At 67.3% G+C, this 228,446-nt stretch carries 206 protein-coding genes, 2 tRNA genes and 1 riboswitch (2 of these 209 cut by a window edge); of the genes, 129 read left to right on the forward strand and 79 right to left on the reverse strand.

What is annotated here, in order from left to right; all coding sequences use genetic code 11:
• The 5 genes in view from TPR58_RS09640 to TPR58_RS09660 are tightly spaced (at most 54 nt apart) and all read right to left on the reverse strand, a layout consistent with a single transcriptional unit that may run on beyond the window.
• A protein-coding gene (locus tag TPR58_RS09640) for a class III extradiol dioxygenase subunit beta (protein WP_346246432.1) crosses the window boundary here: on the reverse strand, positions 1–703 show its 5' portion. Its footprint begins 194 nt before the window's first position; 703 of the gene's 897 nt are visible here — the first part of the coding sequence; the start codon lies at positions 701–703; its stop codon lies off the left edge, out of view.
• Complete coding sequence (gene ligA, locus TPR58_RS09645) at positions 703–1,140, reverse strand: protocatechuate 4,5-dioxygenase subunit alpha (RefSeq protein ID WP_346246433.1); 438 nt, start codon at positions 1,138–1,140, stop codon at positions 703–705. Before ligA ends, TPR58_RS09640 begins: the two co-directional genes overlap by 1 nt.
• Positions 1,137–2,162: an amidohydrolase family protein gene (locus TPR58_RS09650; RefSeq protein ID WP_346246434.1), complete on the reverse strand. Its 1,026-nt coding sequence runs from the start codon at positions 2,160–2,162 to the stop codon at positions 1,137–1,139. The genes ligA and TPR58_RS09650 overlap by 4 nt, the downstream gene beginning before the upstream one ends.
• On the reverse strand, positions 2,159–3,022 hold the full coding sequence (locus TPR58_RS09655) for a DUF1932 domain-containing protein (RefSeq protein ID WP_346246435.1): 864 nt from the start codon (positions 3,020–3,022) through the stop codon (positions 2,159–2,161). Before TPR58_RS09655 ends, TPR58_RS09650 begins: the two co-directional genes overlap by 4 nt.
• A gap of 54 nt (positions 3,023–3,076) precedes the next feature.
• Complete coding sequence (locus TPR58_RS09660) at positions 3,077–4,285, reverse strand: LysR family transcriptional regulator (RefSeq protein WP_346246436.1); 1,209 nt, start codon at positions 4,283–4,285, stop codon at positions 3,077–3,079.
• 98 nt (positions 4,286–4,383) lie between these two features.
• Between TPR58_RS09660 and TPR58_RS09665 the strand changes: the two genes are divergently transcribed.
• Genes TPR58_RS09665 through TPR58_RS09680 form a run of 4 tightly spaced genes read left to right on the forward strand, consistent with a single transcriptional unit; the run spans position 4,384 to position 8,173 of the window.
• Complete coding sequence (locus tag TPR58_RS09665; RefSeq protein WP_346246685.1) at positions 4,384–5,055, forward strand: 4-carboxy-4-hydroxy-2-oxoadipate aldolase/oxaloacetate decarboxylase; 672 nt, start codon at positions 4,384–4,386, stop codon at positions 5,053–5,055.
• Positions 5,048–6,115: a 4-oxalomesaconate tautomerase gene (locus TPR58_RS09670; protein ID WP_346246437.1), complete on the forward strand. Its 1,068-nt coding sequence runs from the start codon at positions 5,048–5,050 to the stop codon at positions 6,113–6,115. Before TPR58_RS09665 ends, TPR58_RS09670 begins: the two co-directional genes overlap by 8 nt.
• Entirely contained in the window at positions 6,112–7,002 is an 891-nt protein-coding gene (locus TPR58_RS09675; RefSeq protein WP_346246438.1) for an amidohydrolase family protein, read from the forward strand. The genes TPR58_RS09670 and TPR58_RS09675 overlap by 4 nt, the downstream gene beginning before the upstream one ends.
• Positions 6,926–8,173: an MFS transporter gene (locus tag TPR58_RS09680; protein WP_346246439.1), complete on the forward strand. Its 1,248-nt coding sequence runs from the start codon at positions 6,926–6,928 to the stop codon at positions 8,171–8,173. Before TPR58_RS09675 ends, TPR58_RS09680 begins: the two co-directional genes overlap by 77 nt.
• A 126-nt stretch (positions 8,174–8,299) precedes the next feature.
• On the opposite strand, the gene TPR58_RS09685 is transcribed toward TPR58_RS09680, so the two are convergent.
• Positions 8,300–9,415 (reverse strand): 5-methyltetrahydropteroyltriglutamate--homocysteine S-methyltransferase, encoded by a 1,116-nt coding sequence (locus tag TPR58_RS09685; protein WP_346246440.1) that lies wholly within the window; start codon positions 9,413–9,415, stop codon positions 8,300–8,302.
• A 79-nt stretch (positions 9,416–9,494) separates the two neighbouring features.
• Here TPR58_RS09685 and TPR58_RS09690 point away from each other — a divergent pair, with 79 nt between their 5' ends.
• From TPR58_RS09690 to TPR58_RS09710, 5 genes are all read left to right on the forward strand, one after another.
• Positions 9,495–10,523: an aromatic ring-hydroxylating dioxygenase subunit alpha gene (locus TPR58_RS09690; RefSeq protein ID WP_346246441.1), complete on the forward strand. Its 1,029-nt coding sequence runs from the start codon at positions 9,495–9,497 to the stop codon at positions 10,521–10,523.
• A complete protein-coding gene (locus TPR58_RS09695) occupies positions 10,516–10,944 on the forward strand; it encodes a MarR family winged helix-turn-helix transcriptional regulator (protein ID WP_346246442.1) in 429 nt (142 codons plus the stop codon). The genes TPR58_RS09690 and TPR58_RS09695 overlap by 8 nt, the downstream gene beginning before the upstream one ends.
• Before the next feature lie 45 nt (positions 10,945–10,989).
• Positions 10,990–12,312 (forward strand): MFS transporter, encoded by a 1,323-nt coding sequence (locus TPR58_RS09700; RefSeq protein ID WP_346246443.1) that lies wholly within the window; start codon positions 10,990–10,992, stop codon positions 12,310–12,312.
• 32 nt (positions 12,313–12,344) lie between these two features.
• Positions 12,345–13,019: a GntR family transcriptional regulator gene (locus TPR58_RS09705; protein WP_346246444.1), complete on the forward strand. Its 675-nt coding sequence runs from the start codon at positions 12,345–12,347 to the stop codon at positions 13,017–13,019.
• Between the two features lie 99 nt (positions 13,020–13,118).
• A complete protein-coding gene (locus tag TPR58_RS09710; protein ID WP_346246445.1) occupies positions 13,119–15,452 on the forward strand; it encodes a TonB-dependent receptor in 2,334 nt (777 codons plus the stop codon).
• A gap of 45 nt (positions 15,453–15,497) precedes the next feature.
• Here TPR58_RS09710 and TPR58_RS09715 read toward each other — a convergent pair whose 3' ends face one another.
• Positions 15,498–16,691: a cytochrome P450 gene (locus tag TPR58_RS09715; protein ID WP_346246446.1), complete on the reverse strand. Its 1,194-nt coding sequence runs from the start codon at positions 16,689–16,691 to the stop codon at positions 15,498–15,500.
• Between the two features lie 82 nt (positions 16,692–16,773).
• Between TPR58_RS09715 and TPR58_RS09720 the strand changes: the two genes are divergently transcribed.
• Genes TPR58_RS09720 through TPR58_RS09730 form a run of 3 tightly spaced genes read left to right on the forward strand, consistent with a single transcriptional unit; the run spans position 16,774 to position 20,311 of the window.
• Positions 16,774–18,045, forward strand: a complete 1,272-nt coding sequence (locus tag TPR58_RS09720; protein WP_346246447.1) for an MFS transporter — start codon at positions 16,774–16,776, stop codon at positions 18,043–18,045.
• Positions 18,042–19,538, forward strand: a complete 1,497-nt coding sequence (locus TPR58_RS09725) for a hypothetical protein (protein ID WP_346246448.1) — start codon at positions 18,042–18,044, stop codon at positions 19,536–19,538. Before TPR58_RS09720 ends, TPR58_RS09725 begins: the two co-directional genes overlap by 4 nt.
• Positions 19,535–20,311: an OmpA family protein gene (locus TPR58_RS09730; protein ID WP_346246449.1), complete on the forward strand. Its 777-nt coding sequence runs from the start codon at positions 19,535–19,537 to the stop codon at positions 20,309–20,311. The genes TPR58_RS09725 and TPR58_RS09730 overlap by 4 nt, the downstream gene beginning before the upstream one ends.
• Here TPR58_RS09730 and TPR58_RS09735 read toward each other — a convergent pair.
• The 5 genes from TPR58_RS09735 to TPR58_RS09755 are packed head-to-tail and all read right to left on the reverse strand — an operon-like array spanning position 20,283 to position 27,835.
• Positions 20,283–21,806 carry a tannase/feruloyl esterase family alpha/beta hydrolase gene (locus tag TPR58_RS09735; RefSeq protein ID WP_346246450.1) on the reverse strand — a complete coding sequence of 508 codons (1,524 nt, stop codon included), beginning with the start codon at positions 21,804–21,806 and terminating at the stop codon, positions 20,283–20,285. The genes TPR58_RS09730 and TPR58_RS09735 overlap by 29 nt on opposite strands.
• Positions 21,806–24,448 (reverse strand): TonB-dependent receptor, encoded by a 2,643-nt coding sequence (locus tag TPR58_RS09740; RefSeq protein WP_346246451.1) that lies wholly within the window; start codon positions 24,446–24,448, stop codon positions 21,806–21,808. The genes TPR58_RS09735 and TPR58_RS09740 overlap by 1 nt, the downstream gene beginning before the upstream one ends.
• Positions 24,449–24,504: 56 nt before the next feature.
• Positions 24,505–25,539: a hypothetical protein gene (locus TPR58_RS09745; protein WP_346246452.1), complete on the reverse strand. Its 1,035-nt coding sequence runs from the start codon at positions 25,537–25,539 to the stop codon at positions 24,505–24,507.
• Positions 25,536–26,657, reverse strand: a complete 1,122-nt coding sequence (locus tag TPR58_RS09750; RefSeq protein ID WP_346246453.1) for a CapA family protein — start codon at positions 26,655–26,657, stop codon at positions 25,536–25,538. The genes TPR58_RS09745 and TPR58_RS09750 overlap by 4 nt, the downstream gene beginning before the upstream one ends.
• Positions 26,654–27,835, reverse strand: coding sequence for a cytochrome P450 (locus TPR58_RS09755; protein ID WP_346246454.1), 1,182 nt, complete (start codon positions 27,833–27,835; stop codon positions 26,654–26,656). Before TPR58_RS09755 ends, TPR58_RS09750 begins: the two co-directional genes overlap by 4 nt.
• Positions 27,836–27,927: 92 nt before the next feature.
• On the opposite strand from TPR58_RS09755, the gene TPR58_RS09760 reads away from it, so the two are divergent.
• The gene (locus TPR58_RS09760) at positions 27,928–28,920 is read left to right on the forward strand and encodes a LacI family DNA-binding transcriptional regulator (RefSeq protein WP_346246455.1); all 993 of its coding nucleotides are present in this window, start codon (positions 27,928–27,930) and stop codon (positions 28,918–28,920) included.
• Between the two features lie 62 nt (positions 28,921–28,982).
• Positions 28,983–29,957 carry an alpha/beta hydrolase gene (locus tag TPR58_RS09765; protein WP_346246456.1) on the forward strand — a complete coding sequence of 325 codons (975 nt, stop codon included), beginning with the start codon at positions 28,983–28,985 and terminating at the stop codon, positions 29,955–29,957.
• Positions 29,958–29,967: 10 nt separating this feature from the next.
• Here TPR58_RS09765 and TPR58_RS09770 read toward each other — a convergent pair whose 3' ends face one another.
• On the reverse strand, positions 29,968–31,236 hold the full coding sequence (locus tag TPR58_RS09770; RefSeq protein ID WP_346246457.1) for an alpha/beta hydrolase family protein: 1,269 nt from the start codon (positions 31,234–31,236) through the stop codon (positions 29,968–29,970).
• A gap of 56 nt (positions 31,237–31,292) precedes the next feature.
• Between TPR58_RS09770 and TPR58_RS09775 the strand changes: the two genes are divergently transcribed.
• From TPR58_RS09775 to TPR58_RS09795, 5 genes are all read left to right on the forward strand, one after another.
• Entirely contained in the window at positions 31,293–32,660 is a 1,368-nt protein-coding gene (locus TPR58_RS09775; protein ID WP_346246458.1) for an MmgE/PrpD family protein, read from the forward strand.
• A 68-nt stretch (positions 32,661–32,728) separates the two neighbouring features.
• Positions 32,729–34,156 carry an aldehyde dehydrogenase gene (locus TPR58_RS09780; protein ID WP_346246459.1) on the forward strand — a complete coding sequence of 476 codons (1,428 nt, stop codon included), beginning with the start codon at positions 32,729–32,731 and terminating at the stop codon, positions 34,154–34,156.
• 79 nt (positions 34,157–34,235) lie between these two features.
• Positions 34,236–35,072 carry a p-hydroxycinnamoyl CoA hydratase/lyase gene (locus TPR58_RS09785; protein WP_346246460.1) on the forward strand — a complete coding sequence of 279 codons (837 nt, stop codon included), beginning with the start codon at positions 34,236–34,238 and terminating at the stop codon, positions 35,070–35,072.
• Between the two features lie 123 nt (positions 35,073–35,195).
• The gene (locus TPR58_RS09790; RefSeq protein WP_346246461.1) at positions 35,196–37,283 is read left to right on the forward strand and encodes an acetate--CoA ligase family protein; all 2,088 of its coding nucleotides are present in this window, start codon (positions 35,196–35,198) and stop codon (positions 37,281–37,283) included.
• A gap of 10 nt (positions 37,284–37,293) precedes the next feature.
• The gene (locus TPR58_RS09795; RefSeq protein ID WP_346246462.1) at positions 37,294–38,157 is read left to right on the forward strand and encodes an amidohydrolase family protein; all 864 of its coding nucleotides are present in this window, start codon (positions 37,294–37,296) and stop codon (positions 38,155–38,157) included.
• Here TPR58_RS09795 and TPR58_RS09800 read toward each other — a convergent pair.
• On the reverse strand, positions 38,154–38,606 hold the full coding sequence (locus TPR58_RS09800; RefSeq protein ID WP_346246463.1) for a MarR family winged helix-turn-helix transcriptional regulator: 453 nt from the start codon (positions 38,604–38,606) through the stop codon (positions 38,154–38,156). The two genes, TPR58_RS09795 and TPR58_RS09800, sit on opposite strands and share 4 nt — an antisense overlap.
• A gap of 139 nt (positions 38,607–38,745) precedes the next feature.
• Here TPR58_RS09800 and TPR58_RS09805 point away from each other — a divergent pair, with 139 nt between their 5' ends.
• From TPR58_RS09805 to TPR58_RS09825, 5 genes are read left to right on the forward strand one after another with little or no spacing between them, the layout of a single operon-like run.
• Positions 38,746–41,406, forward strand: coding sequence for a TonB-dependent receptor plug domain-containing protein (locus tag TPR58_RS09805; protein ID WP_346246464.1), 2,661 nt, complete (start codon positions 38,746–38,748; stop codon positions 41,404–41,406).
• 10 nt (positions 41,407–41,416) lie between these two features.
• A complete protein-coding gene (locus tag TPR58_RS09810; RefSeq protein ID WP_346246465.1) occupies positions 41,417–42,988 on the forward strand; it encodes a tannase/feruloyl esterase family alpha/beta hydrolase in 1,572 nt (523 codons plus the stop codon).
• On the forward strand, positions 42,985–44,523 hold the full coding sequence (locus TPR58_RS09815) for a tannase/feruloyl esterase family alpha/beta hydrolase (protein WP_346246466.1): 1,539 nt from the start codon (positions 42,985–42,987) through the stop codon (positions 44,521–44,523). Before TPR58_RS09810 ends, TPR58_RS09815 begins: the two co-directional genes overlap by 4 nt.
• Positions 44,520–46,016, forward strand: coding sequence for an alpha/beta hydrolase domain-containing protein (locus tag TPR58_RS09820; RefSeq protein WP_346246467.1), 1,497 nt, complete (start codon positions 44,520–44,522; stop codon positions 46,014–46,016). Before TPR58_RS09815 ends, TPR58_RS09820 begins: the two co-directional genes overlap by 4 nt.
• Positions 46,013–47,761, forward strand: a complete 1,749-nt coding sequence (locus TPR58_RS09825; protein ID WP_346246468.1) for a CocE/NonD family hydrolase — start codon at positions 46,013–46,015, stop codon at positions 47,759–47,761. Before TPR58_RS09820 ends, TPR58_RS09825 begins: the two co-directional genes overlap by 4 nt.
• Here the strand turns inward: TPR58_RS09825 and TPR58_RS09830 are convergent.
• Positions 47,752–48,231, reverse strand: a complete 480-nt coding sequence (locus TPR58_RS09830) for a MarR family winged helix-turn-helix transcriptional regulator (protein WP_346246469.1) — start codon at positions 48,229–48,231, stop codon at positions 47,752–47,754. The genes TPR58_RS09825 and TPR58_RS09830 overlap by 10 nt on opposite strands.
• Positions 48,232–48,353: 122 nt before the next feature.
• On the opposite strand from TPR58_RS09830, the gene TPR58_RS09835 reads away from it, so the two are divergent.
• The 16 genes from TPR58_RS09835 to rplL all read left to right on the forward strand — a co-directional run bounded on the left by TPR58_RS09835 (position 48,354) and on the right by rplL (position 63,493).
• Positions 48,354–48,875, forward strand: coding sequence for a TRAP transporter small permease (locus TPR58_RS09835; RefSeq protein ID WP_346246470.1), 522 nt, complete (start codon positions 48,354–48,356; stop codon positions 48,873–48,875).
• Positions 48,865–50,169 (forward strand): TRAP transporter large permease, encoded by a 1,305-nt coding sequence (locus TPR58_RS09840; protein WP_346246471.1) that lies wholly within the window; start codon positions 48,865–48,867, stop codon positions 50,167–50,169. The genes TPR58_RS09835 and TPR58_RS09840 overlap by 11 nt, the downstream gene beginning before the upstream one ends.
• A gap of 2 nt (positions 50,170–50,171) precedes the next feature.
• The gene (gene dctP / locus TPR58_RS09845; RefSeq protein ID WP_346246472.1) at positions 50,172–51,212 is read left to right on the forward strand and encodes a TRAP transporter substrate-binding protein DctP; all 1,041 of its coding nucleotides are present in this window, start codon (positions 50,172–50,174) and stop codon (positions 51,210–51,212) included.
• Positions 51,212–52,402, forward strand: a complete 1,191-nt coding sequence (locus TPR58_RS09850; RefSeq protein ID WP_346246473.1) for a CaiB/BaiF CoA transferase family protein — start codon at positions 51,212–51,214, stop codon at positions 52,400–52,402. Before dctP ends, TPR58_RS09850 begins: the two co-directional genes overlap by 1 nt.
• Complete coding sequence (locus TPR58_RS09855) at positions 52,399–53,370, forward strand: CoA transferase (protein ID WP_346246474.1); 972 nt, start codon at positions 52,399–52,401, stop codon at positions 53,368–53,370. Before TPR58_RS09850 ends, TPR58_RS09855 begins: the two co-directional genes overlap by 4 nt.
• Positions 53,367–54,536: a CaiB/BaiF CoA transferase family protein gene (locus tag TPR58_RS09860; RefSeq protein WP_346246476.1), complete on the forward strand. Its 1,170-nt coding sequence runs from the start codon at positions 53,367–53,369 to the stop codon at positions 54,534–54,536. Before TPR58_RS09855 ends, TPR58_RS09860 begins: the two co-directional genes overlap by 4 nt.
• On the forward strand, positions 54,533–55,780 hold the full coding sequence (locus tag TPR58_RS09865) for a CaiB/BaiF CoA transferase family protein (protein WP_346246477.1): 1,248 nt from the start codon (positions 54,533–54,535) through the stop codon (positions 55,778–55,780). Before TPR58_RS09860 ends, TPR58_RS09865 begins: the two co-directional genes overlap by 4 nt.
• Positions 55,780–58,092 carry a 2-hydroxyacyl-CoA dehydratase gene (locus tag TPR58_RS09870; RefSeq protein WP_346246478.1) on the forward strand — a complete coding sequence of 771 codons (2,313 nt, stop codon included), beginning with the start codon at positions 55,780–55,782 and terminating at the stop codon, positions 58,090–58,092. The genes TPR58_RS09865 and TPR58_RS09870 overlap by 1 nt, the downstream gene beginning before the upstream one ends.
• A gap of 68 nt (positions 58,093–58,160) precedes the next feature.
• Positions 58,161–59,159, forward strand: a complete 999-nt coding sequence (locus TPR58_RS09875) for an aldo/keto reductase (protein ID WP_346246479.1) — start codon at positions 58,161–58,163, stop codon at positions 59,157–59,159.
• 48 nt (positions 59,160–59,207) lie between these two features.
• A complete protein-coding gene (locus tag TPR58_RS09880; protein ID WP_346246480.1) occupies positions 59,208–59,786 on the forward strand; it encodes a YqaA family protein in 579 nt (192 codons plus the stop codon).
• A gap of 158 nt (positions 59,787–59,944) precedes the next feature.
• A complete protein-coding gene (gene secE, locus TPR58_RS09885; protein WP_346246481.1) occupies positions 59,945–60,142 on the forward strand; it encodes a preprotein translocase subunit SecE in 198 nt (65 codons plus the stop codon).
• Between the two features lie 9 nt (positions 60,143–60,151).
• The gene (nusG, locus tag TPR58_RS09890; protein WP_346246482.1) at positions 60,152–60,688 is read left to right on the forward strand and encodes a transcription termination/antitermination protein NusG; all 537 of its coding nucleotides are present in this window, start codon (positions 60,152–60,154) and stop codon (positions 60,686–60,688) included.
• A gap of 243 nt (positions 60,689–60,931) precedes the next feature.
• Positions 60,932–61,363 (forward strand): 50S ribosomal protein L11, encoded by a 432-nt coding sequence (gene rplK / locus TPR58_RS09895; protein ID WP_346246483.1) that lies wholly within the window; start codon positions 60,932–60,934, stop codon positions 61,361–61,363.
• A 4-nt stretch (positions 61,364–61,367) separates the two neighbouring features.
• Positions 61,368–62,060, forward strand: coding sequence for a 50S ribosomal protein L1 (rplA, locus tag TPR58_RS09900; RefSeq protein WP_346246484.1), 693 nt, complete (start codon positions 61,368–61,370; stop codon positions 62,058–62,060).
• A gap of 486 nt (positions 62,061–62,546) precedes the next feature.
• A complete protein-coding gene (rplJ, locus tag TPR58_RS09905; RefSeq protein WP_346246485.1) occupies positions 62,547–63,062 on the forward strand; it encodes a 50S ribosomal protein L10 in 516 nt (171 codons plus the stop codon).
• A gap of 59 nt (positions 63,063–63,121) precedes the next feature.
• On the forward strand, positions 63,122–63,493 hold the full coding sequence (rplL, locus tag TPR58_RS09910; RefSeq protein WP_346246486.1) for a 50S ribosomal protein L7/L12: 372 nt from the start codon (positions 63,122–63,124) through the stop codon (positions 63,491–63,493).
• 301 nt (positions 63,494–63,794) lie between these two features.
• On the opposite strand, the gene TPR58_RS09915 is transcribed toward rplL, so the two are convergent.
• A complete protein-coding gene (locus TPR58_RS09915; protein WP_346246487.1) occupies positions 63,795–65,141 on the reverse strand; it encodes a hypothetical protein in 1,347 nt (448 codons plus the stop codon).
• 88 nt (positions 65,142–65,229) lie between these two features.
• Positions 65,230–66,786, reverse strand: a complete 1,557-nt coding sequence (locus TPR58_RS09920; protein WP_346246488.1) for a hypothetical protein — start codon at positions 66,784–66,786, stop codon at positions 65,230–65,232.
• Positions 66,787–67,070: 284 nt separating this feature from the next.
• Between TPR58_RS09920 and TPR58_RS09925 the strand changes: the two genes are divergently transcribed.
• From TPR58_RS09925 to TPR58_RS09955, 7 genes are all read left to right on the forward strand, one after another.
• Positions 67,071–68,117 (forward strand): alpha/beta fold hydrolase, encoded by a 1,047-nt coding sequence (locus TPR58_RS09925; protein WP_346246489.1) that lies wholly within the window; start codon positions 67,071–67,073, stop codon positions 68,115–68,117.
• Positions 68,118–68,126: 9 nt separating this feature from the next.
• Positions 68,127–68,711: an anthranilate synthase component II gene (locus TPR58_RS09930; RefSeq protein WP_346246490.1), complete on the forward strand. Its 585-nt coding sequence runs from the start codon at positions 68,127–68,129 to the stop codon at positions 68,709–68,711.
• Positions 68,712–68,769: 58 nt separating this feature from the next.
• Positions 68,770–70,305 (forward strand): cation:proton antiporter, encoded by a 1,536-nt coding sequence (locus TPR58_RS09935; protein ID WP_346246491.1) that lies wholly within the window; start codon positions 68,770–68,772, stop codon positions 70,303–70,305.
• A 69-nt stretch (positions 70,306–70,374) separates the two neighbouring features.
• Positions 70,375–71,367, forward strand: coding sequence for an anthranilate phosphoribosyltransferase (trpD, locus tag TPR58_RS09940; protein WP_346246492.1), 993 nt, complete (start codon positions 70,375–70,377; stop codon positions 71,365–71,367).
• Positions 71,367–72,155, forward strand: coding sequence for an indole-3-glycerol phosphate synthase TrpC (trpC, locus tag TPR58_RS09945; RefSeq protein WP_346246493.1), 789 nt, complete (start codon positions 71,367–71,369; stop codon positions 72,153–72,155). The genes trpD and trpC overlap by 1 nt, the downstream gene beginning before the upstream one ends.
• Entirely contained in the window at positions 72,152–72,619 is a 468-nt protein-coding gene (gene moaC, locus TPR58_RS09950; protein WP_346246494.1) for a cyclic pyranopterin monophosphate synthase MoaC, read from the forward strand. The genes trpC and moaC overlap by 4 nt, the downstream gene beginning before the upstream one ends.
• A gap of 132 nt (positions 72,620–72,751) precedes the next feature.
• Positions 72,752–74,326: an ABC-F family ATP-binding cassette domain-containing protein gene (locus tag TPR58_RS09955; RefSeq protein ID WP_346246495.1), complete on the forward strand. Its 1,575-nt coding sequence runs from the start codon at positions 72,752–72,754 to the stop codon at positions 74,324–74,326.
• Here the strand turns inward: TPR58_RS09955 and TPR58_RS09960 are convergent.
• Positions 74,323–74,880: a DNA-3-methyladenine glycosylase I gene (locus tag TPR58_RS09960; RefSeq protein ID WP_346246496.1), complete on the reverse strand. Its 558-nt coding sequence runs from the start codon at positions 74,878–74,880 to the stop codon at positions 74,323–74,325. The genes TPR58_RS09955 and TPR58_RS09960 overlap by 4 nt on opposite strands.
• Before the next feature lie 139 nt (positions 74,881–75,019).
• Here TPR58_RS09960 and TPR58_RS09965 point away from each other — a divergent pair, with 139 nt between their 5' ends.
• The 5 genes from TPR58_RS09965 (at position 75,020) to lexA (ending at position 80,951) form a co-directional block, all read left to right on the forward strand.
• Positions 75,020–75,979 carry a PilZ domain-containing protein gene (locus tag TPR58_RS09965; protein ID WP_346246497.1) on the forward strand — a complete coding sequence of 320 codons (960 nt, stop codon included), beginning with the start codon at positions 75,020–75,022 and terminating at the stop codon, positions 75,977–75,979.
• Positions 75,980–76,201: 222 nt separating this feature from the next.
• A complete protein-coding gene (locus TPR58_RS09970) occupies positions 76,202–77,044 on the forward strand; it encodes a hypothetical protein (protein ID WP_346246498.1) in 843 nt (280 codons plus the stop codon).
• A 2-nt stretch (positions 77,045–77,046) separates the two neighbouring features.
• Complete coding sequence (locus tag TPR58_RS09975) at positions 77,047–78,996, forward strand: RiPP maturation radical SAM C-methyltransferase (protein ID WP_346246499.1); 1,950 nt, start codon at positions 77,047–77,049, stop codon at positions 78,994–78,996.
• A 27-nt stretch (positions 78,997–79,023) separates the two neighbouring features.
• Complete coding sequence (locus TPR58_RS09980) at positions 79,024–80,208, forward strand: molybdopterin molybdotransferase MoeA (protein ID WP_346246500.1); 1,185 nt, start codon at positions 79,024–79,026, stop codon at positions 80,206–80,208.
• Between the two features lie 59 nt (positions 80,209–80,267).
• Complete coding sequence (gene lexA, locus TPR58_RS09985) at positions 80,268–80,951, forward strand: transcriptional repressor LexA (protein WP_346246501.1); 684 nt, start codon at positions 80,268–80,270, stop codon at positions 80,949–80,951.
• Here the strand turns inward: lexA and TPR58_RS09990 are convergent.
• The 3 genes from TPR58_RS09990 to TPR58_RS10000 all read right to left on the reverse strand — a co-directional run bounded on the left by TPR58_RS09990 (position 80,945) and on the right by TPR58_RS10000 (position 84,364).
• Positions 80,945–81,619 (reverse strand): 2OG-Fe(II) oxygenase, encoded by a 675-nt coding sequence (locus tag TPR58_RS09990; protein WP_346246502.1) that lies wholly within the window; start codon positions 81,617–81,619, stop codon positions 80,945–80,947. The genes lexA and TPR58_RS09990 overlap by 7 nt on opposite strands.
• Positions 81,616–82,254: a 2OG-Fe(II) oxygenase gene (locus TPR58_RS09995; protein WP_346246503.1), complete on the reverse strand. Its 639-nt coding sequence runs from the start codon at positions 82,252–82,254 to the stop codon at positions 81,616–81,618. The genes TPR58_RS09990 and TPR58_RS09995 overlap by 4 nt, the downstream gene beginning before the upstream one ends.
• A 64-nt stretch (positions 82,255–82,318) precedes the next feature.
• Positions 82,319–84,364, reverse strand: coding sequence for a ComEC/Rec2 family competence protein (locus TPR58_RS10000; protein WP_346246504.1), 2,046 nt, complete (start codon positions 84,362–84,364; stop codon positions 82,319–82,321).
• A 154-nt stretch (positions 84,365–84,518) separates the two neighbouring features.
• Between TPR58_RS10000 and gltX the strand changes: the two genes are divergently transcribed.
• The 3 genes from gltX (at position 84,519) to TPR58_RS10015 (ending at position 87,586) form a co-directional block, all read left to right on the forward strand.
• Complete coding sequence (gene gltX, locus TPR58_RS10005) at positions 84,519–85,949, forward strand: glutamate--tRNA ligase (protein ID WP_346246505.1); 1,431 nt, start codon at positions 84,519–84,521, stop codon at positions 85,947–85,949.
• A gap of 20 nt (positions 85,950–85,969) precedes the next feature.
• The gene (locus TPR58_RS10010) at positions 85,970–87,244 is read left to right on the forward strand and encodes a citrate synthase (protein ID WP_346246506.1); all 1,275 of its coding nucleotides are present in this window, start codon (positions 85,970–85,972) and stop codon (positions 87,242–87,244) included.
• A gap of 129 nt (positions 87,245–87,373) precedes the next feature.
• Positions 87,374–87,586 (forward strand): hypothetical protein, encoded by a 213-nt coding sequence (locus TPR58_RS10015; protein ID WP_346246507.1) that lies wholly within the window; start codon positions 87,374–87,376, stop codon positions 87,584–87,586.
• A 6-nt stretch (positions 87,587–87,592) separates the two neighbouring features.
• Here the strand turns inward: TPR58_RS10015 and TPR58_RS10020 are convergent, their stop codons facing one another.
• Entirely contained in the window at positions 87,593–88,462 is an 870-nt protein-coding gene (locus TPR58_RS10020) for a LysR family transcriptional regulator (protein WP_346246508.1), read from the reverse strand.
• A gap of 104 nt (positions 88,463–88,566) precedes the next feature.
• On the opposite strand from TPR58_RS10020, the gene bla reads away from it, so the two are divergent.
• Both bla and blaOXA read left to right on the forward strand, forming a co-directional pair.
• Positions 88,567–89,460 carry a subclass B3 metallo-beta-lactamase gene (gene bla / locus TPR58_RS10025; RefSeq protein WP_346246509.1) on the forward strand — a complete coding sequence of 298 codons (894 nt, stop codon included), beginning with the start codon at positions 88,567–88,569 and terminating at the stop codon, positions 89,458–89,460.
• Positions 89,461–89,482: 22 nt separating this feature from the next.
• A complete protein-coding gene (gene blaOXA / locus TPR58_RS10030; protein ID WP_346246510.1) occupies positions 89,483–90,313 on the forward strand; it encodes a class D beta-lactamase in 831 nt (276 codons plus the stop codon).
• 12 nt (positions 90,314–90,325) lie between these two features.
• Here the strand turns inward: blaOXA and TPR58_RS10035 are convergent, their stop codons facing one another.
• From TPR58_RS10035 to TPR58_RS10055, 5 genes are all read right to left on the reverse strand, one after another.
• A complete protein-coding gene (locus TPR58_RS10035) occupies positions 90,326–91,744 on the reverse strand; it encodes a sensor histidine kinase (protein ID WP_346246511.1) in 1,419 nt (472 codons plus the stop codon).
• Positions 91,741–92,757 carry a DUF2336 domain-containing protein gene (locus TPR58_RS10040; protein WP_346246512.1) on the reverse strand — a complete coding sequence of 339 codons (1,017 nt, stop codon included), beginning with the start codon at positions 92,755–92,757 and terminating at the stop codon, positions 91,741–91,743. Before TPR58_RS10040 ends, TPR58_RS10035 begins: the two co-directional genes overlap by 4 nt.
• 137 nt (positions 92,758–92,894) lie before the next feature.
• On the reverse strand, positions 92,895–94,100 hold the full coding sequence (locus TPR58_RS10045) for a hypothetical protein (protein ID WP_346246513.1): 1,206 nt from the start codon (positions 94,098–94,100) through the stop codon (positions 92,895–92,897).
• A 51-nt stretch (positions 94,101–94,151) separates the two neighbouring features.
• A complete protein-coding gene (locus tag TPR58_RS10050; protein WP_346246514.1) occupies positions 94,152–95,348 on the reverse strand; it encodes an exo-beta-N-acetylmuramidase NamZ family protein in 1,197 nt (398 codons plus the stop codon).
• A gap of 3 nt (positions 95,349–95,351) precedes the next feature.
• Positions 95,352–95,870, reverse strand: a complete 519-nt coding sequence (locus TPR58_RS10055; protein ID WP_346246515.1) for a DOMON-like domain-containing protein — start codon at positions 95,868–95,870, stop codon at positions 95,352–95,354.
• Between the two features lie 31 nt (positions 95,871–95,901).
• Between TPR58_RS10055 and tyrS the strand changes: the two genes are divergently transcribed.
• Positions 95,902–97,131 (forward strand): tyrosine--tRNA ligase, encoded by a 1,230-nt coding sequence (gene tyrS / locus TPR58_RS10060; protein WP_346246516.1) that lies wholly within the window; start codon positions 95,902–95,904, stop codon positions 97,129–97,131.
• Positions 97,132–97,236: 105 nt separating this feature from the next.
• Positions 97,237–97,563, forward strand: a complete 327-nt coding sequence (locus TPR58_RS10065; RefSeq protein WP_346246517.1) for a PilZ domain-containing protein — start codon at positions 97,237–97,239, stop codon at positions 97,561–97,563.
• A gap of 205 nt (positions 97,564–97,768) precedes the next feature.
• Here TPR58_RS10065 and recG read toward each other — a convergent pair whose 3' ends face one another.
• Positions 97,769–99,832 carry an ATP-dependent DNA helicase RecG gene (gene recG / locus TPR58_RS10070; protein WP_346246518.1) on the reverse strand — a complete coding sequence of 688 codons (2,064 nt, stop codon included), beginning with the start codon at positions 99,830–99,832 and terminating at the stop codon, positions 97,769–97,771.
• Between the two features lie 136 nt (positions 99,833–99,968).
• Here recG and TPR58_RS10075 point away from each other — a divergent pair, with 136 nt between their 5' ends.
• The 3 genes from TPR58_RS10075 (at position 99,969) to TPR58_RS10085 (ending at position 104,461) form a co-directional block, all read left to right on the forward strand.
• Complete coding sequence (locus TPR58_RS10075) at positions 99,969–100,235, forward strand: FAD assembly factor SdhE (RefSeq protein WP_346246519.1); 267 nt, start codon at positions 99,969–99,971, stop codon at positions 100,233–100,235.
• Between the two features lie 195 nt (positions 100,236–100,430).
• Positions 100,431–103,886, forward strand: a complete 3,456-nt coding sequence (gene mfd, locus TPR58_RS10080; RefSeq protein WP_346246520.1) for a transcription-repair coupling factor — start codon at positions 100,431–100,433, stop codon at positions 103,884–103,886.
• Positions 103,887–103,954: 68 nt separating this feature from the next.
• Positions 103,955–104,461, forward strand: coding sequence for a GAF domain-containing protein (locus TPR58_RS10085; protein WP_346246521.1), 507 nt, complete (start codon positions 103,955–103,957; stop codon positions 104,459–104,461).
• Positions 104,462–104,469: 8 nt separating this feature from the next.
• Here the strand turns inward: TPR58_RS10085 and TPR58_RS10090 are convergent, their stop codons facing one another.
• From TPR58_RS10090 to TPR58_RS10100, 3 genes are read right to left on the reverse strand one after another with little or no spacing between them, the layout of a single operon-like run.
• A complete protein-coding gene (locus TPR58_RS10090) occupies positions 104,470–104,868 on the reverse strand; it encodes a hypothetical protein (protein WP_346246522.1) in 399 nt (132 codons plus the stop codon).
• Entirely contained in the window at positions 104,865–105,317 is a 453-nt protein-coding gene (locus TPR58_RS10095) for a YybH family protein (protein WP_346246523.1), read from the reverse strand. Before TPR58_RS10095 ends, TPR58_RS10090 begins: the two co-directional genes overlap by 4 nt.
• A gap of 18 nt (positions 105,318–105,335) precedes the next feature.
• Positions 105,336–107,321 carry a putative bifunctional diguanylate cyclase/phosphodiesterase gene (locus TPR58_RS10100; RefSeq protein WP_346246524.1) on the reverse strand — a complete coding sequence of 662 codons (1,986 nt, stop codon included), beginning with the start codon at positions 107,319–107,321 and terminating at the stop codon, positions 105,336–105,338.
• 60 nt (positions 107,322–107,381) lie between these two features.
• Between TPR58_RS10100 and moaA the strand changes: the two genes are divergently transcribed.
• The 10 genes from moaA (at position 107,382) to TPR58_RS10150 (ending at position 117,206) form a co-directional block, all read left to right on the forward strand.
• Positions 107,382–108,380 (forward strand): GTP 3',8-cyclase MoaA, encoded by a 999-nt coding sequence (moaA, locus tag TPR58_RS10105; RefSeq protein ID WP_346246525.1) that lies wholly within the window; start codon positions 107,382–107,384, stop codon positions 108,378–108,380.
• The gene (locus tag TPR58_RS10110; protein WP_346246526.1) at positions 108,377–109,144 is read left to right on the forward strand and encodes an NAD kinase; all 768 of its coding nucleotides are present in this window, start codon (positions 108,377–108,379) and stop codon (positions 109,142–109,144) included. Before moaA ends, TPR58_RS10110 begins: the two co-directional genes overlap by 4 nt.
• Positions 109,145–109,192: 48 nt before the next feature.
• Positions 109,193–109,267: transfer RNA gene (locus tag TPR58_RS10115), tRNA-Asn, on the forward strand.
• 38 nt (positions 109,268–109,305) lie between these two features.
• Positions 109,306–109,380, forward strand: a tRNA-Asn gene (locus TPR58_RS10120).
• A gap of 138 nt (positions 109,381–109,518) precedes the next feature.
• Positions 109,519–110,901, forward strand: a complete 1,383-nt coding sequence (locus tag TPR58_RS10125; RefSeq protein WP_346246527.1) for an SWIM zinc finger family protein — start codon at positions 109,519–109,521, stop codon at positions 110,899–110,901.
• On the forward strand, positions 110,894–112,297 hold the full coding sequence (locus TPR58_RS10130; protein ID WP_346246528.1) for a DUF5691 domain-containing protein: 1,404 nt from the start codon (positions 110,894–110,896) through the stop codon (positions 112,295–112,297). The genes TPR58_RS10125 and TPR58_RS10130 overlap by 8 nt, the downstream gene beginning before the upstream one ends.
• Positions 112,294–113,373, forward strand: a complete 1,080-nt coding sequence (locus tag TPR58_RS10135; RefSeq protein ID WP_346246529.1) for an ATP-binding protein — start codon at positions 112,294–112,296, stop codon at positions 113,371–113,373. The genes TPR58_RS10130 and TPR58_RS10135 overlap by 4 nt, the downstream gene beginning before the upstream one ends.
• A 4-nt stretch (positions 113,374–113,377) precedes the next feature.
• Positions 113,378–115,603: a DUF5682 family protein gene (locus TPR58_RS10140; protein WP_346246530.1), complete on the forward strand. Its 2,226-nt coding sequence runs from the start codon at positions 113,378–113,380 to the stop codon at positions 115,601–115,603.
• The gene (locus tag TPR58_RS10145) at positions 115,600–116,769 is read left to right on the forward strand and encodes a VWA domain-containing protein (protein ID WP_346246532.1); all 1,170 of its coding nucleotides are present in this window, start codon (positions 115,600–115,602) and stop codon (positions 116,767–116,769) included. The genes TPR58_RS10140 and TPR58_RS10145 overlap by 4 nt, the downstream gene beginning before the upstream one ends.
• A 20-nt stretch (positions 116,770–116,789) precedes the next feature.
• The gene (locus TPR58_RS10150) at positions 116,790–117,206 is read left to right on the forward strand and encodes a secondary thiamine-phosphate synthase enzyme YjbQ (protein ID WP_346246533.1); all 417 of its coding nucleotides are present in this window, start codon (positions 116,790–116,792) and stop codon (positions 117,204–117,206) included.
• Between the two features lie 28 nt (positions 117,207–117,234).
• Here the strand turns inward: TPR58_RS10150 and TPR58_RS10155 are convergent, their stop codons facing one another.
• The 3 genes from TPR58_RS10155 to TPR58_RS10165 all read right to left on the reverse strand — a co-directional run bounded on the left by TPR58_RS10155 (position 117,235) and on the right by TPR58_RS10165 (position 118,601).
• Positions 117,235–117,435 (reverse strand): hypothetical protein, encoded by a 201-nt coding sequence (locus TPR58_RS10155; protein WP_346246534.1) that lies wholly within the window; start codon positions 117,433–117,435, stop codon positions 117,235–117,237.
• A gap of 8 nt (positions 117,436–117,443) precedes the next feature.
• A complete protein-coding gene (locus TPR58_RS10160) occupies positions 117,444–117,617 on the reverse strand; it encodes a hypothetical protein (RefSeq protein WP_346246535.1) in 174 nt (57 codons plus the stop codon).
• 228 nt (positions 117,618–117,845) lie between these two features.
• Positions 117,846–118,601 carry a Crp/Fnr family transcriptional regulator gene (locus tag TPR58_RS10165; protein ID WP_346246536.1) on the reverse strand — a complete coding sequence of 252 codons (756 nt, stop codon included), beginning with the start codon at positions 118,599–118,601 and terminating at the stop codon, positions 117,846–117,848.
• Between the two features lie 185 nt (positions 118,602–118,786).
• On the opposite strand from TPR58_RS10165, the gene TPR58_RS10170 reads away from it, so the two are divergent.
• Positions 118,787–119,032 carry a DUF6894 family protein gene (locus TPR58_RS10170; protein ID WP_346246537.1) on the forward strand — a complete coding sequence of 82 codons (246 nt, stop codon included), beginning with the start codon at positions 118,787–118,789 and terminating at the stop codon, positions 119,030–119,032.
• Between the two features lie 64 nt (positions 119,033–119,096).
• Here the strand turns inward: TPR58_RS10170 and TPR58_RS10175 are convergent, their stop codons facing one another.
• Positions 119,097–119,291: a KTSC domain-containing protein gene (locus TPR58_RS10175; RefSeq protein ID WP_346246538.1), complete on the reverse strand. Its 195-nt coding sequence runs from the start codon at positions 119,289–119,291 to the stop codon at positions 119,097–119,099.
• A 49-nt stretch (positions 119,292–119,340) separates the two neighbouring features.
• On the opposite strand from TPR58_RS10175, the gene TPR58_RS10180 reads away from it, so the two are divergent.
• The 3 genes from TPR58_RS10180 to TPR58_RS10190 all read left to right on the forward strand — a co-directional run bounded on the left by TPR58_RS10180 (position 119,341) and on the right by TPR58_RS10190 (position 121,569).
• Positions 119,341–120,354: an adenosine deaminase gene (locus TPR58_RS10180; RefSeq protein ID WP_346246539.1), complete on the forward strand. Its 1,014-nt coding sequence runs from the start codon at positions 119,341–119,343 to the stop codon at positions 120,352–120,354.
• Complete coding sequence (locus tag TPR58_RS10185; RefSeq protein WP_346246540.1) at positions 120,354–120,872, forward strand: phosphoribosyltransferase; 519 nt, start codon at positions 120,354–120,356, stop codon at positions 120,870–120,872. Before TPR58_RS10180 ends, TPR58_RS10185 begins: the two co-directional genes overlap by 1 nt.
• 112 nt (positions 120,873–120,984) lie before the next feature.
• Positions 120,985–121,569 (forward strand): CC0125/CC1285 family lipoprotein, encoded by a 585-nt coding sequence (locus TPR58_RS10190; protein WP_346246541.1) that lies wholly within the window; start codon positions 120,985–120,987, stop codon positions 121,567–121,569.
• 119 nt (positions 121,570–121,688) lie between these two features.
• Here the strand turns inward: TPR58_RS10190 and secA are convergent, their stop codons facing one another.
• The 4 genes from secA to TPR58_RS10210 form a co-directional block, all read right to left on the reverse strand.
• Positions 121,689–124,454 (reverse strand): preprotein translocase subunit SecA, encoded by a 2,766-nt coding sequence (gene secA / locus TPR58_RS10195; protein ID WP_346246543.1) that lies wholly within the window; start codon positions 124,452–124,454, stop codon positions 121,689–121,691.
• 125 nt (positions 124,455–124,579) lie between these two features.
• Positions 124,580–124,846, reverse strand: a complete 267-nt coding sequence (locus TPR58_RS10200; RefSeq protein WP_346246544.1) for a hypothetical protein — start codon at positions 124,844–124,846, stop codon at positions 124,580–124,582.
• 127 nt (positions 124,847–124,973) lie between these two features.
• Entirely contained in the window at positions 124,974–125,852 is an 879-nt protein-coding gene (locus TPR58_RS10205) for an energy transducer TonB (protein ID WP_346246545.1), read from the reverse strand.
• A 149-nt stretch (positions 125,853–126,001) separates the two neighbouring features.
• Positions 126,002–128,899 carry a TonB-dependent receptor gene (locus TPR58_RS10210; RefSeq protein ID WP_346246546.1) on the reverse strand — a complete coding sequence of 966 codons (2,898 nt, stop codon included), beginning with the start codon at positions 128,897–128,899 and terminating at the stop codon, positions 126,002–126,004.
• 415 nt (positions 128,900–129,314) lie between these two features.
• Between TPR58_RS10210 and TPR58_RS10215 the strand changes: the two genes are divergently transcribed.
• Entirely contained in the window at positions 129,315–130,130 is an 816-nt protein-coding gene (locus TPR58_RS10215; protein WP_346246547.1) for a 2-keto-4-pentenoate hydratase, read from the forward strand.
• A gap of 58 nt (positions 130,131–130,188) precedes the next feature.
• Positions 130,189–131,418, forward strand: coding sequence for a bifunctional glutamate N-acetyltransferase/amino-acid acetyltransferase ArgJ (gene argJ / locus TPR58_RS10220; RefSeq protein WP_346246548.1), 1,230 nt, complete (start codon positions 130,189–130,191; stop codon positions 131,416–131,418).
• Between the two features lie 75 nt (positions 131,419–131,493).
• Here argJ and TPR58_RS10225 read toward each other — a convergent pair whose 3' ends face one another.
• The 14 genes from TPR58_RS10225 to TPR58_RS10290 all read right to left on the reverse strand — a co-directional run bounded on the left by TPR58_RS10225 (position 131,494) and on the right by TPR58_RS10290 (position 153,411).
• Positions 131,494–131,889 (reverse strand): PEGA domain-containing protein, encoded by a 396-nt coding sequence (locus tag TPR58_RS10225; RefSeq protein WP_346246549.1) that lies wholly within the window; start codon positions 131,887–131,889, stop codon positions 131,494–131,496.
• 149 nt (positions 131,890–132,038) lie between these two features.
• Positions 132,039–132,359, reverse strand: a complete 321-nt coding sequence (gene trxA / locus TPR58_RS10230; RefSeq protein WP_346246550.1) for a thioredoxin — start codon at positions 132,357–132,359, stop codon at positions 132,039–132,041.
• Between the two features lie 49 nt (positions 132,360–132,408).
• Complete coding sequence (gene addA / locus TPR58_RS10235) at positions 132,409–135,843, reverse strand: double-strand break repair helicase AddA (protein ID WP_346246551.1); 3,435 nt, start codon at positions 135,841–135,843, stop codon at positions 132,409–132,411.
• Between the two features lie 212 nt (positions 135,844–136,055).
• On the reverse strand, positions 136,056–138,992 hold the full coding sequence (gene addB, locus TPR58_RS10240; protein WP_346246552.1) for a double-strand break repair protein AddB: 2,937 nt from the start codon (positions 138,990–138,992) through the stop codon (positions 136,056–136,058).
• Between the two features lie 75 nt (positions 138,993–139,067).
• The gene (locus TPR58_RS10245; protein WP_346246686.1) at positions 139,068–139,766 is read right to left on the reverse strand and encodes a nucleotidyltransferase family protein; all 699 of its coding nucleotides are present in this window, start codon (positions 139,764–139,766) and stop codon (positions 139,068–139,070) included.
• A gap of 74 nt (positions 139,767–139,840) precedes the next feature.
• Positions 139,841–140,815 (reverse strand): aminoglycoside phosphotransferase family protein, encoded by a 975-nt coding sequence (locus TPR58_RS10250; RefSeq protein WP_346246687.1) that lies wholly within the window; start codon positions 140,813–140,815, stop codon positions 139,841–139,843.
• Positions 140,812–141,255 (reverse strand): tRNA (adenosine(37)-N6)-threonylcarbamoyltransferase complex ATPase subunit type 1 TsaE, encoded by a 444-nt coding sequence (tsaE, locus tag TPR58_RS10255; protein ID WP_346246688.1) that lies wholly within the window; start codon positions 141,253–141,255, stop codon positions 140,812–140,814. The genes TPR58_RS10250 and tsaE overlap by 4 nt, the downstream gene beginning before the upstream one ends.
• Complete coding sequence (locus TPR58_RS10260) at positions 141,255–141,614, reverse strand: hypothetical protein (protein ID WP_346246553.1); 360 nt, start codon at positions 141,612–141,614, stop codon at positions 141,255–141,257. Before TPR58_RS10260 ends, tsaE begins: the two co-directional genes overlap by 1 nt.
• A complete protein-coding gene (locus TPR58_RS10265) occupies positions 141,611–143,938 on the reverse strand; it encodes a PAS domain-containing sensor histidine kinase (protein WP_346246554.1) in 2,328 nt (775 codons plus the stop codon). Before TPR58_RS10265 ends, TPR58_RS10260 begins: the two co-directional genes overlap by 4 nt.
• A 148-nt stretch (positions 143,939–144,086) precedes the next feature.
• On the reverse strand, positions 144,087–145,964 hold the full coding sequence (locus TPR58_RS10270) for a tetratricopeptide repeat-containing sulfotransferase family protein (RefSeq protein WP_346246555.1): 1,878 nt from the start codon (positions 145,962–145,964) through the stop codon (positions 144,087–144,089).
• A gap of 37 nt (positions 145,965–146,001) precedes the next feature.
• Positions 146,002–149,139: a TonB-dependent receptor domain-containing protein gene (locus TPR58_RS10275; protein ID WP_346246556.1), complete on the reverse strand. Its 3,138-nt coding sequence runs from the start codon at positions 149,137–149,139 to the stop codon at positions 146,002–146,004.
• 202 nt (positions 149,140–149,341) lie between these two features.
• A complete protein-coding gene (ahcY, locus tag TPR58_RS10280; RefSeq protein WP_346246557.1) occupies positions 149,342–150,757 on the reverse strand; it encodes an adenosylhomocysteinase in 1,416 nt (471 codons plus the stop codon).
• A gap of 160 nt (positions 150,758–150,917) precedes the next feature.
• Positions 150,918–152,696, reverse strand: a complete 1,779-nt coding sequence (locus TPR58_RS10285) for a hypothetical protein (protein WP_346246558.1) — start codon at positions 152,694–152,696, stop codon at positions 150,918–150,920.
• Positions 152,697–152,727: 31 nt separating this feature from the next.
• Positions 152,728–153,411, reverse strand: coding sequence for a GNAT family N-acetyltransferase (locus TPR58_RS10290; protein ID WP_346246559.1), 684 nt, complete (start codon positions 153,409–153,411; stop codon positions 152,728–152,730).
• A gap of 66 nt (positions 153,412–153,477) precedes the next feature.
• Here TPR58_RS10290 and TPR58_RS10295 point away from each other — a divergent pair, with 66 nt between their 5' ends.
• The 4 genes from TPR58_RS10295 to TPR58_RS10310 all read left to right on the forward strand — a co-directional run bounded on the left by TPR58_RS10295 (position 153,478) and on the right by TPR58_RS10310 (position 156,392).
• Entirely contained in the window at positions 153,478–154,026 is a 549-nt protein-coding gene (locus TPR58_RS10295; protein WP_346246560.1) for a WG repeat-containing protein, read from the forward strand.
• A 43-nt stretch (positions 154,027–154,069) separates the two neighbouring features.
• On the forward strand, positions 154,070–154,396 hold the full coding sequence (locus tag TPR58_RS10300; protein WP_346246561.1) for a YnfA family protein: 327 nt from the start codon (positions 154,070–154,072) through the stop codon (positions 154,394–154,396).
• 132 nt (positions 154,397–154,528) lie between these two features.
• Positions 154,529–155,665, forward strand: coding sequence for a zinc-binding dehydrogenase (locus tag TPR58_RS10305; RefSeq protein WP_346246562.1), 1,137 nt, complete (start codon positions 154,529–154,531; stop codon positions 155,663–155,665).
• 61 nt (positions 155,666–155,726) lie between these two features.
• Positions 155,727–156,392 carry a glutathione S-transferase family protein gene (locus tag TPR58_RS10310; RefSeq protein ID WP_346246563.1) on the forward strand — a complete coding sequence of 222 codons (666 nt, stop codon included), beginning with the start codon at positions 155,727–155,729 and terminating at the stop codon, positions 156,390–156,392.
• A gap of 14 nt (positions 156,393–156,406) precedes the next feature.
• Here TPR58_RS10310 and TPR58_RS10315 read toward each other — a convergent pair whose 3' ends face one another.
• A complete protein-coding gene (locus TPR58_RS10315; RefSeq protein WP_346246564.1) occupies positions 156,407–156,853 on the reverse strand; it encodes a cupin domain-containing protein in 447 nt (148 codons plus the stop codon).
• 1 nt (position 156,854) lies between these two features.
• A complete protein-coding gene (locus TPR58_RS10320; protein WP_346246565.1) occupies positions 156,855–157,217 on the reverse strand; it encodes a hypothetical protein in 363 nt (120 codons plus the stop codon).
• Positions 157,218–157,303: 86 nt separating this feature from the next.
• Here TPR58_RS10320 and dapE point away from each other — a divergent pair, with 86 nt between their 5' ends.
• Positions 157,304–158,422 (forward strand): succinyl-diaminopimelate desuccinylase, encoded by a 1,119-nt coding sequence (gene dapE / locus TPR58_RS10325; protein WP_346246566.1) that lies wholly within the window; start codon positions 157,304–157,306, stop codon positions 158,420–158,422.
• Here dapE and TPR58_RS10330 read toward each other — a convergent pair.
• Genes TPR58_RS10330 through TPR58_RS10340 form a run of 3 tightly spaced genes read right to left on the reverse strand, consistent with a single transcriptional unit; the run spans position 158,419 to position 160,937 of the window.
• Positions 158,419–159,021 (reverse strand): Smr/MutS family protein, encoded by a 603-nt coding sequence (locus tag TPR58_RS10330; RefSeq protein ID WP_346246567.1) that lies wholly within the window; start codon positions 159,019–159,021, stop codon positions 158,419–158,421. The genes dapE and TPR58_RS10330 overlap by 4 nt on opposite strands.
• A 1-nt stretch (position 159,022) precedes the next feature.
• Positions 159,023–160,267: a murein transglycosylase A gene (mltA, locus tag TPR58_RS10335; RefSeq protein WP_346246568.1), complete on the reverse strand. Its 1,245-nt coding sequence runs from the start codon at positions 160,265–160,267 to the stop codon at positions 159,023–159,025.
• 22 nt (positions 160,268–160,289) lie between these two features.
• A complete protein-coding gene (locus tag TPR58_RS10340; protein WP_346246689.1) occupies positions 160,290–160,937 on the reverse strand; it encodes a Tim44/TimA family putative adaptor protein in 648 nt (215 codons plus the stop codon).
• A gap of 174 nt (positions 160,938–161,111) precedes the next feature.
• On the opposite strand from TPR58_RS10340, the gene secB reads away from it, so the two are divergent.
• The 4 genes from secB to TPR58_RS10360 all read left to right on the forward strand — a co-directional run bounded on the left by secB (position 161,112) and on the right by TPR58_RS10360 (position 165,075).
• Positions 161,112–161,612, forward strand: a complete 501-nt coding sequence (gene secB / locus TPR58_RS10345; RefSeq protein ID WP_346246569.1) for a protein-export chaperone SecB — start codon at positions 161,112–161,114, stop codon at positions 161,610–161,612.
• A 74-nt stretch (positions 161,613–161,686) separates the two neighbouring features.
• On the forward strand, positions 161,687–163,255 hold the full coding sequence (gene murJ, locus TPR58_RS10350) for a murein biosynthesis integral membrane protein MurJ (protein WP_346246570.1): 1,569 nt from the start codon (positions 161,687–161,689) through the stop codon (positions 163,253–163,255).
• Between the two features lie 18 nt (positions 163,256–163,273).
• Positions 163,274–164,278 (forward strand): tryptophan--tRNA ligase, encoded by a 1,005-nt coding sequence (trpS, locus tag TPR58_RS10355; RefSeq protein ID WP_346246571.1) that lies wholly within the window; start codon positions 163,274–163,276, stop codon positions 164,276–164,278.
• Positions 164,278–165,075: a ThuA domain-containing protein gene (locus TPR58_RS10360; RefSeq protein ID WP_346246572.1), complete on the forward strand. Its 798-nt coding sequence runs from the start codon at positions 164,278–164,280 to the stop codon at positions 165,073–165,075. The genes trpS and TPR58_RS10360 overlap by 1 nt, the downstream gene beginning before the upstream one ends.
• 157 nt (positions 165,076–165,232) lie before the next feature.
• On the opposite strand, the gene dnaA is transcribed toward TPR58_RS10360, so the two are convergent.
• From dnaA to mutM, 3 genes are all read right to left on the reverse strand, one after another.
• Positions 165,233–166,609, reverse strand: coding sequence for a chromosomal replication initiator protein DnaA (gene dnaA, locus TPR58_RS10365; protein ID WP_346246573.1), 1,377 nt, complete (start codon positions 166,607–166,609; stop codon positions 165,233–165,235).
• A gap of 443 nt (positions 166,610–167,052) precedes the next feature.
• Positions 167,053–167,316, reverse strand: a complete 264-nt coding sequence (gene rpsT, locus TPR58_RS10370) for a 30S ribosomal protein S20 (protein WP_346246574.1) — start codon at positions 167,314–167,316, stop codon at positions 167,053–167,055.
• Between the two features lie 103 nt (positions 167,317–167,419).
• Positions 167,420–168,229, reverse strand: a complete 810-nt coding sequence (mutM, locus tag TPR58_RS10375) for a bifunctional DNA-formamidopyrimidine glycosylase/DNA-(apurinic or apyrimidinic site) lyase (protein WP_346246690.1) — start codon at positions 168,227–168,229, stop codon at positions 167,420–167,422.
• 92 nt (positions 168,230–168,321) lie between these two features.
• Here mutM and TPR58_RS10380 point away from each other — a divergent pair, with 92 nt between their 5' ends.
• From TPR58_RS10380 to TPR58_RS10395, 4 genes are all read left to right on the forward strand, one after another.
• Positions 168,322–169,053 (forward strand): class I SAM-dependent methyltransferase, encoded by a 732-nt coding sequence (locus TPR58_RS10380; protein ID WP_346246575.1) that lies wholly within the window; start codon positions 168,322–168,324, stop codon positions 169,051–169,053.
• Positions 169,054–169,168: 115 nt separating this feature from the next.
• Positions 169,169–170,704, forward strand: coding sequence for a 2-polyprenylphenol 6-hydroxylase (gene ubiB, locus TPR58_RS10385; protein ID WP_346246576.1), 1,536 nt, complete (start codon positions 169,169–169,171; stop codon positions 170,702–170,704).
• Positions 170,705–170,778: 74 nt separating this feature from the next.
• Positions 170,779–172,863, forward strand: a complete 2,085-nt coding sequence (locus TPR58_RS10390) for a S9 family peptidase (protein WP_346246577.1) — start codon at positions 170,779–170,781, stop codon at positions 172,861–172,863.
• A 266-nt stretch (positions 172,864–173,129) separates the two neighbouring features.
• Positions 173,130–174,242 (forward strand): BaiN/RdsA family NAD(P)/FAD-dependent oxidoreductase, encoded by a 1,113-nt coding sequence (locus TPR58_RS10395; RefSeq protein ID WP_428835709.1) that lies wholly within the window; start codon positions 173,130–173,132, stop codon positions 174,240–174,242.
• A gap of 21 nt (positions 174,243–174,263) precedes the next feature.
• Here the strand turns inward: TPR58_RS10395 and TPR58_RS10400 are convergent, their stop codons facing one another.
• Positions 174,264–174,866 carry an NIF family HAD-type phosphatase gene (locus tag TPR58_RS10400; RefSeq protein WP_346246579.1) on the reverse strand — a complete coding sequence of 201 codons (603 nt, stop codon included), beginning with the start codon at positions 174,864–174,866 and terminating at the stop codon, positions 174,264–174,266.
• A gap of 197 nt (positions 174,867–175,063) precedes the next feature.
• Here TPR58_RS10400 and TPR58_RS10405 point away from each other — a divergent pair, with 197 nt between their 5' ends.
• Both TPR58_RS10405 and TPR58_RS10410 read left to right on the forward strand, forming a co-directional pair.
• Entirely contained in the window at positions 175,064–176,818 is a 1,755-nt protein-coding gene (locus tag TPR58_RS10405; RefSeq protein ID WP_346246580.1) for a DEAD/DEAH box helicase, read from the forward strand.
• A 5-nt stretch (positions 176,819–176,823) separates the two neighbouring features.
• Positions 176,824–177,270, forward strand: a complete 447-nt coding sequence (locus TPR58_RS10410; protein ID WP_346246691.1) for a YaiI/YqxD family protein — start codon at positions 176,824–176,826, stop codon at positions 177,268–177,270.
• Between the two features lie 115 nt (positions 177,271–177,385).
• On the opposite strand, the gene TPR58_RS10415 is transcribed toward TPR58_RS10410, so the two are convergent.
• The 3 genes from TPR58_RS10415 to TPR58_RS10425 all read right to left on the reverse strand — a co-directional run bounded on the left by TPR58_RS10415 (position 177,386) and on the right by TPR58_RS10425 (position 181,735).
• Entirely contained in the window at positions 177,386–178,150 is a 765-nt protein-coding gene (locus tag TPR58_RS10415) for an acyl-CoA thioesterase (RefSeq protein WP_346246581.1), read from the reverse strand.
• Positions 178,151–178,152: 2 nt separating this feature from the next.
• Entirely contained in the window at positions 178,153–180,477 is a 2,325-nt protein-coding gene (gene metE / locus TPR58_RS10420) for a 5-methyltetrahydropteroyltriglutamate--homocysteine S-methyltransferase (protein ID WP_346246582.1), read from the reverse strand.
• Positions 180,478–180,590: 113 nt separating this feature from the next.
• Positions 180,591–180,795: riboswitch (cobalamin riboswitch) on the reverse strand.
• A gap of 64 nt (positions 180,796–180,859) precedes the next feature.
• Entirely contained in the window at positions 180,860–181,735 is an 876-nt protein-coding gene (locus TPR58_RS10425; RefSeq protein WP_346246583.1) for an SDR family oxidoreductase, read from the reverse strand.
• Positions 181,736–181,836: 101 nt separating this feature from the next.
• Between TPR58_RS10425 and TPR58_RS10430 the strand changes: the two genes are divergently transcribed.
• Positions 181,837–182,235, forward strand: coding sequence for a winged helix-turn-helix transcriptional regulator (locus TPR58_RS10430; protein WP_346246584.1), 399 nt, complete (start codon positions 181,837–181,839; stop codon positions 182,233–182,235).
• 55 nt (positions 182,236–182,290) lie between these two features.
• Here TPR58_RS10430 and TPR58_RS10435 read toward each other — a convergent pair whose 3' ends face one another.
• Entirely contained in the window at positions 182,291–183,352 is a 1,062-nt protein-coding gene (locus TPR58_RS10435; protein WP_346246585.1) for a type I restriction endonuclease, read from the reverse strand.
• A 218-nt stretch (positions 183,353–183,570) separates the two neighbouring features.
• Here TPR58_RS10435 and TPR58_RS10440 point away from each other — a divergent pair, with 218 nt between their 5' ends.
• From TPR58_RS10440 to TPR58_RS10475, 8 genes are read left to right on the forward strand one after another with little or no spacing between them, the layout of a single operon-like run.
• A complete protein-coding gene (locus TPR58_RS10440; RefSeq protein ID WP_346246586.1) occupies positions 183,571–184,611 on the forward strand; it encodes a hypothetical protein in 1,041 nt (346 codons plus the stop codon).
• 5 nt (positions 184,612–184,616) lie between these two features.
• Entirely contained in the window at positions 184,617–185,063 is a 447-nt protein-coding gene (locus TPR58_RS10445; RefSeq protein ID WP_346246587.1) for a hypothetical protein, read from the forward strand.
• Positions 185,060–186,244: a bifunctional phosphopantothenoylcysteine decarboxylase/phosphopantothenate--cysteine ligase CoaBC gene (coaBC, locus tag TPR58_RS10450; protein WP_346246589.1), complete on the forward strand. Its 1,185-nt coding sequence runs from the start codon at positions 185,060–185,062 to the stop codon at positions 186,242–186,244. The genes TPR58_RS10445 and coaBC overlap by 4 nt, the downstream gene beginning before the upstream one ends.
• Entirely contained in the window at positions 186,234–187,043 is an 810-nt protein-coding gene (locus TPR58_RS10455) for an alpha/beta hydrolase (RefSeq protein WP_346246591.1), read from the forward strand. The genes coaBC and TPR58_RS10455 overlap by 11 nt, the downstream gene beginning before the upstream one ends.
• Entirely contained in the window at positions 187,044–187,487 is a 444-nt protein-coding gene (gene dut / locus TPR58_RS10460) for a dUTP diphosphatase (RefSeq protein ID WP_346246592.1), read from the forward strand.
• Positions 187,484–187,870: a hypothetical protein gene (locus tag TPR58_RS10465; protein WP_346246593.1), complete on the forward strand. Its 387-nt coding sequence runs from the start codon at positions 187,484–187,486 to the stop codon at positions 187,868–187,870. Before dut ends, TPR58_RS10465 begins: the two co-directional genes overlap by 4 nt.
• Entirely contained in the window at positions 187,867–188,625 is a 759-nt protein-coding gene (locus TPR58_RS10470; protein WP_346246594.1) for a HesA/MoeB/ThiF family protein, read from the forward strand. Before TPR58_RS10465 ends, TPR58_RS10470 begins: the two co-directional genes overlap by 4 nt.
• Positions 188,604–188,924 (forward strand): peroxiredoxin, encoded by a 321-nt coding sequence (locus TPR58_RS10475; RefSeq protein WP_346246595.1) that lies wholly within the window; start codon positions 188,604–188,606, stop codon positions 188,922–188,924. Before TPR58_RS10470 ends, TPR58_RS10475 begins: the two co-directional genes overlap by 22 nt.
• 13 nt (positions 188,925–188,937) lie before the next feature.
• On the opposite strand, the gene TPR58_RS10480 is transcribed toward TPR58_RS10475, so the two are convergent.
• From TPR58_RS10480 to TPR58_RS10490, 3 genes are all read right to left on the reverse strand, one after another.
• Positions 188,938–189,462, reverse strand: coding sequence for a DUF4269 domain-containing protein (locus TPR58_RS10480; protein WP_346246596.1), 525 nt, complete (start codon positions 189,460–189,462; stop codon positions 188,938–188,940).
• 21 nt (positions 189,463–189,483) lie between these two features.
• Entirely contained in the window at positions 189,484–190,353 is an 870-nt protein-coding gene (gene galU, locus TPR58_RS10485; RefSeq protein ID WP_346246597.1) for a UTP--glucose-1-phosphate uridylyltransferase GalU, read from the reverse strand.
• A 95-nt stretch (positions 190,354–190,448) separates the two neighbouring features.
• Entirely contained in the window at positions 190,449–190,637 is a 189-nt protein-coding gene (locus TPR58_RS10490) for a hypothetical protein (protein WP_346246598.1), read from the reverse strand.
• Between the two features lie 225 nt (positions 190,638–190,862).
• On the opposite strand from TPR58_RS10490, the gene TPR58_RS10495 reads away from it, so the two are divergent.
• The 9 genes from TPR58_RS10495 (at position 190,863) to TPR58_RS10535 (ending at position 199,893) form a co-directional block, all read left to right on the forward strand.
• Positions 190,863–191,894, forward strand: a complete 1,032-nt coding sequence (locus TPR58_RS10495) for a hypothetical protein (protein WP_346246599.1) — start codon at positions 190,863–190,865, stop codon at positions 191,892–191,894.
• 13 nt (positions 191,895–191,907) lie between these two features.
• Positions 191,908–192,087 (forward strand): hypothetical protein, encoded by a 180-nt coding sequence (locus TPR58_RS10500; RefSeq protein ID WP_346246600.1) that lies wholly within the window; start codon positions 191,908–191,910, stop codon positions 192,085–192,087.
• 80 nt (positions 192,088–192,167) lie between these two features.
• On the forward strand, positions 192,168–194,015 hold the full coding sequence (gene asnB / locus TPR58_RS10505; RefSeq protein WP_346246601.1) for an asparagine synthase (glutamine-hydrolyzing): 1,848 nt from the start codon (positions 192,168–192,170) through the stop codon (positions 194,013–194,015).
• 16 nt (positions 194,016–194,031) lie between these two features.
• Entirely contained in the window at positions 194,032–194,868 is an 837-nt protein-coding gene (locus TPR58_RS10510) for an ABC transporter permease (RefSeq protein WP_346246602.1), read from the forward strand.
• Complete coding sequence (locus tag TPR58_RS10515) at positions 194,868–196,121, forward strand: ABC transporter ATP-binding protein (protein ID WP_346246603.1); 1,254 nt, start codon at positions 194,868–194,870, stop codon at positions 196,119–196,121. The genes TPR58_RS10510 and TPR58_RS10515 overlap by 1 nt, the downstream gene beginning before the upstream one ends.
• A 34-nt stretch (positions 196,122–196,155) precedes the next feature.
• Positions 196,156–197,370 (forward strand): glycosyltransferase, encoded by a 1,215-nt coding sequence (locus TPR58_RS10520; RefSeq protein ID WP_346246604.1) that lies wholly within the window; start codon positions 196,156–196,158, stop codon positions 197,368–197,370.
• On the forward strand, positions 197,367–197,981 hold the full coding sequence (gene hisH, locus TPR58_RS10525; protein WP_346246605.1) for an imidazole glycerol phosphate synthase subunit HisH: 615 nt from the start codon (positions 197,367–197,369) through the stop codon (positions 197,979–197,981). The genes TPR58_RS10520 and hisH overlap by 4 nt, the downstream gene beginning before the upstream one ends.
• A complete protein-coding gene (locus tag TPR58_RS10530) occupies positions 197,978–198,757 on the forward strand; it encodes an AglZ/HisF2 family acetamidino modification protein (protein WP_346246606.1) in 780 nt (259 codons plus the stop codon). Before hisH ends, TPR58_RS10530 begins: the two co-directional genes overlap by 4 nt.
• Entirely contained in the window at positions 198,757–199,893 is a 1,137-nt protein-coding gene (locus TPR58_RS10535) for an N-acetyl sugar amidotransferase (protein ID WP_346246607.1), read from the forward strand. Before TPR58_RS10530 ends, TPR58_RS10535 begins: the two co-directional genes overlap by 1 nt.
• 4 nt (positions 199,894–199,897) lie before the next feature.
• Here TPR58_RS10535 and TPR58_RS10540 read toward each other — a convergent pair whose 3' ends face one another.
• Positions 199,898–201,055: a glycosyltransferase family 4 protein gene (locus TPR58_RS10540; protein WP_346246608.1), complete on the reverse strand. Its 1,158-nt coding sequence runs from the start codon at positions 201,053–201,055 to the stop codon at positions 199,898–199,900.
• 108 nt (positions 201,056–201,163) lie between these two features.
• On the opposite strand from TPR58_RS10540, the gene TPR58_RS10545 reads away from it, so the two are divergent.
• From TPR58_RS10545 to TPR58_RS10590, 10 genes are read left to right on the forward strand one after another with little or no spacing between them, the layout of a single operon-like run.
• Positions 201,164–202,318 carry a glycosyltransferase gene (locus tag TPR58_RS10545; RefSeq protein WP_346246609.1) on the forward strand — a complete coding sequence of 385 codons (1,155 nt, stop codon included), beginning with the start codon at positions 201,164–201,166 and terminating at the stop codon, positions 202,316–202,318.
• Positions 202,308–203,456 carry a glycosyltransferase family 4 protein gene (locus TPR58_RS10550; protein WP_346246610.1) on the forward strand — a complete coding sequence of 383 codons (1,149 nt, stop codon included), beginning with the start codon at positions 202,308–202,310 and terminating at the stop codon, positions 203,454–203,456. The genes TPR58_RS10545 and TPR58_RS10550 overlap by 11 nt, the downstream gene beginning before the upstream one ends.
• Positions 203,456–204,670 carry a glycosyltransferase family 4 protein gene (locus TPR58_RS10555; protein WP_346246611.1) on the forward strand — a complete coding sequence of 405 codons (1,215 nt, stop codon included), beginning with the start codon at positions 203,456–203,458 and terminating at the stop codon, positions 204,668–204,670. Before TPR58_RS10550 ends, TPR58_RS10555 begins: the two co-directional genes overlap by 1 nt.
• Positions 204,660–205,997, forward strand: a complete 1,338-nt coding sequence (locus TPR58_RS10560) for an O-antigen ligase family protein (protein WP_346246612.1) — start codon at positions 204,660–204,662, stop codon at positions 205,995–205,997. Before TPR58_RS10555 ends, TPR58_RS10560 begins: the two co-directional genes overlap by 11 nt.
• Positions 205,994–207,079, forward strand: coding sequence for a glycosyltransferase (locus tag TPR58_RS10565; protein ID WP_346246613.1), 1,086 nt, complete (start codon positions 205,994–205,996; stop codon positions 207,077–207,079). Before TPR58_RS10560 ends, TPR58_RS10565 begins: the two co-directional genes overlap by 4 nt.
• Entirely contained in the window at positions 207,080–207,661 is a 582-nt protein-coding gene (locus TPR58_RS10570; RefSeq protein WP_346246614.1) for a putative colanic acid biosynthesis acetyltransferase, read from the forward strand. It begins immediately after the preceding gene.
• A gap of 15 nt (positions 207,662–207,676) precedes the next feature.
• Positions 207,677–208,990, forward strand: coding sequence for a nucleotide sugar dehydrogenase (locus TPR58_RS10575; protein ID WP_346246615.1), 1,314 nt, complete (start codon positions 207,677–207,679; stop codon positions 208,988–208,990).
• On the forward strand, positions 208,987–209,583 hold the full coding sequence (locus TPR58_RS10580) for an acyltransferase (RefSeq protein WP_346246617.1): 597 nt from the start codon (positions 208,987–208,989) through the stop codon (positions 209,581–209,583). The genes TPR58_RS10575 and TPR58_RS10580 overlap by 4 nt, the downstream gene beginning before the upstream one ends.
• The gene (locus tag TPR58_RS10585) at positions 209,561–210,718 is read left to right on the forward strand and encodes a DegT/DnrJ/EryC1/StrS family aminotransferase (RefSeq protein WP_346246618.1); all 1,158 of its coding nucleotides are present in this window, start codon (positions 209,561–209,563) and stop codon (positions 210,716–210,718) included. The genes TPR58_RS10580 and TPR58_RS10585 overlap by 23 nt, the downstream gene beginning before the upstream one ends.
• A 1-nt stretch (position 210,719) precedes the next feature.
• On the forward strand, positions 210,720–211,700 hold the full coding sequence (locus TPR58_RS10590; protein ID WP_346246619.1) for a UDP-glucuronic acid decarboxylase family protein: 981 nt from the start codon (positions 210,720–210,722) through the stop codon (positions 211,698–211,700).
• Between the two features lie 65 nt (positions 211,701–211,765).
• Here TPR58_RS10590 and TPR58_RS10595 read toward each other — a convergent pair whose 3' ends face one another.
• The 4 genes from TPR58_RS10595 to TPR58_RS10610 are packed head-to-tail and all read right to left on the reverse strand — an operon-like array spanning position 211,766 to position 217,411.
• Positions 211,766–213,004 carry a tetratricopeptide repeat protein gene (locus TPR58_RS10595; protein ID WP_346246621.1) on the reverse strand — a complete coding sequence of 413 codons (1,239 nt, stop codon included), beginning with the start codon at positions 213,002–213,004 and terminating at the stop codon, positions 211,766–211,768.
• An 8-nt stretch (positions 213,005–213,012) separates the two neighbouring features.
• Positions 213,013–215,247 carry a GumC family protein gene (locus TPR58_RS10600; RefSeq protein ID WP_346246622.1) on the reverse strand — a complete coding sequence of 745 codons (2,235 nt, stop codon included), beginning with the start codon at positions 215,245–215,247 and terminating at the stop codon, positions 213,013–213,015.
• 14 nt (positions 215,248–215,261) lie between these two features.
• The gene (locus tag TPR58_RS10605) at positions 215,262–215,990 is read right to left on the reverse strand and encodes a polysaccharide biosynthesis/export family protein (protein WP_346246623.1); all 729 of its coding nucleotides are present in this window, start codon (positions 215,988–215,990) and stop codon (positions 215,262–215,264) included.
• A gap of 32 nt (positions 215,991–216,022) precedes the next feature.
• On the reverse strand, positions 216,023–217,411 hold the full coding sequence (locus tag TPR58_RS10610) for an O-antigen ligase family protein (RefSeq protein WP_346246624.1): 1,389 nt from the start codon (positions 217,409–217,411) through the stop codon (positions 216,023–216,025).
• 296 nt (positions 217,412–217,707) lie between these two features.
• Between TPR58_RS10610 and gmd the strand changes: the two genes are divergently transcribed.
• Both gmd and fcl read left to right on the forward strand, forming a co-directional pair.
• The gene (gene gmd, locus TPR58_RS10615) at positions 217,708–218,781 is read left to right on the forward strand and encodes a GDP-mannose 4,6-dehydratase (RefSeq protein WP_346246625.1); all 1,074 of its coding nucleotides are present in this window, start codon (positions 217,708–217,710) and stop codon (positions 218,779–218,781) included.
• Entirely contained in the window at positions 218,778–219,713 is a 936-nt protein-coding gene (fcl, locus tag TPR58_RS10620; RefSeq protein WP_346246626.1) for a GDP-L-fucose synthase, read from the forward strand. The genes gmd and fcl overlap by 4 nt, the downstream gene beginning before the upstream one ends.
• On the opposite strand, the gene TPR58_RS10625 is transcribed toward fcl, so the two are convergent.
• The gene (locus tag TPR58_RS10625; protein ID WP_346246627.1) at positions 219,714–220,472 is read right to left on the reverse strand and encodes a glycosyltransferase family 2 protein; all 759 of its coding nucleotides are present in this window, start codon (positions 220,470–220,472) and stop codon (positions 219,714–219,716) included.
• Between the two features lie 72 nt (positions 220,473–220,544).
• On the opposite strand from TPR58_RS10625, the gene wecB reads away from it, so the two are divergent.
• The 5 genes from wecB (at position 220,545) to TPR58_RS10650 (ending at position 225,435) form a co-directional block, all read left to right on the forward strand.
• The gene (wecB, locus tag TPR58_RS10630) at positions 220,545–221,675 is read left to right on the forward strand and encodes a non-hydrolyzing UDP-N-acetylglucosamine 2-epimerase (protein ID WP_346246628.1); all 1,131 of its coding nucleotides are present in this window, start codon (positions 220,545–220,547) and stop codon (positions 221,673–221,675) included.
• Positions 221,659–222,960 (forward strand): UDP-N-acetyl-D-mannosamine dehydrogenase, encoded by a 1,302-nt coding sequence (wecC, locus tag TPR58_RS10635; RefSeq protein ID WP_346246629.1) that lies wholly within the window; start codon positions 221,659–221,661, stop codon positions 222,958–222,960. Before wecB ends, wecC begins: the two co-directional genes overlap by 17 nt.
• Positions 222,961–223,009: 49 nt before the next feature.
• Positions 223,010–223,807 (forward strand): metallophosphoesterase family protein, encoded by a 798-nt coding sequence (locus TPR58_RS10640; RefSeq protein ID WP_346246630.1) that lies wholly within the window; start codon positions 223,010–223,012, stop codon positions 223,805–223,807.
• A 320-nt stretch (positions 223,808–224,127) separates the two neighbouring features.
• Positions 224,128–224,349 (forward strand): hypothetical protein, encoded by a 222-nt coding sequence (locus tag TPR58_RS10645; RefSeq protein WP_346246631.1) that lies wholly within the window; start codon positions 224,128–224,130, stop codon positions 224,347–224,349.
• 93 nt (positions 224,350–224,442) lie between these two features.
• Positions 224,443–225,435 carry a M48 family metalloprotease gene (locus TPR58_RS10650; RefSeq protein ID WP_346246632.1) on the forward strand — a complete coding sequence of 331 codons (993 nt, stop codon included), beginning with the start codon at positions 224,443–224,445 and terminating at the stop codon, positions 225,433–225,435.
• Between the two features lie 14 nt (positions 225,436–225,449).
• On the opposite strand, the gene TPR58_RS10655 is transcribed toward TPR58_RS10650, so the two are convergent.
• The 4 genes from TPR58_RS10655 to rpsU form a co-directional block, all read right to left on the reverse strand.
• A complete protein-coding gene (locus TPR58_RS10655; RefSeq protein ID WP_346246633.1) occupies positions 225,450–226,730 on the reverse strand; it encodes a sugar transferase in 1,281 nt (426 codons plus the stop codon).
• Positions 226,731–226,831: 101 nt separating this feature from the next.
• The gene (locus TPR58_RS10660; protein WP_346246634.1) at positions 226,832–226,978 is read right to left on the reverse strand and encodes a hypothetical protein; all 147 of its coding nucleotides are present in this window, start codon (positions 226,976–226,978) and stop codon (positions 226,832–226,834) included.
• Between the two features lie 45 nt (positions 226,979–227,023).
• Positions 227,024–227,638, reverse strand: coding sequence for an FKBP-type peptidyl-prolyl cis-trans isomerase (locus TPR58_RS10665; RefSeq protein ID WP_346246635.1), 615 nt, complete (start codon positions 227,636–227,638; stop codon positions 227,024–227,026).
• A 99-nt stretch (positions 227,639–227,737) separates the two neighbouring features.
• Complete coding sequence (gene rpsU / locus TPR58_RS10670) at positions 227,738–227,944, reverse strand: 30S ribosomal protein S21 (protein ID WP_010162663.1); 207 nt, start codon at positions 227,942–227,944, stop codon at positions 227,738–227,740.
• Positions 227,945–228,175: 231 nt separating this feature from the next.
• Between rpsU and TPR58_RS10675 the strand changes: the two genes are divergently transcribed.
• On the forward strand, positions 228,176–228,446 hold the start of the coding sequence (locus TPR58_RS10675; RefSeq protein WP_346246636.1) for a response regulator. 470 nt of this gene lie beyond the right edge of the window; 271 of the gene's 741 nt are visible here — the first part of the coding sequence; its start codon is at positions 228,176–228,178; the stop codon falls past the right edge of the window.

The raw sequence follows: 228,446 nt of genomic DNA on the forward strand, positions 1-228,446 counted from the left end.
CGGTTTCGCGGAGATATTCGATGTGCGGGATGCGCCGCAGATCGTCGCCATCGCCGATCAGCCCGTCGAGGAAGCGATTGTCCCACTCGCGGTTGATCAGGCCGGCCCGCGGCCCCTGGAGCTGGTGGCTCATGCCACCGGTGCCCCAGACCTGGACGTTCAGATCCTCGCCATAGCTTTCGACCGCGCGGCGGATCGCCTCGCCCAGCGCCCAGCAGCGATTGCCCGAGGGCGGCGGATAGGTGACGACGTTGACCGCCAGCGGGATCACCTTGCACGGCCAGGCATCGCTGTGGCCGAACATCATCGACAACGGCACGGTCAGGCCGTGGTCGACATCCATCTCGTTGATGATCGTCATGTCGAATTCGTCGAGGATCAGGCTCTGCGCGATGTGCCAGGCCAAGTCGGGATGGCCGATGACGTCCGGCACCTTGCGCGGGCCCCATCCCTCGTCCGCCGGGGCATAGCGCTCGCCACAGCCGATCGCGAAGGTCGGGATGATCTTCATGTCGAAGGCAGAAGCATGGTCGTTATAGACCAGGATCACGACGTCAGGCTTCTCCGCCTTTTCCCATTCGCGGGTCCAGTCGTAACCGGCGAAGATCGGACCGAAATAGGCGTCGCGATCCTTGCCCTGGTCGTGCGCCACGCCGAGCAGCGGCACATGGCTGGACGCCACGCCTGCAGTGATGCGTGCCATCAGCCTTGCTCCCCTTCTGTCATCGCGCGGGCATTGTCGCGCAGCGAGCGGTGCCCGTCGGCCGAGCGGCCGCCCGCATTCATCATCGCCTGATATTCTTCGACCGACATGCCGGTCATGGTGCTGACCGCCTGGACGAAGCTCTGTCCGTCGGTCGAGAACACCTTGGCCAGGAAGTAGATGTTGCCACCCAGATCGAGCAGCCGGTTATAGTCGCGGTCGAGCACCGCCTGCTTCTGGTCGTCGGTCAGCGGCCAGCCGTCGAGATAGGCGCGCTCGTCCGCCTTCCATGCGGCGCGGTTCTCCGGCTTCATAAGGCTCATCGCGAACTGGTTGAGATGATAGCCCTGGCGCGCGCGCGATGCGGTGAACACGCGGGTGCCGGGAATATCCTCGAACTCGGCGAGATAGCTGTGGATGTCGGGCGGGCTGCTCATCGTCCGCGCTCCTTCAGCTTGGCATCGAGGCGCGGAAAGACCCGGCGGGCATTGCCCTCGAAAATGGCGTGTCGATCGGCATCGGCGATGTCGAGCGCGTCGATATAGCGTTTGGTGTCGTCGAAATACTGGCCGGTCGTCGGATCGATCCCGCGCACCGCGCCGACCATTTCCGACCCGAACAGGATGTTCTTGTTGTCGATCACGTCCGCCAGCAGGTCGATGCCGGGCTGATGATAGACGCAGGTGTCGAAGAAGATGTTGTTCATCAGATGCGTGTCGAGCGAGGGCTTCTTCAGCATGTCGGCCAGCCCGCGATAGCGGCCCCAATGATAGGGCACCGCGCCGCCGCCATGCGGGATGATGAAGCGCAAAGTCGGGAAATCGGCGAACAGGTCCCCTTCGAGCAGTTGCATGAAGGCGATCGTATCGGCGGCGATGTAATAGCCGCCGGTCGCGTGCATCGCCGGATTGCAGCTGCCCGAGACGTGGACCATCGCGGGGACGTCCAGCTCGACCATCTTCTCGTAAAAGGGATACCAATAGCGGTCGGTCAGCGGTGGATGGTTGAAGTGGCCGCCGCCGGGATCGGGATTGAGGTTGCAGCCGATGAAACCAAGCTCGGTCACGCAGCGCTCCAGTTCGGCTATCGAGTTGGTCATGTCGGCCTTGGGCGACTGGGGCAGCATGCAGACGCCGGCGAAAGTCTCCGGGAACAGATCGACGACGCGTGCGATCAGGTTGTTGCAGCGATAGGCCCATTCCTTCGCCACCGCCTCGTCGCCGACATGCGGTGCCATTGCCGAGGCGCGCGGCGAGAAGATCGTGACGTCGGCGCCGCGCTCGCGGATCAGGCGAAGCTGGTTGGCCTCGATCGTCTCGCGGATCTCGTCGTCGCTGATCTCGGGATAGGGCGGCGCGGGCACGCCGGCCTTGAACGCGGCCTTTTGTTCCTCGCGCCAGGCGTCGTGCGCCTTGGGCAGGACCGTATAATGGCCGTGGCAATCGATGATCATCGTCACGCTGCGCGCTCCCCTTTTCCGTCTTCGATCGCGTCGAGTTTCGCGGCGAGGCCCTCGGGCGGAACCAGACCGAGGCTGCCGATCGCACGCTGCCGGACCACCGTGCCGCGCGTCATCGCCGGCTCGACGCCGAGTTCTTCCAAAGTCTTCACGACCTCTTCCATCTCGGCGGCGCGGCGCAGGCCGTGCGCGAGCATCCGGTCGAGATTATAGTCGACCCGTGTTTCCCAGCCCTGCGGCTTCCAGCTCGCGTCGAGCGAGGCGAGCACCGCATCGGCGACACCGGCGCGCCGAGCGGCCAGGATGCATTCGGCGCTCAGCGCCTCGATCCCCTTGACCATGACCGAGCGGATCATCTTGATGGCCGACGCATCGCCGACCTGCGGTCCGGCAAGGCTGACATTTGTGAAGCCGATCGCGGACAGGGCATCAGCCCCCGCCGCCGCATGCGGACCGGCAACAAGCAGCGGGACACCAAGACGCGCGGGCAGCACCGGCGACATGACGGCGACGTCGACATAGCGGCCGCCGGCCGCCTCGACCGCCTGTGCTGCGGCACGTTTCGTGCCAGGCGCGACGCTGTTCAGGTCGAGCCACAGCGCGCCGGGATCGAGCATCGCTGCACAGGACTGCGCCGCAGGCAGCGCCTGGTCGGCGGTTACCAGGGACAACGCGACCGCGGCGCCGGCGAGTGCCTCCGCCGCATCATCGCTGCCGCTGACGCCGCTGGCCTCATAGTCAGACAGCTTCGCCGCGCGAGACGCGGGATCCCCGGTCTTGCGGTCAAAGGCGCGGGCGCCAGGCCGGGCGAATGCCTGTCCCGCTTCGCCAAAGCCGATAAAGGCGACGCTCTCGATCATGACGGCGGGCTAGCCCCTGGTCAGGCTCCACCGCCAATCGATTTGCCCCCTACCCTATCCATTTTCCTGAAGTCTTGTCTCCGCGGTTGCCCGGTGGAGCAGGTCGACCAGACGTTGCTGGGGTCGGGTAGGCCGCCAGCCGCTGCGCGTGCTGATGCCGATCGTGCGGACCGCATCCGGCAGATCGGGACCGACCTGCGCGAGCATTCCGGCACTGACCTCGAGCGCGACCTGATCGGGCGAAAGCAAGGTGAGCAGGTCGCTCTGGGCGAGCAGGCCGCGGATGACCATCACCGATCCGCATTCGATCGGCACGGCGGGCATTGCCACATCGCGGAACAGTGTCTCCCAATGCGTGCGCAGCGGCGTGCCGGCGGGCCCGACGACCCATGGCTGTCGCGCCAGCGTCGCGAGATCGGCACGCCCGCCGTCCAGCGGGTGACCCGCACGACCGAAGATCGCGAGGCGATCGGTGAAGAGCGGCACCTGATCCACGCCCAGCGGCGCTTCGTCGCGCAGCGCGCCGACCATGATGTCTATCACCCCGTCGAGCAGCGGATCGACCAGTTCGCGCCACGACCCCTCGACGACGTCGACCACCGCGCGGGGCGCGTCGCGCAGGAACAACGACAGCGCCCGCGGCAACAGCAGCGCGCGACTGAGCGGCATCGCACCGATCGCGATGCGGCCGCCATCGCCCGCGTCGCCCCGCGCCTCGGCGATGCCGGCAGCGATCTCGCCCGCGGCAAGCCGAACCCCGCGCGCGATCGCCCGGCCGGCAGGCGTCAGCACCACGCCGCGCCCGCGTCGTTCGGCCAGGGGAGTGGCACAGACCTGTTCCAGTTCGCGCACCGCACGGTGGATCGCGGGCTGCGAAACCCCGCTGGCAGCCGCGGCGCCGGCAAAGCCCTGGGCGTCGGCGAAATGCAGGAACGCCTCGAGCTGGGTCGCGGTCATCAGGCGCTCCGGCCGGGCAAAGCCGCGCGCGCCGCCCCGGCCAGCCTTGCGGGCAGCCTCGCCCAGCAGCGCGAAGGCCCGCGCCGCGCGATCGGCCAGCGCGGTCCCCGCCTCGGTCGGGGTAACGCCATCGGAATGCCGATCGAACAGCGACACGCCCAGCTGCCGCTCGATCTTACCCAGCCCCTGGGTCAGCGCCGGCTGCGACAATCCGGCGACGTCCGCCGCGCGGTTCAGGCTGCGATGCGTGGCGACATCGCCAAGCGCGCGCAGATGGCGCAGGTTGAGGTCGAAGGGCTTGAGCACGACGCGTCTATAACAAAAACTTATCGGGGATGCGCAAGTTGGATTGGCGCGCGCCGCCCGCGCGCGTGACGTGGCAGGACGATCTGGAGGATGAAGACATGGGTGTCGTGGTACAGAATATCGATCGCGCGGACGCTGCGGTGATCGACGGGCTGGCGGGCGCCGGCGTGGCGACGGTGCACGAGGCGCAGGGCCGCATCGGGTTGCTGGCCCATCATATGCGCCCGATCTATGCGGGTGCCCGGATCGCCGGCAGTGCGGTGACGATCTCGGCGGCGCCGGGTGACAACTGGATGGTGCATGTCGCGATCGAGCAGTTGACGGACGGCGACATCCTCGTCCTGGCGCCGACATCGCCGTGTTTCGACGGCTATTTCGGGGACCTGCTGGCGACGAGCGCGATGGCGCGCGGATGCCGCGGACTCGTGATCGACGCCGGCGTGCGCGATGTCCGCGACCTGACCCAGATGGGCTTCCCCGTCTGGTCGCGCGCGGTGTTCGCGCAAGGAACCGTCAAGAACACGCTGGGATCGGTCAACGTGCCGATCGTCTGCGCCGGTGCGGCGATCGAGGCGGGCGACGTGATCGTCGCCGATGACGACGGCGTGTGCGTGGTGAAGCGCGGCGATGCTGCGGCGGTGCTGGAAAAGGCGCAGGCGCGCGAGGCGGCTGAGGAAGCCAAGCGCAAGCGGCTGGCCGCCGGCGAGCTTGGCCTCGACATCTACGACATGCGGCCGCGGCTGGCCGAGATGGGCCTGCGCTATGTCTGAGAGGACGGCGACCTCGGCGCGGTGCATGTGGATGCGCGGCGGATCGTCCAAGGGCGGCTATTTCCTGAAGGATGACCTGCCCGCCGATGTCGCCGAGCGCGATGCGTTCCTGCTGCGCGTGATGGGGTCGCCCGATCCGCGCCAGATCGACGGCATGGGCGGCGCCGACCCGCTGACCAGCAAGGTCGCGGTCGTCAGCGCCTCGACCCGCGACGGCGTCGATATCGACTATCTGTTCCTGCAGGTATTCGTCGACCAGGCGATCGTCACCGACGCGCAGAATTGCGGCAACATCCTTGCCGGCGTCGGTCCCTTCGCGATCGAGCGCGGGTTGGTGTCCCCACAGGACGGTGAGACACGCGTCGCGATCTTCATGGAGAATACCGGCCAGGTCGCAGTGGCGACCGTCCAGACCCCGGGCCGCACCGTCCGCTATGCCGGCGATGCGGCGATCAGCGGCGTGCCGGGCACCGCCGCGCCTATCCCCCTCGCCTTTCGCGACACCGCAGGGTCGAGCTGCGGCGCGCTGCTGCCGACCGGCAATGGTGTCGACCGGATCGAGGGTGTCGACTGCACGCTGATCGACAATGGCATGCCCTGCGTCGTGATCCGCGCCACCGACATGGGTATCACCGGCTATGAGGACCGCGAGACGCTGGACGCCGACGATACGATGAAGGCGAAGGTCGAGGCGATCCGGCTGAAAGCCGGGCCGCTGATGAACCTGGGGGACGTGACCGGGAAATCGGTACCCAAGATGATGCTGGTCGCTGCACCGAAGAATGGCGGTGCGATCGCCGTCCGGTCGCTGATCCCGCACCGCGTCCATGCGTCGATCGGCGTCCTGGGCGCCGTCAGCGTCGCGACGGCGTGCCTGATCCCCGGATCGCCGGCCGCGGCGGTGGCGCAGGTGCCGGAAGGATCGCAGCTGACGCTTGGCGTCGAGCATCCCAGCGGGGTCACCGAATGCGTGGTGACGCTGGACGCGAAGGGCCAGCCGGTCGAGGCGGGCATGCTGCGCACCGCACGCAAGCTGATGGACGGAGAGGTTTTCGCATGAGCACCGACGCAGACGGCCGGATCCGCAGCTGGACGCTGACGCCCTCGCGACCGCACTTCACCCCGCCCGCAGGCGCGGTCGACGCGCATTGCCATGTATTCGGGCCGATGGCCGAGTTCCCGTTCAGCCCCAAGGCCAAATATCTGCCGCAGGATGCCGGGCCCGAGGCGCTGTTCGGGCTGCGCGACCGGCTGGGTTTCGCGCGCAACGTGATCGTCCAGGCGAGCTGCCACGGCACCGACAACAGCGCGACGCTCAACGCCATCGCGCGGTCGGACGGCAAGGCGCGCGGGGTCGCGGTGGTCGACCCTGCGATCGGCGATGCCGAGCTGGATATGCTGCACGAAGGCGGCATCCGCGGCGTGCGGTTCAACTTCCTCAAGCGGCTGGTCGACGATGCGCCCAAGGACAAGTTCCTGGAAGTTGCGCACCGGATCCAGCGGCTCGGCTGGCATGTCGTGGTCTATTTCGAGGCGGACATACTCGACGAGATGAAGCCGTTCCTGGCGGCCATCCCGACCCCGATCGTCATCGACCATATGGGTCGCCCCGATGTGGCCCAGGGCCCGGACGGTCCGGACATGACGGCGTTCCGCGCGCTGCTCGACAGCCGCGAGGATATCTGGACCAAGGTCACCTGCCCCGATCGCCTCGATCCCGCCGGGCCGCCCTATGCCGATTTCGTCCGGTCGGTCCGCCCGCTGGTCGAGGCCTATCCGGACCGCGTGCTGTGGGGCACCGACTGGCCGCATCCGAACATGGAGAAGACGCTGCCCGACGATGGCGCGCTGGTCGACGTGATCCCGGGCATTGCGCCGACCGAGACGCTGCAGCGCAAGCTGCTGGTCGACAATCCGATGCGGCTCTACTGGCCCGAGGAAGCCTGAGCTGCGCGGCGAGGCGCGCCGGCTGATCCTGCTCGGCGCGATCGCCGCGCTCGGATCGCTGGCGATCCAAATCATCGTGCCGGCGCTGCCGATCCTGTCGCGCGGAATCGGAACGCCGCCCACGGGAGGCCAGCTGGTGATCTCGGTCTATCTGATCACGCTCGCGCTGGGCCAGCTGGTCTGGGCGCCGGTGGCGGATCATCATGGACGGCGGCCGGTGCTGCTTGGCGGGCTGGGTCTGTTCCTGATCGGCACCCTGTGCTGCGCGGTCGCGGGGAACCTGACCGCGATGCTGATCGGCCGCGCGATCCAGGCGATCGGTGCATCCTCTTCGCTGGTGACCGCACGGGCGATGGCGACCGACCGCGCTCCCGCCGGCCATGCCGCCGCACCGCTGGCGATCCTGACCAGCGTGACGTTGATCTCTCCGGCGATCGCGCCGGTGCTCGGCGGCGCGCTGACCGGCCTTGCCGGCTGGCGGGCGCTGTTCTGGGTGCTCGCGGGCCTGACCGTGATTGGAATGGTGCTGGCAAGCCGGATGCTGGCGGAAACGCGTGCAGGCGACCATGCCCCGCTCCATCCGGGCAGGCTGGCGGCGACCTATTGGCAGGTGCTGAGCCATCGCGGCTATCTGCCGCTGGTGCTGTCCAACGCGCTGATCAGCGCCGGCTTCTACCTGTTCCTGGCGGTGTCGCCTTTCGCGCTGAACGCCGCCGGTGCGACCCCGGCGCTGTCCGGATTATTCTATTCGCTCGTTGCCTGCGCGATCATCGCGGGCACGCTGACCGTGCCGGTCGTGCTGCGCCATCGCCCGACATGGCTGACGCCAATCGGCACCACGGCGCTGGCCGCCGGGGCGGCTGCGGTGATCACGGTCGCGCTGGCCGGCACCAACCTGCTGGGACTGCTGGCCGCGATGGCGCTGATCGCGTTCGGCAGCGGGCTGACCGGGCCGGCATTGCTGGCACAGGCGATCGAGCGGCAGCGCGCCCGGGCGAGCGCGGCGACCAGCCTGTTCGGCACGATCCAGATGGGCGGCGCCGCGCTGATCTCGACCGCGGCAGTGCGCTTCTCGCCCTCCGCCGATCTCGATCTGGCGCTGATCGGCGTGCTGGTCGGGCTGGCGCTGGTGACGCGCCGCCTGTCGGGCGGCGCGCCGGATCCAGCTTAGAGGTTGTTTGCAAATGCGCCTGCCGGCGCATTGCGGCACCGGCCCGCTCCCCCACCCGACCACCCATAGAATACTGAAGCTGGGTGGTCGGGCGGGGGAGCAGGCCGGTGCCGCCTTGAAGGTCTCTTAAGCCTGGCTGCCCCAGACCTGATTGGCGACGTCGATCACCAGGCGCATCTTCGCTGCCTGCTGCTCGACCTCGATGTCGTTGCCGTGAACGGTCGACGAGAAGCCGCACTGCGGCGACAGCGCCAGCTGGTCGAGCGGGGCGAACTGCGCCGCCTCGTCGATGCGGCGCTTGACGTCGTCCGCCGTCTCCAGCTCGCCCAGCTTGGTGGTGACCAGGCCAAGCACGACCGTCTTGCACTTGGGCAGATGGCGCAGCGGTGCGAAGTCGCCCGAGCGGGGATCGTCATATTCGAGGAAATAGCCGTCGATGTTCAGCTCGTTGAACAGCACCTCGGCGACCGGCTCGTACCCGCCCTCGGCGGCCCAGGACGAGCGGAAGTTGCCGCGGCACAGATGGACGCAGACGACCATGTCGTCGGGCTTGTCGCGGATCGACTCGTTGATGATACGCGCATAGAGGCGCGGCAGCTCGTCGGGGTCCATGCCGCGCTTGCGGGCATTCTCGCGCTGCGTGTCGTCGCACAGATAGGCGAGGTTCGTGTCGTCGAGCTGGAGATAGCGGCAGCCCGCATCCGCCAGGCTGGCGATCTCGGCGCGATAGGCGGCGGCCAGGTCGCTGTAGAAATCGTCGAGATCGGGATAGGCGGTCGCGTCGATCGCATCGCGGCCACCGCGGAAGTGGAGCATCGTCGGCGAGGGGATCGTCACCTTGGGCGTGCGCGAGGTGCAGCTGGCGAGGAATTCGTAGTCGGCGCGCTGGATGTCGCGGGCATGCGAGATCTTGCCGGCGATCTTCATCACCGGCGGGGCATAGGCGAGTTCCTTGCCGCCATGCTGGTGGAACTTCACCTGCGTGCCGCCGGCCTCTTCGACGCCGTCGAGCTGGAGCAGGAAGTCGGTGTGGAAATAAGTGCGGCGGAATTCGCCGTCGGTGATCGAGTCGAGCCCCAGCCCCTCCTGGAATTCGACGACGCCGCGAATCGCGTCATCCTCGACGCCGCGCAGCGCGGATGCGTCGATCGTGCCGGCGCGATAGGCCTCGCGCGCATCGATCAGCGCCTTGGGACGGAGGAAGCTGCCGACATGGTCGGCGCGGAATGGCGGCTTGTGCATCTGGACTCCCCGGATCATTATTGTACGTACCACGTACAATCTCAGCAAAGATCGATACGGAAATGAGAGGGGAAGGGCAATGACCTGGATCACCAACCGCTGGTATGTGGCGGCATGGGATTCCGAAGTGGACCGCGCGCCGATCGCGCGCACCATCTGCGGCGAGCGGGTGATGCTCTATCGCAAGCTCGACCGCAGCGTCGTCGCGATGCGCGATGCGTGTCCGCACCGCCTGCTGCCGCTGTCGATGGGGTTCAAGGAGGGCGACTCGATCCGCTGCCGCTATCACGGCCTGCTGATCGGAGCCGATGGCGCGGCGACCGAGATGCCGGTCAAGTCGGAGCGCGTGCCCAAGGGAATCTGCGCGACGCTGTATCCGGTGGTCGAGAAGCATCGCTTCGTCTGGGTCTGGATCGGCGATCCGGCACGCGCCGACCCGGCGTCGATCCCCGATTTCTGGCCGTGCAGCGCGCCAGGATGGACGTTCGACGGCGGCTACAACCATATCCAGTGCGACTATCGCCTGGTCATCGACAATCTGATGGACCTCAGTCACGAGACCTGGGTGCACCAGGGGTCGATCGGCCAGCACGAGATCACCGAGGCGCCGATCGAGACGATCGTCGAGGGGGAGCAGGTGTTCGTCCGGCGATGGATGCCGGGGATCGAGCCGCCGCCCTTCTGGCGCGATGCGCTGAAGTCCGCTGGCCCGGTCGATCGCTGGCAGGTCTGCCATTTCCTGCCGCCGTCGTCGGTCCTGATCGATGTGGGCGTGTCGCCGGTCGAGGCCGGAGACACGGTCGAAAGCCATGATTCCGGGGTGCGCGGCTTCGTCGTCGACGCGATGACGCCGGAGACCGAGACCACGACGCATTATTTCTGGGGCATGGCGCGCAACTTCGACATCGAGGATGCCGGCTTCACCGCCCGGTTCAAGGCGCAGCAGGGCCAGGTGTTCGACGAGGATGTCGAGGTGCTCGAGGCGCAGCAGCGGTCGATCTTCGCCAATCCCGACATGAAGCTGCGCGGCTATTCGATCGACCAGGGCAGCGTGCGCGCGCGACAGATCATCACCCGCCTCGCCGCGGCGGAAACGACACATGGCTAGGATCGCGCGCGGCCCGCTCGACACGATCCTGGGGCTGAGGCTGCGTCGGGCCAACGGCGCGGTCCAGCGGCATTTCGGCGAGCATTTCGCCGATCTGGGGCTGACGCAGAAGCAGGTGTCGGTCCTGTGGCTGACCGGGGACCATCCCGGCCTTGCGCAGACCGACCTCGCCGCCGCACTCGACATGGACCGCGCCACGACGATGGCGCTGGTCCACGCGCTCGAGAAGCGCGGCCTCATGACGCGGGCGCCGGCACTTAGCGACCGACGAAAAATCGCCTTCAGCCTGACGTCGCAAGGCAGCATTCTGCTGGACAAGGCCAAGGCGGCGGTCGACGAGCATGAAGACTGGCTGAAGCGACGCTTCGACGCCGCCGAGCTGGCGACGCTTGAGGAATTGCTCGCACGCATCTATCGCTGATTTGTTCTAGACCATAGCAATAATCGAATGGAGACCGGAGGGGATATGGCCATCGACCCGCGCGCGGTAATCGACCGCGAACCGATGTCGCGATTCCAGTGGGGGATCGTCGCGACGATGATCGGCCTGAACGCGCTCGACGGCTTCGACGTGCTGTCGATCAGCTTCGCCTCGCCCGGCATCGCCAAGGAATGGGGAATCGATCGCGCCGCGCTGGGCCTGGTCCTGTCGATGGAGTTGATCGGCATGGCGATCGGATCGCTGTTCCTGGGCGGCGTCGCCGACCGGGTCGGCCGCCGCGCCACGATCCTGGGCTGCCTGGTCCTGATGTCGGTCGGCATGCTGGGCGCCTCGACCGCGAACGGCGTCGAGATCCTGTCGGCGTGGCGCGTTCTGACCGGCCTGGGCATCGGCGGCATGCTGGCGGCCACGAACGCGGCGGTCGCCGAGGCAGCCAATGCCAAGCGCCGCGCGCTTGCAGTGGTCCTGATGGCGGCCGGCTATCCGGTCGGCACGATCGTCGGCGGGTCGATCTCCGCAGTCCTGCTGGCGCATTACGACTGGCGCGCAGTGTTCGTGTTCGGCGCGATCTGCTCGCTGCTGTTCGTGCCGCTGGTGCTGTGGCGCTCGCCCGAGTCGGTGTCGTTCCTGATGCACAAGCGTCCGCCGAACGCGCTCGCGCGGATCAACAGGACGCTCGCCCGCATGGGCCACCCGCCGGTCGACTCGCTTCCGGAAACCTCCGGTCCCGCTCGCAAGGTGCCGGTGGTCGAGCTCTTCTCGCCCGCGCTGGTCAGGGCGACGCTGCTGCTGACGCTGGCCTATCTGGCGCACATCATGACCTTTTACTTCATCCTCAAATGGATTCCGAAGATCGTCGTCGACATGGGCTTCCCCTCCCCCCAGGCCGCCGGCGTGCTGGTCTGGGCGAGCATCGGCGGTGCGACCGGATCGCTGATCCTGGGCCTGCTCACCGGCAGGATCCGCGTGCTGGCGCTCACCATCGGCGCAATGCTGCTGTCCACGGCACTGGTCATCGTGTTCGGCCGCGACCAGGGCGATCTCGCCACGCTGTCGCTTGTGGCGGCGCTTGCCGGGTTCGCGACCAATGCCGGCGTGGTGGGCCTTTATGCGCTCATCGCCCAGTCCTTCCCGACCCAGGTGCGTGCGACCGCGACCGGCTTCGTGATCGGGGTCGGCCGCGGCGGATCGGCGCTGGCGCCGGCGCTGGCCGGCTTCCTGTTCGCCGGCGGCTATGGCCTGCAGACCGTCGCGGTCATCATGGGCTTGGGCTCGATCGTCGGCGCGGCCGCACTGTTCGCGATGCGCGGCTGGACGGCGAAGCCGGAAGCGGAAGCCGCCCGTTGACACGAGGCGCCGGGTTTGGCGAACCTTCCGCCATGATCGAAACAGCTCCCGGCGACCCCGAGCGCATCCTCGCCGCATCGGAAGTGGCGGCATGGCTGCGCGACCGCATCCGCACCGGCCAGGTCGTGCAGGGCCAGCGTCTGATCGAGGCGGATATCATCCGCGAGACCGGCGCAACCCGCAGCCGGGTGAGAGAAGCGCTGCAGCGGCTGGAGAGCGAGGGGCTGGTCGTCATCGAGGAATTTCGCGGCGCGTCGGTCCGCCGCTTCACCCGGGACGAGATCCGCCAGATCTATCGCGCGCGCATGGCGCTGGAAGGCATGGCCGCGCACGACTTCGCCGTGGCCGACGATCCCGGGCGCAAGCAACAGCTTGCCGAATTGCAGGAACGTCTCAACCTCGTCGAGCATACCGGCGATCACCCCGCCTTCGTCCGCGCCAACGACGCGTGGCATTCGCTGATCCTCGACGGGGCCGACAACGACTATATCCGCGGGTTCGTCGAACGGCTGCGCCTGCCGCTCTATCGGCTGCTGTTCTCGGCCTTTTATCAGCCCCATCGCATCGACGACGCCAATGCCGATCATCGCAGGATCACCGATGCCATCCTTCGCGGCGACGGCGCCGAGGCCGAGGCCTTGATGCGCCAGCATGTCGAGGAAGCACTGGCAGCGGTAATGGGGCTGGGAGACGTGCTGCCCAGCTGACATTGCTTTGCCGACAAGATTGTTGACAAAATTTGTATTGATCCATAACCAATATGGCGACGGAGGCGAACCTCCGCGCCAGCCTGGGGAGGATATCGCATGCTGTATCGCCGCTATCTCGTTCGCGCCGCGCTCGCGGCAGGCGTCTCGCTGACCGGCCTGTCGTCGGCGACCGTTGCATTCGCGCAGGAAGCGCCCGTCGCCCAGGAGCCGGCCGCGCAGGACGATGAGGGGATCGGCGAGATCGTCGTGACCGCCCAGCGCCGCGCCGAACGCCTTCAGGACGCGCCGCTCTCGGTGACTGCGCTGTCGTCGGAATCGCTGACTGCACGCGGCATCGACAATCTGGCCGACATCAGCAATTTCGCGCCGAACCTCGAACTTCATCCGACCAATCGCCCGGCGGGCGGCGGGTCGGCATTCGCCGGCTATATCCGCGGCGTCGGCACCGGCGATTTCCAGTTCCCGACCGATCCGGGGATCGGCCTCTATGTTGACGACGTCTATATCGCCCGATCGCTCGGCGGCTTGCTGAGCCTCGAGGATATCGAGCGGGTCGAGGTGCTGAAGGGCCCGCAGGGCACGCTGTACGGTCGCAACACCATCGGCGGCGCGATCAACGTCATCACCAGCGAGCCGCGCCTGTCGGGCGGCGCCACCGGCCTGGTCAAGGCCCGGGCCGGCAGTTACGGCCGCGCCGACCTGTCCGCGCTGGTTAACCTGCCGCTGGCCGAGGACAAGCTGGGGGTGAAGCTGTCCGCCTCCTATCTGAGCAACGAGGGCTTTGGCCATCGCATCCTCGACGATGTGAATTATGCCAGCGAGAACCGCTTCATCCTGCGCGGCGCGATCAAGGCGCAGCTGGGGCCCAGCGTCACGCTGAAGATCGCCGGCGACTATACCCGCCAGCGCCAGAACCCGCCCTCGGGCTATCTGATCGATTTCGTGCCGAGCGGCGCGACGGTCGCCAAGATCGCGCGCTACAACCAGTTCGCCGCGCCCTATCTGAACCCCACGCTCGGCCTGCCCGCGGGATCGATCTATGACGCGCGGTGGGAATCCGAGAGCCCGTACAGCATCTATTCGCTTCAGCCGCAGCAGGACGATGCCGATATCGGCGGCGTGTCGGCGGTGCTGAGCGTCGACCTGAGCGACACCGTCACCTTCAAGTCGATCAGCGCCTGGCGATCGATCGATGCGCTGATCGAGGTGGATGGCGACCAGACCCCCTACCCGCTGCAGCAATCGCGCACCACGATGACGCAGAACCAGTTGAGCCAGGAATTCCAGCTGGGCGGAACCGCGCTGGGCGACCGGCTGAACTTCCTGCTGGGCGCCTATGCGTTTCAGGAGGAAGGCGATTCCACCGTCCTGACGCGGTCGTTCGAAGGCATCTATGAAGCGATCCGAGCCGCGGGCGGCACGCCGACCGCGGCGGATGTCGGCAATACCTTCACGACCTTCCACATGAAGGCGACCAGCTTCGCGCTGTTCACCCAGGAGACGCTGACGCTCGTCGACGGGCTCGGCGTGACGGTCGGCGCGCGCTACAATCGCGACCGCAAGGAATATTCGACCTCGGTCATCCGCCCCCAGAACGGCGCGGTGGTGGTGCCGCTGTCCAGCGCGGTTGCCGAATGGGACAGCTTCACGCCGCGCGTCGCGCTGGAGTACAAGCCCAATCGCGACCTGCTCTTCTATGCGAGCTGGTCGAAGGGGTTCAAATCCGGCGGCTTCGGCGCATCGACGGTCGCATCGACCCCGACGCCGCGCTACGATCCGGAGCGCCTCACCAGCTATGAGGTCGGTGCGAAGACCGCGTGGTTCAACAACCGCCTGACGTTCAACGTCGCCGGCTTCCTGTCCGAATATCGCAACATCCAGCTGACGGTGCAGTCGGTCGATCCGCTGACCAACGCCAATATCCGCACCACGCGCAATGCGGGCGGATCGGACATCAAGGGGTTCGAGTTGGAGGTCGCGGCGCGCCCGACGCGCGGGCTGAACCTCAACCTGGGCGTCGGCTATGTCGATGCGCGGTTCGACACGCTGACCGCAGCCGCGATCGGCAGCGGCTTCGTGCTGGGCAGCCGCGTGCCGCAGATTCCCGACTGGTCGATCAACGCCGGGGCCTCCTATGCCTTCGAGACGGGCGCCGGTCAGGTCACGCTGCGCGGCGACGTGTCGCACAAGGGGTCGCAATTCCTGACCCCGGCCGACGTCACCTCCTACCAGGATGCCTATACGCTCGTCGGCGCGCGCATCTCGTGGGATCCGAACTTCGCGCCGGGCGTGCAGCTGTCGGTCGAGGGCACCAACCTCACCAAGACCAACTATGCCTATTACAAGGGCACGCTGGCCCCGACGGGCGAATATGTTGCGATCCCCGGCGCACCGCGCGAGATCTACGCGACTGCGCGGTTCAGCTTCTGAGGCTGAGCCTGCCGGGGCGGCGTTACGACGCTACCCCGGCCGCGATCAGGCGGCTTCGACCCTGAGCGGGACATAGACCGGCCCGACTTCGGGCATGCCGCTCATCCGCACGTCGCCAGCCAGTTCGATATTGCTGGTGCGCGCGAGCAGTTCGCGCAGCGCGATGCGGAACTCCATCCGCGCCATCGCCATTCCGGCACAGCGATGCGGGCCGCGCCCGAACGCCAGGTGATCGCGGACATTGGCGCGGTCCAGCCGGAACTCGTCGGGCGCATCGAACACGGCTTCGTCGCGATTGGCGGAGGCATAGGCGAGCGCGATCGGCTCGCCCGGCTCGATCCGGCGTCCGCCAAGTTCGACGCCGTTGCGGCTGGTCCGCGCAAAGCCGCGATAGGGTGTGTAGAGGCGCAGGAATTCCTCGACCGCATCCTCGATCCGCTCCGGTTCGGCACGCAGTTGCGCCGCAAGATCGGGATGGCGCGACAGATGCACCGCGACGCTGCCCAGGAACACCGGCGGCGCGACCAGCCCGACGACGAGAATCTGACGCACGCAGCCGACCAGCATCTCGTGCGGCAGGGGATCGCCCCGGACATCGACCGCTGCGAGCAGGCTGCTGACCGGATCGACCTCGGGATCGAGCGGTGCGGCGCTGCGGTCTGCGATCAGGTCGCGGGCGAGATCGTACAAGGTCTCGCTGGTGCGCGAGACGGTCTCGATATCGAACGCCTCCCAGGCCTTCACGAACGCCTGCGCCGTCCGCCAGAGCAGGGTCGTCTGCGTATCGCTCAGCCGGAACCAGTCCGAGAACAGCAGTGCCGGGAGGGGACTGCCGAACCCCTCGACAAAATCCCCGCCGCCGGCGGCGATGAAATCGTCCAGCAACCGCGCGACATGCGTCTCGATCACCGGCTCGATCGCGGCCAGCCGCCTGGCGCCCAGCGCACGATCGATCGCGCGGCGATAGGGCGTGTGTTCGGGCGGATCGAGGTGCAGCGGCGGACGCCGCCCGGTGGCGGAGGCGCCGGGCACGACATTGCGGACAGTGGTGGTGAACTCGGCCGGGTCGTCGAGAATGCGTTTGATGTCGGCATGGCGCGTGGCGATCCAGAACCCGCCGAACGCGTCGCTGTGCGCAACCGGGCATTTCGCGCGCAATTCGGCAAACACCCGATGGGGCGTGTCGAAATCCTCGTGCGCGAGCGGATCATAGTGGTGCCCGGGCTCAAGGCGGTCCATTCGTCTCAACTCCTCGAAATTGTCGACAATCTCGTTGACATAAAAATGCTCTATCGCATAGCATTTTGAAGAGGAGAGAGGCTTGGAACCGGCTACCTACCGCAAGGTCATGGCGCGTGTCGTCGCGCCGCTGGCCTTCCTGATCGTCCTGAGTTCGCTCGACCGCGTGAACGTGAGTTTCGCGGCACTCCGAATGAACGCCGATATCGGGCTGGATCCCAAGGCCTATGGCTTCGGAGTCGGCATCTTCTTCATCGGATATCTGCTGTTCCAGCTGCCCAGCGCGGCGGTGCTGCGGCGGATCGGCCCGCGCTGGTGGATCGCCGGAAGCGTGATCGGCTGGGGCAGCGTGGCGACCGCGATGGCCGCGATCCAGACGCCGCTTCACTTCTATATCCTGCGCTTCCTGCTGGGCCTGTTCGAAAGCGGCTTCGCTCCGGGCGTCGTGTGGTATGTCAGCCAGTGGCTGCCGCAGCATTACCGCGCGCGCGCCATCGCCGGCACGCTGCTGGCCGTCCCAATCTCGGTGATCCTGGGCGGCCCGCTGTGCGGCGCACTCCTTGCCCTCGACACCGGCGACATCGCGTCGTGGCGCGTGATGTTCGCGGTCGAGGGCCTGGCGACCGTCGTCGCGGGGTTCGTCGCACTGTTCTGGTTCGTCGACCGGCCGTCGCAGGCGCGCTGGCTGTCGAGCGACGAACGCGACGGGATCGAGGCCACGCTTGGTGCGGAACTGGCCGCGTCGCGCCAGCCGGGCGCCGCGCTTGGCGACGCGCTGAAGGATCCGATCCTGTGGGTGTCGGCAGCGATCTGGTTCGTGCTGATCACTGGCGCCAATGCGATCATCTTCTGGCTGCCGATCGCGCTCAAGACGCTGGGGCGCACCGATCCGCTCGAGGTCGGCATCCTGAGCGCCCTGCCCTGGATCGCGATCGGCGCAGGGATGATTCTGAACGCGCGGCATTCGGACCGGACCGGCGAGCGCTATCACCATCTCGCCTGGCCGATGCTGATCGCGGCGGTCGCGCTGTTCTTGGCAGCGATCGTCACGCACCAAGGCGCGCTGGCGATGGCCGCGCTGATGATCGGCGGCTTCGGGCTGGGCAGCGCGCAGTCGGTGTTCTGGACGATCCCGACGCGCTTCGTCGGCGCGCGCAATCCCGGCGCGATCGCGACGATCAACCTGTGCGGCAATCTGAGCAGCAGCGTGGCGCCAGTCGCGATCGGCTGGGCGGTGGCGCAGACCGGGTCGGTCGCGGTGCCGGTCCATGTGCTGGCGGCGCTGCTGCTGATCGGCGCGCTGCTGGTGCTGCCCCTGCGGCGGCTCGCGGTCGCGAGGGGAGGATCGCAATGATCAGGGGCATAGCGCTGGCGACGGCAGGCATCCTGTTCGCGGCGGTCACCTTCGCCAAGGCGCCGGCGGAAAAGGATCCCTGGTGGAATCCCGACGAAGGGCGGGTCTTCCCGGCCTCGCTCGACTATCCGAACGCCAATGGCACGCTGCGCCTGCTGCTCGACAATGGCCCGATGGACACGAAGGATCATCCCTTCTTCACCGCGATCGGGCCGAACGGGCGGGCCTGCGTCACCTGTCACCAGCCTGCCGATGCGATGAGCCTGTCCGCCGCCTCGGCGCGGCGGCAGTGGGAACGCAACGGCGCGAAGGACCCGCTGTTCGCCGCCAGCGACGGATCGAACTGTCCCAGCCTGCCCCAGGCCGATGCCGCGTCGCATTCGCTGCTGATCGATCACGGGCTGATCCGCATCGCCCGCCCCTGGCCCGTGCGCGACCCGATGGGCAAGCCGATCGAGGCAGACTTCACCATCGAGGTGGTCCGCGATCCGTCGACCTGCAATCTCGATCCGAAATACGGGCTGAAGACTGCCGGCATGATCTCGGTCTTCCGCCGGCCGCGCCCGGTGGCGAACTTCAAATATATCGAGGCGATGGGCTTCGCCTATGATCCCAAGGCGGGGATGCCGCTGCCGGTCGATCCGGAAACGGGCAAGCCGGTCAGCGGCAATCTGATGGCGGACGGGCGGGTGCCCAGCCTGCGCGCCCAGATGCGCGACGCGGCAGGCACGCATCTGGCGTTTCTCAAGACGCTCGACGCGCAGGACATGGAGCGGATCCTCGACTTCGAGCGGCGCATCTATGTGGCTCAGCAGGCCGATGCGACCGGCGGCGCGCTCGACGCGGACGGCGCGAAGGGCGGCCCGAGGATGCTGCAGGTCTCGGAAGCCGGGCGCCTGGGCAGCGACGGCGGCATCCCGGTGTGGAGCGAGTTCGAGGCGTGGGAGAAGATGCCCGAGGCGCAGAAGGCGAAGCTGCCGCCGGAGGTTCGCGCCTTTCGCGAGTCCGTCGCCCGGGGCGCGCGCGTCTTTCGCGAAAAGACCTTCCTGATCAGCGACAGTGCCGGGATCAATTCGCCGATCGGCTTCGGCAATCCGGTGCGCAACAGCTGCGTCTTCTGCCACAACATGTCCTATATGGGCATGGACGTGGCGCCCGGGCAGGTCGATCTGGGCACCACCAACCAGCCCTTCGCCGATCCCGCGCCGCACCTGCCGCTGTTCCGCATCACCTGCACCGGCAAGCCGCACCCGCATTATGGCCGCACGATCCTGACCAGCGATCCGAGCTTTGCGCTGACGACGGGCAAATGCGCCGATGTCGGGCGGATCACGCTGCAGACGATGCGCGGCCTGTCTGCCCGCGCGCCCTATTTCTCCAACGGAAGTGCGAAGGATCTGCGCGGCGTGATCGACTATTATGAACGGCGCTACAATATCGGCTACACCGAGCAGGAGAAGCAGGACCTGGTGAACCTGATGAGGGCGCTGTGATCCGCGCCGCGCTGCTTGCCGGAATGGCCGCGCTGACCGGTGCCCAGGACACCGAGCGGGCGGTCCGGTTCGTCACGTGCCCGGTGTACCGCGACACCGATGCCGGCCGCAAATCGGGATGCTGGCTGGCAACCGATCCGGCCAGCGGCATCCGCTACGACGTGACCGCCGCGCCGACCAAGCCCGACTGGAACCACGCCATCCTGGTCGAAGGGTTCGTGGCCCGGGATGCCGGCGATCCGTGCGGTGGGGTGGTGATCGAGCCTGCCCGCGTATCGGTGCTGGAAGACGCGTGCACCCGCCACCTGATCAAGGCGGAGGGCTATAAGGGCCGCCGGTTCGCGCTTCCCGAGCGCAACGTCCGGCCGCTCTACGAGGCTCGCCAGAGACCCGACAAACCCCATGTTGAGGGCAGGTTCACCATTCCCTTCGACTATCGCGGCAGCTTCGTCACCTATCAGATCGCCGATTACTATCTCGACGCGACGATCAACTATGCGCTGGACGTCCAGCCGGCGCGGATCGAGATCGCTGGCGTGGCTCAGACCCGGCCCGAGACGGTATCGGGCAAGCGGCTGGTGGAGGATGCGTCGCTCGCCCGGACCCGCGCACAGGTCGTGCAGCGAGCGCTCATCCTGCGCGGCATTCCCGCGGAGCGGATCAGGATCGTCGGCACGCTGCCCGGCCCGCTGGTCCCGGCGGCGTTCGACGGTCTTGCAGGACCCGACGAACGCCGCGTGGATATCAGGATCCGACCAGAGACTTCCGACTGAGCGATCGCTGCAGCAGCGGATCGGCGACGCAGCGATAGGAGGCGGCGCTGTCCTGCGGCCCGCGTCCGTCATAGCGCGCAGCCTGCGGATAGGGGCAAAGCGTGCGGGTGAACGTCTCGCGACCCTCGACCAGCTTCGTCGCCGTCAGCCGTTCGGGTGCCCGGCCGCGCTCGACCCAGTCGATCAGCGCCCAGAGGACATCGCGCGACGGATCCTGCGCCCAGCTCGCCTGGCCGGACCCGCCGAACTGGTCGGCGCCCGGACCGCCGCGGCAATGGTACATGCCGGGTGCCATGAACAGCCGAACGGACTGACCCAGCCGGTCGAGCCCGCCATTTGCGCGGGCGAGCGCGCCATAATAGTCGATCGTCGGCCCGGCGTTGGTCGAGGGGTCGGCCCAGCCCTGATAGAGGATCGCCTTGCCCCCCGCCCTCACGAATGGCGAGATCGCGACCTTGTCGGCGCGCAGTTCGGGCATGGCGCGGTTGGCCGCGGCAAGGTCTGCGGTGCGGCGGAAGCTGTCCTCTTTCCAGTTCGCATCGTCATGGACGCCGTCCGCCCACATCGCGCGCAGCAACGGCGACGGCGGCCCCGGACGGGTGCGAACCCCGGGGAACAGGCCGCCATCCATCGCCCGGCCGCGCTCGTCGCGCATCGGCGCGATGATCGTGTTGAGTATCGCCAGCTTCGGCGCGGTCAGGCAGTCCCTCGTCTGGCCGGGCTTGCACAGCAGCTCCACCGTGCGGAACGAGCAGGCCATCGGGTTGCCGATGATCCCGTCGCGGACACCGTCCGCGGCATCGCACGAGGCGGTCGCCCGGGCTTCGTAGAGCGACCAGTCGGCGTCGCTGAGCGCGCCTGCCGGAGTCCATTTCTGTTGCAGCGAGAACCACATCATCCGCACCGACTGGAGCGGCATATAGGGTCCGGGCGCGCCGGCGATGACGCCGTCATAGTCGCCCGGATAATTCTGCATTTCCTTGAGCGCCTGGCGCCCGCCACCGGAACAGCCGGTGAAATAGCTGCGGTCGACGCCGCGGCCGTAGAAACGTCCCGCAAGCGCCTTTGCCGAGACCGCGGTCAGGTGGACCGCGCGATGCTCGTAATCGACGCGCGCCTTGGGCTCGGCCATCCACCGCGCCTGGCTGGCCTTGTGGCCGCTGTCGGTGGTGACCGTCGCGAAGCCCTCGCCCAGCCGGCGGCTCATGTCGCTATAGTTGAACACCCCGGCATCGCCGCCGACGCCGGCGCCGAGCAGCCGCCCGTTCCAGTCGGCCGGCAGCCATAGTTCGAAGCCGATAGTGCCCTCGATCGTCCCTTCGACCCGGCAGAAGGGAACGCCCACCGGGCTGCCCGGATAGGCCCGCCCCTGCCCCGGCGCCTGCCAGGCCGGCGGCGGGGCGATCGCGGTGGCGGCGCGCACCACCACCTCGCCCGGATGCGCGCCGGTCAGGGCGGCGCATCCGGCCAGGGCTGCGGCGATCAGGCCGGGCATCAGAACTTCAGATTGGCGGTGAGTGCGAACATCCGCGGGATCGGGTTCGACGCCTGCGGGTCATAGCCGTTGGTCGTGTCGACGAAGGGCGGATTCTCGTTGAATAGGTTACGCACGTCGAAGGCAATCGAAAGGTTCCGGGTCAGGTCATAGCCGACCAGCAGGTCGAACGTGTCGTAATTGCTGATCTGCTGGCGCGGCGTGACCGTGGTGTTCTCATAACCCGCGAGATGGTTCCAGGTGACCCGCGTCTTGAACCCGCCGACGCGAGCGCCGATGTCGGCCTGGCTGCGGAATTTCTGGGTGAAGCCGATCGTGTCGAGCACATCGGCCAGCGGCGCGCCGGGCACCGCCCGGAACAGATAGTCGAGGATATAGGTGCCCTGGATGCCGGCATCGAAATCGATGCCGCCCAGCGTCCAGCGATAACCGGCGGTGAAGTCGAGCCCGCGCAGCAGCGAGGTGCCGAGATTCTGGCGCCGCCCATCCGCGATGAAGGTGACCTGCGACTGGTCGATCGCGCTGTTGATCGGCAAGCCCGAATTGACCAGCGCGGCAACCTCCGCCGCAGTCGGGTTGAACTGGACGAAGTTGGTGTAGAGCGGGTTGGTCAGCAGGCCGGGCGTGCCGCGCAGCGCCTGGATCTGGTCGGTATAGTCGATCCGGAAATAGCTGAGCGAGGCGGTGAACCCCTCCAGCTGGACCGGAGCGGCCTCGACGGTGAACGACCAGGTCTTCGCCTTTTCGGGCAGCAGGTTGGGATTGCCGCCGGCGATGCCGATGCCGATCTGGTTGCCCGACGGGCCAGGCAGCGTGTCGAAATACAGACCGGCGCCGCCGCCGACGGTCGACACTTCGGTGAAGGTCGGCGCGCGGAAGGACGTGCCATAGGTCCCCTTCAGCGTCAGCCCCTGCCAGGGCTGATAGGTCAGGCCAATCTTCGGATTGGTCGTGCTGCCGAAGTCGCTGTAATTCTCGTGACGCAGCGCCAGGCTGACCGACAGGCGTTCCAGGCCAGCACGCCCGTTCGCCGCGCCGACCAGCGGCACGAACAGTTCGCCGAAGACCGCATCGACGTTACGGCTGCCGTCGCTCGACAGGCTGACCGGGGTCGCCGCCTGGCCGGTGATCAGGTCGGTATAGGTATATTCGACGCGGTGCTCGCCGCCGAGCGCGATGCGAACATTGCCGCCCGGCAGTTCGAACAGCGACCCGTCGACCTGAGCATTGACGACATCGAGGCGCGTACGGCCAGTGATGATGAACAGATTGTCGGTGATGCGCGCCAGGGTCGCCGGGTTGTTGACCCCGCCGAACAGGTTGAGCGCGGTCGCCGGATTGGGATCGTTGAGCGCGGCGGTCAGCGCCGCTGCGTTCACGCCCGATCGGCGCCGGTCCGCGACTTCCTCGGACTGGCCATGGGCGTAATAGACGGTACCCTTGAAATCGCCGAACAGACTGGCCTCGATTCCGCCCGAGACGTTCCACGAGGAGGCGTAATAGGGCGCTTCCAGCATGCCGAGTTCGGGCACCAGCGAATAGGCGACCGAGACCGACGTGCCGCCCGGTATCGGGCTGACGAAGAACGGATTGGCGTTGGTGACCGTCGCGTTCACGGTCGGGTTGATCGTGACGAAGCCGCTGCGCCGCGAATAGAAGCCGTCGGCGAAGATGCGGATGCCGTCGGTGATCTGGTGGCTGGCCGCGCCGACGAAGCTTACCCGCTCCTGCTCGGGAATGACCGGATCGAGCGCGCCGTAGAAGCACCGATTGCTGGTCCCGCGCACCAGGCTGCCGGCATTGGCGTTCGTGACGCCGCCGGTGGGGATGGCATAGGTGCCGCCGCCCGCGGTGATGGTCCCGGGATTGCAGTTGGTGACGCGCAGGTCGCGGCCGCCGCGATAGCGATTGTCCTGCTGGTAGAAATCGAGGTCGGCGCCGTACAGCGTGTTGTTCCGCGAATATTCCGCCGCGGCCATCACCCAGCCGCCGTCCCATTTGTGCCCGGCAAGCGCGGCGATCTGGCTTTCGTGGAAATCGCCTTCGGTCATGCCGTGGCGGGCGCGCACCTCGACGCCGGAGAAATCCTTGCGCAGGATCAGGTTGACCACGCCGGCGACCGCGTCCGATCCATAGATCGCCGAGGCGCCATCGGCGACCACCTCGACGCGGCCGAGCGCGATCGAGGGGATGACCGACGGGTCGGTGAACTGCCCCTGCGTGCCCTGCGGCGGCAGGCGCTTGCCGTCGTACAGCAGCAAGGTCGCATTGGTGGAGAGGCCGCGCAGGTTGACGCCCGCGCCGCGGGTCGCATTGGCGGCGCCGTTCTGGGCGCTGCCACCGGCGCGGTTGGCGCCCAGCGACACGACCTGCGGTACGCGGCGAAGCAGGTCGTTGGTCGACACGACCGGCTCTTCGAGGATCTGCTGCGCATCGATCGCGATGACGCTGGACCCGACCGGATCGATGCCGCGGATGCGGCTGCCGGTGACGACGATCGAATTGCCCGGCTCCTCCTCGACGGTCTGGGCTTCGGGCTCGTCGGTCTGCGCGAGGGCCGGCATGGCGATGCCGAGCGCCAGCGCGCCAATTGCGGTACGGCCGAGCAACGCGGCGGAACGACGGACGATATTGGTTTTCATAACCCTCTCCTCTTTGCGCCCCGCATGTCTCTGCGGTTTGGCGAATATGGTTGTGTTCAGGTGGTTTCCGCGCGGGCTGCACGGGCCGGGCGGTCGAGAAAGCGCGGTGCGAGCGACAGCAGGACGATCGCGCCGATCAGGATTCCCGCGCCGATCAACTCGGCCGGACGCGGATGCGGGAGCCCCCAGACCCAGGCGAGGATCAGCGCGCCGCCCACGCCCGCAATCAGGCTCGCCGCGCGCTCTAGCGGGACGCAATAGGCGTTCTCGCGCGGATCGAGCAGGATGATGATCGCGAACACCGACACGATCGTCAGCGTGATGCCGATCCCCAGCAGCGGGAGGATCACCGGGTCGGTCCAGACCTGGATGAAGCCCCAGCCGAGCGCGCCCGATTGCGAGCCGATGCCGGATGCGGAGATCGCCGCGAGGATTGCCACCGACAGCGGCAGCGCGAAGATCTTCTCCTCGACGAAATACTGGCGGACCGATGCGGGGTCACCGCTCTTCGAGACCTTGGTCATTACCGCGAGGCGGATGAAGTAACCGATGGTGTAGAGCACGACCGTCAGGATCGCGAGCGGCGGCAGGTAGAAGCCGCCGCGATCGCTGAGCGTGATCAGCATCGCAAGCGCCACCATTGCCAGCGCCGCCCAGCTCCACCAGCGCACCCTGCGCCCGAAGGCCAAGTCGACGATCGGCGCGATCAGCAGGATGTCGCCGCGCATCAGCAGCTGGATGAACGGGATGCTGACGCCCTCGAAGGTGAAGGACAGCGGCACGGTGAACAGCACCAGCGCCGTGCCGATCCCGGACAGCAAGGTATAGCGGGTCGGCACCGGGATCCGCCGGCCGAGCACCATCACGCCGTGCGCGTCGCGGTGCCAGCCGGACCACCAGATGAAGAGATAGGTCAGCACCAGGCTGATGATCAGCGAGGCCGGCAGCGTTTCGAGACCCGTAAGCGGACGCCCCAGCCCCGGATGCGGCATGCTGGTCACCAGCTTGGTGACGATGACGTTCGGCAGATAGGCCAGAAGGTACAGGAAGACATAGCCTTCCAGAGGAAAGCCGGATGCCCTGGCGTTCATGCCGCCGTCTCCAGTTCGACCATGTCCTCACCGACGCGATAGCGCGCATTGAGACCGGCCTCGCGGGTGATCGCGGTCATATAGTCGACCACCTCGGCATGCCGCTCGCTGCCCGGCTCGACGAAGCGCGGGATGGCGTCGCGGTCGATATAGAGCGGCAGGAAACCCGACCGGACGATCCGCCCCGCCTCAATCTCGATCCGCGCGACCATCGACAGGCGCGAGGTCTTGGGGAAATTGTAGAGGCTATCGAAATCGGGCTCCCACTCCTCCGCGAGGACGCGGATCTCGTTGAAGCTCTTCGACGCCGCATGCGCCGGATCCATCCGCAGATCGGTGGCGAAATTGCACAGCGAATAGAAGACCGGCTTGCCGTCGATCAGTTCGCATCCCTTCAGGATATGCGCATGGCCGCCCAGGATCGCGTCGGCGCCCGCGGCGATCGCCGCGCGCGCAACGTCGCGCTGATAATCGGCGATGGTCGCGCGCACGAAATGGATGCCCCAGTGGAGCGAGACGAACACGAGATCGGCGTCGGCCTTGGCGGCGCGGATATCGGCTTCCATCGCCGACAGGTCCTCGCGGTGCGGATAGGTGTGGATGCGCGCAGGCGTGCCGGGCTGGTCGTGCTCGATCTGCTCGTACAGCGTGTGCGCACGCATCGGCGCACATCCGGGACGGCGCTCGTCCGCCCAGTAGCTGTGCGGCAGGATGCTCGAATAGGCCAGGATCGCGACACGGGTGCCGTCGCCCAGGGTCACATGGACCGGACGGCGCGCCTCTACGATGTTGGCGCCTGCCCCGACGACCTTCAGGCCGGCACGCTCCAGGTTCGCCTTCGTCTCGAAAAAGGCGTCGTTGCCCCAGTCGAGGACATGATTGCCCGCCATCGAGATGACATCGAACCCGGCACGTGCGAGCGCATCGGCACCCTCGGGCCGCGCCAGCACCGCATGCCGTGCCTGGGGCAGCCGCACCCCGCGCTCGGCAAAGCTGGTTTCCAGCTGGGCGAAGGCAATGTCGGCCCCGCGCAGCACATCGCGCGTGGCGTCGTAGCTCTCGTCATAATTGTCGCGATCGGGCGCCAGATCGCCGGCAGCCAGGAAGATATGGCTCACGCCGAAACCCCCTCGAACGCCACCGGCACCGACAGCGCGCCGATCTCGGGGAAGCGGGTCGGCCTGGGTTCGCCGGCCAAGGCGAAGCCCGGCGCGATCGCCAGCAGTTCCTTGAGTGCGACCTGCAATTCCAGGCGAGCGAGCGCCGCGCCCACGCACATGTGCGGGCCGCGTCCGAAGGCGATCGAGTCCTTCATGTTCGGGCGATCGAGCCGAAACTCATCGGGCGATTCGAAGACATCGGCGTCGCGATTGGCCGAGGCATAGACGAGCGCGATCGGCTCGCCGGCGGGGATCGTCCGCCCGCGGATCGTCACGTCGCACACCGCGGTGCGGGCGAAGCCGCGATACGGCGTATACAGCCGCATGAACTCCTCGATCGCGGCCGGGATCAGCGCGGGGTCGGCACGCAGCCGATCCTGCAGCGCGCGGTCGCGGCCCAGATGGACGGCGATCGATCCGATCATCACGCTGGGCGCGATGATCCCGACCACCAGCACCTGGCGGATCGTGCCGACGATCAGTTCCTCCGGCAACGGCTCGCCATCGACGCGAACCGCGAGCAGCGCGCTGGTGGCATCCTCGTCCACCGGCATCGGGGTCGCCTTGCGGTCGGCGACGATGGCGCGCGCCATGTCGTACAGCACCAGGCTCGACTCCTTGGTCGAATCGATATCGTTGGACTGGACCGCGATATTGTAGCGCTGGCCCACCCGGGTGAGCTCCTCCACCGCCTCGGGCGGCAGGTTCATCCAGTTGGCGAAGACCGCGATCGGCATATGCGCCGAATAGTCCGCCACCACGTCCCCGCCGCCGGCGTCGCGCATCTTCGACAGCAGGCCGCGGCAGATGTCGCGGACGACAGGCTCGAGCCGGGCGACCTTGCGTTCGGTCAGCAGCGGCGCCAGCGCGCGGCGATAGGGCGTGTGCTCGGGCGGATCGAGGTGCAGCGGGGGCCGCCGTCCGGTAAACGCCACCTTGGGAACGACATTCTGCTGCGAGGTGATGTAGGTCTGCCAATCCGCGGCTGCGGCACTGACATCGTCATGCTTCATCAACGCCCAGAAGCCGCCCCAAGCATCGCTGTGCGCGACAGGGCAGCGCGCACGCAGCTCGGCATAGTCGGCGTTCGGACTGTCGAACGTCTCGGGCTGCAGCGGGTCGAAGTCATGTGTCATAACAATTATGCTAGAGGCTGATGAAAGCGCTTGCAAGCGCGTTTTGCGATTGGCGCAGCGTGGAGTAGGACCAGCAGCGAAGGCAGGGGTGCATGGCGGCAAGAAATCCACGACTCGACGATGTTGCCGCGATGGCCGGAGTCTCCGCCGCTACGGTATCGCGCTTCATCAACAGCCCGGAGGTGGTCGCCGCGGCGACCGGCGCCCGCATCCGCGCAGCGATCGAGGCGACCGGCTATATCCAGAACCTGGCCGCCGGTGCGCTTGCCAGCAGTCGGTCGAGGATGATCGCGGCGCTGGTTCCGGACATCGCGCAATCGATCTTCAACGACACCGTCGAGGCGATGATCGACGAACTGGCGAGCGATGGAAACAGCGTGATGCTGGCGCTGACGGGCCCCGACAACCACCGGCTTGCCCGCGAGATCAACATGGCGCTCGCCCGGCGCGTCGATGCGATCATCCTGACCGGGATCGTCTCGGACGAAGGCTTGCGGCAACGGCTGCGATCGGCCGGCGTGACGGTGATCGAGACCTGGGGCCTGCCCGAGGACCCGATCGATGTGGCGGTGGGCTTTTCGCACCGTGCCGCCGGTGAGGAAATGGCGCGCTTCCTGCGCCAGCGCGGCTATCGCCGCCCGCATCTCGTCGTGCCGCGATCGACGCGATCGGAACGCCGCGCCAGCGGCTTCATCACCCGGTGGATGCATGACGGCGGCCCCGAACCGACCCGGCTTGACGTCAACGTGCCGAGCCATTTCGGCCAGGGGCGCCTGTCGTACCGCGCGCTCGGCGACCTTGCCGAACGGCCCGACGTCGTGGTCTGCGGATCGGACTGGATCGCCCAGGGGCTGATCGTCGAGGCGCAGGCGGCCGGCATTCGCGTGCCCGACCAGCTGGCGGTCACCGGATTCGGAAACCTGCGGATGGCGGGCGACATGCGTCCGACGATCACGTCGGTCGACGTCGATGGCGCGCGGATCGCGCGCGAGGTGATGCGGGTACTCCGCTCGCGTGCCGCGGGACAGGAGGTCGAAACCCGGATCGATGTCGGCTTCAGGGTAATCGCCCGCGAGAGCGCATGAAAGGGCTTGCATCGCCGACCGTCCAGGTTAGCTTTACCGCATAACAAACCTGGGAGAGAGTCATGCGGACGGGAATCGCGGCACTGGCACTGGCATTGATCGGCGGCACGGCGCAGGCGCAGGAGGCCCCCGCCGCCCCCGGCGTCGACGCGAGCGCGCAACCCGCTGCGGAAGCACGGGCGGCGGCCGACAAGCTGCCGGACACGCCGGGCACCGGCCCCTATCCCGCAATCAAGCAGGTCGATCCGACGCTGGCGGACCATGTCGTCTATCGGCCCGCCGACCTGTCCAGGCTGGGCGGCAGGAAGCTGGGCGTCCTCATCTGGGGCAATGGCGGGTGCAGCGACGACGGCGCCAGCGCTCGCTTTCACCTCGCCGAGATCGCGTCGCACGGCTATCTGGTGATCGCACCGGGCAAGATCCTCAGCGGCCCCGGTGCCGCCACGCGGCCGCCCCGCCCGACCGACGGCAATGTCGCCACGCGCCTCGCGGTCGCCACGACGTGGCAGCAGGTGGTCCAGGGCCTCGACTGGGCGCTGGCCGAGAATGGCCGCGCCGGCAGCCCGTACAAGGGGCTGATCGATCCCGCACAGGTCGCGGTGGCCGGACATAGCTGCGGCGGGCTGCAGGCGATCCAGGCCGGCGCCGACAAGCGTATCCGCACGGTCATCGTCCACAACAGCGGCATCTTCACCGACGGCACGAATCCCATTCGCGGGATGACAGTCGACAAGTCGCTGTTGAAAACGCTCCACACGCCCACCCTCTATGTGATGGGCGGCAAGGGCGATGTCGCCTGGCCCAACGGCACCGACGATTTCGCGAAGATCGACCATGTCCCGGTCATGCTGGTCGATGGCGATGTCGGCCATGGCGGCACGTTCCGCGAGCCCAATGGCGGCGAGGTGGCGAAGTTCACCGTCGATTGGCTGGAATGGCAATTGCGCGGCGACGCCCGGGCGGCACGGACCTTTACCGGCGCCGATTGCGGTCTTTGCACCAGCCCGAAGTGGAAGCTCGAGCGAAAAGGCTTCTGACCGGACGGCGTTAGCGGCACTTGCCGCCGCGCCAGCACGCGCGAAGCATCGGGGCGGGCCTGTGCGGCACGAACGCATCGGGAGCCCGCCCCCATGTACCACTGGCGATCCGCCGGTCGAGATACCGGACCGTCGCCAGCACGGTCAGCGTGTCGAAGGTGCAATGCCCCGCAGCGCGGACGTACAGGCTCCTGACCCGGTCGCTTCGCGCCGCCTCGGCATAGCCGCGCTGCATCGCTGGCGCGGTCATCCCGTCGCCGATCGTCTGCACGGCGAGCAGCGGCACCAGCGGCCGCGCGTTCGGCGTGTAATGCGCCCGCATATAATCGACCGCCTGCGGCCTGGCGGCGATGCGCTGACCGCCATTGAGGCGCGCAAGGTCGGCGTCCAGCTTCAGCCCCGCCTCGCGATACAGCGCCTCGACCAGATCGCGGCGCCCGGACCGCGCCAGCTGCGCGCGGTAATCGATCCCGGTGTTCCAGGAAAAGGCACCTCCGGCGCGCTTCTCCTGATCGACCCGGGGCAGATAGACGCCCATCACGAAGGCGCGGGCGATCTCGTCGGCCTGGGCGCGATACGCGTCGGCGGCGGGTTCCGGCCTGTCGCGACTGGTCCAGCCGGGAATGCCGGCAAGCACCCCGGCCAGGGTTACCCTGGCGCGGCCCCGAGGCGTCTTCAGCGCTTCCGTCAGCGCATCGCCAACCCGCTTGCCGTTGGCGCGGTCGTCGTCGATGTCGACCAGGCGGATACCGGCATCGGGCGCGACGAGCGTGCGAAACGCATAGGCACCGTCGAGCGCCATGTTCATCATGCCCAGAGAACCGCCGATCGAGGCGCACATCGGCGCCGCGCCGTCGATGCCGCTCCCCCGCTGCTCGGCCAGGGCGGTGGACACCAGTCCCCCCATCGACGATCCCCAGGCGATCACCCGCTTCGGCTTGCCATATCTGGCCGCGAAGGCAGCGATCGTGGCGCGCTGAGCCGGGACGGCTTCCTCGATCGCCCAGCCGCCGCTGCCATAGTCCGAACCGGCCAGCGCATAGCCCGCATCGAGCAGTGCCTGGCGATGCTGGCGCGGCGCAGCCTCGGGCGAGCCGACATTGGGCGAATAGCCACGGCTGTAGAGCAGCAGCGTGCCGTTCCAGTCGGGCGGCACCTCGGCAGCCCAATGCGCGCCGCCGGGAAGCAGGTTCGCGTCCTGTCGCGTCTGGCCGATCGTCCCGCTCTGGGGCCATGCCACTGCCAGCATCGTGAGTGCCAGACCAAGCTTGCGACGCATCACCCTCTCCTTTTTGCTTGCAATCCGGATAGTGCCGATGAAAGCGGTTGCATAGAATGTTTTGTGATAAAGCAATCTCGCAGACGATCGGCGATCATTTCGCGTCGCTGACCCTGTCCGACCTGCCGCCGGCGACGGTTCGTTCGACGCGCCGCGCGCTGCTCGACGCTGTCGGCGTGATGCTGGGCGCGACCGGGCTGGGCGAAGACGCCGCCCCGTATCGCCAACGCGCGATGGCGGAAACGGGGCCGTCCCGGATGCTGGGCTTCGACCGGCGGACATCCCCCTCGCTCGCGGCGCTGGCCAACGGCGCCCTCGCCCATGCGCTGGACTTTGGCGACACGTTCGACGCCGGCCCCGCGCACCCCAATGCGGCGCTGGTGCCCGCCCTGATGGCGCTGGCCGACGCCGATCCGCGACTCGACTTCGGCACCGTGCTGACCGCGATGGCCGCGGGCAGCGACCTGGCCTGCAGATTGTCGATCGCCCCCGCACGCGCTTATGAGGACGGCGGCTGGTATCCGCCGCCGCTGGTCAATCTGATCGCGGGAGCCGCCGCCTGCGCGAAACTGATCGGGCTGGATGCCGACGGCGTTCGCAATGCCATGGGCCTGGCGCTGCTCCAGGGCAGCTTCCCCAGCGAGATCAAATATGACGCGACATCCCCCATGCGCGGCGTCCGCGAGGCACTGGTGGCGCGGGCGGCGGTCGAGGCGGCGTTGCTGGCACGGGCCGGCGCGCGTGCCTTTTCCGAGCCGCTGGAGGGCAAGGCGGGATTCTTCGCGGTCTATGGCGGCGGACCGCCTCGGGACATAGTGCTCGCCGATCTGGGCAAGCGCTTCCTGGGGGACGATGTCAGCATCAAGCCCTGGCCCGCCTGCCGTGGAACCCATCCCTATATCGAGGCGGCCCTGGCGTTGCGCGGCGAACTCGACCTGGCGGACATCGTCGCAATCGAAGCCGAGACCGGCCCGATTCAGGAGATGCTGATCCGGCCGCAGCCGACGAAAGCCGCCCCTGCCCGCCCGATCGAGGCCAAGTTCAGCATTCCCTACACGGTTGCCGCCGCCCTGCTCGACGGCGAGGTGACGCTTGCGACCTTCCTCCCCACGCGGATCGGGGACGACAGGACCCGCGCCCTGGCCCAGAAGGTGGTCGAGCGGCGCAATCCCGACTGGGGCCGCGCCCAGGCTGCGAGCGGATCGCTGACCGTGCTGCTGCGCGACGGAACGACGCGTCGGTGCGACGTCCCCCAGGCGGCCGGCCATCCGGATCGGGCCATCTCCGACTCGGACCTGATATCCAAGTTCGTCGATTGCGCAGCCTATGCGGCAACGCCGCTGGCCGCGGTCGATGCGGAGCGGCTGGCGAACCGGATCCTGAGCTTTTCGCCCGACGCGTCGACCGCGGGGCTGTTAGGCTGATGTGCGAACGACCGGCTTGCATCGCCCCGGTTTAGGTTATATCGCATAACAATAAAGGAGAGGCGCTCATGGCTACCATCGCACCGCCGGCAACCGGCAGAACCTTCACCCGGCTGAACCCCGTCACCGGCGAGATCGCAACCACCGCGAACGCGGCAGGCATCGACGATGCCGATGCGGCGGTCGCCGCCGCCGCCGCCGCCTTCCCGATCTGGTCGGCGATGGGCCCGAACGCCCGCCGCGCCCTGCTCAACAAGGCAGCCGACGCGCTCGCCGCCAAGGCCGACCAGTTCGTCGACGCGATGATGGGTGAGATCGGCGCGACCGAAGGCTGGGCGCGGTTCAACCTGATGCTGGCGGTCGGCATGGTCCGCGAGGCGGCTGCCCTCACCACCCAGATCGGCGGCGAGGTGATCCCGTCGGACAAGCCGGGCTGCATCGCGATGGCGCTGCGCGAGCCAGTCGGCGTGATGCTGGGCATCGCCCCGTGGAACGCGCCGATCATCCTGGGCGTGCGTGCGGTCGCGGTGCCTCTGGCGTGCGGAAACACCGTGGTGCTGAAGGCAAGCGAACAGTGCCCGCGGACCCATTCGCTGATCGCCGAAGCCTTTGCCGAGGCCGGCCTGCCCGAGGGCAGCGTCAGCATCGTCACCAACGCGCCCGAGGATGCCGGCGAGATCGTCGGCGCGCTGATCGACAATCCGCATGTCCGCCGGATCAACTTCACCGGATCGACCGCGGTCGGCCGGATCATCGCCAAGCGCGCGGCCGAGCATCTGAAGCCGGTGCTGCTCGAACTGGGCGGCAAGGCGCCGCTGATCGTGCTTGACGACGCCGATCTGGACGAGGCGGTCAAGGCCGCCGCATTCGGCGCCTTCATGAACCAGGGCCAGATCTGCATGTCGACCGAGCGGATCATCGTCGTCGACTCGGTCGCCGATGCGTTCGTCGAGAAGTTCAAGGCGAAGGTCGCCACCATGGCGGTCGGCGATCCGCGCGAAGGCAAGACCCCGCTGGGCGCGGTGGTCGACCAGAAGACGGTCGATCATGTGAAGTCGCTGATCGCCGATGCCACCGCCAGGGGCGCGGTTCAGGTCAATGGCGGCGACGCCAACGGCGTGCTGATGCCCGCCCATGTCGTCGACAAGGTGACGCCGGACATGAAACTGTTCCGCGACGAGAGCTTCGGCCCGGTCGTCGGCGTGATCCGCGCCCGCGACGAGGCGAATGCGATCGAACTCGCCAACGACACCGAATATGGCCTGTCGGCCTCGGTCTTCACTCGCGACACCGCGCGCGGTCTGAAGGTCGCGCGACGGATCAAGTCGGGCATCTGCCACGTCAACGGCCCCACCGTGCATGACGAGGCGCAGATGCCGTTCGGGGGCGTCAAGAGCTCGGGCTATGGCCGTTTCGGCGGTCGCGCGGGCATCGACAGCTTCACCGAGCTGCGCTGGGTCACGATCGAGACCGAACTTGGCCACTACCCGATCTGATCCGCCTCGAGGCAATCGACCCCATCACCGTCTAATCCCGCCGATCGAGCGCGGACACGCGCCTAGCAAGGACCGAAGAATGACCGAATTGAGCAGCAACGGCGTCGTTGCCTATGATGTCGAGGGCGGCATCGCCTGGGTGAAGTTCAATCGCCCGGACAAGCGGAACGCGATGAGCCCGACGCTCAACCGCGACATGATGGAGGTGCTCGACGCGCTCGAGTTCCGCGAAGATGTCGGCGTGCTCGTGCTGACCGGCGAAGGCAGCGCCTGGACCGCGGGCATGGACCTGAAGGAATATTTCCGCGAGACCGAGGCGGACGGCCTGCGCGGCACCCGCAAGGCGCAGCGCGAGAGCTATGGCTGGTGGCGCCGCCTGCGCTGGTACCAGAAGCCGACGATCGCGATGGTCAACGGCTGGTGCTTCGGCGGCGGCTATGGCCCGTTGTTCGCCTGCGACCTGGCCTTTGCGGCCGAGGACGCCAAGTTCGGCCTGTCGGAAATCAACTGGGGCATCCTGCCGGGCGGCGGCGCGACCAAGGTGGCGGTCGAGCTGATGCCGTTCCGCAAGGCGATGTACCATGCGATGATGGGCGAGAATATCGACGGCAAGACGGCCGTCGAATGGGGCCTGATCAACGAGGCGCTGCCGCTTGACCAGCTCAAGGACCGGGTGACCGAGGTCGCCAAGGTGCTGCTCGCGAAGAACCCGGTCGCGCTCAAGGCGACCAAGGACGCGGTTCGCCGCGTGTCGCTGCTGAGCTATGAGGATGCCGAGGATTATCTGGTCCGCGCGCAGGAAGCGGCCAATTCCTACGACAATGAAGGCCGCAAGGAAGGCATCCGCCAGTTCATCGACGAGAAGAGCTACAAGCCGGGTCTCGGCGCCTATGACAAGGAACGAGTGAAGGGCTGACGCCCCCTCGCCTGCCCGAGCCGTACCGGTGCTTCCCGCCGGCGGCGTGACGACGAACGATACGGGGTGTCCCGGCCGGTCCGCGCATGGCGCAGGCCGGCCGGTGCCCGGCTAGGAACGACGATGCTCAACCTGTCCCGCCTGCTCTCGCCGAAATCGGTCGCGATCGTCGGCGCATCGCCGACCCCAGGCGCACTCGGCAATTCGGTGCTCCAGAATCTGGAGCGCCATGGCTATTCGGGCGCGATCCACCTGATCAATCCGAAGCGCGACGAGATCGGCGGGCGCCCCTGCCTCAAGTCGATCGACGAACTGCCCGAGGGCGTGGACGCGGCGGTGCTCGCCATCCCCGGCCCGGCGGTGTTGCCGGCGGTCCAGGCGCTGGCCCGGCGCGGCGTCGGCGCGGCGATCATCTTCTCGGCGGGCTTTGCCGAAGGCGGTGCCGAGGGTCTTGCCGCCCAGGCCGAGGTCGCCCGCATTGCCGCCGAACATGGCATGGTGATCGAGGGGCCGAACTGCCTGGGCATGGTGAACTATGCCGCCGGCATCCCCCTGACCTTCGTCGAGACGCCGGTCCTTCCGCTGGAAGGCAAGCCGGCCGTCGGGATCGTCAGCCAGTCGGGCGCGATGGCGGTGGTGCTGGGCACCACGCTGATGGCGAAGGGCCTGGGCATCACCGTATCGGTCTCGACCGGCAACGAGGCGGCATCGGGCGTCGAGGATTATGTCGAGCATCTGCTGAACGATCCGGCGACCCCGGCGATCGCGATGATCGTCGAGCAGTTTCGCAAGCCTGCGCGCTTCCTCGCGCTTGCCGAGCAGGCGCGCCAGGCGGGCAAGACGATCGTCCTGCTTCACCCCGGCACGTCCAGCGCGGCGCGGGAGTCGGCGGCGACGCACACCGGCGCGATGGCCGGCGACTGGCAGTTGATGAAGGCCAAGGTCGAGCGGGCCGGCGTCGTGCTGGTCGACAGCCTCGAGGCGCTGGGCGACGTGACCGAGCTGGTCGTGCGGTCGAAGCCGGTGCGCCGCGGGGGCACCGCCGTGCTGACCGAATCCGGTGCGTTCAAGGCGCTGACGCTGGACCTGGCCGAGCGGATCGGGCTCGACCTGCCCGAAATGGACGGTGCCACGGCAGCACGGATGCGCGAGGCGATTCCCGACTTCATTCCCGTCTCCAACCCGATGGACCTGACCGCTCAGGCGCTGGTCGACCCCGACCTGTACCGCCGCACGATGGAGCCGCTGCTGGTCGATGATAATTTCGCCGCGCTCGTATTCGGGATCATCCAGACGGACGAGGCGACCAGTGCGCGCAAATTCCCCCCGATCATCGATGCGGTGAAGGCGCTGAAGCCCGAAAAGCCGGTGATCTTCGCGGGCCTCGACGACGGTGCGCCGGTACCGGCGGCCTATATCGACGCGCTGCGCGAAATCGGCGTCACCTATTTCTCGTCGCCCGATCGCGCCTTCCGGGCGCTCAGGCATCTCAACCGTCTCGCCGAACGCGACTTCGCCAGCGCTGACAGCGCGCCGGTGACGCTCGACCTGCCGCATGGCGTGGTTCCCGAATATCGGGCGAAGGCCTTGCTTGCCCCGCTCGGCATTCCCTTTCCCCAGGGCGGGTTCGCGGCGACGATCGACGAGGCACGGGCGGTCGCGGCGACGGTCGGCTATCCGGTGGCGATCAAGGCGCAGGCAGCCGCGCTCAGTCACAAGAGCGACGCCGGCGGCGTCATCCTGAACCTCGCCGACGAAGCGGCGCTGGAGACAGCCTGGGATCGGCTGTACGGGAATGTCGCCGCCTATGATGCCGATATCGCGCTCGACGGTGCGCTGATCGAGGGCATGGGCGCGCGCGGGACCGAGTTGATCGTGGGCGCGCGCAACGATCCCGACTGGGGTCCCGTCATCCTGGTCGGCTTTGGCGGGGTGACCGCGGAGCTGCTGCACGATGTCCGGTTGTTGCCGGTCGATCTGACGCACGACGCGATCCTGGCGGAACTGCGCAGCCTGAAACAGGGTGCGCTGCTCGACGGCTATCGCGGATCCGGGGCGCTGGACATCGACGCGGTCGCGACGCTGATCGCGGCGCTGGGCCGGGCGCTGCAGGGAACGCCGGCGATCCGCGAGATCGACCTGAACCCGGTGGTCGTCTATCCCAGGGGCAAGGGCGTGGTCGCACTCGATGCGCTGATCCTCGCCGAATAGGAGCGGTCGGATGGACGTGAGCAAGCTGACGGCGATCGATATCCACGTCCATGCCGAAGTCTCATGCCACGACCCGGAGGATCCGATCTTCGGTGAGTTCCTCGACGCCAGCACCACCTATTTCAAGGCTGATCGACGGCGGCCGACAATTCCCGAGACGATCGCCCATTATCGCGAGCGCAACATCGGCTTCGTCATGTTCACCGTCGACATGGAGGCGGGCACGGGCATCAAGCGGATCCGCAACGAGGAGATCGCCGAAGCGGCCGCCGCCAATAGCGACATCATGATCGCCTTCGCCTCGATCGATCCGCACAAGGGCAAGCGCGCCGCGATCGAGGCCCGTGACCTGATCGAGAATTACGGGGTGAAGGGGTTCAAGTTCCATCCCCCGCTTCAGGATTTCGATCCGGGCGACCGGATGGCCTGGCCGCTCTACGAGGTGATCGATCACTACGGCCTTCCCGCCATCTTCCACACCGGCCATTCGGGCATGGGAACCGGCATGCCCGCAGGCGGCGGCATCCGCCTGAAATATGGTCAACCGATCCTGGTCGACGACGTCGCGGTCGATTTTCCGAACATGAAGATCGTGCTCGCGCATCCCGGCTGGCCCTGGACCGATGAATCGCTGTCGATGGCGCTGCACAAGCCGAACATGTTCATCGACCTGTCCGGCTGGAGCCCCAGATATTTTCCGCCGCAGATCATCCGCTATGCGAACACGCAGCTGGGTCATAAATTCCTGTTCGGATCCGACTTTCCGCTGATCCCGCCCGAGCGGTGGATCGCCGCCTATGACGAGGCCGGATTCAAGCCCGAATTGCGCGAACGTATTCTCAAGGGCAACGCGGCGCGCGTGCTGGGCCTCTAGACGAAGTCGGGGGCGACCCGGCGCTCGATCCGGCCCAGCAGGTCGAGCAACGTCGCCTTTTCCGCAGGGGTGAACCCCGCCAGCATCCTGCGTTCATGCGCCTCGATCCGCGCCAGGCATTCGGCGAGCATCGCGCGGCCGGCCTCGGTGATCGTGAGCGAGAAGGCGCGACGGTCGGAGGCATCGACCTCGCGACCGATCAGCCCGGCATCGACCACCTCATTGATCAGCGACACCATGTTCGCACGCTTGATCCCCAGAACACGACCGACCGCGCCCTGGTTGATGCCCGGGGTCCCCTCGACCACCGCGAGAATGCCGATCAGGACCTGGCGCATGCCGGTACCATCGACCGCCGCGGCAAAGTCGCTGGCGAAAGCGCCCGAGGCGCGACGGAGGTGATAGCCGATCAGCGGGCCAAGGGCGCCGACCTCATTCTCTCGGGACATGGGACACAGCGAAGACACGTTTTGCCGTCTCTCGTCAATCTCCCCTTAGGTCTGAACCAATATCGTTGACGTTACATACTGTCTATGTTCATATCAATTCGAGTCGCGAAGCGGCCGTATATGGGAGAGGGACAAGGGCATGCGCACGTCATCAGGCCTGTGGGCCGGGGTCGCATTGATATCGCTCGTGCATGCGGGGACGGCTTACGCCCAGACCGCACCGACGCAGAGCGAGGAGCAGGCGGCACCGCAAGGCGACGACGAGATCGTCGTTACCGGCACCAGTATTCGCGGAGTCGCTCCGCCGGCATCACCTTCGGTACAGCTGGATCGCGAGGACATCCTGCGCAGCGGCGCGGCGACATCGACCGAGATCGCGCGCACGCTTCCGCAGGTGGTCAATATCGGCGCGGACGAAAGCCGGCGCGGGGGCGCTCAGGACGCCGCGGCCAATCGCACCCGCACCTCGGGCATCAACCTTCGCGGCCTGTCGAACGAAGCGACCTTGCTGCTGTTGAACGGTCGTCGACTGGCGCCGAACGGCACGATCCGAGCGCTGGCCGACCCGGCGATGATCCCGGCAATCGCACTCGAGCGGCTGGAGATCGTCCCCGACGGCGCGTCGGCAATCTATGGTGCCGACGCAGTCGCCGGCGTGGTCAACATGATCACCCGCCGCCCCTTCAATGGAGCCGAGGTCCAGCTGCGCTACGGCGGGGCCGACGGTCTCGACCAGATGCAGGGGTCCGCCCTGTTCAGCCGCAAATGGGGCAGCGGCGGCTTCCTGGCCGCCTATGACTATTATTTCCGCAGCAATTTGCGGGCTATCGATCGCGATTTCACCTCCGCCGACCTTCGCAGCATCGGCGGCACCGACCAGCGATCGACCCAGTCGGCACCCGGCAACATCCTGATCGGCAATACCCGCTATCCCCTCCCCAATGGCGACGGGCGCGGACTGACCGCCGGGCAACTGGTGGCGGGCACCCCCAATCATTTCGACCAGGGGCTGTGGGGGGACCTGCTTCCGGAACAGGAACGCCATTCGGTCTTCGCCAGCGCGTTTCAGGAGGTCACCGATCGACTGACGCTGACCTATGAAGGCTTCTACAGCCGACGCACCTTTACCGAGGATGTCCAGCCGCCAGGCTCGAACCTCACCGTTCCGCGCAGCAACCCCTTCTTCGTTCACGCGACCAATCCGGCTGCCGCCAATGTCACGGTCGAATATCGCTTCATCGATGCGCAGCGCGACGCGACCTGGTCGGGCCACGACATCGGCTGGCAGAATACGCTGGGCCTGCGCTACGACCTGGGCGGCGCGTGGCAGCTCAATGCCTATGCCGCGCTCAACCGCAATCGCGGCCGCGCGAAGACCGACGATCTGCTCAACACGCTGACGCTTCCGCGCGCACTTGCCGACAGCAATCCGGCGACTGCGTTCAACCCGTTCGGCAACGGCGCCGTCGCCAACAACAATCCGGCGGTCCTGGCCAGCATCGCCGGTTATCGCGACAGCTTCACGGTCAATGACGGGCGCGACTTCGTCGCCAAGATCGACGGTCCGCTGTTCGGCATCGGCGGCGGCGACGTGCGGGTCGCGATCGGCGCCGAATATCATGAGAACGAGCTGGAATACACGATCTACTCGACGCTCAAGAACCTCGCCAACGACCTGATCCTCGATCGCCAGCGCACCAAGTCGCGCAACAACAAGGCGGTGTTCGGCGAACTCAATATCCCCCTGTTCAGCTCGGCCAACGCGACCGGCGGGTTCCAGGAGCTGACCGTCCAGCTCGCCGGCCGGTACGAGGAATATTCGGACTTCGGAGACACCTTCAATCCCAAGATCGGCATCACCTGGACGCCGATCGACAGCCTGCGCCTGCGCGGCAGCTGGGGCACCTCGTTCCGCGCACCGTCGCTGATCGACTCCTCCGACGCGATCTTCAACGTCTTCATCCAGAACCTGGTCGACAACGGCGTCACGAAGCGCGGCATCTTCATGAATGGCGGTCGCAACGACCTCAGCCCGGAGACCGCCAAGACCTGGTCGGTCGGCGCCGACTTCAAGCCCGGCTTCCTGTCGGGGTTCAGCGCCTCGGTCACCTACTACAACATCAAATATTCAAACCTGATCGACGCGCTGGCCGCGGCCACGATCCTGAGCAGCGACGGACTGTACAGCGACTATGTCATTCGCAATCCGACCGTGGCGCAGGTGGAGGCGCTGCTGAACTCGCCCAATCTGGAAAATGTGCGTGAGCCTGCCGCGAACATGCTGCTGATCGTCGACGGCCGGCGCGACAATATCGGCGAACTGCATCAGGACGGCATCGACATCCAGCTCGACCAGCGGATCGACACCGGCATCGGCGCCTTCAATGTCGGCTTCTACCTGACCCAGATCCTGAATGCCGAGCGGTCGTCGGCACCGGGCGTGCCGTTCCGAAATGCGCTGAACCTGATCAACTTCCCCGTGGACACCCGCATCCGCGGCAATCTCGGCTGGAGCGACGGGCGCTGGTCGACCAACCTGTTCTGGAATCACGTCGGCGACTACACCAACAACCTGATCACCCCGAACCAGCAGGTCCGGGCCTACAACACCTTCGATGCGTCGATCGGCTATAAATTCCCGGACCAGGGCGCGCTCAACGGTCTCCGGATCACGCTGAGCGCGCAGAACCTGTTCGATCGCGATCCGCCCGACGTGATCAACGGCACCCAGGCATGGGACGGCCAGAACGCGTCGCCGATCGGTCGCTTCGTCGCGCTGGACTTGCGCAAGTCGTTCTGAGCCCGGGCGGATGATCCGGGCCATCCTCGTTCCGATCGGCCTCCTCCCGGCGGCGGGTGCCGCACTCCTCCTTCAGGGGAGTGCGGCGCCCGCCTCGGGATCCGGCGCGATCCTGTGCGGTACGCGGGTCGAACTGCCGGCGGACGTGCGCGTGACGAAGGCGTCGCCAGTCGCGCCGGGCGATGGGGTACCGGGCACCCGCAACTACCGACCTACCCGCGGCTTTTGTCGGGTCGAAGGGACGATCGAGCGCGAGATCGGCTTCGAACTATGGCTGCCGCTGCCCGAGGCGTGGAACCGACGCTTCCTCGGCGCAGGCGTCGGCGGCCAGGCGGGAAGCTTCGCGATGCCCGACCTCGCCCGCGGCGTGGAGCGCGGCTATGCTGCGGCAAGCACCGACACGGGGCACAAGGCATCGGACGAGACCTGGCTGCTCGGTCGCCCGGATCGCGCCGCCAACTATGCCGAACGCGCCAACCATCTGCTTGCCGTGAAGGCGAAGGCGATGACTGCCGCCTATTTCGGGCTGGCGCCGCGCAAGGCGATCTTCATCGGCTGTTCCGGCGGCGGGCGCCAGGCGATGACCGAGCTGCAGCGCTATCCGGAAGATTATGACGGCATCCTCGCGGGCGCTCCGGGCGTGAACACGCCTGCCATGAGCGCGCGGCGCCTGTGGGAGATGATCCAGCATGATCGCGACAAGGGTCTGCTCGACATCGCCGGGTGGAAACGGATCGCGGACGCAGCGATCGCCCGGTGCGATCCCCGCGACGGCATCGCGGACGGCCTGATCGAGGACCCGCGCCGCTGCGATTTCCGCCCTGCCCAGCTTGCCTGTACGCCCGGCACGTCGCAGGCCGGGTGCCTGACGCCCCGACAGGTCGACTTAGCCGAGCGCATTTATGCGCCGCTGAAGGACGAACATGGCCGGCAGATCGATTCCGGCATCCTGCCCGGCACGCCCATATCCCCGGTCGCCGTGCCCGAACCCTTCACCCCCGGCCCCAAATATCTGGCGACCGTGCTGTTCGGCCAAGGGATCTACCGCGACGCCAATTGGGACGTTCGCAGGTTCAGCATCGCCCGCGACCTGCCCGCGATCGACACGGTCATGAACCTCCATGCCGACGATCCCCGCATCGATCGCTTCGTCCGCCGCGGCGGCAAGCTGATCCTGTACCATGGCTGGGCCGACCCGCTGGTCGCGCCCGTGCCGACGATCGATTATTACCGCGCGCTGGGAAAGCGCTTCGGCGAGACGCGGACGCGAGGTTTCGCGCGCCTGTTCCTGATGCCCGGCATGGACCATTGCCGCGGCGGCGGGGTGCCGGACCGGTTCGGCGGCGCGGGTGGGCTCGACGGCGAAGGCCTGTCGCGCGACGCCGGCGACGATCTGCTGACCGCGCTGGAGCACTGGCTCGACGGCGGCGCTGCCCCCGCACAGGTGCAGACCGTGGAAATCAAGGACGGCACGCCCGGTCGTTCGCGCCCGGCATGCGCCTATCCCGCCCGAGTGCGCCATGTCGGCGGTCCGATCGGACATGCCACATCCTATGTCTGCCAAGCCGGAGAGCGAAGATGATCGCACGCATGCTTCTGTCCGGAGCCGCCCTGTTGCTCGGCTCGGCATCCTCACCCCCGGCGCAGGCGCCCGAGGGAATTTGCGAGGGGATATCCGCACTCGCGATTCCGGATGTCGCCATCGACTCCGCCACCCCGACCGCCGCCGGCGATGCGTGGGCGCAGGGGATGCCGGCAGGCCGCGGCCAGCCCGCCTCGACCACCCGCCCCTTTTGTCGCGTACGCGGCCGGATCGAGAAGACCATCGCGTTCGAGCTGTGGCTTCCGGCAAAGGGAGAGTGGAACGGCAAGTTCCTCGGTGCCGGCGTGGGCGGCGCGGCGGGAACGTTCAATTTCCAGGACCTGCCGCGCGGCGTGAGCCGCGGCTATGCGGCGGCCACGACCGATACCGGCCACAAGATGACCGACCCGGCCTGGATGCTCGATGCGCAGGCGCGCGAGAACTACACCCACCGCGCCAACCATCTTCTGGCGGAAAAGGCCAAGGCCATCGTCGCCGGCCATTATGGTTCGGCGCCGCGCTACAGCTATTTCATCGGCTGCTCGGGCGGCGGGCGGCAGGGGCTGAAGGAGCTTCAGCGTTTTCCCGCCGACTATGACGGCATCGTCACCGGCGCCAATGGTCCGAAGACGCCGGAAATGACCGTCCGGCGCATGTGGGAACTGCTGGAGCGCGACCGTCGTCCGGACCTGATGTCCCAGGCAGACTGGAAGCTGATCGCCGACAAGGGCACCGAGGCGTGCGACGCGCGCGACGGCGTTCGCGACGGACTGGTCGAGGATCCCCGCGCCTGCAATTTCAAGGTCGCCTCGCTCCAGTGCCGCCCCGGCCAGACCGGCGGCTGCCTCAGCGCGGACCAGGTCCGCTTCGCCGAACGCTTCTACGCGCCCCTGCGCGATTCGACCGGCCGGGCGCTGGACAAGGGGATATTGCCCGGCGTGCTGGTCGACAGCGGGCGGTCGCAGCTGGCGATCGGAACCTTCGGCCAGGCGATCCGCGGCCTGCGCGACTGGAACGGCGCCGATTTCGATGCCGCCCGCGATCTGGCCGCGATCGATCGCGTGATGCCGCAACTGCGCGCCGACGACCCCGACATTTCCGCATTCAGGAATCGCGGGGGCAAGCTCATCCAATATACCGGCTGGCTGGATGGTGCCGTCGCCGCGCGCATGGTCATCGACTATCACGAGGCGCTGACCAGGCGGATGGGCGGGCCGTCCGCGACCGACCGGTTTGCACGCCTGTACATGCTGCCGGGCGTCCATCACTGTGCCGGCGGACCGGGGGCCGACCAGATCGGGGGATCGGGACGCGATGCGCCGATCGCCGACGCCCGTCACGATTTGCTGACCGCGCTGGAACAATGGGTCGAACAGGGGCGCGCACCGGACTGGATGATCGCGTCCAGGGTCGAGAGCGGCACGATCACCCGCACCCGCCTGATCTGTCCCTATCCCCAGCAGGCGCGATATCGCGGCGGCAATCCAGCCAGCGCGACGTCCTTCCGATGCGCCGCCCCAGGCGCGCGTCGATGATCCGCCTGCTGATGGCCGCGTCGCTGCTGACGCTCGCTGCCGCCGCCCCGCCCGGTCCCGACACCGTTCGCCGAGCGCCGGAGCCCGACGCCGCATCGCAGATCTGGCTCGACCCCGCCCTGCCCGGCACGCCGGGTGCCGAAGCGCTCGCCAGCGCGGGCTATGTCCGCGAGGAGTGGTTCCAGAGCGGGACCGCCGACGTCCATGGCTATGACCCGGCCGGCAAGGTCGGCACCGAACGCAGCGGGGTTCCATACACCACCCGCCTGATCGTCATTCGCCCGCGCGATCCCGGGCGGTTCAGCGGGACGGTCCAGCTCAACCCGGCGCATCCGGTACTGGGCAATCTCAACTGGGGCGCCCTGTCCGACTATGCCCTGCGCCGCGGCGACGCCTTTGTCGGGGTGATGATCGGGGCCGACGATAACACGCGGCGGGCCCCGGCCGGCCGGGCGCCGATCATGGCGACCGAGATCCTCGCCTGGTTCAATCCCGGCCGCTATGCCGCGATCGACTGGCCGAAGGACGAGGACGGCATCCGCTGGGACGTGTTCGCCGACACCGCGCGCCTGATCCGGTCGACGGCCGGGCCGCTGGCGGGCCTGAAGGTCGCCCGGGTCCATGCTTCGGGCTGGTCCTTCACCGGAAGCTTTCTGCGGACCTATATCAACTCGGGTTTCCACGCGAAGTACCGGCTGCCCGACGGGCGACCGCTGATCGACGGCTATCTGATCGGCATCTCGTCGTTCAGCTTCCGCTCGGGCTATGTGCCGATCAATTCGCACACGCCCAATCTGCCGGAAAGCGATCCGCGCCGGCCCAATGTCGCGATCGACGTCCCGGTGATCGAACTGCAGAGCGAGAATGAGGCGATCACCAATCGCGAGCCGCAGACCGCCGACAAGGACGGCGCTCCCGGTGCGCACCGGCTCTACGAAGTGCCGGGACTGACGCACGGATCGGGCCGCCGGCGCGACCCGGTTTCGGAACGGCAGATCGCGATGCGGATGGGCATGCCGGCCGAAGCCCGCATCGACACCTGCCCCTACCCCCAGACCGATATCGACATGGCCGCCTTCGCCGCCGCGGCGCACGCCAATCTCGACGCCTGGTCGCGTCGCAAGGTCGCACCGCCCCGCGCGCCCCGGCTGCAGCATGTCGAAGGCAAGCCGCAACGCGACGCGAACGGCAACACGATCGGCGGCATCCGCCCTGCCCAGCTTGATGTCCCGCTCGCCCGCTACGGCGCCGCGCCCGAGGCAAGCGGATGCGACCAGCCGCGCGGGGGGATCGGCAGCCCGTCGATTCCGATGCAGCGCGTCCCGCTGTCCAGCGATCGGCTCGCGACGCTCTATCCCGGCGGCAAGGCCGACTATCTCCGTCGCTTCGATGCGGCGATCGACGCGCTGGTCGCCGGGCGCTGGCTGCTCGCCCCCCACGCAACCGCCCAGAAAGCCGAAGCCCGCAAATTTGCCGAGGAAGCCTTCAGATGATCCGTACGCTCGTCGCCAGCCTGTTGATCGCCGCGGCGCCGACCGCCCTGCATGCGCAGGAGGCGCCCGGCTTCGGCCGCTACGCGCCGGCGCTGAAATATGGCGATACGGTCGTCACCTCGGAATATCTGACGATGCGCGACGGGGTTCGCATCGCGGTCAGCGTCACCCGCCCGGCGATCGGCAACAAGCCGGCCGAGGGTCGCTTCCCCGTGATCTGGACCGGCTCGCTCGACATTGGCGGACCCAATGGCGACGGCGGACCGATCAGCGTTCGCGGCGGCCGCTTCGGCATGGGGACGATCGTGGGCCATGGCTATGTCGTCGTCACCGCCGCCCGGCGCGGATCGGGCGCGTCGTTCGGAACACGGCGCGGCTATCAGGACCGCAACGAGGCCTATGACGCCTATGAGATCACCGAATGGGCCGCGCGCCAGCCCTGGGCGACCGGCAAGGTCGGCATGTTCGGCTGCTCGAACACGGGCGAGGCGGTGCTGCATTCGATGACGGTCCTGCCCCCCAGCCTGACCGCGGTCTTCTCAGGCTGCTTCTCGTGGAACAAGTTCGACGGCTTCACCCGTGGCGGGATCATCGCCAACTGGGGCACCGGTCCGACCCGCACGGTGGCGGAGGACATGAAGTCCACGCCGGTGGACGGCGATACCGGCCGCACGCTGCTCCGCCAGGCGGCGGAGGAACATCAGGGATCGACCAACCTGTTCGACCTGATGGTCTCGATGCCCTATCGCGACACCACGTCCCCCCTGACCTACAGCCGCTTCTGGGGCGAGGGATCGGCGAGCAGCTATGCCGCGCAACTGCGCACCTCGCGCGTGGCCACCTATATCCTGGGCGGCTGGTACGACGATTTCCGCGGCCAGGGCCTGATCGCCCACGCGAACCTGCCCAACCGCCCCAGGATCATCATCGGTCCCTGGACGCATTGCGCCACCACCGGCTTCGAGGAGGGTGTGGCGGCCGAGGCACTGCGCTTCTTCGACCAGCATCTGAAGGGGATCGACACCGGCATCCTTGCCGACGCCCCGGTCCATTATTTCACCGTGAACGCACCGGCGGGCAGCGGCTGGCGTTCGGCCTCGACCTTCCCGCTGCCGGGCACCGACATGCGCAGCTTCCACCTGGGAAGCGGTGGTGTGCTGACGACCCGGCCGGGCAAGGCGGCGCAGACTGCGTTTCCCGTCACGCGCGAGGGCAAATGCCCCGGCGCGTCCGGCGCCAGCGCGCAACCCTGCCATATCCGGGGTCTGGGTGCGTCCTGGAGCATGCCGGTCGCGGCCGATACCGAGATCACCGGCCACCCGATGGCGGACCTGTGGATCGTGTCGGACGCCCCCGACGAGCATCTCTTCGCCTATCTGGAGGATGTCGCGCCCGACGGGAAGGTCACGGTCGTGACCGAGGGCCGGCTGAAGGCGAGCATCCGCAAGGCGTCTGCCGCGCCTTGGCAGATGTCGGGGCTCCCTTGGCATCGCGGCTTCCGCGAGGACTCCGAACCGCTGACGGCCGGCGAGCCCGCGCGGTTGCAGTTCGCGATGCTCCCCGCCTCCTATGTGTTCCGCAAGGGGCACCGGCTGCAGGTCACCGTCACCGGCTGGGACTGGCGGGAGCGCAAGGCACCGGCAACCGCATCGACGATCCGGATCGTCAATGACGCCCGCCACCGGTCGATCGTGCAGCTGCCTTTCGCCCCTGCCGTCTATACCGTCGCCTATGCTCAGCGATGAAAGACGTCGTACATCCGGTCGAGCGCCCCGTCGAAGATCGGCCGCTCGTCGGGGCTGAGCTGGGCGAGCACTTCGGCCTCGACCGTCTCCATGATGACGAACAGCTGGTCGAGGAACGTCCTTCCGTCCGGCAGGATCGTCAGCGCGTGGCGGCGGCGATCGACCTTCGATCGTTCGCGCTGCGCCCATCCGCGCCGTTCGAGTTCGTCGACGATCTGCACCGTGATCGACTTGTCGAGCCCGACCGCGCTCGACAGCTCCTGCTGCGAAAGTCCCGGATTCGCGTCGATCAGCGCCAGAGACGAAAACAGGCCGGCGCGGAGGCCGAAATGCGCGGTGGCGGCCATGAAATCGGCCGACAGCTGGTTCTGGACGCGACGCATGCGGAAGCCGACATAGTCGCCCAGCCGGCCAAGCTGCACGCGGCGGTCGCCCCCGATATCGCTGTCCTTTACGCGCCCCTGGCTCACCCTGCTGCCTCGCTTGCACCCTATTAGGGTGAAATATAGATGGTTGAATTAATCTACGATTTGGATATCTAACGTCATTAGACTGCCCGCTCCAAGGGCTGTCAATCGGGAGGGGTCAGGCCTTGGCTAACCCAGTGGAAGAGAACGACCTGCCGCATGGCGAAGAACCGCCCGCCGCGTCCCCATCGGGATTCGCCGGCAAGGTCATATTCTATGTCGGTTCCGCCGGACTGCTGCTCGCAACCGCCGCGGATTCGATCGCGGTGCTCGGGCGGCACACCGGTTTCGCATTGCTCGGCTCGATCGAGATCGTCCAGGCGGCGATCGTCTTCATCGCCGCATCCTCGATGGTCAGCGTGACCCTGGTGCGCGGCCACGCGGCGGTTCACATCCTCACCGACCGGCTCGGGGCCGAGCGTCGCGAACGCCTGTCGCGCGTGGCGATGATCCTCGGGACGGTCGCGCTGCTGCTGCTCGCGACCGGATCGATCATGCTCCTGCTGGACGTGTGGGACGGCCATGAGCGCTCCGAACTGCTGCACATTCCGCTTCGCTGGTTCCGGCTGCTGATGATCGTCGCGCTGGTCTCCGTCGCCGGACTGTTCGCCCGCGACGCAATCGCGCGGAGGCGTCATGACGCCTGAACTCATCGGCTTTGCCGGCATCCTCGGCCTGCTGATCCTGCTGACGATCGGCGTTCCGATCGGCGTCAGCCTGGCCCTGACCGGCGTGCTCGGCCTGATGGTCATGCTGTCGCCCGAGGCTGCCCTCGCCAAGGCCGGCGTCGTCGTGTTCGAGGTCGCGAACAAATATGAACTCGGCGTGCTGCCGCTGTTCCTGCTGATGGCGCATCTGTGCTTCGCGGCGGGGGCCAGCCGCGATTTCTTCGACGTGGCGGCGCGCTTCATCGGCCACCGGCGCGGCGGCCTTGCCCTCGCCTCGATCGCGGGATGCGCCGGCTTCGGCTCGATCAGCGGGTCGAGCCTCGCGACGGTCGCGACGGTGGGATCCGCGGCGCTGCCGGAGATGCGCCGCGCCGGCTATCATCCCGGATTTGCCGCGGGCGCGCTCGCCGCGGGCGGCACGCTGGGCGCGCTGATCCCGCCATCGGGCGCGCTGATCGTGTTCGGGATCATCGCCGAACAGTCGATCGGCAAGCTGTTCACGGCGGCGATCATTCCGGGCTTCAGCCAGGCATTGTTCTACATGGCGGCGATCGCGATCCTGTGCGCCTTCCGTCCGGAACTCGGCCCCAGGTCGCCCCGGGTGGGCTGGGCCGACCGGCTGCGCGGCATCGTCGGCATCATCGACATCATCATCCTGGTCGTGTTCGTCATCGGCGGACTGATGATCGGCTGGTTTACCCCGACCGAGGCCGCGTCGGTCGGCGTGCTCTCCGCATTCGTGCTGTGCGCCATTCGGGGCGCGTTCAACCGCGAGGCGATCGGGTCGGCCTTCGCCAAGACGCTGTCGACGACCGGCATGATCTACCTGATCATCATCGGCGCGATCCTGTTCGCCACCTTCATCAGCGTCACCGGCATCGCCGACCTGATGTCGAACACGGTGCGCGAGATGGACACCAGCCCGATCGTGGCGATCATCGTCATGGCGCTGCTGCTGCTGGTGCTGGGGTCGTTTCTCGACGGGCTGGCGCTGATGCTGCTCACGACGCCGATCTTCCTGCCGATCGCGATCGAGCTTGGCTACAGCCCGATCTGGTTCGGCATCTTCCTGGTGCGGACGATGGAGATCGGGTTCGTCCACCCGCCGCTGGGCCTGAACGTCTATGTCATCCAGGCGATCGGCAAGGACATTCCGCTGGGATCGATCTTCCGCGGCATCGTGCCGTTCCTGATCGCCGACTTCTTCCATCTGGCCCTGCTGATCGCCGTTCCGGCGCTCACCCTGTGGCTTCCCAGCGTGACGGGGGGCTGACGATGCGCCTGTTCATCATGATGATCGCCGCGCTCGCGCTGGCCGGGTGCAAGGCGACGCCCCAGCCGACCAACGAGCATGTGCTGACCTATGCCAGCCCCTACCCCCCGACGCATCCGTTCGGTCTTGCCGACCAGGAATGGATGAAGTGGGTCGAGGCGCGCAGCGGCGGCCGGATCGGCTTCAAGACCTATTGGTCGGGCGCATTGCTCTCGTCCGACATGAGCATCGAGGAAATCCGCCACGGCGTTGCCGATATCGGGCTGATCACGCCGATCTACTCCAAGGGCGGCGCCCATCTGCTGCGCGGCCAGTCGGGTTTCTATGGCGGCGTGCGAACGATCGAGGATCAGGTCTCGGTCTATGACTGCCTCGCCGCGCGCTTTCCCGGCTTTGGCGAGGAAATGGAGGGTCTCCACGTGCTTGCCGTGCAGGGCGGCAATTTCCCCGGCGTCCTGACGCGCGATCGCCCGATCCGCAGCCTTGCCGACTTCAAGGGCCTCAGGCTGCGCGCCCAGAGCGATGCCGTCGACATCCTGCGCCAGCTGGGCGCCGATCCGGTGAACATGCCGATGGGCGAGGTCTATTCGGCGCTTGCCAAGGGCGTGATCGACGGCGTGGTCGCGCCGGCGGACACGATCCGCAGCCTCCACTTCGCCGAGGTCGCGAAGCATTTCACGACCATCCGCTTCAGTCGCGGGGCCTATCCGGCACGGGCCATGTCCGATCGCGCCTGGCGGCGGCTGCCGCCCGAGTTGCAGCGCGTGCTCGAGGAAGGCCGCAAGGTGTGGGAAGCCGCACTGGCCCGCCAGCTGCTGAAGGCGGAAGCGGCCGGGATCGACTATGGCAAGGCGAACGGCATCAGCTTCAGCGCGATCCCGGCGCATGAACAGCGCGGGTTCGACGCGCTCTATAATCGCGATGCACTCGGCCAGGCGCAGCGGCTGGGCCAAGTCGGCATCGATGCGGTCCCGATCTTTCACGAAGCACAAAGGCTGATCGCCGGCGGCGCCATCCGCTGCAACGGACAGGAGAAGCACTGATGGGCCTGCCGCTCGAAGGGGTGAAGGTTGCGGACTTTTCGTGGGTCGGCGCCGGCCCCCGCGCCACCAAGGACCTGGCCGATATGGGCGCCACGGTGATCAAGATCGAATCGCGCAAGCGGCTCGATCTCGGGCGCCTCAGCCCGCCCTTTGCCGGCGGTGGGCGCGATCCCGACGCGTCGGTCTTCTTCGCGATCACCAACACCAGCAAGATGGGCGTCACCATCAACCTGGGCGATCCGCGCGGGATCGAGGTGGCGAAGAAGCTCGTCGCCTGGGCCGATCTCGTGGTCGAGAATTTCAGCCATGGCTATATGGACCGGGTCGGCCTGGGTTTCGACACGCTCAAGGCGATCAAGCCCGACATCATCCAGGTGAGCGTCAGCGTCGCCGGACGCGAGGGGCCGCTGGGGCCAATGCGCGGCTATGGCAATTCGGCCGCCGCGCTGTCGGGGCTCGCCGCCCAGTCGGGCTGGCCCGACCGCCCGCCGCACATGCCGCCCTTCGCCTATGGCGACGTGGTCGCGCCGATGTTCGCGACCGTCGCGATGCTGGCGGCGCTCGAGCATCGCCGCCGCACGGGCGAGGGACAGCATATCGACATCAGCCAGGTCGAGCCGCTGGTCCATGTGTCGGCCGATCGCTTCGCCGCAGCGCAGGCGGGCGATACCGCCAAGCCGGGCAATCGCTCGGCACGCTATGCACCGCATGGCGCCTATCCGGCGCGCGGGGTCGATCAATGGGTGGCGATCGCCGTCCGCAGCGACGCCGAATGGGCGCAGCTGGCCGAGGCCGCCGCGATCGACGATTCCCGCTTCGCGACGCTGGACGGACGCAAGGCGAACGAGGACGCGCTGGACGCCGCGCTGGCGGAATGGACGCGCGTGCAGGACAAGCATGTGCTGGCCGACCGGCTTGCCGGGATCGGCATCGCGTCGGAGGCGGTGAATGACGGTCGTGACGTCTTCACCGATCCCGAACTGATCGAGCGCGGTCACTATCGTGCCATCGACCATGACAAGCTCGGCAGATGCGACATGCCGGCACCGCCCCTGCGCTTTTCCGACAGCGAGGTCCGCGTCGGGCCTCCGCCCAATCTGGGCGAGCATAATCACGCGATCTTCGTCGATCTGCTCGGCCTGAGCGAGGCCGAGATGCACGACCTGGTCGAGAGCGGAGCCCTGGCATGACCGGCATGTTGTCGCACCTCGTCATCGTCGACCTGACCGTTGGCCTTGGCGAGATCGCCGGGCGGATGCTCGCCGAACTCGGCGCGCGCGTCGTGCGGGCCGATCCGGGCAGCCATGTCGCATGGACTCATGGCAAGGAGACCGGCGACGGCGAGGCGCTGCTCGCCTCGGCGGACATCGTGTTCCGCAATCCCGGCCGCGACCATGACGCGCTCGCGACTGCCAATCCGGCGGTGATCGACGTGGTGATCGCGCCGTTCCTGCCCGGCGGCGACAAGGATGACCGCCCGGCCAGCGACCTCACCCTGATGGCACGTTCCGGCCTGATGACGATCCTGGGCGATCCCGATCGCGCGCCCATGACCATGCCGGGCGAACAGGCCTATGCACTGGCCGGCATCCAGGGCGTGATCGGGGCGCTGACAGCGCTCCACGCCCGCGCGGCGAGCGGTCGCGGCCAGTTGGTCGAGGTGTCCGCCTATCAGTCGGCGGTGCTGGCCAATTACCGCGAGCCGCTGACCTGGGCCTGGATCGGGCGCGTCGGCAACCGCACCGGCAACCTGCTGGTGCGCGGCAAGTCCGGCGTGCGCCAGGTCTGGCCGTGCAAGGACGGCTGGGTCACCTGGGCGCTGGTCGACAACCCGCCGATGATGCGCGGAATGGTGAAGGCGATGGGCGATGCCGCCGGCGCGCTGGTCGAGATCGACTGGGGGTCGATCCTGGTCGCCGATGTCCCGCGAGAGACGCTCGCCGAGTGGGAGGCGGTCGTCGAGGCCTTCTTCCTGCGCCACACCCGCGCCGAACTGGGGGCGATGTCGGCTGCCGGCGGTCTCGGCCTTTCCTGGATCGACACGCCCGAAGATGCGCTCGCCAGCGACCATCTCGCCGCCCGCGGCCTGTGGCGCGACGTGGACGGCGTGAAGCTTCCCGGCAGGCTTTGGGTGTCGTCGCTGGAGGGCGGGGCATGACCGCGCTTTCCGGCCTGAAGGTGGTCGACTTCTCGAAATTCCTGCCCGGTCCCTATTGCACCTGGCTGCTGGCGGACCTCGGCGCCGACGTGATTCGGATCGAGAATCCGCGCGAACTCGCCAAGCAGCGCAAGGTGTTCGGTTGGGACAAGCTGTCCGACGAAGAGAATGCCCGGCTGCGTGCGCACGACGTCTTCGCCCGCGGCAAGCGCAGCGTGCTGATCGATCCCGGCTCCGACGACGGTCGTGCGGCGATCCACCGGCTGATCGCCGACGCCGATATCCTGGTGGAGGATTATCGCCCGGGGGTGATGGCTGCCATGGGCTATGGCTGGCCGGACATGGCGGCACTAAATCCGCGGCTCGTCTATTGCTCGGTGACCCTGTGCGGCCAGACCGGTCCCTATGCCAGCAAGCCGGGCCACGATCCCGTCGCGCTCGCCGTCGCCGGTGCACTGTCCCGAATGGGCGAGGATCCGGACCGGCCCGCCTTTCCCGGCGTGCCCGTCGCCGACCTGCTCAGCGGGTCGAACGCGGTGATCGGCATCCTGGCGGCGATCATCGCGCGCACCGCCACCGGCAATGGCCAGCGGGTCGATATCGCGATGTCGGACAGTTCGCTCGCGCTGGTGGCCAATGTGCTGTCGCGCAACCCGGATCTGTCGCGGGTGCCGCCCAAGGGCATGCACCGCGCGGACAGCGGCATCTGGCGGTGCGCCGACGGCCTCCATCTGGTCACCACCGACATGGAGCCGCGCTACTGGCGCATCTTCGTCGAGGCGATCGGCCTTCCCGATTTTGCCGACATGCAGATGGAGCGCGCCGCCTGGCCGGAAATGAAGGCGCGCATCGCCGAAGTGATGGCGACCCACAACCGTGCCGAGTGGCTCGATCTCCTGGACGCGGCCGGCACGCAGTTCGCGCCGATCCTGACAATCGCCGAGGCGCTGGACGATCCGCACAACCATGCGCGTGCCATGGTCGTCGATCTGCCGGTGTCCGGCGGGGCGAGCGTCCGCCAGATCGGCTGTCCGATCCATCTGTCGGACACGCCGCCCGCCACCCCTCACGTCGCCGGCCCCGCCGGCGCCGATACGCGCCGGGTGCTTGCCGCCCTTGGCTATGATGATGCGCAGATCGATGCGCTTGAAGGAAGATTGCCGTGACCGAACTTACCCGCGACCGTCCCCTCGAAGGGCTGCGCGTCATCGACCTCACCCGCGCGCTGGCCGGTCCCTATGCCACGCTGCTGCTCGCCGGGCTGGGCGCCGAAATCATCAAGGTGGAAGACCCCAGGGGCGGGGATCTCGCGCGCGAGAACAGCCCCTATGTCGGCCGCGACGGAATCACCGTCGAGCGCAAGCATTCGGACGATGTCTCGATCTCGCACCTCACCCGCGCGCGCGGCAAGCGCGGCGTCTCGCTCGACCTCAAGCGTGCCGAGGCGCGCGAGATATTCCTCGATCTCGTCCGGTCCGCGGACATCGTGGTCGAGAATTTCACCGCGGGCACCGCCGATCGCCTTGGCGTCGGCTATGCCGCGTCGCAGGCTGTGAACTCGCGCATCATCTATTGCTCGCTCAGCGGCTTCGGCGCGACCGCGCCCGAGGGTGGCAAGGCGATGGACATCATCATCCAGGCTTTGTCGGGCGCGATGTATGCCAGCGGCGGACCGGACGAACCGCCGGTGCGGATCGGCATCCCGATCGCCGACATGCTCGCCCCGGTCTTCTCGGTCATCGGCATCCTGTCCGCGCTCGAACAGCGTCATCGTACCGGCACCGGCCAGCATATCGACGTCTCCATGCTCGGCGCGCTCACCAGCTTCGTCGCGATCGAGAACTGGTCGGCGATGGCGGCGGCGGGCATGCAGGCGCGGACCGGGCTGACCGTGCAGCGGCTGTCGCCCTTCGGCGTGTTCGAATGCGCCGACGGCTATGTCGCGCTCGTTGCCGTGCACGAAAAGCTTGCCGAGGGCCTGTTCCGGGCAATGGGCAATCCCGATCTCGCCCGCGATCCGCGCTTCGCCAACCGCGACAGCCGCGTCGCCAATGCGGTCGCGCTGGAGGCGACGATCAACGCCTGGTCGCGCCGGCATCCGACCGCCCATGTCGTGGCCGCGCTGGAGGCCGAGGGCGTCCCGGCGGCGCTCGTCCGCCATCCCGAGGATGCCTTGCGCGACACGCGGGTCGTCGACCGCCGCGAAGCGGTCCCCGTCTCGCATCCCGCCTATGACTCGGACATCGACCTGCGTACCGCCGGCATCCCGATCGTCTTCTCGGGCGCCGATACCGGCTTCGACGATGTCATGCCGATCCGGGTCGGCGAGCATAACGATCAGGTGCTGGGCGAGACGCTGGGCTATTCCGCCGACCGTATCGCCGAACTTCGCGCCCAGGGCGTGATCTGATGACCGACGCGTCGGCACGCCTGCTGATCGCGGCATGCGACGATCCCGGATCGGTCGCGGACCGACTGCGCGGCGAGGGACGGCGCGTCGTTCGCGTGCTGGGTCAGGACGCTCCCTACGCCCTGCTTCGGGCCGCCGGCCTGTCGCCGGTGCGGATGGTGCCGCGCCCCGGTCCGACGCCCGATGCAGATGCGCTGGCCGGGGATGGCACGCTCTCCCATCGCGGGCGATCGCTGCTGCAGCAGATCGTCGCCGACGACAGCGGCGACCCGATCCTCTTCACCCATGCCGACAGCGAATTGCCGCAGTTGTTCGCAACGGTTCGCGAGTTGCTGCGGACCGCGGACATCCCGCCGCGCCCCATCCATTTCCTCGACCTGCTGCACCTGCCGCGCGCGTCCAGCCGCACCTATAATCTCGGCCGGATCGCGGCGCTGGGCGATTGGCTGGAGGAGATCGGCGGTTCGCCGTTCGACCCGGACCGCCTTCGCCAGCGAGCGGAAGAGGAACGCGGACGCGCGGCGATGCTGTCGGGCGTTGGCGGTCACCTGCGCATCGCCGCGATCGCGGCGGCGCATGCGCTCGACCCGGGGTCGTGGCACGCGGCGCTCGGCGGGCTGGCTACCATGTGCGCGGGCGATCCGGCGTTCGTGCTGGGATCGCCGCACTTCTCCACCGCCCGGACGCGCGAGCTCGAGGCATCGGGGCTTCTCGCCGTCGGCGACGATCAGGACTGGGGCGATCCACTCGTCGCCGCATGGACCGCCAGCCCGGTTGCGATCGAAGACCTCGCGGACCCGGCGCGCCTCGTCCCGCGCATGCTGGTTCCGGCGCCCGACCGGCTGGACCATGTCATCCGGCGCATGGACGAACTCGGCGTGCGCCGGGCGGCCATCGTTGAATCCGCCGGTGACGAGGCTGCCGCCTGGGATGCCGGATATCTTGAGCGCGAACTCGTCGCGCGCGGCTTCGCCGTCGACCGTATCGGTTCGGCGCCACCACCGGCCGAAAACCCGGCGTCGCGCCCCGCCCAGCCGGGCGGCCGGCGCAGCCGCAAGTCGCTCGCCTCGATCGGCAATTTCGGGACCTTCCAGCGCGACTGGTTCAAGGGCCTGCGCGATCAGGTCGCCTCCGGCGCACCGCTGGCCCTCGTCAACGCCAACTCGCCGCAGGAGATTCTCCGCGCGATGGGCGTGCCGTTCGTCGTGAACCAATGGTGGGCATCGATCGTCGCCGCCAAGCAGCAATCGCCGCGCTATTTCGACCTGCTGCGCGACCATGGCTATCCCGCCGATGCCGAGGCCTATAGCGCGCAGGGCATTGCCGCCGCTTTCGACACCGACGCGGACCAGGCGCCTTGGGGCGGCCTGCCCCGCCCCGCCTTCGTCCAGGCGGTGCTGGGGACCGACGCCACGCCGCGCATCTTCGAACATTGGGCGCGCGAGACCGGCGCCGACCTGTTCCTGTTCGAACGCAGCATCGAGACCCGGCTCGATTTCCCGATCGACTGGTGGGACAGCCTCCAGCGGCGGTGGGACGAGGTGATCGAACCGCACCGGATCGACCTGCTGGTCGCCGAGCTGGAGGCGCTGATCGCGCGGATCGAGGCAGCGACCGATCGCCGCTTCGACGCCGGGCGCTTCGACGAGATCATGGCGCTGGTGAACGAGCAGCAGGATTATTATCGCAGGACCCGCGACCTGATCGCCGGTGCCCATCCGGCTCCGGTCTCGGTTGCCGACACCATGCCGGCGACGATGGTCCCGCAATGGCATCGCGGCACCGTCTGGGCACGCGATGCCGCCCGCGATTTCTACCACGAGGTCCGCGCGAGGCACGAGGCCGGCGAAGCCGCCTGCCCCGGCGAGAAACTGCGCCTGATGTGGGTCGGCCGCGGCATGTGGAGCGACATGGGCTTCTACCAGCGCTGGGAGGAAAGCCATGGCGCGGTCTTCGTCTGGTCGATGTATCTCGGACTCGCCGCCGACGGCTATATCCGCAGCATCGACGACGGGCGCGATCCGATGCGGGCGCTGGCCGCGCGCTTCGTCACCATGGGCGACGAATTGCGCATGCCGACCTGGGCAGGCGCCTGGCATGTCCGCGAGGCCGAACGGCATGCCGTCGACGGCGCGGTCGCCCTGACGGATGCCGATCCGTTCGTCCTGCGTGCGCTGCGCCGGGCGGGCATTCCCGTCCTTTCGCTCGATCTCGACAACTACAACCGCGAGTCTAGCGACGCCGACGGGATCGACCGCCAGATCGCCTCCTTCCTCGAGGGGCCCGTCGCCGAATTCGCCGCCCGGCGCTGACCGGGGCGATCGAAGGGGGGCTTGTCACGTCGGCGGCCAGCCCCCAATCGGGGCGCGCAGTGGAGGAAATGATGAAGCGTCGCCTGGGATCATCCGTCGTCAACCCGATCGGCCTGGGCTGCATGTCGCTCAGCCATGCCTATGGCGAGCCGCCCAGCCCTGCCGACGGCGCGAGACTGCTGAACGCTGCGCTCGACCTGGGGTATGACCATCTCGACACCGCCGCCCTCTACGGCTTCGGCACAAATGAACGCCTGATCGGCGAGGCGATCGCGCACCGCCGTGCCGACTATTTCCTCGCATCGAAATGCGGCATGACTGGCGTCGACGGAACCCGAGTGATCGACGGGCGTCCGGAGACGCTGCGCCGAACGATCGAGGAAAGTCTCACCCGGCTGAAGACCGACCGGATCGACCTCTATTATCTCCACCGCTGGGACCGGTCGGTGCCGATCGAGGACTCGGTCGGCGAACTCGGCCGAATGGTCGATGCCGGCAAGATCCTCGCCATCGGCCTCAGCGAGGTGTCGGCCGCGACGCTGCGCCGCGCGCGTGCGGTGCATCCGATCGCGGCCGTTCAGAACGAATATTCGCTCTGGTCGCGCAATGTCGAGCTGGGGGTGCTGGAGGCCACGCGCGAACTCGGCGCGACGCTGGTCGCCTTCTCGCCCGTCGCCCGCGGCTTTCTGGCCGGCGGCGTCGCCTCGCCCGGCGCGCTGGTCGAGCGCGACATCCGCCGCGGCATGCCGCGATTCCAGCCGGGCAATTTCGAACGCAACCTGGCGCTCCTCCAGATCCTGCGCGACCAGGCCGATGCCCTGCACCTGACGCCCGCCCAGCTTTGCCTGCGCTGGCTGCTGACCCGCGGCGAGCACATCGTCACGATCCCCGGCACCACCTCACGCGCGCATCTGGAAGAAAATCTGGGCGTCACCGACGCAGCCCTCCCGCCCGAATGCGAGGCGGCGCTGGAGACCGCCTTCGCCCCGTCGCGCATCTCCGGCCCGCGCTACCCCGCGGCCACCCAGGCCGAGATCGATACCGAGGAATTCGGCGAGGCGGATTGATCGGCACGCGCCAACCTGCGAAAGGCGCGCTGGGCAAAAGGATAGATCATGTTCCGCGCAATGTACGACTGGGTCCTGCGCATGGCGCACCACCGCCACGCGCTGCGCACCCTGGCGGTTGTCTCCTTCGCCGAGAGCAGCTTCTTTCCGATCCCGCCCGATGCGATGCTGGTGCCGATGGTGCTCGCGCGCCGGGACAAGGCCTATACCATCGCCGCGGTCTGCACGGTTGCGTCGATCCTCGGTGCCATGCTCGGCTATGCGATCGGCTATTTCCTGTGGGACAGCGTGGGGCAGTGGCTCGTCCAGCTCTACCATATGGAGGACAAGATGGTCGCACTGCGTGGCGGCTATGAGCAATATGGCGCGGCGATCATCCTGCTGAAGGGGCTGACGCCGATCCCGTTCAAGCTCGTCACCCTGGCCAGCGGCTTCTTCGCCTACAACTTCCCGCTGTTCGTGATCCTGGCGACCATCACCCGCGCCGGCCGCTTCTTCCTGATCGCCGCGCTGCTGAAGCGGTTCGGCGAGCCGGTCCAGGCATTTATCGAGAAGCGCCTGAGCCTGATCGCCTGGCTTTTCCTGATCGCGCTGGTCGGCGGATTCGCGCTGCTCGCCTATCTGTGATTCGGTGCCCGGGGCGCAGGCGCTTGCGCTCTGTGGCAACAATCGCTAGATGCGACACCCATCCGACAGCGCGGTAGGGTTTGCACCGGTTCCAAGGAAGGACCGGGCAGCGGACCCATGCCTCGAAGTCGGGCCTATTCTTTCGTGAGTTGAGACAGATGGCGAAGACCAGTCCCGTCGAATTCTTCAATCAGGTGAAGGCCGAAACCCGGAAGGTCACGTGGCCCACGCGCCGCGAGACGATCATGACCGGCGTGATGGTCATCATCATGACGACGATCCTCGGGATCTTCTTCGTCGGCGTCGACACCTTCTTCGACGCGATCGTCAACTATCTTCTCCGCCTGGCTCAGTAAGGGACCTTCATGGCGCGCTGGTACATCATTCACGCTTATTCGGGTTTCGAGGGCAAGGTTCGCGACCAGATCCTGTCCGACGCGACCCGCCTCGGCCTCGACCGCCTGGTCGAAGCCGTCGAGGTCCCGGTCGAGACCGTTACCGAGGTTCGCCGCGGCAAGAAGGTCCAGTCCGAGCGCAAGTTCTTCCCGGGCTATGTCCTTGCCAAGCTCGAGATGAACGACGACGTCTATCACCTGGTGAAGAACACGCCGAAGGTGACCGGCTTCCTCGGCTCGTCGGGCAAGCCGCAGCCGATCAGCGAGGCCGAGGCCTCGCGCATCCTCAACACCAAGGAGGAAGCCGCCGCCGCGCCGAAGACCAAGGTCAAGGTCGATTACGACATCGGCGACACGGTCAAGGTCACCTCGGGCAACTTCGCGACCTTCTCGGGCGTCGTCGAGGAACTCGACTATGACAAGAGCCGCGTGAAGGTGTCGATCTCGATCTTTGGCCGCGCCACGCCGCTGGAGCTGGGCTTCGAGGACGTCGAGCGCATCAAGTAAGCGTCGCGGACATCGCTGGAAACACGAAAGGCCGGGGCGAACGCTCCGGCCTTTTCCGTTGGCGAACCCATCGGCCCGGGCATGCGGATGGTTGCATCCCACCCCATCCTCGGCTATGGGCCCGCCCTTCCAAAGCATCAGCGATGGAATCTTGCGGGAGGCCGGCCTTCGGGGCGGCCGCTATCACCGCTCGACTTGATCACGGCGCGGCGGCTCGCCCACCGCGCCTGGAAAGAGAGTGACATGGCAAAGAAGATTACCGGCTATATCAAGCTGCAGGTGCCCGCGGGCGCCGCAAACCCCTCGCCCCCGATCGGCCCTGCCCTGGGTCAGCGCGGCGTGAACATCATGGAATTCTGCAAGGCGTTCAACGCCGCCACGCAGGAAATCGAGAAGACCACGCCGATCCCGACGGTCATCACCGTCTATGCGGATCGCAGCTTCTCGTTCGAGACCAAGACGCCGCCGGCATCGTACCTGATCAAGAAGGCAGCGAACCTCAAGTCGGGCTCGAAGGAGCCGGGCAAGGTTTCCGCGGGCAAGATCGCCCGTTCGAAGCTGACCGAGATCGCCCAGGTCAAGATGAAGGACCTGAACGCGAACGATCTCGAAGCCGCTACCAAGATCATCGAAGGCTCGGCCCGCGCAATGGGCCTCCAGGTTGTGGAGGGTTAAGACCATGGCGAAGCAGACCAAGAAGCAGAAGACCTGGACCGTCGACAGCGAGAAGCTGCACGGCATCGACGAGGCGATCTCGATCGTCCGCGCCAACGCGACCTCGAAGTTCGACGAGACCATCGAAGTCGCGCTGAACCTGGGCGTCGATCCGCGCCACGCAGACCAGATGGTCCGCGGCGTCGTGACGCTGCCCAAGGGCACCGGCAAGACCGTCCGCGTCGGCGTGTTCGCCAAGGGCGCGAAGGCGGACGAGGCTCGCGAAGCCGGTGCTGACGTCGTCGGCGCAGAGGACCTGCTCGAGATCGTCCAGGGCGGCAAGATCGACTTCGATCGCTGCATCGCGACCCCGGACATGATGGGCCTGGTCGGCCGCCTCGGCAAGGTGCTGGGCCCCAAGGGCCTGATGCCGAACCCGAAGCTGGGCACCGTGACCATGAACGTCGCCGAGGCCGTCAAGGCAGCCAAGGGCGGTCAGGTCGAGTACCGCGTCGAAAAGGCCGGCATCATCCACTCCGGCATCGGCAAGGCGTCGTTCCCGGCAGAGGACCTGCGCGCGAACTTCGACGCGCTGGTCGATGCGATCGTCAAGGCGAAGCCGTCGGGCGCCAAGGGCAAGTACCTGCGCAAGGTCGCCCTGTCGTCGTCGATGGGCCCGGGCGTGAAGGTCGACGTCGCGGAAGTCACCGCCGTCTGAACCTTTCGCCTTTGCGAAATGACAGGAAGGGCCGGGAGCGATCCCGGCCCTTTTGTTTTGCGCCAAAGGCCCTCCCACCCCCTGCGTCACCCCGGCTGGAATGCCGGGGTCCACCCTTCCTCCATCCCGGAGCCGTTGGCGCACGAGCCAGGCACCCCGGGCGGTGGGTTCAGAACCTCGTGTCGCCGACGCCGGCTGCCGCGATCCTCGCTGGGCTGCCCGCGCGCTGATCCTCGCGCAAAAACTTGACTCTTCCGCCAATCCCGCTATGGGCGCCCTTCCTCCTTCGGGAGGAAACCGTCCGAGACAGTGGGTGACCGGGATTTGCCGGTCTTAATTTCCCGCCAAGACGGGGACAGATTTTTACCGGCAGCTTCCCGCTTGCGGAAGGCTCCGGGTCAGCCAGGGAAATCTCTGGCCGCATGATCGTGCCCCTCGGACCATTGTAACCGGATCCCCCCGGGGATCCATAACGAGGAAACCGGCATGGATCGTTCCCAGAAGACCGACACCGTTGCCGAGCTGAACCGCACCTTCAACGAGGTCGGCGTGGTGGTCATCACCCGCAACCTCGGGATGACCGTCAAGCAGTCGACGGACCTCCGCAACAAGATGCGCGACGCCGGTGCGAACTATAAGGTCGCGAAGAACCGTCTTGCCAAGATCGCGCTCGACGGCACCGATTATACGGGTCTTGCAGACCTGTTGACCGGTCCGACCGCGCTCGCCACTTCCGTCGATCCCGTGGCTGCGGCCAAGGTGATCGTCGACTTCGCCAAGACGAACGACAAGCTCGAGATCGTCGGCGGAGCAATGGGCGGCACGGTACTCGACGTGGAAGGCGTGAAGGCGCTTGCCTCGCTGCCCTCGCTTGATGAACTGCGTGGCAAGATCGTCGGCCTGCTTCAGGCACCGGCGAGCAAGCTTGCAGCAATCACTCAGGCACCGGCGGCGCAGCTGGCTCGCGTGCTCAAGGCCTACAGCGAGAAGGAAGCCGCGTAACTCACGCGGCACTTTGCGACCGATTTCCCTACATCCTATTGATTTGAATGGAGTTTACCATGGCTGACCTGAACGCGATTGTTGACCAGCTGTCCGAGCTGACCGTCCTCGAAGCCGCTGAGCTGTCGAAGCTGCTCGAAGAGAAGTGGGGCGTCACCGCCGCTGCTCCCGTCGCAGCAGTAACTCCGGGCGGCCCGGCCGCACCGGCAGAAGAAGAGAAGACCGAGTTCGACGTGATCCTCACCGGCGACGGTGGCAAGAAGATCAACGTCATCAAGGAAGTCCGCGCCATCACCGGCCTGGGCCTGACCGAAGCCAAGACGCTGGTCGAGTCGGCTCCGAAGCCGGTCAAGGAAGGCATCAACAAGGACGAGGCCGAGAAGATCAAGAAGCAGCTCGAAGACGCCGGCGCGACCGTCGAGGTCAAGTAATCGCCCAGGCGATTGTCCCGGCTCCGGCCGGGATCCAGCGAGCTGCCACTCGGCAGATCACAGGAAGAGGCGGTCCGGCAACGGGCCGCCTTTTTCTTTGGGAGGTTGCGCTGCGCTTCTTCTCCCCTCCCGCTTGCGGGAGGGAGATGCACGGTCGGTCAAGCCCCCGGCTTGACCTGGACAGCCCGGGGGGCTGTCCACCTGCATCTGGGAGGGCCTGTCACAATGAGCGGCGCTATGAGCGGACACGCCCTCCCCTAGCCCCTCCCGCAAGCGGGAGGGGAACCGAAGAACCTATTACTCAGGCCGCCGCCACCGGAAGCTTCGGCACATAACGGCTGGTCGCCAGCACCCCCTCGAACTGCCGGTCCAGCCAGATCGGGCCCAGCTTTCCGCCTGCGGCCTCGGTCCCGACCATATAGTCCGCGCCATGCTGTCGCACGCTGAGGCCGGCATTCCAGCGCAGGTCGACGATGACGATCGGCACGAACATCGGCCGGCCGCCCAGCTGGACGACGTTGATCCGGTCGCTGGGCAGCATGATCTGGCCGTTCAGGCGGCGGGGCTCGCCGCGTGGCAGATCGAACGGCCCCTGCGCCGCACCGACCGGCGGGCGGGCATGATAGGCGGCGATCTGCGTGTCCTGGTCGGCGCTGGCGCTGATCATCGCGATCGCGGCGCGCGCGCCCTGGGCACCCTCGGGCGCGTTCAGCAGCAGCTGGAAATCGATGATCACGCCCTCGCGGCCCAGTTCCAGCCGCTCGACGACGAGCTGGCTCTGGATCGGCTCCGGCGCGACTTGGGGAAGGGCCGGTTGCGGGCGCGGCGCCGGCTGACGCGGCGGGGCCATTTGCGGAGCGCGGGGCGGCAAGGTGACGGTGCCGGGGGGTGGCGACGGCCGCGGTGCCGCGGGGACGGGCTGGTCCGCCGGAGGCGCCGGGGTCGGGACGGGACGCGGGGCCGGTGCGGGAGCAGGATCCGGGCGGGGCTGCGGCGCGGGAGCGGGAACCGGCGCCTCATCGAGCATATCCCCGTCCTGAGCGCGGCCGCGACGGCCGAGCAGCCAGCCCCCTGCCCCGACCGCGGTCAGGCCGACACCGCCCAGCAGCACCCACAACCAAGGAAAGCCGCCCTGTTCAGCAGCCGGCGCTGCAACAGCTGCGGTCGGCACTGCCGCAGGCGTGGCAGCAGCCGTCGGCACAGGAGCTTCGATCGCCGGGGTCGGTGTCGCGACCGGCGCCGGCGTGGCCGCCGCTGCAGGCTCGGGTGCCGTCCGCGCCGCAGCGGGCGTTGCGGTCGCGCGCGGGGTCGGGGTGGCGGTGGCCCGCGGCGTCGGGGTCGCACGCGCTGCCGGGCTCGGACTTGCCCGCACCACGGGCGGTGCCACGGTCGGGGTCGGCGCCGCCGTCGGCTGCGCGCCCGAGGGTCTCAGGTTGAAATTGTCCGCGCCTGGGAGGGTCACCACCGGCGGCCGGCTCGGCGCAGGCGTCGGCGCGGGCGCAGGCGGATCCTGCTGCGCCGATACAGGCGATGCCAGCAGCATCGCCGAAACGCTCGCCAGCCCGATGATGCGATATTTCCCTGCGCTCACATGCCCTGCCCTAGGCAGCCGAACCTGAACCTCGGCTGCAAATCTGTCATCGTTCATCGCGCACCCCTTGCCACTCATCGCGCGCATGAAAAAGACCCGCCCTTCGCATTGCGAAGGGCGGGTCCCGCGTGACGATCGGTGCGGATCAGGCGTGTTCGGGCGTGCCGTGCAGTTCCGCTGCGACATTGGCATGCATTTCCGAACCGCTGGTGGCGATCGGCTCCAGCGCGTCGCTGTCGTTCCACAGGCCGACGCGGAAGCTGGCCGAGGTGCGACCCTCGCTGCCGTCGGGCAGGCGATAGCGGGCATCGGCGACCACGACCGGGTTGAATGCCTCGGGCAGGCCATCCTTGCGCAGCGTCAGGGTGGCGTCGACACGCTTGCCCTCACCGGCCGGGATCGTGACCGGCGGCACCGCCGCAGAGTCGCGATCGATCAGCAGACCTTCCATCTCGCTTGCCTCGGCTTCCGACAGCAGGAAGGTCGAGATGCGGACGTCGCGGGCATCGATGTCGCCGGCATTGGCGACGGTCAGCTCGATATCGACAAGCGCTTCGTCGGCGCTCGTGCCGGCACGAACCGGACGCATCCCGAATTCCAGCCACGGGCGCTTCGACACCGGCGCCGCAGCGGTCAGGCCGGCAACATCGTCCGATTCGGCCTTCACCACCTCGACCTCTTCGGCGGCTGCGGCATTGGCACGCATCGCCCGCTCGCGTTCTTCGCGCATACGGATCAGTTCGGGATCGCCGCCGACCGGACGGGCACGCTCACGCTCCTCGCGCATGCGGATCAGTTCCGGGTCACCGGCCGCCGTCGGGGTCGACGCATGGGCGGCGATCGGCGCTGCGGCGGCCGCAGCCAGCGCAGCCTCCCGCTCCTGGCGCATCCGGATCAGCTCGGGATCGCCGTCCACGCTCGGCGCGACGACCGGCTCGCGTGCCACCACCGGCTCGCGTGCGACGATCGGGTCACGGGCAGCAACCGGCTCGCGAACCACGACGGGCTCACGCGCCAGGACAGGCTCGTCGACGACGACGGGCTCCTCATAATAGACCTCGTCCTCGGTGCGACGGCGACGGAAGAACATCAGCGCGATCAGACCGGCCAGCACCGCTGCGCCGCCGAGGATCCAGGGAAGCAGCGAACCCTCGTTGCTTGCTTCGCTCTGCTGGGTCGTGGTCGTCGTATCGACCTGCGACTGGCTGGGATCGCCCTGAGTCACCGGCTCGGGGACGGTCGGCGCTGCGCCGGCGGCGCCGGGCGCTGCGGGTGCCGCCGCGTCAGCGGCCGGGGCCTGCGATGCCGCCGACTGGGTCGAAGGGCTCGCAGGAGCTTCGGCGACAGGTGCCGCCGCTGCAGGTGCGGCTGCCGCGCGCGAGCGCGTTGGAGCGGCAGTACGCGTCGAGGTCGTGGTACGCGTACGTGCCGGCTGGCTTTCGGCACGCGCTGCCGGGCGAGCCTCGGGCTCCGGCGTGGCCGGCGCCTGCTGGACCTGCGGCGTGTTCGGCGCGAACGTGATCGTCGGCGCGGGTTGGGCGGGCGCAGGTGCGGGCGTGGTCGCAGGCGCAGTGCTGGTCACCGGGGGCGGAGCAACACTTTGCTGCGGCGCGGACGCATCTTGGGCGAAGGCCGGGGTTGCGAGGAGCGCGGCGCCGATCAACAGCGCGGCACGGGGGCGAGTGGGGGCAAGTTGCTTCATCATGTCGCAAGTTAAATGAATGGAACTCGTCTTCGGCTCCGGCCGCTCTCGACGAATCGCCTGAATCAACAGACGAGTCGAAGCGGCTGTTGCGGAAACGTCACGACGGAACCTTTTTATGTTTCGCAGTCATAACGTTTTTATTGAACGGACTCCGGAAGCTTGAGAGCAAAATCAGCCAGGACTGAAACAAGTCGCCGCATCTCGCGCGATTACTTGGGCGCGATGCGCCATTTGTGCGGAAGGAGCGCACGACCTACGCTCCTCCGATGATTCGATTCCTGATGCTGTTGACGCTCGTCCTGACCGCGTTCCCCGCGGCGGCCGCCGACTGGCCCATAAGCGAGGGCGATCACGTCATCCGGGACTTTCGCTTCGCCAGCGGCGAGACGCTTCCCGAAGTCCGGATCCATTATACGACGCTCGGCACCCCCCACCGCGATGGCAAGGGCCGCATCGACAATGCGGTCATGGTGCTTCATGGCACCGGCGGCACAGGCAAGCAGTTCCTGGTGCCACAGTTCGCCGACGAACTCTACGGCCCCGGCCAGCCGCTCGACATCACCCGCTACTATGTGATCCTGCCCGACAATCTGGGCCATGGCGGCTCGTCGCGCCCCAGCGACGGGCTGCGCATGAAGTTTCCGCGCTATGACTATACCGACATGGTCGAGGCGCAGCGCCGGCTGCTCATCGACGGGTTGGGCGTGAGCGAGCTTCAGCTGATCCTCGGCACCTCGATGGGATGCATGCACGCTTTCATGTGGGGCGAAGCGCATCCCGGCTTCGCCAAGAGGCTTGCGCCCTTCGCCTGTCAGCCCGTGGCGATCGCCGGGCGCAACCGGATGTGGCGCAAGATGATCATCGACGCGATCCGCGCCGACCCGCTTTGGAACGACGGCAACTACACGACGCAGCCGATCGCCGGACTGCGTACCGCCGCCGCCCTGTCGGTGATCGCCGGCGGCAATGTCGTGGCGCTCCAGGCGAACTTCCCGACGCGCGAAGCGGCGGACAAGGCGCTGGACGAGGCCTTTGCCGTTCGTGGCCGCGGCGGGGACGCCAACGACGCACTTTATTTCTACGATTCCTCGCGCAACTATGATCCGTCGGCGCAGCTCGAGCGGATCACCGTGCCGGTGCTGTGGATCAATTCGGCGGACGATTTCATCAACCCGCCCGAACTGGGCATTGCCGAGCGCGAGGTGAAGCGGATGCCCCGTGCCCGCTATATCCTGCTGCCGGCGACCACCGAGACCAAGGGGCATGGCACCCACACCTGGGCGCGCTTCTGGAAAAACGATCTCGCACAGCTTCTCGCGACGCCCTAAAGCGGTGCCATGATCCTCGTCATCGACAATTACGACAGCTTCACCTGGAACCTGGTCCATTATCTGATGGAGCTGGGCGCCGAGGTGAAGGTGGTGCGCAACGATGCGCTGACCGCCCAGGAGGCGATCGCCAGCAATGCCCAGGCCTTCCTGATCTCGCCGGGCCCCTGCACCCCGAACGAGGCCGGGATCAGCCTCGACCTGGTCGCCGCCTGCGCCGACCAGCGCAAGCCGCTGCTGGGCGTGTGCCTGGGCCATCAGTCGATCGGCCAGCATTTCGGCGGCAAGGTCGTGCGCGGCGGACTGATGCACGGCAAGACCAGCCCGGTCGAGCATGACGGGACCGGCCTGTTCCAGGGCTTGCCCTCGCCCTTCACCGCGACGCGCTATCATTCGCTGATCGTGACCGAGATTCCCGAGGATCTGGTCGTCAACGCGACCGCCGGCGACGGATCGGTCATGGGCGTTCGCCACCGCGAACTGCCGATCCACGGGGTCCAGTTCCACCCCGAGAGCATCGCGACCGAACATGGCCATGCGATGCTTGCGAACTTTCTGAGCCTTTCCGGCATTGAGGCACGCGCACTGGCCTGATTTTCAGGGACACCGGGTCGGCGCGTCGAACGGGGACGCAGGGACAAGGGGTGCGCGCATGACCTTTTTCGAAAGCCTGATCGCGCTGCTGCTGGTGGCGGTATTGCTGCTCCAGGTGTCGCGGCGGCTGCGCATCCCCTATCCCACCTTGCTGGCCGCCGCCGGGGTGATCGTGGCGATGGTGCCGGGCACCCCGGCAATCGCGCTCGAGCCGCACACGGTCCTCGCCCTGTTCATCGCACCGGTGCTGGTCGATGCGGCGTTCGACTTTCCCCTCGCCGCGATCCGCAAGCTGTGGCGGCAATTATTCGCGCTGGCGGTCCTCGCGGTGCTCCTGACGACCGCTGTCGTCGCCTGGATCGGCTGGGCATTTGCCGGCCTGCCGATCGCCGCCGCCGTCGCGCTGGGCGCGATCGTCGCGCCGCCCGATGCGGCAGCGGCGACCAGCGTGCTGCAATCGGCAAAGCTGCCAAGGCGCACGGTCGAGGTGCTGACCGGCGAAAGCCTGCTCAACGACGCGTCCGCGCTGCTCCTGTTCGGCGCGGCCGTGGCGATCCAGGATCATGGCGCAGTCGACTCGTCGGTCGGGCTCAGGCTCGGCCTGGCGGTGCCCGGCGGCATCCTGCTCGGCATCGCCGGTGCCTGGCTGATGCGCCGCATCGTCCCCTATACGCGCGGTTCGCTGGGCGGGAATCTGCTGGAATTCGCCAGCACCTTCGCCTTGTGGATCATCGCCGAGCGGCTGGAGCTGTCGGCCGTCCTGTGCGTCGTCGCGATGGCGATGACGATCGCCGCCAGCCCGGAGGTCACCTCGGATGCGCGCAGCCGCGTCCAGTCCTTCGCGGTGTGGAGCGCGGCGGTGTTCCTGCTCAATATCCTCGCCTTCCTGCTGATGGGCATGCAGGTCCGCCAGATCCTCAGCCAGATGGACCCGCGCGGGATCGAGGAGGCGCTGGGCTTTGCCGGGCTGGTCGTGCTCGGCGTCATCGTCACCCGCATCGTCTGGGTATTGGCCTATAATCGCCTGAGCGCGCGCTTCACCGGACTGAGGGGTGACATCCCGCCCGCATCGCTTGCCCAGGGCGTTGCGGTAGGGTGGTGCGGCATGCGCGGGCTGGTGACGCTCGCCACCGCCTTCGCCCTTCCCGCCGACTTCCCGCAGCGCGACCTGATCGTCCTGTCCGCATTCGCCGTCGTACTCGCGACCCTGGTCTTTCAGGGGCTGACCCTGTCGCCGCTGATCCGCCTGCTGCGCCTGAACGACGGCGGGGCGGGCGAGCGCGAGGAGCAGGCCGCTCGGCTGGCGCTGATCGATGCCGCGATCGAGGCGATCGAGGGCGACGACAGCGCCCGCGCTGCGGACACGCGGCACCAGCTTCGGATCGATCGCGGCGCGCTGGAGGGCGACGCCGAGGATTTCGAGCATCGCCAGAGGCTCAAGCTGGCAACGGTCGCCGCCCAGCGCCGCCGCCTCGACGAGCTGCGCGAGACCGATGCCATCGGTGCGTCCGACTATCTCCGCCTGCAGGAAGAGATTGACTGGCGCGAACTGGCGATCGGTCCCGATGGTCGCCGATTGATCGAGGAAGGCTGATCGTCCGCCCGCCGCAGGCACGATGATTTCTTTCTCGACTTCGCCCCGCACCGACGGAATAGCTGCCGCGTGACCAGCTTTGCCCTTTTGCCCGATCCCAGCACCCCGCTGGCCCGCCAGAGCGCGGCCCAGGCGTTCGCCGACATGCTCGATGGCCATGTGCCCGAGGCCGAGATCGAAACCTTCCTGATCGCGCTGGCGGAGCGCGGCGAGACCAGCATCGAGATCGCCGAGGCCGCCCGGGCGTTGCGCGCGCGGGTCGTGCCGGTCAGCGCCCCCGAAGGCGCGATCGACGTGTGCGGCACCGGCGGCGACGGCCATCACACGCTGAACGTCTCGACCGCGGTCAGCCTGGTGGTGGCAGCCGCCGGCGTGCCCGTCGCCAAGCACGGCAACCGCGCGGCATCGAGCAAGTCGGGCGCCGCCGACACGCTGGAGGCGCTGGGCCTGAACCTCGACCGCGCCGCGTCGCGTGCCGAGGAGAGCCTGAACGATATCGGCATCGCCTTTCTGTTCGCGCAGCACCATCATCCCGCGCTCGCCCGGCTGGGGCCGATCCGGCGGCGCATCGCGCGGCGGACGATCTTCAACCTGATGGGTCCCCTCGCCAATCCCGCGCATGTCACCCGCCAGCTGATCGGCATCGCCCGGCCCGACTATGCCCCCATCTATGCCGAGGCGCTGGAGCAGCTCGGAACCCAGGCCGCGGCGGTGATCTCGGGCGAGGAAGGGCTGGACGAGCTGTCGACCGAGGTCGCCAGCGTCGCGGTCAATGTCGGATCGGCCCGCCTGCCGACACGCATCGTGCCCGAGGATGCCGGCCTGGCGCGCCATCCGCTGAGCGCGATCCGCGGCGGCAGCCCCGAGGAAAATGCGCTGGCGCTGCGTCGCCTGCTGCAGGGCGAACATGGCGCGTACCGCGACGCGGTGATCCTGAATGCCGCCGCCGCGCTGATGGTCGCCGGGCGCGCCGACGATCTGCGCGAAGGCGCGGAAGAAGCCGCCGAGTTTCTCGACAACGGGCTTGCCAATGCGCTGCTCGACTGCTGGATCGCCTTCTGATGAGTGACATGCTGGACCGGATCCTGGAAAAGAAGCGCGAGGAAGTCGCCGCGCGCAAGGCGGCGACCAGCGTCGCGCGCCTGGGCGAACTCGCGCTCGCCCAGACCCCGCCGCGCGGCTTTCGCGCCGCGCTGGATGCGAAGGTGGCGGCGGGCGGCTACGGCCTGATCGCCGAGGTGAAGAAGGCGAGCCCGTCCAAGGGGCTGATCCGTCCCGATTTCGATCCCCCCGCCCACGCCCGCGCCTATCAGGCGGGCGGTGCCGCCTGCCTGTCGGTGCTGACCGATGCGCCCTGGTTCCAGGGGCATGAGGACTATCTGGTCGCCGCGCGCGCCGCGGTGACGATCCCGGTGATCCGCAAGGATTTCATGGTCGATCCTTGGCAGGTGATCGAATCGCGCAGCATCGGCGCCGACGCGATCCTGATCATCGTGTCCGCGCTCGAAGACGGGCAGATGGCCGAGATCGAGGCGACGGCGATCGAACTCGGCATGGATGCGCTGGTCGAGGTCCATGGCCCGGAGGAGCTTGATCGCGCGCTGAAGCTGCGTTCGCGTCTGATCGGGGTGAACAACCGCAACCTGAAGGACTTCAGCGTCTCGTTCGAGCGGACCTATGAACTGGTCGGCCGCGCGCCCGCCGACTGCACCTTCGTTGCCGAAAGCGGCCTGACCAGCCGCGCCGATCTCGACGCGATGGCCGAACATGACGTGCGCTGCTTCCTGATCGGCGAGGCGCTGATGCGCCAGGACGATGTCGAGGCGGCGACGCGGGCGCTGGTGGGATGAGCCGCCTGACCCATCTCGACGAGAGCGGGGCGGCGCACATGGTCGATGTGGGCGACAAGGCAGTGACGAAGCGCGAGGCGGTCGCCACCGGCCGCATCGCGATGTCGCCCGAGGCTGCCTCGGCGATCGCGAACGGGCTGGTCAAGAAAGGCGACGTCCTCGCCGTCGCGCGCGTCGCCGGGATCATGGCCGCGAAGAAGACTGCCGAGCTGATCCCGCTGTGCCACCCCCTGCCGCTGACCCGGGTGGCGATCGACCTGGTGCCAGACGAGACCGGCGTGACCGCCACCGCGACTGCCGCCACCGATGGCAAGACCGGCGTCGAGATGGAGGCGCTGACCGCAGTCTCGACCGCTCTGCTGACGGTCTATGACATGGCCAAGGCGATCGACAAGACCATGATCCTGCAGGACATTCGCCTGGTATCCAAGACCGGCGGAAAGTCGGGCGACTGGACCGCCTGACGCGGCCGCGCGCTTGATCCGGCGGCTGCCGCCGCCTATCTGTCCCTCTTCCGAAAGCCCGAAAGGACAGGAATTTGGATTTCTCCCCGAACGCATCGCCGCTCTGCAATGCCCTCGGGAAGGTTCCTCTCCATGCCTGCCATCACGCTTTCCAATCTCGCCTGGTCCACGCCTGACGGCACCCGGCTCTTCGACGACCTGACGCTCGGCTTCGGGCGCGAACGCGCCGGCCTGATCGGTCGCAACGGTACCGGCAAGACCAGCCTGCTTCGCCTGATCGCGGGCGACCTCCTGCCGCATTCCGGCAGTATCTCGGTCGACGGCACCATCGCCCTGCTCCGCCAGTCGGTCGCGCCCGACGAGGGCGAGACCATCGCCGACCTGTTCGGGGTGCGCGACGCGCTCGACCTGCTCGACCGGGCAGCACGCGGCGACGCGGAAATGAACGAACTCGCCGAGGCGGACTGGACGCTGGAGAGCAGGATCGAGGGCGCATTGGCGCAGTTGCGCCTCGACGCACCGCTGGCGACCCCGCTGTCCACCTTGTCGGGCGGCCAGCGTACCCGCGCCGGGCTTGCCGCCGCGATCCTCGCCGAACCCGACTTCCTCCTGCTCGACGAACCAACCAACAATCTCGATCGCGACGGCCGCGACGCGGTGCTGACACTGCTCGCCGGCTGGCGCGCCGGGGCGATCGTCGTCAGCCATGACCGCGAACTGCTCGAGGCGATGGACGCGATCGTCGAACTGACCAGCCTTGGCGCGACGCGCTATGGCGGCAGCTGGAGCGCCTGGCGCGAGCGCAGGGCGCTGGAGCTCGCGGCGGTCGAGCACGACCTTGCCGATGCCGAGCGCCGACTCGCCCAGGCGGCGCGCGCCGCGCAGCACCAGGCGGAACGCAAGTCGCGCAAGGACGGTGCCGGCAAGCGCAAGGCAGCGAAGGGCGGCCAGCCGCGCATCCTGCTCGGCGCGATGAAGAACCGCGCCGAAGCCAGCAGCGGCGATGCGCGGCGCCTTGCGGAGCGCCAGATCGGCGACGCGCGCGACGTGGCCGAAGCCGCACGGGCCCGGGTGGAAGTGCTCAAGCCGATCACCGCCACCCTTCCGCCGAGCGGCCTTCCGGGAAATTATACGGTCGTACAATTGGACAGGCTGACGATCGGCCATGATCGGCCGCTGGCGCAGGAAATTTCCTATGCCTTGATCGGTCCCAGGCGCGTCGCGATCACCGGCCCGAACGGCAGCGGCAAGTCGACCCTGTTGCGCGTCATTGCCGGCCAGATGACACCGCTCGCGGGCACGGTCCGGGTCACGGACCGGCTGGCGATGCTCGACCAGCAGGCCAGCCTGCTCGACCCCAGCCTCTCGATCCGCGACAATTTTGCCCGGCTGAACCCCGGCGCGAGCGAGAATGCGTGCCGCGCGGCGCTCGCCCGATTCGCGTTTCGCGCCGATGCGGCGCTGCAGATCGTCGGCACGCTCAGCGGCGGCCAGACGCTGCGCGCCGGCCTCGCCTGCACGCTGGGGGGCGCGCGGCCGCCCTGGCTGCTGATCCTCGACGAGCCGACAAACCATCTCGACCTCGACTCGATCGAGGCGGTCGAGGCCGGCCTCAGCGCCTATGACGGCGCGCTGCTGGTGGTGAGCCATGACGCGGCATTCCTCGACGCGATCGGCATCGAGGAACGGCTGGCGCTGCCCGGCTAGACCTCGTTGCGGCGGAAGCAATCGGGTGCGTGGTCGTTGACCATGCCGACCGCCTGCATCCAGGCATAGACGATTACCGGTCCGACGAACTTGAACCCGCGCTTCTTCAGTGCCTTGGACATCGCCTCCGACACAGGCGTCGAGGCAGGCACGTCGACGCCCGGATTCACGCGGGGCGCTCCGCCGGCCATGTCCCAGACCCAGGCGGAGAAATCCTGGCCAGCCGCGCGCATCTCCTCATAGAGTCGCGCCGCCGCGATCGTCGCCTCGATCTTGGCACGCGAGCGGATGATGCCGGCATCGTTCATCAGCCGCTCGACATCCTCCGCCCCGAATGCCGCGACCTTCGCCGGATCGAACCCGGCAAAGGCCCGGCGAAACCCCTCGCGCCGGTGGAGGATGGTGCGCCACGACAGGCCCGCCTGAAAGCCTTCGAGCATCAGCATTTCCCATAATTGCCGCCCGTCGCGCACCGGCACGCCCCATTCGGTGTCGTGATAGTCGCGGTAGAGCGCATCCTCGCCCTCGGCCCAGCGGCAGCGTTTACTGGTCATGCGCCCTACCCTCCCATCGCGGCTCTTGCGCACCGATCATCGCATTCCGGATCCGACAGGGCCAGCCCGCGGCGTCGCGCTTAAGGGTTTCTTCAGCGACGAACGTCATGGAATTGCGGGGCGTTTCTGGGGTTCGGGTATGCGTGTGGCACTGCGATCGGCGACGGTCTTCTGTCTGGGTGCCGAGCCGCCCGCCTCCGTGCCGGTTCGCGCCACGCCCGAATATCTCGATTCCGCGTGGCTGGTACATGGCGAGACGCGACACCATTGCCTGGTTCGCAAGCTGGGCGCAGCGGGTGCGACGCTGCAACTGCTCGCTCCGGTCGCAGCCGGCGACCGTTTCGCGCTTCACATCGACAGCGGCCCGCTGCTCGACGGGGCGATCGGCTGGGCGGACGCCGGCGAGGCCGGTTTCCTGTTCGACCAGCGGATCGACATTGTAGGCGCGCTCGCCCGCAATCTCGCCGGACTGCCCGCCGACCGGCGCAGCGTGCCGCGGGTCGAGCTTGACCAAGCGGTTTCGGTGCGGCGCGACGCCCGGGTCCAGTTCGCCCGCGCCCGCGACCTCTCCCAGGCCGGCGTCGGGCTGCAGCTCGGGTTCGAGCTGTTCGAGGATGAGGCGGTCGAGGTCGCCTTTGATGGCCTGCGCCCGGTACCGGGCCGGGTTCGCTGGGTCCGCCAGGGTCATGCCGGCATCGCCTTCGATACGGAACTGGCCTGGCAGGTCCTGATGCCGTGGCTGCGCCAGATCCAGGACCGTCCGTCGCGGATCGACGTCGCCAGTCCCGCCGACATGCAGGATCTGGAGCCGGGCTTCGGGCTGAATACCGACAAGACGGCGCTGCACCTCAACGCCGCCGGCACCGCGCGACAGGGCACGCGCTGGTGGAACATCCGCGTGCGCAGCCTCAACGCGCTGATGGTCGAATTCGAGACCGACGCACCGATGGCGATGGCGACCCCGTTATGGATTCTGCTGGGCGGGACCACCGGCTGGCCGGCCACCGTGACCGAAGCCCGGGGGAGCCGCTACCTCGCCGAATTCCGCGTCCCCCTGCGCCAGCATGAACTCGATCGGATTGCCGCGCGCAGCATTTGAATGACGCCTATGACGACCCGGACGATGCACCAAGATAGCTGAACGTCGACAAGCGCCTGCCTCGCGCTTCTGACATGATGATGCCAAATAGAAATCGAAGCCGACGCTGGTTCTACACCCGATCGATTGCGACTCCACCCTGACAGGATTATGAAAGCGACTCGAAGGTCGCCAGTCGAGTCCCCCGGATCGCGGGATCATCTTCTCCATCGGAGAGTAATCATGGCAACGATCTTGTTTGGCGGCGGCGATGGCGGCGGCCTGATCATCACGGCCAATGGCGTTCGGCGGATTCCCCCCTTCGATCCGGCGATCTTCAAGCAGCTTCGGGCGACCGCACTGCTCACCAACGCCTATTCGCCCAAGGCCGACGCGGCGACGCGGCGCGAGCTTCAGGCCCTGGCGACCAAGGCGGCGAACCTGGTGGTCGGACAGGTCGAGGCGGACATCGGCCCGCTCGGCAGCGACGCGATGCTGATCTACGACGATGACGATGGCGGCTTCTATTGCGGCAGCACCGGCAAGCCGCCGATCCCGATCCCCTCCCCCCGCGAACTGCCGGCGGTGGTGCGCAACCTGCTGTCGAGCGGCGAGGTGCGGCCGGACCTGATCGATTTCGGCGACCGGCTGCGCGACAGCGGCACCAGCCTGAGCACCGCGCTGGAAGATCCGCAGGCGGCGGCCAAGGCGATCGGCATTCCGCTGAGCGATGCAACCGCCAAGGCGCTGCGCGCGATCGCCCCGTCGCGGCTGAAGGAGGTCAAGGACCGGACCGACAAGGAAGTGCTGACGCTGTTCCACAAGGTCCTGGACGACGGGCGCTATGTCGACAGCTGGACGATCCGTCCCGAGGAGACCGCCCGCCAGCTGGACGTGAAGCTCAGCAAGGCGGCGCTCGACCGGATCGTCGCGGTGTCGAACAATCCGATCGGCGACCCCGCAGGCCCGGTCAGCAATCCGGTGGCGATCGCGGTGGTGATCGGCGTGGTGATCATGCTGGTGCCGACCGAGGCGGGCCGATCGCGGCTGAACGTCCGGGACCTGTCCGCCATCCGCAAGTTCTGACGATGGCCGGATCGCCGGCACGCCCGCACGTGATCCTGGCGAGCATGCCCTGGACCACGCTGACCGAGCCCAGCCTGGGGCTGGCGATCCTGAAGGCGAAGCTGCGCGACCACGGCGTTTCCGCACGGGTCGCGCACCTCAATCTCGGGCTGCTGCGCTTCCTTCAGGCCAAGACCTATTATGCGCTGGCCAACATGTTCGCGCTGAACGATTTCCTGTTCAGCGGGACGATCGAGCACGACATCAGTCCGCATCAGCACCGCCTGCTGACCGGCGCCACCGCCAATCTGCTCGACTTCGGCATCATCGATGCGGACGACTGGGGCGGGCTGGACGGCGTGATCGAGCAACTGATCACCCTGCGGCAGGAGACGATCCCCGCCTGGCTGGACGAGGAAGCCGATCGAATCGCGGCGGAGCGACCGTCGCTGCTCGGCTTCACCTGCATGTTCGACCAGACGATCGCGTCGGTCGCGCTGGCGAGGCTCGTCAGGCTGCGCGCGCCCGGCACGATGATCGCGCTGGGCGGCTATGCCGTTCGCGCTCCCACCGCCCGGACGGTGATGCGCGCCTTTCCTTGGATCGACGCGATCTGCATGGGCGAAGGCGAGCCCGCGATCCTGGGCCTGGCGGAGGCATCGGTCGGGCAGATACCCCTGGAATCGGTTCCCAATTTGCTCATGCGCGGGGCGGACGGTGAACTGCACGAGACCGAGCCCGCGCCGCTGATCGATCTCGATCGCTCGCCGGCACCCGATTACGACGATTTCTTCGACGACCTGCGCACGCTGGAGGCCGATCATGCGGTGGCGATCGATATCGAGCGGCTGCCGCTGGAGAATTCGCGCGGCTGCTGGTGGGGACAGAAGAGCCACTGCGTGTTCTGCGGAATCGCCGACAGCGACATGGTCTATCGCGCACGGTCGCCGGACAGCGTGATCGCCGCGCTGGACCGCACCGCCCGGCGGCACGACATCCATGCCTTCCGCTTCTCCGACTATATCCTGCCCCAGGCCTATTACCGCACCTTGCTGCCCCGGCTGGCGGCGCATCCGGTGCGCTACACGCTGACCGGCGAGATCAAGGCGAACGTGAAGCCCGAATGGATGGCGGCACTTGCCGCGGCCGGGTTCACCGAGGTCCAGCCGGGGATCGAATCGCTGTCGGACAAGGTGCTGGCGACGATGCACAAGGGCGTCGCCGCGGTGCAGAACGTCCATACCCTGCTGCTCGGCAAGGGCGCCGGGGTGCTGGTCCATCACAACCTCATCTACGGCTTTCCCGACGACGAAGCGGGGGACTATCGCCGGATGCTGGCGGCACTGCCGCGGCTGTTCCACCTCGATCCGCCCTCGACCCGGTTGCCGGTCCAAATCACGCGCTTCGCCCCGCTGCAGGAACAGCCGGAGCGGTTCGGGCTGGCCGCGGCGCACCCCGCCGCCGACTATCAGATGATCTTCAGCGCCGCCTTCCTGGCGCGCAGCGGCTTCGACCTGGCCAGCTATTGCTATTATTTCGAGCGGCCGTTCGAGAATTCGCCCGAGCTCCAGCGTCTCTACCGCAGGATCGATGCGATGGTGGATCGCTGGAAGGACCTGCAGCGCCAGCGCGAAGTGATCCTGTCATGGCGCCAGGACGGCGACGGAATCGCGATCGTCGATACCCGCGGCGCCGAGCCGAGCCATTATCGGCTGGGCGGACTCGCCGCCGCCATGCTGGAGACGATGCGCGAGCCGATCCCGCGCGACCGGCTGATGGCGCGGTTCGCGGGCCATGGCGAGGACGGGCGCCAGACGCTGGAGCGGCTCGATCAGCTCGGACTGTTCTTCGAGGCGGGAGACCGGCTGGTCGCGCTGCCGCTGCCCGAGGAAACGCGCTGGCAGCATGAAGTCCCCCTTCCCGCCTGGACCGCGCGCAAGGCGGATCCGATCGCGGAAACCGACTTCGCCTGATCCGGGATCTGTGCCACGGCTGTCCGGATGGCAGTCCTTCTCCCCGTGGCGGATGCGCAGCAGCGACTGATCGCCCTCGCCCCCTCGGTCGATGTCGAGACCGTCCCGCTCGCGCAGGCACATGGCCGCTGGGCCGCAACCGAGATCGTCGCATTGCGCACCCAGCCCGACGCCGACCTGTCGGCAATGGACGGCTATGCCATCCGCTTCGACGACATGCCGGGGCCCTGGCAGGTGACGGGCGAGAGTGCGGCGGGGCACGGGTTCGACCAGGCCGTCGGGGCGGGACAGGCGGTCCGCATCTTCACCGGCGCCCCGCTGCCCGCGGGCAGCGACACGGTGATGGTCCAGGAAGAGGCACGGCGCGACGGCGCGGTGCTGCATCTGGCGGGCGAAGGGCCGCGGCATCACGGGCGCAACGTCCGGCGGCGCGGACTGGATTTCGCCGAGGGCGACATGCTGATCGCCGCCGGCGCGCGGCTGACGCCGCAGCGGCTGGCGCTGGCCGGCGTGGCGGGACATGCGACGCTTCCGGTGCGGCGTAGGGTTCGCGTCGCCTACGCCGCGACCGGCGACGAACTGGTCGAACCGGGCACCCCGCTGGCACCCGGCCAGCTGCCCGAGACCAACCGGCTGATGCTCGCGGCGCAGCTTGCCGGCCTGCCGGTCGAACTGATCGATCTCGGCATCCTGCCCGACCGCGCCGAGATACTGGAGGCGGCATTCCGGTCGGTCGATGCCGACCTGCTGGTCACCACCGGCGGCGCATCGGTGGGCGATCACGACCTGGTGCGGCCGGCACTGGAGGCGGCGGGGGCGACGATCGATTTCTGGCGCATCGCGCTGCGGCCGGGCAAGCCGATGATGGCGGGTCGCCTGGGCAAGGCGGTGCTGCTCGGGCTGCCCGGCAATCCGGTCTCCGCCTTCGTCACGACGCAGCTGTTCGTTCGCCCGCTGGTCGCGCATCTGTCGGGCGCCGCTCGCCCCTTCCCGGAGCCGCGGATCGTGACTGCCGGAGAGGCGCTGTCGGCCAACGACCATCGCACCGACTATCTGCGCGGGACGCTGGTTGACGGGCGCGCCTTCGCCTCGACCATCCAGGACAGTTCGATGCTGCGCACCCTCGCCCGCGCCGACTGCCTGATCCTGCGCGACCCGCATGCGCCCGCGGTCGAGCGAGGCGCGCCGGTGGCGATCCTCGATATCGCTTGACACGCTTCCGGAACATTGCGTAAACGTTCCCAGTCTGTTCCAACGAGAGGACCCGGGGCATGCTCACCCGCAAGCAGCACGAGCTGATCTGCTTCATCAACGACCGTCTAAACGACACCGGCGTCTCGCCGTCGTTCGAGGAAATGAAGGAAGCGCTCGACCTCAAGTCCAAGTCCGGTGTCCATCGCCTGATCTCGGCCCTGGAGGAGCGCGGTTTCATCCGTCGCCTCGCCAATCGCGCCCGCGCGCTGGAAGTCATCAAGATGCCGGAGCGTGGCGAAACCAGGTCTGCGCCCGCCGCCAAGGCGCCGGTCGAGGACAATGTCGTCGCCCTGGCCCCGCGGGTTCGCGAACCGGCCAATGACGTCCTCGAAATTCCGCTGCACGGCCGGATCGCCGCCGGTACCCCGATCGAGGCGCTGGAAGGATCGTCGATGCTTCCGGTTCCTGCCGCACTGCTGGGTGCTGGCGAGCATTATGCGCTTGAGGTTGCGGGTGACTCGATGGTCGAGGCCGGTATTCTGGACGGCGACTATGCGCTGATCCGCAAGACCGAGAGTGCGCGGGACGGCGAGATCGTCGTCGCGCTGATCGACGAAGCCGAGGCGACGCTGAAATTCTTCCGCAAGGAAGGATCGATGGTCCGGCTCGACCCCGCCAACCGCGATTATTCGCCGCAGCGTTATGCGCCCGGCCAGGTGCGGATCCAGGGCAAGCTCGCCGGATTGCTGCGCCGCTATTGATCCTGTTCGCCGCCAGCCCGGATCGGGTCGGCGGCGACAGCGTCCGCCCCCGCCGCGGCGCGATAATGACGCTGCGCCCAGAAATTGATTCCGAAGCGCGAGTCCTCGAAACGGCCTGAGGGCACGCTGACCGGCAGCACTTCGTGGATCGCCAGGCTGGGAAAGGCGATCAATCCGTTCTGACGCGGCTCCAGGTCGACACAGGCGCGCTTGCCGTCGGCGCCGGGCATCTTCGCCAGCAACCTCAGCGTACCGCCCGAATAACCCTGCGGCTCGCGGTGGAAATGATAGACGATCGTCACCACCCGGTCGTGCGGATGTCGGCTGAGCCCGGTGGCGGTGTCGTGATGCGGCCGGATATGACCGCCATCGCCATAGACGACCATCTCGATCTCGAACCCGTCGCGCCGGAAATGCGCCATGCCGAGATCGGCGAGGATGCCGGGCAGCAGCGCGTCGATATGCGCGACGCTGGTCCGCTTCCAATCCGCGCTGCCATAGAAGCTGCGCGCGCGCCTGCGATCGTCGCTGACCTGGCCCTTGCCCACTCTCGAGTCCGACAGCGCCGTCTCGTTGGCGAGCGCCCAGTCGATCAGCGCGGCATGCTCCGCCTGCGGCAGCACGTCGTCGCGGCGGGCGTGGATGGGCGGACGCTGAAGCAGGTTCATGCGACCGCCGCCGGCGGCGTCCGGCGCACCCAGCAATTGATCGCGAAGCGCGAGTCGGCAAAGTCGCGAGACGGACAGGCGACCGGCATGACTTCATGCCGGGCCCAGGCAGGAAAGACCGCCAGGCTGTTCTGGGTCGGCGGCACGTCGCCATAGGAAATGTCATGCGCCAGCGAGTGGAGACGCAGGGCACCGCCCTGGAATCGCTTCGGCTCGCGGTGAAAATAATAGACGGCGGTGATCATCCGAAAGGCTGCGGACCCGGGCCGGGGGGTTCGCCCGCCGCCCACGCCGGTGTCGACATGGCGGCGGTAGAAGGCGCCGTCATTATAGGCGACCATGTCGAACTCGAGCTGGTCGAGCGTGAAGGGCGCAATGCCAAGCGCCGCGCACCAGCCCGGCACCAACGGCATCATGGTCGCCGTCAGCGGCGCCACCCAGGGCCGGGGGCCTTCGCCTCTGAGGCTCAGTGAATTGCGGAAGCCGGTGTCGAGCGCCCGCTCCCGCCCCAGCCCGGACGGCTCGAACCGCGCCTGGTTCGCCAGCGTCCAGTCGATCAGCGCAACATGGTCTGCGGCCGGGAGAAAGTCGGAAATGACGAGGTGCGGCGGGACGCGGTCGAGCGGGTTGGTCATCGCCCCGCCGCCGCCAAAACCGCGACAGCCGATCGCATCGACGGCTCAACAGCTAACGCACGCATCAATCGCCTCTCCGACGGGGTGTCCGCTGTCGTGGCGGCATCACCCGGGGCGGGTCAAGCCATGGATGCTGCGTGCCGCGGCTGACCGTGGCGACATGGCCATCGGAAAAACGGATCGCGACGCCGCCGGTCCGCGCCAGCATCGCGCGATCGAGCTTCAGCCAGCGCGGCGTGCAACCCAGCGGCAGTCGCCGGTCGCTGACGACGATATCGCTTCGCGCACACAGCGCAGACATCTCCGTCCAGGGCAGATGATAGGCGCTGCGCGTCGCGGCCACCCGCCAGCGGCGCTCGCCCGCGGCGACGTCGATCGCGCAGACATCGGGACTGCAGCGCGCCGCCGGCTCCTCGCCGAGCAATGCCAGCGTTTGCTCGCCGCCATTTTCGGCCAGGATGTCGCGCATATAGTCGCCCGCACGGTCGCGCAGCAGCGCCATCCCGCCATTGGCGGTCCGGATCGCCAGATGGCGCCCGTCGCTGGTCACCAGCAGATCGGGCGGCGGCGTCATCAGCGCCCAGGCCATGCCGATCGTCAGCGGCACCGCCCCGACCAGCCGGATCCGCGTTCGCCACAGGGCGAGCCAGAGTCCACCAGCCACGCAGAGCGCGAAGGCAGCCATCGGCATGGCGGGCAGCGCCGCGACCGCGCCCGGTGCCGACGACACGGTGCGCGCGATCCACAGCAGCAGGTTCAGCGCCTGCGCCGTCAGCCACCAGACCGGTGCGCCAAGCCCGACCAGATCGAGCAGCAAGGCCAGCGCCTCCAGCGGCATGATGACGAAGGTCGTCAGCGGGATTGCGACGATATTGGCCAGCGCCCCATAGAGTCCGGCCTTGTGAAAGTGGAACAGCGCCAACGGCATCAGCGCCAGTTCGACCGCGATGCCGGTCAGCAGCAGCGACGCCAGGCCGCGCGTCAGCCGCACCGCCCGCCCCTCGCCCTCGCGTCGCTCGAACCACCGGCGCACGGTACGATTCTCGTGCAAGGCGACGATCGCGGTGACCGCGGCGAAGCTGAGCTGGAAGCTGGGCCCCGCCAGCGCCTCGGGCCAGAGCAGCAGGACGAAGCACGCGCCGGTCGCGACCAGCCGGAGCGTGATCGCCTCCCGCCCCAGGCTGAGCGCGAGCAGCACCAGCAGCGCCGCGGCGCAGGATCGGATCGTGGGAACTTCGGCGCCGGTCAGCAGGGTATAGCCGATCGCGGCCGCCGCCCCCGCACCCGCGGCGACCAGCGGCAGCCGCAGCCGCAGCGCCAGCCAGGGACTGAGCGCCAGCAGGCGCAGCACGACCAGCATGGTGCCCGCGGTGACCGCGGTGACGTGGAGGCCGCTCACCGACAGGAGATGGGCCAGGCCCGATCGCTGCATCGCCTCCGAATCCGCGTCGGATATCGCGCCGCGATCGCCGGTCGCCAGCGCGCTGGCGATGCCGCCTGCGCTTCCCTCGATACGCGACTGGATATGCGCCGACAGGCGGGTGCGCAGGTCGTGGCCACCCTCGCCGCCCCCGGACAGGATCGTGACCGGCGCGAAGCCGCGGCCGGTGGCGCCGATGCCGTCGAACCAGGCGACCCGGGCGAAGTCATAGGCGCCGGGAACCGCGGGCGGCGGCGGCGGCATCAGCCGCGCGCGCAGGCGCACGACACTGCCCCGCACAAGGCCCGCCGGCACGTCCGCCTCCGCCAGATTGACGCGCACCCGGGGCGGCAGGTCGGTGCGGTCGACCGGCATCAGGCGCAGCCGGACCAGACCGCGCGCCGGCAATTGCTCGAGCCGTTCGACCCGCGCATCGAAGGCAACAACCGCCGGCCGGGCAAGCACCGGCGCGGCGACGCGATCGGCCCGCCACCAGATCCAGCTGCAGCCGAGCGCCAGACCCAGGGCGACGACGATCACCGCCCTTCCCAGGCGGCCGCCCGCCGGGAGCGCGACGCCGACGACCGCCAGCGCGGCGGCCGCAGCCAGGAACGCCAGCCACTGGTCGGGGCCGGGCAGCAGGAACCAGGCCGTGATTCCCGCGCCCAGAACCACTGGAACCCACAGCACCAGTTGCTCGCGCTCAGCCTCCAGCCGGCGTTCGATTGTCGAAAAGACCGTGAAACCCCAGTGCCGCACTGTCGTTTGAAGGGCGGTCAGGCCCGTGCTAGGGGCCTCGGCGGCTGAACTGGCCATATTATTTCAAGTCTGGGAGCAGGCGCGGTTGAGCGCATCATCTGAGACCGGTACCACCACCGGCACCACCATCGTCACGCGCTTCGCGCCGTCCCCCACGGGATACCTCCATGTCGGCGGCGCCCGCACCGCGCTGTTCAACCTGCTCTTCGCGCGCCATCACGGCGGCAAGTTCCTGTTGCGCATCGAGGATACCGATCGCGCACGCTCCACGCAGCCCGCGATTGCAGCCATTCTCGATGGAATGCGCTGGCTCGGGCTCGATTGGGACGGGGACGAAGTCTATCAGTTCGCCCGTGCCGAGCGCCATGCCGCGGTCGCCAACGAGATGGTCGAGAAGGGCGCGGCCTATCGCTGCTACCTGACGCAGGACGAACTGGCGGCGATGCGTGCCGAGGCGGAAGCGGCGAAGAAGCCGCTTCGCATCCGCTCGCCCTGGCGCGATCAGGTGCCGAACGAAGCGGGCAAGCCCTATGTCGTGCGGCTCAAGGCGCCGACCGAGGGCGCGACGACGATTCGCGACCTGGTCCAGGGCGAGGTCACCGTCCAGAACAGCGAGATCGACGATCTGGTGTTGCTGCGGTCCGACGGGACGCCCACCTATATGCTTGCGGTCGTGGTCGACGATCACGACATGGGGGTCACCCATGTCATCCGCGGCGACGATCATTTGAACAACGCGTTCCGCCAGCTGCCGATCTATCGCGCGATGGGCTGGCCCGAGCCGAACTATGCGCACATCCCGCTGATCCACGGATCGGACGGCGCCAAGCTGTCCAAGCGCCACGGCGCGCTGGGCGTCGACGCCTATCGCGACGAGCTGGGCATCCTGCCCGAGGCACTGGGTAATTATCTGCTCCGGCTCGGCTGGGGTCATGGCGATGACGAAATCATCAGCCTCGACCAGGCGATCGAATGGTTCGACCTCGCCGGCGTCGGAAAGTCACCAAGCCGGTTCGATCTCAAGAAGCTGGAGAACCTGAACGGTCACTATATCCGCGAGGCGGATAATGACCGACTGGCCGATCTCGTCGCCGCACGCCTTGATTTCGAACTCAGCGAATCGCAGCTCGACCTGTTGCGCCGCAGCATGGGCGAACTGAAGCCGCGCGCCGCCAATCTCATCGAGTTGGCCGATGGCGCGGCCTTTCTGTTTCGCACCCGCCCACTGGAATTGGACGAAGCGGCCAAGCCTCTGCTAGAGGGCGCCGCAAGGGGGCTGCTGGCCCAGCTTCATGCGGCCCTTGACGGCGCGCAAAGCTGGGATACGGAAGCGCTCGAAACGGCGGTACGCAAGGTCGCCGAGGATGCAGGGGTGAAACTCGGCGCTGTCGCGCAGCCGCTTCGTGCTGCGCTGACCGGCCGCAAGACCTCCCCCGGCATCTTCGACGTCCTCGTGCTGCTGGGCCGCGAAGAAAGCCTTGGACGGATCGCCGATCAGATCGACGCAACCGCCTGACGAAAACGAAAGGACTGACCATGACGGACACCACGCTGAAGATCGGGGAAGCAGACTATCCCGTCCTCTCCGGGAGCGTTGGTCCGGAAGTCGTCGACATCCGCAAGCTTTACGGCAAGACCGGGATGTTCACCTACGACCCGGGCTTCACCTCGACCGCCAGCTGCGAATCGGGCCTGACCTATATCGACGGCGACGAGGGCGTCCTGCTCCATCGCGGCTATCCGATCGGCCAGCTTGCCGAGCATTCGAGCTTCATGGAGGTCAGCTACCTCCTGCTGAACGGCGAGCTGCCGAACCAGGCCGAGCTCGACAAGTTCAACTACACCATCACCCGCCACACGATGCTGCACGAGCAGCTGGCGACCTTCTATCGCGGCTTCCGCCGCGACGCGCACCCGATGGCGGTGATGTGCGGCGTGGTCGGCGCGCTGTCGGCCTTCTATCACGACTCGACCGACATCACCGATCCGCACCAGCGGATGATCGCCAGCCACCGGCTGATCGCGAAGATGCCGACGATCGCGGCGATGGCGTACAAGTACAGCGTCGGCCAGCCGTTCCTCTATCCGCAGAACGACCTGAGCTACACCGGCAATTTCCTGCGCATGACCTTCGGCGTTCCGGCCGAGGAATATGAGGTCAACCCGGTGGTGGAGAAGGCGCTGGACCGCATCTTCATCCTCCATGCCGATCACGAGCAGAACGCGTCGACCTCGACCGTGCGCCTGGCCGGTTCGTCGGGTGCCAACCCGTTCGCGTGCATCGCGGCGGGCATCGCCTGCCTGTGGGGCCCGGCGCATGGCGGCGCGAACGAAGCGGCGCTGAACATGCTGCACGAGATCGGCCGTCCGGAGCGGATTCCGGAATATATCGCGCGCGCCAAGGACAAGAACGATCCGTTCCGCCTGATGGGCTTCGGCCACCGCGTGTACAAGAACTACGACCCGCGCGCGACCGTCATGCAGAAGACCGTGCGCGAGGTGTTCGCCGCACTGAAGGTCGACAATCCGGTGTTCGAGGTTGCGCTGCAGCTCGAGGAAATGGCACTGAAGGACGATTATTTCGTCGAGAAGAAGCTGTTCCCGAACGTCGATTTCTATTCGGGCGTGATCCTGTCGGCGATCGGCTTCCCGACGACGATGTTCACCGCATTGTTCGCGCTGGCCCGCACCGTCGGCTGGGTCGCTCAGTGGAACGAGATGATCTCGGATCCCGAGCAGCGCATCGGCCGTCCGCGCCAGCTCTACACCGGCCCGACGCAGCGCGACTATCTGCCCGTCGACAAGCGCTGAAGTCCCGATCGCGGCCCGGCTCCGGCCGGGCCGCACGGTTCTTCTCTCCACCATCGGCGGATACGAACCGGAGGCCGCTCGTTTTCCGGAGACGTCCCGCACCGGCGGGACGAATGACTGGAGCCGATGATGCGCCGCACCCTCCTGACCCTTGTCGGTATCCTCGCGCTGATCGCGGGGCTGGTCTTCATGCTCCAGGGATTCGGCGTGATCCGCTATCCGGCCAGCAGCATGATGATCGACAACAGCGTGTGGATCACGCGCGGCGCGGTGATCGCGGCGCTGGGCGCGCTGGTGATCGCCGGGATGCGCGTCGTCCCGGTGCGCCGGCGGCGACGCTGACCGCCCTCAATCGGTGCAGGCGTCACCGATCCAGTCGGTGAACGCAACCATCGCGGCGCTCGGCGTGCGCGACTTGAGCCAGGTCAGCCAGTAGCGGCCGGTCGCCACTTCCTGCGCGAACGGCCGTACCAGCGCGCCGTCGTCGAGCACGCGGGTCAGCATCGCCGGCGGTGCCAGCGCCACGCCCAGCCCCTGCAGCGCAGCCTCGGCCATCGCCAGCGAGGAATCGAATACCGGTCCCTTCAGCGGGGACGCGGTGATGCCCGCCACGGCGAACCAGCGCGACCATTCGTCGGCGCGGTACGAGCGCAGCAGCGGCATCGCCAGCAGGTCGCGCGGCGCATGCAGTTCGCGGGCGAGCGCCGGCGTGCATAGCGGCGTCAGCGGCGCTTGCATCAGCCCGACGCTCTCGGTCCCGTGCCAGGCGCCATCGCCGAAGCGGATCGCGAGATCGAGCCCCTCCCCCGCCAGGTCCACTCGATTGTTATTGGTGAACAGCCGCAGGTCGATGCGCGGATTCGCCGCGTGGAAGGCGGGAAGGCGCGGCATCAGCCAGCCGGTGGCAAAGGTGCCGACCGCCGCGACCGACAGCAATTGCGTCGCCTGTCCGGTCGCGATCCCCTCCACCAGTTCGGCGATCCGGTCGAAACTGTCCGCCAGCGTCGGCACCAGTGCAAGCCCCTCATCGGTCAGCGCCAGGCCGCGCGGCAGGCGGCGGAACAGCTGCACGCCGAGCCGCGCCTCCAGCCCCTTGACCTGATGGCTGATCGCCGCCTGCGTCACGCACAGCTCGATCGCGGCGCGGGTGAAGGACAGGTGCCGGGCCGATGCCTCGAACGCACGCAGCGCATTGAGCGGAAGATGCGGCCGGACCATCGCCGAGCCATAAGTTTTCCTGGGGTCAGAGGCCAGCTTTGATCCTTTGTGCGGGTGACACCGATGGGTCAGTTTCGCACCATCAAAAGATGGAGAGCGCAGCCGTGACACGAGATCGCCAGACCCCCTGCACCCGCACCGCGCTTCCGACCTTCGGTCTCGCGATCGCCGGACTGGCCCTGTCGGTTTCGCTCGTCGGTGCCGCCCTTGCGCAGGATGACGGTGGCTGGACCGACCAGCGGCGCGAGTGGAACCAGCCGCAGGAGCCGTTCCGCATCGCGGGCAACGTCCATTATGTCGGCACCGCCGGCCTGTCGGCGTTCCTCATCACCGATCCCAAGGGTCATGTGCTGATCGACGGCGGCCTGCCGGAGAGTGCGCCGCTGATCCTGGCCAATATCCGCAAGCTGGGGTTCGACCCGAAGGACGTGCGAATCCTGCTGATCAACCATGCGCATTTCGACCATTCGGGCGGGCTTGCCGAACTGAAGCGCGCGACCGGCGCGAAGCTGCTCACGAGCGCCGGGGATCGCGCCGACCTGGAGAGCGGTCACACGGCCGGGCGCGACGACCTGCTCGACTTTCCCAAGGTCGCGGTCGACCGGGTGATCGCCGATGGCGCGCATATCCGGCTCGGCAGGATCGACCTGGTGACGCGCGTGACCCCCGGCCATACCCCCGGCTGCACCAGCTGGACGACGAAGGTCAGCGAGGGCAAACGATCGCTGAACATGGTCTTCGCCTGCAGCATCAGCGTGGCGGGACGCGAACTGACGCCGGAGGCGCAGAAGCAGTTCGCCTCGACCTTCGCGACGTTGCGCGGGCTTCGTGCCGACATCTTCGTCAACTTTCATCCCGATGCCTTCGATCTGGCGGGCAAGCGGAAGCGTCAGCAGGCGGGCGATGCCCTCGCCTTTGTCGACCCCGCCGAGCTCGGGCGGCAGGTCGATGCCGCCGAGCGCACTCTGCGTGGCGAACTGGCCAAGCGGCCGAACTGAGCGAACCCGAGGAGTAACGACCATGATGATCGATCGACGCCGCGCGCTTGGCGCGCTGGCGCTGGGTGCCGGCTGCGCCGGACTGCCGGGGCTTGCCCGCGCCCTTCCCGCCACCGCTATCCGCGCGCTGGTGCTGGCCGATGCGGCCAGCGGACGGATCCTGCACAGGACGGGTGCGGCGGCTACCCGCTTCACGCCATGTTCGACCTTCAAGGTGCCGCTGGCGCTGATGGCCTATGACGCGGGCATCCTGATCGATGCCCACACCCCCGCCTGGGATTATGATCCGCGCATCCACCAGGCGAGCCGCGACGCCGAGAAGCAGCGGACCGACCCCACGAGCTATGAGGCAAATTCGGTCATCTGGTATTCGCGGGAGATCACCCGGCGGCTCGGGGCCGCCCGGTTCAAGGCCTATGTCGACCGGATCGGCTACGGCAATCGCGACGTGTCGGGAACGCCCGGGCGGAACGACGGACTGACGCACAGCTGGCTGTCGTCGTCGCTGCTGGTCTCGGCGGACGAGCAGGTCGCGCTGCTGCGGGCGATGCTGGCGCGCAGATTACCGATCTCGACCCGGGCACAGGCGATGACCGAGGCGATCCTGCCGGTGTTCGAAGGCAGCGGCGGCTGGACGGTGCACGGCAAGACCGGGAGCGGCTGGCTGAATGGCGCCGACGGCGAGCCCGACCGCAGCACCCCGCTCGGCTGGTTCGTCGGCTGGGCCGGCAAGGGCAAGCGCCGGCTGGCGTTCGCGACGTTCGGCGCGGGGTCCGCGATAGCGCAGGGCCAGCCCGGCGGCATGGCGATGCGGACCGACCTGCTGCGCCGGATCGCGACGCTCGCCGGCTGACGTCCGCTCGCCTCAGGCGCCGAAGACGCCGGTCCGCGTGACCGGTGCCTCGCGTGCCGGAAGCGTGAAGATGAAGCGGGCACCCAGGCCCGGCGCGCTATCGACGGCAATGTCGCCGCCCATCGCCCGGGCCAGCCGGCGCGCGATGTACAGGCCGAGCCCGCTTCCGCCCGGCTCGTCGGGATCGACGCGCGCGAACTTGTCGAAAATGCGCTGCTGGTCCGCTTCGGCGATCCCCTTGCCCTGGTCGGCGACGATCACATGGGCCATGCTGGCGCTATATTCGAGCCGGATCCACACGGTTCCGCCGGCGGGCGAATAGCGGACGGCGTTGCCGATCAGGTTGACCAGGATCTGCAGCGCCCGCTTGAACTCGCCGGTCACGGGCATCGACTGGCCGGTGGCAGGCCGGTCGATCCGGACATCGGCCTGGACGGCGCGTACCGCAAGCAGCCCGGCCGCGCGCCGTGCGACATCGGCGAGATCGATGGCTTCTTCGATCGTCGCGAAATCCTCGCGCTCGATCGCCTGGAGATCGACCAGGTCGTCGACCAGCGCCAGCAGATGCCGTCCGGCATTGGCGATGTCGGCGGCATAATCGGCATAGTCGGCCTTGAGCGGCCCTTCGGTCCGCGCGCTGATCGAATCGGCGTTGGCGATGATCTTGCCAAGCGGCCCCCGCAGCGCCCGGTCGAGTCGCTGGCTCAGCGAGTCCGGGAAGCCGCCGAAGGATCGGGCCGGGAGCGCCGGCTCGACCACGGGTTCCGGCCCCTCGTCCAGCATCCGCGCCCCGCCGATGAAGCCGGCGAAGCGGCCGCCCGGATCCATCCGCGGCGTCGCATCGAGACGCACCGACCGCCCGGTATCGCGAAGTTCCGCCTTCTGGCCGTCGAACCGCGCCTGCGCCGCCACCGCGGTCAGGATCGGCAGATTGCCATGCTCGTCCTGCGCCAGTGCGAACATCCGGGTGAGCGGCTGGCCCAGCATGGCGGCACTGTCGAAACCGTAGCGCGCGCCCGCTTCGAACGACAGGAAGGTAATGCGAAGCGAGGCATCGGTTTCCCATTGCCAATCGGCCGAAGAGCGGAAGAAATCGGCGTCCCGTTCGGGCTCGGCCGCAACCGATCGCCACACCGGCCGGGGGCGCCACCCCGTCACTTCCACGCCGATCTTGCCGTCGCGCGGCTCGGCGCGGACCCAGAGCTCCAGGTCTTCCTCACCATCGGCGGCGATGACGTTGCGCGAGATGCCGATGCCCAAGCGCTGGGCCAGGCGGACGAGCGCCGCGATCTGCGGCACCGCCACCGGCTGTCCCGGCGCACCGCCCGCGCGCGCGTTCAGTTCGGCCAGCCGCCCGTCGGCGTCGATCAGTCTGCCGTCGCGATCGACCGTAGCCAACGCGACCGCCAGTCCGGTACCCCCGCCCGTCATGCGCCGCGCCCCGACCGGCTGAGCGCGGACACCGCGGCGCGATAATCGGGATGAAGCCGCAACGGTGCCAGTGCCAGGCGCGCCTCGTCCGGTGCGATCGAAGCGATCGGATCGAGCAGGTCGGCAAATTCCTCGAGGTCGCGGCGGGCATCGGCCTCGCACAGGGCATAGCCGATCCGCGCAACATCCTCGCGCTTCAGGTCCAGCGCGCGCAGCGCCAGCCAGAGACGATCGCCCGCGGGGTCCAGCACGATCTCCCGCGACAGCGCGTAATCCACACCCAGCGCATAGGCCAGCAGCGCGGTGAACAGCACGATGCGGCGATCGGCCAGCGCCTCGCCCAGCAACCCGGCCAGCTCCGCGGGAGACGACGCGACCGCGGCAGCGAAGCGCATCGCCGCAGCCTCCAGCCGTTCGCCCTCGTCATAGGCGGCCAGGCTGCGGGTCGCCGCATCGGCCAGGGCGCGGTCGAGCGCGTCGGTCGATCCCTCATGCTGGCGACAGGCCCGCTCGCGCAGCGTCGCGGCCACCCACCAGGTCATCCGGTGATGGAGTTCGGCCGGAAGCTCGGCATGGGCGACCTGAGGCCGCTCGGCACCCGCGCGTCGGCGACTTTCGGCGATCAGCACCGCCATGGCACCCGAGGCGACGAGGCGATCGGGATGCTGCACGAAGCGGTTGATCAGGCTGGGCCGCTCGGGATCCACAACCCCGTCCATCGGCAATGCGTTGCCGATCAGTTCCGCGCGAACCCGCGCGATCAGCTCGGCCATCAATTCGGGATCCCGCAACAGGCCCGACTGCATCAGCCGGGACAGAACGGGATCGGCGTCAGCCGTCAGCGCCTGCGCCGTCTCGGCTTCGCCGCGAGCGGTCAGCAGCCGGGCCGCATGGTCGCGGATCTCGGCCTCGATCATGTCGATCAGCGTGCGCAGCACGATGGCCATCGACGAGCGCATCTGCTCGCCAAGCCGCTGGTCCTCCGGCAGGAAAAAGTCGTCGGTCGCAGTCATCAGAGCGCGTTTGGCGCAAACCTCCGCAGCGCCCGCGCGAGCGAGCAGCCTTTCCAGGCGGATGGCATGGCCATCTCGCATGTCGACGGGATTGTCTGACATGGTCTCCGAATACAGCGATCATCGTTAACAGGAGGCTAAGGCTTTTCGCGCATCGCCTCAACCGCGGCGGACAGCGTTCCGAAGGCGTAAATCGCGATTACCGCAAGCCCCGCCTCGGCATAATCGGCAAGCGCCAGCGGCGTCAGGATCAGCAGATGCGCCGCGGGGCTCGCCCACCAGCGGCGCGGCCGGGCGGGGACCCGTTCGACCAGCACCTGCGATCCGATCGCCGCGATCGACAGTACGACCGGCGTCCAGTCGGCGATCGCATCCCAGCTGGCCCAGCCGGTCGCCGCGACCATCGCGGCGAACAGCCCGGTAATGGCAAGTTCCAGCGTGTCGGCGCGCTTCATCTCGCCGCGCAGCGCCGCCATCGCCGCACCGGTCGCCAGGAACGCGACCGACAGCAGCGAGACGGCAAGTCCCGCCCCGGGCATGCGATACAGCGCCAGCCCCAGCGCGACCGCAGCGAACAGCGCCGCGCCGACTCTCAGCGACCAGCCGGGAATGGTGCGGCGCACCAGCTCGGGCAGCGCCAGCCGGGCAATGGGCGTGAAGACCCATCGGTCCGCCCAGTTCGTCCGGCGCTCGGTCAGCGCGGCGAGCACGCCGTTGCTGCGCGCCGACAGCGCCTCCGCGCTCAACTCGACCAGATGCCCGGCCCGCTCCTGGCCGGCGGTCAGCGCGATATGTTCCGCGCCCGACTGGACCGACACCCGCAGCAGCGCCGACTGGAAGTCGTAATCCGCAGGCATGTTGGCGATCACGCTCAGCTGCCGCCCGGAGACGCGGGCGATGCCGGCCCAGCAATCCTTCATGTCCAGCCGCTCGATCGCCGCCGCGCTTTCCGGGTCGGAGGTCACCAGCAACGCCTCGGCACCGCCCGATGCCATCCGTTCGATCACCGTATCAGTCGTGACCAGGCCATCGGCCAAGACGAGTACCACGGCTTCGTCGCCGACCTTCTCCGCCGCTTCCTCGGCCGAGCGGACGATCTCGACCTGGATGTCGCGTTCGCTGGCGCGACCGACCGCGGCCAGAAGCGCGGGCGTCATTCGCCCCACGGCGACGAACACCTGCTCGACCCCGGCACCAGCCAGCAGCCGCACCTGATATTCGAGCAGCGTCATCCCGCCGAACGGCAGGGTCGCCGCCAGTGTCCCCGGACGGTCGGTTGCGTCCTCGATCGCGAAAATCAGCCCCGCCAGCATGGTGGCGGCGTTAGTCGGAATGTCCTGCACAATCAAACTGCCTTGGCATGGGTCGGGGCGCCGGGAAGCGGAATTCGCAGATCAGTACAGCAGATAGCTGGCCCGCTCGGCTTCCCAGGCGGTCTCGTCGGGCACGGTCAGCGTATCCAGGTCGCGCGGCTGCGACGCAGGATCGTCGACCCATTCGCGCAGGCCCGGACCACCGTTGATCACGTCGATCGCCAGCTTGTCGAACACATATTCGTACGGGAAATCGCGCCACAGCGCATAGCCGGGATAGAGGTTGCGGATCGCCTTGAACCCCAGCGCCTGCAGCCGCCACGGCCGAAAGGCGGGGTCGTCATAGGACGGGCCCTCGGCATGGATGAAGACGCCGCTGCACAGCTGGCCGACATGTTTGTGGAATGTCGGCTGAAACCACATGTCGCGCAGCGAGCAGCCGGTCAGCCAGTGCGGCGCGATCCGCTGCATCTCGGCGATCACTGCGCGCGCATCGATATCGGGCGCGCCGAACAATTCGAGCGGCCGGGTCGTCCCGCGCCCCTCGGACAGGGTCGTCCCCTCCAGCATGACGGTGCCGGCATAGGCGCGCGCCATGTTGACGTTGGCCGCATTCGGGCTGGGATTGATCCAGGGCCGCTCGGCGGGCCAGCCGAAGCCGGGCCCGGTTTCGGGCGCCCAGCCCTCCATCTCGATCACGCGATAATCGACGTCCAGGCCGAAATGATCGATGAACCACCGGCCCATCTCGCCCAGCGTCATGCCGTGGCGCATCGGCATCGGCCCTGCCCCGACGAAACTTTCCCAGCCGGCACGCAGCGTCAGTCCCTCGATCGGGCGCCCCGCCGGATTGGGCCGATCGAGCACCCAGACCGACTTGCCATGTGCCGCCGCCGCCTCCAGCACATAGAGCAAGGTCGTGACGAAGGTGTAGATGCGGCAGCCGACATCCTGAAGGTCGACCAGCATCACGTCGAAAATGCCCATCGACTGGCCGGTCGGACGGCGAACTTCGCCGTACAGGCTGAAGACCGGCATGCCGTAGATCGGATCGGTGAAGTCCGGCGACTCCATCATGTTGTCCTGAAGGTCGCCGCGCACGCCGTGCTGGGGCCCGAACACCGCAGAGACGTTGAGTCCGGACGCCACCAGCGCGTCGAGCGCGTGCGTCAGGTCCGCCGTCACGGAGGCCGGATGGGCAAGCAGCGCGACGCGCTTCCCTTCCAGCGGCTTGCGAAGTGCGGAGTCGGCGAGCAGGCGATCGATACCGAAGTTCATGGGTCAGCCTGCTGCCGGGAGTTGCAGGACGAAGCAAGCCGGATCGTGGAAGTCGGGCTTCGAACGGGGGTGTGCGAGCGACCAATAGGAAATCCGCCCGCCGGTCTCCTCGATCACCGAGGTCAGGGCCACTCGCCAGTTCACGCCCGAAAGCGCCGGCAGCAGCAATTGCGCGCCGACCCCGTCCGCCCGTCGCGTGACCTGCGGCTCGCTGTCCAGCGGTAGGTCGCGCCCGCCCTTACGATAGCCGTCGAAGCGATAGGCCGCCCAGCCGGTCGAGGGCGACAGGTTGAACTCGACATAGCCCGCATCGCCCGCGACGAAGAGTTCGAAGCAGGTGTGCTTCCACAATTCGTCGGTCCGCTCGGGCGCGGCCGGATGGGGCACGACCAGTTCGCCTGTACCGTCCACCGCATAGTCCAGCGACCAGTGCCGCCCGTCATGGCGGGTCAGCGACACCTCGACCCCGGTGACGGCCAGCGGCGGGAAATCGGGATGCGGTACCAAGCGATACTTTTGCAATGAAGCGTCCTCATGCTAGGCGCGCGTCGCCATGACCGAATATCAATCCGACCTGCTCCGCCTCCTGTCCGACCGTGGGTACATCCACCAGGTCACCGACGCCACCGGCCTCGACGAGCTGGCCACGAAGCAGATCGTGCCGGGCTATATCGGGTTCGATCCGACAGCGCCGTCGCTCCATGTGGGAAGTCTCGTGTCGATCATGATGCTGCGCCAGCTGCAGCGCGCCGGTCACAAGCCGATCGTCATCATGGGCGGCGGCACCGGCAAGATCGGAGATCCCAGCTTCAAGGACGAAGCGCGCAAGCTGCTGACGACCGATCTGATCGCGGAGAACATCGCGTCGATCCGGCGCGTGTTCGAACGATTCCTGACCTTTGGCGACGGGCCGACCGACGCGATCCTGGTCGACAATGCCGAGTGGCTCGACAAGCTCGAATATATCCCGTTCCTGCGCGACATCGGCCAGCATTTCTCGGTCAACCGGATGCTGAGCTTCGACTCGGTCAAACTGCGCCTGGAACGCGAACAGTCGCTCAGCTTCCTCGAATTCAACTATATGATCCTCCAGGCCTATGATTTCCTGGAGTTGTCGCGCCGCGCCGGCTGCCGCCTCCAGATGGGCGGGTCGGATCAGTGGGGCAATATCGTCAACGGCGTCGAGCTGACCCGCCGCGTCGACGGCACGCAGGTGTTCGGCATGACCACCCCGCTGCTGACCAATGCCGACGGCACCAAGATGGGCAAGACGGTGAGCGGCGCGGTCTGGCTGAACGAGGATCAGCTGTCGCATTACAACTACTGGCAGTTCTGGCGGAACACCGAGGACCGCGACGTCGAGAGCCGGCTGCGCCTGTTCACCGACCTGCCGATGGACGAGATCGCCCGCCTCGCCGCGCTGGAGGGCGCCGAGATCAACGAAGCCAAGAAGGTGCTGGCGAACGAGGCCACCAAGCTGTGCCGCGGGCCCGCTGCCGCCGAGGAAGCCGCCGAGACCGCGCGTCGCACCTTCGAGGAAGGCGCGACCGGCGAGTCGCTGCCCAGCCACGCTGCCACCGGCCCGATCGGAATCCTCGACGCGCTGGTCGCCCTTGGTCTCAGCAGTTCCAAGGGCGAGGCACGCCGGCTGATCAAGGGCGGCGGCGCGCGCGTCGACGGGGTCAAGGTCGAGGACGAGACGCTGGTCCTGGATCCGAGCGACACGCCGCTGCGCCTGTCGGCCGGCAAGAAGAACCACGGCATCCTGTCCTTCGACAACTGATCGACGCGGGCGATCGTCGCGCCGCGTTAATCACGTCCGTTGGTCATCGCTTCACACCGCGTCGCTAGAGGTCGAGGTTCCACCAGGCACGGTGCGGAGGTGCGTGTGAGCTTTGGAGCGCTGAATCTGGCCCTGCTCGACGCCCGTCGCGAGGACCGCGACGAAGTCGAGTACCGCGCCCGCGCGACCGGCGCGAATGGCGTCCAGCACCTGCTGCTGATCGTCAACCTGTCGCCCCATGGCCTGATGGCGCGGTGCGAGAGCGATCTGCCGGTCGACGAGCGGATCCAGGTGACCCTGCCGATCATCGGCCCTACCGCCGCGCAAGTGCGCTGGTCGCTGGGTGGCCGGATCGGCTGCCAGTTCGACTATCCCATCGACCTGGCGAGCTACTATGAGCTGGTCGCGATCCTGGTGAAATCGGGGCGTTAAACCTCACCGTCACCCCGGGCGCAGTCCCGGGGTCGACCCCTCCATCCCGGACGGGCGGCGGCCATTGCGATCACCCCACGCTGTCCAGACCAACCCTTCGCGAAAACCGCTGCTCCGGGATGTGCCGACCGGTGGATGCCGGCACTTCGGCCGGCGTGACGAGTGGGGAAGCTCGGAAGGTCTTTCCCTAAACTCCGCCCCGGCCCTATCCCGACCGCAGCAACCCCACCGCGGCATCGCGTTCGAACAGGTACAGCGCGACCCGCGCCGCCTGGCCGCGCTCGCCCTTCAGTCCGCCGTCGCGGTCGATCAGCAATCGCGCGTCGCCATGCGCAGAGGCGATCAGTTCGGCCATCATCTCGGGCGTCGCCAGCCGGAACTGCATCTCGCCCGACTGACGCGTGCCAAGCAGTTCGCCCGCGCCGCGCAGCCGCAGGTCCTCCTCGGCGATGCGGAAGCCGTCATTGCTCTCGCGCATCAGCGCCAGCCGCGCCCGCGACGTCTCGCTGAGCGCGTTGCCGCGCAGCAGGACACAGACCGACCGGCCCCCACCCCGCCCGACCCGGCCGCGCAGCTGGTGCAGCTGGGCCAGGCCGAACCGGTCGGCATGTTCGATCACGATCAGCGTGGCATTGGGCACGTCGACCCCCACTTCGATCACCGTCGTCGCGACCAGCACGCCGAGCTCGCCCGACGAGAAGCGCGCCATGACCGCGTCCTTTTCCGGTCCCTTCATCCGGCCATGGACCAGCCCGACGCGTTCGCCGAAGCGCTGGCGCAGCGTCTCCGCCCGCGCCTCCGCCGCAGCCATGTCGCTCTTCTCGCTCTCCTCGACCAGCGGGCAGACCCAATAGGCCTGGCCGCCGTTCGACAGGTGCCGTGCGAGGCCATCGACCACTTCGCCCAGCCGATCCTCCGAGATCACGCTCGTCTCGATCGGCTGGCGGCCCGGCGGCATCTCGTCAAGGCGGCTGACATCCATCTCGCCGTAATTGGCCAGAGTCAGCGTGCGCGGGATCGGCGTCGCGGTCATCACCAGCAGGTGCGGCGGGCGATCGGCCTTGGCCTGGAGCATCATCCGCTGGGCGACGCCGAACCGATGCTGCTCGTCGACCACGACGAGGCCGAGGTCGCGATAGGAGACCGCGTCCTGGAAGATCGCATGCGTGCCGATCAGGATATCGATCGACCCGTCGGCAAGGCCCATCAGCGTCGCCTCGCGCGCCTTGCCCTTGTCGCGCCCGGTCAGGATCGCGATGTTGACGCCGATTCCGGACAACAGCCGGCCGAGCGTCTCGAAATGCTGGCGCGCCAGGATTTCGGTCGGCGCCAGCAACGCGCCCTGGCATCCCGATTCGACCGCGATCAGCAGCGCCATCACCGCCACCAGAGTCTTGCCCGCACCGACATCGCCCTGGAGCAGGCGAAGCATCGGGCGGTGCTGCTCCATGTCGCCCTCGATCTCCCGGATCGTGCGCGACTGGGCGCCGGTCGGAGCATAGGGCAGCTTCAGCGCGTCGCGCAGCCGGCCATCGCCCTTCAGCGGCCTGCCGCGCTTGGCCCGCGCCTCGCCCCGCACCAGCAACAGCGCCAGCTGCGTCGCGAACACCTCGTCATAGGCCAGCCGCTCGCGCGCCTTCGCATCCGACGGATCGGCATGAATCCGCTCCAGCGCGGCCCGCCAGTCCGGCCAGTCGTGCCGCGCCTTCAGGCTCGGCTCGATCCATTCGGGCAGTTCGGGCGCGCGCTCGATCGCCTGTGCCGCGAAATTGCCGAGGCGCCGCGACGTGATCCCTTCCGAACAGGGGTAGATCGCCTCGCGCATCGCGAGCCCCTCGGCCTCGTCCAGCGGCAGGGCATGGTCGGGATGGACCATCTGCAATTCCTGGCCATAGGTCTCGAGCTTGCCCGAGACCCAGCGCGGCTCATTCAGCGGGAGCAGCTTCTTCACCCAGCCCGATCCGCCGCCGAAATAGACCAAAGTCACGTAATTGCCGTGCGCGTCGACCGCGTGCACCCGCGCCGGGGCCCGCGCGCTGCCGCCCATCTTGTAGCTGACCGGGGTCAGCCGGATCGCGATCACCCGGCCCGCATCGGCCGCCATCAGCTCGTCGCGCGGCAGCCGGTCGACCCATCCGGTGGGAAGATGGAAGGCCACGTCCACCACCCGCGCCAGCCCGAGCCGCTCGAGCGGCTTGGCAAGCTGGGGGCCGATACCCTTCAGCGCGGTGACTTCGGCGAACAGGGGATTGAGAAGATCGGGCCGCATGGCCCGTCAGGTAGGCGAAGCGCGGCGATTGCGAAAGCCGCCCTGCACTGGCCTTTCGCCTTCTGTTCCCCTATCTGGATCACGAACCCAGCCGACCGCGCATCCTCGCGCCGCCGGCCAAATGCCGTTGAGGACCATGGACCGCAAAACCCGCCTGAAACGCCTCCGCTTCCGCGCCTGGCACCGCGGCGTGAAGGAAGCCGACCTGATGATCGGCGGCTTTTTCGACGCACATCATTCCGGCTGGAGCGAGGACGAGATCGCGCTGTTCGAGACGCTGCTCGAGGAACAGGATGTCGACATCATGGCCTGGGCGATGGGCGCCCAACCGGTGCCGCCGGAATATCAGGGAACGATCATGAAGGCGCTGAAGACCCTGAACTACGTGCCGATCGCCGAGTGATTTTTCCTCCCCCGGATGCGGCGCATCCGGGGGAGGGGGACCAGCCGCAGGCTGGTGGAGGGGGTCCACCACATCTGTTGCAGCCCGCTCCACCACGATGCTGCGCATCGCGGTCCCCCTCCCCCGGAACCGCAGGCTCTTGGGGAGGAGATGAAGGCAAATCCGCCCCACTTCGAGGCGTGAAGAAAGACCCAGATGCCCGACCTGAAGACGATCCTCTCCGCCTCCGCCCCGCTCACCCTTGCGAGCGCACCTTCCGGGTTCCTGCCCTGGATGCTGGCGGACCTTGCGCGCGCCGGGGGCACGGCGGTGTTCGTTGCGTCGGACGAGGCGGCGATGCGCGCAGTGGCCTCCACCGCGCCCTATTTCGCGCCCGAGCTCGAGGTCGTCACCTATCCGGCCTGGGACTGCCTACCCTATGATCGCGCAAGCCCGACGCTGCGCGTCATGGCCGAGCGGCTGGCGGCGCTTCAGAAGCTCCAGACCAGGGCGAGCGGCCCCCGACTGGTAGTGACGACGGTCAATGCGGCGACCCAGCGCGCGCTGACCCGCTTCCGCATCCGCCAGCTGGTCGCCCGGCTGGCTCCGGGTGAGCGCATCTCGCTCGACAAGCTGGCGGTGCTGCTGACCGGCAACGGCTATATCCGCGTCGACACGGTCAACGATCATGGCGAGTTCGCGGTTCGCGGCGGACTGGTCGACCTGTTTCCCTCGGGCGCCGAACAGGCGCTGCGGCTCGACTTCTTCGGCGACGAGATCGAGAGCGTCCGCACCTTCGACCCGTCGGACCAGCGCACCACCGGCCGCGTCGACGGCTTCACCCTGCTGCCCGCCAGCGAGGCGCTGCTCGACGAGGAGACGATCAAGCGGTTCCGTACCCGATATCGCGAGAAGTTCGGCGCGACCGCGACCGGCGACCCGCTGTACCAGGCGATCAGCGACGGGCGCCGTCTGGCGGGCATGGAGCATTGGCTGCCGCTGTTCGAGGAACGGCTGGAGACGCTGTTCGACCATCTCCCCGACGATGCGGTCATCGTGGCGGAATCGGGCGTGCCCGCCGCCGCCGAGCAGCGGTTCGAGGGAATCGCCGACTATCAGGCGAACCGGGTCCGCGCCCAGTCGAGCGATCCGGGCAGCTATCGCCCGCTGGGCATCGACGCACTGTACCTGACACCGGCGCAGTGGGATGCCGCGCAGGCGGACGCCGCCGTTCACACCGCGACCCCGTTCCACGAACCCGAATCGAAGACGGTGCTCGACTTCGACGTCGACGGCCCGCGCGATTTCGCGCCCGAGCGCACCGCCGGCTCCAATGTGTACGAGGCCGTCGTCGATCACCTCGCCCGGCTGCGCAAGGAGAAGCGCAAGCCGGTCCTGGCCAGCTATTCCAACGGTGCCCGCGACCGTCTCAAGGGACTGCTCGAGGATCACGGGCTGATCGGCGCGCTGCCCGCCGACAGCTGGCAGGAGGCGCTCGGCATCGCCGACCGGGGCATCGCGCTGATCGTCCTGCCGCTCGACCACGGCTTTACCGCGCCGGGTGTGGCGGTGCTGACCGAGCAGGACATGCTCGGCGACCGCCTGATCCGCCGGTCGAAGCGGCGCAAGAATACCGATGCCTTCCTTCAGGAACTGGCGACGCTCTCGCCCGGGGACCTGGTCGTCCATGTCGACCACGGCATCGGCCGGTACGAGGGCCTGACCCAGATCCCGGTGCAGAAGGCGCCGCACGACTGCGTCGCGCTGACCTATTCGGGCGGCGACAAGCTGTACGTCCCGGTCGAGAATCTCGAAGTCCTCAGCCGCTACGGCTCCGGCGAGGAGGGCGCCTCGCTCGACAAGCTGGGCGGCGAAGGCTGGCAACGCCGCAAGTCGCGGATGAAGGAGCGGATCCGCGAGATCGCCGGCGAATTGATCGCGACCGCCGCGAAGCGAGCACTGCGACCGGCCGAAGTGGCCGAGCCCGATCATGGCGGCTATCCCGCCTTTGTCGATCGCTTCCCCTATGAGGAAACCGACGACCAGGACCGCGCGATCAGCGACGTGCTCGCCGATCTGGCGGCGGGCCGGCCGATGGACCGGCTGGTGGTGGGCGATGTCGGCTTCGGCAAGACCGAGGTCGCGCTGCGCGGCGCGTTCGTCGCCGCGATGGCGGGGATGCAGGTCGCGGTGGTCTGTCCCACCACCCTGCTCGCGCGCCAGCATTACCAGAATTTCAAGGCGCGGTTCGAAGGCTTCCCGATCGAGATCGGCCGCCTGTCGCGCCTGGTGCCCGCGGCCGAGGCGAAGACGACCCGCGAGGGTCTCGCGAACGGACAGATCGACGTGATCGTCGGCACTCATGCGGTGCTGTCGAAGAGCATCGAGTTCAAGCGGCTGGGGCTCGTCGTGGTCGATGAGGAACAGCGGTTCGGCGTGACCCACAAGGAACGGCTGAAGGCGCTGAAGGCCGATGTCCATGTCCTGACGCTGACCGCCACGCCGATCCCGCGCACGCTGCAGATGGCGATGTCGGGCCTGCGCGAGTTGTCGGTGATCCAGACCCCGCCGGTCGATCGCCTCGCGGTGCGCACCTATGTCATGCCCTGGGACCCGGTGGTGCTGCGCGAGGCACTGCTGCGCGAGCATTATCGCGGCGGCCAGACCTATTTCGTCACCCCGCGCATCGCCGACCTGCCCGAAATCGAGGCGTTCCTCAGCAAGGAAGTGCCCGAGGTCCGCTACGTCGTCGCCCATGGCCAGATGGCGCCGACCGAGGTCGAAGAGCGGATGTCGGCCTTCTACGACCGCAAGTTCGAGGTGCTGGTGTCGACCACCATCGTCGAGAGCGGGCTGGATATCCCCAGCGCGAACACGATGATCGTCAACCGCGCCGACAAGTTCGGCCTCGCCCAGCTGTATCAGCTTCGCGGCCGGGTCGGCCGGGCCAAGACCCGCGCCTATGCCTATATGACGACGCCGGCACAGCGGCTGATGACCGAGGCCGCGGATAAGCGCCTGAAGGTGCTGTCCGACCTCGAATCGCTGGGCGCCGGGTTCCAGCTGGCCAGCCACGATCTCGACATTCGCGGGGCGGGCAACATGCTGGGCGACGAGCAGTCGGGCCACATCAAGGAAGTCGGGTTCGAACTGTACCAGTCGATGCTGGAGGAGGCGATCCTCGACGCCCGCGCCGGCGGCCTGCGCGACGAACGTCCGCGCGACCTGAGTCCGCAGATCACCGTCGACGCGCCGATCATGATCCCGGAGGACTATGTCCCCGACCTCGACCTGCGCATGGGGCTGTATCGCCGCCTGAACGAGGTGGAGGACAAGGCCGGGATCGAAAGCTTCGCGGTCGAGATGATCGACCGGTTCGGCAAGCTGCCCGAGGCGACCGACAATCTGATCCAGCTGATGGAAGCGAAGCTGAATGCCAAGGCGGCCTGCATCGCCAAGCTGGACGTCGGCGCCAAGGGCGCGCTGGTCAGCTTCCACAACGACAAGTTCCCCAATATCGAGGGGCTGCTGGCCTATGTCGAGAAGCTGGACGGCACCGCGCGGCTGCGGCCCGACATGAAGCTGGTGATCTCGCGCGCCTGGGCGACGCCCAAGGCACGGCTGAACGGCGCGTTGCAACTCTCGCGCGGGCTGGCGCGGGCAGCGGGGTGATTCGCCGACAGGCAAACAGGTGCAGCGAAGGATTGCCGCTCCGGCCGCGAGGGTTTAGGAAAGCGGGTATGGAAGTGGCAAGTCTCGAGCGGCGCCGTCGCCTGATGGATATGCTCGGCCAGCTGGCGCAGGTCGATTCGATCGACGGGCTGGTCATGGCGCTCCGCGGGTCGGCGCGCGCGATCGGCAATGCCGACGGCATCACCGTCGTGCGCCGAATCGGTAACCGCGTCGCCTATGTCGCCGAGGATGCCGCATCGCCCCTATGGGCCGGTCACGACTTTCCCATCGAGACCTGTATCTCCGGCATCGCGATGACCGAGAACCGCCCGATCGTGATCGACGACATCTATGCCGACAATCGCGTGCCGATCGACGCCTATCGCTCGACCTTCGTGAAGAGCATGGCGATGTTTCCGATCGGCATGGGCGAGCCGAGAATGGCGATGGGCGGCTATTGGGCCCGCGTCGGTCCGATCGACCAGGAAGCGATCGCGCTGCTCTCCAACCTCGCGCGCGCCGCCAGCCCGGTGTTCGACCGTGTCGACCGCCACCAGCTGGGCGCGGCCGGCTGATCTAGCGGTCAGCGGACCGGCGCGTCCAGTTCGGCTTCGCGCTCTTCGGCCAGTTCGTCTGCGGTGAAGCTTTCGCGCGTCATCACGAAGCCGCCGCTATTATAGCGGTCGATCTGCCAACGGCCGCTCACCTCGGTCCCGTCGCCGTCGATCATGCCCGAATAGAACACCGCATGGTCGAAGCCGCCGCTGCCGTCATATTGCTTGACGAAGCGCACCGCCGTGCCGTCGCGCGTGCCTGAGACAGACGCCCGCCGGATATCGACGATACCATTGGGATCGCGCTCGCTGACGCTGCCATCGACCGCCCCGCCCTGCTCGTTCAACAGCGCGATAAAGCCGTTATCCTCATAGTCCCCTGTATAGCGGCCGTACCAGACGCCGGTCAGGTCGCGCTTGTCGCTCACGAGCTGTGGTCCGCGACGATGCGCCAGTTGCTACCCTCGCGGCGGAAGACCAGGCTGGTCATGCCGGTCAGCACCTTGCCGGCGCCGTCGACCAGCTTCCACCGCGCGATCAGCAGCGCATGGTCGGCGCCCAGCATGCGGAAATCGTCGAAGGTGAAGGACAGCCGGCTTGCCTTCGTACCGCGTGTCGCGCCGAACTGGTCGACATAACTGGCCAGATAGCGTTTCCGCACATCCGCCTTGCCGCGGGCGATCCCCTTTTCGGTGGTGAAGCTGGTCGCCGGATCGTCCGAATAGATCGCCAGGAACCGGTCGATATCGCCCGCGTCCCACCCCGCGGCGCTGTCGGCCATCGCCACCTCGATCGCGGCGCGCGGTCCCAGTGCGCCCTGCGCCGCAGCCGGGACCGCCAGCACCAGCGCAACGATCAGGATCAGCCAGCGACTCATCTCACCTTCTCCCCCATGTCACCCATTTGCCGCGCCGCCGACCAGCCGGACCAGCGCCTGGCTGTCGATCGGGCCCGAGCAGAGATAGCCCTGGAAATACTGGCAGCCTTCCTTCGCCAGCAGGTCGAGCTGTTCGGCGGTCTCGACCCCCTCGGCAACGACGCTGAGCCCCAGCGAGCGAGCCATGTCGATGACGCCGCGGACCACGACCCGGTCGCGGGGCGTGCCGGCAATGTCCTGGCTCAGCCGCTTGTCGATCTTGAGATAGTCGAGCGGCAGCGCCTTGAGATAGGCGAGACTGGAATAGCCGGTGCCGAAATCGTCGATCGCGACTCGGCAGCCCGCCGTGCGCAGCACCGACAGCAGCCGCGCCGCCTCGCCCAGATCGGCCACGAGGCCGCTCTCGGTGATCTCGATCGTCAGGCGCCCGCGTGGAAAGCCGCTGATATCGACACGCCCCAGCAGGCTGTCGGCAAAGCCCGGCCGCGCCAGGTCGCCCGCGGTCACGTTGATCGACAGCCGCGTGCGCGACAGGTTGAGCGGCCAGCGCGCCGCCTCCTCCAGCGCGATGCGCTGGAGATGGTCGCTCACCGCGCCTTCCAGTCCGACATGGGCGGCAGCGGCGAACAGCTGTTCGGCACCGACCTCGCCCAGTTCGCGGCTGCGCCAGCGGGCCAGCGCCTCGACTCCGACGATCGATCCGCTCGCGATCGACACCTGGGGCTGGAACAGCACGCCGATCTCGCCGCGATCGATCGCATGGCGCAGGGCGGCAGCAAGCTCGTCGAGCGACGGACCCGACATGACCCGCGCCGCGCTGCCGTCGACCAGCGTCTCGCTCGCGCGGCGCAGCAGGCTGGCGGCGGTATCGCCATCGACGCTGGTCGCCAGCGCCATGCGCGCGCCCAGCGGCAGGAACGCGCCATCCACCACGAATGGCCGCGCCAGCGCCTCGTCGAGCTTGCGCGCGGCCGCCTCAAGCCGGCCGGCATCGGCATCGTCGCTCGCGACCAGGAACTCGGATCCCCCCAGCCGGGCGACCACCGTGCGCCGTCCCAGAATGCCCCGCACCGAATCCGACAGCCGGCGCGAAACCGCGCGCAGCACCGCATCGCCGGCGGTGCGGCCATAGGCGGTGTTGACCATCTCGAAGCGCGAGAGCGCGATCAGCAGGGTCGCAACGGAAGCGCCCTCGCCCAACCGCCGGTCGATCCAGCGCCGCGCGCCCGGGCCGTCGCGCGTTCCGCTCAACGCCTCGCGTACGACCGCGCCGGCATCGGGCATTTCGCCCAGCCGCTCGACCAGGCCGCTCAGGCGACCGGTGGCGGGGTCGCGCTGCAGATGCTGCACCACCCGTCCCCTGCCCTCCAGTTCATGGGCAAAGGCAGTGGTGGGGGTGCGCTCGTCCAGCCGCCGCAGCGCCGCCCGGCCGATCCTGCGCTCGCGCGGGTCGATCAGGCGCAGCACGTCGCGCAGTCGCGGCGTCTCCTCCAGGCCCAGCAGCGACGCCAGCGCCGGGGTCAGCGAGAGGGTGCGCACATCGCCGTCCTGATGCCAGCCCAGCGGCTCCTCGGCTTCTCCCGCGCCACCGACTCCGCCGGCCAGCCGCTCGACATGACGCAGCGCGAACCGGATCGCCTGGGAAATTGCCGCGGTCGACATCGGGCTGCTGAGGAAGTGCGTCGCGCCCGCATCGTAGAATTGGCGCATGTGAACGGTGTCGCTCTGCGACACGAGGATCAGCATCGCCGCGCCATTGGTCTCGACCACATGGCCCAGCGCCCTGGCGGCGATCAGACCGTCGCTGAGCGCCCCGCGCGCGTCGATGACCGCCACCGCGGCGCCGCTGGTCAGGAAGCGGCTTTCCACCCCCTCGCCCCGCCGCGCGGCGACGATCCGCCAGCCGACACCGGCCGCGGCGGCCGCAAGCTCGTCCCGCTGGTTGAACGAGAGCACGAAAACAGGTGCATCGGCGGGGGGAGTCGCGGGGTCGATATCAATCACGGCGGCGGTTCTAGCCTGATCGGATTGGACTTGTCTCTCCCAACCGCCTAACTCGGCAAGATGAGTTGCGCATCCGCCCTGATCGACCGTCACGGCCGTGCGATCCGCTATCTTCGCATATCGGTGACCGACCGCTGCGACCTGCGCTGTCGCTATTGCATGTCGGAGAAGATGCAGTTCCTCCCGCGCCACGCCGTGCTGAGCCTGGAGGAGATCGCGCTGATCGCGGAGCGGTTCATCGCCGGGGGCGTGAACAAGATCCGCCTGACCGGCGGCGAGCCGCTGATGCGTCGCGACATGATCGACCTGGTCCGCCGACTGGGCGCGCGGATCGGCGACGGGCTCGACGAACTCACCCTGACCACCAACGGCACGCATCTGGTACAGCATGCCGAGGCGCTGGCCGACGCGGGCGTGCGCCGCGTGAACGTCAGCATCGACAGCCGCGACCCTGAGGTGTTCCGCCACATCACCCGCCACGGCGACGTGACCCGGGTGCTGGACGGGATCGCTGCGGCACAGGCGGCGGGCCTGCGGGTCAAGCTCAACATGGTCGCGCTGAAAGGGCTGAACGACGGCGAGTTCGCATCGATGCTGGCCTGGGCGGTCGAGCGCGACATGGACCTGACGCTGATCGAGACGATGCCGCTGGGCCAGATCGACGAGGATCGCGCGGACCGCTTCGTACCGCTGGGGGCCGTGCTCGCCGATCTTCAGGCCAGCTTTCCGCTGGTGCGTGATTCGCATGATTCGGGCGGTCCCGCGCGCTATTGGCGGGTCGAGGGAAGCACGACGCGCCTCGGCCTGATCTCGCCGCTGACCGCCAATTTCTGCGCCACCTGCAACCGGGTCCGACTGTCGACCGATGGAAAGCTGCACATGTGCCTCGGCCATGAGGATTCGGTCGATCTGAAGGCGGCGATTCGCGACGGCGGGCTTGCCGAAGTCGATGCGCGGATTGCCGAAGCGCTGGGCGCGAAGCCCGAGCGGCATGAGTTCCGGATCGAACGCGGCGCCGCGCCCGCCGTATCGCGTCACATGAGCGTCACCGGCGGATGACGCACTGCGCACTGGTGACATCGCCGACCCTGCCTGCCCAGGCGGCTGCGGAAGAATTGCGTTCGGCCTATGACTGGGTGCCGTTCGAGGAAGCCGAGACCGTGGTCGCGCTGGGCGGCGACGGCTTCATGCTCCAGACCTTGCACCAGATGCTCGAGACGCGGCGCATCGTCCCGGTGTTCGGCATGAACCTGGGCACCGTCGGCTTCCTGATGAACGAATGGCGGCTTGAAGGGCTGCGCGATCGTCTCGCCCGCGCGAAGCCGTTCAAGGTCTCGCCGCTGCGGATGAGCGCGACGACGATCCATGGCGAACGGTTCGACCTGCCCGCGATCAACGAAGTGTCCTTCCTGCGCGAGACGCGGCAGACCGCGAAGCTGGAAGTGACGGTCAACGATCGGATCGTCCTGCCCGAACTGGTGTGCGACGGCCTGCTGGTGGCGACGCCGGCCGGATCGACCGCCTATAACCTGTCGGTCCAGGGTCCGATCCTGCCGCTGGGATCGGGGATGCTGGCGATGACCCCGATCAGCCCGTTCCGTCCGCGACGCTGGAGCGGCGCGATCCTGCCGGAAAAGGCGCGAATCGGCGTGCGCGTGCTGGAAGCAGACAAGCGGCCGGTCAGCGCCGTCGGCGACCAGCGCGAAGTGCGCGAGGTCGCCCATGTCGAGATCGCGATCGACCCGCTTCGCGACCTGACCCTGTTGTTCGACCCCGAGCACGCGCTCGACGATCGCATCACGATGGAACAATTCGTCGCTTGAGCGGCTTGCATCCATCGAAAGCAGCGCTATAGAGCGCCCTCCGGCTATTCCCTGATAGCTCAGCGGTAGAGCTCTCGACTGTTAATCGAGCGGCCGTAGGTTCGAATCCTACTCAGGGAGCCAGCCGGCAAAATGCGCAGGTGCCCCAGGGCGCGCGTCGTTCCCTGATAGCTCAGCGGTAGAGCTCTCGACTGTTAATCGAGCGGCCGTAGGTTCGAATCCTACTCAGGGAGCCAGCCTTCCCTCTTCCTTTCCGGCATCGGCCCTGGTCGGCGCATCCACATCGCCTGGACCGAGCAATGGCTGCGGCGAAGCGAGTTGAGCTTTGCCGACCCGGCTCTATCATCGGCCCTCAACGCGGTTTCGGGGGTAGAGTGGCGATCGACTTGAAGGCGGTGGAACAACTGGCCACCGACCAGGCATCGCTGAAGGCAGCCGCGGGACTTGCGAAACCGGGCAAATGGTCCGGCGCGGCCGCAAGCCGCGACTCCGCATTGATCTGGGGCGAATGTGCCGGTTCGGGCGCCAATCCCTATCGCGTGATGGCGGATCTGCGCGACATGGGAAGCAAGTGCACCTGCCCGTCGCGCAAGTTTCCCTGCAAGCATGTGCTCGCGTTGCTCTGGTTGAATGCAGAGGGGATCATCCCCTTCCCGCCGGACGAGACGCCCGAATGGGTGACCGACTGGCTCGGCCGGCGGAGACCGGGCGCGGGTGCGCCGAAGCCGGCCCCGGCGTCGGATCCGGACAAGAACCTGCTCGCGGCCCGCACCGCAGATCCCGAGCCGGTCGAGGACGAAAAGGCGGCGGCCCGGCGGGAAGCCGCGTCGATCAAGCGCGCCGAGGATACGGAACGCGCCATTCTCGACGCGCTTGACGCGCTCGAGCAATGGGTTGGCGATCAGTTGCGGCTTGGACTCGCCGGCTTTCTCGATGACGTGACCGCACGGTGTCGGCGGATCGGCGCGCGGCTGACCGACGGCAAGGCGGCGGCGCTGGCGGGTCATCTGGACGAGGTTCCGGCACGGCTGCTTGCATTGCCGGTGGGCGACCGGGTTCGCGGCGCCGCCATCGAGCTTGCCCGGATCACCCTGCTTGCGCGCGCCTACCGCGCCGCGCCGAAGGATCCGGAGTTGCGCAGGGCGGTGGCCACGACCGAAAGCCGCGAGGTCCTGCTGGCGAATCCAGACGCCCCGCGCGTGACATCGAGATGGGAAGTCCTCGCCGAAAGGGTTCTCACGCGGCGCGACGGCCTCGTCTCCCAGACGACATGGCTGCTCAACCTGGGCGAAGGCCCGCAATTCGCGATGATGCGCGACTTTTTCCCGGCAAGCGCGGGGCGGCGCGGATCGGTGTTCACGCCGGGCGACCAATTTGCTGGCGAGCTACTCTTCTACCCCGGCCGGGCGCCATTGCGCGCGCTGCTCGTCCAGCGTGAGGCCGCCCCCGCCGGGCAGGCACCGTCCGACTGGCCGGTTGCCGCAACGCCCTTGGGTGAGATGCTCTCCCGGCCGCTGGTGGACGAACCCTGGACGACGGAGACGCCCGTCCTGCTTCCGTCCGGCCGCATCCTGTTCGATGCTGCCCGCACTGCATGGTGGTCGCCTGATGACGGCGAGGCGGCGCTTCCGATCTCCGGGGAAGTCGAGGGGCTGATCACGGGCACCGCCCTGACCCGCACGGCGGCTATCTGGTCCGGCGGCCGGCTTGAAATCCTGGCCGCCCGGTCTGGCTGGGGGCGTATTGCCCATGGCTGACGCCATCCTCGATACGCTCGGCAGCGTTCTGGCGCGCTGGACCATGGGCGGCAGTGCGGTTTCCGCAGCGCCCGCGTCCTGGCGCCCCGTACTGGGGGATGGCGACGGCGAGGCCGAGCTGCGGCTGCTGGCATTGTCCGGCCAGTTCCTCGGCGCGCTTGCCGTTGCGGAACCGTCCGGCGACCTTCAACCGCTGCGCGACATCCCGCGACTGTCATTGCCGGCGATCGACGACGCGCTTCGTCCGCCCCTGCGGCGCGTGCTCGCGCAGCTTCGTGACGCACGGACGCGACTCCATCTGCTCGATTTTCTCGGCCGGCGCGGCTGGACGGTCCATCCGGGCGACTGGATGCCGGGTGAAGCCGACGAGGTGCCCGACGTCTATGCCCCGTGGCAGGACTGGGCGACGAGCTCGGGGCAGGCATCGCTCACCGCCGACCTGCTGAGTGCCGACACCTGGGACGACTATGGCCCCGCCGCGCGGCTGTCAGCCTTTCGGACGCTCCGGCGCCGCAACCCCGCCATCGCGAGTGCACTGCTTGCGGAGAAGGTCGAGGGGGCGGCAGCCGACCACCGCGTTCGACTGACCGAGGTTCTGAGCGAGCGCCTGTCCGACGCCGATGCACCGGTGCTCGACCTGCTGATGCGCGATCGGGCGCCGCGCGTGAAGGCGCTGGCGGCCTCGCTGTCGGCGCGCCTGGGCCGGGGCGAGGTCAGCGGCGAGGACAGCGCGGAACTGGCGGGCTTCTTCACGGTGCAGACCAGGGGATTGCTGCGTCGCACCCGCGTGATCGCGTTGCAGGAATTGAAGACCAGCGCCCAGAGCAACCGCCGCGCCGCCCTGGCCGAATCGCTGCCGCTTGCAACGCTTGCCGCGTCGCTTGGCATGTCGATGGCGGAACTCGTCGCCGCCTGGCCGGTGGGACAGGACAGGAATGCCGATCACCTGCTTGCGATCATGGCGGCGCGATCCGCCCCGGACCCCATCATCGTCGCCGTCGTCGATGTGCTGACCGCCAATCCGGACCTCTATCCCCATACGCTGACGCCGCTGCTTGACCGGCTGACGCCGGACCAGCGTCGACAGGCAGCCATGCGGGTCGTGCGGACCAACACCTCCTTTTCCGCCACGCTGCCGATCGCCGGCGGCGCCGGAGAACTCGACGACCTGATCCGCACGCCCCCTGGCACGGCGTTGATCGACTCCCTGAAGGCCGAGGGAAACAGGAGCGCGGAACAGGCAGTCGAACTGATGTGCCTGGGACTGATTGCCTCCCGCGCCGGTGCGCAGCAGGCGCTCGACCGGCTCGCCGCGTCAGGATTGATCGCCTCCGACCCGAGGCTCGACATGCTGCGACTGAACGTCGCGCTCGAAGACAAAGGAGCATCCAGATGAGCGAAAAGCTGCGCCTTCCCGCGGAGCAGACCTATGCGGGCGAACTCGCCGCGCTGGCCGCAGGGGACGCCGACCGGCGCCCGCCGGGCTGGTCGCTGTCGCCCAAGCTGGTTGTGACCTATCTTATGGGCGGCACGGCTGCGGACGGCACGGTCATCACGCCCAAATATGTCGGCGACCGGCGACTGATCGAAACCGCCGTGGCCACGCTTGCCACGGATCGCGCACTGCTGCTGCTGGGCGTGCCCGGCACCGCCAAGTCCTGGGTATCGGAACATCTCGCCGCCGCGATCACCGGCGACTCGACGATGGTCATCCAGTGCACCGCCGGCACCGACGAGAACCAGGTCCGCTATGGCTGGAACTATGCCCAGCTTCTGGCCCATGGCCCCAGCCGGCAGGCGCTGGTCCCGACCCCGCTGATCCGCGCGATGGAGGGCGGGAAGCTCTGCCGCATGGAAGAGCTTACCCGGATGGGCAGCGACGTGCAGGATACGCTGATCACCGTGCTGTCCGAAAAGATGATGCCGGTCCCCGAACTGAACGAGGCGGTCTATGCCCAGCGCGGGTTCAACATCATCGCGACGGCGAATAATCGCGACAAGGGCGTCAACGAACTCAGCTCCGCGCTGAAGCGCCGCTTCAACGTGGTCGTGCTGCCGCTGCCCGACAGCGCCGACGAGGAAGTTGCGATCATCGTCAAGCGGGTCGGCGAGATGGCCCAGAGCCTGGACCTGCCCGAACCGAAGAATGTCGCCGAGGAAGTGGCACGGGTCGTGTCGATCTTTCGCGAGCTGCGCTCGGGATCGACCGAGGATGGCAAGGTGGCGCTGAAATCCCCCACCGGCGGGCTTTCGACTGCCGAGGCGATCGGGGTCATGGTCGGCGGGATCAGCCAGGCGACCTTCTTCAACGACGGCAGGCTGACACCCGAGACGCTGGCCGCCAACATGATCGGCGCGGTGGTGAAGGACCCCGTCCAGGACCGGGCGGTGCTGGGCGAATATCTGGAAACCGTGCTCAAGAAGCGTCGCGGGTTCGAAGGCTATTATGCGTCGCTCACCGAGCTGATCTGAACCCATGACCGCCGAAGTCTCGCTGTTCGGAATCCGTCATCACGGACCGGGCTCGGCCCGCCGGCTGGTCGAGGCGCTGGATGCGCTTCGCCCGGCGACGGTCCTGATCGAGGGGCCAGCCGACGCCTCGCACCTGCTGCCGATGCTCGCCGACCCGGGGATGAAGACCCCGGTGGCGCTGCTGACCTATCCCGAGGACGATCCCGCGGCGGCCAGCTTCTTCCCGTTCGCCGATTATTCCCCCGAATATCAGGCGGTCCGCTGGGCGGTCGCGAACGAGGCGGCGGTCCGCTTCATCGACCTGCCTGCCTCCGATCGAAGCGGCGCGCATGGCGGCGGGATCGAGGAGGAAGGATCGGCGATCGCCGACGACGATCCGATCAGCAACGACCCGATCGGCACGCTTGCCGCCGCCGCCGGCTATGACGACGGCGAATCCTGGTGGGCCGACGTCATCGAGGAGAATCCGGCATCGACCCCCGTTTTCGCCGCCGTGGCCGATGCGATGACGGCGCTTCGCGACGAAGCCGGCGCCCTTCCCGCGCGGGAGGCAGCGCGCGAGGCGCATATGCGCCTGGAGATCGCGCGCGCCGCCAGGGAAAGCGACGGCCCGGTCGCAGTCGTTTGCGGTGCCTGGCACGTCCCGGCACTGGGCGAGCGGCACAGCCTGTCCGCCGATCGCGAGGTCCTGAAGGGCCGGGCAAAGGCCAGGATCAAGGCGACCTGGGCACCGTGGACCGCCCCGCGCCTGGCGCGCGCCAGCGGCTACGGCGCCGGCGTCGTCGCTCCCGGCTGGTGCGCGCATCTTTGGGACAGCCGCCATTCCGAAAGTCGCGACTCGATCTGGCTGGCGCGGATCGCGCGGGTGATGCGCGAGCGCGGCCATTTCGTCTCGACCGCATCGGTCATCGAGGCGCAGCGGCTGGGCCATGCCCTGGCCGCCTTGCGCGACCGGCCGCATCCGGGGTTCGAGGAACTGCGCGAGGCGGCGATTGCCTGCCTGTGCAATGGCGAGCCCGCGGTGTGGCGCGACATCGCTGCCGAGCTGCTCGTGGGTTCCGCAGTCGGGGCGATCCCCGACGATATTCCGCTGGCGCCGCTGCTGGAGGATCTCCAGCGACAACAGCGGGCGACGCGGCTCAAGCCCGAGGCGCTCGAACGCGCGCTGACGCTCGACCTGCGCAGCGACAGCGGCCTCGCCCGCTCGACATTGCTCCACCGGCTGGCGGCACTCGACGTGCCCTGGGGCAGGCTGGCCGATGCGGGTCGCAGCCGCGGCACCTTCCGCGAGAACTGGACCCTGATGTGGGAGCCCGAATATTCGGTTCGGCTGGTCGAGAATCTGGTTCATGGATCGACGATCGCAGACGCGGCCGCCGGACGGCTGGCAGAGGCGATGCAGGACGAGTCCGATCTCGGCAGGCTGGCCACATTGGTCCGCAACGCGATGACCGCCGACCTGCCGCGCGCGGCGGATACGGGGATCGCACTGCTCGAACGACGCGCGGCGCTGACCAGCGATTGCCAGGCGCTGCTCGACGCATTGCCGCCGATGGCCGACATCCTCCGCTATGGCGAGGCACGCGCGGGCTCGGCCGATCATCTCTCCTCCCTGATGCCGCGGATCGTGGTTCAGGCCGCGCTCGCCCTCCCCTATGCCGCGCGCAATCTCGATGCCGAGGCGGCGGGCAGGCTGCGCGCCTCGATCCTGGCCGGCGAACGCGCGATCCAGCTTGCCCAGCTGGACGCGGACGTGACCGCCGCATGGCATGACGCGCAGCGCACGCTGCTCGCCGACGACCAGGCCACCCGGCTGGTCGCCGGCGCTGCCGCCCGGCTGCTGTACGAGGCCGAACTTCTGTCGGCCGAGGATGCCGCCACGCTGCTGGGCCGCATGCTGTCACCCGGCACCCCGGTGGCCGAGGCCGCCGGCTTCTTCGAGGGATTTCTGGAAGGGGCCGGCCAGCGGCTGATCCACGACACGGCGCTGCGCGACGCCGTCGATTCCTGGCTGGCGGCACTGGAGGAGGAGGCATTCGTGAACAACCTGCCGCTGTTCCGCCGGGTCTTCTCGGCGCTGGACCGCGCCGAGCGCCGCAGGCTGGTGGATGCCGCACTGGGCCGGGCTGGGATAAAGGCCGGCGGCTATCGCCTGCTGCCCGGCGCCTCCGCGCTATGGCCCGCGCATGAGGCGCGGGTGCTCGCGTTGATGGAAGGGGGTGCGCGATGAGCGACGAGGAACGCGCCCGCCGCTGGACGCTCGCGCTGGGCGCCGACGAGAGCGATGCCGCCCCCTCGCTGTCCAACAGCGACCGCCGCATGTCGGACGCCCTTTCGGCGCTGTACGGCGATGGTGAGGATACGAAAAAGGGTCGCGGCGGACTGGGCGGATCGGCCCCGCGGGTTGCGAAATGGCTGGGCGACATCCGCGAATTCTTCCCGTCGCCCGTCGTCCAGGTGATCCAGAAGGATGCGTTCGATCGCAAGGGCCTGCGCCAGATGCTGCTCGAGCCCGAGTTCCTCGCGACCGTGGAAGCCGACGTCAACCTGGTCGCGGACCTGATCGCGCTGCGCAGCGTGATGCCGGAGAAGACCAAGGAAACCGCGCGCGAGGTGATCGCCAAGGTCGTCGCCGAGCTGATGAAGCGGCTGGAGGCGCGCACCGCCGATTCCATACGCGGCGCGCTCGATCGGTCGCGCCGCACCAACCGGCCGCGCCATTCCGACATCGACTGGCCGAGAACGATCGCCAGGAACCTGCGCCATTACCAGCCCGAGCATCGCACGGTCGTGCCCGAACAGCTGGTCGGCTTCATGCGCCAGCAGCGCCGCCTGATCGATCTGGACGAAGTGATCCTGTGCGTCGACCAGTCCGGGTCGATGGCCAGTTCGGTCGTCTATGCGTCGATCTTCGCGGCGGTGATGGCATCGCTGCCGGTGGTCGCGACCAAGCTGGTCTGCTTCGACACCGAGATCGTCGACCTGACGGAGGAGCTGGCCGATCCGGTCGAGGTGCTGTTCGGCGTCCAGCTGGGCGGCGGGACCGATATCGACCGGGCGATCGCCTATTGCGAGGACCGGATAGAGCGCCCGGGCAAGGCCCATCTCGTCCTGATCACCGACCTGTATGAAGGGGGCGATGCGGAGTCGCTGGTCGAGCGGCTCATGCGGCTGGTGGCGTCGGGCGTCAACGTGATCGTCCTGCTGGCGCTCAGCGACAGCGGCCGCCCGTCCTACGACCCGAAGCTGTCGGCGCGGGTGGCCTCGCTCGGCATTCCCGTCTTTGCCTGCACGCCCGACCAGTTCCCCGAGCTGATGGCCACCGCGCTGCGACGCGAGGATGTCCATGGCTGGGCAGCCGACCGGGACATCAAGCTCGTCCGCGCCGACGACTGATCTGCCAGGACGGAGCCTCCATGCGCCAGACCTCGACCCGTCTGACCCTCGCCACCCGCGGCCAGGGGCTGCACGAGATCACCCGCGACATCGTCCGCTGGGTCGATGCCCAGGGCATGGAAGAGGGGCTGCTGACGGTCTTCTGCCGCCACACCTCGGCGTCGCTGCTGATCCAGGAAAATGCGGCGCCCGAGGTGCGTAGCGATCTGGAGGCCTGGGTCGCACGGCTGGCGCCCGAGGGGCCGGGCTATGCCCATGACGACGAGGGACCGGACGATATGCCGGCGCATCTGCGCGCGGTGCTGACGGGCGTCCAGCTGTCGATCCCGCTGATCGGCGGGGCGCTGATGCTGGGCACGTGGCAGGGAGTCTATCTGTTCGAGCATCGCCACCGCCCGCATCGACGGGAGGTTGCCCTGCACCTGATGGGCGAGTGAGCCGGCCGCCCCGCGGCGCGATCTCGCGTCAGGCGCCTTGCGGGGCGGACGCCTCGGTCGACGGACGCGTCGAGTGCATCACCGCGCGAAGCTGTTTGCGGATGCCCGAGCCCGCCAGGTGAAGATCGACGCCGGCATGTTTCTCGGCGACCAGGATCTTGCGGATATCGGTCAGGGTGCGGCACCTGCCCTGCTCGGCAAGCTCGAAGGCGCGCTCCACAGTACCCATCGCGCCGCTCACAGCCACAAGGTCGGCGCAGTACGGGCAGCCATCGCCGCCGCGCGCCGTTCATATTCTTCAGCGAGGCGAAAATGCGCCAGCGCGGCGCTGTTGTCCTCGCAGCAATTGCCCACCTCACGCTCGCGCTTCGCGCGTCGCATATAGTAAGCCAGGTCTTCCCGATCAGACATAGGGTCCTCCGAAAGCCCGCCCGCGCCTCAGTTTCTACGCAAATTCCCTGCTGGGCGATCTAACACTTGTAAGATTGGCGATCGGCTCGTCGCAAAACGGGCGCCTCCGTCCCGCAAAAACCTCACCTATATCAATAAATTAGTTCACCGGGCCCGATGCGTCGGCCGCGGTGACGTCGAGCGAGGCATCAAGCGACGCGAGGCCGGGCCGCCTGCCCGTCCGTTCGCTCATCCCGCGCGCATCGGGGCGAGCGGCGTCACGTTGAGCTGGATATAGACCGGGTCGAAATCGGCATATTCGATCAGCCGGGCCCAGCTCAGGATCTCGACCACGCCGCGCTTCAGCCGCACCAGATCGGCGGCCTCCAGCACCCGCAGCGTGCGATTCACATGCACCGCGGTCAGTCCCAGCATGTCGGCAAGATGATGCTGCGTCGCGGGGAAATCGAACGACATGCGCTCGGTCACCTCGCCCAGGCGATAGCGATAGGCCATCTCGCAATAGAGATGCGCGAGCCGCACGCTGGCGGTCCGCCGACCGACATTGACCACCCATTCGGACAGGATCGCCGCATCGATCACGCATTCGCGCCACAATGCCTGCGCGATCGAGGGATAGCGCGCGGCGATGTCGCGGATCGCGCCATGCGGAATCTTCACGACCGTGGTGGTCGTCAGTGCCTGGAGCGCCGAGGTGGCCGAGGGCGAGACGACCGAATGAAGATCGGCCATGTCGCCCGGGATGTGCAGCGCCGTGATCTGGCGATTGCCCTCACGACCCTGCCCGAAACGGCCGGCAAGGCCGTGGACGATCAGGCAGGCATGATCGACATGCTCGCCCAGTTCGACGAAATCCATATGCGCCGGAATCTGCTCCGCGCGCACCGGCAGGGAGAGGATGGCACTCTGTTCCTCCGCAGTCAGCACCGATCGGCGGCGGACCTTGTCGAGAAACTGGCCGAGTGAGTTGTAGGAACGCGTCATCGGGGCTCGTCTGGCGGGTCAGGGCGTACACCGCTCATTCGATAAACCTGCCAGCAAAAATATAACTAATGATAGAAACGCGCCTAACACGCGTTGGTTTCTGCACGGCGTCGGGGTCAATCGGTAAATAATGAAGAAATCGGTTCGGCCGGGCAACCTATCGCAATCCGTTGCATTGATCCGCGATGCCTCGGTATTTCTTCGACCTCCTGGACGAGATCGTGGCGATCGACGACGAAGGCGCCGACCTGCCCGACCTCCAATCCGCCCTTGCCCGCGCGCGGGAGGAGGTGCGGGTCCTGGCCGGCGAGTCGATCATCATTCATGGTCGGCTGGTGCTGGGCGATCACGTGCGGGTCCGCGATGCCGAAGGAGAGACGGTCGCCACGGTTCGCTTCGGCGACGTCATCCGCATCCAGGACACGCGCTGACGCCAGAGCATGTTCAAGTTGACCGTATACGGTCAACGACTTGGAAAATGCGGCATCGAAAATACTAGAGCCGGGTGAAGGCGAAGCGGTCGCGGATATGATCGTTGAAATAGATGCCCTTCGAGTCCGCCGCGCGCATCCCGGCTGCCAGTCGCTCCGGCACGTCAAGATAGCGATAGCGCCGGCCACTGACGAAGCGGATGTCGAGCGCCCGGTCGCGCTCGTCATAGCTCCAGTCACGGATGACGCTCGACGGCATCGGCCACCAACGCCTTGCCGCCGCCCGCGTTGCCTGCGATGTTCGCGCGATGAGCGACCTCGACGCCTTCATCACCGGCCTGCCCAAGGCCGAGCTTCACCTCCACATCGAAGGCAGCCTCGAGCCCGAACAGATGTTCGAGTTCGCGCAGCGCAACGGCGTGGCGATCCCGTTCGCCTCGGTCGAGGACGTCCGCGCTGCCTATGAATTCTCGAACCTCCAGGACTTTCTCGACATCTATTATGCCGGGGCCGACGTGCTGCGCACCGAGGCGGATTTCCGCGACCTCGCGCTGGCCTATTTCGACCGGGCAGCAGCCGACGGCGTCGTCCATGCCGAAATCTTCTTCGATCCCCAGACGCACACCCATCGCGGCGTGCCGTTCGGCGTCGTCGCCAACGGCCTGCTCGCGGGGATGGACGAGGCGCAGCGCAAGCACGGCCTGACCTCGAAGCTGATCCTGTGCTTCCTGCGCCACCTGGACGAGGCGGACGCGTTCCGCACCCTCGAACAGGCCCAGCCCTGGCTCGACCGGATCGACGGGGTCGGCCTTGATTCGTCCGAGATGGGCCACCCGCCCGCCAAGTTCGAGCGGGTCTTCGCCGCCGCCGGCGCGATGGGGCTCAAGCGCGTCGCGCATGCCGGCGAGGAAGGACCGCCCGCCTATATCCACGAGGCGCTGGACCTGCTGCAGGTCGACCGGCTCGACCATGGCAACCGCGCGCTGGAGGATCCGGCGCTGGTCGCACGGCTGGCGCGCCGCGGGATGACGCTGACGGTGTGCCCCTTGTCGAACGTCAAATTGTGCAACGTCGCCTCGGTCGACGTACACCCGATCGACCGGATGCTGAAGCTGGGCCTGCGCGCGACGGTCAATTCGGACGACCCCGCCTATTTCGGCGGCTATATCGGCGAGAATTTCCGAGCCATCGCGCAGGGCCGCGGACTGGACCGCGACCAGCTGGCCACGCTGGCGCGCAACAGCTTTCTCGGATCGTTTCTCGACGACGATGCGGTTGCTGCGCATCTCGCGCGGCTGGACGCCTATCTCGAGGTTGTGTGATGGAGATCGTCTTCACCCCCTTCACCCATGCCGAGATGGTCGCGGGGATCCAGGCGATCGCCGCCGCGGCGGAGGCCGATGACTGGCGCCCGTCGCTGCTGGTCGGGGTCGGACGCGGCGGGCTGACCCCGGCAGTCTATCTGTCGCACCGGATGGGACTGCAGCTGGTCTCGATCGATCACAGCGCGCGGATCGCGCAGTTCGGCGAGGAGCTGGTCTCGGTGCTTGCCCAGCGCACGCGCGACGGCGACCGGCTGCTGTTCGTCGAGGACATCAACGACAGCGGCCGCACCATCGGCGAGCTCCGCAGCGCGCTGGCGGCGCGGGATGCCGATCTCGATCTGATCCGCTTCGCCGTGCTGCTCGACAATATCCGCTCGGCCCAGCAGGTCGATTATCGCTTCCGCGAGATCGACCGTTCGGTGACCAAGGACTGGTTCGTCTTCCCGTGGGAGGCGATGGCGCCGGATTCGGCACTCGCCGCCGATGCCATGGAGGTTCCCTCGCGGATCGCATGAGAGGTTCGTTCAGCCACCGTCAATCGCAGATGTGCAACGGTTCGGCGTGAGGGCCGCTGGAAACAATGACGGGTCGGCGCGTTCGGGCCGAAGAGGATCGGAGAAAAACAAGATGTCCGGGAAAATCGTGAAACACCCGCGAGTTAGGGCGCTGACCGCGCTTCTGGCCGCCGGGATCGCCGTCGCGGCCTGCGCGACTCCGACCCCATATCAGCCTGCCACCGGTTCGGGAGCCTATCGCACGGGCTTCTCGGATCAGCAGATCGAGAGCGATCGCTTCCAGGTGCGCTTCGCCGGCAACAGCCTGACCGCGCGCGATACGGTCGAACGCTACCTGCTGTTCCGCGCAGCCGAACTGACGCTGCAGAACGGCTTCGACAATTTCACCCTGGTCACCCGCGATACCGAAACGCGCACGACCACCACGGTCGATCGCAGCTGGGGTGCCGGCCCCTGGGGCGGCTGGCGGCCCTATTGGCGCTGGTATCGTCCGCGCTTCGGCTGGCGCGCCTGGGATCCGTGGTTCGACGATCCGTTCATGAACGATTTCGACGTCCGCACGATCAACCAGTATGAGGCGACCGCAGAGATCATCGTCGGCCGCGGCCCGAAGCCGGACAATGTCCGCGCCTTCAACGCGCGCGAAGTGGTCGAGCGGCTGGGCCCCACGATCGAATACCCCAAGACGCGCCGCTGAGCGCGTCCCCGCGGGTCGCACAGGAAAGGGCGGCGGTGCCTCGCACCGCCGCCCTTTTTCGTTGCCGGATCCACGGGTCGGCGGCGGATGCCCGATCCCGGGCGCCCGCCTGCCCGGTCTCAGGCGCCGGTCGCGCCAGTCAGGGCGCCGTGGCAATGCTTGTACTTGCGGCCCGAACCGCACGGGCACGGCGCATTGCGGCTTACCCGGCCTTCCCATTCCGACGGGTCCATCCCGCCCAGATCCTCGATCTGCGGGCGCGGGATGCCGAGCGGCGGCAGGCCGGATCCGATCAGCCCGGCACTGGCCGCGTCCCAGTCGGCCGTGTCGTCCTCGCCGGTCAGCGGGTCGATATGGCTGGTCAGGAAATCGGGCAGCTCGGGCAGTTCGGACATTGCCGACGAGGCCTGAAAGGTGAACTGCGCATAGGCAAGCGTGCGGGTCACGTCCTCGCGGATGTTGCTCAGCATGCGCTCGAACATCGCGAACGCTTCCTGCTTATACTCGTTCAGCGGCGTCTTCTGGGCATAGGCGCGCAGGTGGACGACCTGGCGCAGCGCATCGAGCAGCGCCAGATGCTCCTTCCAGTGGTGGTCGAGATTCTGCAGCAGGATCGACTTCTCGATCTGCGCCCAGGTCTCGGGTTCCAGATCGGCCGCCTTGTCGTTGACCAGCTTGGCCGCCGCTTCCCGGATGCGCTCCTCGACGATGTCCGGCTCGATGCCTTCCTCGCGGGCCCAATCCTCGATCGGCAGTTCCAGATTGAGGACATCGGCAATGCGCTGGGTCATGCCGGGAACGTCCCACTGCTCGGGATAGCTTTCCGGCGGGCAGGCATCGGCCACGATCGTGTTGACCGTTTCGGTGCGCATGTCCTCGACCACGTCGCCGACGGTATCGGCGTCCATAATGTCCGCGCGCTGCTCGTAGATGACCTTGCGCTGGTCGTTCATGACGTCATCATATTCGACGACCTGCTTGCGGATATCGTAGTTGCGCGCCTCGACCTTCTTCTGCGCGGTCTCGATCGCCTTGGTCAGCCACTTCGATCCGATCGCCTCGCCATCCTCGATGTTCGACCGCATCATGCGCGAGAACAGCGTGTTCGATCCGAAGATGCGCAGCAGGTCGTCGTCGAGGCTGAGGTAGAAGCGGCTCAGGCCCGGATCGCCCTGGCGGCCCGATCGGCCGCGCAGCTGGTTGTCGATGCGGCGGCTCTCATGGCGCTCGGTGCCCAGCACGAACAAGCCGCCGGCCGCCTTGACCTGCTCTTTCTCGGCTGCGACCTCCGCCTTGATCTTCGCGATCGCGGCATCGCGCTCGGGGCCTTCCGGCATGTCGGCCAGTTCGCCCTCGACGCGGAATTCCCAGTTGCCGCCCAGCTGGATGTCGGTGCCGCGGCCGGCCATGTTCGTGGCGATGGTCACCGCGCCCAGCCGGCCCGCCTGCGCCACGATATGCGCCTCGCTTTCATGGAAGCGGGCGTTCAGCACCTCGTGCGCGACCTTTTCTTCCTTCAGGAATTCCGACAGCCTCTCGGACTTCTCGATCGACACGGTGCCGACCAGCACCGGCTGGCCCTTGGACGACTGCTCGCGGATGCGCTTGGCGATCGCGCGGAACTTCTCCTCGGTCGTCTTGTAGAATTCGTCCTCCTCGTCGACGCGCTGCACCGGCAGGTTCGTCGGGATGGTGACGACGTTCATCTTGTAGATGTCGAAGAACTCCGGCGCCTCGGTCGATGCGGTGCCGGTCATGCCGCCCAGCTTGGGGTACATGCGGAAATAATTCTGGAAGGTGATCGAGGCGAGCGTCTGGTTCTCCGGCTCGATCGCGACACCTTCCTTGGCCTCGACCGCCTGGTGCAGGCCGTCGGACCAGCGGCGCCCGTCCATCATGCGGCCGGTGAACTCGTCGATGATGACGACCTTTCCGTCCTTCACGATATAGTCGATGTCGCGCTTGAACATCACGTTCGCGCGCAGCGACTGGTTCAGGTGGTGGACGACCTGGGTGTTCTCGAAATCATACAGGTTGGCGCCGATCAGCAGCCCGGCCGTCTCGAGCAGCCGCTCGGCCCGCTCGGTGCCGTCCTCGGTCAGGACGATGCTGCGCTGCTTCTCGTCCTTCTCGTAATCCTCGGGCGTCAGCTGCTTCACGATCGCGTCCACGCCCATGTACAGCTCGGACTTGTCGTCGGTCGGGCCGGAGATGATCAGCGGGGTCCGGGCCTCGTCGATCAGGATCGAGTCGACCTCGTCGACGATCGCGAAATTATACGGCCGCTGCGTCATCGACGCGCGGTCATATTTCATGTTGTCGCGCAGATAGTCGAAGCCGAACTCGTTGTTCGTGCCATAGGTGATGTCGGCGGCATAGGCGGCGCGGCGCTCCTCGTCCGACAGGTTCGGCACGATCACGCCGACGGTCAGGCCCAGGAAGCGATAGACTTGGCCCATCCATTCGGCATCGCGGCTTGCCAGATAGTCGTTCACCGTCACGACGTGCACGCCCTTGCCCGGCAGGGCGTTCAGATAGGTCGGCAGCGTGGCGACCAGCGTCTTGCCCTCGCCCGTGCGCATCTCGGTGATCTCGCCGCGGTGAAGCACGATGCCGCCGATCATCTGCACGTCATAGTGACGCTGGCCCAGCGCCCGCCGCGCGGCCTCGCGCACCGTGGCGAACGCCTCGGGCAGCAGCGAATCGAGCGTCTCGCCCTTGGCCAGCAGGTCGCGGAACTTGACCGTCTGATTGGCCAGCTCCTCGTCGGACAGCACCTGCAGCGTCGGCTCGAATGCGTTGATCTTGGCGACGATGGGGTGGAGCGAGCGGACGTAGCGCTCGTTCGAGGAGCCGAAAAGGGTCTTGGCAAAGGCGCCGAACATGGAAATTCCTGTCGTATCTCGGTTGGGTTCAGGGCAGGCGAAGCGCGAAACGACCGGCCTGCGCAAAGGGTGCCATCAGCGGCACGCGAAAGGAAAAAGGCCCGCGCCTTGCGCAGGCCTGGACCTTATTCGAGACGACGCTCGAAAATCTGCTCGACCGCGCGCAGCGGTGCGGCGGCGACGCGCGGCCAGCGCATTGCCGCGGGACGCGATGCCCGTGCCGGGATCACTGCCGCATGGACGACGTGCCGCGCGGGTTGAACCGCCGCCTGGGCGGCCTGGGCCGCGCGCATGACCGCGACTCCCTGAACCTGCTGCGCAGCACTGGCCTGCGCACCGGAAGATCCGGTCAGGCTGGCGAAGAACGCAGTCAGGAGAAGGAGAAGTTCCAAACCGACAAGGCCCCAGATGCGCGCACGAACGCGCACGAACCGGGGACATAGTGTCTGCCGACCCATTCGCCAATCCGAAAATCGCCCCATCGGGACCGATCGGGACCGATGCAGGCGCCGGATCGCGTCAGGTGATGATTTCGCCGGGCCGTGGCTGGAAGGGGGCCGGCGGTTTCGGCCGGGGGGCGGCGGGTGCGTCGAGTCGCTGGCGCAGCACGATCCGCGTCAGCGTCACCCGCCTGCCCTGTCCCGCGGTGCCGGCACTTGCGGCATAGTCGAGGCTGGGGTCGCAGCCGCCATCCAGCATGTGGAAGCTGTCGGTCCCCTTGCTCTGCTCGATCGTGCACCGGGTGATCTGGCCTGCCGCATCGACGGCATAGCGGATGCGCGAGGTGAACAGCACCTCCTGGCCGACGGTGTCGCCCATGTCGGGTGCCTGGCCGCCATCGACCGTGTGGAGCTCGCGCACCTCGATCGCGGCAGGTTGCGCGCCACCCAGCAACGCCGTGCGCCCCGCCGGGACCAGGAACCGCACGGCCAGGCAGTAATCGGCCTGTGTCGCCGGGCCCGATGCCTGCATCGAACAGCTCGGCACCGCGCCGGACGGGTCGACCACCATGCGGGTTGCGCGTGCCCAGTTGCCGAGCATCGCCGGCGCGCTCGGCATGCGCCAGGTGAACTTGCTCTGCCATACCGACGCGACCTTGCGGCCGCGCACCGCCGCCGGCGCGAACCGCGCCCGCTGGCGCAACAGTCCGCAGCTCTGCGCGTCGAGCAGCGCCCAGCCGCTCGACGCGGTGACTTCGCACCCGGTCACCCCGCCGCTCTCGTCGACGGCCAAGCGCACGGCCGACGTACCCTGCATGTTGGCGCGCCGCGCCGCGGCGGGATAATCGGCGGGCGTCACCCAGGTCGCGGGATCGTCGATCGGCCGCGGTGCCGGGTCGCTCGCCGCGCCGGCGGGCATCGCCGCGTAAAGCGCAAGTGCCAGCATCATCGTCGCCATCGTTCGGTCCTTCGTTCGTCCTGCCCTGGTCGCCCCCTGCCCGCCCATTTTCGCAAAGCTACGCGCGCGATGCAACGCCCCCGAAATGCGGATCGCCGCGCCCGGCAGGAACCGGACGCGGCGATCGGAAGACACCGTGAGGCGAGGCCTTACAGCTTGAAGCGCGCACCCAGCAGGATGGTGCGGCCGAAGTGATTATATTCGTAGTTCCGGTTGGCATCGAGATCGGTGTAGCGATCGCGATAGGCGTCGGTCAGGTTGTTGCCCTCGACCGACAGCTCGATCTGCGGCGTCAGCTTGTAACGGATCGACGCATCGACGTTCGTGATCTCGTTATAGCCCTCGAACACGTTGCCGGTGCCGCTGTTGGCATCGACATAGGGGCCGCGATAGCTGACCGATACGCGTGCCGAGAACTTGCTGTCCTCGTAATAGAGCGTCCCGTTGAAGGCGCGCTTGGACAGGCCGAACAGCGTGCTGTCGCGCGTCACGTTGACCAGCGGACCGAATGCACAGGCTGCCGCGGGGTTCGTGGCCGAGGGCACGCACGGGGTCACCGCCGGTCCCTGCGTCGTATAGGTCGCGCTGGAGTCGACGAAGGTCGCGTTGGCGATGATGCCGAGGTTGCTGAGGAAACCCGGCAGGAACTTCAGCGGCGCCTGGAGCGAGATTTCGGCCCCCTCCAGCGACGCGCCCGTGCCGTTGACGGTAGTGGTGATGGTCCAGATCGGCAGCGCCAGCTGACCCTGGTTCAGGAACGCCGGCGACGAGGTGTTGAGCACCGAGGTCGGCAGCCCGGTCTCGAGAAAGGTCGCCTCGGTGCGGGTCGATGCGACCGGGAAGCTCGCCACATCCTTCTTGAACAGCGCGACCGAGAAGATCGACTGTGGCGCGAAATACCATTCGACCGCAAGGTCGTACGCGGTCGCACGGAACGGATCGAGGTTCGGATTGCCGAAGTTGATCCGGTAATTGAACCCGTCAGCCGAACCACCCGGGGTCAAGTTGCCCAGTGACGGACGGGTCATCACGTCCGCCACGGCTGCGCGGATGATGATGTTGTCGGTCGGGAACAGCGCCAGGTTCACGGCCGGCAGCCAATCCTCATAGTCGCGCTTGAACGTGACGGTCGCGGCACCGTTGATGCCGGTCGATTGCTGGTCGGTCCGCGCATAGCGGATGCCTGCGTTCAGCGCGTAGCGAAGGCCGAGCAGATCGCCCTTCGCATCGAACTGGAGATAGCCGCCCTTCACTTCCTCGACGACGTTGCGGTTGTTGCCGACGTCAAGCGCGAGCGCGCGGTCATAGAGCTTGGTGAAGGCGGTCGCCGCCTCGAGGTTCGGCACCAGCCACTGGTTGGTGTTGCCCGAGGGCTGGCCCGCATCACCCAGGGTGAACAGCTCGGACAGCGCCGGCGTCGCCTGGAAGCCATAGACGGCGTTCGGACCAAAGGCGGAACTCGCGGAACAGGTGATCTGGCGCAGCACCAGATCGAGCCCGCCATTCCCGCAGACCGCAGTGTCGCGCTGATAGGCCTTGGTGTCGAAGCCGAAGCGGCGATAGACGCCGCCCGCCTTGACCGTGAAGCCCTCGGTCACGTCCCATTCGGTGCGCAGGTTTACGGTGGTGAAGTCGTTGGTGACGGTCGACGGACGGTCGCGGATTTCGGCGAGCTGGAAGTTCGACGGATCGGTGACGCTGGTGCCGAACTGCAGCAGCGGGCTGCGGCTGTTGGTATAGTCGAACTTGAACCCCTGGGCGTCGCGATCGTCGAACACGACCGTCGTCTCGACCGGGATGTCTGCAGTCGACTTGGAATAGCCGCCGGCCAGGGTGAAGCGGAACTTGTCGCCCAGATCCTGATCCCAGGATCCGCCGATCTGGTAGAATTCGGTGTGCGATTCACGCCAGTAATGCTCGGTGCGGACCCAGGCGTCGTTCAGCGTCGCCGACACCATGTTGTTGTTCGAATCATAGGTCGGGTTGACGAGGTTGATCGAGCGCTCGTTGGACCGCAGCAGGACCTCGCCCCACTTTTCCTCGCGGATTTCGCTGAACCGCGAATAAAGCGCGTCGATCGACACCTTCGTGGCGTCGCTGGGTGCCCACTGGACGCTGCCGGTCAGGCCAAGACGCTCGCGGTCATGCCGAACCTCGCCGTAGCGCGGGATGCGCGGGTGGAACGACAGCGCCGCCTTGTCGCACGCAGCACTGGGGCGATAGTTGCCGCCGGTGTTTGCGACCGGATTGCCGCCGCTGTTGGCCGAATAGAAGCAGGGCGTACCGTCAACCGAGTCGAACCGCGCCTGCGCCCAGCGAACCGTGTTGTTGCCCAGCTCGACATTGTCGGTCTTCTGATAGGCGCCCGACACGGCGACGCCGAAGGTGCCGTCCGGCGACTTCCACGACAGCAGGCCTGCGGCGCGCGGGCCCCAGTTCTTCGACAGGTCGTTGTAGCTTGCCTGGCCAGACGCGACGAGGGTGAGACCATATTTGCCCGCCAGCGGATTGCCGGTGTTCAGGTCGACCACGGCACCCAGCGACCCTTCGTCGAGCGAGGCCTCGGCGGTCTTGTGGACGACGATCGAGCTGAACAGCTCGGACGCGAAGACGTTGAAGTCGAACGCGCGGTCGCGATTGGCGCTGGCGCCGTCGGTCGAGGTCGCGACGGTCTCCAGCCCGTTCAGGCGAACGCGGGTGAACTGCGCACCCAGGCCGCGGACGGTGATCGCACGGCCTTCGCCCGCGTCGCGCTGGATCGAGATGCCGGGAATGCGCTGCAGCGATTCGGCGAGGTTCTGGTCGGGAAATTTCGCGATGTCCTCGGCGACGATCGCATCGACCGACGAGACCGACTCGCGCTTGACGTTGAGCGCGGCGTCGAGCGAGGCGCGGAAACCGGTGACGACGATCTCTTCGCCGGCCTCCTGCTCCGCAACCGGTGCTTCGCTGTCCTGCGCCTGCGCCGCGGTCGCGATCGCCAGGCTGGACGCGGCGGCGGTCAGCGCCAGAACGGTGCGGAACTGCGGACGAAATACGAGACGCATCAAGAAACCTCCCCTTTGAACGGCCCATCGGAGCCTGTGCAATGCGATCGCCTCATATTGCTTGAGGTCGATCCCGGCAGCCACAGACGGGTTACCGGTGTCATCGCGAATTGGAACCAAAATAGTCAGCTGTCAAGGCGCGGCAATTCGCGCCTTACGAGAGGAAATCAGGGTGTGACCTTGGCGCATCGCCATTCAGGCGGGACAGCTCGATCGTCGCCATTCACCCGTGCCGGGACAGGCCGACCATTCCATCGCGTTGCGCCACCTGCCATCCGACCGTCAGGCTCAAGCGGCCGTATATCCATAAAATATATAGTTTATTCAGCTTTTTAGATCTGATTTGCGGAGGCTTTAGATCACCGATCCGGCGTCGGCTATTGCCAATGACACCGGTCCCCCATACACAGCCGGCATGGGAAAAGAAGAACCGGGGGTTGGAGAGGCGCTGAAGATCGCGCAGGCTTTCGTGGCTGCGCGTCGGGAGGCCCATGGGCTGCCCGAATATCCCGGTGTCGTTCCCGAGACGCTCGCACAGGGCTATGCCGTGCAGCACAACGCAATCACGCTCTGGGGCGAGCCGGTCGCCGGCTGGAAGGTCGGCCGCATCCCGCCGCCGGCCGATACCCGTCTTGGCGCCAACCGCCTAGTCGGCGCGATCTTTCCGGACGCGGTCGTCCCGGCCGAGCCGGTTCGGGCGATGCCGATCTTCGCCGAAGGGTTCGGCGCGGCCGAGGCGGAGTTCCTGCTGCGCATTGGCAGCACGCCCGATCCGACGAAGACCAGCTTCACGATCGAAGAGGCGATGGTGCATCTCGACGCGGTCCATGTCGGGATCGAGATCGCCAGCTCCCCCTTCCCCGGCATCAACACGCTGGGCCCCACGGTCACCGTCACCGACTTCGGCAACAATAATGGCCTGGTCGTCGGCGCACCGGTCCCCAACTGGCAGAGCCGCGGGTTCGAGGACTGGACGATCCGCCTCGACATCGACGGCGTCGAACAGGGCCGCGCCAAGGCGCGCGACATGCTCGACGGTCCGTTCGGTGCCGCCGCCTTCCTGTTCGGCTGGGCGGCCGCAAACGATGTCGCGCTGACGCCCGGCCAATGGATCTCGTCCGGCGCCGTCACCGGTGTGCACCAGATCGGCGTGGGCCAGGCGAGCACCGCCTGGTTCGGCGACGATCTTCAGGTCGCCTGCACCATCGTTGCGGCCACGCCGACTCGCTGACTCCGTCAGGGGGAGCGGAGCCCTTGCATTGCGCGGACCTGCATGCGACCGCGCGGGCATGAGCAGCACCCGTTCCCCCCTCGCCCCCGCCAGCTTTCCCGACCTGCCGCCGATCGCGGGGGTCACGCCGCGGGTATCGCGCGCCCAGTACAAGACCTGGGATCGCTGCGACCTGACCTTCGTGACGCTGTCGCCCGGAACCTCGGTCGCCGGCGTGCTGACCAAGAGCCGCTGCCCGTCGCCCGAGGTCGAATGGTGCCGCGACGCGATCCCGCTGGGTCAGGCGCGCGCGCTGGTGGTCAATGCCGGCAATTCCAACGCCTTTACCGGCAATCGAGGTCGTGCGGCGGTCGAGGCGATCGCCGCGCGCGTCGCCGGCCATCTCGGCTGCCTGCCCTCCGACGTGATGGTCGCCTCGACCGGCGTGATCGGCGTGCCGCTGCCGATCGACAAGGCGGAGGCGGGTCTGGATGCCGCTTTCACCGCCGAACCCTGCAGCTGGGAATCGGCCGCCGCCACGATCATGACCACCGACACCTTTGCCAAGGCGGCGGTATCGGAGGTCGTGATCGACGGCAGGATCGTCAGCCTTGTCGGCATCATCAAGGGATCGGGCATGATCGCGCCGGATATGGCGACGATGCTCGGCTTCATCTTCACCGACGCCTCGGTCGACCCGGTCTTCCTGCAAAAGGCGCTCGGCGAGGCGAACCGGCGCAGCTTCTCGTGCATCACCGTCGATGGCGATACCTCGACCAGCGACACGGTGCTCGCCTTCGCGACCGGCCAGTCGGGCACCAGCCGGATCGAGGACGAGAACAGCCCGGGCGCCGACGCCTTCCGCTCGGCGCTCGACGATCTGTGCACGCGCCTGGCGCAGCTGGTGGTGCGCGACGGCGAGGGCGCGTCGAAGTTCATCACGATCGATGTCGAGGGCGCCGAATCGGACGACAGCGCGCATCGCATCGCCCTGTCGATCGCCAACTCACCGCTGGTGAAGACCGCGATCGCGGGCGAGGACGCGAACTGGGGCCGCGTCGTCATGGCCGTCGGCAAGGCCGGCGAACCCGCCGAGCGCGACCGGCTGTCGATCCGCTTCGGCACCACCCAGGTCGCGATCAACGGCCTGGCGGTGGAGGGCTATGACGAAGCCCCGGTGTCGGCACACCTGAAGGGCCAGGATATCGAGATCGGCGTCGATCTCGGCCTGGGCGAAGGCCGCGCCACGGTTTGGACCTGCGACCTGACGCACGGCTATATCGAGATCAACGCCGATTATCGCAGCTGACAGGCAAAGGGCCCGGGCCGCACCGCGCGAAGCGATGCGACCCGGGCCCCGAAGCTTGCCCCAAGGAGCCGAAGCTTACTGAGCCGAACCGTCGGCCGGCACCAGCTTCACTTCCAGCGGGCTCGGACGCAGCGAGCGCATCGAACCATTGCCCGAGTCGACCAGCACACCGATGATGCCGCCGGCCAGGATGTTGCCCGCACCCGCGCCCGCACCGGTGAACTTGCTTTCCACCTGAGCGGTCGCAGTCTGGTAGCCGGGCTTCTTGAACGTTGCGGTGAAGGATTCCTTGCGCTTCAGCTTGAGCTTGCACGGCGTGACGCAGGTCTGGCCGGTCGACAGTTCGACATCGGCGCCCGGCGGAACCGAGCTGATCTCGAACTTCTGATTCGTGCCACGCAGGACGGTGGCGCAAGCGGAAAGCGAGGACACAGCGACGAGCGCTGCGCCAATGCGCAGATAAGCGTTCATTTTTGGGACCCCCCCAAGTTGCGATCCGAATGGACCGTGCACGACAGGTGACCCCAAACCGGTTTGTTGGCAAGCCGGAAAATCAATCCATTATGGAAGAGTTTCCGGCGCCGTTTCCGTTACTTCACCGTCACAAAATGACAGGTCGATTACAATCCGCGCTCGATCCAGGCCTTGATCTGGCTCTTCGGCATCGCGCCCGGCTGGGTCTGGGCGACCTGGCCGTCCTTGAACAGGATCAGCGTCGGGAAGCCGCGCACGCCATATTTGGTGGCGACGTCCAGATGCTCGTCGGCATCGATCTTCACGATCGCGACCCGGTCCGACATCTCGTCCGCCAGTTCCTCGAGCGCCGGGGCAATCATCTTGCACGGGCCGCACCAGGTGGTGAAGAAATCGACGACGACCGGCTTGTCGGACTTGAGGACATCGGCCTCGAAGGCGGCCTCGCTGGTGACCTTGGTACCCATGAAAATCTCCTGATTGTTGACCGGTATCTATGAATGCGGAGCCGCCGGCTCAAGCGCGCGAGGTCAAGCTTTGCTCCGTCCCCTGCAAGCGCGGCTTGTGCTGCGCCAGCAGTTCGCTCGGCAAGACGTGCAGCGTCGGGCCGGCGGTGTAGAGCAAGGCGGCCTCGATCGCGCGGCCGGGAAACACGACGCCCAGCGCCGCTGCATAGGCCGACATCTGGCGCAGATGATAGGGGGGCACGTCAGCCAGCGTCGCCGGCGCGCGGCGGCCGGTCTTGAAATCGACGATCCGGATGCGATCCGCCGTGACGACCAGCCGGTCGACGGTGCCCGAAACCACGACCGTGTCGACCACCGCGGCGACCGGCGCCTCGGCCAGCGCGTCCGGCCCGAACAGATCGGCGAACCGCGCATCCTCGGTCACCGCCAGCGCGGCACGGACAAGCTCGGCGCGGGCGCCGGCATCGGCGACGCCCCCCGCACTTGCCAGCCAGCGCTCCGCAGCTCCGGCGCGCTCACCGGGTGGGATCGCCGGCAGCCGTTCGAACAGCGCATGGAGCAACCGCCCCCGCTCCGCGGCGGCGCGCATCGCCGGATTGGGCGGCGGGTCCGCGACCAGGTCCTCGCCCAGCGACGAGGGCGCCAGCGGCCGCGGCGGCCGCGCTTCCTCGGGCGCAGGGCGCATCGCCCAATCGGGCAAGGCAGGTCGAGCAGGCGCGACCGAATCACCCTCGGCGCCGGGCCGGGCTGCGCCGGTCGGGCGAACGCCGCGAAACTCGCGCTCCCCCTCGCCTTCGATGCCCAGCGCCGAGAAGGCACGCGCCGAGGCGGCATACCAGCTGTGCTCGGGCGGCACGCCCTTGGCCATCGGCCCCAGCGCGCCGGCGATCACCAGCCGTTCCTCCGCGCGGGTCGCGGCAACGTAGAACAGCCGCCAATGCTCCTGCAGTTCGCGCGCATCGACCCGCGCGATCGCGTCCTGCAGCGGTCCGCCACGTTGGTCGGCGCGCGGGCGGAAGATCGGGATCGGCGCGCTTTCATGGCCGCCGAACTGCCACAACAGGAAATCCCGCGGCGATTTGGTCGGATCAACAGTTGCATCTGCAAGTATTACCAACGGCGCCTGGAGCCCTTTCGCGCCATGCGCGGTCATCACCCGCACCGCGCCATGCGCCTGTTCGGCCTCGCGCTTGATCTCGACATCCCCGCGATCGAACCAGTCGAGAAAGCGCTGAAGCGACGGGGTGGCGACGCTCTCGAAATTGAGCGCGGCGTTCAGCAGCTCGTCGATCGGGTCGCGCGCCTCCTCGCCCAGCCGCTTGAGCAGCTTGCGCCGGCCCTGCATCGCGCCCGAGAGGATTTCCTCGAGGAAGCGATAGGGCGTCGCCAGGTCGGCGCGGCGCAACAGCTCCTGCAACGGCGCCAGCCGCTCGTCGGGCTGGGTCGCGCGCAGATGCCGCCACAGCCCGCCGCGCTCGCGGACCGCGGCCTGCATCAGTTCTTCCTGGCTCCAGCCGACCAGCGGCGAGACGAGCAGCGAGGCCAGCGACAGGTCGTCCTCCGGCTGCAGCGCAAAGCGAATCGCCGCCAGCAGGTCCTGCACCGCCAGCGGGGCATTGAGCCGCAACCGGTCGACGCCCGCCACCGGCACCCCCTCGGCATAGAGTCGCGCGACGATCAGCGAGGCGAGCTCGCCGCGCCGCTTGACCAGGATCATCACGTCCTCGGGCCGCAGCGTACGCCCCTTGCTCTCCAGCATCAGCGTCCCGACCCAGGACTTGATCGCGCGCGCGATCTGCTTGGCGAGCGCGCGGGTGGCGTCGTCCACCCAGCCCTCCTCGCCCTCGGCGTCGCTCGTGCCCTCCTGCGTGGTCGGCCACAGGGTCACGGAACCGGGCCCGCTGACCTTGCTGGCATGGCGCTCGATCAGGCTGTGCTCACCCAGCGCGTCGCCGGGCAGCGCCTCGATCGCGGCATCGACGAATTCGAGGATCGGCCAGGTCGAGCGAAAGCTGGAGGTCAGCGACAGCGTCTCCAGCGGCTGGGCCACCGGGCCCTCGTCCGGGTCGTAGCGATCGGGGTCGAGCGCAGCCTCGGCCAGCGTCTCGAACCGGCGGTGCGCCAGCGCGAAGAAGAACGGGTCGGTGCCCTGGAAGCCGAAGATCGCCTGCTTGTAGTCGCCGACGGTGAACAGCGTGCGCACGCCCTCGCCGCGGGTCGTCTCGCCGGCGAAGAACTCGTCGGCGATCGCCGCGACGATCGTCCACTGCTTCCAGTTGGTGTCCTGCGCCTCGTCGATCAGGACATGCTCGGTCACCTGATCGAGCTTGAAGCGCACCCAGTCGCCCATGCCGGGCTGGCCCAGCAATTCGACCGTCAGCCGGATCAGGTCGTCGAAATCGACCGCACCCGCGCGGCGCTTCGCCTCGGAATAGCGCCGGGCATAGAGCCGCCCCGCCGAAAGGCCCCGTGCGAGGATATCAGCATAGCCTGCCCGCGCGCGCATCGCGATCAGTTCGGCGCAGGCATCGCCGAGCGCCAGCGCCATGTCTTCATAACCAGGGTCGGCATCGGCAAGCTTCGCCGACACCTTTTTGGGCTCGCCCTTCTGGGTGCGGAACAGCCCGACCAGCGTGCCGAGCGTCGCGACGCGCCCGTCCGGCGAAGCGTCGAGCCACGCCTGCGCCACCGCCGCCTGCCCCATGCCGGTCGCGGTGCCCCAGTGGCGATTGGCGTCGGCGATGCGGCCTAGCGAGCCGACATCGAATTCGGCGTCGGAGCACCACTCCGCCAGATGCGCCTCGATATCGCCCTCGGGCAGGCCAAGCGTCGAGCGCAGCCACGGGCCGATGTCGGTCGGCAGACGTTCCAGCGCGTCGCCCGAGCGGGCGCACATCCGGAGGAAACTCTCCGCCCCGCCTTCACCCAGCCTCAAGCTGAGCGCGCCGACGTCCTCGACCAACGCCGCCGGGGCATCGACCAGCATCTCCGCCAGCGCCTCGCGCGCCAGCGCCGATTCCTCGCGGTCGTCGAGCGGGCGGAAACCGGGCACCAGCCCGGCCTCGACCGGGAAGGCGGCGAGCAGGCTCTGGCAGAAGCTGTGGATCGTCTGGATGCGAATGCCGCCGCCGGGCGCGTCGAGCACCTTGGCGAACAGCCGCCGCGCCGCGGCGCGTTCATCCGGCCCGGATCGCTCGCCCAGCGCCTCCAGATCGTCGAACAGCTCGTCGTCGGTCGCGCGAACCCAGCGCGCGAGCCGCCCGGTGATCCGCGCCGCCATTTCGGCCGCGCCCGCCTTGGTGAAGGTCAGGCACAGGATGGCGCCGGGATCGGTCCCGCGCAGCAGCAGGCGGAACACCCGCGCAGCCAGCACCTGGGTCTTGCCGGTGCCGGCAGAGGCGGACAGCCAGATATGCCGCCGCGGATCGCTCGCGGCGCTCTGGTCGCCGGTAAGCGGCGGGAGCTTGCGAAGTTCAGCGGACATGGGTCGGTGTCCGAGCGTTGACGGCACAGGCCCTCTGCTCCCCAGGACCCTGCGGCTCCGGGGGAAGGGGACCGCGCCCGAAGGGCGTGGTGGAGGGGGCTGCCACGGCTGTCGTGGCCCCCCTCCACCAGCCTGCGGCTGGTCCCCCTCCCCCGGATGCGCAGCATCCGGGGGAGGAAAAGGAGAGCGACGCGCCTTGAGGGGGACAGCCCTCAATCACGGCCGTACCATTCGTCGAGGCGCATCAGCTGGTCATAGTCCGCGTAGGGCGCGTATTCCGGGACCTTCTTGGCGGTGAACGGTTCGCTGCCCGTCAGCCAGGCCGCGGCGGCGCCGGCGAAATTGTCGGCGGCGATCGCGACGAAGTCTGCGGTGGGGATGCGCTCGCGCTTGCCCTCCGGATCGACCGGGGTGGCGATGCGACCGAATCTGCCCTGATATTTGGCGAGCGACCAATATTCGAAGCAGCTCGCCTTCCCCGAAATCCCGTCGAACCCGCCGCGCTCGGCGATCAGCCCCAGTAATCCCAGCTGGAGGCTGTAACCGGCGCGAACCGCGCGGGCCGTCGGCGGCTGGCCTGTCTTGTAATCGACGATGCCGAGCGTGCCGTCGGCAAGCCGGTCGATGCGGTCGAAGGTACCGCTGAGCGTCACCCCGGCGATCTCGATCGTCCCGCGCTGCTCGACCGCCAGCACGCGGCGGCCGGCTTCGGCCTTGGCCGCGATCTCGCCCGCGATCCAGTCGATCGCCTCCATCAGCCGCGGCTGCCACAGCGCGCGCATCATCGGGTGGGTCCGCTCGTCGGCCAGCATCGCCTCGGCCCTGGGACGCAGCCGCGCCGGGTCGCACTGGTCCTGCTTGAACCACTGCTCCAGCACTGCATGCACCGCGGTGCCGCGCCACGCGGCGCTGGGATCGGCATCGACGGTGTCGAGCGGCATCAGCCGCAGCATCCGGCGAGCGTAGAAGGCATAGGGATCGGCCTTGAGGCGATCGACCTCGGTCACGCTGATCGCCTTGGGCCGCTGCACTGCGGGCGGTGCGGGTTCGGGCCGCCGCGCCGGCTCGGGCGCGCCCGGATCGTCGAGCGCGCGCAGCCAGCCGGCAATGTCGCCTGCGCGGTCGATCTGGTCGCCGGCCAGCGCCAGGATGCGCAGCCAGAAGCGCGAGGCAATGGTCGGCGCGGAGGCGTCGCGGCGTGCGCGAGTCAGCAGCACCTGCGGCGCGCCCAGCGCACCGGCAAGGTCGTGCGCCGACAGGCCGATCCGCCGCTCGAGCCCGGGCAGTTCCAGGTCGGCGCGGATTCGCGGCGCCAGCCAGGGGTCGGGCGCGGGAAGGCCGGGCCAGACGCCCTCGTTCAGGCCCGCCAGGATCATCAGGTCGGCAGTCTGAAGCCGCGCCTCGATCAGGCCGAGGATCGAGAGCCGCGGATGGCCGCCCTGGGGCGGGCGGACCGCCTCCTCGTCCATCAGCGTGCGCAGCATCGGGGCCAGGCTGGCGGGGTCGGCGCGCGGCGGCCCCGCGGCAGCCTCGCGCTCCAGCGCGTCGAGCAGATTGGCCGCCGCCCGGCCGTCGGCACGGCCCCACAGCGTATCGCCGCCCAGCACCTGGGCAACCTCGCGCAGCGCGGAGAGCAGCGACGCGATCGGTTGCAGCCCCCCGGCAAAGGCACGCTCCAGCGGCGCCAGCACCGCCCGCGCCTCCGGCCACCAGCGCAACGCAGCGGCGCGCAACGGACCGTCCCGTCCATCCTGTTCCGCGAGATAGCGGTCGACGCCCTCCAGCCCCGGCGCCGGCCTGGGCCCCCGCAAGGCAAGGTCGAGCGCACGCACGCCCTCCAGCCAGGGGAGCCGGTCGTCGGGCCGCACCAGCGGATGCTTGAGCAGGCCGAGCAGCGGCAGCGGCGCAAAGCCCTGCGCCGCTGCCTCGGCAAGCGCGAGCAGCAGCGTGCCGGGTGGAAGCACCGACAGCGGCTGGCCCGCCGAATCGTCGACCTGGATGGCCCATCGCGCGCAATGCGCGGCGACGCGGCGCGCCAGCGCCCGGTCGGGCGTCACCAGCGCAGCGGTCCGCCCCGGCGTCTCCAGCACCTCGCGAAGCGCGAGCGCGATCGCCTGCGCCTCCTCGGCCGGGGTCGCGACCTCCAGCAGCCGGACGCCGTCCAGCTTGCGGTCACCCTTGGCCAGCGCGATCCATTGATGGGTGAGTTCGGGCGGCTGCATCGCCGAGGCGATGGCGCGCGACCGGGCGGGCGCGGCATCATGCTCGCTGCGGCCCCGCCAGTCGTCGAATTCCTCGCGCCTGACGCCCATGCGATCGAGCAGCAGTTTCAGATGGAATTGCGGATGGGTCTCGATCGAGCGACGACGGCGACCGGTCATCGGGTCGGCCGGAAAGGGGCCCAGCGACCGCCACTCCTCTTCGCCGATCGCGGTGGCGAGGCCGGGAAGCACGACCATGCCCTGCGGAAATTCGGCGACCCTGCGCATCAGCCGGGCGATGGCGGGCACCGCGGTCGTGATGCCGGCCGCGCAGACGAAGCCGGTCGGCGGATGGTTCTGCCACCGCGTCGCCACGCGATCGATCAATTGCGTCCGCCGGGCAGCGAGGTCGATGACGCCCAGCCGCGCCAGTTCCTCGGGCCAGCGGGCGAGCACGACCTCGAACAGGCGCAGCGAGCGCTCCCAATGCGCGGTCAGGTCGCCGACATCGAGTTCCCTCAGCCGGCGCGGCTCGACTTCCTCGATCAGCAGCTGGTCGAGCGTGCGGGCAAGATCGCCGGCCAGTCGGACAGCCTCCGCCGCGTCGATCCCCGGCTGGGCCTCGCCGATCAGCCGGGCGAGGATCATGCGGCGCTGAAGCGGATCGACCGCGCGCGGCACCGGCGCGGACTCGTCGGCGAAATCGAACACCGCCTCGTCGAGCTCGGGATCGCCGACCGCGACCAGCCGCGGCAGCAGCAGCCCGCCCTCGCTGGCGCGCACGAAGGCGTCGGAGATCGCCCGCTTGGCGCGATTATTGGGCAGCAGCACCAGCCCGCGCGCCAGCTTCATCGGATCGCTGCCGAAGCGTCGGATCAACCCGGCGGCCAGCGCATCCGCAAAGGCGCGATGCGGCGGGATGGTGAAGAGATGAAGACGCTGCGGCATGGGGACCGACCGACGATGCCACGCTATCGTCCGCGCGTCATCCGACCTTGCCGGAAATGCTGTGGACGGCCGCCGTCAGGCGACCGCCATCACCGCCTCGGTCTCGCCAATCGCCTCCGGCGTGCCGACCTCGAACCACAGGCCCTGATGCACCACGCCCCACGCCCGTCCGGCCTGGATCGCGCGGTTCCAGAACAAGTTGGTCGAGAAGGGCCCATCCGGCCAGTCGCGCAGCACGCGGGGCGAAAGAATTTGTACGCCCGTATAAACGAACGGCGCGAGCCGACCGGGCTTGCGCCGATCGATGATGCGACCGCGGGCGTCGAGGCGGAAATCCCCCTGCCCCGCATGCCCGTTGGCGCGCGACAGCGGCACCATCAGCAGTAGCGCGTCCATCCGATCATCGTCCCAGGCGGCGGCAAGCTGGCGGATCGCGTCGATCGGGCCGTCGACCCACAGATTGTCGCTGTTGACGCACAGGAACGGCTTGTCGCCCAGCAGTTCGCGCGCCTTCACCAGGCCGCCGCCGGTTTCCAGCAGCTGCTCGCGCTCGTCGGAGATCAGGACCTCCATGTCCTTCACCCGCGCCTTCAGATGCGCCTCGACCTGTTCGGCAAGATAATGGACGTTGACGACCGCGCGCTTCACCCCCGCACCGCGCAGATGATCGAACACATGGTCGATCATCGCCCGGCCGCCGACCTGGACCAGGGGCTTCGGGCGGGTCGCGGTCAACGGACGCATCCGCTTGCCGAGACCGGCGGCCATGACCATCGCGGTTTCCGGAACCGCGACGCGCGGCTGCGGACGGATCGACAGGGTCTTCTTGCCCTTGAGCGGCCCGCTGCTCACGCGCCGAGGATCGCCATGGGATCACCGCGCTTCTCGGCGGGGATATTGGCATCGAACCAGTCGGCCACCGGCTTCAGCGCCGGATGCGCCAGATCGCGCTCGAGATAGCGCCAGACGCGCGGGCACAGGCCGGCATAGCGCGGCTTGCCGTCGCGCTGCCACAGTCGGGTGAAGATGCCGACGATCTTCGCGTTCCGCTGGGCGCCCAGCACATGATAGGCGATGTCGAAGGCATCGCCGGCACCGGTGTGGCGCTTGTAGTAATCGAGCATCTGGGTCTCGAGCACCGGATCGACATCGCGCCGCGCATCCTGCAGCAGCGAGACGAGGTCATAGGCCGGATGGCCGGCCAGCGCGTCCTGGAAGTCGAGCAGTCCCAAGGTCTCGCTGCCTTCGATCAGCATGATGTTCTCGGCATGGTAATCGCGCAGCACCGTTACCGGCACATGACCGTCGAGCAGCGGCGCGAGCACCGCGTCCCAGGCATCGACATAGCCCTGCGGATCGGCTTCCAGCCCCAGCGCCGGACAATACCATTCGGTCAGCAGCCCCACCTCGCGCTGATATTCCTTCAGGTCATAGGGGCGGACATCGGCCGCCTCGTACTGATGCAGGCGGACCAGCAGGTCGATCGCCGCCTCGTACAGGCGAAGCTCGCTCTCGGGCGCGGCGTCGACTGTCTCGCGCATCCGGGCGTCGCCAAAATCCTGGAGCAGGACCAGCCCCTCGCCCAGGTCCTCGTGCAGGATCGCGGGCGCGGCGAAATTGCGATCGGTCAGCCAGCGCGCGATGTTGATGAAGGGGCGCGGATCCTCATGCGGGGGCGGCGCGTCCATCAGGATCGCCGAGCGCTCATGTTCGACGACCCGAAAATAGCGGCGGAACGAGGCGTCGCCGGCCAACGGCAGGATCTGGGCCTCGCCCCATCCGGCATCGATAAGGAAATCAGGCGCCGCGGCGGGCGGATTCATGTCAGGGGCCATCGCGACCCCCAAGCCGTCGGCACCCGCGCTGTCAAGCGGCGCGCGCCGTCTTCAGTCACATCCACGGTGAGCCACAGCGCGTCGCGCCACCAATGGTCCGCCAGCCGCTCGGGCCATTCGACGATCAGCAGCGAGTCCGCCCGCGCATCGTCCAGCCCCAGTTCCTCCGCCTCGGACGGATCCTCGATCCGGTAGAGATCGACATGCAGCACCGGCAGCAGGACCTCGGGCGGGTCATAGGGCTGGACGATGGCGAAGCTGGGCGACGGCGCCTCTTCCTGCAGGCCCAGTTCGGACAGCAGACCGCGCGCGATGCTGGTCTTGCCGGCCCCCAGCTGACCCGACAGGGCGATCACGTCGCCGGGCCGCACCACAGCCGCCAGCCGCCGACCCAGGTCGAGCGAGGCGTCGAGATCGGACAAGATCATCATGCCTCGGGCTCGCTGTCGCCCTGGCTGAGCCGCGCGATCGCCGCAAGCGCAAGGCACACGCCGGCAAAGCCCAGCAACGGCATCGCGGCGGCGCGGACCAGCCCGCTGACCAGCAGCATCGCGCCGACGGCGGAGAAGAGGCCCCATAGCAGGTTCATCTTGAGCGCCATGCGAGACCGACGGCGCGACCAGGATTCCCAGAAGAAGGCCAGAGTGGCGAGCGTGAACAACGCCCCCACGAACAGGTGCAAGCCGGGCGGCCCCAGGCCGAGCACCCCGAGAATGGCGGAGAAGGCGCCGACGCGAAGCGACACTTCCGCCGGCGACAATTCGATGCGGGGCGGTCCGACGCTCATTTGCGCGGCAACTCGACGGTCACGAGCGTTCCTTCACCCGGTTCGGACAGCAGCGCAATCTTGCCGCCATGCGCCTCGACGAACTGCTTGGCGAGCGGCAGGCCGAGACGCAGCGCGCGCTCGCCGTTGCGCGAAATGCCCGAATAGGCGAAGCGATCAAAGGCGCGCGCCTGAGCCTCCACGCTCATGCCGGGACCGTTGTCGGACACGATGATCCGCGACACGCGATCATTGCCATCGAGATGAAGCAGCACCCTGCCCCCCTCGGGCGTGCCGCCGATCCCGTGGCGCAACAGATGTTCGATCACCTGCCGAATGCGACGCGGATCGGCGACGATGCTTCCGGCGGTCTCCACAAGTTCCACCGCCAGATCGAGCTGCCTGGCTTTTGCAACCGGCGCCAAGAGGTCGACCGCCTCGCGGGCGATGGCGGCCATGTCGACCGGTTCGCGCCGCAGCGGGGTTCCCTCACGCCCCGTCAGGTCGAGCACGTCGTCGACGAGCGTGCCGAGCCGGTCGACCGATTGGAGAATGGCCTCGACATATTCCTGGCCATTGTCGCTCAGATCGCCGGCGAAGCCCCCCTGCAGCATCTCGGTAAAGCCCTTGATCGAGGTCAGCGGGGTGCGCAGTTCATAGCTCATATTAGCGACGAAGGTGGTCTTCACCCGGTCGGCGGCCTCCAGCGCTTCGTTGCGGTCGCGCAGCGCGCGCTCGACGCGGTGCCGATCGCTGGTGTCGAGCATCGTCAGCAGCGCGTTGCCGTCGGGCAGCGGCACCGCGGTGACGTCGAACCAGCGGCCATCGGCAAATTGCAGCGTGCTTCCCCGTTGCTGGCGGTCGCGCGCGGCGGAACGGATCAGGTCACCGATGATGTCGGCCTGTTGCGGGCGCACCAGGCGCGGCGCGATCGCCCTGGCGATATTCGCGATCTGCGGCCGCCCGTCCAGCACCCCGTCATCATCCCACAGCGCGCTGAACTTGCGATTCCACAGCTGAAGCCGCCCCTTGCCGAAGACCGCCACCGCTTCGGACAGGCTGTCGAGCGTCGCCGTGCGCACCGCCTGCATCTCGCCATGCTCGCGCTGAAGCTCCAGCTGCTGGGTGCGATCCTCGAACACCAGGATCAGCCCGCCCTCGGGCAGCGGCTGGGCGACGACGCGCAGGTGGAAGGATCCGACCGTCCAGGTCTCGTCCACCGCATCGGGCGCGGTGAACCAGTCGCGACGCTCCGCCTTCCACGCCGGAAAATCGCGCATCTCCGGCAGGCGCTTGGCCTCGCGCATCCGTTCGAGCACGCGGTCGAATTCCGGGCGATCGGCCAGCCATTCGGGCTTCATCGCGAACATCCGGCGGAAGGGCTGGTTGACGAACACCAGGCTGCGATCGGGTGCGAACTGGGCGACAGCGGCGCTCATCCGGTCGAGCATCGCCCGCTGTGCCTCACCGAAACGCTTCATGCCGCCGCGCAGTTGTTCGAGCTCCTCGATATCGACGGCGAATCCGGCAACCCCTCCGGTCGGCAGCGGCACGTCGTGGAGGCGCAGCATGCGCCGCGCGCCGCCCATCGTCGCCGGCATCGCCGCGATCTGCGGCTCACCGGTGTCGCGGGCGATGGCGGCGTTGGCCAGCGGCCCGCCCAGCCCCGCGCCCTCGACCAGTTCGAGCCCGCGCTCGACCGCATCCTCGGCATCCTCCGCCTCGACGGCCCGGACATAGGCGGTGTTGACCATCAACAGCCTCAAATCGGGGCCCCGATACCACATCGGCATCGGTGCGGCCTCGATCAGGCCGGTCAGTGCGTCGAACGCGGCACGCAGCCGGCTGCCGTCGCGCTGAAGCCTGCTGATCTCCTCCTGGCTTTCGGTCGTGTCGAGGAACCACAGCACCACGCCGCCCGGCGCGCCCACGGCATCGGCGGCGCGATCCCCGATCACGAGCAGCGCGCGTTCGGAACCCCTGGCGCGGACCGACAGGCTGAAGGACCTCGCAGCCTTCTGTGCCGCCGTGATCTGGTCGTTCAGGGCAGCAGCGTCCTCCACCTCCAGCGCATCCGACACGTCGCTGATGTCGCCAGGGACGTCGGCCCGGCCCAGCCAGTCGGCCAGCCGGCGCGAAAGCTCGACCCGGCCATCGGCGCGCACGATCATCGCCTGGGCCGGCGAGGTGGACACCATGACTGCCAGGCGTCGGTTCTGCTCGTGGAGTTCCCGCCCTTGCGACCGCGCGCGAAGGCCCGCCGCGAGCGCGAACACGGCACCCAGCACGAGCAACGCCAGCACGGCCCCGGCGACGACCGCCGAAGAGGTAGAAATCTCGATCATGGAAGCCGCTGCCCGATCATTCGGCCCCCTTATGCCAATCGCGCAGAAAACAGGAAGCGGGGTAGAAGAAAAAGCTGCACAGGTTCGCAGCCCTGTCAGCACTTGTCGCAAGCTTGAGCGGCTCCTCCACGAACAGGCGTCGAAACCGTTAGTCGCGAGCCCGCGCACCATAGTTTTCCAGTACCTCGCCTAGTGACTCCTTGAGAGGTCCCAGCCACGGCTCGTAATTGCGCCATGTATCGAATCCCCGCCGGTTGACGGGCTGACGGACCTGTTCGGAGCTTGGAGTATGCACAGCACGATCCGTTTCGTGAAATCGCAAGCATCCCTCTTCGAACGGCAGGCCGAGATAATCCAGCAGTCGACGCACCTCGCCCTCGAGATTGCCAACGAGTTCTTCATGGATCACGCGGTGAACCAGGCCAGGCGAGACCTGATCGAAATGCGCCATCTGACGCACATAGTCGCGATAGAAGCGGCCGATATGAGTCAGGTCATAGGCGAAGTTGATGCCCCAGTTATAATGCTGGGCGAAGTTGGCAAAGCCGCAAGCCATCGGATGACGCCGGACGTCCACGATTTTCGCGTTGGGAAGGATCAGGTGGATGAGGCCGGTAAAAACCCAGTTGCTTGGCATCTTGTCGGTGAAGAAGGGACGATCGGTGCGGCGGTGACGCCGCGTGGACTCGATATAATGCCGTCCGAGATCCCGTAATTGCGTGGCGGTCCGATCACTGAGCCCGTTGAGATAGCTTCCCGCAGGCCCGCCCGGGGCAAGATCGAGCGCGATCCGCTCTAGGTCGTAAAGTTCCTCTGTTCCCTCGATCATTGAATGGCTCGCCAGGATCTGCTCGATCAGCGTCGACCCCGAACGTGGCATGGACACGATGAAGATGGGATCGGTCGCCGGGTCACCCCGTCCTGAACGCAATGCTAGAAATGGGCTGCTCAAAGTATCGATCACACGATCGACCTCGGCACTGAGCTTGTCGGGGTCATGGGGCGCACCAGCCAAGCGGAGGCGATTGCCTTCGCGGTAGTGCTCGAACGATTCAGCATAAGCCCTTTGATCGCCGAGGGCCTTGCCAAGAGCAAACTCGATATGAACGCGGTCCTCATCCTCGTCCGCTAGTGCCAACGCAGCGCGCATCGCCGCAATATCGTCAGCATCGAGCGTCACGGATTTCAAGTTCGCCAGCCCCCACCAAGCGATGCCACGTGATGGCTCCACTTCCACCGACCGGCGATAGGCCCGGATCGCATCGTCGATCTGCCCGCGCGTCTTGAGAAGATGCGCATAGTTCATCCAGCCGCGACCGTCCCGCGGATGCGCGCGTAGCATCTGGCGAAACACCGCGTCGGCCTCCTCGAGCCGTCGGAGGGTCACCAGCGTGGCGGCCTTGAACGCCAATGCCATGAGATGATCCGGCGCCTGCTCCAATACCTGCGCCAGCAACCCGAACGTTTCGTCCATCCGGTTTTGCCGGTAGACGAGCTTGGCAAGGTCGACACGAGCCTCGACATAGCCAGGCGCGATCTGCAGCGCACGACGCAGCGTCTTTTCTGCATCCGGCAGATAACCGAAATGACCTGCGACCTCTGCCAGCATCCGCAGGGCACCGGCATCGATCGGGTCTTCGCGGAGATGGGCCCGCAAACGGACCTCGGTTTCCTCGAAGCGGCCAGCGCGGAGCAATCGGGCGGCGTCGGCGAGCTGGCGATGCTGCGACGACACAGCGATCGCTGCGCGATCGGCTTCATCGGCATGTGCGATCTGCCCCAGCTTGCGATAGGCGAGCGCCAGTAGGCGATGACCATCAACACTAGTGGGATCGAAGCCAATGATCCTGCGCGCCTGAACCAGCGCAGACTGAGGATCGCTCGTGAGTGCACGCGCACCGGTTTCCATCGCCTGCCGCGTTGTCTTGGCCTTATCCTGATCGCGACTGATGCCACCCTCCTGCGACTGACGAAAAAACAGCAGGCGGGACCGCTCCCGCCTGCTGTCGATCTCCAAATCCTTCATACCATCGTGGCTACGTGCTCCACAACGGCGTCAGATATCAGAAGGTCCTCGTGACATTGATGAACAGCGAGCGACCGAGGAAGTCATACCCGCTGTAATTGAAGTAGTTTCCGATCCGCGGGAACTGTGCCGAGCCGTCGGTGTGCGTGCTGATTGTATCCGGCAGGACGTTGAAGACGTTGGAAACGCCGAGCGTGACCTGGCCCACCTTGTCCCAACGGAACTGGATCGATGCATCGTGACGGAAATATTCGTTCGAACGAAGATCGAAGTGATCGACCGACGGATCAATTGGGTCGATACCATTCTCGCCCGCGAAGGCCGAGTTGCTGTCCATCGGTCCGATATAATCGACGCCCCACCGCAGGGTTACATCGTTCCAGACGTAGCGGGCATCAATGTCTCCGGTCCACTTCGGGCCGCCAGCAAAGCCCTGATAGCCGAGCAGACCGGCATAATCGAACGCCTCTTCATCGGCGAAGCGCTGGTTCTTTTGATGCAGGATGCGCGTGGCGCGGGCGTTCAGCAGAAGCTGACCCGGGCCGATGTCACGCTGGAACCGCGCGCTGAAGTCGATGCCTTCGACCTGCTGCTTGGACACGTTGATGTACGGATCACGCAGTGTGGTCAGACCACCCTGGGTAGTTTCGCGCTCGCCAACGAACGAGCAATAGCGGTTGCCGTTGCGGAAGTCGTCGGACTCGTAGCACAGATCGAGGATCGTCGATCCGAGCGTCGTAACCTCGCCTTTCACTTCGATGTTGAAGTAATCCACCGCGAACGAGAAGTTCGCGAACTCCTTCGGTGCCGTCAGGATCAGGCCAAGGCCCCACGAAGTTGACGTTTCGGCCTCTAGAACGCCGCGACCGCCCACGGTGGTCACTTCGTACCCGCCGGTGCTGATATACCCAAGCGCCGCCTGCGGCGTACCCAGTGCTGCGGTCAGGTCAGCCAAGCAGTTCTTGTACACGTTCGAACCTGGAGTCGTCAGGTTTGCGAAGTCGTCGCAGGGATCGGCACTCAGGAAGCCCGTCTGGTCGCCGACGAATTGCTCGTACAAATTCGGCGCGCGGAACGATGTCCCATAATTGCCCCGGATGCGGATTGCCTCGATCGGTGCCCACGTCGCACCGAGCCGATAGGTGAGGTCCGAACCGTAGGACTGATAGTCGGTGTAGCGGAGCGATGCGGTCGCGCTCAGTTCATCCGCGAAAGGCACGTCCTTCAACAGGGGAACCCGCAACTCGCCGAAGACCTCGGTGACCTGATCCGAACCGGCAGTGATGTTGCCCGAACTATAGTTGTAGATATTGCCCGTACGCTGCACTTCGGACGGCGTATCCAGGATCTCGTCGCGACGAAACTCGACGCCGACCGCGAATGCGAGCGGCCCGCCCTGAAGTGGCATGATCGAACCATCGACGACCAGCTGGCCGGTGATCTGCTCGAACTTCGTCGTGCTCTCGAAATTCTGGTAAAGATAATTGACCAGATTCGGTGCCAGGTTGCCGGCGAGCGCATCAGGATTGAAGAAATCGCCGACCACGCAGTTGCTGCCGGCGATGAAGGCGCCGTTCGAGACGTTGCTGGCACAGGTATAGCGGTTGCCGGCACCGGCCGTGCCCGGCCGCGCGACAGTCACGAACGCGTCGGGCGTGCCAGCCGGAGCCAGCACGATCGTCGATACGGTCGGATCGTTAACGTCGATGCCAAGCGCGTTGCGCAGGCGCCGCACGTCGACACCGCCGACCGAATAGGTCGCATCGGTCCGCGAATACTGGAAATTCGCATCGAACCGCAGATCGCCCACACCGACATTGCCGCGAAGACCAGCATTGGCCCGGAAGAAATCGATCTTCTGACGCGTCTGCTGAATCGGCGGAATAATGAACACGCGCGCCACGTTATTGCCGGCCGCAGCGAAGGATTCCGGGAAGAACGGATTGGTCGGGTATCCGTAGGCGCTCAGCGGCGTCCCGTTATAGCTGCCGCCATAAGTCTCGCGACCCAGAACAGCCGGATCGAAGCTGAGCTGGCTCATGAAATTCTGGTGCGACTCGCGGCGGCTATACAGCGCCTCGCCATAGATTTCGAGATCGTCGGCCAATTCGTAGGCGCCATTCAGATACCCGGTATAGGTACGAACCGGAGAGTAGATGTGCTCGTCGAGCTGGCGCGCATTTGCTAGCGGCCGGCTGTTCGGGTCATTGACCACGCTGATACTGTTGATGTCGCCGTTATTGTAAGCGTAGCGATTAATCGCACCCGTAGTGTAATTGATCCCCAGCAGATAATTCTGCGCGGTGCCGACGCCGTTGTTGAACGGGAAGCAGCGGGGCTTGCCATCCGGGGTCAGCTGACCTTCATAAGCGCCGGTCTTCGGATCATAGAAATTGTCGGTGGGACAGCTGAAAGAATCGCGGGAGCCGACGAGCAGGCCGGTGGTTTCCCGATACTCGACCGAAGCGGTGATATGGCCGCGATCGAAGGTCTTTCCTGCCACAGCCGACAAACGATAAGTACGGCCGCCGCCACCATGCTCGATCGGCTGATCGGTGAAGGCATCAAGCGTCAAGCCGTTGAAGCGGTTGTCGGTAATGATGTTGATGACGCCGGCGACGGCGTCGGATCCATAAACCGACGATGCGCCCTCGCGCAGGATCTCGATTCGCTGGACCACCGCGCTGGGAAGCACGTTCAGGTCAGCCGAGACTAGCTGCGGACCGGCACCCGCCGGTGCCAGTCGGCGGCCATTGAGCAGGACGAGCGTCCGCTGCGAACCGAGGCCTCGCAGACCAACCGTGTTTGCACCCGGACCGCCTTCGGAAACATAGCCGAGGAACGTGTTGTTAATCTGCGCCGAACCCGAAGTGACGGTAGGGCCCTGGAGAATCTCAGCTGTCGACCGCGCGCCCGACATGATCGCATCGTCGCGGGTAATCACATCGATCGGCGAGGTCGAGTTATACGTGTTGGGGCCACGAATGCGCGAACCGGTGACAACGATTTCGGTGTCCTGAGTGACGGTCTCACGCTCCTGCGGAACGGCCACTACAGCATCATCCTGCGGATCGGAGGTCTGAGCTGCGGCCGGCAGTGCCTGCATCAGCGCAATGGCCGCCAGAGAGGCGGTAACGGTCAGGCCCGATTTTGACCGGGTAAACGGCTGGCGCATGAATGGTCCCCTTTTATGCAATATCGTGACATCACATCGGAACATTTCTGATTTTTGTCCGATTGTGAACAGTTCATACGTTATTCATCGGTCTAGGTTGCGTTGTGGAACTTTTATACCGGGAGTGTGCCTTTCACATCACAGAAAAAGCCGCGCCTCCGTGAAGAGACGCGGCTTTTCGATCCGCAAAGGCGATCAGGCCTTAGTAGCGATAGTGGTCCGGCTTGAACGGGCCCTCGACCGGCACGCCGATATAGGCGGCCTGCTTGTCGCTCAGCTTCGACAGCTTCACGCCCAGCTTTTCGAGGTGCAGCGCCGCGACCTTCTCGTCGAGGTGCTTGGGCAGGACATAGACCTTGTTGTCATACTGCTCGCCCTTGGTGAACAGCTCGATCTGCGCCAGCACCTGGTTGGTGAAGGACGACGACATGACGAACGACGGGTGGCCGGTCGCGCAGCCCAGGTTCACCAGGCGGCCCTTGGCCAGCACGATGATCTGCTTGCCGTCGGGGAACTTCACCAGGTCGGTGCCCGGCTTCACTTCGGTCCACTCGTAGTTGGACAGGGCGGCGATCTGGATCTCGCTGTCGAAGTGGCCGATGTTGCACACGATCGACATCGGCTTCATCGCCTTCATGTGATCGGCGGTGATGACGTCGGCGTTGCCGGTGGCGGTCACGAAGATGTCGGCGCGCTCGACGCCCTCTTCCATCGTGATCACCTCATAGCCTTCCATCGCCGCCTGCAGCGCGCAGATCGGGTCGACTTCGGTGACCAGGACGCGCGCGCCGCCATTGCGCAGCGATGCGGCCGAGCCCTTGCCCACGTCGCCGAAGCCGGCGACCAGTGCGACCTTGCCGGCCAGCATCACGTCGGTGGCGCGGCGGATCGCATCGACCAGCGACTCCTTGCAGCCGTAGAGATTGTCGAACTTCGACTTGGTGACGCTGTCGTTGACGTTGATCGCCGGGAAGGGAAGCTCGCCCTTCTTCGCGATCTCGTACAGGCGGTGGACGCCGGTGGTGGTCTCTTCCGACACGCCGGTCAGGTTCTTGACGGTCTGGGTCAGATAGCCCGGCTTGGCGGCGATGAACGCCTTGAGCGCGCGCTGGAACTCGACTTCCTCGTCATTCTCGGGCTCGGGCAGGGTCGCGCCGGCTTCGAGCTTGGCGCCCCACAGCGCGAACATGGTCGCGTCGCCGCCATCGTCGAGGATGATGTTGGCGGTCTGGCCCTCGGTCTCGCGATCCCAGGTGAAGATGTCGCCGACATAGTCCCAATAATCGGCCAGGCTCTCGCCCTTGATCGCGAACACCGGGATGCCGGCGGCGGCGATGGCGGCCGCGGCGTGGTCCTGGGTCGAGAAGATGTTGCAGGTCGCCCAGCGGACGTCAGCGCCCAGCGCGGTCAGCGTCTCGATCAGCACGGCGGTCTGGATCGTCATGTGCAGCGAACCGGTGATGCGCGCGCCCTTCAGCGGCTGCGACGCGCCGAATTCCTCGCGCAGCGACATCAGGCCGGGCATTTCGGTTTCGGCGATCAGGATCTCGGCCCGGCCGAAATCGGCCAGCGCGATGTCCTTGATCACATAGTCGGGTTTGTCGACGACGGTAGCCACTGGGTTTTCTCCAACTCAGGAATTCGGGCGGCGCACGAACGTGTCAGCCGCAATGCGGCGCGCCATAGCGGCTAAGATGGGCAGTCGCAATCCAAATATAAAGATATCTTTATATCAGGTGGCGGTGGCGGGACGAACCGAGCCGCTTCCTCCCACGCGTTCAACGCTGGCGCGGCGCGGCGAAGCTCCAGTCGATCCGGTCGATCGCGATCGGCGCCGAGGTCATGTTCGTCAGGCGGATCGCCAGCCGGTTCTCTGCCTCCAGATAGCCGTTCCATATGATCCCCGCCGGCGGGACATGACCCGGGGCCGGATTGACGATCGCGAAATGCTGGGTCGCGCTGAGCCCCGGCGCATCGACCCGCTCGGTCACGGTCGCACCGGGGGCGAGGGTCTGCGGGCCGGTCCGGACGGTCCCGGTCCTGAGGCCGGCAAAGGTCGTCCCGTCGGCAAAGCCCAGCGGTGTGAGGAAATTGATCGGCGCGTTCGACCATTCCATGACACCGCCATTGGCGCCGCGGATCCCGCGGATATGGAGCATGTCGGGGAGCTGCCCCCCTTCCCACTTCTCCGGATCGGTCAGCAGCTTCCACGCTTCCTCGGCGCAGTCCTCGAACCGGAAGGCGACGCTGCTCGAACTTCTACCCTCGACCGCGGCGCCCATGCCGTTGCCGCGCGAGTGGAAGAACCAGCGCCCCTTGGGATTCGGCCCCTTGCCGGTCGGTTCGGCCAGGTCGCCCAGCCAGGCGAGGCCGCGCATTATGATCTCGCAATCGGCCGACCCGCTCGCATCGACCAGCGCGCTGCGATAGCTGCGCACGACCCGCTCGATCGTCACCTTGCCGGTGGCGCGGATGCGGAAGGCGAGCGTCTGGTTCGGCGCCTCGCAGTGGAACATGTCGATATGAAACTGCTTGCAGACCGGCGAGCGCTGATAGTCGAATACCACATCGGTGCCCGACCCGCCGCCTTCGGAAATGCAGCCGTTCAGCCGGACCGCGTCGCTGCCGAAGATAGCGAAGGCGGACTGCTGGTCGTTATGACCGAATACCCGGCAATTCTCGAACACGCTGACATTGCTGGCCGAGTTGGTCTCGATCGCGCCTGGCCATAAGGCACCGTGATCGGATCCGGCCCCGGTCTGGAGCACCGCCGCGCGCTTCATGCAGGCGCCATATTGATTGTCGCGCCAGGCGCTGGCGAGGCAGAAGGTGCCGATCGAGCCATATTCGAGATTGGCGAACAGGCAGTTGCGCACGACATTGGTGTAGGTCGCGCCCAGATGCAGACCGATCTGGCCAGCCTCGAAACTGCCGCGGAATTCGAGATGATGGATATCGTAATGCGAGCGGCCGATGACGATCATCGCATCGGACTGGTCCTTGGGCATGCGGCTCAGGATCGTGATCGGCTGGGTCGTGCGCAGCAGGGCACCGCCGCCATCGATGTCGATCGCGACCGACGCGCGCACCGTCGGCAGGGTCAGCGGCGACTGAACGAGGTAGCGCGCGCCGAGGAAGCGGATCGGCGAGGGCATGTCGCGCGCGGTCACGCAGTCGAACATCGCCTGGATCGCCGCGCTGTCGTCGACGCGGCCGTTGCCCTTCGCGCCGAACTGGAACGGGTTCAGCTCGAACTCGGCCAACTCCCACCACGCGCCGTCGGCCGAGCGCAGCTTGCCCTGATGCACCGGTTCGGCCGCAACGCGCACGTACATCGCCCCGCCCCGGTCGCCGGCACGGGCATAGCCGGCGCAGGTCAGCGCGGTGACGCCTGCCGGAATACGCCTGGCCGATGCGGCTCGCCGGCTCGCAATCGCCAGCACCTCTCCATCGCCGTCACCATCACCCGTATCGACGGCCGCGCGGACCGGTGCGGCGACGGCGGAGGCGCCAAGGGCGGCGACAGTGAGAAGCGAACGGCGGGTCGTGTCGGTCATCCGTCCTGCCTAGGCCCGCCGCGCAGGCCCCTCAACCGGTTCGCGACAGGAGGTGGCACCAGACCTGCCGGCGCTGGCGAAAGCCGAGCGATTCATACAGCGCGATCGCGCCGGCATTGTCGGCATAGCTGTGGAGGAACGGGGTTTCGCCGCGATCGAGGATACGCTGCGCCACCCGGCGAAGCAGCGCGCCGGCATATCCCCGCCCGCGATGATCGGGATGGGTGCATACGCCGCTGACCTCGATAAAGCCCGGCATCCGCATCCGCTCGCCCGCCATCGCCACCAGCCTGTTGTCCAGCTTCGCCCCGATGAACCCGCCAAGCCGGTGGGTGCGGCGATTATAGGGTCCGGGCTGGGTCAGGCGGGCCAGCGCGAACATTGCCTCGGCATCGCCGTCGCCCAGTTCGACGATCTCGAACCCAGGCTCCGGCGCGGCACTCAGCGTCTCGGCCACCATCTGCGCCAGCAGCGCCTCACGGACGACCTGACTGCCCGGCGGCGGCGGCAGGTGCGCGGCCTCGACGCGCCAGAGCTCGCCTTCCATCGGCAGCAGTCGGACCATCGCATCGAGGCTTTCGGACGACTGGTCGCACGACGCCACGAACACGCCATAGTCGTCGGCAAGCCTCAACGCGCGGTCATCGCCCTCGGCCAATGCAGCCCAACCGCTGGTCAGCGCGTTCCAGACGGGACGATCGAGGATATGGGTCATGCTTCTGCGCTAGCGCAGGGAAGGTTCCGGAGGCCAGCCCCGGACACTGAAACGGAGACGATGCTCATGCTGCTGATTTCGATATTGATGCTGAGCGTCGCCGCGGATACCGAACCTGCACGCTACGACCTGGACTGCCACCGCTGGACCAGCAACGGGGACGAGATGATCGTCACCCGCAACTGTGCCGCGAAGGCGCCCGACGGCAGCGTCCGGATTGCTCGCGCGGTGCTGAAGGACCTGCGCTTCGATCCCCGCACCGGACTTGCCGAGGTCGGCGTCAAGGGCTGGTATTATGTCCGGCGCGACGGTCAATCGGCTCGGGTCATGACCTGGGACAATATGCCAGACCCGTTCAACAGCGGCCTCGCCCGATCGCCGCGCGGCGACAAGATCGGCTATGTCGACACGGCGCTCAAGCTGGCGATCCCGGCGCAGTTCGACGGTGCCCTGCCCTTTCGAGACGGCCGCGCGACCGTGTGCTTCGGTTGTACGATCGTACAGGATGGCGAACATGAGCGATATGAGGGCGGTCGCTGGGCCTGTATCGACACGAGGGGACGCGAGCGCCCGCCGACGGCGATGTTGAACAGCGGCTATCCCAACTGCAGTTGAGCATGCGGCTGGCGCTCCGGCCGCGGCCCTGCCAGAAGGCGCCATGCCGACCGCCCTGGTCTATAGTCTTGCCGCGCTTGCCGAGATCGGCGGCTGCTTCGCCTTCTGGGCCTGGCTCAGATTGGGCAAGTCGGCGCTGTGGATCGCGCCCGGCCTTGCTTCGCTGGCGCTGTTCGCCTGGCTGCTGACGCTGGTGCCGACCGACGCCGCCGGCCGCGCCTATGCCGCCTATGGCGGGGTCTATATCGCCATGTCGCTGCTGTGGCTGTGGGTGGTCGAGGGTGCGCGCCCCGATCGCTGGGACCTGGGCGGCGTGGCGCTGTGCCTGGCCGGAGCGGCGATCATCCTGCTGGCGCCGCATCGCGGCTGAACCCGCCGCCGTACGGAGCCGGGCTGTCCCGCTTCCGGCGATCGCACTGGCATCCTTCGATCATCGCGCTATCTATCGGACCCATTCGGCATGCCCCTGGCGCGCCGGCATTCGTTTCCCAAGGAGCGCTCCATGTCCCAGCCGTCCGTCCCCACCCATGGCCTAGAACTGCGCTCGACGATCAGCTCCGAAGGCCAGTTGAAGCTGGAACTGGCCGAGGTTGCGATCCGCCCGGTCGCGGCGGGCGAGGTTCTGGTTCGGATCGAGGCCGCGCCGATCAATCCGTCCGACCTGTTCCTGCTGACCGGGCCGGCCGACCTGTCGAGCGCGACCGGCGGCGGCAGCGTCGACCGGCCGACGCTGACCGCGGCCGTCGCGCCGCAACGGCTGGCGGCGGTCACCGCTCGCCTCGACCAGTCGATGCCGGTCGGCAATGAAGGCGCCGGGACGGTCATCGCCGCCGGCGACGGCGGCGAGGCATTGTTCGGCAAGCGGGTCGCGGTGATCGGCGGCGCGATGTGGGCCGAGTATCGCATCGCACGGCTGCAGGAATGCCTCGTCCTCCCCGACGACACGACCCCGGCCGAGGGCGCGTCCGCCTTCGTCAATCCGCTGACCGCGCTGGCCATGGTGGAGACGCTGCGGGCCGAGGGCCATGCCGCGCTGGTCCACACCGCAGCCGCATCGAACCTGGGCCAGATGCTCAACCGGGTCTGCCTCGCCGACGGCGTGAAGCTGGTGAACATCGTGCGCAGCGACGCCCAGGCGGCGATCCTGCGCGAGATCGGCGCGACCCATGTACTCGACAGCACCAGGGACGATTTCGATGCGAAGCTGGTCGAGGCGCTGGCCGAGACCGGCGCGACGCTGGCGTTCGACGCGATCGGCGGCGGCACGCTGGCCAACCGCATCCTGCGGGCGATGGAAGTCGCAGAGCAGCGCAAGATGGACGCGTATAACCGCTATGGGTCGAACACCCACAAGCAGGTCTATATCTATGGCGCGCTCGACCTGGGGCCCACGCATCTCGACCGCAACTACGGCTTCGCCTGGGGCGTGGGCGGGTTCCTGCTGACCCCGTTCCTGCAAAAGGCGGGCGCCGAGACTGCCAAGCGGATGCGCGACCGGGTGCGCGCCGAGATCAAGACGACCTTCGCCAGCCGCTATACCGCGACGATCTCGCTGCGCGACGCACTCGATCCCGCGACGCTGCTCGCCTATTCGCGCAAGGCGACGGGGGAGAAGTTCCTGATCGACCCGACACGGTGAGGCGGTCGATGCTGCCCATCGCGGTTGCCGCCCTTCCCTGCCCCGGCTATCGAACCCGCCCATGAAGCTCATCATCGGCAACAAGGCCTATTCGTCCTGGTCGCTGCGCGGCTGGCTTGCGTGCAAGCAGTCGGGCATCGCGTTCGAGGAAGTCGTCGTCCCGCTCTACGATCAGAATTGGGACAAGCGCCGCGAGGGGGACGAGTTCGCCCCCTCGTCGGGCAAGGTGCCGATCCTATGGGATGGCGACGCCGTGGTGTGGGACAGCCTGGCGATCATCGAGCATCTGAACGAGAAGACCGGCAACAGCCGGTTCTGGCCAACCGACCCGGCGGCGCGCGCGATGGCGCGGTCGATGGCGGCGGAGATGCATTCCAGCTTCGCCGCATTGCGCCGCAAGCACAGCATGAACATCCGCCAGAGCTATCCGGCGAAGCAGCCCGATCCCGACGTGCTGCAGGAAATCGGCCGGATCATGGAGCTGTGGGCCCAGGCGCGCGCGCGCTATGGCGGCGAAGGCGACTTCCTGTTCGGCGACTTCGGCGCGGCCGACATCATGTTCGCACCGGTGGTGACGCGCTTCATCACCTATTCCCTGCCCGTCGCGCGCTTCGCACCCGCCTATATGAACGCCGTGATCCAGCACCCGTTCATGCAGGACTGGATCGCCGGCGCGCAGGAAGAGGACTGGGTCATCGAGAAGTTCGAGATGGAACCGGCCGACTGACGGCGCGGCGGCGCCTAGAAGGCGCTGCCGTCCTTTCGGCAAAAGCCGACGCCGTCGGACAGGTGCATGTCGATATCGGGATAGTGGCAATCGGTGGCGCTGGGCCGGCCCACCGCCACGAACACGCAGTCGTCGGCGCTGCGGTTCTGAAGCACATGGCCGTTGCCGTCATTCTTGCGGAACGCGGCGATGTCGCCCGCCCGCATCACCGTCTCGCCGCTGTCGTCGACCAGCACGGCCTCTCCGGCAATCATGACGACCAGTTCGTCCTCGCCTTCGTGCCAGTGGCGCTGCGACGACCAGGCACCGGGCTTCAGCGTGACATGGCTCGCACCGAAATCCTCGATCCCGCTGGCGGGCGCCAGCCGGCGATACCAGCGCCCCTGGACCGGTCCGGCATGTTCGGGCGGATACCCCGTGGCATTGGTCTGCGGGACCGAGTCGAGGTCCAGCTTCGGCATGTCAGGCGACGCATTTTCCGGCGACCCGGGTCAGTTCGCCCAGATGCATGTCGGCCGCAGCCTTGACGTCCGCCGGAGTTGCCGCCTTCGCGTGGCGCTTGCGGATCGCGGCATTGCGGGTCCGGTCGGCTTCGAGGTCGCGGGCGATTCGTGCGCGGGCGTCGTTGTCGTAGCGCGGTGCGCGCCCCTTCGACGTCGCCTTCGCATCGTCCTCCAGCAGCGCCAGCGCGTTGGTCACCACCTTGTCGAGGCGGTCGGCCACCGCCCGGCACACACCCGGGGCCGGCGGCGGTTCGACGGCGGGGGCCTGTTTGCCCTGCTGAAGGGGGGCCGTCGCGAGTGCGAGGGCCAGGCTGAACAGCATTCGGTCAATCTCCACTGCCCGCCGATACGCGCGGGATTGTAACATCGGCCGTGCGGCGGCAATGCGGCGCGGCCCAGGAGGATATCTTGCCCGATCCGATCCAACTTACCAAGGCGCTGATTGCCGCCGAAAGCGTGACCCCGGCGACCGGCACGGTGTTCGACGTGCTGGAGCAGGCGCTGATCCCGCTTGGCTTCCGCGTCGAGCGGTTTCTGGAGGGCGAAGCGCCCGACGGCCCGGTCGAGAATCTACTGGCGGTGCGGGGCAGCGGCGGACCGCATTTCGCCTTCGCCGGACACCTCGACGTGGTGCCGCCCGGACAGGGCTGGACGAGCAATCCGTTCGGCCCCGAGATCCGGGACGGCCTGATCTACGGGCGCGGCGCGGTGGACATGAAGGGATCGATCGCCGCCTTCGTCGCGGCGGTTGCGGGGCATGACGCGCCCGGCACGATCAGCCTCGTGGTCACCGGCGACGAGGAAGGCCCCGCCACCTATGGCACGCCGATGCTGATCGAGCATATGCGGTCGCGCGACCTGATCCCGGACCTGTGCCTGGTCGGCGAGCCGAGTTCGGCGCAGCAACTGGGCGACACGATCAAGATCGGGCGGCGGGGATCGACCGTGATCTGGATCGACGTGCCCGGGCGCCAGGGCCATGTCGCCTATCCGCATCTGGCCGACAATCCGATCCCGCGGCTGGTGCGCGCATTGAGCGAGATCGACGCCATCGTGCTCGACGACGGCACCGACTGGTTCCAGCCGTCGAACATCGAGCCGACCGACGTGACGGTAGGCAACCCGGCGGGCAACGTCATTCCCGGCCACGCCAGCGCGCGGCTGAGCATCCGCTTCAACGACCTGCACCGCGGCGCCGATCTGGTCGAGCGGATCCGCGAGATCGTGCTGCGCCATGCCCCGAACGCGATCGTGAAGGGGACAGTCTATGGCGAGGCGTTCCTCACCGAGCCCGGTGCCTTCTCCGCGCTGATCCAGGATTCGGCGGAAGCCGTGCTGGGTGTCCGTCCCGAATTGTCGACCTCGGGCGGGACGTCGGACGCGCGCTTCCTGTCGAAACTCTGCCCGGTGGTCGAATTCGGTCTGGTAAACGCGACGATGCACAAGCTGGACGAGGCCGTCGCGGTCGCCGACCTGGAAGCATTGACGCGAACCTATGCGGAAATCCTGAGACGCGTCTTCGCCTAGTCGCGGCCGCCGGCGCCGCCCGGTGCGCGCGGCCGGCGCAGCACGATGTACAGCGCGCCATTGCCGCCATGGCGCGGATGCGCGCCGCGCACCGCGGCGATCCGGTCATGGAAGCGCGATCCCGCCAGCCAGTCGCCGACCGCCGCGCGGATCGCGCCGCGGCGATGCGGGCGCTCCGACTCCGGGCCCGGCGGCTTGCCGGTGATGAGCAGCAGGACGCGGTCTCCCCTGCCCAGCGCGATCTCCAGCCCGCGATCGAGCCGGTCATAGGCCGAAGCAAGGCTGTGCCCATGCAGGTCGACCGAGCTTTCGGGAGACACCAGCCCGCGCGACAGGCGTCGGTCCCACGAGCCGTCAAGCGTGGCAGCGGCGGCCGGGACCCGCGCCGGCCTTGGCGGGACGACGGGCGGGGTCGCCGGTTTCGGCGGGGGCAGCTTTTTCGCCTTGGCGGGTTTCGGCAGCGGCGGCCCGGTCTCGATCACGGGCGCAGCGGCGGAGGTCGCGACGGGGCGCGGCGGCGTCATCGGCCGGACGCTGGCGATCACCTTGCGCCACAGCGCCGCTTCCTCGGGCGCGAGCTTGCGCCCGTTGCGGCTCACGTCACTGGCCGCCGCCAAGGCGGGCGAGCGTGCCGACGGGCAGCAACAGCCACGCGGTGCCGCGCGCGTTCATGCCGCCCGCGATCGCGCGGGCCTCCTCGCCGGCGCCCCAGAAGGTGTCGAACCGGTTCGATCCCTTGATCGCGCCGCCGGTGTCCTGAGCCACCCAAAGTCCGTTCGCCTCGGCCCGGTCCATCGACAGGAATATTGGCGCGCCGAGCGGGGTGAAGGCGGGGTCGGTCGCAACCGAGGCGAGGCCGGTGACCGGCAGCCCCATCGCACCGAGCGGTCCGGCACCCTTCAGCTCCTGGAAGAACACGAAGCTCTTGTTCTCGTTCATGATCGCGCGGCCCTCCTCGGGATGGGCGCGCAGCCAAGCCATGATCCCCTGCATCGACGCCTGCCCTGGCGCCAGCAGGTTGCGATCGCGCATCAGCTTGCCGATGCCGGTATAGTCGCGGCCGTTCTGGCCGGCGAAGCCGATCCGCATCACGCCGCCATCGGGCAGGCGCAGGCGCCCCGATCCCTGGACCTCGAGGAAGAACATCTCGACCGGGTCGGCCGCCCAGGCGATGATCGGCGCCATGTCGCTAATCGCGCCCGCCTCGATCTGCGACCGCTCATAATAGGGGACGAAGGTCTTGCCCTCGACCCGGCCGCGGATCTTGCGGCCCTTCAGCGAGTCGGCGAACTGGCCCAGATCGACTTCGGCGAGGTCGGTCGGCTTGGCATAGACCGGAACCCCGTAGCCCGGCCGCCGGTCGCGCGATCCCGCGATCTCCGGCTCGTAATAGCCGGTCGCATGCGCCTTGCCGTCGCCGACCTGGACCGCTTCGAAATAGGTGGCGAAGAAATTCAGGGCGTCGCTTCCCGCCCAGTTCCTGGCGGCGGCGCAGCTGTCGGCCCAGTCGGCCCCGCGGGTCAGGCCGGAGGCATCGGTGCGCTTCTGCATCGCGGTACAGCTGATGCGATAGGCGCCCAGCGCACGCTCGGCGGCCTGCGCCGTAATCGGCAGGGTCCGGATCGGCGGACCGGCGACGACGCCGGCCTGTAGCCCGGTCTTCGCGGTCGCTGGCGGCGCTGCCGGCGACGGCATCAGGGGAGTCGCGGGGATCGGCTGGCGCACGGGAGGCTCGGCGCGCGGCGGTGCTCCCGACCCGGCGCTGTCCGGCGAACCGGCACCGCCGACCATCCCTGTCGAACAGCCGCTGAGAAGGACCGCCAAGGCGGCCACGATTGCACGCATTCCCACCCCCTGTGGTCGCCGATCAGGCGTCGTCGGTCTCGACCAGCTTCCAGTTGGGATCGTCGCTGCGCAGGTTGCGCGCAAAGGTCCAGACCTCGTGCGTCTCGACCGCGTCGGTCAGCGAGCCGGCGATCACATTGCCATCGGCGTCGCGGGTTACCGAAGAGATGTCGGCATCGAAGCGGACCGCGATCCGGGCCACGCGATTCTCGACCGCGGCGGCGACGATCGCGGCGCGCTCGATCGAGACCAGCCGGTTCTCGAGCACATGGCCGGCGGCCGCACGCTCGGCGATCGCCGCGGAGAAGCCCTCGCGGACCTCGTCATCGACCAGCCAGCCGAGCGTTTCGTCGTCACCCTTCCAATAGGCCTCGAGGATCATGCGATAGGCTGCCTTGGCGCCTTCGATGAACTGGGCGACGTCGAAGCTCGAATCGGCGCTGATCACCGACTTCAGCCCTGCCTCGGCGCCCTGCTCGATATTGCGGATGCCGGGCTCGCGCACCTCGGGCACCGCCTCGATCGGCTGGCGCATCGGCGGGATGGGCATGCGATCCTCGGCCGGCTTGGGCAAGGGCTGTTCGTGCCCGGTGCGCTTGCCGAGCACCGCATAGAGGCGCAGCGCAAGGAAAGCCGCCACACACAAGAACAGAATGACGTAAACCACCATGCCTCCGAAAAGCTCGTTACCCATTACATAGGCTCAAGCGCTCCGCGTTTCAAATCGGCGCTGAGACCGTCCGCTACGGGGCCCGTTGAACTGCTGCCAAGCCCCTGCTAGGCGCGGCGCTCGCATCAACGCGCGGCGTGCGCGAAACTATCCGGACGAAAAGGGAAATATCTGATGGCCGAGCCCGAATTTGGCGAGCCCGTTGCAAATGGCGAAGACACGGCACCCGCAGTCGGCGTGCTGTCGCAATATGTGAAGGACCTCTCGTTCGAGAACCCCAACGCTCCGGCCATCTATCAGGTCCCGTCGCCGAATCCGTCGGTCGATATCCAGTTCAATATCGGCCAGGGCCAGGTCGGCGAGGAAGTCTATGAGGTCGTCCTCAAGATCGATGCGCGCTGCAATTTCGGCGATCAGGTCGCCTATGTCGTCGACCTGAGCTTCGCGGGCCTGTTCGGCCTGCGCAACATCCCTGCGGACCAGGTCGATCCGTTCCTGCTGGGCGAAGCACCCCGCATCCTGTTCCCCTTCGCCCGCCGCGTGCTGGCCGATGCCGTCCGTGACGGCGGCTTCCCGCCGCTGATGCTCGAGCCGATCGACTTCGGCGGCCTGTATCTGCAGCGCCTCGAGCAGCAGGCTGCCCTGGCGACTCAGGAAACCGCCGGAGAGGCCTGAGCCCTCCGGTTTCGGGGACGGCGGCGCATGCGCTCGCCGTCCCTCGTTCCGCACTCATCCATGACGAGAGCCGCATGAACCTTGCGAAAACCCTGGGTTCGGTCGGTGGGCTGACCCTCGTCAGCCGTGTCCTCGCTCTGGTGCGCGACTCGCTCCAGGCGACCTTTGTCGGCGCAAGCTTCGCCTCGGACGCCTTTCTCGTCGCCTTCCGCCTGCCCAACATGTTCCGCGCGCTGTTCGCCGAAGGCGCGTTCTCGGCAGCGTTCATCCCGATGTTCAACAAGCGGGTGGCCGAGGGCGGCGACCCGTCGGCGGGCTATCTCTTCGCCGAACGCGCGCTGTCGGTGCTCTTCCCGATCCTGGTCGCCTTCACCGTCGTGATGCTGATCGCCGCCTGGCCGCTCACCTGGGCGCTGTCGGGCGGGTTCAAGGATCCCACGCCCCACCAATTCGCCTTCGCGGTCACCCTGTCGCGGATCACCATCCCCTATCTGGCGCTGATCACCCTGGTGTCGCTGCTGGGTGGGATTCTCAATTCGCTGAACCGCTTCTGGGTGAATGCCGCGGCGCCGATCCTGCTCAACATGGCGATGATCGCGGGTCTGCTCTTCTTTCACGGCGCCGATCCGTACGAGACCGCACGGGTCCAGGCGATCTCGGTCACCGCCGGCGGCGCGCTGCAGCTTGCATGGCTGGTCTTCGCCTGCCGCAGTGCTGGCGTCCGGCTGCGGCTGCGCATGCCCAAGGTCGACGACGATGTCCGCCAGCTGATGAAGCTGATGCTCCCCGCCGCGCTGGGCGCCGGCGCGACGCAGATCAATCTGGCGGTATCGACCGCGCTCGCCGGATCGATGCTCGAGGCCGGGTCGATCTCGTACATCTATTATGCCGACCGGCTGAACCAGCTGCCGCTCGGCCTGATCGGCATCGGTCTCGGCACCATCCTGCTCCCCACCCTGTCGCGCCTCCTGGCCAGCGGCAAGCAGGACGAGGCGATGGAGACGCAGAATCGCGGGATCGAGCTTGCCTTGTTCCTGACGCTGCCGGCGATGGCGGCGCTGATGATCTCGGCCGAGCCGATCATCCGCGGGCTGTTCCAGCACGGCGCCTTTACCGCCGAGGATACGGTCAAATGCGCTTGGGCGCTCGCCGCCTTCTCGATCGGCCTGCCCGCCTATGTCCTCGTGAAGGTGCTGACGCCCGGCTATTATGCCCGCGAGGATACCCGGACCCCGGTCCGCTATGCGACGATCTCGATCGGCGTGAACCTGGTCGGCAACCTGATCCTGATCCCGTGGATTGGTCATGTCGGGCCGCCGCTGGCGACCGCGATCGCGGCGCTGGTCAATGTCGCCCTGCTGTATGCCACGCTGCGCAAACGCGGGCATTTCGCGGCGGACGACCGGCTGGTCCGCCGCCTGCCGCGGCTGGCACTGGCGGCATTGCTGATGGGCGCCGCGCTGTTCGGGCTGGACCGGCTGCTCGATCCCTATCTGACCGGCACCTTCCTGATCCGCTCGCTCGCGCTCGGCGTGCTTGTCGCGGGCGGCACGGCGATCTACGGCATCGCCTGCTTCGTGACGCGCGCCTTCACGATCGGCGACCTCCGGTTGCTGATGCGCAAGCGCGGAGCCAAGGCCTAGTTCAACCAGGAAAACTCCATGCGCATCCTTTCGGGCATCCAGACCACCGGCAATCTGCACCTCGGCAATTATCTGGGGGCGATCAAGCAGTGGGTGGCGATGCAGGACGAGATGGAAGCGCAGGGCAGCGAGTGCCTGTTCTTCCTGGCCGACCTGCACGCGCTGACCGGCACCGTCACGCCGCAGGAACTGGCCAACTCGACGATCGAGATGGCGGCGACGCTGCTGGCGGCGGGGATCGACGACCGCTCGATCCTGTTCAACCAGTCGCGCGTGCCCGCCCATGCCGAACTGTGCTGGATCCTTCAGGGGACCGCGCGGATGGGCTGGCTGAACCGCATGACCCAGTGGAAGGACAAGGCGGGCAAGAATCGCGACGGCGCCAGCGTCGGGCTGTTCACCTATCCGGTGCTGCAGGCGGCCGACATCCTGGTCTATCGCGCGACGCACGTTCCCGTGGGCGAAGACCAGAAGCAGCATCTGGAACTGACCCGCGACGTGGCGACCAAGTTCAACCAGGATTTCGGCGTCGAGCTGTTCCCCCTGCCCGAGCCGTTGATCAGCAAGGCGGCGCCGCGGATCATGAGCCTGCGCGACGGCGGGGCGAAGATGTCCAAGTCCGATCCGTCCGACCTGTCGCGGATCAACCTGATCGACAGCGACGACACGATCGTGGCCAAGCTGCGCAAGGCGAAAACCGATGCCGAGCCGCTGCCCGAATCGTTCGACGCGCTGGCCGAGCGGGCCGAGGCCCGCAACCTGGTGACGATCTACGCCGCCCTGTCCGATCGCTCGCCGCAATCGGTGGTCGAGGAATTCGCCGGCCAGGGATTCGGCGCGTTCAAGCCGGCGCTGGCCGACCTCGCGGTCTCGGTTCTGGGACCGATTCGCGAGCGGCTGGTGCAGTTGTTGAACGATCGTACGGCAGTGGGCGCGGAACTGGCGAAGGGCGCGGCCAAGGCGCAGGCGCTGGCGGCGCCGACGCTGAAGGCGGCGCAGCAGGCCGTGGGGCTGCAGGTCTGATGCGCGGCGCGGCACTGGCCCTCGCCGCTTCGCTTGCGGCAACGATCGTGCCGGCAGCGGCACAGCAGGCGCCGGTACAGACCCAGGCGACGACACGCCCGGACGCCCGGCGGGCGGTGCTGATCTTCACCAAGACCGCCGCGTTTCGCCACGACAGCATTCCGGACGCGGTTCGCGCGCTGAGCGACCTGGCCGAGAAGCGTGGCTGGCGCGCGGTGGCGTCGGAGGACAGCGCGCTGTTCACCCCCGATTCGCTGGCCCGGTTCGACGTGATCGTCTTCGCCAGCGCGACCGGCGATCTTCTATCGGCCGAACAGCGCCAAGCGTTCGAGTCCTGGCTCGCGGCCGGGCATGGCTTCGTCGCGCTCCACGGCGCCGGCGACGGCAGCCATCCCGACTGGTATTCGCGGATGATCGGAACCGGTCCCTATACCGGGCACCCGGGCGGCGCGGACCAGTTCCAGACCGGCAACCTCATCCTGCTCGATCGCACCCACCCTGCAACCCGGCACCTGCCGCGGCGCTGGCGCTGGACCGAGGAATATTACGCCTATGCCAGCCCGCCGCGCGCCGATGCGCACATCCTGGCGCGGCTGGACGAGACCGGCATGCGGTTCGAACCGAAGCAGGTGATGGGCGACAGGCACGCGCTGATCTGGTGGCGGTGCGAGGGGCGCGGGCGGATCTTCTATTCGGCGCTGGGCCATCGCGGGGAGACGTGGCGCGACCCGGCGCATGTGCGCATGCTCGACGGCGCGCTCGCCTGGGCGGGGCGCAAGGCCGGCAAGGGGTGCTGAGGCGCTAGCCACGTCATCCCAGCCCAACCCGGAACCCTCGGCACCTCACGTCCCGGACCACGGGCCAATGCCCGAGCCGGGACATGAGGCCCGACTCAGGCTTTCAGGATAAAGGACGGGCGGGCCCAGGCACTACTACCAGGGGTGACGCGGATTTTCAGGCGTTCTCGAGCTGACGCATCAGCGTACGGACCGCGCTGTCGATCTCGATATCCTTGCCGCGCAGGTCCTCGATCCGCCGGACGGCGTGGATCACGGTCGAATGGTCGCGATTGCCGAACTTGCGGCCGATCTCGGGCAGCGAGCGGGTGGTCAGCCGCTTGGCCAGATACATGGCGATCTGACGCGGACGCGCGATCGCCACGGCGCGGCGCTCGGAGATCAGGTCGATCTGCTTGACCTCGAAGTGGCTCGACACCGCGCGCTGGATCTCGTCGATCGTGATGCGGCGCTGGGTGGCGCGGAGCACCTCGCCCAGCGTCTGGGTCGCGAAGTCGATCGTGATCGGCTCTGCGTTCAACTGGGCATAGGCGACGAGACGGTTCAGCGCGCCTTCCAGCTCGCGAACGTTCGAGGTGATCCGGGCGGCGAGCAGCTCGACGACATCGGCCGGCATCGCGACCTGCGGCATGTCCTTCAGCTTCGCCATCAGGATCGCACGACGCAGGTCGAGCTGCGGCTGCTGGATGTCGGCGACCAGGCCCGAGCCCAGGCGGCTGACCAGCCGCGGCTCGAAGCCCTCGAGCGCCTGGGGCGCCCGGTCGGCCGCGACCACAAGCCGCTTGCCGGCACCCATGAACTCGTTGACCGTGTGGAAGAACTCTTCCTGGGTCGCGTCCTTGCCGCCGATGAACTGAAGATCGTCGATCATCAGCAGGTCGACCGAGCGCAGCCGGGTCTTGAACGCATGGGTGTCGCGGGCACGCAGCGCCTGGACGAACTCGAACATGAAGCGCTCGGCCGGCATGTAGATCGCCGTGGCGCCGGGATTCGCCGCCAGGAAGGCCTGTCCGATCGCGTTCATCAGGTGGGTCTTGCCCTGCCCGGTACCCGAATGGAGATAGAGCGGGCTGAACAGCGGATTGCCCGCGCCGGCCAGCGTCAGCGACGCGTTGAACGCGACGCGATTCGTGGTGTCGACGACGAATCGCTCGAAGCTGAAGCGCGGGTCGAAGGCGGGACGCTCGCCGACCGCGACCGGGGCGGCGGCCAGTACCGGAGCCTCGGCGGTCAGGACGCGCTTGGGCTGTTCCTCGATCGCCTCGACCGTGACGCTGACGACGTCGGGAAGCACCGCGCGGAATTCGAGCAGGAGGCGCTCGCCATAATGGTTGCGCACCCACTGCGCCATGAAGGCGGACGGCAGCCCCAGGCGGACGACTTCGGACGTGCTCTCGTCGACCAGCTCGACCGGCTTGAGCCACTGGTCGAACAGGCGCTGTCCCGCCGAGCGGCGCAGATTGGCACGGACATGAGCCCAGGCCTTCGCAACCGCGATGGTGTCGTTCGTTTCCAAGGCTCGTACTTCCGCCATGTGTTTCGCCACCCCTCCTGACCGCGGAGCATTCGCCCCCTCCGCGTCCGATCCGTGCGGGCACAAGCAATCCCATTGCCGGAATCACTCCCGGCGTGGGATGCTCGAAACTCGCTATGACCCCGGTGCGGTTTGCCGCCGGGAGGGACGTTCTAGGCGGCTTTTTTTGAGTCGCACAAGTCCGCGACCTGTAAAGATTCTGAAATAGATCGCTTGACTCGACGAACCCTAGGGAATCCGTCCGGATATTTAACAAGCACTTGATCTGTAACGATTTTATCGATCAATCTGCGCATTATTGCAGGTTGATTACATACCGAATCGCGGTGTTTCCGTGACTTAGCGGGGATCGCTGCGATTCGTGCCTGAAGTAGCTGCAAGAAGACGCAAAAAACCCGCCAGGCGCGAGCCCGGCGGGTTTTTTTGTTACGATAGAATGACGCTTAAGCGAGCGCTTGGACGCGCTTGTTCAGGCGCGAATACTTCCGCGAAGCCGTGTTCTTGTGGAACACGCCCTTGGCAACGCCACGGGCCAGTTCCGGCTGGACGATGGCGAGCGCAGCGGTCGCCGCAGCCTTGTCACCGGCGTCCAGGGCGCTCTCGACCTTCTTCACATAGGTCCGGATGCGGCTGACACGCGCACCGTTGATCTCTGCGCGGCGGTCGTTACGCCGGATACGCTTCTTCGCTTGCGGCGTATTCGCCATGCCGTCTGGTTCCTGCTCTTTTAGAAAGGCACGGGAAGAAGCCCATGCCGGGAAAGGCGAGCCCCTTAGCGTCTGAGACGATTCGGGTCAACCATCTGCGTCGCTACTTCTGGCACCTGGGGCACCAGAAGGTCGAACGCCCGCCGTCCACCCGCCTTTCCACTTTTCCGCCGCAACTGCAAGGCTGGCCCTCGCGGCCATAGACCTGCCAGTCCTTGGCGAAATAGCCCAGTTCGCCGTCGGGACGGGCATAATCGCGCAACGTCGATCCACCCGCGCGGATCGCCGCCTCCAGCACCTCGCGCACCGCATCCACCAGCCTGACCAGCCGTGCCTTGCCGACCTGACCGGCCGGCCTGGTCGGCGCGATTCGCGCCATGAACAGCGCCTCGCACACATAGATATTGCCGAGACCCGCGACGATTCGCTGGTCGAGCAGCAGCTGCTTGATCGGCGCGATCCGTCCGTCCAGCCGGGCCGCGAGATGCGCCGCGGTGAAGTCCGGCCCCAGCGGCTCCGGGCCCAGCGCCAGGAAGGGCGGCCATTCGGACAGCCGCTCGGTCGGCACCAGGTCAACCGAGCCGAAACGGCGCGGGTCGTTCAGCGCCAGCCGGTGCCGCGCGGTCTCGAGGATCAGATGGTCGTGCACCTGAGCATCGGCAGGATCGATTCGCCAGCGACCCGACATCCCCAGATGGAAGATCATCGTGTCGCCGCGGTCGGTCTCGATCAGCCCATATTTGGCGCGCCGCCCCAGGCCGGTGACGCGCGCGCCGGTCAGCCGCTGGCCGAGCCCCTCGGGAAAGGGGCGGCGCAGATCGGCGCGGTTGAGGATGACGCGGACGATCTGCTCGCCCTCCAGCACGGGAGCGAGACCGCGGACGGTCGTCTCGACTTCGGGAAGTTCGGGCATTGTCGCGCGGATATAGGGGCGTGCACGCCTTTCCGTCACCCCGGGGGCTCAATTGGCTTTGCACCCCTGCCCCGCGTCGCTAGAGCAGCGCCATGTCCGACACCGTCTCCTTCGGCTACGAAGACGTCGCCCCCGAGGAAAAGACCGCACGCGTCCGCGGCGTCTTTTCCAATGTCGCCTCCAAATACGACCTGATGAACGACGCGATGTCGGGCGGCCTGCACCGTCGGTGGAAGGATCGCTTCGTCCGCCGCGTGAAGCCGCGCAAGGGCGAGCATATCCTCGACATGGCCGGCGGCACCGGCGACATCGCCTTCCGCATGGTCGACAGCGACGCGGCCATCACCGTCGCCGACATCAACCCGGAAATGCTGGCGGTCGGAATGGAGCGCGCTGCCAAGCGCGGGCTGGACGGGCTGGTCTGGACCGAGGCGAATGCCGAGACGCTGCAATTCCCCGACCGGTTCTTCGATGCCTATACGATCGCGTTCGGCATCCGGAACGTCACCGACATTCCCAAGGCGCTTCGCGAGGCGCACCGCGTGCTCAAGCGCGGCGGCCGATTCTTCTGCCTCGAATTCTCGACCACCGAATGGCCGGGATTCGGCGAAGTCTATGACGCCTATTCACACCATCTGGTGCCCAAGCTGGGCCAGGCGCTGGCCGGCGATGCCGACAGCTATCGCTATCTGATCGAGTCGATCCGCCGCTTCCCCGACATGCCCACATTCGAGCGGATGATCGGCGAGGCGGGCTTCGTCCAGACCAAGGTCGAGCCGCTGCTGGGCGGACTGGTCGCGATCCACAGCGGCTGGAAGATCTGATGGTCCCCCTCTCTTCTCCCCTCCCGGATGCGGGAGGGGCCGGGGGAGGGCCTGTCCTGTCCCCCTTCTGTTACACGCCCTCCCCTAGCCCCTCCCGCAAGCGGGAGGGGAATCGATGACCTCGCCCGTCATCCATCTCTGGCGCCTGCTCAAATGGGGCCGCATCGTCGCCCGGCACGGCGCGTTGCGCGGGATCGAGCGCGATCCCAACACGCCGCGCCCGGTCCGGCGGCTCGCACGCATCGCCCGGTTCGGTGCGCGCATCCCGAAGGTGCCGCATTATGCCGACGCCTTCCAGGAGATCGGCCCGTCCGCGATCAAGCTGGGCCAGACCCTCGCCACCCGCCCCGACCTGGTCGGAGAGGAAGCCGCGCTCGACCTGATGCGGCTTCAGGACGCGCTGCCCCCGGTTCCGTTCGAGACGATTCGCGAGCGGATGCGAAGCAGCCTGGGACGGCCGCTGGAGACGCTGTTCTCAGAGATCGAGGAACAGCCGATCGGCGCGGCGTCCATCGCGCAGGTCCACCGCGCGGTGACCACCGACGGGCGCCGGGTCGCGATCAAGGTCCTGCGCCCGGGCATCGAGAGCGAATTCGCCAAGGCGATCGACACCTATGAATGGGCGGCCGCCCAGGTCGAGGCGATGGGCGGCGAAGCCGCGCGCCTGCGCCCGCGCCTGATCATCGAGACGTTCAAGCGCTGGACCGCGCGCGAGCTGGACCTGCGCCGGGAGGGGGCCTCGGCTTCCGAACTGGCGGAGAACATGACCGCCGAGCCGGACTATTATATCCCGCAGATCGATTGGCAGCGCACCACCGGCAAGGTGCTGACGCTCGAATGGATCGACGGCATCAAGCTGCGCGACCGCGATGCGCTGGTCGCCGCCGGCCATGACATGCACGCGCTGGCCGAGCGGCTAATCCGCGCCTTCCTGCGCCAGGCGATCTCCGACGGCTTCTTCCATGCCGACATGCACCAGGGCAATCTGTTCGCCCTGCCCGACGGCCGCATCGCCGCGATCGACTTCGGCATCATGGGCCGGATCGACCGCCGCGCGCGCGTCTGGCTGGCCGAGATCCTGTACGGCCTGATCACCGGCAACTACCGCCGCGTAGCCGAGATCCATTTCGAGGCGGGCTATGTGCCGCCGCACCATAATGTCGCCGAGTTCGCCACCGCGCTGCGCGCAGTCGGCGAGCCGATGCGCGGCCTGCCGGTGAAGGAGATGTCGGTCGGGTCGATGCTCGACGGGCTGTTCAACATCACCCGCGATTTCGACATGCAGACCCAGCCGCACCTGCTGTTGCTGCAAAAGACGATGGTGATGGTCGAGGGCGTCGCCCGCACGCTCGATCCCGACATCAACCTGTGGGAATCGGCGGCGCCGTTCATCCGCGAATGGATCCGCACCGAACTGGGTCCGGAAGCCAAGGTCGCCGACCGGCTGGTCGAGGATTTCCGCACGCTGACCCGCCTGCCCCAGCTGATTCGCAACATCGAGGCGCGCTATCCCACGCCGGGCGGCGCCCCGCCCGCGCCGCCGCTGCGCGAGATCGAGCGGATCCGCGTCATCGGCGGGTGGCGCTACATGGCGGTTGCGATCCTGAGCGCCGCGCTGACTGCAGCCGTAACGGTCTGGGCATTGGGATAGCGCAGTGGACGCGGCGGGCCTTGCGTGGCCCGCCGATTTCCGCATTGTGACGCCTTCAAAACGGGAGGTTGTTCATGTTGCGTCCGCTGCTCGCACTGTCCCTTTGCTCGGTCGCACTGCCCGCGCTCGCCCAATCCGCACCGCCTGCCCCGCCGCCCGCAGCGACTGCGCCGGCGGGTCCCAATCGGCTGTTCACCGGACAGGATCTGTTCGACCTGGAGATCGCGACCGACCCGCAGATCAGCCCGGACGGATCGAAGATCGTCTATGTCCGGCGGTCGAACGACATCATGACCGATCGCGCGCGCTCGACGCTGTGGCTGATCGACGTGGCGAGCGGTTCGCAGGAGCCGCTCGTCGCCGGTCCCGGCAATCATATGAGCCCGCGCTGGTCGCCGGACGGCAAGCGCCTGGCCTATGTCTCGACCGCGGACGGCGGCGGCGCGCAGCTTCATGTGCGCTGGATGGATCGCGGCGAGACCGCCCGGATCACCGGGCTTCCCGATTCGCCCGGAAGCATCGCCTGGTCCCCGGACGGGCGGCGGATCGCCTATATCCTGACCGTTCCCGGTGATGGGATGAAGCTCGGCAAGCCGCTGGCCAAGCCGGAGGGCGCGAAATGGGCCGAGCCGCTGGAGGTGATCGACAAGGTCAATTACCGCAACGATGGCGGCGGCTATGTGAAGCCCGGGTTCGACCATATCTTCATCGTCTCGGCCGATGGCGGCGCGCCGCGCCAGCTGACCTTCGGCGACATGCATGATGCAGGACCGCTGGCCTGGACGCCGGATGGCAAGGCGATCCTGTTCAGCACCATCCGCGGCAAGGACTGGGAGCGCAGCTTCAACTCGGAAGTGTACAGTCTCGACATCGACAGCGGCGCGATCCGCCCGCTGACGACCCGCGACGGCCCCGACGGCGCGCCGGTCATCTCGCCCGACGGCAGCCGGATCGCCTATCTCGGCTTCGACGATGCGCGGCGCAGCTACGAGAATACCGAGCTGTACGTCATGAACCGCGACGGCAGCGGCGCGCGGTCGCTGACGCCCGGCGCGGATGTCAGCATCGACAGCGCGCTGTGGGCCGCGGACGGCCGGTCGCTGCTGGTCAGCTATGAGAAATCGGGGATCGCCCGGGTCGCGCGGGTGTCGCTGGACGGCAAGCTGACCCAGCTTCCGTTCGAACTGGCCCCTGCCCAGCTCGATCGCCCCTATGCCGGCGGCAGCTTCACCGTGGCGCGGGGCGGCGCGATCGCCTTTACCGGCGGCAGCGCGCTGCGCCCCGCCGACATCCATGTGACCACCGGCGGCAATGATCGCCGCATGACGCGTCTGAACGAAGAGACGCTGGGGGCCAAGTCGCTCGGCCAGGTGCGGCGGGTCACGGCCAAGGCGCCCGACGGCCGTGAGGTCGAATCCTGGCTGACCACGCCGCCGGGCTATGTCGCCGGCACGCGGGTTCCCTTGATCCTGGAAATCCATGGCGGTCCGCACACCGCCTATGGTCCCTGGTTCGCGACCGACAACCAGCTCTATGCCGGCGCCGGCTATGCGGTGCTGTCGGTCAATCCGCGCGGATCGACCTCCTATGGCGAGGATTTCGCCAACCTCATCGACAAGAATTATCCCGGTCCCGACTATGACGACCTGATCGCGTCGGTCGATGCAGTGATCGCGCAGGGCGTGGCCGATCCCGACAATCTGTTCGTGACCGGCGGATCGGGCGGCGGCGTGCTGACCACCTGGATCGTCGGCAAGACCAACCGCTTCAAGGCGGCCGCGGCGCAGAAGCCGGTGATCAACTGGATCAGCGAGGCGCTGACGATGGACAACACCGTCTTCACCTCGCGCTACTGGTTCACCAAGCTGCCCTGGGAGGACCCGATGTCCTATTGGCAGCGCTCGCCGCTGAGTGTCGTCGGATCGATCTCGACCCCCACGCTGGTAGTGGTCGGCAGCGAGGATTACCGGACCCCGGTCAGCGAAAGCGAGCAGCTCTACGCCGCGCTCCAGATTCGCGGCATCCCCACCGCATTGGTGAAGGTGCCCGGCGCCAGCCATGGCGGTATTGCCGCCCGCCCATCGCAATCCGCAGCCAAGGCCGGGGCAATCCTGGCATGGTTCGACAAATATCGGACGAAGCCGGGCGGCGGGCAGTGAGGGCCTCGACCGCCGCCCCCGGTCGTTCCGGGGTAACCGCGAAGCGGAACCGGGGCGGCGTAGTTCGGGCTGAACATGCCCCCTGTCGCAACCGCTGCATGCCGCAGTGCTCGCGGGCGAGGGGATAGACGTGCGAACAGGGGATTGACTCGCGGCTCGTTACGGAAGCCTGTCGATCGCCGTTCCCGCTCCCGCCGAAAGTTGCTCGCTTGCCCGCATCCCATTCCTATGACGCGATCATTCTCGGCGGCGGCGCCGCAGGACTGATGTGCGCCGCGATCGCCGGCCAGCGCGGGCGGCGGGTGCTGCTGCTCGATCATGCCGACCAGGTAGGCAAGAAGATCCTGATTTCCGGCGGCGGGCGGTGCAACTTCACCAATATCGGCGCCGCCCCCGACCGCTACCTTTCGCAGAACCCGCATTTCGCCAAGTCGGCGCTCAGCCGCTACACCGCGCACGACTTTCTCGACCTGGTCGAGCGCCACCGCATCGCCTGGCACGAAAAGACGCTGGGCCAGCTGTTCTGCGACGGATCGGCGCGCCAGATCGTCGACATGCTGCTCGACGAATGCGCGCGCGGCCCGGTCGACATCGTCACCGGCCGCGCGGCGGGCGAGGTCGGCCATGCCGATGGCCGTTTCCGCGTCGACGATGCCGAGGCGCCGTCGCTGGTGATCGCCACCGGCGGCCCGTCGATCCCGAAGATGGGCGCGACCGGCTTCGCCTACGACCTTGCGCGCCGCTTCGGCCTCAAGGTGGTCGAGCCCCGTCCGGCGCTCGTCCCCCTGACGCTCAGCGGCGAGGAAGCGTTGTTCCGCGAGCTTTCCGGCGTCTCGACCGATGTCGTCGCAGCCGCGGGCAAGGCGCGCTTCCGCGAGGCCGCGCTGTTCACCCATCGCGGCCTGTCCGGCCCCGCGATCCTCCAGGTGTCGAGCTATTGGCGCCACGGCGATCCGATCGCCATCGACTTCCTGCCCGACGCCGCGCCGGGCTGGCTGACCGCCGCCAAGAAGGCGCGCCCGCGCACGACGCTGCGCAAGCTGCTCGACGAGGCGCTGCCCGGTCGCCTGGCCGAGACGCTGGCCGACCGGATCGGCCTGGCACAGGAACTCGCCAACAGCCCCGACCGCGCGCTCGCCGATGCCGAGCGCCGGCTGGCGGCCTGGTCGTTCCGCCCCAACGGCACCGAAGGCTATGCCAAGGCGGAAGTCACCGTCGGCGGCATCGACACCGCCGCGCTCAGCTCGCAGAAGATGGAGGCCCGCAAGGTCCCCGGCCTCTACGCGATCGGCGAGGCGGTCGACGTGACCGGCTGGCTCGGCGGCTATAACTTCCAATGGGCCTGGGCCAGCGGCGTCGCCGCGGGCCAGGCGGTGTAAGCGCAGCGCGGACGCGCCCGGTCAGTCGGCCGGCACCCCACGCCAGCGCCGCTTTTCGATACGCCGGACATTCGCCAGGTCCTTCAACGACGCGAGATAGCGACCGAGCAACGCCAGTTCGTCGTCCGCCTCGTCGCCTTCATAGGGTCGTGGATAGATCGCGTTGCCATAGTTGCGGATGCACTTGGCCGGCGTGTCGTCGACGATCAGGACCCGATCGAGGTGCCAGCCGGCCCGGCGCACCTTGCTGAGCGGCTTGACGTACTGAAGGTGATCCCAGGGATCGTGGAACATGGCGTCGTCATAGGATGGCGACGTGCGCCGAAGCGTGGCGCGGCTGCGCCCCCAGATGAACTTCAGCCGATCGGGTTCGGGGAAAATAAGCGCGACGACCGCAGCGACATAGTCGTCCGAGGCGGACGACCACACGGCGAGATCATAATCCTGCGCGCACCCGTCGAGGAATTCGGCAAGATGCGGCCGCCGATAGACATGATAGCCGTAGACGACGAAGTCGGCCGGCCGTTCCAACGGCGTCTCGCGCGCATGGATCAGCGTCTCGTCGAGGTCGAGGATGAGCAGGGTCCGGTCGGAGGGCTTGGGCCCGCGCGCGATCGTCTTCATGCCTCGTTCCTTGCCCAGCCACCGCGATCGGGCAAGTCGCAACGGACGGGTTTCCGCCACCGGCTCCACGAAGCAGATCAATCCGCCTGACCCCCGCTCGCGTCGTTGCCCGCAGGGCGGGAAATCCGCCCCTTCCCTGCCCTAAGGGAAAGTTCAGTCTTGCCCTTGCGCCCTCATGCGCCCATGTGGGCGGTTCCATGACATTCGAGTCCCTCCCTGCGCTTCTCGGCGAAGCGCTTTCCGCGCGCGGCTATTCCGCGCCCACTCCCGTCCAGGCAGCCGTGCTCGAGCCGGAGGCAGAAGGGCGCGACCTGATCGTCTCCGCGCAGACCGGCTCCGGCAAGACCGTCGCCTTCGGCCTCGCCATGGCGGCGCAGCTGCTGCAGGGCGAGCGCGTCGAGCCCAGCCGCGAGCCGCTGGCGCTGATCATCGCGCCCACGCGCGAACTGGCGCTTCAGGTCAGCCGCGAGCTGATGTGGCTCTACGGCAATGCCGGCGCCCGCATCGCCACCTGCGTCGGCGGGATGGACGCATCGAAGGAGCGCCGCGCGCTCAGCCACGGCGCGCATATCGTCGTCGGCACCCCCGGCCGCCTGCGCGACCATCTCGAACGCGGCGCGCTCGACCTGTCGGCGCTGCGCGTCGCCGTGCTCGACGAGGCCGACGAGATGCTCGACATGGGCTTCCGCGAGGATCTGGAAGAAATCCTCGACGCGACCCCGTCGGAGCGCCGCACGCTGCTGTTCTCGGCGACGATGCCCAAGCCGATCGTCGCGCTGGCCCGCCGCTATCAGCGCGACGCGCTGCGCATCTCGACGGTGGGCGAGGATCGCGGCCATGGCGACATCTCGTACCAGGCAGTGCCGGTCAGCCCGTCCGACATCGAGCATGTGGTCATCAACCTGCTGCGCTTCCACGAGGCGGAGACGGCGATCCTGTTCTGCGCCACGCGCGACAATGTCCGCCGCCTGCACGCCACGCTGGTCGAGCGCGGCTTCGCCGCGGTCGCGCTGTCGGGCGAGCATTCGCAGTCCGAGCGCAACCATGCGCTCCAGGCGCTGCGCGATCGCCGGGCGCGCGTGTGCGTCGCCACCGACGTTGCGGCACGCGGCATCGATCTGCCGACGCTCAGCCTGGTGGTCCATGTAGAGCTGCCGCGCGATGCCGAGACGCTTCAGCACCGTTCGGGCCGCACCGGCCGCGCGGGCAAGAAGGGCACCGCCGTCCTGATCGTCCCCTATCCGCGCCGCCGCCGCGTCGAGCAGGTGCTGCGCGGTGCGCGGATCGCGTTCGAATGGATCGATCCCCCCACGCCCGAGACGATCCGCGCACAGGATCGCGAGCGGCTGCTGACCACCCTGCTCGAGCCGATCGAATTCGACGACGAGGATCGCGCGCTGGGCGAGCGCCTGCTCGCCGAGCGCAGCCCCGAGGACATCGCCGCGGCGCTGGTCCATTCCTATCGCGGCAAGCTGCCCGAGCCCGAGGATCTGATCGACCGCTCGCATTCGGACAATCGCGAGGAGCGCCAGTCGCTCCACCGTCCCGGATTCGACGAGGTCAGCTGGTTCCGCATGGACATCGGCCGTCGCCAGAACGCCGATCCGCGCTGGATCCTGCCGCTGCTGTGCCGGCGCGGCCACATCACCAAGAACGAGATCGGCGCGATCCGCATCGGACCGAGCGAAACCTTCTTCCAGGTCCCGACCGCGATCGCCGCCAAGTTCAGCGCCGCGCTGCTGCGCACGGCGGACGAACATGGCGAGGACGAGAATGGCGTCCGCATCGAACCGTCGCCCACCGGCCCCGGCGAGGATGGCGGCCGTCCGCAGCGGGGCGGCCCGAACCGGCCGATGGGCAATCGCCCGCCGCGCCCGACCGGCCCCAGCCGCCCTGCCGGCGGCCCGCCGCGCCACCACGCCAAGCCGTTCCGCAAGGGCCCGCGCCCATAGTGAGCCTGCGCGTCCTGGTCGATGCCGACGCCTGCCCGGTGAAGGAAGAGATTTACCGGGTCGCCTGGCGCCACGAGGTGCCGGTGACCCTGGTCGCCAACAGCTGGCTGCGCATCCCGCAGCACCCGCTGCTCGATCGGGTGACGGTCAGCGACGGGTTCGACGCGGCGGACGACTGGATCGCCGAGCAGTCGAGCCCGGACGCGGTGGTGATCACCGCCGACATCCTGCTGGCCGACCGCGCGCTGAAGGCCGGCGCCACGGTGCTGGCGCCCACCGGCAGGCCGTTCACCGCCAACTCGATCGGCAGCGCGATCGCCACCCGCGCGATCATGGCCGACCTGCGCGCCGGCGGCGAACAGCTCGGCGGCCCGGCCCCCTTCTCGAAGACCGACCGCTCCGCCTTCCTCCAGACGCTGGACCGCACGCTGGTCGCGCTGAAGCGCCGCTGAGCGGTCCGGACCGCGCGAGCAGCGCCTCTCCGGCGTTCGCAAAGTGGGGGATGGGACGCCGGGCTTCCCTCTCCCGCATGGACGCAGGAAGGGAACCACCCCTTCGGCAGCGTCGCTAGGACGCGCCGATCGCCTTCGGCCTCCCGTCGCGATCGACCGACACCATCGTGAAGGCAGCGGATGCGGCGCAGCGGCGCTCGCCGGTCAGGAGGACTTCCGCCCAGAGTTCGACACCGATCAGCACCGAACTGCGCCCGGTCATCCGCACCTCGGCCCGAAGTTCGACCATTTCGCCCGCCCGGATCGGCGCGACGAAATCGATCCGGTCCGACGCCGCCATCACCATCACGGCGCGCGCGTGGCGGGTGGCGGCGAGGAAGGCGGCCTTGCCCATCATCTTCAGCGCGTCGCCGCCATAGAGCGTTCCATAGTGATTGGTCTGGGGCGGGAAGACCATGTCGGCATAGCGCAGGACGCCGCCCGCCTCGCCATCCGGCTCCAGACCGGTCGGGAGCGGCGGGAGCGGACCTCGGTCGGCTACCAGCGTGAAGCGCCCGCGCGTGCACAGCCGGCGCTCGCCGCTGACCGGCGCCTCCGCGATCAGCTCGATCGCGACGTCGAGCGAGCGGGTGCCGACGCGCACCACCCGCCCGACCGCCTCGACGATCTCGCCCACGCGGCCCGGCGCGGCGAAATCGATCTTCTCCGACGAGGCGGTGACGAAGGACGCCCGGCCGTGGCGCGACGCGGCGAGGAACGCCACCTTGTCCATATGCGCAAGCGCGGCCCCGCCGAACAACGTGCCATGATGGTTGGCATCGCCCGGAAAGATCATGTCGATGATCCGGACGACTCCGTTCCCGGCCTCCGCCACCGCCATGGTCAGGCTTCCACCCGGGCTTCGCCGCGCAGCGTGCGTGCCGCCGCGACCATCGCCTCGATCGCCGAGCGCACCTCGGGCCATTTGCGCGTCTTGAGCCCGCAATCCGGGTTCACCCACAGCTGCGACCGGTCGAGATGCTGCTGCGCCAGCCGCATCAGCGCGACCATCTCGTCCTGTCCGGGCACGCGCGGCGCGTGGATGTCGTACACGCCGGGCCCGATCGCGGCGGGATAGCGGTAGCGGGCGAAGCCCTCCAGCAACTCCATCTGCGACCGTGCGGTCTCGATCGAGATCACGTCGGCGTCCATCGCCCCGATCGAGGGCAGGATGTCGTTGAACTCCGAATAGCACATATGCGTGTGGATCTGGGTCGCGTCCCCGACCCCGGCGGCGGAGATGCGGAAGCACTCGACCGCCCAGTCCAGATAATGCTGCCACTCGCGGTGGCGCAGCGGCAGACCCTCGCGCAGTGCGGCCTCGTCGACCTGGATCGCCCTTGCCCCCGCCGCTTCCAGGTCGAGTACCTCGTCGCGAATCGCCAGTGCGATCTGGCGGCACGATGCCTCGCGCGGCTGATCGTCGCGCACGAAGCTCCAGTTCAGGATCGTGACCGGACCGGTCAACATCCCCTTGACCGGCCGTTCGGTCAGCGACTGGGCATAGCGCCACCACTCGACCGTCATCGCGCTCGGCCGCGACACGTCGCCATAGAGAATCGGCGGCCGGACGCAGCGCGAGCCATAGCTCTGGACCCAGCCGCTGACGGTGAAGGCGAAGCCCGAGAGCCGCTCGCCGAAATATTGCACCATGTCGTTCCGCTCGAACTCGCCATGGACCAGCATGTCGAGCCCGACCTCCTCCTGCCAGCGGATCGCGCGCGCCGTCTCGTCGCGGAGGAACGCATCATACCCTGCCGCGTCCAGTTCGCCGCGATTGAAGCGGGCGCGGGCGCCGCGGACCGCCTCGGTCTGCGGGAAGGACCCGATCGTGGTGGTCGGGAAGTCGGGCAGGTCGAGGACCACGGCCTGGGCAGCCGCCCGCGTGGCGACATCGCCCTCGCGCTCGAACAGGGCCGGGGTGATGCCGGAGACCCGTCCTGCGACCGTCGCGTCGTGGATCAGCGGCGAGGTGCGCCGTGCGATCGCCGCCCGGCGCGAGTCGGCCAGCGCCTCCGCGACATGCTCGCGTCCCTCGTTGAGGGCGCGCTTCAGGATCGCCAGTTCCTCGACCTTCTGCACCGCGAAGGCCAGCCACTGGGTCAGTTCGGGATCGAGCCTGCGCTCCAGCGCCAGATCGACCGGCACGTGCAGCAGCGAGCAGGATGGCGCCAGCACCAGGTCGCGGATCGCCGCGATCGGCTCGATCCGCGCCAGCAGCGCGTCGAGATCGGTGCGCCAGATATTGCGCCCGTCGATCACGCCCAGGGACAGCAGCAGATCCTTCGGCGCCACCTTCAGCAGCGCGTCGATCTGGCCCGGTGCGCGGACCAGATCGACATGGAGTCCGGCGACGGGGAGCGCCGCGGCAAAGCCGAGATTGTCCTCCAGTCCGCCGAAATAGGTGGTCAGCATCAGCTTCACCCCCGGCCGGGCGAGACGGGCATAGGCGCGCGTCAGGGCCCGGCGCTGGATGTCGGACAGGTCGGTGACCAGGATCGGCTCGTCGATCTGGACCCATTCCGCCCCGGCCTGGCCGAGATGGCCGAGGATCACGCCGTAGAGACTGACGACCTCGTCCAGAAACTCGAACGGATCGACCCCGCGACCCTTGGCGAGGCTCAGCCAGGTGACGGGCCCCAGCAGGACCGGCCGCGTCTCGAACCCCTGGGCCCGTGCCTCACGATAGTCGTCGAGGACCTTCAGCCGGTTGAGCGCAAGCTTCTGCCCCGGCACCAGTTCGGGGACCATGTAGTGATAGTTGGTGTCGAACCATTTGGTCATCTCGCAGGCCGTCAGGCTGGCCTCGCCCGCCCCCGCGCCGTGATCATGGCCGCAGCCGCCGGACGCCGCGCCGGCGGTGCCGCGCGCCATCGCGAAATAGGTCGACAGATCGGCCTCGCCGTCCCCCGTGCGATAGCGTTCGGGGATCGCGCCCAGCATCACGCTGGTGTCGAGCACATGGTCGTAGAGCGAGAAGTCGCCCGAGGGCAGCCAGTCGGCTCCCAGCGCCCTTTGCCGCGCCCAGGCGGCGGTTCGCAGGCCGGACGCAGACTCGAGCAAATCCGACTCGCCGGTCTTCCCGGACCAGAAATTCTCGAGCGCGGTCTTCAGTTCGCGGCGCGGGCCGATGCGCGGAAAGCCCAGAGTGGCAATGGAGACGGTCATGATCTTCAACCCCGAAGAATGGGGCGGAGACCCGGCACCGGACACAGGCAGGCAGGGACGGACAGGAGTCCGGCCGCAGCGCGCAAGCGGCCAGACCGGGCACCCCGCCGGTGGACGTTATCGCGTCAAAGGCAGGTCTCCTGGCTTGCGGGTCAGCGCGGACGGTCTGGCCTTCCCGGCGAGCGAACCCGCCAGTGACACGTGATGACCGCCGCTCGCCGCTTACAGTTGCGGGGGCAGCGCCGGACTTTCACCGGCTTCCCGTCTTAGCTCCGGCGCGGCAATGCCGGCCGGAGAACCTCGACACCCAAAGCATCGCGAAGCGCGGCCCGCGCGTCAAGGGTCATATAAAGAATTCTTTATATGACCCTTAGCGACTACCTCAGGCCTTCAGGCTGCTAGCGATCGTGGTCGCCAACGACGTGGTCGGACGGCCGATCAGTCGCGACAGCGCCCCGCCTTCGTCGAACAAGGCGCCGTTCGCCGCCGCCGCATCCGAATTGGCGATCGTGTCGGCGACCGGCTCGGGCAGGCCGGCCTGGACCAGCGCGCCGCGATAGTCGGCCTCGGACAGGTTCACATAGGGAATCTCGCGACCCGCCTGGCGTGACAGCTCGGCGGCGAACTCGGCGAGCGTGAAGCCGTGATCGCCTGCCAATTCGTGGACCACATCCTCTCCCTCGGCATCTCCGATCAGCGCGGCCGCGGCCGCCACGGCATAATCCTCTCGCGCAGCGGCCGAAATCCGGCCCTCGCCCGCGGCGCCCAGAAAGCCGTCATGCTGGAGCGCCGGCGGGATCGAAGCGGCATGGTTCTCGGTATACCAGCCGTTGCGCAACAGGGTGGTCGGGATGCCGCTGGCGCGCAGCAGCGCCTCGGTTTCACGATGCTCGTCGGCAAGGCCCAGCGTGGACCGGTCGGCATGCAGCACGCTGGTATAGGCGATCCGCTTCACCCCCGCACGCTTTGCGGCGTCGATGACATTGGCGTGCTGAGGCACCCGCGTGCCGACGGCGTTCGACGAGATCAGCAGGAGCCGATCCGCGCCGGCCAGCGCGGTATCGAGCGTATCGGGCTTCTCATAATCCCCTGCCCGTACCTCGATGCCTTCGGGAAAGGCGCCAGGAGCCTTGTCGGGATTGCGGACGACCGCGACCACCGCGGCCGGCCCGACGCGTCGGGCGAGTTCCGCCACGACATGCCGGCCGAGCTGGCCGGCGGCGGCGGTCACGAAATAGCGGGTCTGTTCAGCAGGCATGGGACAACTCCGGTCTCGATTTTCGACATGGTCTCAGATAGAGACCAAATCAGGATCCGAAAGACGGCACGTGGCCGTCACCTGGTTACCACGGAGAAACCATGGACGCGACCGAGGCGCTGGGCGCAAGGTTCGAGACCTGGCAGCAATTCGAGTTCGACGAGTCCCGCTGCGCCGTGCGCGGGCTGCTCGACCGGATCGGCGATCGCTGGTCGATGCTGCTGCTGTGCGCGCTGGCCGCAGGGCCGCGGCGGTTCAGCGCGCTCGCCCGGCTCGTGCCCGACATCTCGAAGCGGATGCTGACCCAGACGCTGCGCATCCTGGAAGCCGACGGGCTGGTCCATCGCGAGGTGCGGCCGACCGTTCCCCCCAGCGTCACCTATTCGCTCACCCCGCTCGGACGGAGCTTCACCGTGCCGCTGCTGGGCCTGATCGACTGGGCCGAGGCGCATTTCGCGCAGGTCGTCGAGGCACGCGAACGCAGGGCCGCGGCCGCTTGAGGCCATAAGTTCGACTGCGTGACTGACTTGCAGGCTTTGGGTCAACGCACGACGATCATCCGCCATCCAGTTCGGAGATACGACCCAGAATAAGATCTTGATGCTGATAGATCTCGATCGGATCGAGAATCGGATGTTTCGTCTCGTCCTTTCCGACGAAGCTGCCAAAGTATCGAGCCGTCGGGCTGTTGAAGTGCATCCGCGCGATCGTCTTGCGGTTGTTGTCGTCCAGCAGGATCGCACAATAGGACTTTGCATCCCGGATAACGATGCGCTTCGGATCGACCTGACGCGCCCCGATCGCCCGAACAATATTGAAGCCGGAAATTTCATCCTCCGTCGTGATGATTTCCCCTTCCTCGGTGGGTGCGGCTTCGGCCTGTGGCACCTCCTCGACGGGGTTGGACGCACTTAGTGCAGATGTCAGGCGCTCATTCACGCGATCGCGTATCAACGCGGATACCGACGCCACGATCAGCGCTTGAAAATTCTCTTTCACTGCAGCGGTGATCCGAGCGCTCGAAACCCGCGACGCGATCATGCGCACGAATTCATCCGACGGCTCCTGAAACTCCTTTTGCAATTCGCGATACACGAGCGTCTGCATCTTCAGATTGCCCGCCTCCTGCACGATCTTGTCGATATCGAACGCGGCCTTCGTGAACCGCTCAAGGGTCCGGATATCCTGCTTGCGGATCGCGTCGAGCTGGAAGGTGAAGAACGGCCGATCATCCATCTTGTTCGGCGTGTCGATATCGGAAAAGAATTTATACACGACACCGTTCGTCAGAACCGCGACTCGCGTGTCCGTAGTGGTAAAATAGCGGAACAACTGCGAAGCATGGTTGATGCTGAGCTCGACACTGGCCGGCTTGCACTCCACCAGCATCATCACCTTACCGGCGCTACACACTGCGTAATCGACCTTTTCTCCTTTCTTTGTGCCCACGTCACACGTGAACTCCGGAACCACCTCTGAAGGATTGAAAGGGTTATATCCGAGCGCAGCCAAGAATGGCATCACCAGAGCATTCTTGGCGGCCTCCTCAGTCAGAAGGACCTCACGGTGATCCTTTACGACTTTGGCCAACTCAGCCAGCTTCGCCTCAAGTTCCATGACACCCCCTGCTATTTCATCGGCAGATTATCGCGACACTAGCGACTTTCAACTCCTCAATTGCAGTGAGGTATGGCTAAACTGCTGCGAACGTGTCGCTACGCGATGTCTCGACACCCCCTCCCCGGCGCGTGTAGTCCGCGGGCATGTCGCGTTCGGCGCCCCTCTGGCTGTCTGCCCCCACCCGGTTCGCCGCGCTGACGCGTTGGCAGGCACGCGTGGCAATCCTCGTCATCCTCGCCGTGCTGGCGCTGACGATCACCGCACTGGCGGTGCCGACGCCCGAGGCGCTGGATGCCGCCACCGGCGGCGAGCGCCATCAGACCGACCTGATGCTGTACGATGCGATCGCCGCGGGCGTTCGTGGCGGCGGAAATTATTACGCGGTTGCGGCCGATGCGATGCGGGCGGGCGGATATCCGCTCAAGCCGTTCCTGACCATGCGGCTGCCGGCGCTGGCCAGCGTCCTCGCCGCCCTGCCGCTCTGGGCAGCGCCGCTGCTCCAGTTGCTGCTGGTCCTGTGCGTGGCCGCGACCTGGATGCTGCGGTTGCACGGGGCGCTGGGACGCAGCCTGCCGATGCTGGTGGGCGGAATCCTGCTCGCCGGGTCGATGCTCGCCTTCATCCAGCCGGGACTGATCAGCTTTCACGAGATCTGGGCCGGGCTGCTCGTCGCCTGGTCGCTGGGGTTGCGCCGACCGGGGCGCTGGGTCGAGCCGGCGGCGATCGCGCTGGCGGCGATGCTGATCCGCGAGACCGCTTCGCTCTATGCGGTGATCATGCTGGTCTTCGCGTGGCGCGATGGCGAGCGGCGCGAAGCGATGGGCTGGACGCTCGTGCTCGCCCTGTTCGGCGTTGCCCTCGCCTTCCATGCATGGGCAGTGACCGGGCTTGCCGGACCGCTCGACGCGCGGTCGCCGGGATGGCTCGGGCTCGAGGGCATCGGGCTGTTCGTCAAGTCGATCGTGCTGGGAACGGCACTGCAACTCGCCCCGTTATGGCTGGGGGCGCTGCTGGTCGGGGCGTCGGCGATCGGCTGGGCATCGTGGCGCGATCCGCTGGCCGCACGGATGATCGCCATTATCGCGGCCTATGGCGCGCTGATCTCGATTTTCGCGCGGATCGACACCTTCTACTGGGGCCTGATGGTCGCCCCGGTCTTTCTCCTCGGCCTGATCTTCCTGCCCGACGCGCTGCGCGATCTTGTTGCCCAGGCGACCGAGAAGCGCCGGATCACCGTCACGCGAGTGGCACGATGAGTGCCATGGCTGGCACCCCCACGCTCACCCGGAGTGCCTGCGGCTCGTGGCTGCGCGCCTGGCTGCTCGGCGCGCTGCTGCCCTTCGCGATCGCCGCGCCGATCGCGGTGATCGCACGCGAGGTGGTGACCTACGCGCTCGACCGCGGTCACCTGCCGACGCTCGATGCCGGCTGGCTTGGCGACGTCGTGTCGCTGGTGCTGATCGTCGCGTCGGTCGCGCTTGCCGTCCAGGGGACCGTGATCGCCGTCATGGCGGTCGCCGAGCGAAGCGGACCCAAGCCGCCGCCGGCGTGGCTGCTGGCCGGCGTGGTCGCCACCACGCCCCTGGTCCTGTACATGCTATGGCCGAACCAGCAGGTGCACATGCTGTACGTCCTTTCGGTCTATGCCCTGGGCATGATCGGCGGGGCAGCGGGGCGACGCATCCGGCACGGAAGGGAATGGGAATGAGCGGGCGCGTCCTCCTGATCGTGGGCGGCGGCATTGCCGCCTATAAGGCGTGCGAGCTGGTCCGGCAGCTGCGCAAGTCCGGCATCGCGGTGAAGTGCGTGCTCACCGAGGGCGGCACCCATTTCGTGACGCCGATGACGCTCGCCGCGCTCAGCGAGTCGCAGGTCTACACGACGCTGTGGGACCTGAAGGACGAGGCCGAGATGGGTCATATCCAGCTGAGTCGCGAGGCGGACCTGGTGGTGGTGGCGCCTGCGACCGCGGACCTGATAGCAAAGATGGCGGCAGGCATCGCCGACGATCTGGCGACGACGCTGTTGCTGGCGACCGACAAGCCGGTGCTGGCCGCGCCGGCGATGAACGTGCGGATGTGGCAGCACGCCGCGACCCGCCGCAATGTCGCCCAACTCCGGGCCGACGGCCTCACGGTGATGGAACCCGATGAAGGCCCGATGGCGTGTGGCGAATATGGCCCCGGACGGCTGCCCGAACCCGAGGCGATCCTTGCCGCGATCCGGCAGGCGCTGGAGCGCGGGCCGGCGCGCGGCCGCCTGACCGGCCGCCATGTGCTGGTCACCGCCGGGCCGACGCATGAGCCGATCGATCCGGTGCGCTACATCGCCAACCGCTCGTCGGGAAGACAGGGCTTCGCGATCGCCGAGGCGGTCGCCGAACTCGGCGCCACGGTGACCTTGGTGTCGGGACCCGTGGCCCTTCCCACCCCACGCGGTGTGCACCGCATCGATGTCGAGACCGCCCGCGAGATGGCTGAAGCGGTCGAGGCTGCCCTGCCCGCGGATGCCGCCATCATGGTTGCAGCCGTCGCCGATTGGGGGGTGGACGCGGCGCTTCAGAAGATCAAGAAAGGCGATGGTGGCCTGCCGCCCCTGGCGTTGCGCGAAAATCCGGACATTCTGGCGACGATCGCCCGGGGCCCGCGCCGGCCGAAGCTGGTCGTCGGCTTTGCGGCCGAGACCGAGAAGGTGGTAGAGCATGCCACGGCGAAACGCGCCAGAAAGGGTGCCGACTGGATTGTCGCGAACGATGTATCGGGGGATGTCATGGGAGGTGATGCGAACACGGTTCACCTGGTCACGCCCGACGGCGTGGACCATTGGGAAAAGCTGCCCAAGCGCGAGGTCGCGAGACGGCTGGCGGATCGGATCGCCGATGCGCTCTAGTCTCATCCTGCTCCCGCTGCTGATGGCGGGCTGTGCGACCATGCCGGCCGGTCGCGAGGTCGCCGCGGCCCCGCCCGAGCCCAAATTGCATGTCGAACGGTTCGGCGAGACTCGCCCGGCCGAGGTGCGGACGCTGGTCGTGGTGATCCATGGCGACGCGGTGACCGGATCGCGCGGTGACGAATATGCTTTTGCCGACGCCGTCACGCGCGCCATTCCGCGCAGCGCGGCAGTCGCGATCCTGCGCCCGGGCTATGACGATGCCAAGGGCAGCCGCTCGATCGGCGAGCGCGGATCGGCAACCGGCGACAATTTCGCGGGCGAGCAGCTCAGCGCCGTTGCCGATACGGTCCAGCTGCTGCGCCGTCGCTATCCTGCCGCACGCGTGCTGGTCGTGGGCGATGCGGGCGGTGCCGCGATCGCCGCCAATCTCGCGGGCCTGCGCCCCGGAATCTTCGACGGCATGGTGCTGGTGGGATGCCCCTGCACCCTGCCCGAATGGCGCGCGCATATGGCCAGGGCGACGACCGATCCCGCATGGAAGCAGCCGGTGGCCAGCCTCGATCCGCTGAAGACCGCCGGCGGCGTTCGCCCGCCGCTGCGCGCCGCGGTGCTGGTGGGCGAGAAGGACCGGATCACGCCGATCAAGTTCTCGCGCGCCTATGTCGAGGCGCTCAGCCTGCGGGGCATCGCCACCGACTATCGCATCGTGCCGGGCAAGGGCCATAACCTGCTCGGCGATCCCGAAGTGCTTGCGGCGACGTCGCGGCTGGCCGCGTCGCTGGGTGGAACGTCCTGAATGTCCCCGATTTCGATTGAAGTTCAACGCCTGCCCCATGGCGAGGACCTGCCCCTCCCCGCCTATGCGACGGGCGGCGCCGCCGGGATGGATGTCGTCGCCGCCGAGGCGATCGTGATCGCACCCGGCGCGCGCCATGCGGTCGCGACCGGGTTCGCCATGGCGATCCCCGAAGGCTATGAGGTCCAGGTGCGCCCGCGATCCGGCCTCGCGCTGAAGCACGGCGTCACCTGCCTCAACACGCCTGGCACGATCGACAGCGACTATCGCGGCGAAGTGAAGGTGATCCTGGCCAATCTGGGCGACCAGCCGTTCGAGATCGCACGCGGCGATCGCATCGCTCAGTTGGTGCCGGCTCCCGTGCTGCGCGCATCGCTGACGCTGGTCGACACGCTCGATGCAACCGAACGCGGCAGCGGGGGTTTCGGATCGACCGGCCGATGATCGTTGCCGCAACTCTCGCACTCGCCCTGCTTGCGCAGGATGCCAATATCGACTGGGCGGCGCTGCCCGGCCTGCCCTACCGCGCGCCACCCATCGTGACCCCCGGCATGAACGAATTCGCCGCGCGGGAAGCGGTCAGCCGCAAATGCCCGCTCCCCGACCCGTCGGGGCCGAACCAGACCATCTCGGTCGACATCGCGGTGCTGGTCGATGCCTCCGGCGACGTTCGCACGGTGGTGCCCAAGGCGATCGATTGCGCCACCGTCGAGCAGTTCGCGGCGGGCCTCGCCGCAGGCTTTGCGCGCGGCAATCTGCTGCCGCGTGCCGGTGCCGCGAGCGAGCAATGGTACCGTACGACGGTGACGTTCAGCTGGCGCAAATGACCCTCAGCGACGCCGAACTCGAGCGATATGCGCGGCATATCGTCCTGCCGGATATCGGCGGCGGCGGCCAGATCCGGCTTCGCCAGAGCCACGCGCTGCTGATCGGCGCAGGCGGGATCGGATCGCCCGCAATCCAGTATCTGGCGGCCGCCGGGGTCGGCCGGATCACCGTGGTCGACGACGATATCGTGTCGCTGTCCAACCTTCAGCGCCAGACACTATATGCGACCGAGGAAACCGGCCAGGCCAAGGTCGACGCCGCCGCCGCCGCGGTCGCTCGACTGAACCCCGGCGTTGATTTCTCGGGCATTCGCGAGCGGATCGATGCCGCAGGCGCGGCGCGGCTGCTGGCCGAAACGCGACCGGACGTGGTGCTCGACGGATCGGACAATTTCGCGACGCGCCTGGCGGTCGCCGACGCGGCATATGCGCTGCGAATTCCGCTGGTGTCCGCCGCAGTTGCCGAATTCGAGGGCCAGCTGGGGACGTTCCGCGGCTGGGAGGGCGACAAGCCCTGCTATCGCTGTTTCGTCGGGAACGACCCCGAGCGCGCCGAGGTCAGCTGTTCGGAACAAGGGGTGCTGGGCGCGTTGACCGGCGTGATGGGCAGCCTGGCGGCCCTTGAAGCGATCCGCATGCTCGCACCGTTCGGTGAGGACAGCGCGGGCAAGCTGCTGCTGGTCGATGCGCTGGCCCTGCGCTTCCGCACGCTGCGCCTGCCCAAGGATCCGGGATGCCCGAACTGCGCGGCCTGACGATCATCGTCGCGACGGGGGATGGGGAACGCTTCCGCGCGGCGCTCACCCTGGCGGCCGCGCATGCTGCGCTGGGCGGACGGACGCGGGTTTATCTGCATGAAGGAGCGGTCCCGCTGATCGCGACCGGGGATGCTTTGCTCACGACCGCAATGGAAATCGGGGCGACGCTGATGATCTGTCAGACGGGGATGGCGGCGTCGGGCCTGGACGCCCGCGACCTGCCATCAGGAGTTGAGACCGGTGGACTGGTAGCGCTCCTGGCTGATCTGGGCGAGGACCGGCTGACGACGCTCTGACCCTCGACTCGGGTCAACAGCGCCTCATCCGCAGCAGGTCGGCAAGCGCGATGTCGGATTGCGCTTCGATCGCGAGCATCGCGGCATAGGGATCGCCGGGCAGACCGAGGACCTTCGCGAAGGCCGGCTCGGTCTTCAGCCCCTCGCGCCGCGCTGCCATCACCGCATCCCGCAAGCGATCACCGCCCAGCCCGAGCAGCCGGCGCTCAACCATGAAGTGCCGCCAGCCTGCTTGTGCGACCACCGGTTCGGCACTCGCGAACAGTTCGAACGCCCACCCCTGCGCGCGGAAGCGGGCGATGACCGGCCGGCCACCGCTTCGCCACTGATGCATGGCGAAGCCCTCATATGCGGCGAAGGCGGACCAGACGATGCGGCAAAAGGCGTCGGCGTCCGTCGCGTGGCACAGGACATCGATATCGCTGTCGGGCAGGTCGAGCCCAAGCGGCGGCGTGCCTGCGACATGCGGATCGAACGCCGCCAGCGCAGTCAGCACGCCGCTATCCTCCAGGGCGTCGCGATAGCCGGGACGCGTCATCCCGCCCGTGCCTCGCGAGGCTCAGCCGAGCGTCTTGATCGCGAACTCGCGGACCGCCGAACCGATATCCTCGCGCTGCAGCGCGACAGCCAGATTGGCCTGGATGAAGCCCGCCTTGTCGCCGCAGTCATAGCGGGTGCCGGCGAAGGTGACGCCGTGGAACGGCTGGCCCTCGATCATCTGCGCCATCGCGTCGGTCAGCTGGATCTCGCCGCCGGCGCCCTTGCCCTGCCCCTCGAGCACGCGCATCACCTCGGGCTGAAGGATGTAGCGTCCGATCACTGAAAGGTTCGACGGCGCGGTGCCCGGCGCCGGCTTCTCGACCAGCCCCTTTACCTCGGTCAGCGCACCATCGGCGGCGCCGGGGGTGATGATGCCATAGCGATGCGTCTGGTCGTCGGGCACGATCTCGGCACAGATCAGGTTGCCGCCGACCTTGTTATAGGCGTCGACCATCTGCTTGAGGCAGCCCGGCTGCCCCATCATGAAATCGTCCGCAAGCAGCACCGCGAAGGGTTCGTCACCGACGATGTCGCGCGCGCACCACACGGCGTGGCCCAGACCCATCGGCTCCTGCTGGCGGACATAGGCGATCGAGCCCGGCTTGAGCCGCGTCGCGTCCAGCACCTCCAGCGACTTGCCGCGCGACGTCATCGTCGTCTCGAGCTCATAGGCGATGTCGAAATGGTCCTCGATCGCGCTCTTGCCGCGGCCCGTGACGAAGATCATCTGCTCGATGCCAGCCTCGATCGCCTCGTCGACGGCATATTGGATCAAGGGTCGATCGACGACGGGCAGCATCTCTTTCGGCATGGCCTTGGTCGCAGGCAGGAAGCGCGTTCCGAGCCCGCCCACGGGAAATACTGCCTTACGAAGCGGCTTGAACGACATGAGGGTCTCCTGATCGTCGCGATGACGAAGTGGCCGCACAAGCGGCTCGTTGGACGATTGTTGGTCGTGAGTTGAGGTCGCGGCCGTTTCGGCGCTCAGACGAGTGTCCCGCTAAGCTCCACGGTTCCAGCGGACAGGGTCAAGCTGCCTTTGGTCCCGGCCTGCAGCGCAGCGACCGCCTGAGTACCGGTAACCAGGGCTGCCTGGGCCGAAGGGATGATGCCGACCGTGCCGGCCATCACCGTACTTGCTCCAGTCCCGATCAAAACCTGCCGGCGGTCCATGACGTCATCCCCATGCTGTCCCTCGTCTCCATCGTATAGGATATATGCGGCAGTGCACCAAGACTCATCTTGCCATCATCGAACCAGAAACAATTTGGAAACATAAGCTAATTTTCTCAACCGTTTCGATGTCGCAATGTCGTGATTCCGCGCCGATCCCCCGTGACAATCTGATGACGGTAAAATAAGTGATCATACTAGGTGCGTAACGAGGGGAAGCTCCCAATGGCCGGGTTCAACATTCTCAACATCATCGGCGACGACTGGAACGACTCGGGCGCGCTGTTCGGCGGGATCAAGATGTCCGTGGTCGACAAGGGGTCCTTCTCGACGTCGCGCTTCCTGGAGTTCGCGCTGAACGGCGCACCGATCTATCGCGTGCTCAAGAGCGGCGAAACGGTCATCAGCACCGCGTCCGGCACCTCGCTTGGCGGTATGGCGCTGCGCGGCGGCGCGGGAGAGATGGCGCTGACCTCGCAGATTCACCCGGCGACCGGGGCGCCTGCGGATGTGCTGCGCTATTATTGGGAAGGCACGCCCGGCCAGGTCGCGGTCATCCGCGGCATGGGCACCGATCGCCTGTCGATCGAGAGCAGCGGCGCGATGGTCCATATCGCCCAGAATAGCCGCTATGAATTCGAGGGTTATGGCGCGCCGCGCCTCTCGTTCGTCGGCTACGAAGCCGGATCGGCGATCGGCAAGCCGATCGACTTCAACAATCTGGGCCAGACGCCGACCCGAGCGAATCCCGTGGTTTCGGTTTCGACCAGCAGCCCGGATGCGGACCCGCTGCACATCGGCACCTATAACGGGCAAACTTGGACGACCACGGCTCGCTTCCGCGCCAACGGGCAGCTCAACACGCCCGGCGTCATCGCGCTGGCGCCGACCGGCGCGCCCCGGGGTTTCGCAGCGCAAAACTCGGCGGAAAGCGCGGCCCGCCTCTTTTTCGGCATCGACGCCTTCGACACCGCGTTCATCGGCGCCGGCCCCGGAGTCTCCTCGCTCGACAGCTTCATCTTCCGCGCGGGCACGAACATGTGGAGCTATGGCGGCACCACCGCCGCGTTCCCGGCGATCAAGCGCGCAGGGACCGCGTTGCAGGCAAAGCTGGCCACCGACAGCGATTTCGCGCCGCTGCAAGGCAAGCTGACCACGCACAATGTCGCTGCGACTGGCACCATCACGCCGAACCGCACCCTCACCCTCTATGATGCCGCCGGAGTCGCCTACAAGGTGCCCTGCGTCGCTGCCTGAACGGACAACTGTCATGACCGCCAAGATCGTGCTGGAACTCGACGATACCGAGTTCCGGACCCTGCTCGCACTGCTCGACGTCGCGGTCCGCGCCAATGGATTGCGCGCCGCCAAGGATGCTATGCCACTCACTGCCAAGATGGAGGCGGCCTATCTGGTCGCCCATCCCGACGCTGCAGAGGCGGTGGAGTAAGCCGTTGACATCGTTGCCGCCCGGGTGAACAGCCGGGCGGGAGCGGGCTTCCCGGCGCCGCAAGAGGACTTGGCGCGGACATGTGCGGCATCAACGGTATCTTCGCGTGGCATGACGACGCCCCTGCGGTCGACCGTGCGGAGCTGGTGCGGACGCGCGACCGCATGGCGGCGCGCGGCCCTGATGGAACCGGCGAATGGCTGTCGCCGGACGGACGGATCGGTTTCGGCCATCGTCGACTGGCCATCATCGACCTGTCGGACGCGGGCCTCCAGCCGATGGCGAGTACCGACGGGCGACTGACGCTGGTCTTCAACGGCGAGATCTATAACTACCGCGCCCTGCGCGCCGAGCTCGAGGCCAAAGGCGTTCGCTTCGCCAGCGAGTCGGACAGCGAGGTGATCCTGCAGCTGTATGCGCGCGAGGGCGCGGCGATGATCTCGCGGCTTCGCGGCATGTTCGCGATCGCGATCTGGAATGCGGAGACGCGCGAAATGCTGTTCGCGCGCGATTCGATGGGGATCAAGCCGCTTTACTGGCATGATGACGGCGGGACGATCCGCTTCGCCAGCCAGGTGAAGGCGCTGGTCGCCGGCGGCGCAATCCGCGGCGGGATCGAGCCGGCAGCGCTGACCGGATTCTATCTGTGGGGCAGCGTTCCCGAGCCCTGGACGATCCGCGAGGGCGTCTTCGCCCTGCCCGCCGGCCATATGATGCGGGTAAGCGCGTCCGGCGTCGACGCACCGAAGCGCTATCACTCGGTCGCCAGTGCCTGGCGCAACGCGGAGCGGTCCGGCGAGACGGTCGGTGACGAGGCGATCGCCGCCGCTCTGGCCGACAGCGTCGCGCATCATCTGGTTGCCGATGTGCCCGTCGGATGCTTCCTGTCGGCAGGGGTCGACTCTGGCGCACTGCTCGGCCTGATGCGCGATGCCGGCGCACAGGATGTGCAGACCGTTACGCTGGGCTTTGACGAGTTCCAGGGCCGCCATGACGACGAGGTCAGCCTGGCAGCGCAGGTCGCCCGCCATTACGGCATGCCGCATACCGTGCGCACCGTGGGAGAGGCCGAGTTCCAGGAAGACCTGCCCAAGATCCTCGATGCGATGGACCAGCCCTCGATCGACGGGGTCAACAGCTGGTTCGTCAGCAAGGCGGCGCGCGAACTGGGGATCAAGGTCGCAGTGTCGGGCCTTGGCGGCGACGAGCAGTTCGGCGGCTACCCCTCATTCCGCGACCTGCCGGCCTGGACCCGTCGCTTTGGCGTCGCACGACCGTTCGGCGCGATCGCCCGCACGCTGCTGACCGGCATCGGAACGCAGCGGCTGGGCCTTAATCCCAAGGCTGCGGGCATGCTCGAATATGGCGGCAGCTGGGCTGGCGCCTATCTGCTGCGCCGGGGCATCTTCATGCCGTGGGAACTGGAAGCCATGATGGACCGCGACCTGCTGCGAGCGGGTCTTGCTCGACTCGGGCCCGACTTCGGCGTCGGCACGGCGTTCGACGTCACCCCCGACAGCGATTTCGGCAAGGTCGCAGCGATGGAGGCGTCGCTGTACATGCGCAACCAGCTGCTGCGCGATACCGATTGGGCGAGCATGGCGCATGGCCTGGAAGTGCGGGTGCCGCTGGTCGATGCGGTTCTCCTGGACCGGGTCGGCCCGGCGATGGTCGGCCCCAATGCGGAAGCCGGCAAGGGCGCGCTCGCACGGGCGCCGAAGCGCCCCCTGCCGGACGTCATCGTCAACCGGCCCAAGACCGGGTTCGGCACGCCCGTCGGCAGCTGGGCCCGCAAGATGATCGCGGGCAGCACCGCGCCGCCGCTGGTGAGCGGCGCGAAAACACCATGGGCACGCCGCTGGGCTTTCCATGTGGCGTCGCAACAGGCATGGAGCGGCCAAGACGCCGCCCCCCGTGTGGCGGCCTGACCTCGGGGCAATTCAGTTGAGCATCGATTCGCAAAAGATCCTGGTGATCGAGCCCGGCAGCGGGCGTCGCCGCTATTGGCGTGACCTGTGGGAGTATCGCGAACTGCTCGCGATCCTCGCCTGGCGCGACGTCGCCGTTCGGTACAAGCAGGCGGTGATCGGCAGCGGCTGGGCGGTCGTGCGCCCGCTGCTGACGATGCTGATCTTCACCTTCATCTTCGGGATGATCGCCAGGCTGCCCAGCACGGGAAGTTCGCCCTATCCGCTGATGGTGCTGGCGGGCATGCTGCCCTGGCTGCTGTTCGCGGGCGTGATGACCGAGGCTTCCAACAGCCTGATCAACAACGCGTCGCTGGTGGGCAAGACCTATTTCCCGCGAGTGATCATTCCGATCGCGACCTGCCTGGTCGCGCTGGTGGATTTCCTGATCAGCATGGCGATCTTCGTCGTGATGTCGCTGTGGTACGCCTATGTGCCGGACTGGCGGATCGTCTTCTTCCCGCTCTTCACGCTGCTGGCGCTGCTCGTCGCGATGGGCCCGGCGCTGCTGATCTCGGCATTGAACGTGAAGTATCGCGATTTCCGCTATATCGTGCCCTTCATGGTCCAGATCGGCATGTATGTGACGCCGGTGGGCTTCAGCAGCTCGATCGTGCCGGAGAAGTGGCATCTGCTCTTCTCGCTCAATCCGATGGTCGGCGTGATCGACGGGTTCCGCTGGTGCATGCTGCGCGGCGCGGAACCGCTCGACTGGGTGTCGCTTGGCATCAGCCTGACCGTCGCGGTTGTGATGATGGTGGTCGGCATTCTCTATTTCCGGTCTACCGAGAAGACCTTCGCGGACATTATCTGATGGAAAACGACGCCGTCATCCGCGCCGAGGGCCTCGGCAAATCCTATCGACTGCTGCATCGCGAGCAGGGTCTGCAATATCGCGCACTGCGCGACACGCTGGCCAAGGCACCGGCGGCGCTGGCCCGCAAGCTGACCGGACGCGGGGGCGCAGGCCAGAGCACCGAAACCTTCTGGGCGGTCAGCGACCTCGATTTCGAGGTGAAGCAGGGCCAGGTACTGGGCATTCTGGGCCGCAACGGCGCTGGCAAGTCGACCCTGCTCAAGCTGCTGTCGCGCATCACCGAGCCGACCACGGGTCGTGCCGAGATCCGCGGCCGCGTCGCCAGTCTTCTGGAGGTCGGTACCGGCTTCCATCCGGAACTGACCGGGCGTGAGAATATCTATCTCAACGGCGCGATCCTCGGGATGCGCCGCGACGAGGTGAAGCGCCGCTTCGACCAGATCGTCGATTTCGCCGGTGTCGAGCGGTTCCTCGACACGCCGGTGAAGCGCTATTCCTCTGGCATGTATGTCCGCCTCGCCTTTTCGGTCGCGGCGCATCTCGAGCCCGAGATCCTGATCGTCGACGAGGTGCTGGCGGTCGGGGACCGCGACTTCCAGAAGAAGTGCATCGGCCGCATGAGCGAGGTGTCGAGCGAAGGCCGCACCGTCGTCTTCGTCAGCCACAACATCCATATCCTGCGCGACCTGTGCACGCACGGGCTGGTCCTGCAGAACGGCCGCAAGGTCTTTGCCGGCGATATCGGCGCGTCGATCGAACATTACACAAACGCCAGCGCCGAGGCGGGCGAGAAACATTATCCCGGCGACAAGCTGGTCAGCCGCGTGTCTGCACGTCAGGACGGCGATACTTTGGTCTTCGAATGCGACTATAATGATCGCGAGGGCGTGCTGGATGTGCCGAGCTTCGGCATTATCGTCCACGACAGCGACGGCCGTCCCGTCTTCGGGCACAACCCGGTGCTTGAAGGGACCTATTCGGGTCTCGCCTATCCCAAGGCCGGCACGGTTCGTGCCACGGTTCGTCAGCCCCGGCTGCTCGACGGATCCTATCTGGTGTCGATCTTCCTCGGCGACGCCTACACCACTTATTTCTCCGAAGAACATTGCGTCACGCTGTCGGTGGAAGGGATGGTCGATGCCTATCAGCTTCCGCCGGGCCGAGTGGGGCCGGTCTATCCGCTGGCCGATTACGAGTTCATCGGCGAAGGCATCCATACCCGGATGGCGGCGGCGGCCGGACTGAGATGACCCTGTCCTGCCCCGGCTCAGCGGAGCGACGCGCATGACCCGCCGGCTGGTGATGTTCACCGACTGCTACCCCTATTCGAACGCCGACGAATGGAAGCGGTTCGAGCTGGAGATCTTTGCCGAGCGGTTCGACGAGATCCATGTCGCATCGCGACTGGCTTTGACCGACATGCCCGATCCGCTCGTACCGGGGAAGGTCAACATCCTGCCGCCGGTCTTCGCCAAGGGCGGACAGACTCGTGCATCCGACCTGGCCGCGCTGGCGCTGCTCGCCCGGCGGCCCGGCCTGTTCGATTCCGGCCTGTCGCGGGGACGGCTCGGCTATCTGCGCTCCTCGCTCCGCGACGTGGGCGCAGTGCTGGCCAGCGACACCTGGCGGCGCCATGTCGCTCCGCTGCTGTCCGGCAGCCACCTCTATTTCTTCTGGGGTCGGGGCTATGCCGATATCCTGCCCTTCCTGAGCCGGGACCAGCAGCTCGCCTCGCTGGTGCGGATGCACCGCTACGATCTCTATCCCGAGACCAATGGCGGCTATATGCCCTTCCATGCCTCGATCGTCCGCGCCGCGGGCAAGCTGGCGCCGATCTCGGAGGACGGGGTGAGCGACCTGTCGCGGCGCTTTCCCGATCAGGCGCGCAAGATCGAGTGCCTTCGGCTCGGCACCAACCCGGCGACGATGGGCCCGCGTCGCAAGGATGGCGTGCTCAAGCTCGTCTCCTGCGCCCATGCGAAGCCGGTCAAGCGCCTGCACCTGATCGCCGAGGCGCTGGCGCATGCGACGGTCCCGGTCCACTGGACGCATATCGGCGACGGCCCCGAACTGGCGCGGCTGCGCAACGTGGCGAAGACGCTGCCCGACAGGGTGACCGTCGACCTGCCCGGCGCGATGCTGCCGCGCGACGTGCCGGCAAGATATCAGACCGAGCCCTATGACCTGTTCCTCAACGTCAGCGAGAGCGAAGGCGTGCCGGTGTCGATCATGGAGGCCATGGCGGCCGGAATTCCCGCACTCGCCACCGATGTCGGCGGCACCCGCGAACTGGTGGCCCGTGACACCGGCATCCTGGTTGCCGCGGACACGTCGCCGACCGAACTCTGGCAGCGGCTTGCCCGCTTCGCCGCTCAGGACGATGCCCTGACCGAGGCCATGCGAACCGCCAGCGCCGCACTGGTCGCCGCCCGCTACGATATTCGCGCCAACGCACGCCGCGTCGCCGATGCGATCCTCCAGTTGCCGGTGGCCGCATGACGCTGATCGTCGACTATGATGCCGGCAATATCGGATCGGTTGCCAACATCTGCAAAAAGGCAGGCGGCAGGACCGAGATCTCGTCCGATCCGGACCGCATCGCGGCCGCGGGCAAGCTGATCCTGCCCGGCGTCGGCCATTTCGGACGCGCCATGGCGCGACTGAACGACAGCGGCATCCGCGCGGCGCTCGACGCCGCGCACGACCGCGGCGTACCGATCCTGGGCATCTGCCTGGGCATGCAGTTGCTCACGAAGCACAGCGAGGAAGGCGATGCGGACGGTCTCGGCTGGGTCGACGCGGTCACGCGCCGCTTCGTTCTGCCCGAACCGCTCAAGATTCCGCATATGGGCTGGAACGAGGTCGCGTTCACCCGGTCCGACGTGCTGACCCAGGGAATGGAGGACGAGGCGCGCTTCTACTTCGTCCACAGCTATTATGTGGAGGCGCTGTCGGAGGCGGCGGTCCTCGGCCGCACCGACTATGGCGGCCCGTTCGTGTCCGTGGTGCAGCAGGGCAATGTCTGGGGCTTTCAATGCCATCCGGAGAAAAGCCACCGCTACGGGCTGGCCGTGATCCGCAACTTCCTCGACAAGGTCCCGGCGTTGTGAGGCGCGCCCTGCCTCGCGTCATTCCGACCCTGCTGCTGCGCGGTGAGGGACTGGTGAAGACGGTTCGCTTCGGCGATGCGAAATATGTCGGCGACCCGATCAACGCCGTGCGGCTGTTCAACGACCTCGAGGTCGACGAGCTGATCTTCCTCGACATCGACGCGACGGTGAAGGGGCGCGAGCCCGCCTATGACCATATCGCCGAGATCGCGAGCGAGGCGTTCATGCCGATCTGCTATGGCGGCGGCATCACGCATTTCGACCAGGCGGCCCGGCTGTTCAAGTCGGGGGTCGAGAAGATCGCGCTGACGACCGCGCTGGTCGAAAGGCCCGAGCTGGTCCGTCAGATCGCCGACACGTTCGGCGAACAGTCGGTGGTCGCCGGGATCGACGTGCGCAAGGACTGGCTCGGCCGGCAGCGCGCGATGGTCCGCGCCGGCGGCAGGAAGTCGTCCTACGATCCCGTCACGCTCGCGCGGCGCGCTGCCGAGCTTGGCGCCGGCGAGATCATGCTGACCTCGATCGATCGCGAAGGCGGCTATCAGGGCTATGACCTGGAGCTGGTTCGCGCGGTCAGTTCGGCCGTTCCGGTGCCCGTCATTGCCCATGGCGGCGCAGGCGACCTTGCCCATCTGCGCGAGGCAGTCGATGCCGGCGCCTCTGCCGTGGCCGCAGGCAGCCTGTTCATCTACAAGGGGCCACACCGCGCCGTCCTGGTGAATTATCCGAAGCAGGCGCGATTGCGCGAGTTGCTCGGCGCGAATAGGGCCTGCTGATGTCGAGCCTGAGCTACCGGGTGTGCACGCGATGCGTGATGGACACGACCGATCCGGATATCGTCTTCGACGATCAGGGCGTGTGCAATCATTGCCACGACCATCTGCGCGACATCGCCGCACTGGTCGTGCCGGGCGACGCCGGCCGACGCAAGCTGGAGGGCATTGCCGAGACGCTGAAGCGCGCGCATCACGGCAAGCCCTATGACTGCATCATCGGCGTCTCGGGCGGCGTGGACTCAAGCTATGTCGCCTGGCTGGTCAGGGATCTCGGCCTGCGACCGCTCGCGGTGCATCTCGACAATGGCTGGAACTCGGTCATCGCGGTCAGCAACATCGCGAACCAGATCGAAGCGCTCGACATCGATCTCTACACCCATGTCATCGACTGGACCGAATATAAGGACATCCAGCGCGCGTTCCTGAAAGCGTCGCTGCCCGATGTCGAGGTGCCGACCGATCACGCGATCAACTCGATCATGTTCAAGGTGGCCGAGAAGTTCGGGATCAGCACCGTGCTGCGCGGCGGCAACGTGGTGACCGAAAGCCACCATCCCCCCCGCTGGTCGCAGGGGCATATGGACTATGGCTATATTTCGGACGTCCACCGCAAGTTCGGCAGCGGAAAGGTCAAGACCTACCCGCACCTGAACTTCGTCCAGTTCCTCCAGCTTTATCGGGGCGGCTTCGTCGAGACGATCGACCTGCTGAATTATGCAGATTATTCGCGCGAGAAGGCGCTGGCGCGGATCGAGAGCGACCTGGGGTGGCGCGATTATGGCGGCAAGCACCATGAGAGCATCTTCACGCGCTGGTTCCAGGGTGTGTACCTCCCGCGCAAATTCGATTTCGACAAGCGCAAGATGCACCTGTCGAGCCTGATCTCGACCGACCAGATTACCCGCGACCAGGCGCGCGCGAAGTTGCAGCAGCCGACCTATGACGAAGCGCTGCAGGACGAGGATTGCGATTTCGTCGCCAAGAAGCTGGGCTTCACCCGCGCGGAACTGGACGCGATCATGGCGGCGCCCCCGGCGTTTTTCGAGGATTTCGACAGCTGGACGAAGCGTCTGGACGGACCGCTGTTCACGCTGGCCAAGCGTGCGGCCCGGATGGTCCGCCGAACCCCGGCCTGACGGATCAGGCGAGCGCCTGGTCGTAGATTTCCCTCAGGACCTCGCCGTGCCGCTGCGGGCTGTGCATCGTCGCGATCCGCCGCAGCGCCAAGGCCCCCTTGGTCGCGATCGACGCGGGGTCTGCCAGGATCGTGTCGACTGCCTGCTCCAGACCAGCCTCGAGCACCTCGGAAAAGCGGCGCCGCGCCTCCGCGGTCGCCAGCAGGCCGTTGCCGCGGTCGTCGCGCGGTACCGGGATCATCCATCCCTGGCGGTCGTCGTTGATCTCGGGCAGCGCACGAATATTCGTGGTGATGACGGGGCAGCCCGCGGCCTGCGCCTCCAGCACCGAATAGCCATAGGTGTCGGCCCAGGTCGGCAGCAGGCCGACATGCGCCGACCGCATCAGGTCCAGCACGGCATCGTTCGACAGGCGGACATGGTGCCGGATGCGATCGGGCCACTTCGCGATCAGGCGACGGGCGGCAGCGAGATCGTCGGCTGTCGTGTGCGTGGCATAGTCGCCGTGAGCCAGGGTCGAGACGATTTCGAGTTCGACAGGCGCACCGCGCTCCAGCAGCCGATCGAAGACGCGCAGAACCTCCGCGCCGCCCTTGCGGAAAAAGTCGCTGCCGACCAGGACGAACCGGATCCGATCGCCAGCCGCCGGGGCCGGCTTTGGCGCCTCGACCAGCACCGGCTGCGGCGGGTGCAGCACGACGATCTTGGCCTCGATCTCTGCGGCTACGTCTGGATGATCGGCCAGGACAGCACGCTGGAACGCCGCGGTGCAGTCGGACAGCGCAATCAATCGTCGGCACGGTGCGCCGGCCAGCAATTTCATACCCCAGCCGGTCGCCCAGTCGCGTGTTTCGATCCAGCGCGGCAGCGCGGTCTCGAATGTGGTCACCCATGGTGTATGGTTCAGGCTGACCATGTTGAAGAAGTGCCGCAGATCGCAGTCGCGGCGCCCCCAGTGAAGGTTGGACAGCAACGGATCCAGCCGGTTCGCCGCGCGGTAGAGCGCATGCGTGGGATAGCGAAACAGGTTGCCGGTCCGCACCCGTTCCACATTCGGCGCGGGCGACCCGATGATGTTGCGGAGATTGGCATATTCGCGCTGGGCCCAGCCGACCTTCAGCGGCCGCGGCATCGACACCCGGCCATGCGATTCCTGACTCAATCTCTTACCCCCAGGTGGCGGAACGGCTTAGGAAAAATGCCGTCGCTGCGCAACGCTGGCGGTCCCGCTGGATCGTCGATATAGGCGCGACAAAGGGATTCGAGCCAGATGCGTAGCGAAGACGAGGCACCGCTCAGGATCGCCTATTTCACGGAGTGGGATCCGCACGACGAGACCGGCGTGCTGAACAAGCTGATCGGTCAGGTGGGCCAGTGGAACAGCCTGGGCGCCGAGGCGAGAATCTTCAGCCTGGCGATGCGTCAGGACAGCCAGCCGGCACTGGATTTCGCCAGCCATGGAGAGGTGATCGGTCGCATCCATCGCCGGTCGCTGGAAGCCTATCCCTTCGCGCGCCTGGGCTATCTCAACAAAACGCTGAGCGTCGGCCGGGTCGTGGCCGCGCTGCGCCGCTTTCGCCCCGACGTGATCTATTATCGTCAGCACGGCCCCTGGTATCCCGGCCTGGGACGCATCCTTTCGGTCGCTCCGACCGTCATCGAGATCAACAGCGACGAGCGCGCCGAGCGGGATCTATGGGGTCCGGCGTTCGCCGCGCTTCACCGCGCGACCCAGGGCCGCATCCTGAACGCCGTTTCCGGTTTTGTCGCAGTCACCGACGAGATCGCCTCGGCCTATCGCGATCGCGGCAAGCCGATGGAGATCATTCCCAACGGCTTCTGGGGCGCCGCGGCACCGCTCCCGCCGACAGGCAATGCCGCGCCCGCCTATGTATTCGTCGGGTCTCCCCTCAACGGCGGCGGCAGCTGGCACGGCGCGGACAAGATCGTGGCGCTGGCCCATGCCCTGCCGGACAGCAGCTTCCACATCGTCGGCCTGAGTGAGCAGGATTTCCCCGGCGACGACATTCCGCCCAACCTGATCCTGCACGGCTATCGCACCGGGGACGATCTGTCCGCGATCCTGGCGCAAAGCGATGTCGGGATCGGCACGCTGGCCTTGTATCGCAAGGGGATGGACGAGGCCTGCCCGCTCAAGGTGCGGGACTATCTGATGCGCGGCCTGCCGGTCGTGCTCGGGTATCGCGAGGCGGAAACCCGATTGAACGAAGCCTCCTACACGCTGCAGATCGGCAACACCCCGGACAATGTCGAAACCAATATCGGCGCGATCGCCGGGTTCGGGGATGCCTGGCGCGGACGACGCGTGACCGAGAATCTCGATTTCCTGTCCGGCGCATCGAAGGAACGCCAGCGGCTTCGCTTCCTGGCGGAGGTGCGAAAGGCGGCTGCCCATGGACGCTGAGGCGCGCGGGAAGCACCACATCCTGTACGTGACGGACGGTTTCGCCCCGTTCGTGGTGGGGGGAATGCAGAGCTATTCCAGGCGGCAGCTGGAACTTCTCTCGGCCGCCGGCTATCGCCTCACCTCGATTTCGACGCGGGACAGCGAGCCGCCATCCGGGCTGAGCTGGGAGAATATCTCCCTCCCCTGGCCGCGCCGGACGCTGGCCGATCGGCTCAACCCCTGGCGCTATGTTCAGGACCTTCGTCGGTTCAGCCGCAGCGTCGCGGAAGTCGCGGACCGGCTGAAGCCGGACCTCATCTATTCCGAAGGCCCGCTGGTCGACGCATTGCTTCGCCGCCCGGCCAGGCCAGCCCCGATCATATTCCATCCCCATGCGCTCGATATCTTCCAGGGCCAGGGATCGCGGATCGCCGATATCAAGGCCTGGCCGCTGCGCGGACTGATCGCGGATCACGCACGGCGGGCCGATGCCACGATATCGCTCAGCAAGGCCGGCAGGATCATGCAGATCCTCCAGGACCGGATCGGCGTGCCACGGGCAAGGATCGCGGCGATCCACAATGCGGCCGACCTCCAGGACCTCCGCTCCGCGCGGACCGCACCCAGCGGATCGAGACGATTCCTGTTCGTCGGCCGTGACGATCCGCGCAAGGCACTGCCGATCCTGTTGCAGGCCTTCGGCACGCTGAAGGATGCGACGCTCGATCTCGTCGGCATCGAACCGAGCGCGACCTATCGGTTGGCCGGAGTCACCGCCCACGGCGTGGTCCGGGACGCCGATCGGCTTCGCGAATTCTACGAAGCGGCGGATTTCCTCGTACTGCCCAGTCATGTCGAAGGCATGCCGACCGTCATCCTGGAGGCGTTCGCTGCGGGCCTGCCCGCCATCGTGACCGATGTGGGCGCAAATGCGGATCTGGTCCGACCGGACGAAACCGGCTTCATTGTCCCGCCGCGGGACGTCGAGGCCTTCGCCCAGGCGATGCACGATGCGCTGGCCCTCCCTGCGCAAGCCTATGCCCGCTTTTCCGCCAACGCGCTGGAAAGCGTACGAGGCCCTTTTTCCGCAACTGCGGCTCGTGACCGGCTGCTCGATCTGTTGGACGAGTCGATCAAACTCGCTAAGGACGGCTGATGCCGCAAGCGCCGCGCCTCTATTATCTCGACGACATTCCCACGCCTTATCGGCTCGGGGTCCAGAAACGCATTGCCGAGCAGTGGCCAGGCGCCTTCCAACTGGCCTTTTGCGCGGAATCCGAGCCCGGGCGTGACTGGGAACTCGATTTCGAGGCACTTGCCCCACAATTTCTGGCGGGGAAGCAATGGCGGCCGGCGCGCCAGGTCAATCCGTTCTCGATCAAATGGAATCCGGGCGTCATCGCGTCGCTCGAGGCCTTCCGGCCAGACGTCGTGATCCTGTCGGGCTATGTGCATCCCACCATGTGGCGAGCGGCCCGCTGGTGCCGGCGGAACAATATTCCCTACGCGATCAGCTGCGAGACCAGCGCGCGCAGTTCGGTTACCACCGGCTGGCGCTGGATCGCCAAGCGCGCGGTCGCGGGATGGATGGTCCGCGGCATGGCATTCGGATTGCCGGTCGGCCGGGAAGCCGGCGCATATCTCGCTCGCTTTGGTCCCAGCACCGCGCCGATGCACTTCTTTCCCAACACGCCGGATACCAGCCGCATCGTGGCCGAGGCTGCAGTTCTGACAGAAACAGGCGGGGAGCCTGCGCTTCGGGCTGAACTCGATATTCCCCCCGACGCCGCCATCTTCCTGTTCGTTGGCCGGCTGATCGGCGCGAAGCGCCCGGCCGATGCGATCGCAGCCTTTCGCAAGGCGCGGGGCAACGCGGACGCCATGCTGGTGATGGTCGGCGATGGCGACCTGATGGCTGAGCTTCGCGCCGCGGCAGGCGACGACCCCTCGATCCGCTTCACCGGATGGCTGAAGGACCCGGCGACCATCGCGCGGCTGATGTCGATCGCGACGGCGATGATCCTGCCCTCGTCGCACGAGCCCTGGGGCGCGGTGGTAAATGAATCGATGGCGGCAGGAACGCCGGTCATCTCGTCGGACCAGGTCGGCGCGTCGACGGAACTGGTCGAGGACGGGGTCAACGGGTTCCTCGTGCCGGTCGGCGACGTCCCGGGCTATGCCGCGGCGATCGCCCGCCTGCTGGCCGACCCAGAGCTTGCCCGTGCGATGGGTGCAGGCGCACGCGACAGCGCGATGAGCCAGGGCGAGGATTTCGCCGCGGGCAACCTGATCTCCGGGGCGCTGGCTGCCGTCGGTGTGTCGCCGATCGACCGTCCGGCGGTCCCTGCGGAGTCCGCACATGCAGCCTGACACTGCGCCCAGATCGGCTCACGTCATCGGATCGGGCGCCAAGATGCCCTGGCCGCTGATGGTTGGGATCGGCTCGATGCTGGTCGTGTTCATCCTTGCCACGACCTATAACTCGCCGCTGGCGCGGGCCGCGGGCGCGCTCAAATGGGCGACGCTTCCCTTGGTGATCATGACGGTCTCCGCCACCCTGTATCGCCGACCGATGCCGGCAATCCCGCGCTTCATGGCGATCGTCGTCCTCGCTGCCCTCGCGGCCGGGTTCGTCAGCCTGTGGGGCGCGGCCGATCGGCTGGACAGTGCGATGTCGCTGGTCGTCGTCCTGATCGTGATCCTGTGCGGTTACATCAGTTCTGCCGCGATCGTGGCAACGGACAGCAGGCGGGCCTTTTTCGATCTGGTGGCGATGGTCTGTCGCGTCGTGGTGGTCTTGGGCACGCTCCTCTACCTGGCCGGGATCAATTTCGGCCGTGGCGCCGGGTTTGCCGGCTGGGTCGACAATCCCAATACGCTCGCCTCTTTCCTGGCGCCCGGGCTGGTGGTGCTGGTCGCGGGCTGCATCGAGCGGCGGCCGGGATGGAAAATCTGGTATCTTCCCTTCGCCGTGCTGGGCACGGCCCTGTTGTGGGTGACGGGAGCGCGCGCCAGCCTTGTGTGGTTCGTGATGTCGCTGGGTGCGTTCTTCTTCTATCGCCGCGGGCCGGGCGTGAATGCGATGATCGCCGTCGTCCTCGCTCTGATCCTGCTGATCTGGTGGGAGCAGATTTCGGCATTCGTGACCGATTTCCTCCAGCTCAACGCCAACCCCTATCGCCAGACGGCGCCGGGCCCGCTCAGCGGCCGCGAAGAAGTGTGGCGGATCGGCTGGGATCTGTTCAAGCAGCGGCCTTTCACCGGCTTTGGCATGGGCTCATCCACCGAACTGCTGAACCTGCAGTCCTACAAGTTCGTCCGGCACCAGGGGCTGCACTTCCACTCCTCGTACATCATGGTGCTGGTCGAGACCGGGCTGCTTGGCTTCATTCCCTTCGTCCTGCTTCTGGTCAACACGCTCATACGCGGCTTCGGCGACGCGCGGCGGACGCAGATGCTTCCGCGCGAATCCTGGCCGACGGCGGCACTTCCGATCGTCATCCTGTTCGGTGCGCTGGGCCACGCGACCTTCGAATCCTGGATCATGGCCGCCGGTAACGTGAACACGCCGCTCTTCTGGATCCTGGCCTGGTTGGTTCACCATCAGACCCAGATTCCCGTCCGGGCCGTCCGGATCGTCGAAGCGCCGACACCGCCCGGCGCTGCGCCTCCGGCAGGAATGCTGGCCGCGCAATGAAACTCTTCCTGACGGGGGCGAGCTTCGACCCGAGCTTCGGCGGCCCGGCCTATTCGGTCCCGGCGCTCGGCGCCGCGCTGGCCCGGACCGGTATCACCGTCGGCCTGTGGGCGCCCGACGGCACCGCGCTGACCTCGCCGACGGTTCCGCAACGCAACGGGCTAATGCCGCTGGGCGGCGACCTTCAGGCGGCGATCGGCCGCCTGGGCCGCGCCGACCTGATCCATGACAACGGCATGTGGCTGCCGCACCACCACGCAATCGCCCGACTGGCCCGTGCGCGCGCCATTCCCCGTGTCGTCAGCCTGAGGGGCATGCTCGAGCCATGGGCGATCAACCACCGCAAGTGGAAGAAGAAGCTGGCCTGGGCGATGTACCAGGCGCGCGACCTGCGATCGGCGAAACTGCTCCATGCGACCGCGGATATCGAGGCGACCAATGCGCGAGCGCTGGGACTGAGCGGATCGTGCTGCGTGGTCCCCAACGGCGTCGACCTGCCCAGTCACTCGGCGGCGGACCATCTGGAGCCCGGTCCGCGCGACCTGCGCACCGCGCTGTTCGTCAGCCGGGTGCACCCGAAAAAGGGCCTGCCGATGCTCGTGCGCGCCTGGCACCGGCTGGCGCCAAAGGGTTGGCAGCTGGTGATCGCCGGCCCGGACGAGGACGATCACGCCGCAGAAGTCCAGGCACTTGTCGACAAGCTCGGGGTCCGCGACCATGTCCGGCTGATCGGCCCCATTTACGGCCCCGAAAAGGACGCGCTGTTCCAGACCGCCGACCTGTTCGTGCTGCCGACCTATAGCGAGAATTTCGGCATCGCCATCGCGGAGGCGCTGGCCTATGAAATTCCGGTCCTGACGACGCGCGGTGCCCCTTGGGCGCTGCTCGAAACGCACCGCTGCGGCTGGTGGGTCGATCCGACCGAGGATGCGGTCTTCACCGGCCTGCGCAGCGCGATCGGCCTGTCCGACGACGCGCGGCGGGAGATGGGGCGCAGGGGATCCGCCATGGTAGCGGAGCAGTTCGATTGGGGCGGCATCGCGGTGCAGTTTCAGAAGCATTATTCGGCAGTGCTGGGCTGAATGGCCTTGTCCCCGCTCCCTCCCGGCCAGCCGGTCCCCGATCTCGGCCGCTACCGCGCGCCGCAGTTCACGCGCGGGCGCTCGGCCCTGGTCGAGGCTGTTTGGATGGCGATCCAGACACTGTTCGTGTCCTCATGGCTTCCCGGAAGCGCACATCGCGTGATGCTGTTGAAGCTGTTCGGCGCGCGGATCGGTGCCGGGGTCGTGCTGAAGCCCGGCGTCCGGGTAAAATTCCCCTGGCGGCTGACGGTCGGCGACAACAGCTGGATCGGCGAACGGGCCTGGATCGACAATCTGGCCGAAGTCACCATCGGCGCGAACTGCTGCATCTCGCAGGACGCCTATCTGTGCACCGGCAGCCATGACTGGACATCCCCCGGATTCGACCTGATCACCCTGCCGATCACGCTCGAGCCCGGCGCCTGGGTTGCCGCCCGCGCGATCGTCGGCCCCGGCGTGACCCTCGGCACGGGTGCCGTACTCGGCCTGGGCAGCAGCGCCAGCCGCAATCTCGACCCCTGGACCATCTATGCGGGCGTCCCCGCAGTAGCGGTCCGGACTCGCATTCTCTCCAGAGACTAAGGATCCCACATTTCCATGCTCGAACGGCTTTTCGCCCGGGTTGACCAGCGCGATTTCACCATCGGAATCATTGGTCTTGGCTATGTCGGGCTGCCGCTCGCGCTCACCGCGGTCAGCAAGGGCTTTCGCGTCCTGGGCTTCGATGTCGAGCAGAGCCGCGTCGACCAGATCATGGCGGGCGGCACCGTCATCAAGCATATCCCGGGCGAAAAGTTCGCTGCACCGATCGCCGATGGCAGCTTCGAGGCAACGGCGGACCTCGGTCGGCTGGGCGAGCCCGATGCGATCCTGATCGCGGTCCCCACCCCGCTCGACAAGCATCAGGAACCCGACTTGACCTATGTCGAGAATTCGACCCGCTCGATCGCGGCGGCGCTGCGCGCAGGCCAGCTGGTCGTCCTCGAATCGACCACCTGGCCCGGGACCACGCGCGAGGTGATGCAACCGATCCTGGAGGCCGGCGGCCTGAAGGCCGGCAGCGACTTCTTCCTCGCCTTCTCGCCCGAGCGAGAGGATCCGGGCAATCCCGACTTCACCAACTCGATCATTCCCAAGGTAGTCGGCGCCGACGACCCGGCGTCGTTGCAGCTGGCAACGAAGGTCTATGACAATCTGGTCAGCCGCACCGTTCCGGTGACCTCCGCGGCGACGGCCGAAGCGGTCAAGCTGACGGAGAACATCTTCCGATCGGTCAACATCGCGCTCGTCAACGAACTCAAGATGATCTTCGACAAGATGGGCATCAACGTCTGGGAAGTGATCGACGCTGCCAAGTCCAAGCCTTTCGGCTATATGGCCTTTTATCCGGGACCCGGCCTTGGCGGCCATTGCATCCCGATCGACCCCTTCTACCTGACGTGGAAGGCGCGCGAGTTTGAAAGCCCCACGCGTTTCATCGAACTGGCCGGGCAGATCAACACCTCGATGCCGCGCTACGTCATCGATCGGCTGGCCGAAGCGCTTGATCGCCAGACCGGACGCGGCTTGAACGGCGCGCGGATCCTGCTGATCGGCATGGCCTACAAGAAGAATGTCGACGACATGCGCGAGAGCCCGGCACTCAAGCTGACCGAGTTGCTCGAGCATCGCGGAAGCCGGGTCGACTATCACGATCCGCACATTCCCGAGGTCCCGATGACCCGCGACCATCCCGAATTCGCCGGCCGCAAGTCGGTCGACATCACGGCGGCGACCGTCGCGGCCTATGATGTCGTCCTGGTCGCCACCGATCATGCCGACGTCGACTGGGACCTGATCGTCGACCATGCGAAGCTGGTTGTCGACACGCGCAACGTGTGTCGCGCCGCAGACAATGTCGCCCGGGCATGAGCAATAGCCAGATGCAGGAGCGCGCCGACCATCCCGGCGCGCTGATCCACGAGAGCAGCTATGTCGATGCACCGGCACGGATCGGGGCGGGAACGCGGATCTGGCATTTCAGCCATATCCTGGCCAACACCGTGATCGGCGAGAATTGCAGCCTGGGCCAGAATGTCGTGGCCGGGCCCGACGTCACCATCGGCAACGACTGCAAGATCCAGAACAATGTCTCGCTGTACAAGGGCGTGACGCTGGAGGACGGCGTGTTCTGCGGTCCGAGTTGCGTGTTCACCAACGTCAACAATCCGCGCGCCGAGATCAAGCGGATGGACGAAGCGCGCGACACCCTCGTCAAGCGCGGCGCCTCGATCGGCGCCAATGCGACGATCGTGTGCGGCCACACGCTGGGCGACTATTGCTTCATCGCTGCCGGGGCGGTGGTGACCGGCGACGTGCCTGCCTATGCACTGATGGCGGGAGTCCCCGCCCGCCGCATCGGGTGGATGAGCCGCGCCGGCGCCCGGCTGGGAGCCGACCTGGTCTGCCCCATCGACGGTTCCACCTATCGGGAGGGCGACCATGGCCTCGAATTTCTCGCCTGACGCTCCGATCGACTTTATCGACCTGCCCGCGCAGCAGGCGCGTCTGCGGCCGCAGATCGACGCGGCGATCACGCGCGTGCTCGACCATGGCCAGTATATCATGGGTCCCGAGATCGCCGAGTTCGAGGGCGCGCTGGCCCAGTTCACCGGTGCGAAGCATGTGATCTCATGCGCCAGCGGCACCGATGCGCTGCTGATCGGGATGATGGCGCTGGGGCTCAAGCCCGGCGACGCGGTACTCTGTCCCGGCTTCACTTACACCGCCACGCCGGAAGCCATCGCGCTGCTGGGAGCGACGCCGATCTTCATCGATGTTGACGCCGACAACTTCAACCTCGACCCGGCAGGGATCGCCGCCGGGATCGAACTGGCACGGGCACGCGGATTGAATCCGGTCGGCCTGATCGCGGTCGACCTGTTCGGATTGCCGGCAAGTTATGACGCGATCCGCGCCGCCGCCGGCGATCTGTGGATCATGGCCGATGCCGCCCAGTCGCTGGGCGCGCAGACGCAGGCCGGCAAGGTCGGCACTTTCGGCACGATCACCGCGACCAGCTTCTTCCCCGCCAAGCCGCTGGGCTGCTACGGCGACGGCGGTGCGATCCTGACCGACGATGCGGACCTTGCGGCGATCTGCCAGTCGATCCGGCTGCATGGCCGCTCGACCGTCGACAAGTACGATATCGAGCGGATCGGCGTGAACGGCCGGCTCGACACGCTCCAGGCGGCTATCCTGCTCCAGAAGCTGACCGTGTTCGACGAGGAGATCGCGCTGCGCCAGCAGGTCGCGGCGCGGTACAATGCGGCGTTCGCCGATCTGGTTCCCGTGCCGCCGATCAGCGACGGGATCACCTCGGTCTGGGCGCAATATACGCTGAAGGTCCCGGCGGAGCGCCGCGCGGCGATCATGGCTGAGCTGAAGGCCCACGGCGTGCCGAGCGCGGTCTATTATCCGCGGCCGCTCCATCACCAGGGCGCCTATCGCGACTATCCGGTAACGGGTAACGGCCTGCCCACCTCCGAAGCGCTGTCGGCGACGGTCATGAGCCTGCCGATGCACCCCTATCTGACTGCCGAGCAGCAGGACTATATCATCGAGCGCGTCCGTGATGCGCTTCAGAACGAAGGATCGTGACGTGAGCCTGGCCAATATCCAGAAGAAGAAGATCCTCGTCACCGGTGGTGCGGGCTTCATCGGCAGCCATTTGTGCGAGCGGCTGCTGGCCGCGGGAAACGACGTGCTGTGCATCGACAACTTCTTCACCGGGCAGAAGGCCAATGTCGCCCATCTGCTGGCCAATCCGCACTTCGAGATCCAGCGTCACGACGTGACCTTCCCGCTCTATGTGGAGGTCGACGAGATCTACAATCTCGCCTGCCCGGCGTCGCCGATCCACTACCAGCACGATCCGGTTCAGACGACCAAGACCTCGGTCCATGGCGCGATCAACATGCTGGGCCTGGCGAAGCGCGTCGGGGCCAAGATCTTCCAGGCATCGACCAGCGAGGTCTATGGCGACCCGAGCGTGCATCCCCAGCCCGAGGAATATTGGGGCAACGTGAACCCGATCGGGTTCCGTTCCTGCTATGACGAGGGCAAGCGCTGTGCGGAGACGCTGTTCTTCGACTATCACCGCCAGCACGGGACGCGGATCAAGGTCGGCCGCATCTTCAACACCTATGGGCCGAACATGCACCCCAATGACGGGCGCGTGGTCTCCAACTTCATCGTCCAGGCGCTGATGGGCCAGCCGATCACCATCTATGGCGACGGCAAGCAGACGCGCAGCTTCTGCTATGTCGACGATCTGGTCGAGGCGTTCATCCGGCTGATGGGCACCGACGACAGCGTCACCGGCCCGATCAATCTGGGCAATCCGGGCGAGTTCACGATGATCGAGCTGGCCGAAGCGGTGATCCGCCTGACCGGATCGCGCTCGGAGCTGGTCTACAAGCCCCTGCCCTCCGACGATCCGCGCCAGCGCAAGCCGGACATCGCCAAGGCGAAGCAGGTCCTCGACTGGGAACCGCGCATTCCGCTTGAGGAGGGCCTGACGTCGACGATCGCCTATTTCGATCGGGTTCTCACCGAGGCCGGCGTGACCCGGCAGATTTAGGCCTAGTCACCGAACATTCGACCGACCCGGGAGCGCCCGGGCCGGAAGGGACAGCCGCCGCCGGCCTAGAAATTGGCAGACGGCGTCTGGTCCTTCAGCCGGCCCGGCACGATGCGGAGCTCGGCGATACTGGCAAGCGACGGACCGGTCGCGTTCAATGCCGAGAATTCGAGATTGACCCAGTAATAGCGGCAGGTGCTTCCCGCCGGAACGGTGAAGGACTGTTCGACATCCCCGGTGACGGTGACGTCGAGCCGCGCCGCATTCGCCGCATTCTCCTCGGCGCAAACCAGGTGGACCACCACTTCGCTACCGCGGGTCAGGCTTGCCTGGCCGAGCTTGGCGAACAGGATATAGTTGCCCGGCTGAAGCGCGACCAGCTGGCGCGCGGCGGTTGCCGACGCACCTGCGATCGCGTTGATCTCCAGCGTTCCGCGTCCCTCGTCGATCGCCGCGCCGACACGGCCGTCGCTCTTGAGTTCCCAGTCGAGCGGCGCGAGGCGGGGAAGCTCATCGAAGCTGCCGTTGCGAATCAGATTGCCGCTGTCGTCGTGAAGATCGGGCAGGTTCCCGGCATAGCGAAATGCCAGATCGAGCCGCTTGGCACCGATGAATGCTTGCATCAGCAACGAATCGACCGGACCCAGCGGCTCGCCTGCCTTCAGCAGGCGCGACCGAAGGACCTGGGCGTTGGACAGCGCCGCCGGGTTGCTCGACACCGCCTGCCAGAAGTCCGCGCGCCAGGTCGGGCGGCGACGGAGCAGCTCGTACAGGATGTTCACCGTCTCGGTATTGCCGAGCGCCTGGGCGAAGGCGGGCATGTAGCGCCCGCTCAACTCGGGACGCACCTTCAGCGCCTCGTCGAGCAGCGCGAGCACCTTCTTGTCGCGGCCCGCCGTGCCATAATGATTGATCAGCCACGCGTTCGCGATCAGCTGCCTTTTGTCGACCTGGTTGGCGCGAGCGATCAGCTTCGTCGCAGCGTCGCCATCCCCCTGCTGGGCGCGATCGAGCCCCGCGATGGTCAGTGCGGTCGACGCCAGCGGCTCGCGCCGCAACGCCGCCTTCGCATCGTCGCGCTGTGCCGCGGTGATCCGCACCCGCTGCAACGGCGTGTCGCCGGCAATCGACGCCTGCGCCGCACGCGCCTCATAGGCGAAGCCGTTGCTGACCGGCAGGCTCAGCGCGACCGACGGCCGCAGCGTCTTCGTCACCGCTGCGGCAGAACTGAGTCCCAGCCAGACCGCGGTGACGCCCGCCACACCCCAGATCACCCAGTTACGCGAACGCGAATCGCCAGACATCCCGACCATCAGGCGTTGACGTCCTCAGTCTCGCCGCGCTTGCGGCCGTACCCATAGCCATAGCCATAGCCGTATCCATAGCCATAGCTGTTGTTACGGTTGTCGAGCTTGGTCACCACCGCGCCGAACACCTTGGCGCCCGGCAGTTCGAGACGACGCAGCGCACCGCGCACCATGCGCAGCTTGCCGACGTTCGATTCGACCACGAACAGGATGCCGTCGACCGAGCGGCTCAGCAGCGGCGCATCGGCAAGGCCGAGCACGGGCGGCGCGTCGATGATGACATGGCGATAGCGCTCGCGCAGCGTCGCCAGCATCTCCTTGAAGCGATCGGACGAGAGGAGTTCCGCAGCATTGGGAGGCGTCGGTCCCGCCGGGATCATCGCAAAGCCCTCGCCCCGCGGCTGCTGCAGCACTTCCTCGATGCCGTTCGCACCCGAGAGATAGTTGCTGAGCCCGGGCCGCTCGTCGAGCGAGATGAGATCGTCCAGCCGCGTATTGCGCATGTCGGCGTCGATCAGGACCACGGATGCGCCGGTTTCGGCGAACAGGCGCGACAATGCATAGGCGGACAGGCTCTTGCCCTCGTTCGGACGCGAGCTGGTCAGCATCAACACGCTCGGCGCCCCGTGATCGGTCAGGAAGGACAGGTTCGTGCGGACCGCCAGATAGCTTTCGTAGAGCTGCGTCTTCTTGTTCTGCAGCTCCTCCGCGACGTCTCTGTCCTCGACCTTGGGGATCGTGCCCAGCAGCGGGAGGCCCAGCTCGCGCTGGACATCCGCCGGATCGCGCAGGCTCTGGTCGATCTCTTCGGCCAGCACCACGAGGCCCATTGCCAGCACCAGACCGATCAGCAGCGACACCAGCAGCGTCTTGTTCAGGTTCGGCTCGCTCGGACCGCCCGGCACTTCGGCCGGATCGACGATCGCGATATTGTTCGAACCGACACCCGCGACGCCGATCTCCTTGTAGCGCTGCAACAGGCCGTCATACAGCGTGCGGTTGGTATCCACCTCGCGCTGAAGGATCTGATACTCGATCAGGTTGGTGCGCTGGGTGTTGAAGTTCTTCGTCAGGTTCGCGACCTGCTCGCGGAACTGCGATTCCTTCGACTGGGCGGCGCGCAGCGCGGCTTCGGCGTCCGAACGCGACCGACCGCCTTCCTGCGCGATCGCCTTGTCGAGCCCCATGATCTCGGTGCGCAGCGCTTCGGCTTCCGGATATCCGGGCTCGAACTTGGTCAGCAACGCGGAATAGCGCGCCGACAATTCCGCCCGCTTCTGCCGCAGGCTGGCGATCGTGCCCTGACTTGCTGCGCTGGGATTCACGGACGAGGCGCGCACGGCGCTCTCGGCGGCAACGCGCTCGGCAACCGCCGCATTGAGTGCGGCGTTGAGGGTGCTCAGATCGTCCGTGACCAGCGTACGCTCGCCACCGCCGCCGCCCTTTTCGGAACTGCCCGAGGAGAAGCTGACGATGCCCTTGCCCGAGGCGTAAGCGACGAGCTCGCGCTCCGACGTCTCGAGCCGGCTGCGCAGCTGCGCCAGGCGCTGCTCGAGGAAGCCGCGCGCGTCCGCGGTGGTGGCGAAGCGGCGATCGAGGTTGGACTGGATATATTCCGCCGCCCAGCTGTTCGCGACCTTCGCCGACAGCTCGGCGTTCGGGCTCTTGAACGAGATATCGACCAGGCTCGAGGAGCCGATGGGGTCGACCGAGATATTTTCCAGCAGGATCGACGCTGCCTGGTCCAGCCGCTTGGCCTGGTCCTGGGCGCTGCGCGTCCGCGGTGCCGTGGCACCGGCCGAGCCGTCATCACCATACATGGCGAAGAACTTGTCGTCATTCTGCAGGCCCAGCACGCGAGCGACGCGCTCGGCCAGCGAGCGTGCCTTCAGCAGATTATACTGGGTTTCATAGAATTGCAGGTCACGGCTGCGATCTTCCAGTTCCAGGCCGCCCATATTGACGACCTTCGCCTGGGACCGCTGGATCTCGATCCGCGCCGTGGTGGTGTATTGCGGCGTCGCCATCAGATAGGTGATCACGCCAACCGTCATGCTGGCCAGCAGGACCGCCAGGATCAGCAGCCTGCGGTTCAGCATGGCCCGCCAATAGCGCTCGATCGCCGAGACCGCGCGCTCGTCGAGCCGCTGGCCCGCAGGCTTTTCGGGCGCCGCCGCGGTCGCCACGCTGGTTGCCGCCGGATCGAACGGGGCCTCTTCATAGGTAAGGTTCGTAGTCATGGCGTTCGAGGACCTTACAGCGATTGGACGGCGACGATGATCGGTGCGGTCAGGACCGGCACGACCTGGAGGAGATCGCGGAACATCCGGCGTTCCTTGGAATCGCCGACGATGATGATGTCGTTCCCGTACACTTCGGGATCGGAATAGGCGCCGCGACGGATCGCCCCGAGATTGTACAGGCCGACATAACGCTGTCCCTGGACGGTGCGGAACACGACGACATCGTCCATCCGCGCATATTCGCCTACGCCCCCCGCGACTGCGATCGCGCGCATCAGTGTCTGGCGCCCGACGACCGGGAAGCTGCCCGGACGATTGACCTGGCCGTCGACGGTCAGCGACTGGCTCACCATCTGGGTCACGTTCACCGTGACCTGGGGATTCTTGACATAGGCGCCAAGCTTGCGCGCGACCTCCGCCGAGATCTGGCGCGGCGTCAGCCCGGCAGCCTGGACCTCGCCCGCAAGCGGATAGGAAAAGGTGCCGCTGGCATCGACCGAAACCGTCCGCTTCAGGTCGGGCACGCCGAACACATCGACCTCGATCGTGTCGAACGCGCCGACCACATAGGGCTCACCCGCCACGAAACGGTCGCCCGAGGTGGGAGCCGGCAGATCTGAAAGTTGCGCCACCTGCAAGCCTGGCGCGCCGCCGATGGGCTTCACCTTGCCGGCGCATCCCGACACGGCAAGCGCAACGAGGCAAGCCGTCATCGCGACCATGCTCGATCGATTCTTCATAACCTTGTCCTTCACCCCCAACGGGTCCGTTCTCAATTCCGGCCACGCCGCGACGAGGATCGCGATCGCGCCGCCAAAGGCAGGGGCGGATCGGCGACGAGCGCCACGAGCAGCACGGCGTACACCATCAGCGATGGAACACGCAGCGGATAATCAAAGACGCTGGCGACCAGCAGCAGACCAAGCACCAGGGTCGCCGTTGCCACCAGCAGCACGGTACCGGGCCGGGCCTCGCGCTCGCGCCACACCGCGATCAAGCGGCGCACCAGCCACACCATGAACCCGAAAAAGATCAGGATCGCCGGAAGCCCGCCTTCGATCACCCACTGCGCCCAATCGTCATGCGCATTGTTCACATAGGTCGAGCGAAGCCAGTCGCTTGCCTCATATTGGCGATAGGCATGCTCGAACGCGCCGAAGCCGGTACCGAACAACCAGTGATCGTTCGCCATGGCCGAGATCTGCGGGAAGATCTGGACGCGCAGTTCGTCGCCCGCCGAAAGCTGGACGAGTCGATCGAAGGAGGTCGACTGCGTGGCGAGATAGCCGACGACGCCCAACGCGATCACGACAGCCGCAGCGCTGGGCAACCAGACGCGCCAGCCCGTGATCGGGCCGTGATGGCTTTCACGGCGATCGCCGCTCGGGGTGGCGAACCACAAGGCTGCGGCTGCACCAGCCGAAAGCAGACCGATCAACAGGCCGGCGCGTGAGCCCGAGAACAACGTCACGAACACCGCCAGCACCAGCGCCGCACCGATCAGCAGCGGACCGACAGCGCCCTTGTCGCGTTCGGCGCGCAGGCGGCGATCGGCGAAATACCAGCCGACGAGCACCAGGATCGTCGCCTCGAATGCGGCGTGGTGGTTCCGGTTCGAGAACAGGCCAACCGGGGTTCCGAGATTCGTCTTCGCATAGAGATAGAGCGCACCGGCACCCCCGGTACCGATCTGGGCGATGCCGACCGCGGCGCTGACCGCGGCGATTGCGACCAGGATCAGCGGAATGCGACGGCGAGCCTGATCGTCCTGAACCGCATACAGCAACAGCGCCGCGACGGGGACGATCAGCGAGCCCAGCGCGTTCATCGTCTTTGACGGCGAAAGCGAGATCGGACGCCAGACGTCGCCCAGCCCCAGCAACTGGTCGGTCGCGGCGATGGCCGCACGGCCCGGAAGCGCGCTCCAGAGTGCCACCGGGAGCGGCAGCAGCTGGATCAGCATCCACAGCGCCAGCAGCGCGATCAGCATCAGCGGCACACGAATGCGGGCGATCTGACCCGGCATCGCTATCGTCACGGCATAGGCGGCGATCAGGGCGCAGGCCGGTCGAAGGATGGGGAGCGAGGCGATATCGTCGCGCGATCCGCCGCCCATCAGGAATACGAGCGCGAGAAACCCGATGAATACCAGGAACGCCACAGGCGTGTGACCGAGAGTCCGCCCAATTCGAAAGGGCGCCGCCCGTGAGGATCGACCCCGAGCCGATCCAACTCCCGCCAATCCTCGCAACGCATAATCCCTTTTGAAACCTGGGCGATTCGGCTCGCTTACCGCGATGTCCGCGCCGTGGCCGGGGGCGGTATAGGTGGGGCCAACGCCTTCCGCAACCACCCGCCCGGGGGGCCGTCCAACACCATGGCGAACCGATAATCCCGCTTGGCGCATCCCTCGCCTTCTGGCAGGTGCGCAACCGTCGAGACTAAGGGCGATCCATTATGAGCAGCACGCGCCGGGTGGCGTTGATCACCGGCATTACCGGGCAGGACGGCGCCTATCTGGCGCGGCTGTTGCTGGAAAAGGGATATGAGGTTCACGGGGTGAAGCGGCGTTCGTCGTCGTTCAACACCGGCCGGATCGAGGACATCTATCAGGATCCGCATGTGCCGGATCCGCGTCTGACGCTGCATTATGGCGATCTGACCGACAGCACCAACCTGATCCGCATCATTCAGGAGACGCAGCCCGACGAGATCTACAATCTCGCCGCACAGAGCCATGTCCAGGTGAGTTTCGAGACGCCGGAATATACTGCCAATGCCGACGGCATCGGCACGCTGCGCATCCTCGAGGCGATCCGTATCCTGGGGCTGGAGAAGACCACGCGCTTCTACCAGGCATCGACGTCGGAACTGTACGGCAAGGTGCAGGAAGTCCCGCAGAGCGAGACGACGCCCTTCTATCCGCGCTCGCCCTATGCGGTGGCCAAGATGTACGCCTACTGGATCGTGGTGAATTACCGCGAGGCTTACGGCATCCATGCCTCCAACGGCATCCTGTTCAACCATGAGAGCCCGCTGCGCGGCGAGACCTTCGTGACGCGCAAGATCACCCGAGCGGTGGCGGCGATCAAGCTGGGCAAGCAGGAGCGGCTGTACCTTGGCAACATGGACGCCAAGCGCGACTGGGGCCATGCGAAGGAATATGTCGAGGGCATGTGGCGGATGCTGCAGCAGGACGAGCCCGATGATTATGTGCTCGCAACCGGCGAGACGGTGCCGGTGCGGCAGTTCGTCGAATGGGCGTTCGACGAGGTGGGCATCCGCATCGAGTGGCGCGGCGAAGGCATTGACGAGAAGGGTTATGACGCGGCCACCGGCACCTGCCTGGTCGAGGTCGATCCGCGCTATTTCCGGCCGACCGAGGTCGATCTGCTGATCGGCGATCCGACCAAGGCGCGCGAGAAGCTGGGCTGGCAGCACAAAACCAGCGCCGAGGAGCTGGCTCGCGAGATGGTTCAGGCGGATCTGGTCGTGATGGCCGACGGTCCGATCGGACGTTCGAACGGATGAGCTACGATCTTGCCGGCAAGCGCGTGTTCGTCGCGGGCCACCGCGGCATGGTGGGCGGCGCGCTGGTGCGACGACTGACCGGCGAAGGCTGCGAGGTGATCACGGCCGGCCGCGACGAGCTGGACCTGATCGACCAGCGCCAGACCTTCGACTGGATGGCACAGCGCAAGCCCGATGCCGTGTTCATGGCCGCCGCCAGGGTCGGCGGCATCCTGGCCAATTCGACCTATCCCGCACAGTTTCTCTACAACAACCTGGTGATGCAGGCGAACATCGCCGAGGCGGCACGCCGGTCAGGTGTCGAGAAGCTGATGCTGCTGGGGTCGAGCTGCATCTATCCGAAAATGGCGCCGCAGCCGATTCGTGAGGATGCGCTGCTGACCGGTCCGCTCGAGCCGACCAACCAGTGGTACGCCATCGCCAAGATCGCCGGCATCATGCTGGGCGAGAGCTATCGCCAGGAATATGGCTGCGACTTCGTGTCCGCCATGCCGACCAACCTGTACGGCATCGGCGACAATTTCGACCTGGAGACCAGCCATGTCGTGCCCGCACTGATCCGCAAGGCGCATGAGGCGAAGCTGTCGGGTGCCAGGCAACTGGTCATGTGGGGCACCGGCACCCCTCGCCGCGAGTTCCTGTTCGCCGACGACTGCGCCGATGCACTGGTGTTCCTGATGCGCAATTATTCGGATGCCCGGCACGTCAATGTCGGCAGCGGCGAGGATCTGGAGATCCGCGAACTGACCCGGCTGGTGTGCGAGGTCGTCGGCTTTGAGGGCGAGATCGTCGCCGATCCGACCAAGCCCGATGGCACCCCGCGCAAGTTGATGGCGGCGGATACGCTGCGCAACCTCGGCTGGACGCCCAGCACGTCGCTGCGCGACGGGCTGGCGCAGACCTATGACTGGTTTCTCGCCAACAAGGCGTGATCAGCGCCGGATCAGTTCCAGCACCTTCATGAGGTAGCGCGAGTTGATCATCGCCGCGTTCGACGGGACGCCGTTCTCGCGGCAGGCACGCAGCATCTCGCGATTGATCGTCTGGCGCGCCGATCCGCCCGCGGTGCTGACGCCGCCGACCTGCATCTTCACGAACACGTCGCGCAGATAGGAATAGCTGAGCCCGTGCTTGAGGAATGCACGGACGATGAAGTCGAAATCCGCGGCGATGCGATACTCGGTGCTGTAAGGCCCGACTCGGTCATAGGCCTCGCGCGTCAGCACCATCGCCGGATGCGCGGGCATCCAGCCCCAGCGGATCCGCGACGGGCGGAACATGCCGCTATTGTAACGGCGGATCGAGACGTCGGGCGCACCGGGGCGAAAGAAGCTGACATCGCCAAGCACCGCATCCGCCCCGCTCGAGTCGAAGCGGGCAGCGACGCGTGACAGGACGCCGGGATCGGCATAGCGGTCATCGGCATTGAGCAGCGCGATCGCGTCGCCGCCGGCGCGCGCGATACCCTTGTTCATCGCGTCGTAGATGCCCTTGTCGGGCTCAGATACGAAGACGTCGCCTGCCCGCAGCAGCGGCGCCACCCGATCGGGCGTGCCGTCCGTCGATCCGCCATCGATGATCACATGCTCGACGTCGGCGAAATCCTGGGCCTGGACCGAGCGGATCGCCTCCACCAGGATCGGGCCCGGATTGTAGCAGACGGTGACGACGGAGAGTTTATGGATCGGCATCGTCGCGCCCTTAGCAAAGGCGCGGGCGCACGGTTAGCGCAGATTTAACGTCCCTGCCGCTATCCGCGGCGCATGAGCCGTCCGCGCATCCTCGTCATCTTCGGCACACGTCCCGAGGCGATCAAGCTGTTCCCGGTCGTGGCCGCGCTGCGCGCCCATGGCGGAATGGACGTCCGTACCTGCGTGACGGCCCAGCATCGCGGGCTGCTCGACCAGGTGCTGGCGATCGCCGGCCTGATCCCCGATATCGACCTCGACATCATGGAGCCCGGCCAGACGCTCGATCGGCTGACCGCGCGCCTGCTGGTTGCGCTCGGCGAGGTGATGGACCGCGAGCAGCCCGACCGGGTGATCGTCCAGGGCGACACGACGACGGTCATGGCGGCGGCGCTCAGCGCCTATTATCGCAAGATTCCGGTCAGTCATGTCGAGGCCGGGCTGCGCTCGGGCGACATCTACCAGCCCTGGCCGGAAGAGATTAACCGCCGGATGGTCGCCCCGATCGCCGACCAGCATTTCGCGCCGACCGAGACCGCGGCCGAAGCGCTGCGCCGCGAGCAGATCGATCCGTCGACGATCCATGTCACCGGCAACACGGTGATCGACGCGCTCCACTGGACTCGAGAGCGTATCCGTTCGGACGCAGGGCTGGTATCGGGCCTCGACCCCATCGCCGAGCGCTTTGCGGGCAAGAGACTGATCCTGGTCACCACGCACCGCCGCGAGAATTTCGGCGGCGGCATGGAAGCGATCGCCCGGGCGCTGGGATCGATCGCCGATCGCGACGACACCGCCATCCTGTTCCCGATGCATCCCAACCCGAACGTCACGAGCGCGATGGACTCGGTGCTGCGCCAGCGCGGCAACATCGCCCGAATCGATCCGCTCGATTATCCGCACTTCATCCGCGCGCTCGAAATGTCGCACATCGTGCTGTCCGACTCGGGCGGGGTCCAGGAAGAGGCCCCGGCGCTGGGCAAGCCGGTGCTGGTGATGCGCGAGACGACCGAGCGTCCGGAAGGAATCGAAGCAGGCACCGCCAAGCTGGTCGGCACCGACACGGCGCGTATCGTTACCGAAATCTCAACCCTGCTCGACGTACCTGATGCCTATTCGGCCATGGCCCGCGCCCATAATCCGTTCGGCGACGGTCATTCGGCCCACAGAATTGCGGGGATTGTCGCTTATGGTGCCGGAGTCTGAACTGAAGGTCGCCGTCATCGGCCTGGGCTATATCGGGCTGCCGACCGCCGCGGTGATCGCGCGCACGGGAGCGATGGTTCTGGGTGTCGACGTCCGCGACGAGGTGGTCGAGACGATCAATTCGGGCCGGGTCCATATCGAGGAGATCGATCTGGACGGCCTGGTGTCCGGCGTCGTCGCGCGTGGAACGCTGCGCGCCTCGACCCGGATCGAGCCGTCCGACATCTTCGTGATTGCCGTCCCCACCCCGTTCCACGACGACCGCACGCCCGATATCGGCTATGTGCTGCAGGCGACGACCACGGTCGCCACCGTGCTCAAGGCCGGCGACACCGTGATCCTCGAGTCGACCTCGCCGGTCGGCACGACCGAAAAGCTTGCCGCCTTCCTGGCGCAGTTGCGCCCGGACCTGAAGGTGCCAGGACAATGCGTCGGCACGCCCGACATCGCCATCGCCTATTGCCCCGAACGCGTGCTCCCGGGGCGGATCGTCGTCGAGCTGATCGACAACGACCGCTGCATCGGCGGCGTCACGGCACGATGCGGACGCAAGGCGCTGCATTTCTACCGGCGATTCGTTCGCGGCGCCTGCGTCACCACGACAGCGCGCGCGGCGGAGATGACCAAACTGGTCGAGAATGCCTTTCGCGACGTCAACATCGCCTTTGCCAACGAGTTGTCGATCATCGCCGAAGGGATGGGCGTCGATGTCTGGGAAGTGATCGGGCTGGCCAATCGCCACCCGCGAGTGAACATCCTCCAGCCCGGCCCCGGCGTCGGCGGCCACTGCATCGCCGTCGATCCCTGGTTCCTGGTCCATGGCGATCCCGACAATGCCCGGTTGATCCGCACCGCGCGCGAGGTCAACGATGCCAAGACCGACCACGTCATCGCCCGCGCCGAAGCGATGGTGGCGCAGGCCGGCAGCACGCCGATTGCGTGCCTCGGCCTTGCCTTCAAGGCCAATATCGACGACTTCCGCGAGAGCCCGGCGTTGAAGGTGGCAGAGCATCTCGCGCGGCGTTTCGGAAGCCAGATCCGCATCGTCGAACCGCATGTCGCCACGCTGCCAGCCGGCCTGACCGAGGCCGGGGCGACGCTGGTCGATATCGACACCGCGATCGAGACCTGCTCCGCCTTCATCGTCCTGGTGGATCACGAGGTGTTCAAATCGATCCCGCTGGGCGAGCGGGCCGACAAGCACGTCTATGATACGCGCGGCATCTGGCCGGACCAGCCTGAGACCGCGCCTCCGATTCGGGAACTTCACCGCAGCGCAGCGTAACGCTTCCAGCGCCGCTCGCTTGCCGCTATAGCGCGGCGAAAGCGTGGTCATGTTCAGTAAGATCTTCAGGAAAGCGGCCCCCAGCCCTGCGCGGGACGAGCCGAGAGGCTCGGTTCCGCCGGGACAGCGGCTCTATGCCATTGGCGACATCCACGGCCGACTGGACCTGCTCGATTCGCTGATCGCGCGGATCGAGGCCGATGACGCGGCGCGCGGGGCATCCCAGACGACGCTGTTGTTCCTCGGCGACCTGATCGATCGCGGCCCCGAATCGGCCCAGGTGGTCGAGCGCCTGATCGAGGTGAAGGCACGCTTCCCCGAGACGCGCTTCCTGCTCGGCAACCATGAAGAAGTCTTCCTGCAGGCGCTTCACGACGGCACCCATGGCAGCGTCGGCGCGCTACGCTATTTTCTCCGGATCGGGGGCGATGCGACCGTGCTGAGCTATGGCGTGAGCGACGCCGAATTCCGCGACAGCACGTTCGAGCAACTGTTCGAACTGGTGCGCGACAAGGTCCCCCAGCGCCACCTCGACTTCCTTGAAAGCTTCGAGGACATGATCGTCATCGGCGATTATGCATTCGTCCATGCTGGCGTGCGCCCGGAACTTCCGCTGGCACGGCAGAAGATCAGCGACCTGCGCTGGATTCGCGACGATTTCCTGACCTATCGCGGACCGCTCGAGAAGATCGTCGTTCACGGTCACAGCATTGCCAATGACGTCGAGCTGCGCCCGAATCGCATCGGCCTCGATACCGGCGCCTTCGCCAGCGGCGTACTGACCGCGATGGGATTCGAAGGTGCGAATCGCTGGCTTATCCAGACCGAAGGCACTGCCGCGGCCTGAGCCGCGTGCGCGGCCCCGCGTAGCGCGGCGACGGCATCCAACTACATGCTAGAATGGATCGGACTATTGCAAGGCAGCAACAGTTTTGCTGCGAATGCGTGCAAAATCAGCCCTTTTCCTTGCCAGCCCTGGGTAAATCACCTAGGGCAATTCCAGCGGAAGGAACTTGTCGCTGCTTCGGAAGTTTCGTGGCGGTCCATGTTGCAACGATCATCGGCTAACGCCTTTTGATGGTTGGGATATGGGGTGGACACCGGCGAAGCGATGGGATATTCCGGCGCTCGTTAAGTCGGGCAGCAGGCTTAGAGGGAGAATCTAAAGTGAAATTCAAGGGCCTTGTTTCGATCGCAGCGGCACTGTCGCTCGCAGCGGTCTCGTCGGCGGCCGTTGCGCAGTCGGCTCCCCAGCCCGCCAGCGAAGTCGTCGAAGGTGACAGCGAAGTCAGCGGCTCGACCGCTCTCGTCGGCATCCTCGCTCTCGCAGCCATCATCGGCGGCATTGCGATCGGCCTGTCGGGCGATTCCGAACCGACCAGCCCGTAACAGCCGACATCAGTCGATTTCGAAAAAGCCGGGCGGCTGTTGCCCGGCTTTTTTATTGCCCGCGGCACATCCTTGTGGCTGTTGACAGCCATGATGCCCCGCCTCTTCCAGCTGGCCTCGCCACTGACGATGCTGCTCTGCGGTGCAGGCGCCATCGCCGCGCTCTCAGGTTCCGCCGCCCACCCGCTCGACATGCGCGCGGCTGAAGGAAGCAGCCTCCGGCCCGATGATTACCGCATCGCGGCGATCGGCTATCGACTCGCCACCGCGCGCCCCGACCTCTGCCCCAAAACCGCCCCCGTTTCCGGACTCCTGCTGCATCATCTCGGCGACTATGCGCCCGAGGATCGGCCAGCGATGGTCCGCGACGGCCTGGACCGGGGACCCGGCATCCTGTCGGTCGTGTCCGACAGCCCAGCGGCACGAGCCGGGCTGAAAGCCGGCGACATCGTGCTGGCAGTCGACGGCGAACCGCTCGAATCTCCCGAAACCATCGCTGCGATCGGCGATGCCAAGGCGCGGCGGTCTGCGATCGAGGCGAGCGAGGAAAAGCTGCTGAAGCTCATGGCGCGCGGGACGGTCCGGCTGACCCTGCTGCGCGGTCCGGCGACCATCGAACGCACGCTGAGCACCATCCCCGGCTGCCTGCTGCGCATTCGCCTCGCCGTATCGAAACAGCGTCAGGCAGTGGCCAATGGTCCCTATGTCATCGTCGCCACCGGCCTGCTCGGCCTGGCCCGCAACGACGACGAGCTTGCCTTCGTGATCGGACATGAGATGGGCCATGTCCAGCTGGGCCACCGCGAGGTGCTCCAGACGGCGCGGGTGCCCCGCAAGGGCGCGCTTCGCGGATTCGGGAAGAATGGCGACATCGTCCAGCGCACGGAGGCGGAGGCGGATGCATTTGGCGGCCGGCTGGTGATCGCCGCCGGCTATGATCTCGATCGGGGCGCCGTCATCCTTGCGCGGCTCGACCCCGCCATCACCCTGTTCGGAATGTTCCGGACCCATGCCGACCCCCAAGCCCGGATCCGCGCGCTCAGGGCGCTTGCCGCGTCCGAAACGGGCCCCGCCGTCACGAAGTGACAGCGGCACTCGGCTCAGCGCGAGCCGAACCCGGTCAGGACCGTCCCGATCGTCCGCATCGTGATGAGCAGGTCAAGCCAGGCGGAGAAGTGCTTGATGTAATAGAAGTCGTAATGAAGCTTGATATGGACGTCGTCGAGCTCGGCGACATGCCCCTGGTTCACCTGCGCCCAGCCGGTGATCCCCGGCCGCACGATGTGGCGATAGACATAGAAGGGCAGCTCGCGCTCATACCAGCTGGCCAGCTGGATTGCCTCGGGACGGGGTCCGATCAGGCTCATTTCGCCGATCAGCACATTCCATAGCTGCGGCAGCTCGTCGATCCTGCTGCGGCGCAGGAAACGCCCCGCACGGGTGATGCGCGAGTCCTGCGCCTGAGTGATCGCGTCACGCTGCGCCTCTGCCCCCGAGCAGGCGGGTCGCACTTCCATCGTGCGGAACTTGAGCACCTTGAACGGCTTGTGCCGATATCCCATCCGCTCCTGGATAAAGAGCGCCGGCCCCTTCGAATCCAGGCGGATCCACGCGGCGATCAGCAAGAGCGGGAGCGCCAGGAAGGGCAATGCGATCAGCGCCACCAGAATGTCGACCGCGCGCTTGATCTTGCGATAGGCCAGGTTGGGGAGCAGCGATCCGAAGCTGTTTTCGGACAGATGCTCGATCTCGACCCGGCCGGTCAGCGACTCGCGGAGTTGCTTGGAATGATAGACGATCCGGCCCGACAGGGCGGCGGAGGCGAGCATGCGTTCCCATTCGGGATCGAGATCGTGGCGGAGATCGGCGACGATCGCGCCATGCGGATCGTAATCCGGAACTTCAGGACGGTTCAGCACGATCCAGTCGACGCCGGGCGTATCGGTGGCAATGTCGGTCTTGCCGAACGGCACCAGGTAGAATTGCCGCCGTGCATATTTCTGCGACAGATGCGCCGCGAGGAAGCCGAAGGCGAGCGAAGCGGCAAAACCGGCCAAGATCATCGCGCCGCTATAGGGAAGTCGCCCGAACAGCATCACCGCCACAGCGAGGCCGAACGTGACCGAGTAGGCGGGGATGATGTAGGCGAACCCGCGCGTCCCGGGAAACGACGTGACACGCCGATAGAAGAACAGCGCGATTGTGGCGGCGAGCAGCGACATGATCGCGCTGTTGATGATCGTCGCCTCGGCGAGATTATCCAGCGGCTGAAGCGCGACGTAGATGAAGGGAGCACCGAGGGAGGCGACCAGGATACCGAGAAGCTGGAACGACAGCGACTCAAGGTATCTGCGTGCTACAGGTTGCGGCTGACCGCGCATCATCAGCATCCTGACGGCCCTCTGGTTTCGACAGCGCCACTGGCGCCCGTTTCATGTGGACCCGCAACCTGCGTTTGTGCAGTTGCGGAACCGATACGCGCTCAAATCGCGCAGGGCAATGCCATCGGCAGGCCAACCGTGCCAAAATCGACCTTTTTAGCTGCACTTACGCGCAGCAACACGGCTTTCTGACAATTGCGTGTCGAACCGGTTTCAGCATGCGCCGCGAGCGCATTAACCTCGATCAACGATGCCGCCTTGCTGTCACGTGATGCGTGACGGCGGCATGCGACTCAGCGGGGCTGGCCGTCGCCCTGCGGCGCGCCTTCGGGACCACCCGGAGCGCCACCCTGCATCTGCTGGCGCATCAGCATCATCTGCTGCACGTCTTCAGGCGACATGATGCGGTCGACCTTGACCTTGAAGATCAGCAGCGAGTTGGGGGGAAGCCGCGTCGGATCGGGCGTGTTCTCGCCATAGGCGAGGTTCGCGGGGATCCACAGGCGATACTCGCCGCCCGCCTTCATCAGCTTCAGGCCTTCGTAGAAGCCGGGGATCGACGCACCCTGCTGAACCGGAAACGGAACCGGCTGCTGGCTCTTGTCGAATTCCTTGCCGTCGCGGAAGGTGCCTTCATAGTTGAGGACCACGGCACCGCCGTCCTGCCCGGCAGGACCGGTGCCTTCCTTGATCACTTCGTACTGAAGGCCCGACGCGGTCTGCTTCACGCCCGGATTGGTCCGGTTCGCGGCGAGAAATTCCTCGTTGGTCATGTGCTTCACGACCACGTCGCGGGTGCCGACCCAAGCGAGCGCTCCGGCAAGGGCGAAAGCCACCAGCACTCCGAGCAGGAGCCAGAGCTTCACGCTCTTCTTGACGGGCTGCAGCGGGACGGCAGTCACGGACATCGACGGAATCCTCGAACGACGGAACCGCCGGTAACCTTGCGACGGCAAAGAAACGGCCTCCCGCGCGGGCACTGTCCGCGCGGGATGACCGACATGGACTTAACGGGCGCCGTCGCGCTCCATGCGCTTACGCTCGAGCTTGCGGGCGCGACGGACCGCCGCTGCACGCTCGCGCGCACGCTTCTCGCTGGGCTTCTCATAGTGACGGCGCAGCTTCATCTCGCGATAGACGCCCTCGCGCTGCAGCTTCTTCTTGAGCGCGCGCAGCGCCTGGTCAACATTGTTATCGCGGACGATGATTTGCATAACGCCGTCAGTGCTCCAGTTAATCTTCAATAGCGAAGGGATCGCCGGAGTGCGTGACTCGCGACGTTGAGGGGCCGGTAGCAGGGAGAGTCGCGATATACAAGCGTTTCACGTGCCCGGCCCGATGGAACGAGCGCGCGAGGGCGTGACCCGAAAGCCACATGCGCCTTGCATTTCATCACGTTGCAGCGCTGCAACGTGGCGGATAGGCTGAACCCCCAACATGGCAGGATGACCCTCGTCGCAACCGCCTTGCATTACGAAACCCGCCTCCTGATCGTCGACGACGACCCCGGCATCCGGGAACTGACGGCCGCATTCCTGGCCGGCCATGGCTATGTCGTCGATACCGCGGACGGCGGGGCGCAGATGCGGGCCGCGATGGAACAGCATGACTATGCACTGGTCGTGCTGGACGTGATGATGCCGGGCGAAGACGGGCTGGCGATCCTGCGCAGCCTCGACCCCGTACACAGGCCCGCGGTCATCATCCTGTCGGTGA

This window comes from Sphingomonas rustica (assembly GCF_039652585.1).
GTDB classification, from domain to species: domain Bacteria; phylum Pseudomonadota; class Alphaproteobacteria; order Sphingomonadales; family Sphingomonadaceae; genus Sphingomonas; species Sphingomonas rustica.

What these genes read in the sequence shown, in the direction of transcription:
- TPR58_RS10640 (WP_346246630.1), top strand. Translation starts at nt 223,010, where the DNA reads ATGTTCAGTAAGATCTTCAGGAAAGCGGCCCCCAGCCCTGCGCGGGAC.
- TPR58_RS09850 (WP_346246473.1), top strand. Translation starts at nt 51,212, where the DNA reads ATGGGCCTGCCGCTCGAAGGGGTGAAGGTTGCGGACTTTTCGTGGGTC.
- TPR58_RS09930 (WP_346246490.1), top strand. Translation starts at nt 68,127, where the DNA reads ATGATCCTCGTCATCGACAATTACGACAGCTTCACCTGGAACCTGGTC.
- TPR58_RS10465 (WP_346246593.1), top strand. Translation starts at nt 187,484, where the DNA reads ATGATCGTTGCCGCAACTCTCGCACTCGCCCTGCTTGCGCAGGATGCC.
- TPR58_RS09935 (WP_346246491.1), top strand. Translation starts at nt 68,770, where the DNA reads ATGACCTTTTTCGAAAGCCTGATCGCGCTGCTGCTGGTGGCGGTATTG.
- TPR58_RS10305 (WP_346246562.1), top strand. Translation starts at nt 154,529, where the DNA reads ATGTCCCAGCCGTCCGTCCCCACCCATGGCCTAGAACTGCGCTCGACG.
- TPR58_RS10205 (WP_346246545.1), bottom strand. Translation starts at nt 125,852, where the DNA reads ATGGCGACGATGATGCTGGCACTTGCGCTTTACGCGGCGATGCCCGCC.
- TPR58_RS09715 (WP_346246446.1), bottom strand. Translation starts at nt 16,691, where the DNA reads ATGGACCGCCTTGAGCCCGGGCACCACTATGATCCGCTCGCGCACGAG.
- TPR58_RS09755 (WP_346246454.1), bottom strand. Translation starts at nt 27,835, where the DNA reads ATGACACATGACTTCGACCCGCTGCAGCCCGAGACGTTCGACAGTCCG.
- TPR58_RS09815 (WP_346246466.1), top strand. Translation starts at nt 42,985, where the DNA reads ATGATCGCACGCATGCTTCTGTCCGGAGCCGCCCTGTTGCTCGGCTCG.
- TPR58_RS10270 (WP_346246555.1), bottom strand. Translation starts at nt 145,964, where the DNA reads ATGAAGGATTTGGAGATCGACAGCAGGCGGGAGCGGTCCCGCCTGCTG.
- rplJ (WP_346246485.1), top strand. Translation starts at nt 62,547, where the DNA reads ATGGATCGTTCCCAGAAGACCGACACCGTTGCCGAGCTGAACCGCACC.
- TPR58_RS10550 (WP_346246610.1), top strand. Translation starts at nt 202,308, where the DNA reads ATGGACGCTGAGGCGCGCGGGAAGCACCACATCCTGTACGTGACGGAC.
- TPR58_RS10655 (WP_346246633.1), bottom strand. Translation starts at nt 226,730, where the DNA reads ATGCGCGGTCAGCCGCAACCTGTAGCACGCAGATACCTTGAGTCGCTG.
- TPR58_RS10190 (WP_346246541.1), top strand. Translation starts at nt 120,985, where the DNA reads ATGTCCGGGAAAATCGTGAAACACCCGCGAGTTAGGGCGCTGACCGCG.
- dctP (WP_346246472.1), top strand. Translation starts at nt 50,172, where the DNA reads ATGCGCCTGTTCATCATGATGATCGCCGCGCTCGCGCTGGCCGGGTGC.
- TPR58_RS10535 (WP_346246607.1), top strand. Translation starts at nt 198,757, where the DNA reads ATGTCGAGCCTGAGCTACCGGGTGTGCACGCGATGCGTGATGGACACG.
- TPR58_RS09670 (WP_346246437.1), top strand. Translation starts at nt 5,048, where the DNA reads ATGTCTGAGAGGACGGCGACCTCGGCGCGGTGCATGTGGATGCGCGGC.
- TPR58_RS10600 (WP_346246622.1), bottom strand. Translation starts at nt 215,247, where the DNA reads ATGACTACGAACCTTACCTATGAAGAGGCCCCGTTCGATCCGGCGGCA.
- TPR58_RS10425 (WP_346246583.1), bottom strand. Translation starts at nt 181,735, where the DNA reads ATGCCTGCTGAACAGACCCGCTATTTCGTGACCGCCGCCGCCGGCCAG.
- TPR58_RS10490 (WP_346246598.1), bottom strand. Translation starts at nt 190,637, where the DNA reads ATGGACCGCCGGCAGGTTTTGATCGGGACTGGAGCAAGTACGGTGATG.
- tyrS (WP_346246516.1), top strand. Translation starts at nt 95,902, where the DNA reads ATGACCGAATATCAATCCGACCTGCTCCGCCTCCTGTCCGACCGTGGG.
- TPR58_RS09780 (WP_346246459.1), top strand. Translation starts at nt 32,729, where the DNA reads ATGGCTACCATCGCACCGCCGGCAACCGGCAGAACCTTCACCCGGCTG.
- TPR58_RS09820 (WP_346246467.1), top strand. Translation starts at nt 44,520, where the DNA reads ATGATCCGCCTGCTGATGGCCGCGTCGCTGCTGACGCTCGCTGCCGCC.
- TPR58_RS10225 (WP_346246549.1), bottom strand. Translation starts at nt 131,889, where the DNA reads ATGAACGCTTATCTGCGCATTGGCGCAGCGCTCGTCGCTGTGTCCTCG.
- TPR58_RS10445 (WP_346246587.1), top strand. Translation starts at nt 184,617, where the DNA reads ATGGCTGGCACCCCCACGCTCACCCGGAGTGCCTGCGGCTCGTGGCTG.
- dut (WP_346246592.1), top strand. Translation starts at nt 187,044, where the DNA reads ATGTCCCCGATTTCGATTGAAGTTCAACGCCTGCCCCATGGCGAGGAC.
- TPR58_RS10560 (WP_346246612.1), top strand. Translation starts at nt 204,660, where the DNA reads ATGCAGCCTGACACTGCGCCCAGATCGGCTCACGTCATCGGATCGGGC.
- lexA (WP_346246501.1), top strand. Translation starts at nt 80,268, where the DNA reads ATGCTCACCCGCAAGCAGCACGAGCTGATCTGCTTCATCAACGACCGT.
- TPR58_RS10605 (WP_346246623.1), bottom strand. Translation starts at nt 215,990, where the DNA reads ATGAAGAATCGATCGAGCATGGTCGCGATGACGGCTTGCCTCGTTGCG.
- TPR58_RS09710 (WP_346246445.1), top strand. Translation starts at nt 13,119, where the DNA reads ATGCTGTATCGCCGCTATCTCGTTCGCGCCGCGCTCGCGGCAGGCGTC.
- TPR58_RS10075 (WP_346246519.1), top strand. Translation starts at nt 99,969, where the DNA reads ATGGACCGCAAAACCCGCCTGAAACGCCTCCGCTTCCGCGCCTGGCAC.
- TPR58_RS10500 (WP_346246600.1), top strand. Translation starts at nt 191,908, where the DNA reads ATGACCGCCAAGATCGTGCTGGAACTCGACGATACCGAGTTCCGGACC.
- mutM (WP_346246690.1), bottom strand. Translation starts at nt 168,229, where the DNA reads ATGCCCGAACTTCCCGAAGTCGAGACGACCGTCCGCGGTCTCGCTCCC.
- TPR58_RS10310 (WP_346246563.1), top strand. Translation starts at nt 155,727, where the DNA reads ATGAAGCTCATCATCGGCAACAAGGCCTATTCGTCCTGGTCGCTGCGC.
- TPR58_RS10515 (WP_346246603.1), top strand. Translation starts at nt 194,868, where the DNA reads ATGGAAAACGACGCCGTCATCCGCGCCGAGGGCCTCGGCAAATCCTAT.
- TPR58_RS09760 (WP_346246455.1), top strand. Translation starts at nt 27,928, where the DNA reads ATGGCGGCAAGAAATCCACGACTCGACGATGTTGCCGCGATGGCCGGA.
- TPR58_RS10430 (WP_346246584.1), top strand. Translation starts at nt 181,837, where the DNA reads ATGGACGCGACCGAGGCGCTGGGCGCAAGGTTCGAGACCTGGCAGCAA.
- TPR58_RS10285 (WP_346246558.1), bottom strand. Translation starts at nt 152,696, where the DNA reads ATGACCGACACGACCCGCCGTTCGCTTCTCACTGTCGCCGCCCTTGGC.
- secB (WP_346246569.1), top strand. Translation starts at nt 161,112, where the DNA reads ATGGCCGAGCCCGAATTTGGCGAGCCCGTTGCAAATGGCGAAGACACG.
- TPR58_RS10170 (WP_346246537.1), top strand. Translation starts at nt 118,787, where the DNA reads ATGCCTCGGTATTTCTTCGACCTCCTGGACGAGATCGTGGCGATCGAC.
- mfd (WP_346246520.1), top strand. Translation starts at nt 100,431, where the DNA reads ATGCCCGACCTGAAGACGATCCTCTCCGCCTCCGCCCCGCTCACCCTT.
- TPR58_RS10180 (WP_346246539.1), top strand. Translation starts at nt 119,341, where the DNA reads ATGAGCGACCTCGACGCCTTCATCACCGGCCTGCCCAAGGCCGAGCTT.
- TPR58_RS10555 (WP_346246611.1), top strand. Translation starts at nt 203,456, where the DNA reads ATGCCGCAAGCGCCGCGCCTCTATTATCTCGACGACATTCCCACGCCT.
- TPR58_RS09785 (WP_346246460.1), top strand. Translation starts at nt 34,236, where the DNA reads ATGACCGAATTGAGCAGCAACGGCGTCGTTGCCTATGATGTCGAGGGC.
- TPR58_RS09870 (WP_346246478.1), top strand. Translation starts at nt 55,780, where the DNA reads ATGACCGACGCGTCGGCACGCCTGCTGATCGCGGCATGCGACGATCCC.
- TPR58_RS10565 (WP_346246613.1), top strand. Translation starts at nt 205,994, where the DNA reads ATGAAACTCTTCCTGACGGGGGCGAGCTTCGACCCGAGCTTCGGCGGC.
- trpC (WP_346246493.1), top strand. Translation starts at nt 71,367, where the DNA reads ATGAGTGACATGCTGGACCGGATCCTGGAAAAGAAGCGCGAGGAAGTC.
- TPR58_RS09980 (WP_346246500.1), top strand. Translation starts at nt 79,024, where the DNA reads ATGGCAGTCCTTCTCCCCGTGGCGGATGCGCAGCAGCGACTGATCGCC.
- metE (WP_346246582.1), bottom strand. Translation starts at nt 180,477, where the DNA reads ATGACCGTCTCCATTGCCACTCTGGGCTTTCCGCGCATCGGCCCGCGC.
- TPR58_RS10470 (WP_346246594.1), top strand. Translation starts at nt 187,867, where the DNA reads ATGACCCTCAGCGACGCCGAACTCGAGCGATATGCGCGGCATATCGTC.
- TPR58_RS10360 (WP_346246572.1), top strand. Translation starts at nt 164,278, where the DNA reads ATGCGCGGCGCGGCACTGGCCCTCGCCGCTTCGCTTGCGGCAACGATC.
- TPR58_RS10315 (WP_346246564.1), bottom strand. Translation starts at nt 156,853, where the DNA reads ATGCCGAAGCTGGACCTCGACTCGGTCCCGCAGACCAATGCCACGGGG.
- TPR58_RS10110 (WP_346246526.1), top strand. Translation starts at nt 108,377, where the DNA reads ATGACGCACTGCGCACTGGTGACATCGCCGACCCTGCCTGCCCAGGCG.
- TPR58_RS10150 (WP_346246533.1), top strand. Translation starts at nt 116,790, where the DNA reads ATGCGCCAGACCTCGACCCGTCTGACCCTCGCCACCCGCGGCCAGGGG.
- addA (WP_346246551.1), bottom strand. Translation starts at nt 135,843, where the DNA reads ATGTCCGCTGAACTTCGCAAGCTCCCGCCGCTTACCGGCGACCAGAGC.
- fcl (WP_346246626.1), top strand. Translation starts at nt 218,778, where the DNA reads ATGAGCTACGATCTTGCCGGCAAGCGCGTGTTCGTCGCGGGCCACCGC.
- rpsT (WP_346246574.1), bottom strand. Translation starts at nt 167,316, where the DNA reads ATGGCGAATACGCCGCAAGCGAAGAAGCGTATCCGGCGTAACGACCGC.
- TPR58_RS09970 (WP_346246498.1), top strand. Translation starts at nt 76,202, where the DNA reads ATGGCAACGATCTTGTTTGGCGGCGGCGATGGCGGCGGCCTGATCATC.
- wecC (WP_346246629.1), top strand. Translation starts at nt 221,659, where the DNA reads ATGGTGCCGGAGTCTGAACTGAAGGTCGCCGTCATCGGCCTGGGCTAT.
- TPR58_RS09765 (WP_346246456.1), top strand. Translation starts at nt 28,983, where the DNA reads ATGCGGACGGGAATCGCGGCACTGGCACTGGCATTGATCGGCGGCACG.
- TPR58_RS09735 (WP_346246450.1), bottom strand. Translation starts at nt 21,806, where the DNA reads ATGCCCGGCCTGATCGCCGCAGCCCTGGCCGGATGCGCCGCCCTGACC.
- argJ (WP_346246548.1), top strand. Translation starts at nt 130,189, where the DNA reads ATGAGCAGCACCCGTTCCCCCCTCGCCCCCGCCAGCTTTCCCGACCTG.
- TPR58_RS10140 (WP_346246530.1), top strand. Translation starts at nt 113,378, where the DNA reads ATGACCGCCGAAGTCTCGCTGTTCGGAATCCGTCATCACGGACCGGGC.
- TPR58_RS10020 (WP_346246508.1), bottom strand. Translation starts at nt 88,462, where the DNA reads ATGGTCCGGCCGCATCTTCCGCTCAATGCGCTGCGTGCGTTCGAGGCA.
- hisH (WP_346246605.1), top strand. Translation starts at nt 197,367, where the DNA reads ATGACGCTGATCGTCGACTATGATGCCGGCAATATCGGATCGGTTGCC.
- TPR58_RS09965 (WP_346246497.1), top strand. Translation starts at nt 75,020, where the DNA reads ATGCGTGTGGCACTGCGATCGGCGACGGTCTTCTGTCTGGGTGCCGAG.
- TPR58_RS09695 (WP_346246442.1), top strand. Translation starts at nt 10,516, where the DNA reads ATGGCTAGGATCGCGCGCGGCCCGCTCGACACGATCCTGGGGCTGAGG.
- TPR58_RS09960 (WP_346246496.1), bottom strand. Translation starts at nt 74,880, where the DNA reads ATGACCAGTAAACGCTGCCGCTGGGCCGAGGGCGAGGATGCGCTCTAC.
- TPR58_RS10085 (WP_346246521.1), top strand. Translation starts at nt 103,955, where the DNA reads ATGGAAGTGGCAAGTCTCGAGCGGCGCCGTCGCCTGATGGATATGCTC.
- TPR58_RS09915 (WP_346246487.1), bottom strand. Translation starts at nt 65,141, where the DNA reads ATGAACGATGACAGATTTGCAGCCGAGGTTCAGGTTCGGCTGCCTAGG.
- TPR58_RS10580 (WP_346246617.1), top strand. Translation starts at nt 208,987, where the DNA reads ATGAGCAATAGCCAGATGCAGGAGCGCGCCGACCATCCCGGCGCGCTG.
- TPR58_RS10035 (WP_346246511.1), bottom strand. Translation starts at nt 91,744, where the DNA reads ATGACGGGCGGGGGTACCGGACTGGCGGTCGCGTTGGCTACGGTCGAT.
- TPR58_RS10130 (WP_346246528.1), top strand. Translation starts at nt 110,894, where the DNA reads ATGGCTGACGCCATCCTCGATACGCTCGGCAGCGTTCTGGCGCGCTGG.
- TPR58_RS10155 (WP_346246534.1), bottom strand. Translation starts at nt 117,435, where the DNA reads ATGGGTACTGTGGAGCGCGCCTTCGAGCTTGCCGAGCAGGGCAGGTGC.
- TPR58_RS10175 (WP_346246538.1), bottom strand. Translation starts at nt 119,291, where the DNA reads ATGCCGTCGAGCGTCATCCGTGACTGGAGCTATGACGAGCGCGACCGG.
- blaOXA (WP_346246510.1), top strand. Translation starts at nt 89,483, where the DNA reads ATGATGATCGATCGACGCCGCGCGCTTGGCGCGCTGGCGCTGGGTGCC.
- TPR58_RS09700 (WP_346246443.1), top strand. Translation starts at nt 10,990, where the DNA reads ATGGCCATCGACCCGCGCGCGGTAATCGACCGCGAACCGATGTCGCGA.
- TPR58_RS09825 (WP_346246468.1), top strand. Translation starts at nt 46,013, where the DNA reads ATGATCCGTACGCTCGTCGCCAGCCTGTTGATCGCCGCGGCGCCGACC.
- TPR58_RS10265 (WP_346246554.1), bottom strand. Translation starts at nt 143,938, where the DNA reads ATGATCGAGATTTCTACCTCTTCGGCGGTCGTCGCCGGGGCCGTGCTG.
- moaC (WP_346246494.1), top strand. Translation starts at nt 72,152, where the DNA reads ATGAGCCGCCTGACCCATCTCGACGAGAGCGGGGCGGCGCACATGGTC.
- nusG (WP_346246482.1), top strand. Translation starts at nt 60,152, where the DNA reads ATGGCGCGCTGGTACATCATTCACGCTTATTCGGGTTTCGAGGGCAAG.
- TPR58_RS09840 (WP_346246471.1), top strand. Translation starts at nt 48,865, where the DNA reads ATGACGCCTGAACTCATCGGCTTTGCCGGCATCCTCGGCCTGCTGATC.
- rplL (WP_346246486.1), top strand. Translation starts at nt 63,122, where the DNA reads ATGGCTGACCTGAACGCGATTGTTGACCAGCTGTCCGAGCTGACCGTC.
- TPR58_RS10520 (WP_346246604.1), top strand. Translation starts at nt 196,156, where the DNA reads ATGACCCGCCGGCTGGTGATGTTCACCGACTGCTACCCCTATTCGAAC.
- TPR58_RS09880 (WP_346246480.1), top strand. Translation starts at nt 59,208, where the DNA reads ATGTTCCGCGCAATGTACGACTGGGTCCTGCGCATGGCGCACCACCGC.
- TPR58_RS10015 (WP_346246507.1), top strand. Translation starts at nt 87,374, where the DNA reads ATGCGCCGCACCCTCCTGACCCTTGTCGGTATCCTCGCGCTGATCGCG.
- TPR58_RS10135 (WP_346246529.1), top strand. Translation starts at nt 112,294, where the DNA reads ATGAGCGAAAAGCTGCGCCTTCCCGCGGAGCAGACCTATGCGGGCGAA.
- wecB (WP_346246628.1), top strand. Translation starts at nt 220,545, where the DNA reads ATGAGCCGTCCGCGCATCCTCGTCATCTTCGGCACACGTCCCGAGGCG.
- TPR58_RS10405 (WP_346246580.1), top strand. Translation starts at nt 175,064, where the DNA reads ATGACATTCGAGTCCCTCCCTGCGCTTCTCGGCGAAGCGCTTTCCGCG.
- TPR58_RS09990 (WP_346246502.1), bottom strand. Translation starts at nt 81,619, where the DNA reads ATGAACCTGCTTCAGCGTCCGCCCATCCACGCCCGCCGCGACGACGTG.
- TPR58_RS10010 (WP_346246506.1), top strand. Translation starts at nt 85,970, where the DNA reads ATGACGGACACCACGCTGAAGATCGGGGAAGCAGACTATCCCGTCCTC.
- TPR58_RS10570 (WP_346246614.1), top strand. Translation starts at nt 207,080, where the DNA reads ATGGCCTTGTCCCCGCTCCCTCCCGGCCAGCCGGTCCCCGATCTCGGC.
- TPR58_RS09770 (WP_346246457.1), bottom strand. Translation starts at nt 31,236, where the DNA reads ATGCGTCGCAAGCTTGGTCTGGCACTCACGATGCTGGCAGTGGCATGG.
- galU (WP_346246597.1), bottom strand. Translation starts at nt 190,353, where the DNA reads ATGTCGTTCAAGCCGCTTCGTAAGGCAGTATTTCCCGTGGGCGGGCTC.
- TPR58_RS09790 (WP_346246461.1), top strand. Translation starts at nt 35,196, where the DNA reads ATGCTCAACCTGTCCCGCCTGCTCTCGCCGAAATCGGTCGCGATCGTC.
- TPR58_RS09745 (WP_346246452.1), bottom strand. Translation starts at nt 25,539, where the DNA reads ATGAACGCCAGGGCATCCGGCTTTCCTCTGGAAGGCTATGTCTTCCTG.
- TPR58_RS10260 (WP_346246553.1), bottom strand. Translation starts at nt 141,614, where the DNA reads ATGAGCGTCGGACCGCCCCGCATCGAATTGTCGCCGGCGGAAGTGTCG.
- TPR58_RS10650 (WP_346246632.1), top strand. Translation starts at nt 224,443, where the DNA reads ATGCCCCGCCTCTTCCAGCTGGCCTCGCCACTGACGATGCTGCTCTGC.
- secA (WP_346246543.1), bottom strand. Translation starts at nt 124,454, where the DNA reads ATGTTCGGCGCCTTTGCCAAGACCCTTTTCGGCTCCTCGAACGAGCGC.
- TPR58_RS10340 (WP_346246689.1), bottom strand. Translation starts at nt 160,937, where the DNA reads ATGGTGGTTTACGTCATTCTGTTCTTGTGTGTGGCGGCTTTCCTTGCG.
- TPR58_RS10040 (WP_346246512.1), bottom strand. Translation starts at nt 92,757, where the DNA reads ATGACTGCGACCGACGACTTTTTCCTGCCGGAGGACCAGCGGCTTGGC.
- TPR58_RS10475 (WP_346246595.1), top strand. Translation starts at nt 188,604, where the DNA reads ATGCCCGAACTGCGCGGCCTGACGATCATCGTCGCGACGGGGGATGGG.
- TPR58_RS09810 (WP_346246465.1), top strand. Translation starts at nt 41,417, where the DNA reads ATGATCCGGGCCATCCTCGTTCCGATCGGCCTCCTCCCGGCGGCGGGT.
- TPR58_RS09860 (WP_346246476.1), top strand. Translation starts at nt 53,367, where the DNA reads ATGACCGCGCTTTCCGGCCTGAAGGTGGTCGACTTCTCGAAATTCCTG.
- addB (WP_346246552.1), bottom strand. Translation starts at nt 138,992, where the DNA reads ATGCCGCAGCGTCTTCATCTCTTCACCATCCCGCCGCATCGCGCCTTT.
- TPR58_RS09855 (WP_346246474.1), top strand. Translation starts at nt 52,399, where the DNA reads ATGACCGGCATGTTGTCGCACCTCGTCATCGTCGACCTGACCGTTGGC.
- rpsU (WP_010162663.1), bottom strand. Translation starts at nt 227,944, where the DNA reads ATGCAAATCATCGTCCGCGATAACAATGTTGACCAGGCGCTGCGCGCG.
- asnB (WP_346246601.1), top strand. Translation starts at nt 192,168, where the DNA reads ATGTGCGGCATCAACGGTATCTTCGCGTGGCATGACGACGCCCCTGCG.
- murJ (WP_346246570.1), top strand. Translation starts at nt 161,687, where the DNA reads ATGAACCTTGCGAAAACCCTGGGTTCGGTCGGTGGGCTGACCCTCGTC.
- TPR58_RS10095 (WP_346246523.1), bottom strand. Translation starts at nt 105,317, where the DNA reads ATGAGTCGCTGGCTGATCCTGATCGTTGCGCTGGTGCTGGCGGTCCCG.
- rplK (WP_346246483.1), top strand. Translation starts at nt 60,932, where the DNA reads ATGGCAAAGAAGATTACCGGCTATATCAAGCTGCAGGTGCCCGCGGGC.
- TPR58_RS10245 (WP_346246686.1), bottom strand. Translation starts at nt 139,766, where the DNA reads ATGGTCATGGCCGCCGGTCTCGGCAAGCGGATGCGTCCGTTGACCGCG.
- TPR58_RS09995 (WP_346246503.1), bottom strand. Translation starts at nt 82,254, where the DNA reads ATGACCAACCCGCTCGACCGCGTCCCGCCGCACCTCGTCATTTCCGAC.
- TPR58_RS10575 (WP_346246615.1), top strand. Translation starts at nt 207,677, where the DNA reads ATGCTCGAACGGCTTTTCGCCCGGGTTGACCAGCGCGATTTCACCATC.
- secE (WP_346246481.1), top strand. Translation starts at nt 59,945, where the DNA reads ATGGCGAAGACCAGTCCCGTCGAATTCTTCAATCAGGTGAAGGCCGAA.
- ubiB (WP_346246576.1), top strand. Translation starts at nt 169,169, where the DNA reads ATGACCTCGCCCGTCATCCATCTCTGGCGCCTGCTCAAATGGGGCCGC.
- TPR58_RS10455 (WP_346246591.1), top strand. Translation starts at nt 186,234, where the DNA reads ATGCGCTCTAGTCTCATCCTGCTCCCGCTGCTGATGGCGGGCTGTGCG.
- recG (WP_346246518.1), bottom strand. Translation starts at nt 99,832, where the DNA reads ATGCGGCCCGATCTTCTCAATCCCCTGTTCGCCGAAGTCACCGCGCTG.
- TPR58_RS10250 (WP_346246687.1), bottom strand. Translation starts at nt 140,815, where the DNA reads ATGAATCCGCCCGCCGCGGCGCCTGATTTCCTTATCGATGCCGGATGG.
- tsaE (WP_346246688.1), bottom strand. Translation starts at nt 141,255, where the DNA reads ATGATCTTGTCCGATCTCGACGCCTCGCTCGACCTGGGTCGGCGGCTG.
- TPR58_RS09740 (WP_346246451.1), bottom strand. Translation starts at nt 24,448, where the DNA reads ATGAAAACCAATATCGTCCGTCGTTCCGCCGCGTTGCTCGGCCGTACC.
- TPR58_RS10300 (WP_346246561.1), top strand. Translation starts at nt 154,070, where the DNA reads ATGCCGACCGCCCTGGTCTATAGTCTTGCCGCGCTTGCCGAGATCGGC.
- TPR58_RS10320 (WP_346246565.1), bottom strand. Translation starts at nt 157,217, where the DNA reads ATGCTGTTCAGCCTGGCCCTCGCACTCGCGACGGCCCCCCTTCAGCAG.
- TPR58_RS10595 (WP_346246621.1), bottom strand. Translation starts at nt 213,004, where the DNA reads ATGTCTGGCGATTCGCGTTCGCGTAACTGGGTGATCTGGGGTGTGGCG.
- TPR58_RS10400 (WP_346246579.1), bottom strand. Translation starts at nt 174,866, where the DNA reads ATGAAGACGATCGCGCGCGGGCCCAAGCCCTCCGACCGGACCCTGCTC.
- TPR58_RS10585 (WP_346246618.1), top strand. Translation starts at nt 209,561, where the DNA reads ATGGCCTCGAATTTCTCGCCTGACGCTCCGATCGACTTTATCGACCTG.
- TPR58_RS10145 (WP_346246532.1), top strand. Translation starts at nt 115,600, where the DNA reads ATGAGCGACGAGGAACGCGCCCGCCGCTGGACGCTCGCGCTGGGCGCC.
- coaBC (WP_346246589.1), top strand. Translation starts at nt 185,060, where the DNA reads ATGAGCGGGCGCGTCCTCCTGATCGTGGGCGGCGGCATTGCCGCCTAT.
- TPR58_RS09795 (WP_346246462.1), top strand. Translation starts at nt 37,294, where the DNA reads ATGGACGTGAGCAAGCTGACGGCGATCGATATCCACGTCCATGCCGAA.
- TPR58_RS10185 (WP_346246540.1), top strand. Translation starts at nt 120,354, where the DNA reads ATGGAGATCGTCTTCACCCCCTTCACCCATGCCGAGATGGTCGCGGGG.
- TPR58_RS09685 (WP_346246440.1), bottom strand. Translation starts at nt 9,415, where the DNA reads ATGCACAAGCCGCCATTCCGCGCCGACCATGTCGGCAGCTTCCTCCGT.
- TPR58_RS10625 (WP_346246627.1), bottom strand. Translation starts at nt 220,472, where the DNA reads ATGCCGATCCATAAACTCTCCGTCGTCACCGTCTGCTACAATCCGGGC.
- TPR58_RS09690 (WP_346246441.1), top strand. Translation starts at nt 9,495, where the DNA reads ATGACCTGGATCACCAACCGCTGGTATGTGGCGGCATGGGATTCCGAA.
- TPR58_RS10215 (WP_346246547.1), top strand. Translation starts at nt 129,315, where the DNA reads ATGGGAAAAGAAGAACCGGGGGTTGGAGAGGCGCTGAAGATCGCGCAG.
- TPR58_RS09955 (WP_346246495.1), top strand. Translation starts at nt 72,752, where the DNA reads ATGCCTGCCATCACGCTTTCCAATCTCGCCTGGTCCACGCCTGACGGC.
- rplA (WP_346246484.1), top strand. Translation starts at nt 61,368, where the DNA reads ATGGCGAAGCAGACCAAGAAGCAGAAGACCTGGACCGTCGACAGCGAG.
- TPR58_RS10435 (WP_346246585.1), bottom strand. Translation starts at nt 183,352, where the DNA reads ATGGAACTTGAGGCGAAGCTGGCTGAGTTGGCCAAAGTCGTAAAGGAT.
- dnaA (WP_346246573.1), bottom strand. Translation starts at nt 166,609, where the DNA reads ATGGCGGAAGTACGAGCCTTGGAAACGAACGACACCATCGCGGTTGCG.
- TPR58_RS10275 (WP_346246556.1), bottom strand. Translation starts at nt 149,139, where the DNA reads ATGCGCCAGCCGTTTACCCGGTCAAAATCGGGCCTGACCGTTACCGCC.
- TPR58_RS09805 (WP_346246464.1), top strand. Translation starts at nt 38,746, where the DNA reads ATGCGCACGTCATCAGGCCTGTGGGCCGGGGTCGCATTGATATCGCTC.
- TPR58_RS10050 (WP_346246514.1), bottom strand. Translation starts at nt 95,348, where the DNA reads ATGAACTTCGGTATCGATCGCCTGCTCGCCGACTCCGCACTTCGCAAG.
- TPR58_RS09665 (WP_346246685.1), top strand. Translation starts at nt 4,384, where the DNA reads ATGGGTGTCGTGGTACAGAATATCGATCGCGCGGACGCTGCGGTGATC.
- TPR58_RS10165 (WP_346246536.1), bottom strand. Translation starts at nt 118,601, where the DNA reads ATGACGCGTTCCTACAACTCACTCGGCCAGTTTCTCGACAAGGTCCGC.
- TPR58_RS10380 (WP_346246575.1), top strand. Translation starts at nt 168,322, where the DNA reads ATGTCCGACACCGTCTCCTTCGGCTACGAAGACGTCGCCCCCGAGGAA.
- gmd (WP_346246625.1), top strand. Translation starts at nt 217,708, where the DNA reads ATGAGCAGCACGCGCCGGGTGGCGTTGATCACCGGCATTACCGGGCAG.
- mltA (WP_346246568.1), bottom strand. Translation starts at nt 160,267, where the DNA reads ATGCGTGCAATCGTGGCCGCCTTGGCGGTCCTTCTCAGCGGCTGTTCG.
- TPR58_RS10395 (WP_428835709.1), top strand. Translation starts at nt 173,130, where the DNA reads ATGTGCGCCGCGATCGCCGGCCAGCGCGGGCGGCGGGTGCTGCTGCTC.
- TPR58_RS09725 (WP_346246448.1), top strand. Translation starts at nt 18,042, where the DNA reads ATGATCAGGGGCATAGCGCTGGCGACGGCAGGCATCCTGTTCGCGGCG.
- TPR58_RS10665 (WP_346246635.1), bottom strand. Translation starts at nt 227,638, where the DNA reads ATGTCCGTGACTGCCGTCCCGCTGCAGCCCGTCAAGAAGAGCGTGAAG.
- TPR58_RS09775 (WP_346246458.1), top strand. Translation starts at nt 31,293, where the DNA reads ATGTTTTGTGATAAAGCAATCTCGCAGACGATCGGCGATCATTTCGCG.
- TPR58_RS10290 (WP_346246559.1), bottom strand. Translation starts at nt 153,411, where the DNA reads ATGACCCATATCCTCGATCGTCCCGTCTGGAACGCGCTGACCAGCGGT.
- TPR58_RS10495 (WP_346246599.1), top strand. Translation starts at nt 190,863, where the DNA reads ATGGCCGGGTTCAACATTCTCAACATCATCGGCGACGACTGGAACGAC.
- TPR58_RS10160 (WP_346246535.1), bottom strand. Translation starts at nt 117,617, where the DNA reads ATGTCTGATCGGGAAGACCTGGCTTACTATATGCGACGCGCGAAGCGC.
- TPR58_RS09975 (WP_346246499.1), top strand. Translation starts at nt 77,047, where the DNA reads ATGGCCGGATCGCCGGCACGCCCGCACGTGATCCTGGCGAGCATGCCC.
- trpS (WP_346246571.1), top strand. Translation starts at nt 163,274, where the DNA reads ATGCGCATCCTTTCGGGCATCCAGACCACCGGCAATCTGCACCTCGGC.
- ligA (WP_346246433.1), bottom strand. Translation starts at nt 1,140, where the DNA reads ATGAGCAGCCCGCCCGACATCCACAGCTATCTCGCCGAGTTCGAGGAT.
- TPR58_RS10390 (WP_346246577.1), top strand. Translation starts at nt 170,779, where the DNA reads ATGTTGCGTCCGCTGCTCGCACTGTCCCTTTGCTCGGTCGCACTGCCC.
- trxA (WP_346246550.1), bottom strand. Translation starts at nt 132,359, where the DNA reads ATGGGTACCAAGGTCACCAGCGAGGCCGCCTTCGAGGCCGATGTCCTC.
- TPR58_RS09675 (WP_346246438.1), top strand. Translation starts at nt 6,112, where the DNA reads ATGAGCACCGACGCAGACGGCCGGATCCGCAGCTGGACGCTGACGCCC.
- TPR58_RS09875 (WP_346246479.1), top strand. Translation starts at nt 58,161, where the DNA reads ATGATGAAGCGTCGCCTGGGATCATCCGTCGTCAACCCGATCGGCCTG.
- TPR58_RS09705 (WP_346246444.1), top strand. Translation starts at nt 12,345, where the DNA reads ATGATCGAAACAGCTCCCGGCGACCCCGAGCGCATCCTCGCCGCATCG.
- TPR58_RS10545 (WP_346246609.1), top strand. Translation starts at nt 201,164, where the DNA reads ATGCGTAGCGAAGACGAGGCACCGCTCAGGATCGCCTATTTCACGGAG.
- TPR58_RS09925 (WP_346246489.1), top strand. Translation starts at nt 67,071, where the DNA reads ATGCTGTTGACGCTCGTCCTGACCGCGTTCCCCGCGGCGGCCGCCGAC.
- moaA (WP_346246525.1), top strand. Translation starts at nt 107,382, where the DNA reads ATGAGTTGCGCATCCGCCCTGATCGACCGTCACGGCCGTGCGATCCGC.
- TPR58_RS10295 (WP_346246560.1), top strand. Translation starts at nt 153,478, where the DNA reads ATGCTGCTGATTTCGATATTGATGCTGAGCGTCGCCGCGGATACCGAA.
- TPR58_RS09800 (WP_346246463.1), bottom strand. Translation starts at nt 38,606, where the DNA reads ATGTCCCGAGAGAATGAGGTCGGCGCCCTTGGCCCGCTGATCGGCTAT.
- TPR58_RS10415 (WP_346246581.1), bottom strand. Translation starts at nt 178,150, where the DNA reads ATGGCGGTGGCGGAGGCCGGGAACGGAGTCGTCCGGATCATCGACATG.
- TPR58_RS09920 (WP_346246488.1), bottom strand. Translation starts at nt 66,786, where the DNA reads ATGAAGCAACTTGCCCCCACTCGCCCCCGTGCCGCGCTGTTGATCGGC.
- TPR58_RS09655 (WP_346246435.1), bottom strand. Translation starts at nt 3,022, where the DNA reads ATGATCGAGAGCGTCGCCTTTATCGGCTTTGGCGAAGCGGGACAGGCA.
- TPR58_RS10480 (WP_346246596.1), bottom strand. Translation starts at nt 189,462, where the DNA reads ATGACGCGTCCCGGCTATCGCGACGCCCTGGAGGATAGCGGCGTGCTG.
- TPR58_RS10210 (WP_346246546.1), bottom strand. Translation starts at nt 128,899, where the DNA reads ATGCGTCTCGTATTTCGTCCGCAGTTCCGCACCGTTCTGGCGCTGACC.